199 protein-coding genes, 9 tRNA genes, 4 rRNA genes, 1 other RNA gene, 1 pseudogene, 6 riboswitches and 1 other annotated feature (2 of these 221 only partly in view) are annotated in these 230,686 nt (G+C 35.9%); of the genes and pseudogenes, 187 read left to right on the top strand and 27 right to left on the bottom strand.

What is annotated here, in order from left to right; all coding sequences use genetic code 11:
* The 13 genes from NST49_RS01720 to NST49_RS01660 all read left to right on the top strand — a co-directional run.
* Positions 1-1,013, top strand: the 3' portion of a protein-coding gene (locus tag NST49_RS01720) for an extracellular solute-binding protein (RefSeq protein WP_251166289.1). The gene continues 259 nt to the left of window position 1, outside the view; the window shows 1,013 of its 1,272 coding nt (coding positions 260-1,272); its start codon lies beyond the left edge, outside the window; it ends in the stop codon at positions 1,011-1,013.
* A 90-nt stretch (positions 1,014-1,103) separates the two neighbouring features.
* Complete coding sequence (locus NST49_RS01715; protein WP_432803435.1) at positions 1,104-2,024, top strand: carbohydrate ABC transporter permease; 921 nt, start codon at positions 1,104-1,106, stop codon at positions 2,022-2,024.
* A 14-nt stretch (positions 2,025-2,038) separates the two neighbouring features.
* Complete coding sequence (locus NST49_RS01710; protein WP_251166290.1) at positions 2,039-2,881, top strand: carbohydrate ABC transporter permease; 843 nt, start codon at positions 2,039-2,041, stop codon at positions 2,879-2,881.
* A 15-nt stretch (positions 2,882-2,896) separates the two neighbouring features.
* A complete protein-coding gene (locus tag NST49_RS01705; RefSeq protein WP_251166291.1) occupies positions 2,897-3,301 on the top strand; it encodes a hypothetical protein in 405 nt (134 codons plus the stop codon).
* Positions 3,302-3,357: 56 nt separating this feature from the next.
* Positions 3,358-4,776: a glycoside hydrolase family 43 protein gene (locus NST49_RS01700; protein WP_285836236.1), complete on the top strand. Its 1,419-nt coding sequence runs from the start codon at positions 3,358-3,360 to the stop codon at positions 4,774-4,776.
* Positions 4,777-4,800: 24 nt separating this feature from the next.
* Positions 4,801-5,757: a glycoside hydrolase family 43 protein gene (locus NST49_RS01695; RefSeq protein ID WP_251166292.1), complete on the top strand. Its 957-nt coding sequence runs from the start codon at positions 4,801-4,803 to the stop codon at positions 5,755-5,757.
* A 30-nt stretch (positions 5,758-5,787) separates the two neighbouring features.
* A complete protein-coding gene (locus NST49_RS01690; RefSeq protein WP_251166293.1) occupies positions 5,788-7,236 on the top strand; it encodes an alpha-N-arabinofuranosidase in 1,449 nt (482 codons plus the stop codon).
* 204 nt (positions 7,237-7,440) lie between these two features.
* Positions 7,441-9,048: a xylulokinase gene (locus NST49_RS01685; protein ID WP_251166294.1), complete on the top strand. Its 1,608-nt coding sequence runs from the start codon at positions 7,441-7,443 to the stop codon at positions 9,046-9,048.
* A 14-nt stretch (positions 9,049-9,062) separates the two neighbouring features.
* The gene (locus NST49_RS01680; RefSeq protein WP_251166306.1) at positions 9,063-9,767 is read left to right on the top strand and encodes an L-ribulose-5-phosphate 4-epimerase; all 705 of its coding nucleotides are present in this window, start codon (positions 9,063-9,065) and stop codon (positions 9,765-9,767) included.
* Positions 9,768-9,782: 15 nt separating this feature from the next.
* Complete coding sequence (gene araA / locus NST49_RS01675) at positions 9,783-11,207, top strand: L-arabinose isomerase (protein WP_251166295.1); 1,425 nt, start codon at positions 9,783-9,785, stop codon at positions 11,205-11,207.
* A gap of 175 nt (positions 11,208-11,382) precedes the next feature.
* Positions 11,383-12,483 (top strand): GntR family transcriptional regulator, encoded by a 1,101-nt coding sequence (locus tag NST49_RS01670; protein WP_251166296.1) that lies wholly within the window; start codon positions 11,383-11,385, stop codon positions 12,481-12,483.
* Between the two features lie 80 nt (positions 12,484-12,563).
* Positions 12,564-13,592: an aldose epimerase family protein gene (locus NST49_RS01665; RefSeq protein WP_341046712.1), complete on the top strand. Its 1,029-nt coding sequence runs from the start codon at positions 12,564-12,566 to the stop codon at positions 13,590-13,592.
* A 128-nt stretch (positions 13,593-13,720) separates the two neighbouring features.
* On the top strand, positions 13,721-15,700 hold the full coding sequence (locus NST49_RS01660; RefSeq protein WP_251166298.1) for a glycoside hydrolase family 127 protein: 1,980 nt from the start codon (positions 13,721-13,723) through the stop codon (positions 15,698-15,700).
* A 109-nt stretch (positions 15,701-15,809) separates the two neighbouring features.
* Here the strand turns inward: NST49_RS01660 and yidA are convergent, their stop codons facing one another.
* The 3 genes from yidA to NST49_RS01645 are packed head-to-tail and all read right to left on the bottom strand — an operon-like array spanning position 15,810 to position 18,906.
* Complete coding sequence (gene yidA / locus NST49_RS01655; protein ID WP_251166299.1) at positions 15,810-16,649, bottom strand: sugar-phosphatase; 840 nt, start codon at positions 16,647-16,649, stop codon at positions 15,810-15,812.
* The gene (locus NST49_RS01650; RefSeq protein WP_251166300.1) at positions 16,646-18,040 is read right to left on the bottom strand and encodes an HD domain-containing protein; all 1,395 of its coding nucleotides are present in this window, start codon (positions 18,038-18,040) and stop codon (positions 16,646-16,648) included. The genes yidA and NST49_RS01650 overlap by 4 nt, the downstream gene beginning before the upstream one ends.
* Positions 18,037-18,906, bottom strand: a complete 870-nt coding sequence (locus NST49_RS01645; RefSeq protein ID WP_187949107.1) for a lipoate--protein ligase family protein — start codon at positions 18,904-18,906, stop codon at positions 18,037-18,039. Before NST49_RS01645 ends, NST49_RS01650 begins: the two co-directional genes overlap by 4 nt.
* Before the next feature lie 202 nt (positions 18,907-19,108).
* Between NST49_RS01645 and NST49_RS01640 the strand changes: the two genes are divergently transcribed.
* From NST49_RS01640 to NST49_RS01565, 16 genes are all read left to right on the top strand, one after another.
* Positions 19,109-19,540: a DUF1934 domain-containing protein gene (locus tag NST49_RS01640; protein ID WP_023176741.1), complete on the top strand. Its 432-nt coding sequence runs from the start codon at positions 19,109-19,111 to the stop codon at positions 19,538-19,540.
* Between the two features lie 44 nt (positions 19,541-19,584).
* Positions 19,585-20,199 (top strand): DNA-directed RNA polymerase subunit delta, encoded by a 615-nt coding sequence (rpoE, locus tag NST49_RS01635; protein WP_251166301.1) that lies wholly within the window; start codon positions 19,585-19,587, stop codon positions 20,197-20,199.
* Between the two features lie 255 nt (positions 20,200-20,454).
* The gene (locus NST49_RS01630) at positions 20,455-22,053 is read left to right on the top strand and encodes a CTP synthase (RefSeq protein WP_034538137.1); all 1,599 of its coding nucleotides are present in this window, start codon (positions 20,455-20,457) and stop codon (positions 22,051-22,053) included.
* 133 nt (positions 22,054-22,186) lie between these two features.
* Positions 22,187-23,044 carry a class II fructose-1,6-bisphosphate aldolase gene (gene fba, locus NST49_RS01625; RefSeq protein WP_023176744.1) on the top strand — a complete coding sequence of 286 codons (858 nt, stop codon included), beginning with the start codon at positions 22,187-22,189 and terminating at the stop codon, positions 23,042-23,044.
* 336 nt (positions 23,045-23,380) lie between these two features.
* Positions 23,381-24,649, top strand: coding sequence for a UDP-N-acetylglucosamine 1-carboxyvinyltransferase (locus NST49_RS01620; protein ID WP_341046700.1), 1,269 nt, complete (start codon positions 23,381-23,383; stop codon positions 24,647-24,649).
* 12 nt (positions 24,650-24,661) lie between these two features.
* Positions 24,662-25,957, top strand: a complete 1,296-nt coding sequence (rho, locus tag NST49_RS01615) for a transcription termination factor Rho (protein WP_034538138.1) — start codon at positions 24,662-24,664, stop codon at positions 25,955-25,957.
* A gap of 142 nt (positions 25,958-26,099) precedes the next feature.
* Positions 26,100-26,369, top strand: coding sequence for a type B 50S ribosomal protein L31 (locus NST49_RS01610; RefSeq protein ID WP_023176747.1), 270 nt, complete (start codon positions 26,100-26,102; stop codon positions 26,367-26,369).
* A 378-nt stretch (positions 26,370-26,747) separates the two neighbouring features.
* Positions 26,748-27,515, top strand: a complete 768-nt coding sequence (locus NST49_RS01605; protein ID WP_034538140.1) for a hypothetical protein — start codon at positions 26,748-26,750, stop codon at positions 27,513-27,515.
* A gap of 206 nt (positions 27,516-27,721) precedes the next feature.
* On the top strand, positions 27,722-28,813 hold the full coding sequence (locus tag NST49_RS01600) for a D-alanine--D-alanine ligase (protein WP_023176749.1): 1,092 nt from the start codon (positions 27,722-27,724) through the stop codon (positions 28,811-28,813).
* Positions 28,814-28,921: 108 nt separating this feature from the next.
* Positions 28,922-30,310: a UDP-N-acetylmuramoyl-tripeptide--D-alanyl-D-alanine ligase gene (locus tag NST49_RS01595; RefSeq protein ID WP_023176750.1), complete on the top strand. Its 1,389-nt coding sequence runs from the start codon at positions 28,922-28,924 to the stop codon at positions 30,308-30,310.
* Between the two features lie 87 nt (positions 30,311-30,397).
* Complete coding sequence (locus NST49_RS01590) at positions 30,398-31,108, top strand: Bax inhibitor-1/YccA family protein (protein WP_034538143.1); 711 nt, start codon at positions 30,398-30,400, stop codon at positions 31,106-31,108.
* 470 nt (positions 31,109-31,578) lie between these two features.
* A complete protein-coding gene (locus tag NST49_RS01585; RefSeq protein WP_023176752.1) occupies positions 31,579-33,156 on the top strand; it encodes a DEAD/DEAH box helicase in 1,578 nt (525 codons plus the stop codon).
* Between the two features lie 221 nt (positions 33,157-33,377).
* Entirely contained in the window at positions 33,378-33,728 is a 351-nt protein-coding gene (gene acpS, locus NST49_RS01580; protein ID WP_023176753.1) for a holo-ACP synthase, read from the top strand.
* Between the two features lie 278 nt (positions 33,729-34,006).
* On the top strand, positions 34,007-34,255 hold the full coding sequence (locus NST49_RS01575; protein WP_023176754.1) for a hypothetical protein: 249 nt from the start codon (positions 34,007-34,009) through the stop codon (positions 34,253-34,255).
* A 27-nt stretch (positions 34,256-34,282) separates the two neighbouring features.
* A complete protein-coding gene (locus NST49_RS01570; protein ID WP_023176755.1) occupies positions 34,283-34,633 on the top strand; it encodes a type II toxin-antitoxin system PemK/MazF family toxin in 351 nt (116 codons plus the stop codon).
* A 142-nt stretch (positions 34,634-34,775) separates the two neighbouring features.
* Positions 34,776-34,821, top strand: a riboswitch (PreQ1 riboswitch).
* A 4-nt stretch (positions 34,822-34,825) separates the two neighbouring features.
* Positions 34,826-35,317, top strand: a complete 492-nt coding sequence (locus NST49_RS01565; protein ID WP_251166303.1) for a QueT transporter family protein — start codon at positions 34,826-34,828, stop codon at positions 35,315-35,317.
* A 111-nt stretch (positions 35,318-35,428) separates the two neighbouring features.
* On the opposite strand, the gene cbpA is transcribed toward NST49_RS01565, so the two are convergent.
* Entirely contained in the window at positions 35,429-36,070 is a 642-nt protein-coding gene (gene cbpA / locus NST49_RS01560) for a cyclic di-AMP binding protein CbpA (protein WP_023176757.1), read from the bottom strand.
* Positions 36,071-36,290: 220 nt separating this feature from the next.
* On the opposite strand from cbpA, the gene NST49_RS01555 reads away from it, so the two are divergent.
* The 19 genes from NST49_RS01555 (at position 36,291) to NST49_RS01465 (ending at position 50,740) form a co-directional block, all read left to right on the top strand.
* Positions 36,291-36,998: an O-methyltransferase gene (locus tag NST49_RS01555; protein WP_023176758.1), complete on the top strand. Its 708-nt coding sequence runs from the start codon at positions 36,291-36,293 to the stop codon at positions 36,996-36,998.
* A 461-nt stretch (positions 36,999-37,459) separates the two neighbouring features.
* Positions 37,460-39,021: ribosomal RNA gene (locus NST49_RS01550) — 16S ribosomal RNA — on the top strand.
* Positions 39,022-39,114: 93 nt separating this feature from the next.
* Positions 39,115-39,187: transfer RNA gene (locus NST49_RS01545), tRNA-Ala, on the top strand.
* Positions 39,188-39,346: 159 nt separating this feature from the next.
* A 23S ribosomal RNA gene (locus NST49_RS01540) occupies positions 39,347-42,267 on the top strand.
* 91 nt (positions 42,268-42,358) lie between these two features.
* A 5S ribosomal RNA gene (gene rrf, locus NST49_RS01535) occupies positions 42,359-42,474 on the top strand.
* The 16S, 23S and 5S rRNA genes sit together here with 3 tRNA genes alongside, the layout of an rRNA operon.
* A 16-nt stretch (positions 42,475-42,490) precedes the next feature.
* Positions 42,491-42,564: transfer RNA gene (locus NST49_RS01530), tRNA-Asn, on the top strand.
* A 39-nt stretch (positions 42,565-42,603) separates the two neighbouring features.
* A tRNA-Thr gene (locus NST49_RS01525) sits at positions 42,604-42,676 on the top strand.
* A gap of 139 nt (positions 42,677-42,815) precedes the next feature.
* Entirely contained in the window at positions 42,816-43,814 is a 999-nt protein-coding gene (locus NST49_RS01520; RefSeq protein ID WP_341046686.1) for a zinc-binding dehydrogenase, read from the top strand.
* Between the two features lie 94 nt (positions 43,815-43,908).
* Positions 43,909-44,187, top strand: a complete 279-nt coding sequence (locus NST49_RS01515) for a GNAT family N-acetyltransferase (protein WP_023176760.1) — start codon at positions 43,909-43,911, stop codon at positions 44,185-44,187.
* Between the two features lie 205 nt (positions 44,188-44,392).
* A tRNA-Glu gene (locus tag NST49_RS01510) sits at positions 44,393-44,464 on the top strand.
* Positions 44,465-44,486: 22 nt separating this feature from the next.
* A tRNA-Thr gene (locus NST49_RS01505) sits at positions 44,487-44,559 on the top strand.
* A 42-nt stretch (positions 44,560-44,601) separates the two neighbouring features.
* Positions 44,602-44,685 (top strand) — tRNA-Tyr (locus NST49_RS01500).
* Positions 44,686-44,689: 4 nt separating this feature from the next.
* Positions 44,690-44,761, top strand: a tRNA-Gln gene (locus NST49_RS01495).
* 38 nt (positions 44,762-44,799) lie between these two features.
* A 5S ribosomal RNA gene (gene rrf, locus NST49_RS01490) occupies positions 44,800-44,915 on the top strand.
* Positions 44,916-44,930: 15 nt separating this feature from the next.
* Positions 44,931-45,003, top strand: a tRNA-Lys gene (locus NST49_RS01485).
* Between the two features lie 178 nt (positions 45,004-45,181).
* Positions 45,182-46,021, top strand: coding sequence for a diadenylate cyclase CdaA (gene cdaA / locus NST49_RS01480; protein ID WP_023176761.1), 840 nt, complete (start codon positions 45,182-45,184; stop codon positions 46,019-46,021).
* Positions 46,021-47,181, top strand: coding sequence for a CdaR family protein (locus NST49_RS01475; protein ID WP_341046683.1), 1,161 nt, complete (start codon positions 46,021-46,023; stop codon positions 47,179-47,181). Before cdaA ends, NST49_RS01475 begins: the two co-directional genes overlap by 1 nt.
* Before the next feature lie 54 nt (positions 47,182-47,235).
* Positions 47,236-48,594: a phosphoglucosamine mutase gene (gene glmM, locus NST49_RS01470; protein WP_023176764.1), complete on the top strand. Its 1,359-nt coding sequence runs from the start codon at positions 47,236-47,238 to the stop codon at positions 48,592-48,594.
* Between the two features lie 160 nt (positions 48,595-48,754).
* Positions 48,755-48,934: riboswitch (Lysine riboswitch) on the top strand.
* Positions 48,935-49,036: 102 nt separating this feature from the next.
* The gene (locus tag NST49_RS01465) at positions 49,037-50,740 is read left to right on the top strand and encodes a Na+/H+ antiporter NhaC family protein (RefSeq protein WP_034538148.1); all 1,704 of its coding nucleotides are present in this window, start codon (positions 49,037-49,039) and stop codon (positions 50,738-50,740) included.
* A 54-nt stretch (positions 50,741-50,794) separates the two neighbouring features.
* On the opposite strand, the gene NST49_RS01460 is transcribed toward NST49_RS01465, so the two are convergent.
* Entirely contained in the window at positions 50,795-51,484 is a 690-nt protein-coding gene (locus tag NST49_RS01460) for a zinc metallopeptidase (protein ID WP_034538150.1), read from the bottom strand.
* 273 nt (positions 51,485-51,757) lie between these two features.
* Between NST49_RS01460 and NST49_RS01455 the strand changes: the two genes are divergently transcribed.
* From NST49_RS01455 to NST49_RS01370, 18 genes are all read left to right on the top strand, one after another.
* Entirely contained in the window at positions 51,758-54,430 is a 2,673-nt protein-coding gene (locus NST49_RS01455; RefSeq protein ID WP_341048642.1) for a cation-translocating P-type ATPase, read from the top strand.
* A 195-nt stretch (positions 54,431-54,625) separates the two neighbouring features.
* Positions 54,626-55,990, top strand: a complete 1,365-nt coding sequence (locus tag NST49_RS01450; RefSeq protein ID WP_341046680.1) for a DUF1576 domain-containing protein — start codon at positions 54,626-54,628, stop codon at positions 55,988-55,990.
* Positions 55,991-56,269: 279 nt separating this feature from the next.
* Positions 56,270-57,661: an L-cystine transporter gene (locus NST49_RS01445; protein ID WP_034538153.1), complete on the top strand. Its 1,392-nt coding sequence runs from the start codon at positions 56,270-56,272 to the stop codon at positions 57,659-57,661.
* A gap of 240 nt (positions 57,662-57,901) precedes the next feature.
* Positions 57,902-58,636 (top strand): metallophosphoesterase, encoded by a 735-nt coding sequence (locus NST49_RS01440; protein WP_034538156.1) that lies wholly within the window; start codon positions 57,902-57,904, stop codon positions 58,634-58,636.
* Positions 58,637-58,671: 35 nt separating this feature from the next.
* Complete coding sequence (locus tag NST49_RS01435) at positions 58,672-59,652, top strand: ABC transporter ATP-binding protein (RefSeq protein WP_034538157.1); 981 nt, start codon at positions 58,672-58,674, stop codon at positions 59,650-59,652.
* 1 nt (position 59,653) lies between these two features.
* Positions 59,654-61,171, top strand: a complete 1,518-nt coding sequence (locus NST49_RS01430) for an ABC transporter permease/substrate-binding protein (RefSeq protein WP_023176777.1) — start codon at positions 59,654-59,656, stop codon at positions 61,169-61,171.
* Positions 61,172-61,221: 50 nt separating this feature from the next.
* The gene (locus NST49_RS01425; RefSeq protein ID WP_034538160.1) at positions 61,222-62,049 is read left to right on the top strand and encodes a metallophosphoesterase; all 828 of its coding nucleotides are present in this window, start codon (positions 61,222-61,224) and stop codon (positions 62,047-62,049) included.
* Positions 62,050-62,193: 144 nt separating this feature from the next.
* On the top strand, positions 62,194-64,371 hold the full coding sequence (locus NST49_RS01420; protein ID WP_341046668.1) for a Tex family protein: 2,178 nt from the start codon (positions 62,194-62,196) through the stop codon (positions 64,369-64,371).
* A gap of 165 nt (positions 64,372-64,536) precedes the next feature.
* Positions 64,537-65,016, top strand: coding sequence for a SprT family protein (locus tag NST49_RS01415; protein WP_023176783.1), 480 nt, complete (start codon positions 64,537-64,539; stop codon positions 65,014-65,016).
* 5 nt (positions 65,017-65,021) lie between these two features.
* The gene (locus NST49_RS01410; RefSeq protein ID WP_034538166.1) at positions 65,022-66,440 is read left to right on the top strand and encodes a glycosyl hydrolase family 28-related protein; all 1,419 of its coding nucleotides are present in this window, start codon (positions 65,022-65,024) and stop codon (positions 66,438-66,440) included.
* 87 nt (positions 66,441-66,527) lie between these two features.
* The gene (locus tag NST49_RS01405; protein ID WP_034538167.1) at positions 66,528-67,994 is read left to right on the top strand and encodes a nicotinate phosphoribosyltransferase; all 1,467 of its coding nucleotides are present in this window, start codon (positions 66,528-66,530) and stop codon (positions 67,992-67,994) included.
* Between the two features lie 119 nt (positions 67,995-68,113).
* Positions 68,114-68,941, top strand: coding sequence for an ammonia-dependent NAD(+) synthetase (gene nadE / locus NST49_RS01400; protein WP_035021361.1), 828 nt, complete (start codon positions 68,114-68,116; stop codon positions 68,939-68,941).
* A 127-nt stretch (positions 68,942-69,068) separates the two neighbouring features.
* On the top strand, positions 69,069-70,037 hold the full coding sequence (locus tag NST49_RS01395; RefSeq protein WP_034538795.1) for a glycosyltransferase family 2 protein: 969 nt from the start codon (positions 69,069-69,071) through the stop codon (positions 70,035-70,037).
* Between the two features lie 15 nt (positions 70,038-70,052).
* The gene (locus NST49_RS01390; RefSeq protein WP_341046661.1) at positions 70,053-71,948 is read left to right on the top strand and encodes an LTA synthase family protein; all 1,896 of its coding nucleotides are present in this window, start codon (positions 70,053-70,055) and stop codon (positions 71,946-71,948) included.
* Between the two features lie 72 nt (positions 71,949-72,020).
* On the top strand, positions 72,021-73,151 hold the full coding sequence (gene nagA, locus NST49_RS01385) for an N-acetylglucosamine-6-phosphate deacetylase (RefSeq protein ID WP_023176793.1): 1,131 nt from the start codon (positions 72,021-72,023) through the stop codon (positions 73,149-73,151).
* Positions 73,152-73,183: 32 nt separating this feature from the next.
* Positions 73,184-73,891 carry a glucosamine-6-phosphate deaminase gene (locus NST49_RS01380; RefSeq protein WP_023176795.1) on the top strand — a complete coding sequence of 236 codons (708 nt, stop codon included), beginning with the start codon at positions 73,184-73,186 and terminating at the stop codon, positions 73,889-73,891.
* A 10-nt stretch (positions 73,892-73,901) separates the two neighbouring features.
* A complete protein-coding gene (locus NST49_RS01375) occupies positions 73,902-74,618 on the top strand; it encodes a GntR family transcriptional regulator (protein WP_023176797.1) in 717 nt (238 codons plus the stop codon).
* A 142-nt stretch (positions 74,619-74,760) separates the two neighbouring features.
* Positions 74,761-75,840 (top strand): glycosyltransferase family 4 protein, encoded by a 1,080-nt coding sequence (locus NST49_RS01370; protein ID WP_280512919.1) that lies wholly within the window; start codon positions 74,761-74,763, stop codon positions 75,838-75,840.
* A gap of 171 nt (positions 75,841-76,011) precedes the next feature.
* On the opposite strand, the gene NST49_RS01365 is transcribed toward NST49_RS01370, so the two are convergent.
* Together NST49_RS01365 and NST49_RS01360 are read right to left on the bottom strand one after the other, a co-directional pair.
* Positions 76,012-77,067: an LCP family protein gene (locus NST49_RS01365; RefSeq protein ID WP_341046656.1), complete on the bottom strand. Its 1,056-nt coding sequence runs from the start codon at positions 77,065-77,067 to the stop codon at positions 76,012-76,014.
* A 145-nt stretch (positions 77,068-77,212) separates the two neighbouring features.
* Positions 77,213-77,851 (bottom strand): YigZ family protein, encoded by a 639-nt coding sequence (locus NST49_RS01360; RefSeq protein WP_187948918.1) that lies wholly within the window; start codon positions 77,849-77,851, stop codon positions 77,213-77,215.
* 186 nt (positions 77,852-78,037) lie between these two features.
* On the opposite strand from NST49_RS01360, the gene NST49_RS01355 reads away from it, so the two are divergent.
* The 66 genes from NST49_RS01355 (at position 78,038) to argF (ending at position 153,177) form a co-directional block, all read left to right on the top strand.
* Positions 78,038-78,889 (top strand): DegV family protein, encoded by an 852-nt coding sequence (locus NST49_RS01355; RefSeq protein ID WP_187948917.1) that lies wholly within the window; start codon positions 78,038-78,040, stop codon positions 78,887-78,889.
* Between the two features lie 120 nt (positions 78,890-79,009).
* Positions 79,010-80,359 carry a DEAD/DEAH box helicase gene (locus tag NST49_RS01350; protein ID WP_023176806.1) on the top strand — a complete coding sequence of 450 codons (1,350 nt, stop codon included), beginning with the start codon at positions 79,010-79,012 and terminating at the stop codon, positions 80,357-80,359.
* Positions 80,356-81,042 carry a ComF family protein gene (locus NST49_RS01345; protein ID WP_301426287.1) on the top strand — a complete coding sequence of 229 codons (687 nt, stop codon included), beginning with the start codon at positions 80,356-80,358 and terminating at the stop codon, positions 81,040-81,042. Before NST49_RS01350 ends, NST49_RS01345 begins: the two co-directional genes overlap by 4 nt.
* Before the next feature lie 136 nt (positions 81,043-81,178).
* Positions 81,179-81,721 carry a ribosome hibernation-promoting factor, HPF/YfiA family gene (gene hpf, locus NST49_RS01340; RefSeq protein ID WP_034538174.1) on the top strand — a complete coding sequence of 181 codons (543 nt, stop codon included), beginning with the start codon at positions 81,179-81,181 and terminating at the stop codon, positions 81,719-81,721.
* Positions 81,722-81,991: 270 nt separating this feature from the next.
* Positions 81,992-84,520 carry a preprotein translocase subunit SecA gene (gene secA, locus NST49_RS01335; protein ID WP_251166392.1) on the top strand — a complete coding sequence of 843 codons (2,529 nt, stop codon included), beginning with the start codon at positions 81,992-81,994 and terminating at the stop codon, positions 84,518-84,520.
* A gap of 97 nt (positions 84,521-84,617) precedes the next feature.
* A protein-coding gene (gene prfB / locus NST49_RS01330; RefSeq protein WP_156098866.1) for a peptide chain release factor 2 occupies positions 84,618-85,731 on the top strand; the annotation gives its coding sequence in 2 pieces (ribosomal slippage) (positions 84,618-84,689 and positions 84,691-85,731; 1,113 coding nt in all).
* 369 nt (positions 85,732-86,100) lie between these two features.
* Positions 86,101-86,787 carry a cell division ATP-binding protein FtsE gene (gene ftsE / locus NST49_RS01325; RefSeq protein ID WP_023176813.1) on the top strand — a complete coding sequence of 229 codons (687 nt, stop codon included), beginning with the start codon at positions 86,101-86,103 and terminating at the stop codon, positions 86,785-86,787.
* Positions 86,777-87,664: a permease-like cell division protein FtsX gene (ftsX, locus tag NST49_RS01320; RefSeq protein ID WP_023176814.1), complete on the top strand. Its 888-nt coding sequence runs from the start codon at positions 86,777-86,779 to the stop codon at positions 87,662-87,664. The genes ftsE and ftsX overlap by 11 nt, the downstream gene beginning before the upstream one ends.
* Before the next feature lie 55 nt (positions 87,665-87,719).
* Positions 87,720-88,916 (top strand): C40 family peptidase, encoded by a 1,197-nt coding sequence (locus tag NST49_RS01315; protein ID WP_341046647.1) that lies wholly within the window; start codon positions 87,720-87,722, stop codon positions 88,914-88,916.
* 325 nt (positions 88,917-89,241) lie between these two features.
* Complete coding sequence (locus NST49_RS01310) at positions 89,242-90,420, top strand: PDZ domain-containing protein (RefSeq protein ID WP_023176817.1); 1,179 nt, start codon at positions 89,242-89,244, stop codon at positions 90,418-90,420.
* Positions 90,421-90,475: 55 nt separating this feature from the next.
* Positions 90,476-91,204, top strand: a complete 729-nt coding sequence (locus tag NST49_RS01305; protein WP_023176818.1) for a response regulator transcription factor — start codon at positions 90,476-90,478, stop codon at positions 91,202-91,204.
* Positions 91,201-92,979, top strand: a complete 1,779-nt coding sequence (gene pnpS / locus NST49_RS01300) for a two-component system histidine kinase PnpS (protein ID WP_034538177.1) — start codon at positions 91,201-91,203, stop codon at positions 92,977-92,979. The genes NST49_RS01305 and pnpS overlap by 4 nt, the downstream gene beginning before the upstream one ends.
* A 242-nt stretch (positions 92,980-93,221) precedes the next feature.
* Positions 93,222-94,124, top strand: coding sequence for a substrate-binding domain-containing protein (locus tag NST49_RS01295; protein ID WP_023176822.1), 903 nt, complete (start codon positions 93,222-93,224; stop codon positions 94,122-94,124).
* A 236-nt stretch (positions 94,125-94,360) separates the two neighbouring features.
* Positions 94,361-95,221, top strand: a complete 861-nt coding sequence (gene pstC / locus NST49_RS01290) for a phosphate ABC transporter permease subunit PstC (protein WP_034538180.1) — start codon at positions 94,361-94,363, stop codon at positions 95,219-95,221.
* A gap of 2 nt (positions 95,222-95,223) precedes the next feature.
* Positions 95,224-96,039, top strand: coding sequence for a phosphate ABC transporter permease PstA (gene pstA / locus NST49_RS01285; RefSeq protein ID WP_023176826.1), 816 nt, complete (start codon positions 95,224-95,226; stop codon positions 96,037-96,039).
* On the top strand, positions 96,039-96,791 hold the full coding sequence (gene pstB / locus NST49_RS01280) for a phosphate ABC transporter ATP-binding protein PstB (RefSeq protein WP_034538185.1): 753 nt from the start codon (positions 96,039-96,041) through the stop codon (positions 96,789-96,791). The genes pstA (NST49_RS01285) and pstB (NST49_RS01280) overlap by 1 nt, the downstream gene beginning before the upstream one ends.
* 29 nt (positions 96,792-96,820) lie before the next feature.
* Complete coding sequence (gene phoU / locus NST49_RS01275) at positions 96,821-97,486, top strand: phosphate signaling complex protein PhoU (protein WP_023176830.1); 666 nt, start codon at positions 96,821-96,823, stop codon at positions 97,484-97,486.
* Between the two features lie 319 nt (positions 97,487-97,805).
* The gene (locus NST49_RS01270; RefSeq protein ID WP_034538187.1) at positions 97,806-98,669 is read left to right on the top strand and encodes a phosphate ABC transporter substrate-binding protein PstS family protein; all 864 of its coding nucleotides are present in this window, start codon (positions 97,806-97,808) and stop codon (positions 98,667-98,669) included.
* Between the two features lie 115 nt (positions 98,670-98,784).
* On the top strand, positions 98,785-99,705 hold the full coding sequence (gene pstC, locus NST49_RS01265; RefSeq protein ID WP_023176833.1) for a phosphate ABC transporter permease subunit PstC: 921 nt from the start codon (positions 98,785-98,787) through the stop codon (positions 99,703-99,705).
* Positions 99,705-100,589 carry a phosphate ABC transporter permease PstA gene (gene pstA / locus NST49_RS01260; RefSeq protein WP_034538189.1) on the top strand — a complete coding sequence of 295 codons (885 nt, stop codon included), beginning with the start codon at positions 99,705-99,707 and terminating at the stop codon, positions 100,587-100,589. Before pstC (NST49_RS01265) ends, pstA (NST49_RS01260) begins: the two co-directional genes overlap by 1 nt.
* 49 nt (positions 100,590-100,638) lie before the next feature.
* The gene (pstB, locus tag NST49_RS01255) at positions 100,639-101,445 is read left to right on the top strand and encodes a phosphate ABC transporter ATP-binding protein PstB (protein ID WP_023176837.1); all 807 of its coding nucleotides are present in this window, start codon (positions 100,639-100,641) and stop codon (positions 101,443-101,445) included.
* Positions 101,446-101,456: 11 nt separating this feature from the next.
* Positions 101,457-102,221 (top strand): phosphate ABC transporter ATP-binding protein PstB, encoded by a 765-nt coding sequence (gene pstB / locus NST49_RS01250; protein WP_023176838.1) that lies wholly within the window; start codon positions 101,457-101,459, stop codon positions 102,219-102,221.
* A 41-nt stretch (positions 102,222-102,262) separates the two neighbouring features.
* Positions 102,263-102,943 carry a phosphate signaling complex protein PhoU gene (gene phoU, locus NST49_RS01245; protein WP_251166391.1) on the top strand — a complete coding sequence of 227 codons (681 nt, stop codon included), beginning with the start codon at positions 102,263-102,265 and terminating at the stop codon, positions 102,941-102,943.
* Positions 102,944-103,079: 136 nt separating this feature from the next.
* The gene (locus tag NST49_RS01240; RefSeq protein ID WP_023176841.1) at positions 103,080-103,724 is read left to right on the top strand and encodes an HD domain-containing protein; all 645 of its coding nucleotides are present in this window, start codon (positions 103,080-103,082) and stop codon (positions 103,722-103,724) included.
* A gap of 150 nt (positions 103,725-103,874) precedes the next feature.
* Positions 103,875-106,718 carry an excinuclease ABC subunit UvrA gene (gene uvrA / locus NST49_RS01235; protein WP_023176843.1) on the top strand — a complete coding sequence of 948 codons (2,844 nt, stop codon included), beginning with the start codon at positions 103,875-103,877 and terminating at the stop codon, positions 106,716-106,718.
* Between the two features lie 304 nt (positions 106,719-107,022).
* Entirely contained in the window at positions 107,023-108,615 is a 1,593-nt protein-coding gene (gene liaX / locus NST49_RS01230) for a daptomycin-sensing surface protein LiaX (protein ID WP_341046635.1), read from the top strand.
* 46 nt (positions 108,616-108,661) lie between these two features.
* The gene (locus NST49_RS01225) at positions 108,662-108,967 is read left to right on the top strand and encodes a PspC domain-containing protein (protein WP_034538195.1); all 306 of its coding nucleotides are present in this window, start codon (positions 108,662-108,664) and stop codon (positions 108,965-108,967) included.
* Entirely contained in the window at positions 108,967-109,317 is a 351-nt protein-coding gene (locus tag NST49_RS01220; protein ID WP_034538197.1) for a phage holin family protein, read from the top strand. The genes NST49_RS01225 and NST49_RS01220 overlap by 1 nt, the downstream gene beginning before the upstream one ends.
* A 207-nt stretch (positions 109,318-109,524) precedes the next feature.
* Complete coding sequence (gene hprK / locus NST49_RS01215) at positions 109,525-110,460, top strand: HPr(Ser) kinase/phosphatase (RefSeq protein WP_023176849.1); 936 nt, start codon at positions 109,525-109,527, stop codon at positions 110,458-110,460.
* A 16-nt stretch (positions 110,461-110,476) separates the two neighbouring features.
* On the top strand, positions 110,477-111,334 hold the full coding sequence (gene lgt, locus NST49_RS01210) for a prolipoprotein diacylglyceryl transferase (protein WP_023176850.1): 858 nt from the start codon (positions 110,477-110,479) through the stop codon (positions 111,332-111,334).
* Between the two features lie 24 nt (positions 111,335-111,358).
* Positions 111,359-112,363: an NAD(P)H-dependent glycerol-3-phosphate dehydrogenase gene (locus NST49_RS01205; RefSeq protein WP_023176851.1), complete on the top strand. Its 1,005-nt coding sequence runs from the start codon at positions 111,359-111,361 to the stop codon at positions 112,361-112,363.
* Between the two features lie 46 nt (positions 112,364-112,409).
* Complete coding sequence (gene galU / locus NST49_RS01200) at positions 112,410-113,291, top strand: UTP--glucose-1-phosphate uridylyltransferase GalU (RefSeq protein ID WP_034538200.1); 882 nt, start codon at positions 112,410-112,412, stop codon at positions 113,289-113,291.
* 140 nt (positions 113,292-113,431) lie between these two features.
* Positions 113,432-113,863 (top strand): tetratricopeptide repeat protein, encoded by a 432-nt coding sequence (locus NST49_RS01195; protein ID WP_034538202.1) that lies wholly within the window; start codon positions 113,432-113,434, stop codon positions 113,861-113,863.
* A gap of 105 nt (positions 113,864-113,968) precedes the next feature.
* On the top strand, positions 113,969-114,928 hold the full coding sequence (trxB, locus tag NST49_RS01190; RefSeq protein WP_034538203.1) for a thioredoxin-disulfide reductase: 960 nt from the start codon (positions 113,969-113,971) through the stop codon (positions 114,926-114,928).
* Positions 114,929-115,123: 195 nt separating this feature from the next.
* Positions 115,124-116,851, top strand: a complete 1,728-nt coding sequence (locus NST49_RS01185) for a phospho-sugar mutase (RefSeq protein WP_034538205.1) — start codon at positions 115,124-115,126, stop codon at positions 116,849-116,851.
* A gap of 244 nt (positions 116,852-117,095) precedes the next feature.
* Positions 117,096-117,983, top strand: coding sequence for an RNase adapter RapZ (gene rapZ / locus NST49_RS01180; RefSeq protein WP_023176856.1), 888 nt, complete (start codon positions 117,096-117,098; stop codon positions 117,981-117,983).
* A complete protein-coding gene (locus NST49_RS01175; protein WP_034538207.1) occupies positions 117,980-118,996 on the top strand; it encodes a gluconeogenesis factor YvcK family protein in 1,017 nt (338 codons plus the stop codon). The genes rapZ and NST49_RS01175 overlap by 4 nt, the downstream gene beginning before the upstream one ends.
* Before the next feature lie 32 nt (positions 118,997-119,028).
* Positions 119,029-119,985: a DNA-binding protein WhiA gene (whiA, locus tag NST49_RS01170; RefSeq protein WP_023176858.1), complete on the top strand. Its 957-nt coding sequence runs from the start codon at positions 119,029-119,031 to the stop codon at positions 119,983-119,985.
* A 146-nt stretch (positions 119,986-120,131) separates the two neighbouring features.
* Positions 120,132-120,203: transfer RNA gene (locus tag NST49_RS01165), tRNA-Arg, on the top strand.
* Positions 120,204-120,597: 394 nt separating this feature from the next.
* Positions 120,598-121,578 carry a tRNA dihydrouridine synthase gene (locus NST49_RS01160; RefSeq protein ID WP_034538208.1) on the top strand — a complete coding sequence of 327 codons (981 nt, stop codon included), beginning with the start codon at positions 120,598-120,600 and terminating at the stop codon, positions 121,576-121,578.
* A gap of 549 nt (positions 121,579-122,127) precedes the next feature.
* Positions 122,128-122,721 (top strand): ATP-dependent Clp endopeptidase proteolytic subunit ClpP, encoded by a 594-nt coding sequence (gene clpP, locus NST49_RS01155; protein WP_023176861.1) that lies wholly within the window; start codon positions 122,128-122,130, stop codon positions 122,719-122,721.
* A gap of 225 nt (positions 122,722-122,946) precedes the next feature.
* The gene (locus tag NST49_RS01150) at positions 122,947-123,474 is read left to right on the top strand and encodes a DsbA family protein (RefSeq protein WP_341046626.1); all 528 of its coding nucleotides are present in this window, start codon (positions 122,947-122,949) and stop codon (positions 123,472-123,474) included.
* A gap of 303 nt (positions 123,475-123,777) precedes the next feature.
* Positions 123,778-124,815 carry a sugar-binding transcriptional regulator gene (locus NST49_RS01145; protein ID WP_301426296.1) on the top strand — a complete coding sequence of 346 codons (1,038 nt, stop codon included), beginning with the start codon at positions 123,778-123,780 and terminating at the stop codon, positions 124,813-124,815.
* A gap of 41 nt (positions 124,816-124,856) precedes the next feature.
* Positions 124,857-125,861, top strand: a complete 1,005-nt coding sequence (gap, locus tag NST49_RS01140; RefSeq protein ID WP_341046621.1) for a type I glyceraldehyde-3-phosphate dehydrogenase — start codon at positions 124,857-124,859, stop codon at positions 125,859-125,861.
* Positions 125,862-125,985: 124 nt separating this feature from the next.
* Positions 125,986-127,173 carry a phosphoglycerate kinase gene (locus NST49_RS01135; RefSeq protein WP_341046618.1) on the top strand — a complete coding sequence of 396 codons (1,188 nt, stop codon included), beginning with the start codon at positions 125,986-125,988 and terminating at the stop codon, positions 127,171-127,173.
* 30 nt (positions 127,174-127,203) lie between these two features.
* A complete protein-coding gene (gene tpiA / locus NST49_RS01130) occupies positions 127,204-127,959 on the top strand; it encodes a triose-phosphate isomerase (protein WP_023176866.1) in 756 nt (251 codons plus the stop codon).
* Positions 127,959-129,488 carry a 2,3-bisphosphoglycerate-independent phosphoglycerate mutase gene (gene gpmI, locus NST49_RS01125; RefSeq protein WP_341046614.1) on the top strand — a complete coding sequence of 510 codons (1,530 nt, stop codon included), beginning with the start codon at positions 127,959-127,961 and terminating at the stop codon, positions 129,486-129,488. Before tpiA ends, gpmI begins: the two co-directional genes overlap by 1 nt.
* 211 nt (positions 129,489-129,699) lie before the next feature.
* The gene (eno, locus tag NST49_RS01120; RefSeq protein WP_034538211.1) at positions 129,700-131,001 is read left to right on the top strand and encodes a phosphopyruvate hydratase; all 1,302 of its coding nucleotides are present in this window, start codon (positions 129,700-129,702) and stop codon (positions 130,999-131,001) included.
* A 213-nt stretch (positions 131,002-131,214) separates the two neighbouring features.
* A complete protein-coding gene (locus NST49_RS01115) occupies positions 131,215-134,043 on the top strand; it encodes a sigma 54-interacting transcriptional regulator (RefSeq protein ID WP_034538214.1) in 2,829 nt (942 codons plus the stop codon).
* Between the two features lie 203 nt (positions 134,044-134,246).
* Positions 134,247-134,744 carry a mannose/fructose/sorbose PTS transporter subunit IIB gene (locus NST49_RS01110; protein WP_034538215.1) on the top strand — a complete coding sequence of 166 codons (498 nt, stop codon included), beginning with the start codon at positions 134,247-134,249 and terminating at the stop codon, positions 134,742-134,744.
* Between the two features lie 791 nt (positions 134,745-135,535).
* A complete protein-coding gene (gene serC, locus NST49_RS01105; RefSeq protein ID WP_187948903.1) occupies positions 135,536-136,615 on the top strand; it encodes a 3-phosphoserine/phosphohydroxythreonine transaminase in 1,080 nt (359 codons plus the stop codon).
* A 1-nt stretch (position 136,616) separates the two neighbouring features.
* Positions 136,617-137,798 (top strand): 3-phosphoglycerate dehydrogenase family protein, encoded by a 1,182-nt coding sequence (locus NST49_RS01100; RefSeq protein ID WP_187948902.1) that lies wholly within the window; start codon positions 136,617-136,619, stop codon positions 137,796-137,798.
* Between the two features lie 11 nt (positions 137,799-137,809).
* Complete coding sequence (locus tag NST49_RS01095; RefSeq protein WP_341046602.1) at positions 137,810-139,051, top strand: DUF1015 domain-containing protein; 1,242 nt, start codon at positions 137,810-137,812, stop codon at positions 139,049-139,051.
* Between the two features lie 105 nt (positions 139,052-139,156).
* Positions 139,157-139,393 carry a preprotein translocase subunit SecG gene (gene secG, locus NST49_RS01090; RefSeq protein WP_034538220.1) on the top strand — a complete coding sequence of 79 codons (237 nt, stop codon included), beginning with the start codon at positions 139,157-139,159 and terminating at the stop codon, positions 139,391-139,393.
* A 178-nt stretch (positions 139,394-139,571) separates the two neighbouring features.
* On the top strand, positions 139,572-140,324 hold the full coding sequence (locus NST49_RS01085; protein ID WP_341046600.1) for an alpha/beta hydrolase: 753 nt from the start codon (positions 139,572-139,574) through the stop codon (positions 140,322-140,324).
* A 3-nt stretch (positions 140,325-140,327) separates the two neighbouring features.
* On the top strand, positions 140,328-142,694 hold the full coding sequence (gene rnr / locus NST49_RS01080; protein WP_187948900.1) for a ribonuclease R: 2,367 nt from the start codon (positions 140,328-140,330) through the stop codon (positions 142,692-142,694).
* A 32-nt stretch (positions 142,695-142,726) separates the two neighbouring features.
* The gene (smpB, locus tag NST49_RS01075; RefSeq protein WP_034538225.1) at positions 142,727-143,185 is read left to right on the top strand and encodes an SsrA-binding protein SmpB; all 459 of its coding nucleotides are present in this window, start codon (positions 142,727-142,729) and stop codon (positions 143,183-143,185) included.
* Positions 143,186-143,297: 112 nt separating this feature from the next.
* Entirely contained in the window at positions 143,298-143,771 is a 474-nt protein-coding gene (locus tag NST49_RS01070) for a glutathione peroxidase (RefSeq protein WP_341046592.1), read from the top strand.
* Positions 143,772-143,938: 167 nt separating this feature from the next.
* A complete protein-coding gene (locus NST49_RS01065; RefSeq protein WP_341046590.1) occupies positions 143,939-145,933 on the top strand; it encodes a fructose-1,6-bisphosphatase in 1,995 nt (664 codons plus the stop codon).
* A gap of 129 nt (positions 145,934-146,062) precedes the next feature.
* Positions 146,063-146,743: a histidine phosphatase family protein gene (locus NST49_RS01060; RefSeq protein ID WP_035021463.1), complete on the top strand. Its 681-nt coding sequence runs from the start codon at positions 146,063-146,065 to the stop codon at positions 146,741-146,743.
* Between the two features lie 32 nt (positions 146,744-146,775).
* Entirely contained in the window at positions 146,776-147,558 is a 783-nt protein-coding gene (locus NST49_RS01055; protein WP_187948897.1) for a Cof-type HAD-IIB family hydrolase, read from the top strand.
* Positions 147,559-147,900: 342 nt separating this feature from the next.
* Positions 147,901-148,935 (top strand): N-acetyl-gamma-glutamyl-phosphate reductase, encoded by a 1,035-nt coding sequence (gene argC / locus NST49_RS01050; RefSeq protein ID WP_341046582.1) that lies wholly within the window; start codon positions 147,901-147,903, stop codon positions 148,933-148,935.
* Positions 148,936-148,954: 19 nt separating this feature from the next.
* Positions 148,955-150,190 carry a bifunctional glutamate N-acetyltransferase/amino-acid acetyltransferase ArgJ gene (gene argJ / locus NST49_RS01045; RefSeq protein WP_341046581.1) on the top strand — a complete coding sequence of 412 codons (1,236 nt, stop codon included), beginning with the start codon at positions 148,955-148,957 and terminating at the stop codon, positions 150,188-150,190.
* A 9-nt stretch (positions 150,191-150,199) separates the two neighbouring features.
* On the top strand, positions 150,200-151,003 hold the full coding sequence (gene argB / locus NST49_RS01040) for an acetylglutamate kinase (protein WP_341046579.1): 804 nt from the start codon (positions 150,200-150,202) through the stop codon (positions 151,001-151,003).
* A complete protein-coding gene (locus NST49_RS01035) occupies positions 150,996-152,198 on the top strand; it encodes an acetylornithine transaminase (protein ID WP_341046577.1) in 1,203 nt (400 codons plus the stop codon). Before argB ends, NST49_RS01035 begins: the two co-directional genes overlap by 8 nt.
* Positions 152,199-152,223: 25 nt before the next feature.
* Entirely contained in the window at positions 152,224-153,177 is a 954-nt protein-coding gene (gene argF / locus NST49_RS01030) for an ornithine carbamoyltransferase (RefSeq protein WP_341046576.1), read from the top strand.
* A 192-nt stretch (positions 153,178-153,369) separates the two neighbouring features.
* Here the strand turns inward: argF and NST49_RS01025 are convergent, their stop codons facing one another.
* Positions 153,370-153,963 (bottom strand): hypothetical protein, encoded by a 594-nt coding sequence (locus NST49_RS01025; RefSeq protein ID WP_341046575.1) that lies wholly within the window; start codon positions 153,961-153,963, stop codon positions 153,370-153,372.
* Positions 153,964-154,193: 230 nt separating this feature from the next.
* Here NST49_RS01025 and ssrA point away from each other — a divergent pair.
* Both ssrA and NST49_RS01015 read left to right on the top strand, forming a co-directional pair.
* Positions 154,194-154,560: a transfer-messenger RNA gene (ssrA, locus tag NST49_RS01020) on the top strand.
* Positions 154,561-154,572: 12 nt separating this feature from the next.
* Entirely contained in the window at positions 154,573-155,697 is a 1,125-nt protein-coding gene (locus NST49_RS01015; RefSeq protein ID WP_341046572.1) for a tyrosine-type recombinase/integrase, read from the top strand.
* A gap of 583 nt (positions 155,698-156,280) precedes the next feature.
* On the opposite strand, the gene NST49_RS01010 is transcribed toward NST49_RS01015, so the two are convergent.
* On the bottom strand, positions 156,281-157,018 hold the full coding sequence (locus NST49_RS01010) for an SHOCT domain-containing protein (RefSeq protein WP_341046570.1): 738 nt from the start codon (positions 157,016-157,018) through the stop codon (positions 156,281-156,283).
* A 166-nt stretch (positions 157,019-157,184) separates the two neighbouring features.
* On the opposite strand from NST49_RS01010, the gene NST49_RS01005 reads away from it, so the two are divergent.
* From NST49_RS01005 to NST49_RS00945, 13 genes are all read left to right on the top strand, one after another.
* The gene (locus NST49_RS01005) at positions 157,185-157,475 is read left to right on the top strand and encodes a hypothetical protein (RefSeq protein WP_341046567.1); all 291 of its coding nucleotides are present in this window, start codon (positions 157,185-157,187) and stop codon (positions 157,473-157,475) included.
* Positions 157,476-157,709: 234 nt separating this feature from the next.
* A complete protein-coding gene (locus NST49_RS01000) occupies positions 157,710-157,928 on the top strand; it encodes a hypothetical protein (protein ID WP_341046564.1) in 219 nt (72 codons plus the stop codon).
* 266 nt (positions 157,929-158,194) lie between these two features.
* Positions 158,195-159,361 (top strand): hypothetical protein, encoded by a 1,167-nt coding sequence (locus tag NST49_RS00995; protein WP_341046562.1) that lies wholly within the window; start codon positions 158,195-158,197, stop codon positions 159,359-159,361.
* A gap of 17 nt (positions 159,362-159,378) precedes the next feature.
* Positions 159,379-159,654, top strand: coding sequence for a hypothetical protein (locus tag NST49_RS00990; protein ID WP_341046560.1), 276 nt, complete (start codon positions 159,379-159,381; stop codon positions 159,652-159,654).
* Complete coding sequence (locus tag NST49_RS00985; protein WP_341046558.1) at positions 159,626-159,901, top strand: hypothetical protein; 276 nt, start codon at positions 159,626-159,628, stop codon at positions 159,899-159,901. Before NST49_RS00990 ends, NST49_RS00985 begins: the two co-directional genes overlap by 29 nt.
* A gap of 55 nt (positions 159,902-159,956) precedes the next feature.
* A complete protein-coding gene (locus tag NST49_RS00980) occupies positions 159,957-160,367 on the top strand; it encodes a hypothetical protein (protein ID WP_341046556.1) in 411 nt (136 codons plus the stop codon).
* A 17-nt stretch (positions 160,368-160,384) separates the two neighbouring features.
* Positions 160,385-161,986: a terminase large subunit domain-containing protein gene (locus NST49_RS00975; RefSeq protein WP_341046554.1), complete on the top strand. Its 1,602-nt coding sequence runs from the start codon at positions 160,385-160,387 to the stop codon at positions 161,984-161,986.
* A gap of 24 nt (positions 161,987-162,010) precedes the next feature.
* Positions 162,011-163,333 (top strand): phage portal protein, encoded by a 1,323-nt coding sequence (locus NST49_RS00970; protein WP_341046552.1) that lies wholly within the window; start codon positions 162,011-162,013, stop codon positions 163,331-163,333.
* A gap of 824 nt (positions 163,334-164,157) precedes the next feature.
* Complete coding sequence (locus NST49_RS00965) at positions 164,158-165,018, top strand: hypothetical protein (protein WP_341046550.1); 861 nt, start codon at positions 164,158-164,160, stop codon at positions 165,016-165,018.
* 32 nt (positions 165,019-165,050) lie between these two features.
* A complete protein-coding gene (locus tag NST49_RS00960) occupies positions 165,051-165,797 on the top strand; it encodes a hypothetical protein (RefSeq protein WP_341046548.1) in 747 nt (248 codons plus the stop codon).
* Between the two features lie 296 nt (positions 165,798-166,093).
* Positions 166,094-166,243 (top strand): hypothetical protein, encoded by a 150-nt coding sequence (locus NST49_RS00955; protein ID WP_341046547.1) that lies wholly within the window; start codon positions 166,094-166,096, stop codon positions 166,241-166,243.
* Positions 166,244-166,256: 13 nt separating this feature from the next.
* Entirely contained in the window at positions 166,257-166,736 is a 480-nt protein-coding gene (locus tag NST49_RS00950; protein WP_341046545.1) for a hypothetical protein, read from the top strand.
* A 30-nt stretch (positions 166,737-166,766) separates the two neighbouring features.
* Entirely contained in the window at positions 166,767-167,642 is an 876-nt protein-coding gene (locus tag NST49_RS00945; protein WP_341046543.1) for an SU10 major capsid protein, read from the top strand.
* A gap of 730 nt (positions 167,643-168,372) precedes the next feature.
* On the opposite strand, the gene NST49_RS00940 is transcribed toward NST49_RS00945, so the two are convergent.
* Entirely contained in the window at positions 168,373-170,379 is a 2,007-nt protein-coding gene (locus NST49_RS00940; RefSeq protein ID WP_023176895.1) for a KUP/HAK/KT family potassium transporter, read from the bottom strand.
* A 403-nt stretch (positions 170,380-170,782) separates the two neighbouring features.
* On the opposite strand from NST49_RS00940, the gene NST49_RS00935 reads away from it, so the two are divergent.
* Together NST49_RS00935 and NST49_RS00930 are read left to right on the top strand one after the other, a co-directional pair.
* Positions 170,783-171,310, top strand: a complete 528-nt coding sequence (locus tag NST49_RS00935; protein WP_341046538.1) for a UTRA domain-containing protein — start codon at positions 170,783-170,785, stop codon at positions 171,308-171,310.
* A gap of 56 nt (positions 171,311-171,366) precedes the next feature.
* Positions 171,367-171,660, top strand: coding sequence for a PfkB family carbohydrate kinase (locus tag NST49_RS00930; RefSeq protein ID WP_023176898.1), 294 nt, complete (start codon positions 171,367-171,369; stop codon positions 171,658-171,660).
* Between the two features lie 139 nt (positions 171,661-171,799).
* Here NST49_RS00930 and NST49_RS00925 read toward each other — a convergent pair whose 3' ends face one another.
* Together NST49_RS00925 and NST49_RS00920 are read right to left on the bottom strand one after the other, a co-directional pair.
* The gene (locus NST49_RS00925) at positions 171,800-172,942 is read right to left on the bottom strand and encodes a site-2 protease family protein (RefSeq protein ID WP_341046532.1); all 1,143 of its coding nucleotides are present in this window, start codon (positions 172,940-172,942) and stop codon (positions 171,800-171,802) included.
* A gap of 165 nt (positions 172,943-173,107) precedes the next feature.
* On the bottom strand, positions 173,108-173,476 hold the full coding sequence (locus NST49_RS00920) for a hypothetical protein (RefSeq protein ID WP_034538235.1): 369 nt from the start codon (positions 173,474-173,476) through the stop codon (positions 173,108-173,110).
* 241 nt (positions 173,477-173,717) lie between these two features.
* Here NST49_RS00920 and ald point away from each other — a divergent pair, with 241 nt between their 5' ends.
* From ald to NST49_RS00875, 9 genes are all read left to right on the top strand, one after another.
* The gene (ald, locus tag NST49_RS00915) at positions 173,718-174,836 is read left to right on the top strand and encodes an alanine dehydrogenase (RefSeq protein ID WP_023176903.1); all 1,119 of its coding nucleotides are present in this window, start codon (positions 173,718-173,720) and stop codon (positions 174,834-174,836) included.
* Positions 174,837-174,947: 111 nt separating this feature from the next.
* Entirely contained in the window at positions 174,948-175,178 is a 231-nt protein-coding gene (locus tag NST49_RS00910; protein WP_023176905.1) for a DUF2969 family protein, read from the top strand.
* Between the two features lie 163 nt (positions 175,179-175,341).
* Positions 175,342-176,337 (top strand): YihY/virulence factor BrkB family protein, encoded by a 996-nt coding sequence (locus NST49_RS00905; protein WP_341048637.1) that lies wholly within the window; start codon positions 175,342-175,344, stop codon positions 176,335-176,337.
* A gap of 167 nt (positions 176,338-176,504) precedes the next feature.
* The gene (locus NST49_RS00900) at positions 176,505-177,680 is read left to right on the top strand and encodes an FtsW/RodA/SpoVE family cell cycle protein (RefSeq protein WP_034538238.1); all 1,176 of its coding nucleotides are present in this window, start codon (positions 176,505-176,507) and stop codon (positions 177,678-177,680) included.
* Positions 177,681-177,719: 39 nt separating this feature from the next.
* A complete protein-coding gene (locus NST49_RS00895) occupies positions 177,720-178,088 on the top strand; it encodes an arsenate reductase family protein (protein ID WP_034538240.1) in 369 nt (122 codons plus the stop codon).
* Positions 178,089-178,104: 16 nt separating this feature from the next.
* Positions 178,105-178,455 carry a glycine cleavage system protein H gene (locus tag NST49_RS00890; protein WP_023176910.1) on the top strand — a complete coding sequence of 117 codons (351 nt, stop codon included), beginning with the start codon at positions 178,105-178,107 and terminating at the stop codon, positions 178,453-178,455.
* Between the two features lie 50 nt (positions 178,456-178,505).
* Positions 178,506-178,769, top strand: a binding site (T-box leader).
* 67 nt (positions 178,770-178,836) lie between these two features.
* The gene (locus tag NST49_RS00885; RefSeq protein WP_341046526.1) at positions 178,837-179,877 is read left to right on the top strand and encodes a methionine ABC transporter ATP-binding protein; all 1,041 of its coding nucleotides are present in this window, start codon (positions 178,837-178,839) and stop codon (positions 179,875-179,877) included.
* On the top strand, positions 179,861-180,565 hold the full coding sequence (locus tag NST49_RS00880) for a methionine ABC transporter permease (protein WP_023176912.1): 705 nt from the start codon (positions 179,861-179,863) through the stop codon (positions 180,563-180,565). Before NST49_RS00885 ends, NST49_RS00880 begins: the two co-directional genes overlap by 17 nt.
* A 125-nt stretch (positions 180,566-180,690) precedes the next feature.
* A complete protein-coding gene (locus NST49_RS00875) occupies positions 180,691-181,530 on the top strand; it encodes a MetQ/NlpA family ABC transporter substrate-binding protein (RefSeq protein ID WP_341046523.1) in 840 nt (279 codons plus the stop codon).
* Positions 181,531-181,705: 175 nt separating this feature from the next.
* Here the strand turns inward: NST49_RS00875 and NST49_RS00870 are convergent.
* Positions 181,706-182,368 (bottom strand): annotated as a pseudogene (locus NST49_RS00870) (substrate-binding domain-containing protein); the annotation flags it as partial.
* A gap of 107 nt (positions 182,369-182,475) precedes the next feature.
* Here NST49_RS00870 and NST49_RS00865 point away from each other — a divergent pair.
* The 4 genes from NST49_RS00865 to NST49_RS00850 all read left to right on the top strand — a co-directional run bounded on the left by NST49_RS00865 (position 182,476) and on the right by NST49_RS00850 (position 186,575).
* The gene (locus tag NST49_RS00865) at positions 182,476-183,834 is read left to right on the top strand and encodes an IS91 family transposase (protein ID WP_341046520.1); all 1,359 of its coding nucleotides are present in this window, start codon (positions 182,476-182,478) and stop codon (positions 183,832-183,834) included.
* 282 nt (positions 183,835-184,116) lie between these two features.
* On the top strand, positions 184,117-184,599 hold the full coding sequence (locus NST49_RS00860) for a PH domain-containing protein (protein ID WP_341046518.1): 483 nt from the start codon (positions 184,117-184,119) through the stop codon (positions 184,597-184,599).
* Positions 184,592-186,112, top strand: a complete 1,521-nt coding sequence (locus NST49_RS00855; RefSeq protein WP_341046516.1) for a PH domain-containing protein — start codon at positions 184,592-184,594, stop codon at positions 186,110-186,112. The genes NST49_RS00860 and NST49_RS00855 overlap by 8 nt, the downstream gene beginning before the upstream one ends.
* Complete coding sequence (locus NST49_RS00850) at positions 186,102-186,575, top strand: PH domain-containing protein (RefSeq protein WP_301426236.1); 474 nt, start codon at positions 186,102-186,104, stop codon at positions 186,573-186,575. The genes NST49_RS00855 and NST49_RS00850 overlap by 11 nt, the downstream gene beginning before the upstream one ends.
* A 237-nt stretch (positions 186,576-186,812) precedes the next feature.
* Here NST49_RS00850 and NST49_RS00845 read toward each other — a convergent pair whose 3' ends face one another.
* Complete coding sequence (locus NST49_RS00845; RefSeq protein WP_341046513.1) at positions 186,813-187,541, bottom strand: gamma-glutamyl-gamma-aminobutyrate hydrolase family protein; 729 nt, start codon at positions 187,539-187,541, stop codon at positions 186,813-186,815.
* Between the two features lie 250 nt (positions 187,542-187,791).
* Here NST49_RS00845 and sufC point away from each other — a divergent pair, with 250 nt between their 5' ends.
* From sufC to sufB, 5 genes are read left to right on the top strand one after another with little or no spacing between them, the layout of a single operon-like run.
* Entirely contained in the window at positions 187,792-188,565 is a 774-nt protein-coding gene (sufC, locus tag NST49_RS00840; protein WP_341046511.1) for a Fe-S cluster assembly ATPase SufC, read from the top strand.
* Positions 188,566-188,575: 10 nt separating this feature from the next.
* A complete protein-coding gene (gene sufD, locus NST49_RS00835) occupies positions 188,576-189,862 on the top strand; it encodes a Fe-S cluster assembly protein SufD (protein ID WP_341046509.1) in 1,287 nt (428 codons plus the stop codon).
* Positions 189,859-191,097, top strand: a complete 1,239-nt coding sequence (locus NST49_RS00830; RefSeq protein ID WP_341046508.1) for a cysteine desulfurase — start codon at positions 189,859-189,861, stop codon at positions 191,095-191,097. The genes sufD and NST49_RS00830 overlap by 4 nt, the downstream gene beginning before the upstream one ends.
* Positions 191,084-191,548: a Fe-S cluster assembly sulfur transfer protein SufU gene (gene sufU, locus NST49_RS00825; protein ID WP_301426241.1), complete on the top strand. Its 465-nt coding sequence runs from the start codon at positions 191,084-191,086 to the stop codon at positions 191,546-191,548. Before NST49_RS00830 ends, sufU begins: the two co-directional genes overlap by 14 nt.
* A complete protein-coding gene (sufB, locus tag NST49_RS00820; RefSeq protein ID WP_341046507.1) occupies positions 191,548-192,942 on the top strand; it encodes a Fe-S cluster assembly protein SufB in 1,395 nt (464 codons plus the stop codon). The genes sufU and sufB overlap by 1 nt, the downstream gene beginning before the upstream one ends.
* Positions 192,943-193,217: 275 nt before the next feature.
* Here the strand turns inward: sufB and NST49_RS00815 are convergent, their stop codons facing one another.
* A complete protein-coding gene (locus NST49_RS00815; RefSeq protein WP_023176936.1) occupies positions 193,218-194,489 on the bottom strand; it encodes a DEAD/DEAH box helicase in 1,272 nt (423 codons plus the stop codon).
* 678 nt (positions 194,490-195,167) lie between these two features.
* On the opposite strand from NST49_RS00815, the gene NST49_RS00810 reads away from it, so the two are divergent.
* Genes NST49_RS00810 through NST49_RS00800 form a run of 3 tightly spaced genes read left to right on the top strand, consistent with a single transcriptional unit; the run spans position 195,168 to position 198,061 of the window.
* Positions 195,168-196,208: an ABC transporter substrate-binding protein gene (locus tag NST49_RS00810; RefSeq protein WP_251166315.1), complete on the top strand. Its 1,041-nt coding sequence runs from the start codon at positions 195,168-195,170 to the stop codon at positions 196,206-196,208.
* A gap of 24 nt (positions 196,209-196,232) precedes the next feature.
* Positions 196,233-197,300 (top strand): FecCD family ABC transporter permease, encoded by a 1,068-nt coding sequence (locus NST49_RS00805; protein WP_251166314.1) that lies wholly within the window; start codon positions 196,233-196,235, stop codon positions 197,298-197,300.
* Positions 197,301-197,302: 2 nt separating this feature from the next.
* Positions 197,303-198,061 carry an ABC transporter ATP-binding protein gene (locus NST49_RS00800; RefSeq protein ID WP_251166313.1) on the top strand — a complete coding sequence of 253 codons (759 nt, stop codon included), beginning with the start codon at positions 197,303-197,305 and terminating at the stop codon, positions 198,059-198,061.
* Positions 198,062-198,170: 109 nt separating this feature from the next.
* On the opposite strand, the gene NST49_RS00795 is transcribed toward NST49_RS00800, so the two are convergent.
* Positions 198,171-198,569, bottom strand: a complete 399-nt coding sequence (locus NST49_RS00795) for a VOC family protein (protein ID WP_341046505.1) — start codon at positions 198,567-198,569, stop codon at positions 198,171-198,173.
* A gap of 242 nt (positions 198,570-198,811) precedes the next feature.
* Between NST49_RS00795 and NST49_RS00790 the strand changes: the two genes are divergently transcribed.
* Positions 198,812-199,624: an alpha/beta fold hydrolase gene (locus NST49_RS00790; RefSeq protein ID WP_187948875.1), complete on the top strand. Its 813-nt coding sequence runs from the start codon at positions 198,812-198,814 to the stop codon at positions 199,622-199,624.
* A gap of 76 nt (positions 199,625-199,700) precedes the next feature.
* Here the strand turns inward: NST49_RS00790 and NST49_RS00785 are convergent, their stop codons facing one another.
* Together NST49_RS00785 and NST49_RS00780 are read right to left on the bottom strand one after the other, a co-directional pair.
* A complete protein-coding gene (locus NST49_RS00785) occupies positions 199,701-201,515 on the bottom strand; it encodes an ABC transporter ATP-binding protein (protein ID WP_089977992.1) in 1,815 nt (604 codons plus the stop codon).
* Positions 201,508-203,256: an ABC transporter ATP-binding protein gene (locus tag NST49_RS00780; RefSeq protein ID WP_341046501.1), complete on the bottom strand. Its 1,749-nt coding sequence runs from the start codon at positions 203,254-203,256 to the stop codon at positions 201,508-201,510. Before NST49_RS00780 ends, NST49_RS00785 begins: the two co-directional genes overlap by 8 nt.
* 162 nt (positions 203,257-203,418) lie before the next feature.
* Between NST49_RS00780 and NST49_RS00775 the strand changes: the two genes are divergently transcribed.
* The 7 genes from NST49_RS00775 (at position 203,419) to NST49_RS00745 (ending at position 210,107) form a co-directional block, all read left to right on the top strand.
* The gene (locus NST49_RS00775; protein ID WP_341046499.1) at positions 203,419-204,249 is read left to right on the top strand and encodes a MerR family transcriptional regulator; all 831 of its coding nucleotides are present in this window, start codon (positions 203,419-203,421) and stop codon (positions 204,247-204,249) included.
* Between the two features lie 333 nt (positions 204,250-204,582).
* Positions 204,583-205,038, top strand: a complete 456-nt coding sequence (locus NST49_RS00770) for a hypothetical protein (protein ID WP_341046498.1) — start codon at positions 204,583-204,585, stop codon at positions 205,036-205,038.
* Between the two features lie 126 nt (positions 205,039-205,164).
* Positions 205,165-205,279: riboswitch (FMN riboswitch) on the top strand.
* A 154-nt stretch (positions 205,280-205,433) separates the two neighbouring features.
* Positions 205,434-205,548: riboswitch (FMN riboswitch) on the top strand.
* 153 nt (positions 205,549-205,701) lie between these two features.
* Positions 205,702-205,817: riboswitch (FMN riboswitch) on the top strand.
* 125 nt (positions 205,818-205,942) lie between these two features.
* The gene (ribD, locus tag NST49_RS00765) at positions 205,943-207,031 is read left to right on the top strand and encodes a bifunctional diaminohydroxyphosphoribosylaminopyrimidine deaminase/5-amino-6-(5-phosphoribosylamino)uracil reductase RibD (RefSeq protein ID WP_341046497.1); all 1,089 of its coding nucleotides are present in this window, start codon (positions 205,943-205,945) and stop codon (positions 207,029-207,031) included.
* A 27-nt stretch (positions 207,032-207,058) separates the two neighbouring features.
* Positions 207,059-207,712, top strand: a complete 654-nt coding sequence (locus NST49_RS00760; protein ID WP_341046495.1) for a riboflavin synthase — start codon at positions 207,059-207,061, stop codon at positions 207,710-207,712.
* A gap of 18 nt (positions 207,713-207,730) precedes the next feature.
* The gene (locus NST49_RS00755; protein ID WP_445662717.1) at positions 207,731-208,924 is read left to right on the top strand and encodes a bifunctional 3,4-dihydroxy-2-butanone-4-phosphate synthase/GTP cyclohydrolase II; all 1,194 of its coding nucleotides are present in this window, start codon (positions 207,731-207,733) and stop codon (positions 208,922-208,924) included.
* A 46-nt stretch (positions 208,925-208,970) separates the two neighbouring features.
* Positions 208,971-209,432: a 6,7-dimethyl-8-ribityllumazine synthase gene (ribH, locus tag NST49_RS00750; RefSeq protein ID WP_013710124.1), complete on the top strand. Its 462-nt coding sequence runs from the start codon at positions 208,971-208,973 to the stop codon at positions 209,430-209,432.
* Positions 209,433-209,441: 9 nt separating this feature from the next.
* A complete protein-coding gene (locus NST49_RS00745; RefSeq protein WP_341046486.1) occupies positions 209,442-210,107 on the top strand; it encodes an HAD family hydrolase in 666 nt (221 codons plus the stop codon).
* A 107-nt stretch (positions 210,108-210,214) separates the two neighbouring features.
* On the opposite strand, the gene NST49_RS00740 is transcribed toward NST49_RS00745, so the two are convergent.
* On the bottom strand, positions 210,215-211,657 hold the full coding sequence (locus NST49_RS00740) for a WD40/YVTN/BNR-like repeat-containing protein (protein WP_341046483.1): 1,443 nt from the start codon (positions 211,655-211,657) through the stop codon (positions 210,215-210,217).
* A gap of 128 nt (positions 211,658-211,785) precedes the next feature.
* Positions 211,786-213,411 carry a putative polysaccharide biosynthesis protein gene (locus tag NST49_RS00735; RefSeq protein ID WP_445662716.1) on the bottom strand — a complete coding sequence of 542 codons (1,626 nt, stop codon included), beginning with the start codon at positions 213,409-213,411 and terminating at the stop codon, positions 211,786-211,788.
* Between the two features lie 286 nt (positions 213,412-213,697).
* Between NST49_RS00735 and NST49_RS00730 the strand changes: the two genes are divergently transcribed.
* The 5 genes from NST49_RS00730 to NST49_RS00710 all read left to right on the top strand — a co-directional run bounded on the left by NST49_RS00730 (position 213,698) and on the right by NST49_RS00710 (position 218,348).
* Positions 213,698-214,210 (top strand): MepB family protein, encoded by a 513-nt coding sequence (locus NST49_RS00730; protein WP_341046481.1) that lies wholly within the window; start codon positions 213,698-213,700, stop codon positions 214,208-214,210.
* Between the two features lie 13 nt (positions 214,211-214,223).
* Entirely contained in the window at positions 214,224-214,778 is a 555-nt protein-coding gene (locus NST49_RS00725; RefSeq protein ID WP_341046479.1) for a nucleotidyltransferase family protein, read from the top strand.
* A 139-nt stretch (positions 214,779-214,917) separates the two neighbouring features.
* Entirely contained in the window at positions 214,918-215,454 is a 537-nt protein-coding gene (locus NST49_RS00720) for an adenylyl-sulfate kinase (protein ID WP_301426251.1), read from the top strand.
* 140 nt (positions 215,455-215,594) lie between these two features.
* Positions 215,595-216,302: a DsbA family oxidoreductase gene (locus tag NST49_RS00715; RefSeq protein WP_341046478.1), complete on the top strand. Its 708-nt coding sequence runs from the start codon at positions 215,595-215,597 to the stop codon at positions 216,300-216,302.
* Between the two features lie 267 nt (positions 216,303-216,569).
* Positions 216,570-218,348 (top strand): DUF2207 domain-containing protein, encoded by a 1,779-nt coding sequence (locus tag NST49_RS00710; protein ID WP_341046476.1) that lies wholly within the window; start codon positions 216,570-216,572, stop codon positions 218,346-218,348.
* A gap of 397 nt (positions 218,349-218,745) precedes the next feature.
* Here the strand turns inward: NST49_RS00710 and NST49_RS00705 are convergent, their stop codons facing one another.
* From NST49_RS00705 to NST49_RS00690, 4 genes are all read right to left on the bottom strand, one after another.
* Positions 218,746-219,591, bottom strand: a complete 846-nt coding sequence (locus NST49_RS00705) for a GIY-YIG nuclease family protein (protein WP_341046475.1) — start codon at positions 219,589-219,591, stop codon at positions 218,746-218,748.
* A gap of 83 nt (positions 219,592-219,674) precedes the next feature.
* Positions 219,675-220,562, bottom strand: coding sequence for an LEM-3-like GIY-YIG domain-containing protein (locus tag NST49_RS00700; protein ID WP_341046473.1), 888 nt, complete (start codon positions 220,560-220,562; stop codon positions 219,675-219,677).
* Positions 220,563-220,845: 283 nt separating this feature from the next.
* Positions 220,846-223,461 carry a magnesium-translocating P-type ATPase gene (gene mgtA, locus NST49_RS00695; protein WP_341046472.1) on the bottom strand — a complete coding sequence of 872 codons (2,616 nt, stop codon included), beginning with the start codon at positions 223,459-223,461 and terminating at the stop codon, positions 220,846-220,848.
* Positions 223,462-223,816: 355 nt separating this feature from the next.
* Positions 223,817-223,982, bottom strand: a riboswitch (M-box (ykoK) riboswitch).
* A 194-nt stretch (positions 223,983-224,176) separates the two neighbouring features.
* On the bottom strand, positions 224,177-224,581 hold the full coding sequence (locus NST49_RS00690; RefSeq protein WP_051932760.1) for a hypothetical protein: 405 nt from the start codon (positions 224,579-224,581) through the stop codon (positions 224,177-224,179).
* Positions 224,582-224,876: 295 nt separating this feature from the next.
* Here NST49_RS00690 and NST49_RS00685 point away from each other — a divergent pair, with 295 nt between their 5' ends.
* On the top strand, positions 224,877-226,067 hold the full coding sequence (locus tag NST49_RS00685; RefSeq protein ID WP_341046470.1) for a CapA family protein: 1,191 nt from the start codon (positions 224,877-224,879) through the stop codon (positions 226,065-226,067).
* Positions 226,068-226,281: 214 nt separating this feature from the next.
* Here NST49_RS00685 and NST49_RS00680 read toward each other — a convergent pair whose 3' ends face one another.
* From NST49_RS00680 to NST49_RS00670, 3 genes are read right to left on the bottom strand one after another with little or no spacing between them, the layout of a single operon-like run.
* A complete protein-coding gene (locus NST49_RS00680; protein ID WP_034538300.1) occupies positions 226,282-227,076 on the bottom strand; it encodes a Cof-type HAD-IIB family hydrolase in 795 nt (264 codons plus the stop codon).
* Between the two features lie 16 nt (positions 227,077-227,092).
* Positions 227,093-228,094: an ROK family protein gene (locus tag NST49_RS00675; RefSeq protein ID WP_034538303.1), complete on the bottom strand. Its 1,002-nt coding sequence runs from the start codon at positions 228,092-228,094 to the stop codon at positions 227,093-227,095.
* 23 nt (positions 228,095-228,117) lie between these two features.
* Complete coding sequence (locus NST49_RS00670; protein ID WP_034538305.1) at positions 228,118-228,735, bottom strand: sugar O-acetyltransferase; 618 nt, start codon at positions 228,733-228,735, stop codon at positions 228,118-228,120.
* 477 nt (positions 228,736-229,212) lie between these two features.
* On the opposite strand from NST49_RS00670, the gene NST49_RS00665 reads away from it, so the two are divergent.
* The 3 genes from NST49_RS00665 to NST49_RS00655 form a co-directional block, all read left to right on the top strand.
* Positions 229,213-229,347, top strand: a complete 135-nt coding sequence (locus NST49_RS00665; RefSeq protein WP_301426257.1) for a hypothetical protein — start codon at positions 229,213-229,215, stop codon at positions 229,345-229,347.
* On the top strand, positions 229,347-230,546 hold the full coding sequence (locus NST49_RS00660) for an MFS transporter (protein ID WP_341046469.1): 1,200 nt from the start codon (positions 229,347-229,349) through the stop codon (positions 230,544-230,546). Before NST49_RS00665 ends, NST49_RS00660 begins: the two co-directional genes overlap by 1 nt.
* A gap of 129 nt (positions 230,547-230,675) precedes the next feature.
* Positions 230,676-230,686 carry the 5' end (the start) of an ABC transporter ATP-binding protein gene (locus tag NST49_RS00655; RefSeq protein WP_341046468.1) on the top strand. The gene runs 1,705 nt beyond the window's last position, so only the first 11 of its 1,716 coding nucleotides appear in the window; it begins with the start codon at positions 230,676-230,678; the stop codon falls past the right edge of the window.

The following is a 230,686-nucleotide window of genomic DNA, read 5'->3' as shown; positions in this document are numbered from 1 at the left end:
TACACGCGGATAGAGTACCAGGATTTGTAAAATTGGGAATGTTAGAATCAGTTGAGTCTTTAATGGAAAATAATCCAAATTTAAACGTTGATAATTATTTAGAGCAAGCATGGGCACCAGGCACTGTAGATGATACGCAATATACTATTCCTTTAGATATACACGGTAGTGCAATGTATTATAATGTTGACCTATTAGAAAAATATGGGGTTTCTAATTTCTTAGATGATGATGTTGTTACGTTTGAAGAATTACTTTCATTGGAAGGAAAGTTAGACGAGGGTCAATATGCAATTAACAACGCCTTAATTGAATGGACAACTCTAGCTAATGTGGTAAATCTTGGTGGAGATATTGAGCTAGATGGAAAACCAACGATTGATACTCCAGAAATGAAAGAAGTAGTAGGTCAGTTACATGATTTAGCAGATGCAGGTTTAATTACTCCAAATGGTGAAGACGGTTATGCAATTTTTCAAGGAGGAGATGTTCTATTTTCAACTGATGGAACTTGGACTTCAACAGCGCATGATTCAATTGAAACCTTAAACTGGGGTGTAACAAATACTTATGCATTCGAACCAGAAACATTTAATAATCGTTCATCAGCTCATTTGTTCTCAATGTTAGAGAATGAAGAAAGAACAGATGAAAAAGAACAGGGTATAGCTGACTTTTTAAATTATGTACGCGAAAACTCTATGGAATGGGCCAAAGCAGGGCAAATTGTAGCAAGTAGAGATGTTTTTGAAGATCCAGAATATGAACAATATCCACAATCATTCTTTACATCTTCTGAAGAAGAACAACAATCTCTTCACATTTTTGAATACGAACACTATGGTTATGTAGAACAAGCGTTAGCAACAGTATTAGTTGATATGATTTATGGAAATATTGAAATAGAAGATGGACTAGTTCAAGCACAACGTCAAGTTGAAGATTTAGTAGCTCAAGGCGGAGCAGGAGAAGTAGCAGCAGAAGAGGCAGAGGCAGAAGCAGAAGCAGAATAAACTAGTAATTTATTAATAAGCAGAAATAATTTGCGGTATCGTATTCATGATGCCGCAAAATTATTTCATGAGAAAGGAAGAGATAATAAAATGCAAAGTGAAAATTTATTAGTAGTTGAAACTGTAAAGAAGAAAAAAAGAAAATCGATGAAGCAATTTGCTTTCATTGGCCCTCACCTTGCTCTTTTTCTAATATTTATACTTATACCAACAATATATGGTATATATGCATCTTTCACACAATGGAATCTAATTGGAGATCCGGTGTGGATAGGACTTAGCAACTTTAAAACACTTCTTTTTGATGAAAGTTCAACATTTTATTTTCAACTTAGAAACGGGTTAAAAAACACTTTGCTATTTGTGGGTTTGACGGTACCATTACAAATTTTGATACCATTAATAGTAGCTGTTGCTTTAGAAAATAAAAAAGTGAAATTTAAAAGCCTGTTTCAAGCTATTTTCTATATCCCTGGTCTAATTTCAGTATCAGCAGCAGCGATTATTTGGTTATTGATTTTTAATCCACGGCTAGGACCTGTAAATAACTTGCTGGATTCAGTCACAGTATGGATGGTAAATCAACCTAATGCATGGGCGATTATAGTTTTCATGTCATTATGGGGCGCTATTGGAGGTAACTTAATTATTTATCGGTCAGCTATCAGTGGAGTCTCAGCTGATTTATATGAAGCTGCAGAAATTGACGGAGCTGGCCCTGTACGGAAGTTTTTTAGTATTACTTTACCTTCTATACGTTTTCCTTTGTTTTATACAGTTGTCATGTCTACAGCTGGAGCATTCAATGTATATGCTCAACCATTAATGATAACAAACGGTGGACCTGAACAAAGCACACATGTATTAATGATGTATATACGTCAACTGGCATTTGGTACTGGAGAGTCTGTTGCTGGTATGGCTTCAGCAATGTCTGTCTTGTTAGGTTTAGTAATTGTTTCTATCTCAGTTTTTCAATTTATCGTCATGTATCGTAATTCTAAAGGATAGCAAGGAGAGAGAACATGAAAAAAATTAGTGTAACAAAGTATTTAGCTTACTTTTTTTTGATAACTTCCTGCATAGTATGGGTCTTTCCTGTATTATTTGGTTTTTTTACCTCCTTTAAAGCTCAAGGAGACATCATGACAATAGGATTTAGTATGTTACCTGCAAATTGGGTTATTCAAAACTATATTAGTGTCCTAACCAATACATCAAGTGCGCCAATTGTACAATGGTTCTTAAATTCATTGGTAATCTCTGTTTCACATACTTTTTTAGTAATACTTATTGTTTCACTAGCAGCATATGGATATACTCGTATTGATTTTAAAGGAAAAGAAACATTATTCTTTACAATCCTTGCATTATCTATGTTTCCAGCTGTTGTTAATATTATTCCCTCGTATAAGATTGTTGAATCACTTGGTTGGGTAAATTCACCACTAGCAGTAATTATTCCTGGATTGGGTGGAGTTGGTAATGTTTTTCTTGTACGCCAATTTATGTTAGGAATTCCTAAAGAATTTGATGAATCTGCTAGAATGGATGGAGCTTCAGATTTTACAATTTATTCTAAAATTATTTTACCTTTAGTTAAACCAGTTTTAATTGTAACAGGATTATTTTCTTTTATAGGATCATGGAATGATTTCTTATGGCCTACGATTGTATTAAATGATGTAAATAAGCTGACTATTACAGCAGGGCTACAATTGCTTCAAGATTTATATGGTGGCTATGCAATGACAGGAGAGTTAATGGCTTCTGCTATAATTGCTATGGTACCAACAGTTTTACTATTCCTATTTGCTCAAAAATATTTCATAGAGTCAATGAATTTAAACGCTGGTGTAAAAGGATAATAGAGGTGAAGAGTAATGAAAAGAAATATCGAACGAAAATTATTTTTAGCAGGATCTATATGGAATATAATTAATGCTTTTATAACAGTTTTTGCGTATTCTATGTGGGTTAGATCAGAAGGAATATCTTATTTAAGAACTATTCCTACTAATGTGGTAGAAGTAAATGGAAATTTAGTGGATTCTTTGTTTACTGTTTCTGTAACCTATGGATTACTTCTCTTTGTTATAGGTTTTATAAACTTTTTTATTATTAAGAAAATAGAAGATGGAAAAATACAGAAAAAAATTATACTTTGGACTGGGGCTTTAATATTCCTCTCTTTACTAACTTTAGATATTATTTCGTTACTTTGCTATTTAATTATGTTTGTAGTTTATCAATCTAAAAACAAGGCTATTCGTTTAGCAGAAGCCTAATCTGTTTGATACTGAATAAAATCTAACAAAGTTAACTAAAACCGAAGGAGATTGACATGAAAAGTTTCATCATGTTTCTTTTATTATCAGTTTTATTTTTAGGGGGTTGTTCAGAACCTTTATCTGTGAAAAATAACTTTGAAGAACCAGAGTTTAAAAATGTTACAGTGCATGATCCATCCGTTATTCAAAGTGAAGGTTCTTTTTATATAATTGGTTCACACTTGGGGTTTGCTAAGACCAAAGATTTGATACAGTGGGAGCAACTTTCTACAAGTGTTCCAAATAGCAAACTATTTTCAAATGTCTATGATGAACTAGCCGAATCGTTTGAGTATGCTAAAACAAAGACTCTATGGGCAGGAGATATTATACAATTAGACGATGGGAAATTCTATATGTATTATACTGCGGCAGAAGGATCAACCCCACTTTCTACATTAGGAGTAGCTGTATCTGACCATGTTGAGGGACCATATGAAGATCTTGGAATCATATTGAAGTCGGGATCTATAAAGGAAGACGGACAAATGCATGATGCAACAGTTGAACCTAATGTTATCGATCCGCATGTTTTTTACGATAAAGATAATTATTTATGGATGGTTTATGGTTCTTATTCAGGTGGTATATACATTCTTAAAATGGATGAAGCAACTGGAAAGCCAGAACCGAATCAAGAATATGGAAAAAAATTATTAGGAGCTAATCATAGTAGAATTGAAGCCCCTTACATTTTATATAGCCCAGAAACGAGCTATTATTACTTGTTCCTATCATTCGGAGGATTAGATGCAAATGGTGGATATAATATACGTGTTGCCAGGTCAAAAAATCCAGATGGACCTTATATTGATGCCAAAAATCAAGATATGATTGAAGCAAAAGGTGCAGTTGGAAGTTTCTTTGATGATAAAGCAATCGAACCCTATGGAGCAAAATTAATGGGGAATTTTATTTTAGATTCTAATGAGATTTTTTCTACTGCAGGATATATATCTCCAGGTCATAATTCAGCATTTTATGATCCTAAATTAAACAAGTATTTTCTCTTCTTCCATACACGCTTTCCGAATAGAGGAGAAGAACACGAAGTAAGAGTCCATCAGTTCTTTTTTAATGAAAAAGATTGGCCAGTTATTGCACCATTGAGATACGCTGGAGAAACTATTCAAATGTATACAGAAAACCAAGTTTTTGGTAAATATCAATTCGTTAACCATGGTACTGATATAACTAATGATATCAAAGAAACTCAATCTATTGAATTAAAGAAAAATGGGAAGATTTCTGGTGAATTAACAGGTAGTTGGAAAATAAAGGATGGCGAATCTGCTTCATTAATAATAGATGATATCGAATATAACGGTGTATTTCTTTCTCAATGGAATGATTATGAGAATAAATCAACCATCACATTTACAGGAATGTCATCTTCAGGAGTATCTGTTTTTGGTATAAGAACTATAAACTAATGAAAATAAGGAGTATTTAATAATATGAAAGAAACACTAACGCACTATAAAAATCCAATTGTTACAGAAAGAGCTGATCCTTGGATATACAAACATACGGATGGCTATTATTATTTCACAGGTTCTGTTCCTGGTTACCAGGAAATCGAAGTAAGGAGAGCTAGAAGTTTAAACGAGTTAGAGGATGGAGAAAAAGTTATTGTTTGGTATGCTCATGAAAATGGAGAAATGAGTAAATTAATTTGGGCTCCAGAAATCCATTTTATACGTAACAAATGGTATATCTATTTTGCAGCTGCTAGTGACGATGCTACATCTGAGGGAACATTTCAGCACCGGATGTATGTACTTGAATGTGCTGATGCGAATCCTTTAACAGGCGAATGGATTGAAAAGGGTCAAGTGAAAACAGAAATCGAAAGTTTCAGTTTAGATGCTACTACTTTTGAATATAACGATAAATTGTATTATGTTTGGGCGCAAAAAGATCCAGCTATTCCGGGTAATTCAAATTTATATCTATCAGAAATGGAAAATCCATGGACATTAGTTGGAAACCAAACGCTGTTGAGTATTCCTGAATATGATTGGGAAAAAATCGGATTTTTGGTTAACGAAGGACCGGCAGTTATTATCCGCAACGATAAAATTTTCATTAGCTACTCTTCTAGTGCGACAGATGAAAATTATTGTATGGGATTGTTGTGGGCCAATGTAGACGATGATTTATTAAATAAAAATAGTTGGAACAAACTAGAAACGCCAGTATTTATTTCATCTGAAGAGAACTTATTATTTGGACCAGGACACAATTCATTTACAGTTAGTGAAGATGATAATGAAGATGTATTAATTTATCACGCTCGGCCAAAAAAAGTTACAGAAGTAGAGCCTTTAGATGTCCCGGATAGACATGCAAACGCACAAGTTTTTACTTGGAATGAAGAAGGCATGCCAGTATTTGGAATACCAGGAAAATAAATAAAAAAAACCAACAAAGGAGAATAAAAAATGAATCACATTACTCTAACAACTAAAAGAAAAAAAGCAAAGATCAGCAAATACATCTATGGGCAATTTGCTGAACACCTTGGAAAATGTATTTATGAAGGACTTTGGGTTGGAGAAGAATCAGATATTCCTAATAAGAATGGTATTCGCACGGATGTAGTTGAGGCATTAAAAGAAATTAATGTCCCAGTATTGCGTTGGCCGGGAGGATTATTTGCTGATGAGTATCATTGGAAAGATGGTATAGGACCAAGAGAAGAACGAAAAAAAATAGTTAATTCAAATTGGGGCGGTACTGTAGAAAATAATCATTTTGGTACACATGAATATTTCGAACTCTGCAAGCAACTGGGAACAGAAACTTATATTAATGGAAATGTAGGCAGTGGAACCGTTCAAGAAATGCAAGAATGGATTGACTACATGACTTTTCCTGGAGAATCTCCAATGGCTAATTTACGAAAAGAAAATGGCCAAGAAGAAGGATGGAATGTTGATTTCTTTGGAGTAGGAAATGAAAGTTGGGGCGGCGGTGGGAACATGCGCCCAGAATATTATGCTGACTTATATCGCCAATATCAGACTTTTGTTCGAAATTACACGGATAAAAAAATTTATAAGATCGCTTGTGGCGCAAATATAGACGATTATAATTGGACAGAAGTATTAATGAAGAATGCTGCTCCTTTTATGGATGGTTTAAGTTTACACCACTATGCTTTAGCTTCTGAATGGGAAGATAAAAGGCCAGCAACAGGATTCCCTGATGAGGAATGGTCCTCATTGATTCAAAGCGCTTATAAAATGGATGAATTTATTACAAAACATAGCACGATAATGGATAAATATGATCCTGAAAAACGTATCGGTTTAATCGTTGATGAATGGGGCACGTGGCTAGCAGTGGAAGAAGGAACGAATCCTGGTTTCTTATATCAACAAAATACTATTCGGGATGCTATGATTGCCAGCATTACTCTAAATATTTTTCATAAGCATGCAGATCGCGTTCAGATGGCTAATATTGCTCAGATGGTAAATGTTTTGCAATCGATGATTTTAACGGATGGGGAAAAAATGATAAAAACACCAACGTATCATGTATTTGATATGTATCAAAATCATCAAGATGCATCATTAATTGATGCAGTTGGTGAAACTTCAGATACGATTAGTTATACAGCATCTGTAAAAGAAGAGACATTAACGGTTTCATTGTGTAACTATAGTATTACCAGTAAAGAGGAAATCGTATTGGAATTGAGTAACGAAAATTTTGGGAATATTGAAGCTTGGATATTAGCTGGTAAAACAACGGATGCTCATAATACGTTTGAAACGCCGGATAATGTGCAAAAAGAAGCCTATAATGGTTATTCTATAAGTGATTCTAAATTAACGGTTAAAATACCTCCAATGAGCGTTGTTACTATAGTAGCAAAAAACTAAAGATTTAATAGAATAGCACTATTAGAAAATAAAACTGATTAAGTATACAAACAATTTAATCAGTTTATTTTTTATGTAAATACGTTCGTACATATTTTTTAAATTATATTGACATGTACGTATAACTAATTTATAATTATTTTCATAGAAAGCGATTACATTTCAACTTGATGGTTACTTTTAAGAGATAAAGGAGGAAGAGTATTGGAAGCAAAACAAAAGCTGATAAAAGAAGCGATTGCTAATGGGAAAACATCATTAGGAATAGAATTTGGTTCTACTCGTATTAAAGCAGTATTGATTGATCAGGAATTTACTACTATTGCATCTGGTAGCTATGAATGGGAAAACCGATTAGAAGACGATATCTGGACATATTCACTTTCAGATATTTGGAAGGGGTTACAGGAGAGCTATCGGTTACTGGCTTTAAATGTAAAAGAAGAGTATGGAGAAACATTAACAACGATTGGATCTATCGGATTCAGTGCTATGATGCACGGATATATGGCGTTTAATAAAGAAGATGAGTTGTTGGTTCCTTTCCGTACTTGGCGTAATTCAATGACTGAACAGGCAGAAAAAGAGTTAACAACATTATTTAACTATAACATTCCTCAAAGATGGAGTATCGCTCATTTGCATCAGGCAATCTTAAACCAAGAATCACATGTACAAGATATAACATTCTTCACGACTTTAGCTGGATACATACATTGGAAACTGACAAATAGGAAAGTCTTAGGAGTTGGGGATGCCTCGGGAATGTTTCCGATTGACATGGAAACAAAAAATTATGATTTAAGGATGATTCAGCAATTTAATGAACAAGTTGCTGATAAGAATCATACTTGGAAACTTGAAGAAATCTTACCTCAAATCTTATTAGCTGGAGAAGAAGCAGGGTATCTGACAAAAGAAGGAGCACAACTTCTTGATCCAACTGGAAACCTACAACCTGGTATTCCATTATGTCCACCTGAAGGGGATGCTGGTACAGGGATGGTTGCTACAAATAGTGTTGCTAAACGTACTGGGAACGTATCTGCTGGAACTTCGGTATTTGCTATGATCGTTTTGGAAAAAGAATTACAAAGAGTGTATCCAGAAATTGATTTAGTAACGACACCTGCTGGTGATTTGGTTGGTATGGTCCATGCAAATAATTGTTCTTCTGATATCAACGCTTGGGTCAAGTTGTTTCGTGAATTTTTAGAAACAGCAGGAATAGAGATGGAAACAGATAAGTTGTTTGAACATCTATTTACTAAAGCGCTGGAAGGAGACAAGGATTGTGGTGGATTATTGTCTTATGGCTATTACTCTGGAGAGAATATTACAGGAATAAAAGAGGGGAGACCCTTATTTGTTCGATCACCTGAAAGTCAGTTTAATTTAGCTAACTTTATGCGCGTTCATCTCTATTCTGCATTGGGAGCGTTAAAAATCGGTATGGACATACTTTTAAAAGAGGAAAACGTCCAAATTGATAAAATTTATGGTCATGGTGGCTTGTTCAAAACGAAGAAAGTTGGTCAACAAATTATGGCAGCTGCTATGAATGCTTCTGTTTCAGTAATGGATACAGCCGGAGAAGGCGGAGCTTGGGGAATTGCTCTTTTAGCAAGTTATAGCAAAAGAAAAAATGAAACTGAATCCTTAGGAGAGTTTCTGGAGAGTCAAGTATTTGCAGGTGATATAGGAACGGAAGAATTACCTGAAAAAGAAGATGTTGAAGGTTTTGAAGTCTTTATTAAGCGGTACAAAAGAGGAATTGCTATTGAACAGGCCGCAATTGATCATTTGATCTAAAGGAGGAGACGATGGTGTTAGAACAATTAAAAGAAGAAGTATTTCAAGCAAATTTGGAACTTCCAAAACAAGGATTGATTAAATACACATGGGGCAATGTAAGTGCCGTAGATCGTGAACAGGGATTGTTTGTAATTAAACCAAGCGGTATTAGTTATGAGGAGATGAAAGCCAGCGATATGGTAGTTTGTGATATGGATGGAGAAATTGTTGAAGGAAATTTAAACCCTTCTTCTGATACACTCACCCATGCCGTACTATACAAAGAGTTTCCCGAAATTGGCGGTATTGTTCATACCCATTCAACTTGGGCAACGATCTGGGCTCAAGCCGGGCTAGATGTACCTGCAATGGGAACGACACATGCTGATACTTTCTATGGTTCAATCCCTTGTGCACGTTTTTTGAATCAAAAAGAAATCGACGAAGGTTATGAAGAACAAACCGGGCATGTAATCGTAGAAACTTTTAAAGAACGGAATATTAAACCAATGGAGATTCCAGGAGTGCTATTGCATGGACATGGGCCTTTTACTTGGGGGGAAAGTGCGAAAGATGCAGTGATGAATGCAGTAGTATTAGATGAAGTATGTAAAATGAATCTTTTTTCTAGACAGCTGAACAGCTTTTCTGAAGAGCTTCCACAGAGGATTTTAGATAAACATTACTTACGTAAACATGGTGAAAATGCCTATTATGGACAAAAAAACACACATTAAGGGAGAGAATAAATTATGTTGACTATAGAAAAAAAAGAATTTTGGTTTGTTGTTGGATCACAACACTTGTATGGAGAAGAAACATTATTGGAAGTTAAAAAGCATGCTGAAACTTTAGTTAGTGAACTGAATGAGAGCGGCAAGCTTCCGTATCCAATAGTACTTCAGGAATTAGCAGTTACTGCGGATAAGATTACGAGAATCATGAAAGAAGTTAATTATCGTGATGAAGTAGCAGGAGTTATTACTTGGATGCATACATTTTCGCCAGCAAAAATGTGGATTCGTGGAACGAAATTGCTGCAAAAACCACTGTTACATCTAGCGACTCAATACAATGAAAGTATTCCATGGGAGACCATTGATATGGACTATATGAACTTAAATCAATCTGCTCATGGTGATCGAGAATACGGATTTATCAATGCTCGTTTAAAGAAACAAAATAAAATAGTGGTTGGCTACTGGAAAAACGCTACGGTACAAAAACAAGTTGCGGAGTGGATGGATGTAGCAGTTGCTTATAATGAAAGTTTTAATATTAAGGTAGCTCGATTTGGCGATAATATGCGAAATGTAGCTGTAACTGAAGGAGATAAGGTAGAGGCGCAAATCCAATTCGGATGGACAGTAGATTATTTTGGTATTGGAGATCTTGTTCAATACGTGGATGCAGTAAAAGAAACAGAAATAGAAGACCTTTTTAATGAATATAAAACTCTTTACGATTTTGACTATGGTAGCTATGACCATCAAGAATGGAAAAGTCATGTTAAGGCTCAAGTCAAACAAGAAATTGGCTTACGTCGCTTTTTAGAAGCTGGAAACTATAATGCGTTTACTACAAATTTTGAAGATCTTTATGGAATGCAACAATTACCAGGACTATCAGTTCAACGTTTAATGGCAGATGGATATGGATTTGCTGGAGAAGGCGATTGGAAGACTGCTGCTATTGATCGTCTGATGAAAGTTATGGCACACAATGAAAATACCGGATTCATGGAAGATTACACTTATGAACTAGCAGAAGGAAAAGAATCAATTTTACAATCTCATATGATGGAAGTAGATCCTACCTTAGCAAGTAATAAGCCTAAAGTAGTTGTCTCACCATTATCAATGGGAGATCGTGAAGATCCTGCACGTTTAGTCTTTGACGGTAAAGCTGGAGAAGGTGTAGTGGTGACCATGTCCGATTTTGGCACACATTTCAAACTTCTAATTAATGAAGTCTCTGCATTTGAACCGGAAGAACAGGCTCCACACTTGCCAGTTGCTCGGGTACTATGGAAAGTGAAACCAAACTTTACAGATGGTGTCCAATCATGGATTGAAAATGGCGGCGGTCACCACACTGTAGTTTCATTGAATTTAACCACAGACCAAATTGCTACATGGGCTAAAATGGTTGAATTAGATTATGTAGTCATTAAATAAGAAAAAGAGTGCTTGAAAAAGCACTTTTTTTCTTAGACAAAAAAAGATTATTATCAGCTGTACGTAATAAAAAAGAGACTAATAATCTCTGAGTGAAAGGATTACAGTATATTGCTTTGTTCTATGATATCAGGTAACATTCACGTACGTACAACTTTTTTTGGAAGGTGATTAAATGTCTAATAAACCTAAATATTTAGTAATTAAAAACCAATTAAAAGAACTTATTTTAAGCGGGAAGTATCCTACTGGGAGCAAAATACCATCAGAAGCAAACTTAAGAGAACAATTTGGTGTCAGCAGACACACTATTCGACAATCTATTGCAGAACTTGTTAACGAGGGGTTTTTGAAGAAAGAGCAAGGGTCAGGTACTTATGTAAATGATCAGTATCAACAACGAGTGAAAGATAAAAATATGAAAACTATTGGCGTCATTACAACGTATCTTTCAGATTATATTTTCCCTTCAATTATAAGAGGAATGGAAGAAACATTAAGTGATAATGGATATTCTTTGTTATTGTCTAGTACACAAAATGACGTTCAAAATGAAAAAAGAAGTCTCGAAATGATGTTGGAAAAACAAATAGATGGATTAATCATTGAACCAACAAAGAGTGCCCTTTTGAATCCAAACCTAAATTACTACCTTAAAATTCAAGAAGCAGGTATTCCTTTTGTATCTATTAATGCTTCTTATGAAGAATTAGAAGTTCCAGAAATTCGTATAGATGATACTTTGGCAAATGAAAGGCTAACAAACCATCTATTAGACTTAGGGCATGAGAGAATCAGTATGATTACTAAAACAGATGATATGCAAGGGAAAAGCAGAATGAAAGGTTTTATCCGTGCCTTTTCAAAAAAGAACAAATCTTTTGATAACAAATTGATTGTTACTTTTGATACAGAAACAAAAGGAGAGTTAGCTCGTAGGATAAGGGATCTTCTAAATTTAGAAGAGGGACCCACTGCTTTTGTTTGTTACAATGATCAAATTGCAATGACAGTGATTGAACAAATTAATGCTATTGGAAAAAGGGTTCCAGAGGATTTTTCTATTGTAAGCCATGATAATTCATTTTTAAGCACAGCTTCGGATATCAAGTTAACCTCTATCAATCATCCAAAAGAACAACTTGGTATAGAGGCTGCTAACTGGATCATACAAGCCTTGGAAAAGTCATCTTTTAAAAAAGAATCGATTATTTATCAACCAGAACTAATTATAAGAGAATCGTCAAAAATTTTATCTAACACTAATAAAAAATAAAAGAAGTGTTTTGGCTTTCAGCATCATGTGTAGGAACTATTTTGAAAAATAGTTAGTAAAGAAGAAAGGAAGTGATTAAAGTGGTAATTCATAATACGAGAAAAGGGATTATCGGCGACAAAGAAATTAGAGAGTATACAATTACTAATAAAATGGGACTAAGTGTTTCTTTAATGAATTACGGTGCTACAATTACTTCTCTATATACACCAAATAAAGATGGGGAATTCCATAATATTGTTTTAGGTTTTGATAATCTATTGGACTATCAAGACCATCCTCACCATTTTGGAGGCACAATTGGCAGAGTTGCTGGAAGAATTAATAAAGGGAAATTTTTGTTAGAAGGAAAAGAATATCAATTAGATCAAAATGAAAATTGGAACCATTTACACGGTGGGAAAGATGGTTTTGATACGGTAATATGGGATGCGGAAATAGATGCTGATAATAAAGTTGTTTTTCATTATTTAAGCAAAGAAGGTGAAAATGGATATCCCGGAAATTTAGATGTTTACGTTAGTTATCAACTAACAGACAATAATGATTTGAACATTCAATATGCGGCAAAAACAGACAAAACAACTTTATTCAATCCAACTAATCATGTTTATTTTAACTTAAATGACGAGACAGATAAAGAAGTGAAAAATCATGTGCTGAAAATGAAAAGTTCGGCAATACTTGAAACGACATCTGAACTGATTCCAACGGGAAAATTTTCAAATGTTGAAGGAACGATTTTTGATTTTCAAGAAGGTAAATTTATTTATGAACGCAACATGGATGGTACACCTGAGCAAGCGGGATTTGATCATGCTTTCATTTTAGAAGAAACAACTCAACCCCAACTTTGGTTAATCAGCCCAGAAAGCGGACGAGAGGTAGTCATGTCTTCTGATTTTAATTGTGTGGTCGTTTATACAGGAATAATGTTTAATGATACTTTTAAAGTAGAAGGAATTCCATTAAGGCCTTTTATGGGCGTTACTTTAGAAGCACAGAATTTACCTGATGCGGTTAATCATGAACAGTTTGGAAATGTTATTTTAGAACCAACTAAAGAATACCAGAGAGAAACGAGTTATCACTTTGATGTAAAAAAATAAAACGTCCCGTTACCTGTAACTTTAATAGGTCTATTTTAAATGAAAAAATTGTGAGTAAGGCCGATTTGTCATAAGAAGTTATTAAAAAATACAGAAATTAGCTTAGTTAAAGGGAGTGGGATAAATAAATGAATAATATTTTTAAAAAACCATCTAATGAAATCGCTATCACAGATGCTTTTTGGAATCGATACATTCAATTGATAAGAGAAGAAATGATTCCTTTTCAATGGAATGTACTTAATGACGAGGAAGATATTGTTATTGATAAAGAACGAGACGATGCTTCAATTCCAAATGAAAAAAGCCATGTGCTTGAAAATTTTAAAATTGCTGCGGAAATCAAGGAAGGCCATCATTATGGATGGCTTTTTCAAGATAGTGATCTATATAAGTGGCTAGAAGCAGTAGCCAATTCGTTAAGCATAGAAGCAGATGACAACTTAAAAAAAACAGCTGATGAAGTGATTGATTTATTGGAGAATGCTCAAGATGAAGATGGCTATTTAAGTACGTATTACCAAATTGATGCTCCGAATTTGAAATTTAGACGGCTGTTTGAGAGCCATGAATTATATTGCGCCGGGCACTTAATAGAAGCAGCAATAGCTTATTACCAAGCAACAGGTGAGGATAAATTATTGGGAATTGCTTGCCGTTTTGCTGATTGTATTGATGAGAATTTTGGTCCAGAAGAAGGGAAAATCCATGGGGCAGATGGTCATCAAGAAATTGAATTAGCATTAGTAAAATTGTATGAAACCACTAAAAATAAAAGATATTTAGAATTAAGTGAATACCTACTTTTAATAAGAGGTCAAGATCCAGACTTCTATACTCGACAATTAGAAGAAAATAATGAAAAGAATCTATCATCTGGGCCTATTGGACCTATTAATTTAAAATATCACCAAGCTTATAAACCAGTAATAGAACAAGAAACAGCTGAAGGACATGCTGTACGTTTGGTGTATATGGCTGCAGCGATGGCTGATGTAGCTTATCATACAAATAATGAAAAGATGTTTCAGGCATGTAAAAAGATTTGGAAAAATATTATTGAGAAAAGAATGTTTGTAACAGGTGGGATTGGTTCAACGGTTCATGGAGAAGCGTTTACGTTTGATTATCATTTGCCAAATGACACAATGTATTGTGAGACGTGTGCTTCTATTGGATTAGTATATTTTGCCTATAATATGCTAAAAATTGAAACTGATGCCTCTTACTCTAACATTATGGAACGTTGTCTGTATAATACCGTTATCAGTGGAATGGCTCTTGATGGGAAACATTTCTTTTATGTGAATCCTTTAGAGGTTGATCCTTTAGCTAGCAAATTGGATCCAGGGAAAAGTCACGTTAAACCTACACGCCCATCATGGTTTGGATGCGCCTGTTGTCCACCAAACATTGCTCGTACATTGACTTCAATCGGTAAGTATGTTTATACAGAAAAAAAAGATGCTATTTTATTAAATTTATTTATGAGCAATAAATCAATGTTAGAAATTAATGGACATTCTGTGGTAATTGAGCAAATAGCAGATTACTTGGAAAATGGAGAAGTTAAAATAGCAATTACAAATAAGGATAATCAAGATTTTGAGATTGGTATTCGTATTCCAGATTGGACAAATAAATGGTCTATCAAAGTTTCTGGACAAGCTATTCAACCAATTATTAAGAATAATTATGCATTTATTTCTTGTGCAAATAATTTAGAAGAAATTGATTTACAATTTGATATGCCAATCCTTCAATTGGCAGCTAATCCTTTGGTCAAATCAGATAGAGGGAAAGTAGCTATTCAAAGAGGACCTTTTGTTTATTGTTTAGAAGAAGAAGACAACGGAAAAAATCTTCATTTAATACAAGTGAAAGAAAAAATGTCTGTAAAGATAATGAATGACAGCTATCTTGGGGAAATCCAAGCCATTGAATCAGAAGGACAACAAGTAAGTGTTGAAAGTAAATGGAAAGGCCAACTGTATTTACCTTACGAAAAGGAAAATGTGCAGCCTAAAAAAGTAACTTTTATTCCTTACTATAGTTGGGGAAATCGTTCACTAGGGGAAATGGCAGTTTGGATCGGAAAAAAAGAGTGAGTTATGATTAGATACATTGATAACACATTACTAATTACTTAGGTAATATAAAAAGACTGAAGCAAATGCTTATGCATGTTTGTTTCAGTCCTCTTGTTATTGGATATTTTTATTTAGAGTGGTTTTCCGCTATAGTCTGTTCAAAAGCAATAGCTTCAATTGCTGTAGCGACTCCATCATGTTCATTTGTATCTGTAATATAATTACTTACTTCTTTTACGCTGACAATAGCATTTCCCATGGCTACGCCCATTCCAGCGTATTCAATCATGTCTATATCATTTTCATTGTCTCCAATAGCCATGATATTTTCACGAGGAATAGATAAAATTTGTGCTAGATCTTTTAGTGCTTGACCTTTACTGGCAGATTTGTTTAATACCTCTAGATAAAAAGGCTCACTTTTTAAAATAGTGTAGTCATCATAAAAATCTTTTGGAAACTTAGCGATAGCCGCATCTAGAATGTCAGGTTCATCAATCATCATCATCTTACTGATTTCAATAGTTGGATCCATTTCTTCTACTGAGCGGTAACGAATAGGCATATTGACTAAAAAGGATTCTCTTACACTATAAGGACTAATGTCTTTGTTAGCAGTGTAAATGTATTTTTCATCAATTGTATGACAATGGCTTCCGACTTGGCGACTCATATCTTCAATTTTCAGAAAATCTTCAAAGCTTAATGTGTGGTGGGCAATAGCTTTTCCGTTATGTGATTGCTGGACTAATGCACCATTATAAGTAATAACATAATCGCCTTCCTCTTCTAGATTTAAAGCTTTCAAGATTGAGTTTACTCCGGGCAATGGACGTCCGGTGCAAATGACAATTTTAATTCCTTTCGTTTTAGCAATTTCAATTGTTTCTTTAACTTTAGAACTTATTTTCTTTTCGGGTGTTAATAACGTGCCGTCTAAATCGATAGCGATTAATTCTATAGTCATTTAGGTAAATCCTCCACTAATTTATTTGGGTCAATAATAGCCCCGTTCTTAATATAACGATTAAATTCATAATATAAGTCTTCGAATAACGTGATTTCTTTAGAGGTTTTTAGCTTTAAAAATTCTTTTGGTACATAAAAGCGTTCATCGCCGCGAACTTTTCCGGTAATAGAAGAGACAATTTCACTTACTTTAGAAAGTTCAACAAGTGTACCATCTTGGCGCACCAATTCTATTTGTGTACGGTTGGTATTTTGATTTGGCCGGTAAAAGTCATAAGGCAAGTCATAGCTGTTGTTAATAGCTGTATAGTAATCTGTATCGTATCCTGCTTCACGAATAATAATTTTTAGATCTTCAACCAAGTACATATCCGTGTCGCTGGAAAATTTAACCGATTTGAAAGGATGTCGATCAAGAAAGCGAGTAGCTAAATCGCTTAAAATCGGGTCTTTTTCTTCTTTCCATAAGGTAAAGTAAGTGGCTAAAACGCCATCATCAAGTCTTAAATAGTCTTTAAGTGTAAAATTCTTTCCAAAAAAAGGAGCAAGTAAATTCAGCTGATCATTGAATTGGGTTTCTGAACTAATATACAGTTCTTTAGCACGTTTCAGTAAATGGTCTAAAATAACTTCCATTCCTCTTGAGACGGGATGGAAATAGACCTGCATATACATTTGATAACGGCTAACGATATAATCTTCAACAGCATGCATGCCAGATAATTGGAAATAGATTCCATCATTATAAGGACGCATCACTCTAAGTATGCGAGTTAAATCAAATGTACCATAATTTACACCTGTATGATAAGCATCACGTAATAGATAATCCATCCGATCTGCATCAATTTGACTAGAAATGAGTTGGACTACCTGTGGATTCGGGTACGTTTTTTGAATGACGCTCGCAACTTTTGCTGGAAAATCTTCACTAACCTTGACTAACACATTATAGACTTCCGTTTCTGGAGAGGTAATAATAGCCACAGTAATCTCTTCATGGTTGGTTTTGAAAATATGTTCGAATGTATGAGAATATGGGCCGTGTCCAATGTCATGTAAAAGAGCTGCACATAAGGCCACTAAACGTTCATTATCATCCCAACCACCATCTCCTTGTGTTTGAGTAGCGTAGTTTCGTTGGAATTTATCACAGATGCGACGTGTAATTTCATATACACCTAGTGAATGTGTGAATCTAGTATGCTCAGCTCCGTGAAAAGTCAATGACGAGGTACCCAACTGTTTGATACGGCGCAATCGTTGGAATTCACTAGAATTAATTAAATCTAAAATAATTTGGTGTTGGACATGAATGTAATCATGAACTGGATCACGAAAAACGTGTTCTATAGGCAGTAAAAAATTGGCATCATAATGGCTGCTCATTCGCTTAACTCCTTATCGATAGAATCTCCAAGCATTTGTTGATTGCGACGAATCATTTTTTCAAACCCTTCATTATAGTCACTTAAGATTTCTGAGGAGTATTCACCAGGCACAATCGTGCAATTGTTTTGATTAAGTGTAGATAAAATCAATTCTTTCATTTTGTCTACACTTAAAGAAATACCTAGCAATTCTTCTAGTGTAGACATTGCTTCAGGATTCACAGATGGAAAGTGCCACTTAACGGTTTCTCCTTTTAATCCTGCTTCATAAAAATCACGGATCATTTCAGCGCGTTTAAACTGGTTGCCTGTTACACTAATGTAAATCATAATAGCTACACCATTTTTTAAGCGTCTTTGTGAGATGCCGGCAAATTTTTTCCCGTCAATACTTAAATCAAAATCTCCGGGGCAATAAGAATCTTTGATCTCATAGGCTTTGCTTATCTTTCCGTATTGTTTAATGGAGTCGTTAATCAACTGGAACATATACTCATACCCAGTGTCTATAGACATTTTTTGTTCTAGACTTTCGGGTAATATAAGTGAAAAGTTTAACACTCCTTCATCTCCAACTACAGCTAATCCTCCCGAATTGCGTACAATGTAGGGTTGTCCGTAACTTTTAATGACCTCTAATGCATCTTTAAAATAAGGTAATTTTGTATCCATCATACCTAATATAACCAAATTTGAGGTCGGCCAAAAATGTAAAATATTTTTTTGATATTTTCCAACATATCGCAATAAACTATCTGTTAATGCAAAATGGGAGATGGTTTGGTTAGAAAAAGGCATGGTTGCAGCCTCGTAAAGTTTATAATAATGATTGGTTAAAAAGTCCTTTTTATCAGTAGTCGTCATTAGTTTTACATCCTTTAGTTAATTGTAAATAGCGATTCTTCCTTATTATAGCAAATTTTGGTGTAGGGTTCTCCTTAACTGGTTTAAAAAAGCATAATCTTTCTTTTATTTATGATAAGATAGAGGTGCAGTTTAGTGGAAATGACGAATTAAGGTCATTAAGCTATCGTTAAATTAGGACTAATGAGCAGAGGTGAAATAATTGGATTTATCAAAAGGAAGAACAGCTCAAATACATTTAGAGACGACGATCTCTCAAGGTAACGAAACTGAAAGGCATGTATTTGATGAAGCAGGTAAAGTCGTTCAAATGAATTCATCTTATTATATTCGGTTTCAAGAAACGTATGAATCGGTAGTCGTTCCTGTAACAGTCAAGATTGATCCTTCTGGAGTGGTTACACTTACACGTAAAGGTGATACAACTACGCGGATGAGATTTGATAAAGGGGAAAGGTTTGAAACCATTTATCGAACGCCACAAGGTGCAGTAAGTATTGAAACAATGACAAGTAATATGCAAATCAGTTACACGGATAACCCATTCTCTGGACGCATTGAGATTGATTATAATTTATTTTTAGGAAAAGAAAAATTAGGAGATTACAAATTACAATTGCTTTTTACTGTTTAAATATTGTATGATAAAGAATAGACTGTTGAAAGGACGTGGCTTTCGTGAAATTAACAGAATTTGACGGGCAAAACAAAAATGAATTATCAATGATTGAAGTAGCTCATGCCATCTTAGATCAAAAAGGAGAGATCCTTGATTTCTCAACTTTATTAAAAGAAGTACAAGATTTTCTAAACTTAAACTCAAAAGAACTCACAAATAAAACTTCTCAATTTTATACAGATTTAAATATTGATGGTAGTTTTATTTCCTTAGGAGAAAACCGTTGGGGTCTACGTTCGTGGTATCCAATCGATTTTATTGACGAAGAAGTTACTCAAGGAAATGAAGATGAAGCTCCACGCCGTAAAAAACGCAAAAAAGCGAGTGCTTTTGTCACTGGCGAAGACGACATTGATTACAATGATGACGATCCTGAAGACAATGACGAACCTGAAGACGACGAAGAAGACGATACTACTTACGGTGGACGTGTAGATGTTGACGTGCATGGTGTAATGGTTGACGATGAAGACAAAGAAGACTTAGGTGAATACAAAGCTGATTTGTCTGAATTAGGTACAGATGACGAAGAAGATGAATTGCCTGATGGTGTCGAAGGTGATCTTACAATCATTGAAGATGAGGACGAGGACGATTCTGACGAAGAATATTAATAACATTTATGGTTATAGACTGTTTCTTAGATAATTTTTTGAAAGGAAACACTTGACGCTTCCTGGAGAAATGTGTATTATCTATATTGGGCTCCCTTGAAGTGATTTAAGGGACAGGAACTGAAAGTAATCAATATAAAGCTCCCTATTCTACTAGTGAATAGGGAGCTTTATTTTTTATTTATGCCAAAAAAGAAAAAGCGTTTAGTGTCAACTTTTCTTTTACCCTAATAAGTTTAAAAGGAGTCGGTAAAAATGACAAAATATATTTTTGTAACAGGTGGAGTAGTATCTTCCATTGGTAAAGGGATTGCAGCAGCTTCTTTAGGACGACTGTTGAAGAATAGAGGCTTGAAAGTGACGATTCAAAAATTTGATCCTTACATCAACGTTGATCCAGGAACTATGAGCCCTTACCAACATGGAGAAGTTTTCGTAACAGATGATGGAGCTGAAACCGACTTAGACTTGGGTCACTATGAACGCTTTATTGATATCAATTTAAATCAATTTTCAAATGTAACAACAGGAAAAATTTATTCCGAAGTGATACGTAAAGAACGCAAGGGAGAATATTTGGGAGCAACTGTACAAGTTATTCCGCATATCACCAATGAAATTAAAGAGAAAATTATGCGTGCAGGTCAAACAACGGATTCTGATATCGTTATAACTGAAGTGGGCGGTACAGTTGGAGATATCGAATCGCTTCCCTTTTTAGAAGCCTTGCGTCAAATGAAAAGTGATGTTGGAGCAGATAATGTGATGTATATCCATACAACGTTGATTCCGTATCTTGGTGCGGCTGGAGAAATGAAAACAAAACCTACACAACATAGTGTGAAAGAGTTACGTGGGTTAGGTATTCAGCCGAATTTATTAGTTATTCGTACAGAAAAACCTGTACCACAAAGTTTGAAAGACAAATTAGCGTCATTTTGCGATGTAGAGCCTGAAGCAATTATTGAATCTCGTGATGTGGACACTCTTTACTCTATTCCTTTAAATCTCCAAAAACAAAATATGGATCAAATCGTCTGTGACCATCTTAAAATTGATGCGCCGCCTGCTGATATGTCTGAGTGGATCACATTAGAACAAAAAGTAATGCATTTATCTAAGAAAACAAAAATTGCATTAGTGGGTAAATATGTGGAGTTACCTGACGCCTATTTATCGGTTATTGAATCATTAAATCATGCAGGATATGCTGTTGATTCTGAAATCGAAGTGGACTGGGTGAATGCTGAAGAGGTAACGCCGGAAAACGTTGAAAGCAGATTGAAAGATGCAGATGGAATTTTAGTTCCAGGTGGATTTGGGGATCGTGGCTTAGAGGGTAAAATCCTAGCTATTCAATATGCACGTGAAAACAAAGTTCCATTCTTAGGGATCTGTTTAGGTATGCAATTAGTTTGTGTAGAGTTTGCACGTAATGTTGCAGGTTTAGAAGGGGCTCACTCAGCAGAAACAGACCCTAATACACCGCATAATATTATTGACTTGATGTTGGATCAAAAAGATGTAGTGAACATGGGCGGAACGTTGCGTCTTGGATTATATCCATGTAAATTAAAACCAGGTTCTGTAACAGCTCAAGCATACGATAATGCTGAAGTAGTACAAGAACGTCACCGTCACCGTTATGAATTTAACAACAAATACCGTGATCTATTGGAAGAAAAAGGGTTGGTATTTTCAGGTGTTTCACCAGACAACCGTTTAGTTGAAATCGTTGAATTATCTGATCATCCATTTTATGTTGCTTGCCAATTTCATCCAGAATTCATCTCACGTCCAAATCGTCCACAAAAATTATTTGCAGGTTTTGTTAAAGCAGCATTGGATAATTAATTATGAAAAGGGTATGAAAACTAGATTAGGATTATAATAAATATGGATATTTTAATGTGTTTTTGATATAATAACAACGTTGACTAAGAGTATCTTAGTAAATAAAAAGATTTCCTTAAGGAGGAAAAAATATATGAGTCGTTTAGTTAGTATGACAGATATGTTAAACAAAGCATTAGAAGGTAAATACGCTGTAGGTCAATTCAACATCAACAACCTTGAATGGACACAATCTGTATTAGAAGCTGCTGAAGCAGAAAAATCACCAGTTATTTTAGGTGTTTCTGAAGGAGCAGGAAAATACATGGGTGGCGTTAAAGTTGTATCAGCAATGGTTGAAGCTTTAATGGAAACAATGAACATTACTGTACCAGTTGCATTACACTTAGACCATGGTTCTTCTTTTGAAAGCTGTAAAGCTGCAATTGATGCTGGTTTTTCTTCTGTAATGATCGACAACTCTGCATACGTAATTGATGAAAACATTGAAGCAACTAAAAAAGTTGTTGAATATGCTCATTCAAAAGGCGCATCAGTAGAAGCTGAAGTTGGAACTGTTGGTGGGACTGAAGATGGCGTTACTGGTGGAGTTCAATATGCAGATGCTCAAGAATGTCTACGTATGGTAACTGAAGCTAAAATTGATGCTTTAGCAGCTGCTTTAGGATCAGTACATGGTGATTATGAAGGCGAACCTGTTCTAGGTTTCGACGAAATGAAAATCATCTCTGACTTAACTAAAACTCCTTTAGTATTACATGGTGGATCTGGAATCCCAGAATTCCAAATTAAAAAAGCTATCGAAAATGGACATTCAAAAATCAATGTAAACACTGAATTGCAACAAGTTTGGACAAAAGCTGTACGTGAAAAATTAAACTCTGATGATAAAGTTTATGACCCACGTAAAGTTATTGCACCAGGTAAAGCTGCAATCATTGCTACAGTTACACAAACTATGCAAAGATTTGGATCTTCTAACAAAGCTTAACAATGACAATTAATCGAAAGAGGTTCGGGATAGTATCCCAACCTCTTTTTTTTGCCCTTTTCATCTTATTAGAAGGATAAAGCTAACATTTATGATCCGGTTAAATTAGCTGAAAGATATAGTAATTGTAAGTTGTTTTGAGATGTAGTAAGATTAAAACAGCTTGTTTACATAGGTAAAAAGGCTAAAATCAATACAGTTGTTATCAGAAAAAGTTGTGTTGATTTCATAAAATTAATCAAATAAAAATAACCTGTTTAAGAATATATAAAATTTACCCAGTTTTCTTATTTTTTAGAAGAAACAACCTTTTTAGAAAAAAGATGGAGGTACAACATGAAGAAATTAGTCATTAATGGTGGGAGAAAATTATCTGGCGAAGTAACCATCAATGGAGCAAAAAATAGTACAGTTGCTTTGATTCCGGCAGCAATTTTGGCAGATTCGCCTGTTGTTTTAGAAGGTGTACCAGATATTCAAGATGTCCACTCATTGATTGATATTCTGAATGTCATGAATGTGGATACCACATTTGAGGGAACAACACTTACCATAGATCCAACTCACATAGTCTCAATTCCTATGCCAAATGGAAAAATCAAAAGTTTACGAGCGTCTTATTATTTTATGGGTGCTTTATTAACCAAGTTTGGCAAAGGTGTTGTAGGTTTGCCTGGAGGATGCTTTTTAGGACCTCGACCAATAGATCAACATTTAAAAGGATTCCGTGCTTTAGGAGCAACCGTGGATAGTGAAATGGGAGCTATGTATTTACGAACAGATCAAAATGGATTAGTCGGTACCCGAATGTATCTAGATGTTGTTTCGATCGGAGCTACTATTAATATTATGTTAGCTGCAGTGAAAGCTAAAGGCAAAACGATTATTGAAAATGCTGCTCGTGAACCAGAAATTATTGATGTGGCTACCTTATTAAATAATATGGGTGCAAAAATAAGAGGAGCAGGTACCGATGTGATCCGTATTGATGGTGTTGACGAATTGCATGGTTGCCGCCATACGATCATCCCAGATCGTATTGAAGCTGGGACTTATCTGTCTATGGCAGCAGCTGCCGGATCAGAAGTTTTAGTGAAAAACGTTATTGTCGAACACTTAGAAGGCCTAGTGGCTAAAATGGAAGAAATGGGTGTACCAATGGAAATTGGGGAAGACAGTATCTTGGTTAAAGAAGCTACTCATTTAAAACCGATAAATGTAAAAACACTTCCGTATCCCGGCTTTGCAACGGATTTACAACAACCTTTAACACCTCTTTTACTAAAAGCAACTGGTACCTCTTTAATTACAGATACTATATACCCTAAAAGAGTTAAACACATACCTGAGCTGGTCCGAATGGGAGCGAATGCTCGTGTTGAAAGTGATATGATCCTGCTTGAAGGACCAAGCCAATTGCAAGGTGTAGAAGTAGAAGCTAGCGATTTAAGAGCGGGAGCTTGCCTTGTAACTGCAGGTTTAATGGCAAAGGGAACAACAACGATTACTGGTGTTGAAAATATTTTACGCGGTTACGATCAAATCATAGAGAAATTAACGGCTTTAGGTGCAGATGTTCGTATGATTGAAGATGAAAATAAATAGGAGTTAACGAATATGAGTGAGTTACTAACATTAGCCCAATTAGAATTGAAAACATTAAAAGAGATTTACAACTATGCAAAAGAACTCAAAATACCTTACTATAGCCAGATGAATAAAAAAGAATTAGCATTGGCTGTTATAAGGGCGCAAGAAGAAAAACAAGGATTTTTTATTGTAGAAGGTGTGCTAGATATTATGGCACAACAAGATTTTGGTTTTTTGCGCCCAATCAACTACACACCTAGTAAAGAAGATATTTATATTTCTTCTTCTCAAATCAAACGTTTTGGTTTGAGAAATGGAGATAAAGTGTCGGGTAAAGCTAGACCGCCAAAACCATCTGAACGTTATTATGGTCTAATGCACGTGAACCTTGTGAATGGGAAAGATCCGGAAGATGCAAAAGAACGTCCTCACTTCCCAGCGTTAACACCTCTTTATCCTGAAAAACAAATTACTCTGGAAACAACACAAACTAAGATTTCAAACCGCATGATAGATATTTTAGCTCCCGTAGGTTTTGGTCAAAGGGGTTTGATTGTAGCACCTCCTAAAGCAGGGAAAACTATTTTATTAAAAGAAATCGCAAATGGAATCGCTGAAAATTATCCTGATGCAGAGTTGATTATTTTATTGATTGATGAACGTCCAGAAGAAGTGACGGATATTGAAAGAAGTGTAAAAGGAGAAGTTGTCTCTTCAACTTTTGACCAGCAACCACAAAACCATGTACGTGTAACAGAATTGGTTTTAGAAAGAGCCATGCGATTAGTGGAAGATAAACGAGACGTTATTATTTTAATGGATAGCATCACACGTTTAGCTCGTGCTTACAACTTGGTTCTTCCTCCAAGTGGAAGAACCTTAAGTGGTGGTTTGGATCCGGCAGCATTGTATCGTCCTAAGCGATTTTTTGGAGCTGCGAGAAATATTGAAGAAGGTGGAAGCTTAACGATTCTGGCGACAGCCTTAGTAGACACTGGAAGCCGAATGGACGATATGATCTATGAAGAATTTAAAGGTACAGGGAATTCAGAATTACACTTATCAAGAGAACTTGCTGAACGTCGTATTTTCCCAGCAATCGATATTAAAAAATCAAGTACACGAAAAGAAGAACTTTTATTGGAAAATAGTAGATTAGAAATGATTTGGAAATTGCGGCATGCAATGATCGGAGATGCTTTAGATCTAACAGATCAATTTATAAAAGGGCTGCGTAAATCAGAAAACAATCAAGATTTTTTTGAGCATTTCACGGATAAAACCATTACTCAAACAAGAAATTCAAGAAGTTCTCATCGCTAATGATTTTTGTTTAACAGGTTTAATTTCTAATAAAAAGTGATTGCTTTGTGTAGACAAATATGCTATCATGCTAATGTTGTCTAAAGACAAAATAAGAACTCTGATTCAGCAGATGCATCAGGGCACAAGGAGAGATTCATATATGAAACAAGCAATTCATCCAGATTACAGACAAGTTGTGTTTATGGATACTACAACAGGCTATAAATTCTTATCAGGTTCAACTAAAAATTCAAGTGAAACAGTTGAATGGGAAGACGGTTCTACTTACCCAATGATCCGTGTCGAAATTTCATCTGACTCACACCCATTCTACACAGGACGTCAAAAATTTACACAAGCAGACGGACGTGTGGACCGTTTCAACAAAAAATATGGTATCGCAGACGCAAACAAAAAAGAAGAAGCTTAATAATATCTTGTTTTTTTGGAAAAAGGTTGGACAATTGTCCAACCTTTTTTTGCGTTTTGGTACGATAAAAGAGAAAGATGGGTAAATTCATGAATTGGGTATTCAACTTAAAAGACGAAATAATTTAGTCTCTTATCTGATTGAGAGGGTAGATTCTAAAGTTAGTTAGTAATAGTTTGATTTACAATAGAGAGTAAGTTATTTTTATTTTTTTAATAAATAATTTATTTCATTGTAACGCGCGCAATTGTCATATTAATGACTTAATAAAACGGTTGCAAGGTTTGTTTGTAACCAGAATATCACCTAACTGATACAGATTAGTTGAGATGCAAGTAGTACAATGAAAGGGATAAAAGACAAGGGGAGAAATGTGTCGTGCCTTCAGAAGCTACTTATGTTCATTTAGATACTATTACAAATGCTGTTTTGAGTAAAGGAATCACGATGAACGAATACAAAGATGTTGTCAAAAAACCGCCAAAAAATATTTTATTGCTGACTGCCCCCAAAGGTATTGGTGAGTATGATTCTCACACTGGTTTTCGTATGGTACGAGGATTAGCAAAAGTTCAAGAATACTTTGACCAAAATCAACCTACGAATGGTGTTCCTTCTAATTGGATTGATTTCGAAAGTATCGAATTAATGAGACAACTGACACCAATTGAAATTTCTGAGCTGCTTTATATTGCACACGCCCATACACATCTGCATTCGCCTTTTTATTATAAACTACAAAATAATTTTATCCATTTAACGCTACCCAAAGGGATGACAAAAGTATATTATCGAAAATTAGAACAATTTTATAGTATTTTATCAGTCAATATAACGAATAATGTAGAGAAGAAAATAAATGATAAAAAAAATGTCTTTCTTTTTAAAAAAGCCAAAAAAATTGCACGTATGCCAATTTCGGATGTCAAAGAATTGCTCCCGTTACTTAGAGAAGGAGTGCTTTTCTCATTCGAAAATATGAAGTGTAACCAAGGAATTTATGAAATACCTGTGTATCTAACAGAAGATCGAATGAAATCTCTAAACAAAAATTTCTTAGAAAAAGATCTAATGGGACACATTTGTTTAGATGAAAAGGATCAAAAATGGTTTTTTAAAGAAGAAAGTAGTTTACAGCCAATATAAGATAAAGCTCTAAAAGTGAACGAATTGGTTCAGTCTGGTAAGGGAAAGTTCTGCCAGATTGAATAGATGCGCTGCTTGAAGGGCTTTTTTTAATTGTTGTTTCGAAATATGTACGCTATTTTTATATAAAAAAATATGGTACAATACTTCTTGAATTATAAAGAGTTTGAGGTAAAGATACCTAAGTAAATTCGGAGGATAACTAAATGAAAATCTTTCTAGTATATGGTGGAAAGAGTGCAGAACACGATATTTCAATTCTGACTGCTTTTTCTATTATTAAAGAAGTGTATTATGATTATTATGAAGTAGAGCCTATATATATTACAAAGAGTGGGCAGTGGATAAAAGGTGCTATCATTCAACAAGCTAGCGATGTTGAGAATTCAGAGTCTTTAAAATTAACAGTTTCAGATAAAGCTCATTTTATAACTGGTGTAAATCAATCTTCTGAAGGTATATTGATTCAACCTTCAGATATAAAAGAAGAAAGCGCAGTAGTTTTTCCTGTTTTACATGGACCTAATGGAGAAGATGGAACAGTTCAAGGGCTATTTGAAGTCATTGGAATGCCTTATGTAGGGGCTGGTGTCTTAGCTAGTGCATGTGGCATGGATAAGATCATTAGTAAACAGCTTTTTCAACAAGCTGGTTTACCACAAGTTCCATATGTTCCTGTACGAAAAGTGCAATGGCTGAATGATCAAGAAAGTGTTTTTAAACAATGTGAAGGAACATTATTTTATCCAATGTATATAAAACCGGCTAATCTTGGTTCCAGTGTCGGAATTAGTAAAGCTGAGAATAGAGAAGATCTAATTAGTGCTATCGAATTAGCTTTACGCTATGACCGAAGAATTGTTGTTGAGCAAGGAATCGAGGCTAGAGAAATTGAAGTAGCTGTTCTGGGAAATGATGATATCCACGTTTCAGTTCCAGGTGAATTAGTGAAAACAGTTGATTTCTATGATTATGATTCAAAATACATCAACAATGACGTGGTCATGCAAATACCGGCTTTGGTTTCTGAAGAAGTTAATGTACGGTTACGTGAATATGCAGTGCGAGCTTTTCAAGCCCTTGATGGAAGTGGATTGAGTCGTTGTGATTTCTTTTTAACCAGCAATGAAGAGTTATTCATTAATGAGGTAAATACGATGCCTGGTTTCACCCAATTTAGTATGTATCCTACTCTATGGAAAAATACTGGGTTGAACTACGGCGATTTAGTTGAAGAATTGATTCAACTAGCTTTAAGAAGACATCAAGAGCGTCTGTCTTTTCAAGATAATGACTAACTATGAGTAATGAAAATTAGCGATAGAAACAGAGGCTGGGATGTATGTCCTGGTCTCTGTTTCTTTCAAGAACGGTGTTTTATTTAAGTGGAATTAAGGAGGGCAATTATGATTTCTTTAACAATAAAAGAAATTGCAGTAGCAGTGGGAGCGTTAAATGATACAAGTAAATGGTCAGATGAAAAAATAACATCAGTTGAATTCGATACGCGTAAATTAGTAAAAGGTTCATTATTTGTACCATTATTAGGGAACAACGATGGGCATGAATTTATTTTAAAAGCAATTGAAAATGGAGCTGTAGTTTCTTTGTGGAGTAAATCTTTAGCGAAATTACCTATTGAAGTAGAAGATGTTTTTCCTGTTATCCAAGTAAAAGATACGTTGCAAGCTTTGCAAGATTTAGCTAAATTCTATTTAGCTAAAATTCATCCCAAGGTAGTAGGAATTACCGGAAGCAATGGGAAAACGACTACAAAAGATATGACAGATGCTGTTTTATCTAGTCAATACCGTGTTCATAAGACCCAAGGAAATTTTAATAATCATATCGGTCTTCCAATAACGATTTTAGAAATGCCAGAAGACACTGAGGTTATCATTTTAGAAATGGGTATGAACCATGCTGGAGAAATCAAAGTGCTGTCCGAATTGGCTGAACCGGATGTTGCGGTTATAACAATGATCGGTGAGTCGCACATTGAGTTTTTTGGATCCAGAGCAGGGATTGCTGATGCTAAAATGGAAATTAGTTTAGGTTTAAAAGAAAATGGTGTGCTGATCTACCCAGGGGAAGAAATTTTATTGCAAGAAAGAGTCGGAAATTTAGCAGATAAACAATTGAAAACCTTTGGAACCGCTGAAACAAATGACTTGTATCCATTAAACATAAACGCTCAAATGAATCAAACAAGTTTTGTGACAAATGACGATCCGGATTTAACAATCGTTTTGCCTGTTTTAGGAACGTATAATGTCAACAATGCTTTAGCTGCATTATCGGTAGGGAAGGTTTTGGGTGTACCAGTTGAACAATCGGCGCCTAAACTTGCTCAATTTCAATTGACTAAAAATAGAACGGAATGGTTGGATGGTGTAAATGGTAGCAGTATCTTAAACGATGCTTATAACGCTAACCCTACTGCTATGAAAGCTGTGTTGGATAATTTTAGTACATTTGAAACTAATGGTAAGAGATTAGCTGTTTTAGGCGAAATGTTGGAACTTGGAGAACAGTCTTCAGAGTTACATCTAAGTGTGAAAGATTCTCTTAACCCGAGTCAAATCGATAAAGTTATTCTTTATGGGGACCAAATGAGTGTGTTGTATGAAGCCTTGAAAGAAAAATTTGATAAAGAAAATCTTTTTTATTTTACAGGGGGAAAAGAACCGCTGATTCAATTTGTTAAAGAACAACTTGAGCCGGGAGATTACATTTTATTAAAATCAAGTTTAGGAACAGATTTACTTTCTGTTGTAAGGGCGCTGCAAGCATAGGAATAAATAAATATGTCTAAAGACCGATTAACAAATAAGAAAAATTTGGTATACTGTACTAAAGATTAAATAGGAGGAATGATCCATATGAATACACCAAGAAAAGAAGTTTCCAATCAAGCAGTAAGCACAACAAGTATGTCTAAATTTTTCGCTTCGATTTATAGTTATATGGCATTAGGTTTAACGATAACAGGTATAACAGCTTTTTATGCAGCACAAAGCCCTTTTATTCTAAATTTAGTTTTTGGCACACGCTTCGGAATGATTGCTTTTTTTATAGCTGAAATTGCATTGGTTATGAAATTAGCATCTAATGGAGCTAAATTAAGATCTGCAGGTGCATCAATCATTGGATTTATTGCTTTTGCAATTATCAACGGGATTACGCTCTCTTCTATTTTCTTGTTGTATGATTTAGGAAGTATCGGAGCAGCATTTATTTCCACAGCAGCCTCATTTGCAGGTATGAGTCTAGTGGGATTTACAACTAAAAAGGATCTGACATCTTTAGGAGGACAATTAAGAGGTGCATTGATCGGATTGATTATTGCCATGTTAGTAAACGGGTTCTTCTTACAAAGTGGTCCTGCTGATATGGTTCTATCTTTTATCACAGTTGTAATTTTTATTGGCTTTACAGCTTATGATACTCAAAAATTAAAAGAACTGTATGTTCATTACTCTGGAGAACAAAACTTAGGAGCGTTGGCAATTAGCGGAGCTTTAAGTTTGTACCTAGATTTTATCAATATCTTTATCAGTTTATTACGCATCTTTGGTGGCGGAAGAGACTAATAATCAATCGTTTCAACTAGTTAAAATGAAACTAAAAGAGAGGCGTAAAATCTATCTTTTAGTTTTTTTGTAGAAAATTATGTCAATAAGATGAGCAAAAGATTGTGAAAGCGCAGACTAAAACAGGTGAATTCACAGATTCGAAAGAAAACACTTAAAGGAAACGTGTTCATGAAAACAAAAGGTCAAATCAATTGATAAACTAAAATATAAATGATAGAATAGTTTAGATTGAAGAACAATCTTTAATAAAAATAAAACCATCGAGGGTTTTGTGAAACTAGATAAGCAGATAAACTTGATAATAATTCAAGTTTTTTATATGAAATGAAAAACTTGGTGTACATTCAACCGAACGAACATCAAGTTTTTATATGGAGTTACAGCAACAGGTGCATTGATTAAACTAATGAAGGTGCCTGTATTTCGCAAAAATCTCTCTTTAAGGTTTTAAATTGGGAGGAAATATATTGAAATTTACAGAATTAGGATTAGCACCTGAATTATTGAAATCAGTAGAACGTTTAGGATTTGAGGAAGCAACACCGATCCAATCACAAACGATTCCACTAGCACTTGAAGGAAAAGACGTTATCGGGCAAGCACAAACAGGAACTGGTAAAACAGCTGCATTTGGTTTACCAATGTTACAAAAAATTGATGTAACCAATCGTAATGTACAAGGTTTAGTTATTGCACCTACTCGTGAATTAGCTATCCAAACACAAGAAGAATTATTCCGTTTAAGCCGCGATAAAAAAATCCGTGTTCAAGTTGTTTATGGTGGAGCTGATATCAGTCGCCAAATTCGTGCTTTAAAAGACGCACCGCATATTGTTGTCGGTACACCAGGTCGTTTATTAGACCACATCAAACGTAAAACATTAAAACTAGGACATGTTGAAACATTAGTACTAGATGAAGCAGACGAAATGTTGAATATGGGATTCATCGATGACATTGAAACGATCATTCATGAAGTTCCAGATGTACGTCAAACATTATTATTCTCTGCTACAATGCCGCCTGCTATTAAACGCATAGGTGTTCGCTTTATGAAAGACCCTGAACATGTTCAAATTAAAGCAACTACAATGTCTGATAGTTTAATTGAACAATTTTTTGTACGTTGTAAAGACTTCGAAAAATTTGATATTATGACTCGTTTATTTGATGTTCAAACACCAGAATTGACAATCATTTTTGGCCGTACAAAACGTCGTGTAGACGAATTAGCTCGTGGATTAGAAGCTCGCGGATACCGTGCTGAAGGGATCCATGGCGATCTTTCTCAACAAAAACGTATGAGCGTGTTAAAATCTTTTAAAACAGGTAAATTAGATGTTTTAGTAGCAACTGACGTAGCAGCTCGTGGATTAGATATTTCCGGAGTTACACACGTATATAACTATGATATTCCTCAAGACCCAGAAAGCTATGTTCACCGTATTGGACGTACTGGTCGTGCAGGAAAAGAGGGTGTTTCTGTAACTTTCATTACACCTAATGAAATGGGATATTTGCGTGTTATTGAAGACTTAACGAAAAAAGCAATGACACCATTACGTCCACCAACAAATGCAGAAGCATTTGAAGGTCAAATCAAAGCGTCAATTGACGAAGTAGGTTCTATTATTGACGCTAATGGCTTGAATCGTTACGAAAAAGCTGCTGCACAATTATTAGAAACTTACACAGCTGAAGATCTTGCTGCTGCATTCTTGAAGAGTGTGACAAAAGACGCTGATGAAGTACCAGTTAAAATTACTCCAGAACGTCCATTACCAGGTCGTAAAGGCGGAAGCAGTCATGGCGGCGGAAGCAATCGAGGCGCAAGTAAAGGCGGATACCGTGGCGGAAATAACCGTAGTGGTAAACCTTCTGAACGTCGTGGTGGCGGAAGCTCAAGCGCTAGCGGAAAATGGAATAAAGATTCAAAACGTAGCGGAAGCGACAACCGTCGTAAAGACAGCCGTAGTAAATCTACTACTGATAGCCGTCGTAAAGCTGGCGGAGAACGCAAATTTACTATACGTGATAAAGACTAAACAAGTATATAAAAAGAGGCTTGAGACATTTGTCTCAAGCCTCTTTTTATATAGATAACAATAGAAAATAAAAATATTTTTAGAAACCTTTTAAACACGTCTGTTATTTTTCGTTTACAAGTGACAGGAGATGTATTATTTGATAATATTAGGATAATATTATAAAATTTAAGTTATGTAATAAGAAGAAGTAGGTTAGGTATAAAGAAGGTGGAGAAAGAATGATTATAGGAATCGGGTTAGATATAGCAGAAATTTCTCGCATAAAGGATGCCTATTTAAAAAGAGAGACTTTTTCTGAACGTGTACTTACACCCGCAGAACAAGAAATATTTTCTAGCTTAAAAGGTACTCGAAAGTTGGAATTTTTAGCTGGTAGATATGCAGCAAAAGAAGCTTTTTCAAAAGCCATGGGAACGGGTATTGGGAAGTTAGGTTTTCAGGATATTGAAATCATACCTGATCGTTATGGTAAACCGGTTGTTGAAAATTCCCCTTTCAAAGGACAAGTATTTCTTTCTATTACGCATACAGATTCAATTGTTGCTGCACAAGTAATTTTAGAAAAATAGAATAAGGAGAATAGATACAATAAAACAGATTGAAATTTAGATGTACATACGATGGCAGCGGGGCTTGAATTAATTAGAATTATTCCAATTAATTCAGAGTGAAAAGCTTAATTAATGCGTTAACATACTTAGAGATAAAATCAAATTTGTCTATAAAATGAAACTTAAGCTTTTAAGTTATCTGTAGTTTAAATGCTGTTCGTTTCATGTTACCATGTTCTTGAGGTGGATCCTTTTTTATGGGGTAGAAAAAGGCAATCTTTAGGAGGTATGGGGTAATGGATGAAAATGACAACATAATGAAAGTTAATTTAGCACCAGAGATTTACAAAGAAGTTAAAGAATATTGTGCAATTGCAAATATTGATGAAAATGAATTTGTTAATTCGGTTATGAATTATTTCTTGGAAGAAAATTTAATAATCTATGATACCATGCGCAAAGGATATGCAGAGATGTCTCGTATCAATCTTGATATTTGTGATGAATTTGAAGTTTGTGAAAAAGAGGTCGGTGCCCAATTCTAACCAGGTATTATAAGGAGGAAAATGCCTATGGTAAGACGGGGAGAGATTTATTATGCTGATTTGTCGCCAGTTGTAGGTTCGGAACAAGGTGGAATGCGTCCAGTTTTGATTATTCAAAATAATGTCGGCAACCATTACAGTCCAACCGTTATTATTGCAGCGATAACAGCTAAAATCCAAAAGGCTAAGATGCCTACCCATGTCGAAATATCAGCAGAAGAATATAATCTTGAAAAAAATTCTGTTGTCTTATTAGAACAAATAAGGACGATCGACAAACAACGTTTACGAGAAAAAGTGACTCAATTAGATTTTAAAATGATGAAAAAAATAGACGAAGCACTTGAAATAAGTGTGGGATTGTCTGGACATATATAATACTTCTCAGAACACATAACAAAAGTGATTAAAGCATTCGCAAATTTAGGAGTGCTTTTTGTTTGTCTTTTTATTGAAAGTACATTTAAGTACTGAAACAAAATTGAATAAATAGGGTTTAAATGGTATGCTGTAACAGTTGTAAAACGTGGTTCGTTGACCATCCCACGAAAAAAAACTAGGAGGAACAAAATGAAAATAAGAACTTTGGTAATAAATGCTGTAATTGCATCATTGTATGTAGTGGTTACTTCATTGCTAGCCTTTATGTCATTTGGGGCAATCCAATTTAGAATAGCAGAAATGTTAAACCATTTAGCTGTCTTTAATAAAAAATACATCATCGGAATAGTTGGTGGAGTGCTTATTTCTAATCTTTTTTTCTCAACTATGGTCGTGTATGATCTAGTATTTGGGGTTGCGCATTCGCTTCTTTCTTTGCTTATAATGAGCGGTATAACAAGGAAAATTACAAATGTTTGGATAAAGATGAGTATAAATACACTTTGTTTCACCCTGGGTTCAGTGTTGATTGCTTGGGAATTATACTTAGCATTGCAATTACCATTTTGGTTTAGCTACTTCACAGTAGCAATTGGAGAACTTGTCGTAATGGGCATAGGTATGCCAATTATGATTTATATTGATAAGAAAGTTCACTTCAATAAACAAATAGAAGGATAATAAGCCTAGGAGATGGTAAGTTGAACAATTTGTTATTTCCTCGGTTCAAAACTAAATGAATATAAAAAAGTGGTTGGAACATTGTTCCAACCACTTTTTAATTTAAAAACTTTAAATAGCATTCTTTAAATCTTCCACTTCAACAATGCGGAACCCTTTTTTGCTCAAAGCACTCGATAATTGTTTTACAATATCTTTTGTAACACCAGATTCTAAAGTGATCATAGTGCGACGAACTAAGTCATCTTGCTCAACATCTAAAGTAATGCAACTTGAAATTGAACAAAAACGATTAATGATTTTCGCCATATTTGCTAAATCGCCTTTTTGACCAGTCGAAGCGATCGTTAATACGTAACTTCCAGTGTTGACGTTCCAAGATTGTTGCAGCATATTCAATAAAGAGCTGTGAGTTAAAATTCCATAAAAACGATTGTCTTCATCCAATACTGAAATGTAAGGCAATTCTTTGATGGAGAAGAAAACTTTGAAAAAAGAAGCTTCGATAGAAATGAACTTTGTAGCATTTTTTAATAAATGAGTAACAGGTAAATTCATATCTCCGCCATTAGCTTTATGACGATAAATATGCATTTTGTAAATGTTCCCTCTGAAAATCGTTCCAGTTTCATCTAAGATAGGGACACAACGAAAACCTGAAGTTTCAAGTATATCGATTGCTTCTTGAAGAGTGACCGTTTCACTTACTGTAGTTAATTTTTTCTTTGGTATGCAAAGAGATTTTATAAGCATGACTGTATCCTCCTTTAAGGATTGGTTTGGTTTATTTAAGTTGATGATAACATATAGCCGGTAAGGTAGCCAATGCTTTTGAAAGTCAGGAAAAATTTTCTTCAGTAAGGTAAAGTAGTTAAGGAATAATAATTTTAACTTGTTTGAAAGTACGTAGCATTCTATAATAAAAAAGCAGATAGAAGGAAAAGATAGATACTATTAGAAGAGTGGGGAAAACATGGTAAGAAATGAAATGATGTATCGGCCAGTTGTGGATAAAGAAGTAGTAGAGTTTATGCGTAAAAAGCAAAAACCTCTAGATGGAAAATTAGGAGAAATTGAGCGACAAGCCAATAAAGACGGGGTGCCAATTATTCCTCATGAAACAGTTGTTTTTTTGAACTTGTTATTGGGTCAAATAAAGCCTAAACAAATTTTGGAGATTGGTGCTGCTATTGGTTTTTCTTCAAGTTTAATGTCGCAACACGTAGGTAAGGATGGTCATGTCACGACGATTGATCGTTATGATTTAATGATTCAAAAAGCGAGAAAGAATTATGAAGAACTTGGGTTGACGGATAAAGTTACATTATTAGAAGGCCAAGCTGCGGATATACTTGCAACTCTGGATGGGCCGTATGATTTTATCTTTATGGACAGTGCGAAATCTAAATACTATGATTTCTTTCCAGATTGTATGCGGCTGTTAAAAGTTGGTGGAATGTTGATTGTAGATGATGTTTTACAAGGGGGAACGATCTTATCCCCCAAAGAAGATATTCCTAAAAATAGAAGAACTATTCACCGTAAGTTAAATGCCTTTCTAGAAGTAGTTATGCAACACCCTTCTTTAGAATCAAGTATTGTGCCTTTGGGTGATGGGTTGTTAATGGTTGTAAAAAAAGAGGATACTGATTTTTCTTTTATGGTTGAAGACAAAGAGTAAAGAAAAAGATTGGATTGCATTTTAATAAAAGATAATTATTGTATATTTTTTATTAAAATGCATTTTGAATAATAAAAATTAACTATTTGGTATTGACGAAAAAAGAAATTCTTGTTATAGTAGAACACGTTGTTACAGAAGAAGCAGCAACGTAAAAAAAGATGTGAAAATTAGTGTTGACAGCTAGGATGATACGTGTTACTATATTCTAGTCACCAAAACTAAAGTGAAGCGGTTACTTGGATAATTATACAGATAAAAAAATAATTATTAATAATCGTTGACAGCATAATGTGAAGGTGTTATACTTCAATAGTTGTCAGATGAAGAGATTGACCTTTGAAAACTAAACAAAGTAAGACGAACCAAATGTGAGGGTGACTCAGCATTGCTGAGTCAACAGTAACAAATATAGTGAATAATTATTCGCTAGCAATCAATAATGAGCTTCAAGCATCATTTTATATGAGAGTTTGATCCTGGCTCAGGACGAACGCTGGCGGCATGCCTAATACATGCAAGTCGAACGCTTTTGTTTCACCGGGTGCTTGCACCCACCGAGACAAAAGAGTGGCGGACGGGTGAGTAACACGTGGGTAACCTGCCCATAAGAGGGGGATAACATCCGGAAACGGATGCTAATACCGCATATTTCCAATTGTCTCCTGACAGATGGAAAAAAGGTGGCTTCGGCTACCGCTTATGGATGGACCCGCGGCGTATTAGCTAGTTGGTGAGGTAATGGCTCACCAAGGCGATGATACGTAGCCGACCTGAGAGGGTGATCGGCCACACTGGGACTGAGACACGGCCCAGACTCCTACGGGAGGCAGCAGTAGGGAATCTTCCGCAATGGACGAAAGTCTGACGGAGCAATGCCGCGTGAGTGAAGAAGGTTTTCGGATCGTAAAACTCTGTTGTTAGAGAAGAACAAGGATGAGAGTAACTGCTCATCCCCTGACGGTATCTAACCAGAAAGCCACGGCTAACTACGTGCCAGCAGCCGCGGTAATACGTAGGTGGCAAGCGTTGTCCGGATTTATTGGGCGTAAAGCGAGCGCAGGCGGTTCTTTAAGTCTGATGTGAAAGCCCCCGGCTCAACCGGGGAGGGTCATTGGAAACTGGAGAACTTGAGTGCAGAAGAGGAGAGTGGAATTCCACGTGTAGCGGTGAAATGCGTAGATATGTGGAGGAACACCAGTGGCGAAGGCGACTCTCTGGTCTGTAACTGACGCTGAGGCTCGAAAGCGTGGGGAGCAAACAGGATTAGATACCCTGGTAGTCCACGCCGTAAACGATGAGTGCTAAGTGTTGGAGGGTTTCCGCCCTTCAGTGCTGCAGCTAACGCATTAAGCACTCCGCCTGGGGAGTACGACCGCAAGGTTGAAACTCAAAGGAATTGACGGGGACCCGCACAAGCGGTGGAGCATGTGGTTTAATTCGAAGCAACGCGAAGAACCTTACCAGGTCTTGACATCCTTTGACCACTCTAGAGATAGAGCTTTCCCTTCGGGGACAAAGTGACAGGTGGTGCATGGTTGTCGTCAGCTCGTGTCGTGAGATGTTGGGTTAAGTCCCGCAACGAGCGCAACCCCTATTATTAGTTGCCAGCATTCAGTTGGGCACTCTAGTGAGACTGCCGGTGATAAACCGGAGGAAGGTGGGGATGACGTCAAATCATCATGCCCCTTATGACCTGGGCTACACACGTGCTACAATGGATGGTACAACGAGTCGCAAGGTCGCGAGGCCAAGCTAATCTCTTAAAGCCATTCTCAGTTCGGATTGCAGGCTGCAACTCGCCTGCATGAAGCCGGAATCGCTAGTAATCGCGGATCAGCACGCCGCGGTGAATACGTTCCCGGGTCTTGTACACACCGCCCGTCACACCACGAGAGTTTGTAACACCCGAAGTCGGTGAGGTAACCCTTTTGGGAGCCAGCCGCCTAAGGTGGGACAGATAATTGGGGTGAAGTCGTAACAAGGTAGCCGTATCGGAAGGTGCGGCTGGATCACCTCCTTTCTAAGGAATATAACGGAAACCCACACATTCGTACTTACTTTGTTTAGTTTTGAGAGGTCAAAAATCTTTCATAATTAATTTAAATATGCTCTTGGGGCCTTAGCTCAGCTGGGAGAGCGCCTGCCTTGCACGCAGGAGGTCAGCGGTTCGATCCCGCTAGGCTCCATTGCAACTAATGTTGCAAAAAAAGTTGTTCTTTGAAAACTGGATAAAGTTAAAAATTGTAATTCAAGTAAGAAACCAGAAACACACCGAAAAGTTTTAAAAATGAGTTTTTTAAGGTTCTCATCGTAAGATGAGTATTGAACATTAACGATTAACCATAGGTTAAGTTAATAAGGGCGCACGGTGAATGCCTTGGCACTAGGAGCCGATGAAGGACGGGACTAACGCCGATATGCTTTGGGGAGCTGTAAGTAAGCTTTGATCCAAAGATTTCCGAATGGGGGAACCCAGCATCTTTGATAGGATGTTACTGCTAACTGAATACATAGGTTAGTAGAGGTAGACGCAGAGAACTGAAACATCTAAGTACCTGCAGGAAGAGAAAGAAAAATCGATTCCCTGAGTAGCGGCGAGCGAAACGGGAATAGCCCAAACCAGAAAGCTTGCTTTCTGGGGTTGTAGGACTGAACACATAGAGTCATAAATGGATTTGGTAGGAGAAGCGACCTGGAAAGGTCTGCCGAAGAAGGTAAAAGCCCTGTATCCGAAACCACATCCACTCTGATCAGTATCCTGAGTACGGCGGAACACGAGAAATTCCGTCGGAATCCGGGAGGACCATCTCCCAAGGCTAAATACTCCCTAGTGACCGATAGTGAACCAGTACCGTGAGGGAAAGGTGAAAAGAACCTCGGAAGAGGAGTGAAATAGCCCCTGAAACCGTGTGCCTACAAATAGTTAAAGCCCGTTAATGGGTGATAGCGTGCCTTTTGTAGAATGAACCGGCGAGTTACGATCCCATGCGAGGTTAAGTTGATGAGACGGAGCCGTAGCGAAAGCGAGTCTGAATAGGGCGAATGAGTATGTGGTCGTAGACCCGAAACCAAGTGATCTACCCATGTCCAGGTTGAAGGTGCGGTAATACGCACTGGAGGACCGAACCCACGTATGTTGAAAAATGCGGGGATGAGGTGTGGGTAGCGGAGAAATTCCAATCGAACTTGGAGATAGCTGGTTCTCTCCGAAATAGCTTTAGGGCTAGCCTCGGAATTAGAATCATGGAGGTAGAGCAACTGTTTGGACTAGGGGCCCTTCTCGGGTTACCGAATTCAGATAAACTCCGAATGCCATTGATTTATATCCGGGAGTCAGACTGCGAGTGATAAGATCCGTAGTCGAAAGGGAAACAGCCCAGACCACCAGCTAAGGTCCCAAAGTTTATGTTAAGTGGAAAAGGATGTGGAGTTGCTTAGACAACTAGGATGTTGGCTCAGAAGCAGCCATCATTTAAAGAGTGCGTAATAGCTCACTAGTCGAGTGACCCTGCGCCGAAAATTTACCGGGGCTAAACATAACACCGAAGCTGTGGATAGAACCATTGGTTCTATGGTAGGAGAGCGTTCTAAGGGCGTTGAAGCTAGATCGTGAGGACTAGTGGAGCGCTTAGAAGTGAGAATGCCGGTATGAGTAGCGAAAGACGGGTGAGAATCCCGTCCACCGAATGACTAAGGTTTCCTGGGGAAGGCTCGTCCTCCCAGGGTTAGTCGGGACCTAAGTCGAGGCCGAATGGCGTAGACGATGGACAACAGGTTGAGATTCCTGTACCAGTTTGTTTTGTTTGAACAATGGAGGGACACAGTAGGCTAAGGAATACGCGCTGTTGGATATGCGCGTCCAAGCAACAAGTTTTGAAGTGAGTCAAATGCTTGCTTCTTTAAGAACAAGTTGTGATGGGGAGGGAAATTAAGTACCGAAGTTCCCGATGTCACACTGTCAAGAAAAGCTTCTAGTTAGAAACAAACTGCCCGTACCGCAAACCGACACAGGTAGTCGAGGAGAGAATCCTAAGGTGTGCGAGAGAACTCTCGTTAAGGAACTCGGCAAAATGACCCCGTAACTTCGGGAGAAGGGGTGCTGACCAATTGGTCAGCCGCAGTGAATAGGCCCAGGCGACTGTTTATCAAAAACACAGGTCTCTGCAAAATCGTAAGATGACGTATAGGGGCTGACGCCTGCCCGGTGCTGGAAGGTTAAGAGGATGGGTTAGCTCTCGGGCGAAGCTCAGAATTGAAGCCCCAGTAAACGGCGGCCGTAACTATAACGGTCCTAAGGTAGCGAAATTCCTTGTCGGGTAAGTTCCGACCCGCACGAAAGGCGTAACGATCTGGGCACTGTCTCAACGAGAGACTCGGTGAAATTATAGTACCTGTGAAGATGCAGGTTACCCGCGACAGGACGGAAAGACCCCATGGAGCTTTACTGCAGTTTGATATTGAGTGTTTGTACAGCTTGTACAGGATAGGTAGGAGCCATTGAAGCCAGGACGCCAGTCTTGGTGGAGGCGTTGGTGGGATACTACCCTTGCTGTATGACCACTCTAACCCACAGCCCTTATCGGGCTGGGAGACAGTGTCTGACGGGCAGTTTGACTGGGGCGGTCGCCTCCTAAAGTGTAACGGAGGCGCCCAAAGGTTCCCTCAGAATGGTTGGAAATCATTCGCAGAGTGTAAAGGCATAAGGGAGCTTGACTGCGAGACCTACAAGTCGAGCAGGGACGAAAGTCGGGCTTAGTGATCCGGTGGTTCCGCATGGAAGGGCCATCGCTCAACGGATAAAAGCTACCCTGGGGATAACAGGCTTATCTCCCCCAAGAGTCCACATCGACGGGGAGGTTTGGCACCTCGATGTCGGCTCATCGCATCCTGGGGCTGTAGTCGGTCCCAAGGGTTGGGCTGTTCGCCCATTAAAGCGGTACGCGAGCTGGGTTCAGAACGTCGTGAGACAGTTCGGTCCCTATCCGTCGCGGGCGTAGGAAATTTGAGAGGAGCTGTCCTTAGTACGAGAGGACCGGGATGGACACACCTCTGGTGTACCAGTTGTTCTGCCAAGGGCATTGCTGGGTAGCTATGTGTGGACGGGATAAACGCTGAAAGCATCTAAGCGTGAAGCCCCCCTCAAGATGAGATTTCCCATCACGTAAGTGAGTAAGACCCCTGAGAGATGATCAGGTTGATAGGTTGGAAGTGGAAGTCTAGCGATAGATGGAGCGGACCAATACTAATCGGTCGAGGACTTAACCAAAGAATAAACGGTGTACGACGGTTTCTAAACGAAGAACAAACTTTTAACTTATCCAGTTTTGAGAGAACAACGTTCTCTAGATTGAAATTTGTGTGGTGGCGATGGCAAGAAGGTCACACCTGTTCCCATGCCGAACACAGCAGTTAAGCTTCTTAGCGCCGATGGTAGTGAAGGGTTTCCCTTTGTGAGAGTAGGACGCTGCCACGCAGATTCAATTAATTATTCCGCAATAGCTCAGTTGGTAGTAGCGCATGACTGTTAATCATGATGTCGTAGGTTCGAGTCCTACTTGCGGAGTTCTTTTTTTTTGCAAATAAATAGTATTGATTTAGTAGTGCCGCTTTAGCTCAGTCGGTAGAGCGCTTCCATGGTAAGGAAGAGGTCGCCGGTTCGAATCCGGCAAGTGGCTTACGAATAATACGATAGAAGAGACCTTGATCTTAGGGGTCTCTTTTTCGTTTGAATAAATTTTATTAGAGCTCTCTCTTTGTGTCTGACTTGAAGTACTGATATACTTAAAGGTAGAAAAGTAAGACGAAGAGAGGAAGATGAATTTGAAAGCTTTAGTACATGAAAAGATTGAAGGAATACAAGGACTTAGCCTTAAAGATATTAAAACTAACAATTTGGGCAAGAATGATGTACGTATTAAAATTAAAACTATAGGTTTAAATCACCGAGATTTAGCAACCATTGAAAGCCACAAAAATATAAGCGAGCCTTTAATAACTGGATCGGATGGAGCAGGAATTATCAGTGAAATAGGCTCAGAGGTATCTTTATTTAAAGTAGGAGATGAAGTAATAATAAATCCTAGTATTGGGTGGACAACTAAAAGTGAAGCCCCTCCAGAAAAATTTCAAATATTAGGAAATCCATTACAAGGTACATTCTCAGAAGAATTTGTTAGTAATGAACAATTTATAGCCTTAAAACCAAAATATTTAACGTGGGAGGAAGCTGGAGTTCTTTCTTTGAGTGCATTGACTGCGTACAGAGCCCTTTTTACAAAAGGAGAAGTCTCCAGTCTGCAAACTATTCTTATCCCAGGAATTGGTGGCGGCGTGGCTACTTATATGCTTCAATTTGCTAAGGCAGTTGGTGCGAAAGTTTATGTGACCTCGCGTTCAAAAGAAAAATTAGAAGAAGCTCTAAATTTAGGAGCAGATAAAATTATAGACAGTCATAAGGATTGGGAAACAGAATTAGATGGAGAAAAAGTAGATATTGTAATAGAGTCAGTAGGAGCCGCAACTTTTAATCAATCATTAAAACAATTAAAAAAAGGAGGAATAATGGTTTTATTTGGGTCTTCCACAGGTGATAAAGTTGAATTTAATCTAAGAGAATTCTTTTATGGACAATATACATTAAAAGGAACAACTATGGGAAGTAAAGATGAGTATGAGGAAATGCTGCGTTTTATCGAAACTCATTCCATAAAACCTATTATTGATAGTGTGTATGATATTGAAAATTATGAAATGGCGTTTAATCGATTAAATAATGCTGAACAAATGGGGAAAATTGTGCTTCGCTTTAAGTAAGTAATAATGTACTATGGTTTTTGTAAGGCTTTTCTTGGTATCTAATTCAAGAAGTGTTAAACTTAAAGAAGTAAATTAAAAAGGAAGTGTTAACATGGAATTTGAAAAAAATGGAAATAGTTTCTTTAAAAATGATGAATCAGGAAAGTTAATTGCAGAAGTAACTTATGTCCCTTCTGGTGAAGATAAGGTGATTTTAGATCACACATTTGTAGATCCTTCATTAAGAGGTCAAGGAATTGCAGCACAACTTGTTGATAAAGTAGTAGAAGAAATGGAAAAAGAAGGTAAGAAAATTGTTCCTCTTTGTCCATATGCAAAAGCTTTATTTGATCGGAAACCGGAAAAGTATAAAAGTATAGAAGCTGAATAGTGAACAGGTATTGAATTAACTGATTTTTTTTGGTAAGGTGGCTATGGATTAGTAATTGTTCATAGTCCCTTTTTTATTTCACATCTAAATAATAGTTTTAAGATTATAAAATGATTAAAAATACAAAAAAATGAAAGAATAGTCTTTACATTTACGTGAATTATTTATATAATATATCTTGTGCTTGAATAGTTCTAGCAATTTTGGCCCGTTGGTCAAGCGGTTAAGACACCGCCCTTTCACGGCGGTATCACGGGTTCGATTCCCGTACGGGTCATATTCTTTATTATTAAATATTTGCCGGCTTAGCTCAGTTGGTAGAGCATCTGAATCGTAATCAGAGGGTCGAGGGTTCAACTCCTTTAGCCGGCATACGTTTAGTTGGTCATTTGATATTAAAGATAATTTAATTATGGAGGGGTAGCGAAGTGGCTAAACGCGGCGGACTGTAAATCCGCTCCTTCGGGTTCGGCAGTTCGAATCTGCCCCCCTCCACCATTTATGGGCTATAGCCAAGCGGTAAGGCAAGGGACTTTGACTCCCTCACGCGTTGGTTCGAATCCAGCTAGCCCAGTTGCATTAATATGCAAGAAAGATACAAAATGAAAATTGTGTGGTGATGATGGCAAGAAGGTCACACCTGTTCCCATGCCGAACACAGTAGTTAAGCTTCTAAGCGCCGATGGTAGTGAAGGGTTTCCCTTTGTGAGAGTAGGACGTTGCCATGCAAATTCATTTTAAATGAGTCATTAGCTCAGTTGGTAGAGCATCTGACTTTTAATCAGAGGGTCGCAGGTTCGAATCCTGCATGACTCATAACAGCAGCTTGTAACGGATAAACGTTACAAGCTTTTTTTGTATTTAAAAATAATAATTCGATTAATTTTTAGAATAATTAACGGGTATTAAATAGATAGATTAGTGTTATTCGTAAGAAATAATATGGTATAATACACAATGGGTGACAATCAGAAACATTATCGGAGGTGCGCATATGTCTATAGATTGGTCACAAGTAGTAACGTGGCGCAATTTTCTAAATGTAGTAGATATATTAGTGGTGACATTTTTTATCTATCAACTTATTAAAATTTTGCGTGGTACAAGAGCTGTACAATTATTAAAAGGAATTGCCGTTATCATAATCATAAAGATAGTTAGTTTCTTCTTGGAATTGCAGACAGTTGATTGGATCGTAGATTTAGTTATTCAATGGAGTGTCTTAGCAATGATTATTATTTTCCAACCTGAAATGCGGAGAGGACTAGAACATCTTGGACGCGGATCATTTTTTAATCGAACAAAAAGAAAAGTTAATCCTGGAGAAAACTTAGTTCAGCATTTGGTAAAGGCTGTTCAATATATGGCAAAAAGAAGAATTGGTGCTTTGATTTCTATCCAAATGGATACAGAACTAGATGAGTTTATTGGAACGGGTATCCCATTAGATGCAGATATCTCTAGTGAGTTATTGATTAATATTTTTATACCCAATACACCATTACATGATGGAGCAGTTATTATTAGAGATTATAAAATTGCGTCTGCGGCTAGTTATTTGCCACTGTCAGAAAGTACGCTTATCTCTAAAGAACTTGGGACAAGGCATCGTGCTGCAATTGGTTTAAGTGAAGTAACGGATGCTATAACGATTATTGTTTCTGAAGAAACTGGTGGAGTAAGTGTTTCGTATAAAGGTGAATTGTTAAGAGAATTATCTAAAGAAGATTTTGAAAAATTCTTAAGTAAAAACTTGATTATTGTTGAAGAAGAAGAAAAGAAAAATTCTTTTCAAGAAATGGTGGATAGTTTTAAAAAGGGGGCTTCTAAATAATGGAGAAAATTTACAATAATCCATGGTTTATGAAGATCATTGCACTCGCATTTGCTATTCTTCTTTTTACGTATGTAAACAGCAGTAATAATAGGGTACAGACTAGCGGAATCGATGGATTGAGTGCTTCTACAACCGACACGATATTTGAAGTGCCAATAGTTGTTGAAATTGACCAAGGTAATTACTATGTAACAGGTTTTCCAGAAACTGTTTCAGTAGAAATATCGGGGCCTTCAAGTATTGTATTAAATACGAAAACAACTAAAAATTTTGATGTTGTAGCAGCTGATTTAGATAATTTAGGTGTAGGGACTCATACTATTGAATTAGTTGCGGAAGGACTGTCACCTCAATTAGACTACAAGATTATGCCAGAAGAAGTAACGATAACAATCGAAGAAAAAAAAGTTGAAACGTTTAGTGTGGATGTTGAATTTGATAACTCACTCATAAATGAAAAATTTAAAGCAGGTTCGCCTTCTTTAAATTACGAAACTGTTGAATTAACAGGGACTGCTTCTACTATTGACCAGGTTGATATAGTTAAGGTTGTGGTCAACAAAGAAGAAGATATTACAGAGGATATCGTTCAAACTTTGCCGATTGTAGTTATGGATGCTGAGGGAAATAAATTAGATGTTGAGCTTAACCCTAAGGAAGTAACGGTAACCATACCAGTTACACCAGTACTTAAAGAAGTACCTATTGTATTGAATCAAGCGGGTACTGGCGATGAGAATTTGAATTATGAATTAGGCATCAGCAATCAATCCGCTACGACAGTTGCTATACAAGCTGAAGCTGGTCTATTAGATAGCTTAAGCAGTTATCCAGTTGATATCGATGTAACGGATATCACTAAAACAACTAAACAAACAATTGAATTACCTGTACTTGAAGGTGTAACAGCTATAGAACCAGAAAAAATTGAGGTTACGGTGACAGTTACTGAAAAAAAGTCACAAGAGAATAATCAAAACACAACAGAATCGAATCAGAGTAGTTCAAGTTCTAGTTCAAATTCAAGCGAGTCTAATTCATCTAATGGATCAACACAAGAAGAAATCGAAGACTCAGTAAGTGAATCTTCCTCAACATCATCGAGTGAAGGCTCTGTTGACTCATCTAGTGAATCCAATGAAGAAGAAAATGAATAAGAAAAAGTAAACCTAGATAGATAAGGTTTAAACTTTGAAAAGGGGAATATTAGAATGGGAAAATATTTTGGAACAGATGGAGTAAGAGGAGTTGCTAACTCTGAGTTAACTCCAGAATTAGCTTTTAAATTGGGACGATATGGCGGGTATGTTTTAACACAACACGCTGAAGGAGAAGAACATCCACGTGTTTTAGTTGGAAGAGATACACGTATCTCTGGTGAAATGTTAGAATCAGCTTTGATTGCTGGTCTTTTATCAGTTGGAATTGAAGTAATGAAATTAGGTGTTATTTCAACTCCGGGAGTAGCTTACTTAACACGTATTCAAGGGGCTGCAGCTGGTGTCATGATTTCAGCTTCACACAACCCAGCGCCGGATAATGGGATTAAATTCTTTGGATCAGATGGGTTTAAATTATTTGACGATACTGAATTAGAAATTGAAGCGTTATTAGATGAAGATCAAGATAACTTACCTCGCCCGAGTGCAAATGGATTAGGTACGGTAGATGAATACCCTGAAGGAGCATTAAAATACACTCAATTTTTACAACAAACCATTCCAAATGATTTAGATGGAATACAAGTGTGTTTAGATGGCGCCAATGGAGCAACAAGTCCGCTTCTTAATCGGTTATTCGCAGATCTAGAAACAGAATTTGATGTTATGGCTTCTGCGCCTAATGGCTTAAATATCAACGATGGTGTTGGTTCAACACATCCTGAAAAATTAGCTGAATTTGTAATTGAAAAAGGAGCAGATGTCGGTTTAGCATTTGATGGAGATGGAGATAGAGTTATCGCTGTTGATGAGTTAGGAAATATCATTGATGGAGATAAAATTATGTTTATTTGTGGGAAATACTTGCAAGAAAAAGGCCGTTTGAAAAAAGATACGATTGTTTCTACGGTTATGAGTAATCTAGGTTTCCATAAAGCAATTGAAGCAAATAATATGATCGCTCTTCAAACTCAAGTTGGAGACCGTTATGTTGTAGAAGAAATGCGTAAAAATGGCTATAATTTTGGTGGAGAACAGTCAGGACATATGGTGTTTTTAGATTACAATACAACTGGTGATGGAATGTTATCAGGAATCCAATTGCTGAATGTAATGAAAGAAACAGGTAAAAAACTTTCAGAACTAGCTGCTGAAGTTCAAACTTATCCGCAAAAACTAGTTAATATTCGTGTTAGCGATAAAAATGGAGCAATGAATGTTCCAGCTATTAAATCGATAATCGATGAAGTTGAAAGTGAAATGAATGGAGATGGACGTATCTTAGTTCGTCCAAGCGGAACAGAACCATTGTTGCGTGTCATGGCAGAAGCTCCAACACAAGAAAAAGTAAATCTATATGTTGATCGTATTGCTTCTGTAGTGAAAGAAGAAATCGGATTAGCTGAATAAATTAAAGAAACTCTACACCCTATTTTCAGATAGGAGGTAGAGCTTTTTTTATGCTGTTTGTCCAGATGAAATGATAGTTTTGGTGGTTTAGAGGTGAATGGGAAATTATTTTTTGTTGCATAATCAATATCAGTATAGTATATTTAAACACGTAATTTAATAGAAAGATAGAGGTGCAGTTTTTAAGAGTACAGTTGTTATGAAGGCACAAGCTGATAACTGGAAAGGAAAAATTGCCGAAGTGTAAAGTATTGCCAAGTACTTTATGCTGGGGTTAAGTAAAATATGCTTAACACTGTCGTAAATTTCATTTTGAAATTTTCGGAGGGCTATCAACAAAAGGGTTAAAGGGACATTACTGTATATGTAACTAAGCTAACACCTTGAGTTGTATAGAACTCAAGGTGTTTTTTTGTGCGCTCAAATAGAAAGGGAGTTTAGAATGAAGAAGAAAGTGATTATTGGTTTATTTATTATTGCGTTTATTTTATTTTCAATTAATGGAGAGTTCAGGGATGCTGCTGGATCTACCGTAAACTTCGGCTGGTTTTCTTTAGTACCACCGGTTGTATCTATTATTTTAGCGTTTATTTCAAAAGACGTTATTATTTCATTGTTCTTTGGTATTTTTGCAGGAGGTTTTGTCTTACATTTAGCGGAGGGCTCCATTTTTTATGCATTTATTCAATCATTTTTGAGTATAGTTGATTACACGTTAAACTCATTAGCTGATCCATGGAATGCAGGAATTATTTTACAAGTTCTAACGATTGGCGGCTTGATTGCATTAATGACAAAAATGGGAGGAGCAAAAGCTGTCGCAAATGCATTATCTAAAAAAGCAAAAGGTCCTATTAGTGCTCAAGTCATTACGTGGATTTTAGGTGTACTGCTTTTCTTTGATGATTATGCAAACTCATTAATAGTTGGTCCAGTTATGCGACCAGTAACAGATGAAAAGAAAGTTTCGCGTGAGAAGCTGTCCTTTATCGTAGATGCTACAGCTGCTCCAATTGCTGGGATTGCGTTGATCTCTACTTGGGTCGGTTACGAAGTAGGATTAATCAAAGATGGATACGAAGCGATTGGACAAGAGGTTAATGCTTATAGTATTTTTGTTGAAACCATCCCTTACCGATTCTATAATATTTTAATGTTGTTATTTGTATTATGTACAGCCGTATTTTTAAGAGAATTTGGTCCTATGTTAAAAGCAGAAAGAAGAGCGAGAAAATACGATCAAGCAAATGTAGAAGATATCAATCCTAGCGCTTCAAATGAAATTGATGAAATGGAGCCTGCAGAAGGGGTCCATTTAAGTATTTGGAATGCCATTATTCCGATTGGCACCTTAATCATTGTTGCTGTTGTCGGTTTTTATACTAATGGATATAATGCCATTTTAGATGGAGAGAATACTACATTAATCAACTTGTTAAAAGAAAGTCCTTATTCATTTACTGCAATTCAAGAAGCTTTTGGAGCATCTGATGCGAGTATTGTATTGTTCCAAGCGGCATTGTTAGCAAGTCTTGTTGCTATGGCTATGGGAGTGTCGCAAAAGACTTTCACATGGGGCCAAGCAGTTGAAACTTGGATAAACGGGATGAAATCACTTATTATCACTGGAGCTATTTTATTATTAGCATGGTCATTAAGTGAAGTTATAACTGATTTAGGAACAGCTCAATTTTTGGTTTCGTTATTGTCCGATTCAATGCCGGCATTCTTATTGCCTTCTGTTATTTTTATTTTAGGCTCTATCATTTCTTTTGCCACTGGAACTTCTTATGGAACAATGGGGATTTTAATGCCATTATCTATACCGCTAGCAGCAGCATTGTCGCCAGATCCAGAATTTATTATTATGTCTGCAGGTGCTGTCTTAACAGGGGCAATTTTTGGAGATCATTGTTCACCAATTTCAGATACGACTATTCTATCTTCCATGGGTGCTGGTGTGAATCATATGGAGCATGTTAAAACACAAATGCCTTATGCCATTGTAGTAGGAATCATTACTGTTCTATTTGGATTCCTTCCTGTTGGTTTAGGAATGCCGATATGGATTGTTCTACCCGCTGCAATGATCATTATCGTTTTAGTAACGTATTTCTTTGGTAAACCTGTTGAAGAGAAAGCTTAAGAAGTTAAACAAAAAAAGAGAATCCATTTGGGTTCTCTTTTTTTGAATGTTTATTTAATTGTTTCTTCTGCCGCCAAATAGTAAAACCAATCTTAAAACTTGCAAAAACGAAGCAATTGCTGCAGCAACATACGTAAGAGCTGCTGCATTTAAGACTTTTCTAGCTTGTGGGACTTCAGTAGAAGTTAAGATATGTTGATCTCTTAAAATCGCAATCGCTCGATTGGAAGCATTAAATTCAACAGGCAAAGTAACTAATTGGAAAAGTAAGGCTACTGAAAAGAAAATAATTCCTAAATTGATCAAGGTTTGGTTGTAACCGAAAATAACACCTAATAAAATCATAGGAAAAGAAATTTTTTGCCCGAAATTGGTTGCTGGAACTAAAGCACTTCTTAATTTTAATGGAATATACTGTTTTTGATCTTGAATAGCATGTCCTACTTCATGAGCAGCAACTCCAATAGCGGCTACAGATCTCGAGTTACGTGTTGCGTCTGAAAGACGCAGAATGTCTGTACTTGAATCGTAATGATCGGTTAGATCTCCTCTAACAGCCTCGATCTTAACATGTTGCAGCCCCGCACTGTCTAGGATAAGACGTGAAACTTCAGTAGCCGTGTAGCCATTTGAATTAGGTACATTACTGTATTTTTGATAGGTACTTTTAACGAATGAACTAGCAATCCCGGAAAGTATAACACCAATAATGATTAAAAAGTATGTTTGATCAAAGAAAAACATATGGGTTTCCACCTTTCTACTTCCTTTTGATAAGTATAACATAAGCGACTAATGGCATATATGAAGATTATCATAATTTTATTAAGAAAATATTTACTAAAGGAAAAATACTCAAAGGCACCATATATTTTGCTTTAAGAATCACCTAAAGATATAATCAAATTAAGAAATGAGAATAGGATTAAAGCGTTTTATTTTTTTTAAAGAACAGGTACTAAAAGAAATGGTTTTCATACTTAATAGTTGAAACAAGTTAGAGAGGGTGGATGAATGATGGAGAGAAAGCAGCAACTGAAAGAAGCTTTTTTTGCTCAAGATGAAGAAACGGTTTTAAAAAAGATGGAAGCCAATAAAAAAGGACTGACATCGAGTGAAGCAGAAAAACGAATCGCGGAATTTGGACCAAATGAACTAGATCAAGGAAAATCCAAAAGTATATTTGTTAAATTTTTAGAACAATTTAAAGATTTTATGATTTTAGTCTTATTGGCAGCTGCTCTTATTTCAGCTATTTTCGGAGATGTTACAGATGCTATTATTATTTTAGTCGTGGTGGTTTTAAATGCTATATTGGGAGTTTACCAAGAAGCCAAAGCAGAAGAAGCAATTGATGCTTTGAAAAAAATGTCTTCTCCGGAAGCCAGAGTTAAACGCGATGGAAATGTTGTTTCTTTAAAAAGTGATCAGTTAGTTCCAGGAGACGTTCTGCTATTAGAAGCTGGAGATGTGGTAGCTGCAGATTTGCGCTTGTTTGAAGTGGCTTCTCTTAAAATAGAAGAATCGGCTTTAACGGGAGAGTCTGAAGCCGTATCAAAAGACATTACAATGATCGAAGATGAAAAAGTAGGGATTGGCGATCGGCTCAATATGGCTTTTATGAACAGCAATGTTACTTATGGACGTGGAGAAGGAATTGTTGTTGGAACGGGTATGAATACAGAAGTAGGTAAAATTGCAGATATGTTAGCTACTTCTGAAGAAACAATGACGCCTTTACAAGAAAACTTAAATCGTTTAGGAAAGTATTTAACGATTGCGATTTTGATCGTCGCTGTCGTGATGTTTGGCGTAGGGATGTTCAATGGTCGTGAATGGTTAGACATGCTGTTGACGTCAATTTCTTTAGCAGTTGCGGCTATACCTGAAGGACTGCCTGCGATCGTAACGATTATTTTAGCGTTAGGTACACAAAAGATGGCAAAACGAAAAGCATTGATCCGAAATTTGCCAGCTGTTGAAACGTTGGGTAGTACTGATATCATTTGTTCTGATAAAACAGGAACATTGACGATGAATAAAATGACGATTGAAAAGGTCTATCTAAATGGAGCAATACAAAGTAATGAAGACGATATTGATTTGCAGGCTCCCGTTGTTCGAGTAATGACCTATAGTAATGATACTCAAATTGCAAATGATGGAACACTGATCGGCGATCCAACAGAAACAGCAATGGTAAAATTTGCTTTAGATAAAGGAATGAATGTGAAAGAAGAATTAGCCAAAGAGCCGCGTGTTGCGGAAGTACCTTTTGAGTCGGATCGTAAATTGATGTCTACGATTCATCAGCTGCCGGATGGGAAATTTTTCGTTGGGACAAAAGGAGCACCAGATGAGCTGTTAAAAAGATGTACACAAATAGATAACAAAGGCGAGATTCAACCTTTAGATGAAAAAATGAAAGAAACCATTTTAGATATGAACCATGATTTGGCAACACAAGCTTTAAGAGTATTAGCAATGGCTTATAAAATCGTTGATCAACTGCCAACCGATGTAACCACGGAAGGTGTTGAACAAGACCTGGTTTTTGCAGGTCTAACTGGAATGATCGATCCAGAACGTGAAGAGGCGAAAGATGCTGTTAGAGTGGCAAGAGAAGCTGGTATTCGTCCTGTAATGATCACAGGAGACCATCGAGACACAGCGGAAGCTATTGCACGACGTTTAGGTATTTTAGAAGAAAAACAACAAGGTGGAGTTTTAACAGGGGCAAAATTAGATAAAATCAGTGATCATGATTTTGCAACTAAAGTGAAAGATTATTCTGTATATGCTAGGGTATCTCCTGAACATAAAGTTCGAATTGTTAAAGCTTGGCAAAAGGCTGGGAAAATCGTAGCTATGACGGGTGATGGAGTCAACGATGCACCAGCGCTTAAAACAGCTGATATCGGAATTGGAATGGGAATTACAGGTACAGAAGTTTCCAAAGGTGCCAGTGATATGGTTTTAGCAGATGACAACTTTTCAACGATCGTCGTTTCAGTCGAAGAAGGACGGAAAGTTTTTTCAAATATTCAAAAAGCTATTCAATTTCTATTATCAGCTAACCTAGGTGAAGTGCTTACCTTATTTATTGCTACTTTACTAGGGTGGAATATTTTAGCACCGGTCCATATTTTATGGATCAATCTTGTGACCGATACCTTCCCAGCAATTGCTTTAGGATTGGAACCAGCTGAAGCGGACGCAATGAAAAAGCCACCAAGAGGAAGAAAAGCGACCTTCTTTTCAAATGGCGTTCTTCCCAGTTTGATCTATCAAGGGATTTTTGAAGGAGGAATTACATTATTTGTGTATTGGTGGGCAACTCACTATCCAGCACATCCAAATGATTTACATCTAGTTCATGAAGATGCCTTAACAATGGCGTTTGCTACACTAGGTTTACTACAATTATTCCATGCATTTAATGTCAAATCGATTAAAAAATCGCTATTTACTGTCGGTTTTTTCAAAAATAAAACCTTCAACTTAGCTATTTTACTATCGGCAGCATTATTAAGTGCCGTTATATTAATACCTGGTTTAAACGATGCGTTTAGTGTGTCATCATTAAATATTAATCAATGGCTGTTAGTATTAGGAGCTTCCATTTCTATTGTTCCTTTAGTAGAAATAGTGAAATTCTTTATGCGAAGGTTCTCTAAGAATAAAAATTGATGAAAGAGAATAAACTAAATAGAAAAAAGCATTCCTGATTTTAGGGATGCTTTTTTTAGAAAGATGACATACTATTTAAAAAATAAATTGTGCTTGCAAAAAATGCGTGTTATTATTTTTGAATAGCAAGTACTCGCTTTTTTTAAATGAATTTTAAGATCTAATCGGATTATTAAAGAAAAGAGGTTGATGCTTATGGAAAAACTATGGTTTCCACCTTTACAGGAAGAAGATCCATTGATAACAGAAAAAATAAAATATAGTATTGCTTTTCTATTCTCTCTTATGCTAGTTGGACTAGCTCTTCACTTCAATACACTTGAAGAAATTTGGCAGGGAAGTCTTAAAATTCTTATTTCTCCGGCTAATCTAGTAACGGATTATTTCAAACTAGCAAATGTTGGCGCGGCATTTATTAATGCGGCTTTGATGATCATAAAAAGTCTGTTCATTATCCGGTCAACGAAAGTATCGTTATCGGGTCCCTTGTTTGCTGCTATCTTCACGATAGCAGGATTCTCTTTATTTGGTAAAAATTTGTTTAATTCTATTCCAATTATTGTTGGAGTATTATTGTATGCTAAATTGACTCGTACACCATTTAAAAATTATTTATTATCTGCTTTATACGGTACTGCTTTAGGGCCATTAGTGAGTGAAGTAGCATTCAATAGTGGATTTTCGTTTTTCACAGGGATTTTTTTAGGATGTACAGCAGGCGTTATTGTGGGACTGATTTTGCCACCATTATCACGTCATTTTGCTAGTTTTCATAAAGGGTTTAGTCTTTATAATATTGGATTTACTGCTGGAATTATTGGTATGGCTTTTATTGCATTTTTTAGAGCCTATGGTATAGAAGTAGATACGGTTTATTTAGTATCACATGGTTATAATCAACCTTTATCCATTTATCTTTATAGTTTGTTTATTTTATTATTTAGTGGCGGAATTTATCTTAATGGCGGTTCGTTTTCGGGGTACTCTAATTTTTTGAATGAAGATGGAAGAGGCGGACCTGATTTTATGGAACGCCATGGATTAGGACTAACCTTGTTAAATATGGCTTTGTTAGGTGTGCTAACCACTACCTTTGTGTTAATAGTAAGAGGAGAATTAAATGGACCAGTTATTGGAGGAATATTTACAGTAGTTGGTTTTGGAGCTTTTGGAAAACACGTGAAAAACGTTTTTCCTATTCTTTTAGGAGTATTGCTTGTAGGCTGGTTAACATCCACTGAATTATCGAGTACTAGTTTTTTACTTACTGCATTATTTGGAACAACTTTAGCCCCTATTAGCGGACATTATGGAGTGATTGCTGGAATTTTAGCAGGCAGTTTGCATATGGTTATCGTAACGAATATAAGTTATTTGCATGCAGGTATGAATCTTTATAACAATGGTTTTTCAGGAGGGTTTACAGCAGCTATAATCGTTCCTTTATTAGAAGTCGTTTTCTTCCATAAAAATAACCGGAAAAATAAAGAACTGATAAAGCCTATAATCAATACTGAACCTGTTGAAGACCTGGAAAAGACAAAAAATAGTCCGGAATAGTACAATGAAAATAATAATTTTTTGTTTATCATTTTTCAAGATAAGGCATTATATCAAAAGGTTTTTCCTATATGAAGAGGTAAGTTTTCAATGTAATTGGCTGGATGTTATTTTTTCGCTTGATTTCCTTACAAAAGTAAAGTAATATTTATTAGTCACTAAAAATCTGAGGAAAATCCTCAATTTTAGGGTAGTCACTTTGGAATGGGCTACTTGAGACCTTTAATCTTATGATGGATCTGCTTTCTTATTAAGAGAGCAAAAAAAGGGAGGATTATTATGACAAATCTTTATATTGGTATTGTATTAGTATTATTCGTTGCAATACTAGTGGGATTCTGGCAATTACAAAAGAGACACATGAAATTTTCAACACGTGTTTTTATTGCTTTAGGATCAGGTGTTTTATTCGGAGCTGTTTTACAATTGATATTCGGTTCAAGCAGTGAAGTAACAACAAAATCTATTGAGTGGATCAGTATAGTCGGTACAGGCTATGTTAAATTTTTACAAATGCTGATCATGCCGTTGATTTTTGTATCCATTGTAGGAGCTTTTACAAAAATTGAAGGGTCTAAAGACCTTGGTAAAATTAGTTTTAACGTACTAGCAACCTTGCTTGCTACCACAGCGATAGCTGCCTTAATAGGGATAGCTAGTGTGATGGTGTTTAACCTAGACGGAGCAGAATTTAGTCAAGGTGCTGTTGAAACTGCACGTATTGCAGAATTAAGTGAAAGAGAAGCACAAGTAGCGGATCTAAGTATCCCAGAACAAATTTTAGAATTTATTCCAGTTAATTTCTTTGCTGATTTATCGAATGCTCGTTCTACAAGTACAATTGCTGTGGTTATTTTCTCTGCTTTTGTGGGAGTAGCTTATTTAGGAGTTCATCGTAAAGATAAAGAAGCCGGCGAATTTTTTGCTAAGATCATTCATAGTTTATATGCTATTGTGATGCGTATTGTTACGTTGGTATTGCGTTTAACACCTTATGGGATCTTCGCATTAATGACTAAAGCATTAGCAACAAGTGATTTTAATGCATTAGTTAATCTAGGTGTTTTTGTCATTGCTTCATACGCAGCAATTATTGTGATGTTTTTAATTCATATGCTCATTTTACTTGGGTTAAAAGTTAGCCCAATCCAATATTTGAAAAAATCTTTTACAGTATTGAGTTTTGCATTTACTGCACGTTCTAGTGCGGGTGCATTACCATTGAATATCGAAACACAAACAAAAGCTTTAGGTGTAGATGAAGCTTCTGCAAACTTCTCTGGAACATTTGGTTTATCTATCGGACAAAACGGATGTGCTGGAATTTATCCAGCAATGTTGGCTGCTATCGTAGCTCCAGCTGCAGGAATAGATATTTTTAGCCCAGCTTATATTCTTACAATCATGGCTGTTGTTACGATCAGTTCATTTGGTGTTGCAGGTGTAGGTGGCGGAGCAACATTTGCTGCTTTAATTGTCTTAGGATCATTAAACTTACCTGTAGCAATTGTTGGATTAGTTATTTCTGTTGAACCAATTATTGATATGGCTCGTACATTGTTGAATGTAAATGACAGTATGATTGCTGGTATCGTATCATCTAAACGATTAAAAACATTCAATGAAGAAATTTTCAATGATGACTCTGCAGTTGTAAAGTCTGATATCTAAACTAAAAAATGAAGTAAAAAAAGACTGAGACAGCAGTTTCAGCAATTCAAAAAAACGTTCATTGCATTTTTTGCAGTGAACGTTTTTTTGTTTATTTAAAGGTATAAAGCTGATTTTCTGGACTAAACATCCTTGATAAAAAGAAGAATGCGAATTAACTTCAAGGTTAAAAAACAATATTTTATCTAATTTGTCGACCAACTGGTATACTAATGAAAAGACCCAAAGAGGTGTTTGAAGATGAAAAAGGAATTATTTGCATTAGGAGATGTACATGGGCAAATTTCTTTATTTAAAAAGATGCTGACCAATTGGAATGAAGATACACAACAGCTGCTTTTAATTGGAGATCTAGGAGATCGTGGCGAAAATCCAAAAGAATGTCTGCTGTTGGCGAAAATATTGGTAGAAGAAAAGGGAGCCATTTATTTAAAAGGCAATCATGAAGAGATGTTGCTTAATTTTATGAATGACCCTGAAAGAAATTATGAACTTTACTGTTTAAATGGCGGGATGAAGACACTTGAAACTTTTTTGCATCCAGGTTTAGATGCTGAATATTCTCCGACAGAGATCGGAATGTTTCTGGCTAGTCGCTACCCCGCATTAAAACCATTTCTTGAAACACTGCCCCTTTATTATGAATGGGGAGATTTTTTGTTTGTGCATGCTGGCGTCGATTTGTCTAAGCGTGACTGGCGTCAAACATCTGATGAGGATTATGTCTGGATTCGAGACTCTTTTCATAAAGAGAAAAATAATACTGGGAAGATAATTGTATTTGGACACACGATCACGCCAGCTTTATACGGTGATAATCATACAACTGATCTGTGGATAAAAGATAATAAAATCGGCATAGATGGAGGAGCTGTATATGGAGGCGCGCTTCATGGAGTTTTATTCAATGAGACAAATTTAGTGAAAGATATTAAAATAGATAATATTGGATATGTTTGGGATGGAAGAGTATAAGTCAAAAATAATCAGTTAATCAAAGGAGAGATAAAATGATTCTGTTTGAAAATGTTTCTAAAGAATATGAAAAAGGAAAAGCGGTTGTTTCAGAACTGGATTTGGAAATAAAGGATGGCGAGTTTTTTGTGCTGATTGGACCAAGCGGCAGCGGAAAGACAACCACACTAAAAATGATCAATCGATTGATTCCATTGACTGAAGGGTTTATTCGAATAAACGACAAACCAATTAGCGATTACAATTTGCAAGAGTTACGATGGAATATTGGGTATGTGCTCCAACAAATTGCTTTATTTCCTAATATGACAGTTGAAGAAAATATTACGGTCGTACCGGAAATGAAGAAGTGGTCTAAAGCTGAAATGCAACAAAGAGTCACAGAGTTGCTTGCCAGTGTCGGTTTAGATCCAGATACTTATCGCAACCGTAAAACAGCTGAATTATCAGGTGGAGAGCAACAAAGAGTCGGAGTAGTACGGGCGTTAGCAGCCAACCCTGACATTATTTTAATGGATGAGCCTTTTAGTGCGTTGGATCCGATCAGTAAAAGTAATTTACAGCGAGATGTGGCCAAATTACAAAAAAAATTAAATAAGACGATTGTTTTTGTCACACATGATATGCAAGAAGCTTTAGCTTTGGGAGACCGTATCTGCTTGATGAACAAAGGGAAAATCGAACAAATAGGAACTCCGGATGAAATCCGAAGCCATCCTAAAAATGATTTTGTTCGCAACTTTTTACAAACAGGTACGATCGCTCTTAAAGAAGACCAAACAATCCAACAGGTGATAGCAGCTGGACTATTCGAACCGCTTGAAGTAACTGATGAAATTGGATTTTACTTAGTTCCTGAAGATACTATTGATGCCTTGATCGTTGCTTTAGCTGAAAAAGAATTTGTCATCATCAAAGGAAATGAAGAAAATGTGATCGGTAGAATTACGAAGCAACAGTTACTGACCTATTTGGCTCAAGAAATTTCTGTCGAACAAGAAAGTGTGGTGAAATAGAATGAGTGCATTTATTGCCACTTTACAAGAACGTAAAGGTGAATTATTAACGGCCTTGATCGAACACATGCAATTATCGTTTATTTCATTGTTTATAGCGGTTATTATAGCGATTCCATTAGCAATTTACTTAACCAGACATAAAAAACTGGCAGCCGTCATGATCCAAATCACCTCAATATTTCAAACTATCCCATCTCTTGCTCTTTTAGGATTGATGATTCCATTAGTAGGAATAGGTTCTGTGCCGGCCGTTATAGCATTAGTGATTTATGCCTTACTGCCTATTCTAAGAAATGCCTACACAGGATTAAATGAAATTGACCCTTCACTAAACGAAGCGGCGGATGCAATGGGGATGAGTCGTTGGAGGAAACTAATCAAAGTTCAGATTCCAATCGCTATGCCAATCATTATGGCTGGGATTCGCAATGCCATGGTGTTGATCATTGGAACCGGAACGATTGCGGCTCTAATTGGTGCGGGTGGTTTAGGAAGTCTTATTTTATTAGGGATCGATCGTGGAAACAATCATTTGATTTTATTAGGTGCTATTCCAGCGGCCTTATTAGCTATTTTATTTGATTATCTTCTAAGCTTATTTGAAAAAATCTCGTTTAAGAAAACGGTTATCACATTAGGGATTCTTAGTGTACTTATTTTAGGTTTGTTGATTGCTCCATTATTGACAAAAGACAAAGAAGAACTGATTATAGCTGGTAAATTAGGCGCAGAACCTGAAATTATTATGAATATGTACAAATATTTGATTGAAGACCAAACGGATGTAGAGGTTACTCTAGAACCTAATATGGGGAAAACAACATTTGTATTTAACGCATTAGAATCAGGCGATATCGATGTTTATACAGAGTATACCGGAACGATCTTAGCTACTTTTTTAAATGAAGAAATTACATCTTCAGATGAACAAGAAGTTTTCCAACAAGCAAAAGAAGGGTTAGCTGAACAATATGATATGTCTTTATTAGAACCTATGGCATTCAATAATACGTATACGCTTGCGGTCACGAAAGAACTAGCAGAAGAGTATCAACTTGAAACCATATCTGATTTAATTCCTATTGCGGATGAGATCAAAGCTGGTTTTACATTAGAATTTTCTGATCGTCAAGATGGTTACTTAGGGATTCAAGATTTATACGGCCTAACTTTTGGGGAAGTCCAAACAATGGAACCTAAACTCCGTTATACAGCGATTGAAACAGGAGACATCAATTTAGTAGATGCGTATTCAACCGATAGTGAACTTGCTCAGTATGACTTGGTTGTTTTGGAAGACGATCGCGGTTTGTTTCCACCTTACCAAGGAGCTCCATTGATGTTGAACGAGACAATAGAGGATTTTCCAGAAGTTGAAAACAGTTTAAATCAGCTATCTGGTAAAATTACAGATGCTGAAATGCGAGAAATGAATTTTGCAGTTAATGTGACGGGGAAAAGTGCAAGTGAAGTGGCACAGCAATTCTTAACTGAAAATGGTTTGCTAGCCGAATAAAAATAGGAGTGAACGAATCATTTAAACAAGATGCAATAAAGGAGAATAGTATGAAAATTGGGGTGCTATCAGATTTACACATTGATACCAATAGAAAGAAACTAAAAGAAAATGAAACCTATGCAGAAATACTCATAAAGCAGATCAAGCATCAAAAAATTGACGTGTTATTGCTAGCCGGGGATATCAGTAGTGATTACTTAGAATCGCAAAAGTTCTTAGATGAGGTAACGCAAAAAAGCGGTATTCCTATTCTATTTGTTCCAGGCAATCATGATTTCTGGTCAATAAAAAATGGTGAGACTGACACTAAAAAAATCTATCAATTCTTTAAAAATCAGCCAAACAATTTAGTGGATCAACCCTATATTCTAAATGATGACTGGGCCATTGTAGGAAATCCCGGATGGTATGATTATGGGTATGGAGACCAAAGCAAATATACTGAAGAAGAGTTTAATGAAATGAAATTAAGATTTGGCATGTGGCAAGATAAGCGCTATGTTCATTGGGGAAAAGAAAATAAACAGGTGGCTCAGTGGATGCTGGGTCAGTTAGAGTCAGACCTTCAGTCCGTTGGAGAGAGAAAAATTATCTTGATGACGCATGTGGTCACCCATCCTAGATTTGTGGTTCCGTTGCCGCATAAAATTTATGATTATTTTAATGCTTTTCTAGGAAGCTCTTCTTATGAAAAGCTCTACCAAAAATACCCGATAGCTTACAGCGTTATGGGACATGTTCATTTCAGAAAAACGTTAGTCGATAACCAAATCAATTACATTTGTGCTTGCTTAGGAGGATCAAAACATTGGTTGACCAAAGATCCAGAAGCAGAAATCGTAAATGCACTTCTTACGTTTCATTTGCCAGAATAAAAAAGATAGGCGAAAAGGATAAAAACCTTTTGCCTATCTTTTTTTATTGTACATGCTCTTACCTATATTTAAGAGTGAGTTGGTTAGCCTCTTATGTTTATGGTAAAATAACTAAGTAAAGTGGAACGAGAGAGGAAGAAATAAATGACTGAAACAAATGAAACGATTGTCTTAGACTTATTAAAAAACGAATTGAAAAGTTACTCTAAAAAGCAATTAACAACTGTGTTAGATTTATTAGCTGAAGGGAATACAGTCCCTTTTATAGCTCGTTACCGAAAAGAAATGACGGGGACGTTGGATGAAGTTCAAATACGCGAAATAGAAGAGCGTCATAGTTATTTGACTAATCTAGAAAAACGTAAAAATGACGTGTTAAGAAGCATTGAAGACCAAGGGAAGTTAACACCTGAACTTGAAGGGAAAATCAAAAAAGCAGCAAAAATGCAATTAGTGGAAGATCTGTATCGTCCATTTAAACAAAAACGTCGTACAAAAGCAACGATAGCAAAAGAAAGCGGCTTGGAACCCTTAGCGCAATGGTTGCTGACTTTTCCAACAGAAGACATACTTGCTGAAGCAGAGAAGTATGTGAGTGACGAAAATCAAGTTGCAACAAGTGCAGATGCATTAGCTGGAGCTCATGAAATTCTTGCTGAACTTATCGGAGACGAACCAAAATACCGTACGTGGATCCGCGACTACAGTTCTAAAAACGGAGCGATTACAGCTAAAGTCAAAAATGCTGATAAAGATGAAAAAGGGACTTTTGAGATGTATTACGACTATAGTGAACCCTTGTCAAAAGTTGCCTCACACCGTATTTTGGCTATGAATCGCGGCGAAAAAGAAGATATTTTGAAAGTTTCTTTTGATCTGGATGAAAGAAGGATCCATGATTATTTAGAAAAGCAATTGATTGAACAACCGCAATCAACAGCAGCTCCTTTTATAACAGCAGCATATGAAGACAGCTACAAACGGTTTATCGGACCATCGATCGAACGTGAGATCCGTGCCGAATTAACGGAAACAGCTGGAGAACAAGCCATTCATATTTTTGGTGAAAATTTACGTAATTTATTATTGCAAGCTCCTTTAAAAGGTAAAATTGTTTTAGGCCTAGATCCAGCTTATCGTACAGGTTGTAAGTTAGCGGTCATTGACCCTACAGGGAAAGTATTAGCTATTGATGTGATCTATCCGCATAAACCAGCAGGTGCAGCTGCACGTGCTGAAGCAGCTGATAAATTCAAACAGTTGGTTGAGTCTTATGAAGTTGAAATGATCGCGATAGGAAATGGAACAGCTAGTCGTGAATCTGAAACATTCGTTGCTGAAAACTTAAAAGAACTAGATCGACAAGTCTTTTATGTCATTGTCAATGAAGCAGGGGCATCCGTTTATTCAGCAAGTAAAACGGCTAGAGAAGAATTTCCGGATTTACAGGTTGAACAAAGAAGTGCTGTTAGTATCGCTCGACGTTTGCAAGATCCATTAGCCGAACTTGTAAAAATCGATCCTAAATCAGTTGGTGTAGGTCAATATCAACACGATGTCTCTCAAAAACGCTTAGAAGAACGCCTTGATTTTGTAGTAGAAACGGCGGTTAACCAAGTGGGTGTCAATGTGAACACTGCAAGTGCACCTTTATTGCAACATGTTGCCGGTCTAAATAAAACAACAGCAACGAATGTCGTAGCTTACCGTGAAGAAAATGGCCGATTTGCAAGTCGTGCTCAATTGAAAAAAGTTTCTCGTTTAGGCCCTAAAGCGTATGAACAAGCGGTTGGATTCTTACGGATCATCGATGGGAAAAATGTATTGGACAATACAGGTATTCATCCTGAAACGTATAAAGAAGCTAAAGAAATTCTTGAATTAGCTGAACTTTCATTGGCGAAAGTTGGCAGTATGGAAGCCAAGAAGGCGTTAGAAAAATTAGATTTAGCGCTGCTGGCAGAACAAGTTGGCTTAGGAAAAGAAACCGTAAAAGATATGGTGCAAGCTTTATCACAACCTGGTCGCGATTTGCGAGATGAATTGTCTGCTCCATTGTTACGCACAGATGTCTTAAGTATGGAAGACTTAGTGCCAGGTATGGAATTAGAAGGAACCGTTAGAAACGTAGTCGATTTTGGTGCATTTGTGGATATAGGGGTCAAACAAGATGGAATGGTCCATATCTCTAAATTAAGCAAAGGTTATATCCAACATCCGACAAATGTCGTTTCAGTTGGAGATGTCGTGACCGTTTGGGTCGATGATGTAGATTTGAAAAAAGGGCGCATTGCGTTAACGATGTTAAAACCAAAAGAATAAAAAAATACGAAAAAAGTGAAGAATTCGGGACATTTTCCCAAACTCTTCGCTTTTTGTTTAATGTCTTTTAGTTGTCGAATAGTTTGTAAACTTGTAAAATAAGCTATAAGTTAATCTAAGGAAAAGTAAAAAGGAAACGGACTTACTAAAAAAGGAAGAACAAAAATGAATCAAGCAGAATTACAGCAATTGGTGCAAGAAACGTCATTAGCGTATTTTGGATTACCCTTCAAACACCAAGCCGTATTTAATCGTCGTTTGCGGACTACTGGAGGGCGTTATCATTTAACGTCCCATAATTTAGATTTTAATCCACTCATTCTAGAGACTTTTGGATCAGAAGAATTTTTAGGCGTTATCAAACATGAGCTTTGTCACTATCATTTGCATTTAACGAACCAAGGGTTTCAGCACAAAGATAAGGAATTTAAACAATTATTAAAAGAAGTTGGCGGATCAAGATTTGTAAAGTCGTTAAGTAAATCTAAACCAGCTAAGAGCTTAGTGCTTTACCAATGCCAAGGATGTTCTCAGTTGATTTATCGGCAGCGCAGAGTCAATACCGAAAAGTATGTGTGTGGTCAGTGTAAAGGAAAGTTGATGTACATTGGGATAAGGAACGAAACAGTGAACCTTAAGGGGTGAAAATAATGAATCAAGAACAAATGATCCGGCAAAAAATAGCATTTATCTTTCCATCTTATGCTAGTCCAATAAAAAAACAAAATGCTATTGATGAAACAGAAAAAATATTTCGAACGTTAGCTGGCAAATTAGCCGAACAAAAAAAAGGCTGGTTGACAGTAAATGGATTTAGCAATAGGAAAACCGATTTTACAACGGAACCGCCTGTTTTAGTCAGTAAAGAAGGGGAAATTTTTCCACTTTGGAAAATGGTATTGGACGTTGAAATGGATTGGCTGAAAAAGAACATAAAAACGGTATCTGTGCTTGATTATGGTGCACTGGGAGATGGAAGAACAGATTGCACCTTAGCATTTAAAAAAGCTGTTTCTTCAGGTTACAGACGTGTGATTGTGCCCCCAGGTAACTATGTGGTAAAAGGAATCAGACTCCCTTCTCATACCGAACTGATCGGCAGCGGGCCGAATCAAACCGTTCTGACCTTGCATAAAAAAGCGCCTAAAAAAACACGATTGATCACCAACCAACACCATGTAAAAGGTAACCACCATATTCGAATTGAAGGAATGACTCTGGACTGGAATAGTGCTAGGCTGACCAGCACAGAAAAAACAGCGAGCGGCGGAACTTATTCCAGCGGCATTACTTTAGCCCAAGTTAAATATGGCATAGTTCGAAACGTGAACGTCATTGATCCTGGATTGCACGGAATCGATGTCACATCTCCTATGTACAATTATTTTGGCGATGGTCTTAGAGCAAAAGGCGGCAGTCAATTTGTCTGGCTAGATGGCATTGAGACGAGCGGATTTGGCGACGATGGCATAACGACGCATCACAGCGATCATATCTTTATCTCTAATTCTTATGCGCATCATCCCAGCGGCCGTGCTCACAAAAAAGGTTATTCAAATTCTAATGGCATCGAAATAGATGATGGTTCACAACATGTTACTCTGGCAAATAACTTCACTGCTTTTTGCTTTGGCGGAATAGAAATAAAAGCGCATCAAACCAGTTCGGCAGCATCAGACGTACAAATCATTGGTCATTATTCCAGACAAGATAATCGTTCCTATAACTTTAGGCACATTGGTCATCATCAAGGAGAAGATGAGTATTCTGTTTCGGCATTTGGCATCCGAGCAACATTTCTTGCAGCAGACTGCCCTCAAAAAACGGATCTCTATGCAGCTTCAACGCCAAGAGCACTCGTTGTATCTGCTTATCAAAAAGTAGCCATCAATCATTTTTTTGCTTTAACAAAGATAGATGAATCTTCAGATAAAATTGCATTATCTATTCAATACCGAGCGGGGGAAGTAGCTGTAAGACATATTGAACTGAAAAATTATGAGCGTTCAATCAAGCCGATTCGCATAGGAAAAGAAACTGGACGAGTCCAAATAGATCAATTGGAATAATCGGCTAAGCACACCGATGAAACTACCCTATTTTTCATGGTTTTATGTTATGATTAACGGGAATAAATAAGAGATAGGGGAAGAGTAATGAATACTATTTATCCAGATGACAGTTGGGCATTACACACTGATCTATACCAAATCAATATGATGAAAACGTATTGGGAGTTAGGAAAAGCAGACACTCATGCGGTTTTTGAATCGTATTACAGAAGTAATCCCTTTGACAGCGGCTATGCTATTTTCGCTGGTTTAGAGCGTGTTGTGCACTACATTCAAAGTTTGAAGTTTACAAAAAGCGATATCGATTATTTGAGAAGTTTAGATACTTACCCGGAGGCATTTTTAGAATATCTGAAGAATTTTAAATTTAGAGGAACGATTCGTTCGATGGTAGAAGGGGAAGTGGTATTTGCTGGAGAACCCTTACTACAAGTTGAAGGGCCTTTAGCCGATTGTCAATTAGTTGAGACAGCAATCTTGAACATACTTAATTACCAAACGCTTATCGCTACTAAGGCATCTGCAATCAAGGCAATCGTAAAAGATGAACCTGTCTTAGAGTTTGGAACAAGGAGAGCTCAAGAGATGGATGCAGCTATTTGGGGAACAAGAGCAGCTTATATTGGCGGATGTGATGCAACCAGTAATACGCGTGCGGGCAAAATCTTTGGCATTCCGGTCAGCGGAACACATGCTCATTCATTAGTCCAAGTCTACCGAAATGATTACGATGCTTTCATGGCTTATGGAACAACGCATAAAGACTGTGTCTTTTTAGTAGATACTTATGACACATTAAAATCTGGTGTGCCTAATGCTATTCGAGTAGCAAAAGAACTTGGCAATAAGATTAACTTCCAAGGCGTTCGTATCGACAGCGGCGATATGGCTTACATTTCAAAACGTGTACGTCAACAGCTTGATGATGCAGGTTTCACTGAAGCCAAAATATATGCATCTAATGATTTAGATGATAAAACGATTTTAAACTTGAAAATGCAAGGTGCTAGAATCGATGTATGGGGCGTGGGAACAAAATTAATCACAGCTTACGACCAACCGGCTCTTGGAGCAGTGTATAAATTAGTTTCCATTGAAGATGAACAAGGAAACATGGTAGACACATTGAAGCTTTCCAGCAATGCTGAAAAAGTTTCAACACCAGGTAAAAAACAAGTTTGGCGCATCACCAAAAATGATGATGGGAAATCTGAAGGAGATTACATTACGCTCTGGGAAGAAAGACCCGATCAAAAAGAAGAATTGTTTATGTTTCATCCTGTGCACACGTATATCAATAAAACGGTCAAGAATTTTAGTGCTAGACCGCTCTTAAAAGAAATTTTTGTTGACGGTACTTTGGTTTATGATTTGCCAAAATTACCAGAGATCAAAGCTTATGCAGAAATCAGTTTAGGTATGCTTTGGGAAGAATATAAGCGCAGTTTAAATCCTGAGGCTTATCCCGTCGATTTATCGCAAGCGGCTTATGACCATAAGATCAAATCGATTGAAAAAGTACGCGATGAAGTAAATAGTTTGGCTAAATAAGTAATCAAAAAAAGAATCGAAGTTGGATTCTTTTTTTTGAAAACAGAATTATTAGAGCCCTAAAAAAAACTATGCTATACTACATTTAACCACTAAATGAAGAAAAGAGGATAAGAAATATGACTGAATTAAGAAACCAAATCATAAAAGCAATGCAAGTCAAACCATCTATTGATCCAAAAGAAGAAATACGTAAAAGTGTCGATTTTTTAAAAGCGTATTTAAAAAAACATTCCTTTTTAAAAACGCTGGTATTAGGGATCAGTGGAGGCCAAGATTCTACCTTAGTCGGTAAATTAGGCCAAATAGCTGTGAATGAATTGCGTGAAGAAACAGGAGATATTTCTTATCAGTTTATTGCAATACGTCTTCCTTATGGAGAACAAGCAGATGAAAAAGATGCTATGGATGCCATTGAGTTTATTGGTGCAGACAAGGTAGTGAAAGTAAATGTAAAACCTGGAGTGGATGCAACAGTACAAACACTGGAAGAATCAGGTACTCCAATCAAAGATTTTGTTAAAGGAAATATTAAAGCTCGTCAACGCATGATCATCCAATATGCAATAGCTGGAAGCAACAATGGAGCAGTATTAGGAACCGATCATTCTGCAGAATCAATTACTGGATTTTACACAAAATTCGGAGACGGCGGAACGGATATCAATCCTATATTTAGATTAAACAAACGTCAAGGAAAAGCCTTATTAAAAGAATTAGGAGCTCCTAAACATTTGTATGAAAAAGTTCCAACGGCTGATCTAGAAGAAGACAAACCTTCTTTACCAGATGAAATGGCGTTAGGTGTAACGTATGATCAAATTGATGATTACCTAGAAGGAAAAGAAATTGCTGAAGCAGCAGCTCAAACTATTGAGAGTTGGTATGTGAAAACAGAACATAAACGCCATTTGCCGATTACGATTTTTGATGATTTTTGGAAATAACAGTACTTGTAATAAAAGGAAATAAAACACTAAAAGGCTGGAAAATTTATTCCAGCTTTTTTCTGTTACTAGGTAGCATTAGATTTAAGTGATTGTACATTTAGAATGAGAGGTGAAAACAGTGGAAATGGAAAAATTGTCACTTGTCATTCCTTGTTATAACGAGGAACAGACGATTCCCCTTTTTTTTGATGCAGTTGAAAAGATACAGTCACTATTAGAGAATACAACTATTGAATATATCTTTGTCAATGATGGTTCAAAGGATCATACGTTGACTATTTTACGCGAAATGGTTCAACAACATCCAACGACCATTAGATATCTGTCTTTTTCGCGAAACTTTGGCAAAGAAGCTGCTTTATATGCTGGCTTAGAACATGCTACAGGAGATTATGTAGCAGTGATGGATGTTGACTTACAAGATCCACCTGAATTGCTGCCTCAAATGCTTCGTCTGATACGTGAAGAAGCATACGATTGTGTAGGGACAAGGAGAGTGAGCCGAAAAGGCGAACCGCCGCTCCGTTCTTTTTTAGCAAAAGAGTTTTATCGAATCATGAATCGCATTTCTGCAGTTGAATTTGTAGACGGTGCGCGAGATTATCGGTTAATGACTCGTCAAATGGTTGAGGCTATTCTTTCTATGACTGAGGTAAATCGTTTTTCGAAAGGGATTTTTAGTTGGGTAGGCTTTGACACCAAATATTTAGAGTTTGAAAATAAAGAACGATCCGCAGGTAAATCTACGTGGTCTATTTGGACATTATTTAAATATTCATTAGATGCCATTGTGGATTTTTCAGATATTCCGTTGGCAATAGCTTCTTTTGTAGGACTTTTTTCGTTTGTTGCAGCTGTTTTCTTTATGATCGTGATTGTTATCCGAACGGTTTTATTTGATGATCCTACAGCAGGTTGGCCATCATTAGTAACCATAATATTAGCTATTGGAGGGTTGCAGCTATTTTGTTTAGGGATCGTTGGGAAATATTTAGGAAAAACATATTTAGAAACGAAGAAAAGACCTATTTATATTTTAAAAGAAACAGATAACAATCAAAAAAACGAAAAGAAACAAAAGAAAGTTCTTTAATAAAGGTGAATGAAAATGAGAAAAATAAAGAAGAAAAAAAAATGGGCATTTTCATATAAGGCTCAAACGATTTTAACAGGTTGCTTGAAAACGATTCTGGTTGGGCTGATAATGTCAATCGCAGGGAATTTTTTACTGCAATTTTTTCAAAACCAATACAGCTTTTCCTTAGCAATGAATTTTGCTTTCAATTGGCATACAGAATTATTTTTATTCGGAGCGTTTTTACTATTTGTTTTGTACATATGGATGACGTCTCTTTTCGGATCTCGCTGGTTGAGTGCTCTTATCTTGCTTTTAGGTGTACTAGTGATTGGCGTTACAACACAACAGAAAATGGCGTTACGTGGAGAACCATTGTACCCTTCTGATTTTTCGATGATTCGAGAATTGCCTTTTTTGATTCGTATGATTGATAGCAAACTTATTTTAGCAATGGGTATTTTTTTACTTTGTGTAGTAAGTATAGCTGTCTTTATTTTAGTTAGAAAAAAAAGAAAGTACCAATGGGAAAGACCAGTACAAACTAAAGCAAGTTGGCTAATAAGAGGAAGTACATTTCTAGTAGCTAGTTTCATTCTTTTTTACAGTTCTTGTTTTAATCAAACAGGGAATGTATTTAAGGCTGCTTATGATCGGTATGCTTACTGGATTCCTTATAGTCAGCAAATGAATTATTACAACAATGGATTTATCGGAGGGTTTCTATACAATCTTGGTATAAACGCTATGACAAAACCAATAAATTATTCAAAACAACAAGTGGCGGATATTGTTCACAAATATGAAGAAAAAGCTGCAGAGATAAATGAAAGTAGGAAGGCTGCATTAAATGATGTAAATATTATTTATGTGATGAATGAAAGTTTTTCAGATCCTTTAGATCTTGAAGGAATAACCCTCTCAAAAGACCCTATTCCCAAGATCCGCGAGTTAGAAAAAACAACTTTAAGCGGAAAAATTCTATCACAAGGGTATGGAGGCGGAACAGCCAATATTGAATTTGAAGCATTAACTGGATTATCAATGGAACCAATGGCAGCTAGTTTAACAACACCTTATACACAATTGGTTTCTAGAATGAGTAAATTGCCTTCTATTGTGTCTTATTTGAACCAACAAAATTATGCTACGACTGCTATCCATCCGTACAATACAACCATGTACAAACGCAATGAAGTGTATCAAAAGCTTGGATTTAAAACATTTCTAAATGAAACAAATATGGAGTTTGTCGAAAAAAATGATCGAAATCCGTATATTTCAGACCAGTCTGCCTATCATGAAGTTTTAAAACAAATGAAACACACAAAAGAATCTGATTTTATCCACTTGGTAAGTATGCAAAATCATATGAGTTATAGTGGTAAATACCCAAATACAGATTTTTCAGCGCAAGGAACAGGGAACGCTAAAGAAGCTGCTAATTATCTACAAGACTTAGAATATAGTGATGATGCATTAGATGATTTTTTAACAACTATCGAACAATTACCGGAAAAAACGATCGTGGTTTTTTGGGGAGATCATTTGCCTAGTTTTTACAGTGAGAGCATTGTAGAAACCAATGGAAGTTTAAAGATGCATCAGACTCCGCTGATTATCTATTCTAATTTTTCGGTAAACGATGATACATTAGGAACAATCAGTCCTATTTATTTCATGAATCATATTTTAACTATTGCAAATGCACAGGTTACTCCTTTTTACGCATTTTTAATGGAATTAGAAGAAGGGTTACCGGCTTTTGAAAAAGGACTATATCTTGAAAATAATACAGAAACAATCATTACTGAACGGAAAGATCTTTCAAAAGAAACTCAAGATTTACTAAATGTATACGATATGATTCAATACGATGTAACAGCAGGAGAAAATTATAGCCAAGTACTTAATTTTTTTGAAAATTGAGTGCTTGTTTTTTACTTGCATTTTTGGTCTATACCATTTATAATGGAATAAAAGAGCAAAGGAGACAAAAAAATGGCTAATGTACTAACAAATGTGACGGTTTATACTGGAGAAGAAAAAATAGAAGAAGCATTTATTCGCTTTTCTGAAGAAGTTCTTGCTGTAGGCAAAATGAGTGACTATAAAAAAGAAACATCTGATCAAGAACAAGACGCTTCTGGGAAAATTGTTTTACCTGGGTTTATTGATGTTCACAGTCATGGTGGATACAGCTATGATAATATGGATGCTAATTCAGAAGAAATCAATCAAATGATCCAAAAAATGCATAAAGAAGGAATCACTTCTTACTTTGCTACAACGATGACGCAATCTTACGATGCTATTGATAAAGCTCTTATTGCTATAAACGAAGCTGCAATGAAAAATCCAGTGATTCAAGGTATTCATTTAGAAGGACCTTTTGTATCTGTGGATTTTAAAGGAGCACAACCTGAGGAGTATATCCGTGTACCAGACGCAAAACAAATGGAGAAATGGAACAAGTTAAGTGGAAACCGTATTCGCTTAGTAACATATGCTTCAGAAACAAGTGATGCTTCAGAATTTGAAGAGTATTGTGTAAATCATAATATTGTACTTTCGATCGGTCATAGTAATGCTACTAGAGCACAGTTGATGGATTCTAAAGCATCACATATTACACATTTGTATAATGCACAACGAGGCTTACACCATCGTGAGCCAGGAGTAACTGGACATGCCTTTTTAGAAGATTCTATTTACACAGAAATGATTGTGGACGGCTATCACATCCATCCTGACATGGTCAACCTTGCATATAAAGTAAAAGGACCCGACAGAATTGAAGTTATTACTGATTCAATGCGTGCAAAAGGACTTCCTGATGGAGAAAGCGAGTTAGGCGGACAAAAAGTACTTGTAAAAAATAATCAAGCAAGATTAGTAGATGGTACTTTAGCAGGTAGTGTGTTGACGTTTAATGATGCATTTAAAAATATTATGGCCTTTACAGGATGCAGTGTTGAAGATGCAGTTAAAATGACTTCTGTTAACCAAGCAAGAGAATTTAGTTTGGTTAAAAAAGGAAGTCTTACAGCTGGTAAAGATGCTGATATAGTAGTAATGAACGCTGATTTTGATGTAGAACATACATTTAGTTATGGAAAAATGGTTTATTAATAAGAACTTGAAAAGGAAAAGGGGAAATTAAAATGGAAATTATTGTTGTAAAAGATAACGTTGAAGGTGGAAAAAAAGCATTTGAACTAATTAAAGAGGGTATGGACCAAGGAGCTAAAGTCTTAGGTTTAGCTACAGGAAGTACACCCATTTCTTTGTATCATGAAATGATTAAAAGCGACATAGATTTTTCGGACATGACAGCTATTAATTTAGATGAATACGTTGGGTTGGCTCCTACAGATTCTCAAAGTTACCATTATTTTATGGATCAAGAACTTTTTTCTAAAAAGCCATTCAAAGAAACGTTTGTTCCAAATGGTCTAGCAGAAGATGCAGAACAAGAGGGCAAACGCTATGATCAAATTATTGAAAATCACCCAATTGATATTCAAGTTTTAGGAATTGGAAGCAATGGACACATTGGATTTAATGAACCTGGTACTCCTTTTGATTTAACAACACATAAAGTAGAGTTGCTTCCTTCTACAATTGAAGCCAATAAACGCTTTTTTGACAATGTTGAAGATGTTCCACGCTTAGCTTACTCAATGGGAATCAAATCAATCATGAAGTCTAAAAAAATTATTTTGATGGCGTATGGTGAAACAAAAGCAGAAGCGATAAAAAATTCAATTGAAGGCCCTGTAACAGAAGAAGTTCCTGGAAGTATCTTGCAAAATCATGACAATGTCATTATGATTGTAGATGAGGAAGCAGCGAAATTAATCCAACGATAGGAGCGAAATCATGGCTAAGGCGACACCAGTTTACATTCAAATTCATAATCAAATAAGAAAAATGATAGAAAAAGAAGTTTGGAAAATAGGAGAGCGGATTCCTTCTGAAAGAGATTTAGCTATCCAATTTAATGTCAGCCGAATGACCTTGAGACAAGCCGTACAAACTCTTGTAGATGAAGGAATCTTAGAGAGAAAAGTAGGCTCTGGCACCTATGTATCCAATAAAAAAGTCCAAGAAAAAATGGCGGGTATTCAAAGTTTTACGGATATTATGGTTTCGCAAGGTCGAAAGCCAACAAGCAAAACGATTTCGTATCATGTTAAACCTGCTAGTGTAAGCGAAGCAGAAAATTTAAAATTGGAACCTGAAGAAATGGTTTTAAGAATGGAACGAATACGTTATGCTGACGATATTCCCATTTGTTTTGAAGTAGCAACGATTCCATACTCTCTAGTAGAATCATTAGGGAAACAAGAAATTACTAAATCACTTTATAAAGCACTAGAATCTGAGCAAGGCATTACTGTTCAACGAGCTGAACAAACCGTTTCTGCTATGCGTGCTTCTGAAAAAATTGCTGAATATTTGTCGATTAAACGTGGAGAATCTATTCTTCAATTAAAACAAATTAGTTATTCAAAAGATGATTTGCCTTTTGAATATGTTCGTACTCAATATGTAGGGGAACGATTTGAGTTTTACTTGGAAAAAGACTTACGCTAAAGTTATTTTAGCGCAAGTCTTTTTTTTGATGATGACCATAACCAAAGGATTTGAAATGAAATTGCAATTGTCTTTTAGTCATGAAGTTTGTATAATGAGAGAAAGAGTGGCACTGAAAGTAGGTTTATTTTTTATGTATGATATGTTTCAAGTGTTGGTTTTCTGTATTTTTACAGTTGTTATCAGCTTTATATTGACACCATTAGTAAAAAAATTAGCACTAAAAGTAAATGCTATAGACAAACCTGGTGAAAGACGAGTGAATGTAAAAGCTATGCCAACACTAGGAGGATTAGCAATCTATTTATCTTTTTATATTTCTTTGTTTTTTTTACAACCGATACCGATTAAGCAAATTTTTCCTTTATTTATAGCTTCGACCATTATTATTATTACTGGGGTAATCGATGATTTGATTGAAATCTCTCCAAGATTAAAAATGTTAGGGATTGTTATTGGTGCCTTGATTATCTATTATGCAGCCGATATTCGAATGGATCTCGTGACATTTCCTTTAATTGGAGAAGTGCATTTAGGGATTTTTAGTTTACCTATAACGTTAATATGGATTTTGGCGATTACGAATGCTGTTAATTTAATTGACGGCTTAGATGGATTAGCAACCGGAGTTTCAATTATTGCTTTAACAACTATGGGAATTATTGGATTTTTCTTTTTAACCATATCTGATGTTGCAGTACCTATAATGATTTTTACACTTGTGGCTGCAGCTATTGGTTTTTTACCTTATAATTTTTTTCCAGCTCGTATTTTTCTAGGAGACACAGGTGCTTTATTCCTTGGCTTCATGATATCTATCATGTCATTGCAAGGATTAAAAAACGCAACTTTGATTACATTAATTATACCAGTTGTTATACTAGGCATACCGATCACTGACACGATTGCTGCTATTTTGAGAAGACGATTAAATCAAAGGCCAATTTCTAGTGCAGACAAAATGCATTTGCACCATCGCTTGATGACATTGGGATTGACCCATAGACAGACAGTACTGGCTATTTATTGTATTGCTGCCATGTTTTCGTTGATTGCGTTAATGTATCCAATATCTACATTTATTGGGTCCATAATGTTGACTATCGGCCTGCTATTGGGACTAGAGTTATTTATTGAATTAATTGGATTAGTTAGTGAAGAAAGAAGACCTTTACTGACAAGGCTAAAACGATTTGCAAAAAAAGTAAATCGAAAGAGATAATAAAATGGGGCTGGAATAAAATGCCTCTAATAAAAATACACTTCCAAAACTAATGGATTGTTTACTCATTAGTTTTGGAAGTGTATTTTTATATTTAACTATAAAGCTGTGGGACGCTTTTTGAAAAAAAGCATCCTTTTGACACAACCTATTTTCTGGTTATTGCATTTGTTAATAAGCGTAATTTGTTATACCGTTGGTTTCAAATTCGTATCCTTCAGCATCTCGTTCATCGATAGAATCTAAGCCTAAAGCTACTCTTAAACGATGACTGACAAAATCAACACTGTCAGGATAAAGTTCAACCATACTTGCACCATTCAACATAAAATCTGTCCATTCAAATGTATAAGAGTTAAATGCATATGAGCCTTCTAAACCTGTTTGAGCTATTCCAAGCATTTCATTAAAAGTTAAGTCAGTACGCATGTTTGATCCGACAGCTTCAATAACATCTGTATACTTTGTAATTGACCCAACGCTAAGTGCTTTTTTCACAATAGCTTCTATCAGCAATTGTTGTCTCTCTCCACGTTTAACGTCATTATCAATTTTTCTTGTACGAGCCAATGCTAAAGCTTCTTCACCATTTAATGTTTGATAACCTTCTTCTAACGTAATTTGATTCATCTCGCCATCAGAATTTTGCTCTGAGAAAGTTATTGGAACATCCATTTCTATTCCGCCTAAAGCATCTATGATTTTCAAAAAGGCATCAAAATTAAAGGTTACATAATAATGGACTGGGACATCTAATAATTCTTCAACAGTTTCAATCGTTGCTTGTTCTTCACCTTTGCTGTAGGCTGCATTAATTTTATCCTCATTATAATATTGTCCTTGATACATGATTGGAGTATAAGTATCTCTAGGAATACTAACCATATTGACTTCATGGTTGTTAGGGTCTATCGTCAAGTAAATGAGTGAATCGGTTCTTGAACTGCCAAGATTTCTGTCTTCGGTGTCATCGATTCCCATAATTAAAATAGAGGTCGTTTCTTTTATCGGGTCTACTTCTACCTCTTTGGTACGATCTAGTTCATGATAAGAGTCATCAATCGTTTTTTGAGCAGTTGCATACAACTTAGCCGCGTATACCGCTATACCTAAAATAATAATCATAATAGGAATCATTATACTTAAGATAATCGTGTTTCTTCTTTTTTTTCTTTTATTAGTGTATGATGCGCTTCGACTAGTATTAGAATGTTTCTTCACACTCATTCTCCTTCAGAAAATCATTTTGTTGTTAGGGATTCAATCAGGTGCTAGTTAAAAAACATAAACAGCCTAAAATATCCTGTTTATTCTATCACGAATAAAAACAAGTAGAAAGTTTATTTAATAAAAAGTAATGTATTCTTAATATTTAAAGTGAGATTTTTTTGTCACAATAAACTTGCGGTCCCTTTTCAAAGGTGACTTGTCCATTGAGCCATTCAATGACTTTAGCTTGAAAAAAAGTTAGTTGCTCTTGATCAATTAAACAAGAGAACGAAACAATATCTGAATAAAAGATATCTTTTATTCTATAGTTTGCTTCACGAAGTAAGTTTTCTAATTTTCCAGAGGCTGGATAAGAGACATGAATTGTCATTTGAGTGTGTAATTTTCTTTCGACCACTCCAATTTCGTTCAGTCCTTGACTGACGGCCTTTCCATAAGCACGTATTAATCCACCTGCTCCCAGTTTTGTGCCGCCAAAATAACGTGTAACAACTGCCACAACGTTTTTTAATTGTCTTTTTTTTAGAACTTCCAGCATTGGAACACCAGCTGTACCAGAAGGTTCTCCATCATCATAAGCACGCTGTATCTCATCGTGTTCACCAATCAAATAAGCCACGCAATTATGATTAGCTTTTCCGTGTTCTTTTTTGATCGATTGAATGAAATCTTGAGCTTCAATCTCATTTTTAACCTGTTTTAAATGGCAAATAAAGCGAGATTTTTTTATTTCTAATTCAAAGTTGCCATCTTTCTCAATAGTATAATAATGATTTAGCATAATGAGTCCTTTCATAAATTTAATGCTGACTTTATTTCAATAGTGTACCGTTAGTCTCAGTATTGAACAAGACTAATCTAGAAAATATAAGAAGTGAGAGGGAGGTTGAACCTAAAAAAAAGTATGCTATAATTTCATTTTGAGCACTAAATTGTAGAAACAAAAACATAATAGTGAGGTGATAATGTGAGAATCGCAGTGGTAACAGACAGTACTGCTTACTTAACAGACGAACAATGCGAGAAGTATTCAATTTATAGGCTGCCTTTATCCATTGCAATGGGAAACGAAACGATAGAGGAAACTAAAATGGATAGTACTAGCTTTTTTGAAAAAGTCAAAACAATGGATGGTTTGCCAACTAGTTCTCAACCAGCGATAGGACAAGCATCGTTGTTATTTAGTGAGCTTTCAAAAAAGTACGATGCAGTTATTAGTATCCATTTATCAAGTGAACTTAGTGGGACATTTAATACGATTGCAAGTTTAAGTAAGATTTATGAAGGACTAGCCATTTATCCTTATGATTCTGGAATAAGCTGTTCAGCACAAGGCTATTTTGTCCTAGAGGCAGCCAGAATGGCGAGAGAAGATGCTTCTGTAGAAGAGATCTTCCAAAAATTTGAAAAAATGCAACAAACATTGCGTGCATATTTTGTTGTAGATGACTTAAATCATTTGGTTCGTGGAGGGCGACTTTCAAATGGATCAGCAATCATTGGTTCTTTATTAAAAATAAAACCAATTCTGCACTTTGAAGATAAAAAAATCACCGTATTTGAAAAAATAAGAACAAAGAAAAAAGCATTAAAACGAATCGAGCAATTATTAAGTGAAGACGTTGAAAAAGGGTATCCGATTGTAGCTACCATTATCCATGCAAATGTTGAACAAGAAGCTATTGAATGGATGAAAACACTAAAGAAACATCATCCAGCTATTCGTTATGAACTGAGCTATTTTGGTCCTGTTATTGGCACTCACTTAGGTGAGGGTGCTCTTGGACTAACTTGGATGGAAGATCAAACTAAAATTTAAGGCCATTATATTAAAGTTATTATAAAATACATCAATATCTAAAATAATCTATTAAAAAAGGTTTGGGAAAATAGCCCAAATCTTTTTTTGCGTACACTAATGTTAAAGAGGTGAGCGAGAATGGACACGAATATGATGGGAAGAGAGTTGTTAATTCAAGAATTAGACGAAGAATTACCTAGAAATTGGAATGGCATTATTTCAAATGGCTTTGCTGTGATAGAAAAACAGATGACTTGCAAGCGTTGCGGGTCCAATCAATTTCAAGATAGACAATTTGCTCCTTGTAATTGTGGTGAAAATTGTTTTTACTGTATTCGATGCCTTCAAATGGGGAAAATCAAAAAATGCAGTCTTCTTTACCATTTACCAGAAGAAAATCAGTTTAGTCCTATACCAGAGCCTATATTAACTTGGCAAGGCCAATTATCAAAACAACAAATGCAGGCTTCTGATGAGATCGTTCAAGCTATAAAATTAAAACAAACAAGATTAATTTGGGCTGTAGCGGGTGCAGGAAAAACGGAAATGTTGTTTAAGGGAATCGAGCTGGCGCTAAGGGAAGGCAAAAGGATTTGTATTGCTTCCCCTCGGACAGATGTGTGTTTAGAATTAGCACCTCGTCTTAAAAGTGCTTTTCAACCTGTTGAACAACTGACCCTTTACGGAGATATGGAAGAATCTTATCGCTATACGCAACTCCTTATTGCCACTACCCATCAACTCTTACGTTTTAAAGAGGCTTTTGATGTATTGATCATTGATGAAATTGATGCTTTCCCATTTAATAAAGATACAACATTGCAATTTGCAGCCCAAAAAGCAAAAAAGAATAGCGGAACGATTATTTACTTATCCGCTACTCCAGATAAACAAATGAGAAGAGACATCACACAAAAAAAATTAGCAGCTTCTATCTTACCAGCACGCTACCATGGATTTCCCTTACCTGAGCCAAAAGCAATATGGGCAGGAGATTGGCGCACAGCAATTAGTAAACGGCAGAAAAAAGCAGTTGTCATCAAAGAAATCAAACGTTTACTGGATGCAAAACGTCGCTTTCTTTTGTTTGTGCCCAACATTGAGTTGATGCTTGAATTTTCAAACTATCTTGAGGAAGTTTTTCCTGAAAGTCTGTTTACGAGCGTGTCTTCTGAAGATGAAAACCGTAAAGAGAAAGTTCAAAATATGCGGAAGGAATGTTACCAATTTATGTTGACCACCACTATCTTAGAGCGTGGAGTTACATTTCGAGATATCGATGTACTTGTTTTAGGTGCTGAAGATCGGACATTTACAGAAGCGGCATTGATTCAAATCGCCGGTCGAGTAGGCAGACACCGTGATTTTCCAACGGGGAAAGTCATCTTTCTCCACTATGGTCAAACTAAAGCTTTAAAAAGTGCTATTACTCAGATAAAAAAGATGAACCGTTTAGCACGTGAAAGGGGATTGTTGATCCAGTCATGATTTGTTTATGGTGTGGGAAAGCACAAAAAGAAGTGATTCAATTAGCAGAGTTGTTGTCTTTTACTAAAATTAATCCGTCTATTAAATGTGACTCTTGTTCGAATAAACTTGTTTCTTTATGTAATGGCCCTACTTGCAAAGGGTGTAGTCGCTACTGGTCAGAAAAAGGTCTCTGTCCAGATTGTCAGAAATGGAAAATAGAGTACCCGGACTATCCTTTCAAGCACACAGCTCTTTATCAATACAATGAGTTTATAAAAGAATGGATAGAAGCATACAAATACACTGGCGATTATCGACTGGGTGAACTATTTACAAAGGAGATACACTACTTTTTTTATAAGCAAAAGAAGGTTGTAATTCCCATACCAATAAGTGATAAAAGCAAGCAATTAAGAGGTTTCAATCAAGTAGAAGGAATGTTAACGTTTTCTGGAGTGAAGTATATACCAGTTTTAACTCATTGTGGAACAGGTGAAAAACAGTCAAGTAAGAACCGGAAAATGAGGATGCTTTCTCCGCAGCCTTTTCGAATCGATAAAGGTTGTGAAGCAAAAATAAAAGAAAAGGAGATTATTCTAGTGGATGATATTTATACCACGGGACGAACATTTTTTCATGCAGCTGAGTGTTTACTTGAAAACGGAGCAAAAACAGTCGAGACGTTTTCGATTTCCCGTTAAAGTTCCCCAATTGTAATCGATTTTATTTGCATTCCTTGGGTGATAATATATAATTAGTTTAAGCATATCATCACTTGAGTGGTCCATTTGATGATGCTGATTCTGAGATACAATCAGATGAAAGGGGAGAGTGTTTATGTTTAAATATAATGTCCGTGGCGAAAATATTGAGGTAACTGCAGCTATTCGTAGTTATGTTGAGAAAAAAGTGGGGAAAGTTGAGAAATACTTTAATGATGTACCTGAAGCAACAGCCCACGTTAATTTGAAAACGTATTCCGATAAAACTGCTAAAGTTGAGGTAACCATTCCTTTGCCTTACTTGGTTTTACGTGCGGAAGAAACCTCGCCTGATTTATATGGAAGCATTGATCTGGTAACAGATAAACTTGAAAGACAAATGCGCAAGTATAAAACTAAAATCAACCGCAGAACTCGCGGTTCTAATGTTGTTGTCCCACCTGTTATGCCGGGAGAAGATCAAGATCTAATGGAAGATGAAGTGAATATTGTCCGTACAAAACGACTATCATTGAAACCAATGGACAGTGAAGAAGCTGTTTTACAAATGGATATGTTGGGACATAATTTCTTTATCTTTGAAGATGCTGATACTAATGGCACAAGCATCGTTTATCGTCGTAAAGATGGAAAATATGGGTTGATTGAAACAGAATAAACAAATGTACTGAAAAATTGAAAAACTTCAAGGCAAGTAAATACTCTTGCCTTGAAGTTTTTTCGTTTTTTGACTAAAGTGCATCGCAATAGGTGTGTTTAATGTCGATAAAAAGGTTTCAATTGTGAATCAGTAATGATAGAATTAATAAGAATATAGACTATTGCTATAAAAACAAAAGTGAAAATGTCGAGATAAAGTCTAACTGCCTAAATAAATGAAAATTTACTAAATAGAAAATAGAGATAAAGACATAGAGGAGAAAGATGAATGGCTAATTTTTTACGCAACTTAATTGAAAACGATAAAAAAGAATTGAAAAGCTTAAGTAAAGTCGCCCAGCAAGTTGAAGAATTTGCTGAAGCAATGGCTAACATGTCTGATGACGAATTAAAAGCAAAAACTCCTGAGTTTAAGAAACGGTATCAAGATGGCGCAACATTAGACGATTTGCTACCTGAAGCTTTTGCTGTTGTACGAGAAGCTGCTAAACGAGTTTTGGGATTGTATCCATATCATGTCCAACTAATGGGTGGGGTCACATTACATCGCGGGAATATCCCTGAAATGAAAACAGGTGAAGGGAAAACGCTGACTGCTACAATGCCGGTTTATCTAAATGCATTGACAGGAGAAGGTGTACACGTTGTAACCGTAAATGAATATTTATCTAGCCGTGACGCTACTGAAATGGGAGAGTTGTATGAATGGTTAGGCTTAACAGTAGGCTTAAACCTAAATTCAAAATCTTCTGAAGAAAAACGTGAAGCTTATTTGGCGGATGTTATGTACAGTACAAACAATGAATTAGGATTCGATTACCTTAGAGATAACATGGTAGTTTATAAAGAACAAATGGTACAAAGACCATTGAATTATGCGATTGTAGATGAAGTCGATTCTATTTTGATTGATGAAGCTAGAACACCATTAATTATTTCTGGTCAAGCAGCAAAATCTACAGCTTTGTATAGTCGCACGGACTTCTTTGTTAAAGGATTGAAAGAAGAGGAAGATTACACAATCGATATTCCTTCTAAAACGATTGCTTTGACGGAACCAGGGATTGAAAAAGCTGAAAAAACATTCAGAATAGACAATTTATATGATGTAGAAAACCAAGCGTTAACGCACCATATTGATCAAGCTTTAAGAGCTAATTACATTATGCATCATGATGTAGATTATGTGATCCAAGAGGGCAAAGTAATGATCGTTGATCAATTTACTGGTCGTATCATGGAAGGTCGTCGTTATTCAGATGGCTTGCATCAAGCTATTGAAGCAAAAGAAAACGTAGAAATCCAAAATGAATCAAAAACAATGGCGAATATCACTTTCCAAAACTATTTCCGTATGTATAAAAAGCTAGCAGGTATGACAGGTACAGCGAAAACAGAAGAAGAAGAATTCCGTGAGATCTACAACATTCATGTTGTATCCATACCAACGAATAAACCACTTATTCGTGATGACAGACCTGATTTGCTCTATCCAACATTGGACAGCAAATATCGTGCTGTTGTTGAAGAAATCGAAGAAAGACATGCGAATGGTCAACCAGTATTGGTCGGTACAGTAGCTGTTGAAACATCAGAGTTAATATCCGGTCTATTAAGAAAAAGTAAAATACCTCATCAAGTATTAAATGCAAAAAATCATTTTAAAGAGGCTGAAATTATTACAAGTGCGGGTCAAAAAGGTGCAGTAACAATTGCAACCAATATGGCTGGTCGTGGAACAGATATCAAATTAGGTGCAGGAGTTCGTGAAGTAGGCGGACTATGTGTTATTGGTACAGAACGACACGAATCACGTCGTATCGATAATCAATTACGTGGACGTTCTGGTCGTCAAGGCGATCCAGGTGTGACACAGTTTTATCTTTCTTTAGAAGATGATTTAATGAAGAGATTTGGTTCAGAACGTATCCAAGCTGTTTTAGAACGCCTAAAAGTCAGCGAAGAAGACGCAGTTATTCAAAGTAAAATGATTTCGCGTCAAGTTGAATCAGCTCAAAAACGTGTTGAAGGGAACAACTATGATACACGTAAAAATGTCTTACAGTATGATGATGTTATGCGTGAACAACGCGAGATCATGTATAAACAAAGATTAGAAGTTATTATGGCTGAAGACTCATTAAAAAATGTGACTGTTCCAATGATCGAGCGGACGATCTCACGTATTGTTCAAATTAATACTCAAGGAACAAAAGAAGAATGGAAACTGCAAACCATACTTGACTTTGCACAAGCTTCATTAGTTCATCCTGATGATATTGCAATGAGTGATTTAGAAGGCAAAACGATTGAAGAAATTGAAACAGTGCTTTTAGACGCTGCGAAATCCATTTATGAAGAAAAAGAAAAACAATTAAATGGTAAAGAACAAGTATTGGAATTTGAAAAAGTGGTCATCTTACGTGTTGTAGACAGTAAGTGGACAGAACACATCGATACAATGGAGCAGTTGCGTCAAGGAATTGGCCTTCGTGCATATGGACAAAGTAACCCATTAGTAGAATATCAAGCAGAAGGATTTAAATTATTCGAAGAAATGATTGCCTCTATGGATTATGAAGTTACACGTTTATTGATGAAATCACAAATTCGTCAAAACTTGAAAAGAGAACAAGTTGCAAAAGGAACAACTGCGCGTTCAACTGGTGATGGACAAGTGGTTAAAGAAGCAAGAAAAAAACCAATCAAAATAGATAGCTCAAAAATAGGCCGTAATGATCCTTGTCCATGTGGAAGTGGAAAGAAATATAAAAACTGCCATGGAAAATTAGATTAAGATACACTTCTTCCAGAAGTGTGATAAATAAAATAATTATAAGAAAGAACACGATTGGTTAATGAGTCGTGTTCTTTCTGAATTGGAGTGAAGAATAATGGAATTAAGCGATATTAGAAATTATCTAGAAACGGCAAGTAAAAAAATAAACGGTTTTGGGAGGTCTCTTTGACTTAGAGACTTTGGAAAGAGACATCGCTGAATACAATGATAGAATGACAGAACCAACTTTTTGGGAGGATGCCCAAAAGGCTCAAACAGTTATTAATGAAGCAAATGAGTTGAAAGAAAAATACAATCAATACAACGGCCTTGTAACTGAAAAAGAGGATTTAGATCTATTACTTGAAATGGTCAAAGAAGAAAGTGATGAAGAATTAGCAAAAGAGTTGAATAGCAAAATTATTCCTTTCTTGGATAAGTTAGATCAGTATGAACTAGATCTATTGTTGAGTGACCCGTATGATAAAAATAATGCCATTATTGAGCTTCATCCTGGAGCAGGCGGAACCGAATCGCAAGATTGGGGAAGCATGTTGCTTCGAATGTACACTCGATGGGCTGAAAAAAGAGGATTTAAAATTGAAACGTTAAATTATCAAGCTGGAGATGAAGCTGGAATCAAAAGTGTGACTTTGCTTATTAAAGGTTTGAATGTATACGGCTATTTAAAAGCTGAAAAAGGGGTTCATCGCTTAGTGCGGATCTCGCCTTTTGATTCTGCTGGAAGAAGACACACGTCGTTTGTTTCTATCGATGTGGTTCCAGAACTAGACGACAGTGTAGACATTAAAATTAATTCAGATGATTTAAAAGTAGATACCTATCGAGCAACTGGAGCAGGCGGACAACACATCAACACAACAGATTCTGCTGTTCGAATCACACACATCCCGACCGGTGTGGTTGTTGCAAGTCAAGCCCAAAGATCACAATTAAAAAATAGAGAACAAGCTATGAGTATGCTGAAAGCAAAACTTTACCAGCTTGAAGTCGAAGAACAAGAAAAAGAAATGGCTGCTATAAGAGGCGAACAATTAGAAATCGGTTGGGGTTCTCAAATCAGATCTTATGTGTTCCATCCTTACTCAATGGTAAAAGATCATCGAACAAATTATGAAACTGGAAATGTCAACCAAGTAATGGATGGCGGATTAGATCCATTTATACAGGCATATTTAAGAAGCAAAATTTCTACAATTGAAGAATAAAATAGCAAAAAGTCAAACTTCCGACAAATTTAGAACCATTTATGGAAGTTTGACTTTTTATATTTGTAACAAAAGAAATCTAGTCAAACCCAAAAAAACATTGAATTTAATCTTTTAGTGGGGAATGACATGCGTTCTCAATCTTTTTTTGATGTTTTAAGTAGGTGAAACTAGTAAAATGATTAAAAATGTAAAAATAAAACAATCACGTTACAGGAATGATACAAAATGAAATGAATTTGTAAAGAAAATACAACTGACATAATTTTTTATAATGCTATAATGATTAAGCGTTGAGGAAAAATGCCTCAAAGGTATAAGAAACACCTGGATTAAGTTCTAGAAACTATAAAAGTTAGGTGATAAAAAATGATTGAAATGCTAAATGTCTATAAGAAATATCCTAACGGCATTACAGCAATTAATGGTTTATCTGTTCGTATTGAACCAGGTGAATTTGTATATGTTGTCGGACCTAGTGGTGCTGGTAAATCAACTTTTATTAAGATGATCTATCGTGAAGAAAAAGCTACTAAAGGAACGATCAAAGTAGGCGATTTTGATTTAATGACAATCAAAGAAAAAAATATTCCCTATTTAAGACGTTACGTAGGAGTCGTTTTCCAAGACTTCAAATTGCTTCCTAAATTGACTGTTTATGAAAACATTGCTTATGCAATGGAAGTTGTTGAAAAAAATCCTAAAGCTATTCAAAAAAGAGTATTAGAAGTTCTTGAATTAGTAGGATTAAAACACAAAGTTCGTATGTTTCCTAATGAATTATCAGGTGGAGAGCAGCAACGTATTGCAATAGCCAGAGCCATTGCAAACACTCCACATATTCTAATAGCAGATGAGCCAACTGGTAACCTTGACCCAGATACTTCATGGGAAATCATGAATATATTGGAAGAAATCAGTAATCAAGGAACTACGGTTATTATGGCCACTCACAATAGCCAAATCGTTAATGTCGTTAAACACCGTGTTCTTGCGGTTGAGAATGGACGCATCGTCCGAGATCAATTGGAAGGAGATTACGGGTATGAAGCTTAGAACAGCAAAAAGACACGTTATAGATAGTTTTAAAAGTTTGAAAAGAAATGGTTGGATGTCTATTGCTGCTGTAAGTGCTGTAACAGTAACGCTACTATTAGTAGGGTCATTTATTGCCATGTTAATGAATGTTAATAAACTGGCTACAGATATTGAAAATGATGTAAGTGTCAGAGTTTACATTGATTTAGCTGCAAATGAAGAACAACAAAAACAACTCCAATCGGAATTAGAATCATTTGAACATGTTGATTCAGTTGAATTTTCAAGTCGTGAAAATGAATTGGAGCAAGTAGTTGGTAGTTATGGTGATGAGTTTAATTTGTTTGATGGAGACGACAATCCTTTATATGATGTCTTCATTGTAAATACAGATATTCCAGAAAACACAGCGCCCGTAGCAAAAGAAATTGAAGCATTAGAATATGTCACTCAAGTAAACTATGGTGGAGCTACGGCAGATAACTTATTTAGAACAGTAAATACTGTTCGTAATGTCGGTGCTGTTGTCATCATTGCGTTGATTTTAACAGCGGTATTCTTAATTTCAAATACGATTCGAATCACTATTTTCTCACGACGTACTGAAATTGAAATCATGAAATTAGTAGGTGCAACAAACTGGTACATTAGATGGCCATTCTTAATTGAAGGAGCATTAATCGGACTTATTGGTGCGATTATACCTGTTGCTATTCTAAGTTTTGTTTATGTAGCTGCATTTAATGTAGGAACAGATTTCTTAGATGGAACCTATTTTGCATTGTTAACACCAAATCCATTTTTATTCCAAGTTGGAGGATTAATGTTGGCAATCGGTATTGTTATTGGTGCAATCGGATCATTCATGTCCATTAGAAAATTCTTAAAAGTATAATAAATGTAATGAAAGATAAAAATTAAATCATTGGGGAAAACGGGGGAAAACAACATTGAATAAGAAATTTATTAATTTAGCTTTAGTAGCAGCATTAGGGTTCTCAACTTACATTGCTCCTATTACAGCATTTGCAAGTACAGACGAGGACATTAAAGCATCTACAGAAAAATTGGTGGATCTAGAAAATAAAGAAGCAACAGCAGAATCTCAATTATCAACTATCACTGCAACTATTGCAGACAATGAAAAGAAAGCTGAATCATTGGTAGCAGATATGCAAGAAACACAAACGAGTATGAAAGTTCTAGAAGAACAAATTACTAACTTGAAATCAGCGATTGAAAAACGCGAAGCTAAGTTGGAAGAACAAGCACGTTCTGTACAAGTAGACGGGGATAGCCGCAACTTTGTTGATTTTCTTTTAAACGCTGAATCTATTTCTGACGTTCTTGGACGTGTGGGTGTTGTTTCTCAAATCGTATCTGCAAATCAAAGTTTAGTTGAAGCACAAGCAGCTGATCAAGATGCTGTAGTTGCAAAACAAAATGAAACTGAAGAAAAAGTAGAAGAACAAACACTATTAGCTGCAAAATTAGAAGCATCTAAAACAGATTTAGAACAACAAAAATTAGAAAAAGAAGCAGTTGTTGCATCAATTGCAGCTGAAAAATCTGTAGTAGAAAATGAAAAAGAAAAATTCTTGGCTGTTAAAGCAGCAGCTGAAAAAGGAGCAGAAGAGTTAGCACTTATAAAAACAACTGCAACTAGTAACTCTTCAGCATCAGTTGAAACAGTTTCTACAAAAACAACAGTTGCTTCAGAAGTAACGGCTAAACCAGCAGCAACTGAAAAAGCTGTTGAAACAAAAAAAGCAACAACTTCAAATGGTTCATGGACAACAATTAAAAATGCTGCTTATGGAGTTATAGGAACACCTTATTTATACGGCGGAACAAGTACTAGTGGTTTTGACTGTTCTGGTTTTACTATGTATGCATTTTCTGCTGCTGGAATCAATCTTCCACGTACAGCTGGTGCTCAGTATGCGGCTTCAACTAAGGTTTCACAATCTGAAGCGCAACCTGGCGATTTAGTATTCTTCAATCAAACAGGAAGTATTGACCATGTTGGTATCTATCTTGGAAACAATCAGTTTATCGGTTCTCAATCTTCATCAGGTGTAGCTGTTACAACAATCAGCCAAGCTTACTGGGCTCAATACTTAGTTGGATTTGGACGTATCAACTAAATTAGTCATTAAACTAAATTAATGTAAATATATTCTACCGTTTCCCCAAAACGATTTTAAACCAATCGCTAACTTCCTGTTAGTGATTGGTTTTTTTTAGTTACATAGTAATTATAGTGCTGATAGGATAAGAATTGCATGTAGTTTAAAGTTTTAAAACTACTTATTATACTGCTCTTTTTTTTTGGAGTAAAAATAAAAAATCAATATAAACTGCTATTCAATGTAAAAATCATGTAAACTATATTTAGAAACGGATAAATTCGTGATTATGTTGAAGTAGTTTGATAAAATAGAAAAAGAAGTAGAAAAGGGGTAGAGACAAATGGTGGCAAATTTTTTTATTATGCTAGCGCTATTTTTTATTCAACCTACGTTTATCGTTGGATTGGTAGTTGCAATTTGGACAAGTTATCGTAGGATCAATCATGAAAGAAGCAATCATCGCGTAGCAATCTATAATACATTATACGAGATCAAAAACTATTTATTAGTTGGACTTCTTTTTGGAGTGATTGGATCGGTTCTTTTAACGCTTATTGGAGTTCCAGTTACGATGGACTGGATTATTTTGTATCAAATCGTAACAATTATAAGTTTGTTTTTTGGCTATCGTTTTGTTCATCCTTTATTTACGTTTTCAATTAGTTCGTTACTTCTTATAGGATTACCATTTTTTTTAGAGAGTAGTGATTTCTCTTTTTTACCAACAAATTGGTACCATCCGTTAAGTCAAATCGAATTCAGTGGAACACAATTATTTACTAACTTGTTTATTATCCTCTTGTTTTTATTAGCGACATCTATTTTTACGATCAAGAGAAAATCTGGAAATCATTTATCAGCACGTTTTTTGAATACGAAGCGAGGTAAGCGAATTGCGAAATACCCTATAAAACCTTTTTGGGTCTTGCCACTGTTATTGGTCGTTCCAGGAAATGGATTTCAAGCATTTTTTAGTTGGTGGCCAGTCTTTTCAATTGGAAATGAAAACTACTCTTTCTTTTGGCTGCCCGTTTTGATAGGTTTTCAATTTACGGTGCAGTCACAAATACCCAAAGTTGCTATTTCAAAATTGGTCAAGGATTTAATGTTATTGACCGGAGTGGCTTTAATTATTGCTATTAGTTCCATTTGGATTCCTTATGCTTCCATTGCTGGATTTATCTTTTTAATTATTGGAGGACTAAGCGTGTTATATCGGCACCGTATACGTGAAAAACATTGGAGTTTTCTTTATGGTCCCGCTGATAAAGGAATAAAGGTCATTGGGATTCGTCCAAGTACACCAGCAGAAAAAATGAATTTAGTTGTTGGAGATACCATTATTGAGTGCAATAATGATCCTATCGAAAATGAGAATGATTTTTATCAAGCTTTATCAAAAAATAGTGTTTATTGCCATTTAAAAGTTAAAGGTGTAGATGGCGAACTTCGTTTAACTGAAACGGCTATTTATGCAGATTCTCCACATGAGATTGGAGTAGTTATTTTAGGGAAGTAGCTCAATATGAAAGAAGTAGACTTAAACTAAAAATTCTGTATAGGCGGGATAAAAAATGAAAAAAGTGTTAATTGTCGATGATGAACAATCTATTTTGACGCTGCTAGCTTTTAATTTAGAAAAAGAGGGTTACCAAGTAGATACAGCTTTAGATGGATTGGAAGGGTATGAGATGGCTATAGCCCATCCATATGATTTTATTATTTTAGATTTAATGCTTCCGTCAATGGGAGGCATGGATATTTGTAAAAAACTTAGGCAAGAAAAAGTTGAAGCTCCAATCATGATGTTGACAGCTAAAGATGATGAATTAGAAAAAATTATCGGTCTTGAATTAGGCGCTGATGATTATATGACAAAGCCTTTTAGCCCTCGTGAAGTACTTGCGAGAATGAAAGCTATTATGAGACGTATGACCAGTAAAAGTAAAGCAGAAGAAGCTTTAAGCAATGTTGAAGATAGAGATAAGCAAGATGAATTGATCAATGTAGGCGATATCCAAATAGATCCTAGCCAATATGAAGTAGTGGTCAGGGGAGAAAAAATCGATGTTACTCCAAAAGAATTTGAATTATTGATTTATATGATCAAGCGAATCAATCGTATTTTAAGCCGTGAACAATTGTTGGATGCTATTTGGAATTTTGATTATGCTGGAGAAACACGGATTGTGGATGTGCATATCAGTCACTTAAGAGAGAAAATAGAAGTAGACACAAAAAATCCTAGTTATATCCGAACAGTTAGAGGTTTCGGTTATAAATTTGAGGCTCCAAAAAAATGAAGAAACTTCAGTTTCGAATATTAACTGTTTTTATTGTCTTATTCACTTTATTTAGTATTTCTATTGGTGTTTTCTCAACTAATTTATTACAGGATTATGCTCAAAAAAGTCAAGAAGAAGCCTTGATCAAACAAACCAAAACAATAGCTGATCTGCTCTATGTAAATGGAGAAAATTCAATAGATCTTGAATCTGCTATAAGTCAGTTAACAAAACTTGAAATACTAGATGAAGAAAGATTAACTGTTATCGATTTGTCAGGTGTTGTGGTTTATGATTCAGCTGCTAATAAAGCAGCATTGGAAAATCATAGTGATCGTGAAGAATTTCAAGCGGTATTAAATGGAGAAAAAACTGGGATATCTATTCGCGAAAGTGAAAGTACGAACGAAAATTTGTATTATGTGGCTGTCCCATTGATGGGGTCTCAAGATGAGTTGATAGGTGTGCTGCGCTTATCTAGACCAGTTGCGGACATTAACCAAATCAATGAACAGATAAAACAGTCTCTTTTGATCTTTAGTTTACTTGCCTTTATTTTGACTACACTGGTTACTTTTATTATTACTAAACGCATAGCTAAACCGATCAATGATATTATGGATGTAGCTAAAAATCTTTCGGATAAACGATATGATGTTCGCTATACCGGAACGGCTTATGGAGAAGTTGCAGATTTAGGAGATACGGTCAATGAATTAGCTACAAATTTAGAAGAACAAACGCAAGAAATTGTTCAAAATGACAAACGTCTATATGAATTAGTTAATCATCTGGTTATTGGTGTGATGTTGATCGATGATCATCGAACGATAAAAATGGTAAATCCGGCTATGAGTACTATTTTAGGCGAAGACATTACCCATCTTATTGGAAATTCTTATGTAGAAGCAACAAAAAGTTATGGATTAAGCCATATGATTGAAATGGCTTATCAAAAAAATGAAAAACAAAATGATGAGATTTATTTTTATTACCCGCAAGATAAAATTGTAGACGCGAATATTGTTCCGATAGACGGTAAAGAACCAGGAGAACAAAATTTGATTGTACTATTGTATGACATTACTGAAATTAGGAGGCTTGAAAAAGTCCGTACTGATTTTGTAACGAATGCTTCACACGAATTAAAGACTCCAATTACTGCGCTTAAAGGTTTTTCCGAAACGTTATTAGATGGAGCGATGGAGGATAAGGAAGTATTGAAACAATTTTTGGAAATTATGTTAGCTGAAAGCAGTCGATTAGACTTTTTAGTGAATGATATCCTTGAATTGTCAAAATTGGAACAAAAACAAGTTCCAATGAATATACAAGAGATCAATCTTACAGAAACAGTCCTATCAACTATTCAACTGGTTAAACAAACAGCCGATAATAAACAAATGAAACTTAATGTCATTGAAGAAGATAACTTGCTTATTACTGGTGACAGCAGTCGTTTGAAACAAATACTCGCTAATCTAATCAACAATGCAGTAGTCTATACACAAGAAAAAGGGAAAGTAACGGTTACAATAAAAAAAGAAAATGATTATGCAGTTATTAGGGTATCAGATAATGGAATAGGAATACCTGAAGATGAGCAAGATCGAATTTTTGAACGTTTTTATAGAGTAGATAAAGCTCGCAGCCGGAATTCCGGTGGAACAGGTTTAGGTTTATCCATTGTTAAATACCTAATTGAAAACTTAAATGGATCTATATCTGTTGAAAGCAAACTTGGTTTAGGAACGACATTTATCGTCAAACTACCGATTCATCCCAATGAGTAGAGTTCGTTAATGCATAGATGAAGTAAATAATCTGATTTTTAAAGAGTCTTGAGATTTTCTCAAGGCTCTTTTTTTAGTGTGCATAAACAGATAAACAACCTTTACAAAATCTTTATATTCTTTACAAATATCAACAGAAACATTACATAAAGGGGAGAGTAAAATTAATATTCATTCGTTAAGATAACTTATGTGGACGAGGATGGAAATGTCCAACACTATTATTATAAAGGATGGGAAAAATGACAATTACAAAACTATCAAAATTAACTTTAACATTAGGAGCAGGTTTAGCATTAGCAGCATGCGGAGCAGATTCTAGTTCATCAGGCTCTTCAGAAAATGCAGAAGGGTTTGATACTTCACAAACGATTAATGTAATTTCAAGAGAAGATGGGTCTGGTACTCGTGGAGCTTTCACAGAAATTACAGGAGTACTTGTTTCTGAAGGAGATACTGAAACAGACAACACTTATTCTGGAGCAACCATTCAAAATAGTACAAGCGGCGTTATGACAACAGTTGCTGGAGATCCTGCATCCATTGGGTACATCTCATTAGGGTCATTAGATGACAGCATTAAAGCTGTTACCATTGAAGGAGTAGAAGCAACTGCCGAGACAGTACAAGATAGTTCATATGCAATCGCTCGACCATTCAATATTGCTCATAATGGTGAATTAAGCGAAGTAGCAGAAGATTTCTGGAGTTATATCATGAGTGCTGAAGGACAAGAAATCGTTGTAGGCGAAGGTTATGTAGAAGCAGTAACAGATGCACCTGCATATGAAGCAACAGAAGGGATGTCAGGCAATATCAGTGTTGTGGGATCAACCTCTGTGACACCGGTAATGGAAGTTTTAGTTGAAGAATATACAGCTCTTAATCCAGAAGTGACGATCGATATCACATCAAACGGTTCTTCTGCTGGTATGACTGCTGCAATGGACGGCTCAGCTGATATCGGGATGGCTTCTCGTGAACTTAAAGATGAAGAATTAGACGTATTGACTGCTGAACCACTAGCAATTGACGGTATTGCTGTAGTTGTAAATCCTGAAAATACAATCGAAGATTTGACAATGGAACAAGTTAAACAAATCTTTACAGGTGAAGTGACAACTTGGGATGAAGTTTCTAAATAATCATTAGGTAAAATAAAAAGAACCAGAACTCTTCTGGTTTTTTTATGAAAATGAGTTTCAGTCAATTGGGAAATTGACAAATGAATCCAACCTATCAACTGATATAAATCAAGATAGGTTGGTTTTTCATGTATGGGGATAAAAGTAGGTAAAAAATTTACAATTATCCATAAATACAATTGAAAAGGACTGTATTTATGAATGATTTATTCTGTTTTATGTTAAAGGAGAACAATATGAAGACGAAAAAATTAGATGGGTTTATGAAAGGTGTTTTTTTTGTATCTGCATTGACATCAGTCTTAGCTATCGTTTTAATCTGCATCTTTATTTTTGCAGGCGGCGTTCCTTTTATGGTGGAATATGGAGTGCTAGACTTTTTATTTGGTCAAAAATGGGCACCTTCTAATACACCTGCATCGTTTGGCATCTTACCAATGATCATGGGATCCTTAGCAGTGACTTTAGGTGCAATTATTGTTGGTGTGCCTATCGGTATCTTGACATCTATTTTTATGGCAGAGTTTTGTCCAGTGTGGCTGCATAAAATTTTGAAACCGGCTGTTAACTTGATGGCTGCTATTCCATCTATTGTCTATGGATTCTTTGCTTTACAAGCAATCGTTCCTATCATGCGTCATTTAGTTGGCGGAACAGGTATGAACATGCTGACGGCTATCCTGTTATTAGGAATCATGATTCTTCCTACGATAATTGGATTATCCGAATCTTCTATTCGAGCAGTTCCCAGAAGTTACTATACTGGGAGTATGGCATTAGGTGCTACCCATGAACGGTCTGTCATGAAAGTAGTCGTTCCAGCTGCTAAATCAGGTATCATTTCGTCTGTTATTCTAGGAATTGGGCGTGCTATTGGCGAAACAATGGCTGTCGTGTTAATTGCTGGAAATCAGCCTATCATGCCGGAGAGTTTAACGTTAGGTGTGAGAACTTTAACAACAAATATCGTATTAGAAATGGCTTATGCAAGTGGTTCACATAGAGAAGCCCTTATTGCAACTGCAGTTGTACTGTTTGTATTCATCTTGATTATTAATGGTACTTTCTTGATTATTAAGAAAAAGGGGGCTAGATAATCATGGCTAGTAAATTAATGAGAGGTCTAATTTATACAGCAGCAGCCTTAACTTTTGGATCTTTATTTTACATTGTATTATTTATCTTAATTAAAGGGATTCCATTTCTTACTCCTGAAATGTTTGCATGGAAGTACACAACTGACAATGTATCATTAATGCCATCATTGATTACAACACTTATTGTAGTAGGTATGACATTACTGATAGCAACTCCTATTGGTGTATTTACAGGGTTCTATCTAGTTGAATACGCTAAAAAAGGAAACAAAGCTGTTGGTCTGATCCGTATTGCGACAGATACTTTAGCGGCTGTACCTTCGATCGTCTACGGGTTGTTTGGGATGTTGTTTTTCGTTACTTTCCTAAACTTTCAGTATTCTGTTTTAGCTGGAGTATTAACGTCAACCATTATGGTTTTACCGTTGATCATTCGTTCAACGGAAGAGGCATTATTATCAGTAAATGATTCATTGAGGGAAGCAAGTTTTGCTCTAGGAGCAGGGAAATTGAGAACGATTTTCAAAGTTATTCTGCCAGTTGCTATGCCAGGTATCTTATCTGGAGTTATTCTAGCAAGTGGAAGAGTAGTTGGAGAAACCGCGGCGCTATTGTATACATTAGGAAGTTCAACAAATTTGCCAAGCGGTCTATTCTCTTCAGGAAGAACTTTGGCTCTGCACATGTATGTTCTATCCAGTGAAGGCATGCATGTAAACGAATCATACGCGACTGGGGTCGTTCTGATTTTATTTGTTTTAATCATTAATGGGTTGTCAACATTCTTGAGCAATAGACTGACAAAGGGGACAAAATAATGAGTAAACTAAGTATAAAAAATATGAATCTATTTTATGATGATTTTCAAGCGTTGCACAATGTGAATTTAGAAATCCCTAAAAATCAAATTACAGCCTTTATTGGACCATCTGGTTGTGGAAAATCAACGCTGATCAAAAGTTTGAATCGAATGAATGATTTAATTGAAGGATGTAAGATTAAAGGAGATATCCTTTTAGATGAAGAAGATATCTACAAGAAAGACTTTGATGTTAATGTATTGCGAAAAAAAGTTGGTATGGTTTTTCAACAACCTAATCCATTTCCAATGAGCATCTATGATAATATTGCTTATGGACCGAGAACACATGGCATCAAAGATAAAAAGACGCTAGATGCGTTAGTTGAAAAAAGCCTCAGAGGAGCTGCCATTTGGGAAGAAGTAAAAAATGATTTGAAAAAAAATGCGTTGTCTTTATCCGGTGGCCAACAACAACGGATCTGCATCGCACGTGCACTAGCGGTTGAACCTGAAATCTTATTGATGGATGAACCCACAAGTGCATTAGATCCGATTTCGACTGCTAAAATTGAAGAACTAGTGACAGTTTTAAAAGAAAATTATACAATCGTAATGGTGACGCATAACATGCAGCAAGCTTCTCGTGTTTCAGATAAAACAGCCTTTTTCTTAAATGGGAAAATCGTCGAGACCGGAGAAACGAGAAAGATTTTCACAAATCCGCAACAAAAAGAAACAGAAGATTATATTTCTGGTCGTTTTGGATAATCATTAAACTAGAAAATGGAGGAAATAAATTGAGGAAAATATATGAAGAAGAACTTGCCAATTTACATGTTCATTTTTCAGAAATGGGTATGATGGTGAATGAAGCCATCTATAAATCAGTTAAAGCATTTACTAACCACGATAAAGAATTAGCCCAACAAGTTATCGAAAACGATGTAGTGATCAATGCACGAGAAACTGAGTTAGAGAAAAAATGCTTTGAACTGATTGCATTGCAACAACCTGTTACAAGTGATTTAAGAAAAATAGTGACAGTAATGAAAGCAAGTGCTGATTTAGAAAGAATGGGAGATCATGCAGTAAGTGTGGCAAAATCTACTATTCGAGTTAAAGGGACAAAACGAGTACCACAAGTCGAAGCGGATATCGCTCAACTCTCAGAAAAAGTAAAAGTAATGGTTGAAGGTGTGTTAGAAGCCTATATTAAAGAAGATGCCAATAAGGCTAAAGAGTTAGCAACGGCTATTAACGATATAGACAATGAATTTTATGCGATTTACCAACAATGCATTGATGAAATGAAAGTAGATTCTGAATTAGTTTTAGGTGCTACAGATTATATGTTAGTAGCAAGGTATTTAAAACGTATCGGTGATTACGTGACTAATATTTGCGAATGGATCGTCTATTTAAAAACAGGTAAAGTAGTTGAATTGAATACAAGTAAAAAGTGAGTTTTAGATAAAAGCTTTTGTTGAAAAATCAATGAGGAGTTTAATAAAAATTAAGTGCAAATAAAATTGGGAGAAAGTAAAAAAATTCTCATTTTAGCTTTTTAATGATTGGGTAAGCAGAGAAGATGTAAAGCGTCAGAATACAGAGAAAACTCTGTTTTGGCGCTTTTTTCTTTGCTCTTTTATTTTAAAAAAGTTAGAATAATAATAAGGTGTAATATGCCTTTACACAAACTTTACAATTACCCTATTTAACTTTTTTGAGATTACGTTATTATTAAGAAGTATGTAATTTAGGTAAATGCCTAGGAGGTATAAAATGAAACTAAAAAATAGTCGGCTTATGTTAACCCTTGCGTTTGGATTTATTCTAACGGCATGTGGACCTGTAGTAGAAGAAGAATCCATTACTGCAGTCGGATCCTCTGCTTTGCAACCACTTGTGGAAGCTGCCGGTGAACAATACAGTTCTGAAAATATTGGGAAGTTTATTAATGTACAAGGCGGAGGTAGTGGAACAGGTCTGAGCCAAATCGCTGCAGATGCTGTAGAAATAGGAAATTCAGATATTTTTGCTGAAGAAAAAGACGGCATAGATGCTTCTAAATTAGTGGATCATCGTGTAGCTGTTGTAGGAATCACACCGATCGTTACACCCGGCACTGGAGTTACAGATATCAGTATAGAAGAGTTAAATAAAATATTTACAGGGAAAATAACGAATTGGTCAGAACTAGGCGGAAATGATCTGCCGATAACGGTATTAAATCGTGCATCTGGTAGTGGAACACGTGCAACATTTGAACAATGGGTTTTAGAAGAAGGTCAAAATAGTATTATTACACAAGAACAAGAATCTAGTGGGACAGTGCGCCAAATTGTTGCCAATACTCCTGGTACAATCAGTTACGTTGCTTTCTCATATGTAAATGATGATGTTGTTGCTTTATCGATAGATGGAGTAGAACCAAAAGATGAAAATGTAAAAACAAATGATTGGCCAATTTGGTCTTATGAACATATGTATACGAATGGGGAACCAACTGGTTTAACAAAGGATTTTCTTGACTATATTTTATCTGAAGAGATCCAATCAACACTGATTGAAGCATTAGGATACATTCCGACTAGCCAAATGGAAATTCAACGAGATGTTGAGGGAAATACAATCCCCGTAGAGTAAACGAATGAATAATGGCCATCAACAACAGAAGTGATGCCATACCAGTAAAGACGACTGTTCGATATGAAAAGCCGTCTTTCAATTTGTTAGATTTGAAAAAAGAGGAGGGTTTCTTTTGGAAGAGATTCAAGAAAGATTACTTGGAAACTCAAAAAAAGGCAGACTGGAAAAAATAGGAAAAAGTATTAGTTTTATTTGTATCGCTATCATAGTATGTGTAGTCGCATCCATTTTATATTTTGTTACAAGTAAAGGCCTCTCTACGTTTTTTGTAGATGATGTTTCTTTTTGGAACTTTTTAACAAGTTCAGTATGGAGTCCAGGTAATGTAGGGGAAGACGGTCAACCGCTTGTAGGAGCACTTCCAATGATTACCGGATCATTTTTAGTAACATTGTTATCAGCTGTATTAGCAACACCTTTTGCAATTGGAGCTGCTATTTTTATGACAGAAATTTCGCCTTCAACAGGTAAAAGAGTCTTACAACCAGTAGTTGAATTATTGGTGGGAATCCCATCAGTTGTTTATGGATTTATTGGATTAACGGTTATTGTTCCGTTTGTACGTTCTATTTTTGGAGGTACTGGATTTGGTATTTTATCTTCTACTTTTGTATTATTTGTTATGATTTTGCCAACTGTAACAAGTATGGCAGTCGATGCATTGAACTCCGTACCCAGACATTATCGTGAAGCCTCATTAGCTATGGGTGCAACCAGATGGCAAACAATCTATAAAGTTGTATTAAGAAGTGCAATGCCTGGCTTACTAACAGCAGTTGTTTTTGGGATGGCTCGTGCGTTTGGAGAAGCTTTAGCTGTTCAAATGGTTATTGGTAATGCAGCTTTAATGCCAGGAAGCTTAGTTACACCAGCTTCAACGTTAACAAGTATTTTAACCATGAGTATGGGAAATACAGTTATGGGCACATTAGAAAATAATGTTCTTTGGTCTTTAGCTCTTATTCTAATGGTCATGGCGCTATTCTTTAATATCTTAACGCGTTGGATCGGTAAGAAAGGGGCTATGAAATAATGAATGCAAAAAAATGGGATAAATTCGCAGTCGGCGTATTATATGCATTGTCTATTATGATTGTTCTTATTTTGTTCAGTTTACTAGCCTTTATATTATGGCGTGGAGTACCACAGATTTCTTGGGAATTTTTAACCCAACCAGCAAAATCTTTTCAAGTTGGCGGTGGGATCGGAATTCAATTGTTCAATTCATTTTATTTATTGTTTTTAACAATGCTTATTAGTACACCATTAGCTTTGGGAGCGGCTATTTATTTATCAGAGTACGCAAAACAAAATTGGCTAACAGATATTATTAGAACAGCAATAGAAGTGTTGAGTTCTTTACCGTCTGTAGTTGTGGGACTATTTGGATTCTTGATTTTTGTTATCCAATTTGATTTTGGCTTTTCAATCCTTTCTGGAGCTTTGGCGTTAACAATCTTCAACTTACCTTTGTTAACAAGAACGATAGAAGATTCCTTACAGGCTATACCAGGCGTGCAAAGAGAAGCTGGATTAGCGTTAGGATTATCTCGTTGGGAAACCGTTACTCGCATCATTCTGCCTGCAGCATTACCTGGTATTTTAACTGGTATGATTTTAGCAGCAGGGCGTATTTTTGGTGAAGCAGCTGCTTTGATCTACACTGCTGGACAAAGTGCACCTGCATTAGATTTTACAAACTGGAATCCTCAATCAATCACTAGTCCATTAAATATCATGAGACCAGCTGAGACTTTAGCTGTTCATATCTGGAAAATCAATAGTGAAGGTGTTATGCCGGATGGAGAACAAGTTTCAGCAGGAGCTTCTGCGGTTCTAATTATTGCAGTATTGTTATTTAATTTAGTGGCTCGTTATTTAGGAAGAAAACTACAAAAGAAAGCTACTTCTGCTTAATAAACACAGTGTTTAATAAGGATTCAGTTAGACAAGGAGGATTTAAGGAATGCCCAATCAAGCTAACTTAGAGACAAATATTATAAAAATGAACGACAATAAAAGTGTTGATTTATCCACTGAAGATCTACATGTATGGTATGGAGAAAATGAAGCCATTAAAGGTGTTTCGCTGGAATTTGAAGAAAATAAGATTACCTCTCTCATTGGACCAAGCGGATGTGGGAAATCTACTTACTTGCGTTCTTTAAATCGTATGAATGATGAAATTGAGTCTGCAAAAGTAACCGGAAAAATTATGTATAAAGGCATTGATGTGAATGCTTCAAATGTCGATGTTTATGAAATGCGTAAAAATATTGGAATGGTATTTCAACGTCCCAATCCTTTTAGTAAATCAATTTATGACAATATTACTTTTGCTTTAAAAAGACACGGAATCAAAGATAAAAATACTTTAGATGAAGCAGTAGAAACAAGTTTAAAACAAGCAGCTTTATGGGATCAAGTAAAAGATCAATTAAATAAGAGTGCTTTAGCCTTATCTGGTGGACAACAACAACGTCTTTGTATTGCAAGAGCGATTGCTCTTAAACCAGATATTTTGTTGTTAGATGAACCAGCTAGTGCACTAGATCCAATTTCTACTAGTCAAGTAGAAGAAACATTGTTGCAATTAAAAGAAGAGTATTCAATCATTATTGTTACTCACAACATGCAACAAGCTTCAAGAATCAGTGACTATACAGCTTTCTTTTATGTTGGAAATGTTATTGAGTATGATGAAACGAGAAAAGTATTTACTCGTCCAAAAATTCAAGCAACAGAAGATTATGTATCCGGTCATTTTGGTTAGGAGGAAAAACCGTGAGCAGTGAAAAATTTATTATTGAATCTAAAGATGTTCATTTATATTATGGGAAAAATGAAGCATTAAAAGGCGTTTCGTTAGATTTTAAAGAAAAAGAGATAACAGCATTAATTGGACCTAGTGGTTGTGGGAAATCAACATTTTTAAGAACCATAAATCGTATGAATGATTTAATTCCAAATGTAACAATTACAGGAAATGTAAAGTTTGAAAATAAAGAAATCTACAGTCCTAAAATGGATACTGTTGAGTTAAGGAAAAAAGTTGGTATGGTATTTCAACAACCTAATCCATTTCCTTTTTCTGTATACGAAAATGTTGCTTATGGTTTGAAAATTGCAGGTATGAAAGACAAAGCAAAAATGGATGCAATTGTTGAAGATAGTCTGAAAAAAGCAGCTGTATGGGAAGATGTTAAAGATAAATTGCATAAAAGTGCACTCTCACTTTCAGGTGGACAACAACAACGGGTATGTATTGCACGAGTATTAGCAATTGAACCATCTGTTATTCTGCTTGATGAGCCTACAAGCGCACTAGACCCCATCTCAAGCGCTAAGATTGAAAATATGCTATTAGAACTAAAAAATGAGTACACAATGATTATTGTTACTCATAATATGCAACAAGCTTCAAGGATATCAGATAATACAGCCTTTTTCTTGAATGGTCATTTAATTGAGCATGGGGAGACAAGACAAATTTTCACCAGCCCTAGAGAAAAGGAAACAGAAGATTATATTTCTGGACGTTTTGGATAATTCGTTGCATAATTAAGAAAATGGTATAGGAGTGATGAAAAGTGAGACGCGTATTTGAAGAGGAACTAAATGATTTGCACGTTCATTTTTTCGAAATGGGTAAAATGGTTAATGAAGCTATTTATAAATCTGTAAAAGCTTTTGTAAATCATGATAAAGAACTTGCTCAAGAAGTAATCAATCAAGACGTGGAAATTAACAAACATGAAGTTGATTTAGAAAAACAATGTTTCGAGATGATTGCATTGCAACAACCTGTCACAACTGATTTAAGAAAAATCGTAACTGTGATGAAAGCTTGTGCGGATCTTGAACGAATGGGAGATCATGCCGTTAGTATCGCAAAGTCAACTATTCGAGTAAAAGGAAACAAACGGATTTATGAAGTAGAAGCAGAAATTGCTGAAATGTCTGAAAAAGTTAAGGTAATGGTTCAAGAGGTTTTAGATGCGTATGTAAACTTTGATGCTGAAAAAGCTAAAAAAGTAGCTTTAAGTGACCGAGCAGTAGATAAAGATGCGAAAAAAATCCATCATGACTGTATTGAACACATGAAAGTTGATTCAGAAATTGTACTAGGTGGTTCAGATTACATGCTTGTAGCTGGATACTTAGAGAGAATCGGCGACTATGTGACGAATATCTCTGAATGGATCGTTTATTTAAATTCTGGTAAAGTCGTTGAACTAAATACTCATAATAAAAATATTCCCTTAATATAAAACAGAAAAAGACTGGAGTCTATTCCAGTCTTTTTCTGTTTTATTGGATAGGACTTTAGAACTCAAGCTTCTTTTGCTTTCTTTTGTGTTCTGTGTTAGGATAATGAAAATTTACCATGTGGAAGGATGAAGTGAAATGGGAATGCATCAATACATTAAAAGTTTAAGTGATTTAGAAAATATCTTTCGCTGTCCTGGAAAGTTTAAATATGAGGATCATTCTGTGGCAGCACATTCTTTTAAAGTGACACAAATTGCTCAGTTCTTAGGAACCGTAGAGGAACAAGCAGGAAATGATGTGAATTGGCGCGCACTTTATGAAAAAGCACTCAATCATGACTACACAGAACTGTTTATAGGGGATATAAAAACGCCAGTTAAATATGCAACACCTGAATTAAGAGAAATGTTGGCAGATGTAGAAGATTCGATGACCGAAAATTTTATCAAAAAAGAAATTCCAGCAGAATTTCAAGCAGCTTATTTTGAACGTCTAAAAGAAGGGAAAGATGATACATTAGAAGGCCAAATTTTATCGGTCTCAGACAAGGTAGATTTACTTTATGAATCATTTGGTGAAATCCAAAAAGGAAATCCGGAACGTGTCTTTACTGAGATATATGAAGAGTCTTTAAAAACGATTTTAGAATTTAAACATCTAGCTAGTGCACATTATTTCTTAACAGAAGTATTGCCTGATCTATTAAGTGGAAACTTTACAAATCAAGATCAATTACAAAAAATAACACAAAGAATCGTTTCAGATGCTATAAATGATTAAATATGAACAAACGTTCGCTAAAAATAATGAATTATGATAAACTAATAGGATAATAATAGGGTGCATGTTGCTATCCTATTTTTTGTGTTTTCGTTAAACTAAACATATAGATAGATAAACGTTAAAAATAACTAAAAAGGAAGTAAGCAAATGGCGCATGATAAAATTACTGTTAAAGGTGCACGGTCACATAATCTGAAAAATATTGATGTTACAATACCCAGAGATAAGTTAGTTGTTGTGACAGGATTATCGGGATCAGGTAAAAGTTCCCTAGCTTTTGATACTTTGTATGCTGAAGGACAACGACGTTACGTCGAAAGCCTTTCAGCTTATGCTCGCCAGTTTCTGGGCCAAATGGATAAGCCAGATGTAGACAGCATAGACGGTTTAAGCCCAGCAATTTCAATTGACCAAAAAACAACTAGTAAGAATCCACGTTCTACTGTCGGTACAGTGACAGAGATCAATGATTACTTGAGACTGTTGTATGCTCGTATTGGCCATCCTATTTGTCCAAATGATGGAACTGAAATTTCTAGCCAATCTGTTGAACAAATGGTTGATCGAATATTAGAATACCCTGAAGGTACGAGAATTCAACTCTTAGCTCCAGTTATTGTTGGAAAAAGAGGGCAGCATAAAAAAGTCTTTGAAAAAATTAAATCAGAAGGCTATGTGCGTGTCCGTGTAGATAAAGAAATGTATGATGTTTCTGATGAAATCGAATTAGAAAAAAATAAAAAGCATGATATTGAAATCGTCATTGACCGGATCGTCATAAAAGAAGGGATCCGTTCGCGTTTATTTGATTCATTTGAGGCTGCTTTGCGTTTAGCAGATGGATACGCTATTGCAGATATCATGGGTCTAGAGGAAGTTCTTTTTAGTGAGCATTATGCTTGTCCGTATTGTGGATTTACCGTTGGAGAATTAGAACCTCGTTTATTTTCTTTTAACGCACCGTTTGGCTCATGTCCGGATTGTGATGGATTAGGTGTAAAATTAGAAGTGGATATTGATTTGGTTGTTCCAGATCGAAGCCTGTCATTAAAGGATGGTGCTATCTTACCTTGGAATCCTATCAGTTCGAATTATTACCCTCAAATGTTAGCACAAGCATGTAAACATTTTAAAATTGATCAAACGATTCCGTTTGAAGAATTATCGTTGGAAGATCAAGAAGTGATTTTAAATGGATCTAAAGGAGAATTGTTCCATTTTCATTATAAAAATGATTTTGGCGGTGTGCGTGATGTTGATATACCTTTTGAAGGTATTTTAACTAATATTGAAAGACGATACCGTGAAACAAGCAGTGATTTTACAAGAGATCAAATGCGGTTGTACATGACTGAACTGCCGTGTCAAACGTGTAAAGGGAAACGATTAAATCCAGAAGCTTTGTCTGTAAAAGTAGCTGGTAAAGATATTGGTGAAGTGTGTGACTATCCAATTGAAGAATCAATTAATTTTTTCACTGACTTATCTCTGACTGAGCAAGAAACGATGATTGCTAAGCCTATCTTGAAAGAAGTAAACGACCGCTTGAGTTTCTTGCGCAATGTTGGATTGAATTATTTAACATTAAGTCGAACGGCTGGAACGTTATCTGGTGGAGAAGCTCAGCGCATACGTTTAGCGACTCAGATTGGGTCTAATTTGTCAGGTGTTTTATATATATTAGATGAACCTTCAATCGGATTGCACCAACGAGACAATAATCGTTTGATTGAATCCTTGCAAAAGATGCGTGATTTAGGCAATACATTGATAGTTGTGGAACATGATGAAGATACTATGAGAGCGGCCGATTATTTGATTGATATAGGACCTGGAGCTGGTGAAAAAGGCGGAGAAATCATGGCCATAGGAACACCAGATGAAGTAGCAAATAATGAGAAATCATTAACTGGAGCCTATTTGTCCGGTAAACGATTCATACCTGTTCCTAAAGAACGTCGGACAGAAGATAAAGGTTCTATTCGCATTAAAGGTGCTGCTGAGAATAACTTGAAAAATGTTGACGTTGATATTCCTCTAGGACGTTTTGTAGCAGTTACAGGTGTTTCAGGATCGGGGAAAAGTTCTTTAATAAACTCTGTTTTGAAAAAAACATTGTCTCGTGACTTGAATCGGTCAAAACAAAAACCAGGGAAATATAAATCAATGGTAGGGCATGAAGGGTTGGAAAAAGTAGTAGATATTGACCAAAGCCCAATAGGACGTACTCCAAGAAGTAATCCAGCCACATATACGAGTGTATTTGATGATATCCGTGATTTGTTTGCTCAAACAAATGAAGCAAAAATAAGAGGATATAAAAAAGGCCGATTTAGTTTTAATGTAAAAGGTGGACGTTGTGAAGCATGTAGAGGAGATGGTATTTTAAAAATAGAAATGCATTTTCTTCCTGATGTCTATGTTCCTTGTGAAGTGTGTCATGGGACTCGCTACAACTCTGAAACCTTAGAAGTTAAGTATAAAGGTAAAAACATTTCTGATATTTTGAATATGACTGTTGAAGAAGCAGTTGTATTTTTCGAGAATGTGCCAAAAATCCGTAAAAAAATCCAAACGATTATTGATGTCGGTTTAGGTTATGTAACTCTTGGACAACCTGCTACGACACTATCTGGTGGGGAAGCTCAGCGGATGAAACTAGCAAGTGAATTACGAAAAAGTTCTAATGGAAGCAATTTTTATATCCTAGATGAACCGACAACAGGATTGCATACAGATGATATTGCCCGTTTATTAGTAGTATTGAATCGATTAGTAGAGGCTGGAAATACTGTATTAGTTATCGAACATAATCTTGATGTTATTAAAACAGCCGATTATATTATTGACCTGGGTCCAGAAGGCGGAGCTGGCGGCGGTACTATTATCGCTACGGGTACACCAGAAGAAGTTGCAAAAGTTAAGAAAAGTTTTACTGGTCAGTACCTGAATGACATTCTAAAAAGAGATAAAAAACGTGAAAAAATGTAACGGGATAGACTAACACCAAAAAAAGATACATCCGACTAGGTTATAATTGGATGTATCTTTTTTAGTTGTTTCTTTTTATAAAAAAATACTTTCATGTTAAACTGAATATGAAAGTATTGACCTCCCGCTTAGTGTTCAGACTATGTAACGACAGTAAAATCGTACTTAAGTCCTATGACAAATTTACTTGGATGACGCATAATAATAATATAAACAAGGCATAGTATAAAAAAAGCATGCAACCATTACTATTATAAGTCAATTACTATTAGATAAACTGGAAAATATTAAGGAGGAAATGAACATGAAACAAAGAGAAAGAATACTCGAATTAGTTAAACAAGGAATTATCTCTACTGAAGAAGCTTTAGTTCTGCTGGAAAATGCAGCAAAAAAAGAAGGCAAAGAAGCTATTAAAAAAGAACAAACACATGCTCAGAATGAAGAACACAAACCGACACCACCGATTCCACCTAAAAAACCTGAAGAAGCTCATCATGAAGAACCGTCACATGATCCAGAATTTCCAAACCCTGAAGAAGAGGATCAAGATGAAGTGCTCTCTAAGGAAGAACAAAAAGATCGTGAACAGCTTGAAAAAATTCTAGAGAGCTTATCAAATGAAGCCTCAACTTATTCCGTTAAAATAGATGAAAAAAATCTGGAAATTGCGACAATCAAAAGCAAACTTAGATTAGTACAAGAAAAACTGATGGTACTTGAAACGAAGGAAGATTTAGATGAGTTAGATTCTGAAAAAATGCCTGAAATGAATCGAATGAAAAATGAAATTGACGAATTAAAGGCTCAACTCGAAGATTTAGAAGAAGACAAAACTGAATTAGAGGACCATTTAAAAACGATAAAAAGAAAACAATGGGGAACTCAAAAGAAACAAATTTCAGAAAAATTCGAGATACCAGAAGACTGGAAAGAAACAGCAAATGAAACGTTGAATCAAGTTACTGGTAAAGTAGTCGATACAGGTAACCAATTCGGTAAATTTATGAAAGAAACTTTCTCTACAGTAATGGAAAACATGGATTGGAAAGATGTAAATGTTCGTGTTCCTGGTTTAGCTTCAACTAAATTTACCCATGAATTTCATTATCCTGAAAGTTCTGCATCCATTATTGATGTAAAAGTTGCAAACGGGAACGTATTATTTAAAAATTGGGATAGCCAAGATATCAAAATTGAAGCAGATATTAAGATTTATGGTAAATTAGATACAGTTACTCCTCTAGAAGCTTTCCAAAAACGGAGTACTGTTGAAGTAACAGATGAAAAAATGTTATTCCACGTACCAAATAAACGTATACGTTGTGATTTAGTTTTTTATCTTCCTGAAAGAATGTATGATTATACAGCTATCAATCTTTTAAATGGAAATGTGAAATTTGAAGAATTTGAAGGGAAAGATTTCTATGTTAAATGTACAAACGGAAATGTTTTCTTCCAAGATCTGACTGCTACCATGCTAGAAACTGATGGAGTCAATGGGACAGTCACTGTGTTAGATAGTACTGTGAGAGATTTAATGGTAAAAAGTGTAAATGGCGGAATTGTTACACGTGGAAATATTAAGAGCGGAAATCTTTCAACCGTTAATGGAACAGTAAAAGTGTCTTTAGAAGGTGACGATTTAACTCGTATGGACGCTTCTTCTGTAAATGGCAGTGTGAAAGTATCCTTCCCTAAAAACTACAGTGTAGAAGGCGAAGCGAAAAGTAATTTAGGAACGATTCAACACCGTATCGATCACCTTGAAACACTTAAAGAAAGAAAAGACCGTACAAGTCAATTGTTAGAATTTAGAAGAGTAGCAGATACGCAACTATTGGTATTAAAATTAGAAACAACAACTGGAAATATTTTATTAAAAGAAGCAGAATAATGTATAAAAAAGAAAGTTTACAACTAACCAAGAGAGGTGAATAGAGATGAAAAAATTAACAAAATCAAGAGACAATAAAATGGTGAGTGGTGTATTAGCTGGGGTTGCAGAATATTTTGGCTTTGATCCAACATTATTACGTATTATTTATGGAGCTGCTACATTGATCGGTGTTGGTTCACCGTTTTTCCTATACATTGTATTAGCGATTGTAATTCCTGAAGCACCTAGATCGAATCAACCAAAAAATCCAACTTCTTATGGATTTAACTCAGGAAAAAAACGGCCAGAACAACCAGCTGCTCGTAAAGAAGCTGAAAAAGTTAAAGAGGAAGACTGGAGTGACTTTTAGTGAGATTTTGGCAAAAAATTATCGTTAATGCATTGGTCTTTTTAGCCTTAGCAGGTTTTTTGCAAAATATGTTTTATGTGGAAAGTATATGGGTTGCTTTAGGAGCCAGTTTGGTTTTGTCAGTATTGAATTTAGCTGTTAAACCTATCTTGTTTATCTTATCGTTTCCTATTACTCTCCTAACAATGGGACTATTCACTATAGTAATTAACGCAAGTATGTTGAGCCTCACTTCTGCTATCATAGGGAGTGGATTTGAATTTTCATCGTTTGGAGCCGCTATGCTCATTGCTATGTTAATATCACTAGTTAATCTATTATTGAATACTCAAATAATAAAAGCAAAATAGCACATTTAAAGATTGAGACGATTGTCTCAATCTTTTTTTGCTTAAAATAGGCAATGCTAGAATAACAAAGATAGTTAGCTTTTTACTTTTTGAATAGGTTTTCTTTGGATTTCCTTTAAACACATAGATTAAAATGGTAAAATGAATGATGTAGACTATACTTTTTTAACTAATAAAAATTGATCTTAAGACAGAGGAGAATAAATTATGGGCAAAAGTGTAACTGTAAAACAATTAGTAGACTCTCTGGATTTAGAGGTACATAACGGAGAAGAATTTCTTGATCGTAAAATTTTAACAGATGATATTTCACGACCAGGGTTAGAACTTACTGGTTACTTTAATTATTATCCTCAAGAACGCATCCAGTTATTTGGAAGAACGGAAATTTCATTTTCTGAAAAAATGACTAGCGATGAAAGGTTAATTGTTATGCGTAGGATGTGTCAGTCAGATACGCCGGCTTTTCTCGTATCAAGAGGGCTATTACCACCAAAAGAATTGATACAAGCAACAACCGAAAAAGGCATTCCATTACTTTCTTCTCCACAATCGACAACCCGTTTATCTAGCAATGTAACAAACTTCCTAGAAGCGGAATTAGCAGAACGAATTTCAATGCATGGAGTGTTGGTAGATATTTATGGAATGGGTGTTATGATCACTGGAGATAGTGGTGTAGGGAAAAGTGAAACAGCACTAGAATTGATCAAAAGAGGACATAGACTTGTAGCTGATGATCGCATTGAATTGTATGTGATCGATGATAAAAAAGTTGTAGGGGAACCACCTGAGATTTTGAGTCATTTAATGGAGATTCGCGGAATCGGTATTATAGATGTAGTGAATCTGTTTGGTGTTGGATCGATTCGTTTAAGCAAAGTGGTTAATTTAGTCGTTAACTTAGAGCTATGGGATAAAGAAAAAACGTATGACCGACTTGGAAGCGGCGAGGAAAAACAACGTATTTTAGAAGTTGATGTTCCAAAAATCTCTATTCCTGTTAGGACAGGGCGGAATTTAGCCATCATTATTGAGAGTGCAGCAATGAATACCAGAGCGAAAATTATGGGATATAATGCTACTGAAACATTTGAGCGTAATTTAGAAAAACTGATCAAAAAAAATTCAACTGAACAGTAAGATTGGAGATTAATAAATGAATAATATTTTAGGGGCGATTGATCCAATTGCCTTTTCATTTGGATCGCTTGATGTATATTGGTACGGAATTATTATAGCTACAGGTATATTTGCAGCTATTTTTCTGAGTACACGTGAAGCTGAAAAAAGAGGTATAGAAGGAGACCATATTGTAGACATGGCTCTTTGGGCAATTCCTTTAGCTTTTATTGGAGCACGATTGTATTATGTATTGTTTGAATTAGGTTATTATCTGGAACATCCAAGTCAGATTATTGCCATTTGGAATGGCGGTATAGCTATTTATGGTGGACTGATCGCGGGTGGACTAACTGTCTACTGGTATACAAAAAAGAAAGGCATTCCCATTTGGTTAATGTTGGATATTTTAGCACCTAATGTATTGCTGGCTCAAGCTATGGGCCGTTGGGGAAACTTTATGAACCAAGAAGCACATGGTGGTGAAGTGACGCGAACATTTTTAGAAAACTTATTTTTGCCTGATTTTATTATCAATCAAATGGAAATCAATGGGGTCTATTACCATCCGACCTTTCTTTATGAATCTTTATGGAGTTTGCTAGGTTTTATTTTAATCGTTGTGTTACGGAATAAAAAACATTTATTGCGACAAGGCGAGGTTGCACTAAGTTATGTACTTTGGTACTCATTTGGACGTTTCTTCATTGAAGGTTTGAGGACAGATAGTTTATGGCTTTTTGATTTCATACGTATATCACAAGCTCTATCATTACTATTGTTTGTTGCTGCGCTTAGTGTATGGATTTATAGAAGAAGAGACTATCCGCCTGTTCCTTATTATTTAGATGGAATGAATCAACAAAAAAAGAATGTAAAAACAAAAAAGAAATGAACAAGCTGAAGGAGCATGAATAAGATGTCAAAGAAAGTAGCAGTTTTAGGAGCTGGTTCTTGGGGAACAGCTTTAGCAATGGTATTAGAAGAAAACGGCAACGATGTTTGCTTATGGAGCCATAAAGCAACACAAGCTGAAGAAATTAATCTTAAACATACCAATAAACTCTATTTACCCTCTGTTGTTTTAGCTGAGAAAATTAGAGCAACAAATGATATCAGAGAAGCAATAAAAGAAGCAGATGCGATTGTATTTGTGATTCCAACAAAAGCTATTAGAGAAGTAGCTAAACAAATTGCTCCTCTTCTAACAAAACCAACTATCATTGTTCATGCAAGTAAAGGTTTAGAGCAAATTAGTCACAAACGGATCTCTGAAATTTTAGAAGAAGAAATTCCTGGAAATAAAAGAGAAGCAGTAGTTGCTTTATCTGGTCCAAGCCATGCGGAAGAAGTAGCAGTTAAAGATTTAACAACGATCACTGCAGCTTCAACAAATGAAGAGGCCTCTAAACTGGTGCAAGACTTATTTATGAATGACTATTTTAGAGTGTACACAAATGAAGATATCATTGGTGTTGAATTAGGTGCAGCTTTAAAAAATATCATTGCAGTAGGGGCTGGAGCACTTCAAGGATTAGGTTATGGAGATAACGCAAAGGCGGCTTTAATGACTAGAGGATTAGCTGAGATAAGCCGCTTAGGTGTAGCTTTTGGAGCTGATCCCATTACGTTTCTTGGATTGAGTGGAGTCGGAGATTTAATTGTTACATGTACTAGTGTCCACTCTAGAAACTGGAGAGCCGGACATATGCTGGGTAAAGGCAATAGCTTGAAAGAAGTTCTTGAAAGCATGGGAATGGTTGTAGAAGGCATTGCAACAACTAAAGCAGCTTATGAATTAGCCAAACAAAAAGAAATTGAAATGCCAATCACTGCAGCAATCTACGAAGTGTTGTATAATGGAGCTAAAGTGGAAGATACAATTGCTTCTTTAATGCAACGAGACGGCAAAGCAGAAGCCTAATTCAAGAGAGGCGCACTATTATAATCATATTGGAGGAATTAAAACTATGCAAAAAGTACGTAAAGCAATTATCCCGGCAGCAGGTTTAGGAACACGATTTTTACCTGCAACAAAAGCAATGGCTAAAGAAATGCTGCCGATTGTAGATAAACCAACGATTCAATTCATCGTGGAAGAAGCCATCAATTCAGGAATTGAAGATATTTTGATTGTTACTGGGAAAAGCAAACGTCCGATCGAGGATCACTTTGACTCTAATCCAGAATTAGAAGCAAATCTAAAAGCTAAAGGTAAAATGGAATTATTAGAACTAGTTGAAGAAACAACTGGATTAAATCTATTCTTTGTTCGTCAATCTTATCCAAAAGGTTTAGGCGATGCGGTATTACAAGCTAAAGCATTTGTTGGAAATGAACCTTTTGTGGTCATGCTTGGAGATGACTTGATGGAAGATGAAGTTCCGTTAACTAAACAATTGATCAATGGATACGATAAAACACATGCATCTAACATCGCAGTTATGAAGGTACCGCATGAAGAAACTTCTAAATATGGAATTATCGACATCGAAGGACAAGTTGATGAGTCTACGTATAACGTTCGTCGCTTTGTTGAAAAGCCAAATCCAGAAGATGCACCAAGTGATTTAGCAATCATTGGTCGTTACTTATTAACTCCTGAGATTTTCGATATTTTAGAAACTCAAGAACCAGGGGCTGGAAATGAAATCCAATTGACAGATGCAATTGATACTTTGAACAAAACACAACGCGTGTTTGCTCACGAGTTTAAAGGTACTCGTTACGATGTCGGAGACAAATTCGGTTTCTTAAAAACAAGTATCCAATATGGATTAAAACATCCAGAAATCAAAGATTCATTAAATGAATACATTATTGAATTGGGCAAGAAATTAGAAAACGAATAAAATTAGATAGTCTAACAAAAAAAGATGAACGCATAGCGGTTCATCTTTTTTTTGCATTTACCCTAACGGACAAGACCTATTAAAAAAGCTCTCTATATGATATACTGATAAGCAAATGTTCACCAAGAGGAGGATTGCACATGTCTGAAATAGAAAATCAACAAGCAAGGATCATAGAAGTTATTCCAACAAGCGAGTTTTATTTTAAACGCGGAATAGCAGCATTTCAAAAGAATGAAATGGACCGTGCAAAAAAATACTTCTCGCGAGCAGTCACCTTGTCTAAGAATGAAGAAGAGACTATTTTTGCCTCTTGTCAGTTAGCTATTTGCTATCAACATACCGGTAATTACGATGAATCTATTGAAATCTTAGATGATTTGATTGAAAATAGCGGCGATATTTTTGCAGAGTCTTATTATTTTCAAGCAAACAACTATGCTTTTATAGAAGATTTAGAACAGTCATTGGTATTAGTAGAACAATACCTTGCACTTGACCCGGACGGTGATTTTTTTGAAGAAGCAACTGAACTGCAAGAGACACTAAAAATGGAATTAAATGAATTCTAATTGAATGATTAAATTACTTCTAATTTGTAAGCAAATGTGTAGTAATTTTAGTTAGAAAGATGTAAAGTAAGATGAAATGATTAAGGGAAATGAGGGGTTAATAAAATGGAAACAGAAGAAAAAATTTATGATGTTGTCGTTATTGGAAGCGGCCCAGCAGGCATGACAGCTGCTTTATACGCTTCAAGATCTAACTTGTCTACGCTTATGTTAGAACGTGGAGTACCCGGCGGACAAATGATCAATACTGCAGAAATCGAAAATTATCCTGGATTCAATAGTATCTTAGGACCAGAATTATCTGAAAAAATGTTTGAAGGTTCTAAACAATTTGGTGCTGAATATGCTTATGCTGATGTACAAGAAATTCAACAAGGGGTAGAATACAAAACTATTATTGCAGGAAAAAAAGTCTTTAAGACACGTTCGATCATTATTGCAACAGGTGCAGAACACCGTAAGTTAGATGTCAGCGGTGAAAATGAATACAACGGTCGTGGAGTATCTTACTGTGCTGTTTGTGATGGCGCATTTTTCCGTAATAAAGAGTTGGTTGTTGTTGGCGGAGGAGATTCTGCTGTTGAAGAAGGAACGTATTTAACTCAATTTGCCAAAAAAGTAACGATTATTCACCGTCGTGATGAATTAAGAGCCCAAAAAATTCTTCAAGAACGTGCTTTTAAAAATGAAAAAGTTGACTTTATTTGGGATTCTACAGTAGAAAACATTTACGGAGATAACAACAAAGTGCAAGGTGTTAAAATCAGAAATGTTCATACAAATGAAGTGAAAGAATTTGCAGCAGATGGTGCATTTATTTATGTAGGAATTTTACCAAATACAGACAAATTCAGAGATTTAGGTATCACAGATGAAGAAGGATGGATTTCAACAAATGAAACTATGGAAACTTCACAACCTGGGATCTTTGCAATAGGAGATGTTCGTTTAACGCCATTGCGTCAAGTAGCAACTGCTGTAGGAGATGGTAGTTTAGCAGGTAATGCCGTTTTCCATTATGTTGAAAAATTAAAAGAAAATTTAGCAACAAAAGTAGTGAACTAAAAGGAATCATCCAGTCCTGTAAGAATAGAAATAAATAGTCTCATTAAAAAAACGAGAGAAATCTCGTTTTTTTTTATGAACATAGAAGCAAATAGCTTAAGGGGAAATGTGTGTAAGGGACAGCAAGAAGTGGTATACTTAAAAGGGAAGCGTTAACTAACGACAAAAAAATACTTAAGTAAAGGGTGAATTAAAATGAGCTGGAGAGATACTTATCAACTTTGGGAAAATTTTAATGGTTTAGAAACTGAATTAAAAGAAGAATTAATATCTTTAAAAGAAAATCCAGATATGTTAGAAGATGCATTTTATGCACCTCTAGAATTTGGAACAGCCGGTATGCGGGGTATTATCGGTGCTGGTGTTAATCGGATGAATGCTTATACAGTTAGACAAGCTACAGAAGGATTAGCTCGTTTTATGGATAGCCGTGGAGATGAAACCAAAAAACGCGGAGTTGCTATTGCGTATGACTCAAGACACAAGTCGCCAGAATTTGCTATGGAAGCTGCAAGAACACTTGGAGCACATGGAATTCCTGCTTTTGTTTTTGAAAGTCTTCGTCCAACACCGGAGTTATCTTTTGCTGTTCGTCATTTAAATGCTTTTGCTGGCATTATGATTACGGCGAGCCATAACCCATCAGAATATAATGGGTACAAAGTATATGGTGAAGATGGTGGGCAAATGCCTCCTAAAGAAGCAGATGCGTTAACAGAATATGTACGCAGCGTAGAAAATATGCTTGAAATTGAAGTTTTAGCTCAAGAAGAGCTGGAATCTCAAGGTCTTCTTAAAATGATTGGAGAAGATGTAGATAGCGAGTACTTAAAAAATGTACAAAGCGTTACAGTTAACCCAGAGTTAGTTAAAGAAATGAGTAAAGAAATGAAATTAGTCTTTACCCCACTTCATGGAACTGGAAAAATGTTAGGCGAACGTGCATTGAAAAATGCTGGCTTTGAGTCGATTTATCTTGTTCCAGAACAAGCGGAAGCAGATCCTAATTTTTCTACTGTTGAATCTCCTAATCCAGAAGAACCAGGTGCATTTGAATATGCAATTAAATTGGGCAAAGAAATTGATGCGGATGTCTTAGTAGCAACAGATCCAGATGCTGACCGTTTGGGGATAGCTGTTAAGACTGCGGAAGGGCATTACGAAGTCTTAACTGGAAACCAAATTGCTAGTTTGATGCTTCATTATTTGTTGACTGCCCAAAAAAAAGCTGGGGCATTGCCGGCTAATGGAGCAGTACTCAAATCGATTGTTTCAAGTGAGTTGCCTACAAAAATTGCTGAAAGTTTTAATATCCAAATGGTAGACGTATTAACAGGATTCAAATTTATTGCTGAAAAAATCAAACAATATGAAACAGATGGCAGCCATACATTCTTATTCGGTTTTGAAGAAAGTTACGGTTATCTTGTTTCACCATTTGTCCGTGATAAAGATGCCATTCAAGCTTTGGTTCTAATTGCTGAAGTAGCTGCTTATTATAAACAAAAAGGTGACACGTTATATGATGGATTGAAACAAATTTTCCATAACTATGGCCACTTTAAAGAAAAAACAATTTCAATCAGTATGCAAGGAATTACAGGAGCTGAAAAAATTAAAGCTTTAATGGTAAAATTCCGCGAAGAAGCTCCTGAAGAATTTGCTGGTATTGCAGTACAGTATGTAGAAGACTTCTCATCCAGCAAGCGTACGTTACAAGATGGTACGGTAGAAACTATTGATATGCCAGCTGCAGACGTATTGAAATATAAGTTAGTGGATGAAAGTTGGATCGCTATTCGTCCTTCTGGAACGGAGCCGAAAATCAAATTTTATATTGGCGCCTGTGATGACTCAGGGGTTGAAATTGAAAATAAAGTAATTCTACTTGAAGAAAGTATTCGTTCAATCGTAAACGAATAGAAAAGGTTAATAAAAAAAGGTTGGGACAACAGTTCCCAACCTCTTTTTATATTCTGGGCCTTTTCTAACTACGCAATCAATGTGAAAAGAGCTTTTCATCAGGTTTATTGATCTAAGCGAGTGCAAAAGGCGTAAAGATTAATTAAGCTTTAACGAAAAGGCATAGATAACTATACACGACACACCCGGCATGCTATAATAGAATAGATGGAAATGAAAGAACCAAAAGAAAGAGGCGAATAAGATGGTCGATAGTCTACAATTAGTCATTCTTACTGGAATGAGTGGAGCAGGTAAAACTGTAGCAATGCAAAGTTTTGAAGATATGGGTTATTTTTGTGTGGACAATATGCCGCCAAGCTTATTGCCTAAATTTTGGGAATTAGTTAAAGAGTCTGGAAAATTAACAAAAATTGCTTTAGTAATCGATTTGCGTTCAAGAGCTTTTTTTGAAGAGATTGTTACAGCTTTAGAATCAATGGATAATACCTCATTTGTTACAACAAAAATAGTGTTTTTAGATGCAAGCGATGAAGAACTAGTTTCACGATACAAAGAAACACGCCGGACACATCCATTAGCAATGAATGGACGTCTTATAGTAGGGATAAAGAAAGAAAGAGAATTACTTGAAGACATAAAAGGTCGAGCACAAATCGTTATCGATACAACGAAGCTGACACCGCGACAATTAAGAGAAAAAATCAATAGTAATTTTAAAACGGTGGATACAGAATTGTTTAGAATTGAAATGGTATCATTCGGATTCAAATACGGTTTGCCAATTGATGCAGATGTCGTGATGGATGTTCGTTTTTTACCTAATCCTCATTACATTGATACTTTAAGACCGTTAACAGGACAGGATAAACCAGTTTATGATTATGTAATGAAACAACCAGAAACAGAAATATTTTATCGCAAATTTACAGATTTATTGGAATATATTTTACCAGGATATAAAAAAGAAGGTAAAAACAATGTGACTATCGCTATTGGTTGTACCGGCGGAAAGCATCGATCCGTAGCTTTAGTAGAACGTATTGCACAAAAAATCGAAATAGATGGGTATCCTGTCCACATTACGCATCGTGATAAAGGGAAGGTTAAAGAATCGGTGAATCGTTCATGATACAAGAAAGAAAAAAGAATAACCCTAAAATAGTGGTTATTGGTGGAGGTACGGGATTACCAGTAATTCTAAATGGACTAAAATCAAAAAATGCCGACGTAACAGCTATCGTAACTGTTGCTGATGATGGAGGAAGCAGTGGAACGTTAAGAAATTATGCTAACATTGTTCCTCCTGGAGATATTCGTAACGTATTAGTATCACTTTCGAATATTCCCTCTGCCCAAAAAGATATTTTTCAATATCGATTTGATACAAATGACCACTTTTTAGCTGGTCATTCAATAGGAAACCTGATCATTGCGGCCATGTCTGAAATGAGAAGCAGTATATTTGAAGCGATTCAATTGTTATCTAAAATGATGATGGTAGATGGACACGTATACCCAGCAGCAGAAGAGGCATTGATTTTGCATGCTATCTTTGAGGATGGTACTAAGATTTCTGGAGAATCAAAAATTGCTAAAGAAAGAAAAAAAATAGAGCGAGTCTATGTAACACCCACAGAAGATGATCATAAAGCTAAAGCTTCTAGAAAAGTATTGGCTGCTATTCATGATGCTGATATGGTCGTGTTGGGACCTGGAAGTTTATTTACTAGTATCTTGCCTAATTTGATGATCGATGATTTAGGACAAGCCGTTAAGGAAACAGAAGCAAAAGTAGTCTATATTTGTAATATTATGACTCAACTTGGCGAAACAGAGAACTTTACGGATGCAGATCATGTATGTGTATTGCATCAACATTTAGACAAAAAATTCATTGATACTGTACTGGTCAATATTGGGGAAGTTCCAGAAAATTACATGGATACAGAACGGTACAATGAATACTTAGTGCAAGTAGCGCATGACTTCAAAGGATTGGCTCAAGAAGTGCCCTCTGTTATCTCAGATGATTTTCTTGAATTAAGAGATCAAGGAGTTTTTCATAATGGAACAAAAGTGGTAGATGAACTGTTTAAGCTGGCTTTTGATAATAGACGCGTGGAAAAACGAAACAGTTTTTAATTATTAAGATAAAAAGAAAGGAGGACTCCTATATGTCTTATGCTTCGGAAGTGAAAAAAGAATTAACTCAATTAGAAGTGCATAGAGAACATGCTAAAGCTGAACTGGCTGCTTTGATTCGGATGAATGGAACAGTTAGTTTGGTCGAAAAAAAGTTTATTTTAAATGTACAAACTGAAAATGCAGCTATTGCACGTAGAATTTATGTGTTATTAAAAGATCATTTTGATGTTGAAAGTGAATTGCTTGTTCGTCGAAAAATGAAATTAAAGAAAAATAATGTTTATATTGTACGATTAAAGCATGGTACTAAAGAAGTGCTGTCAGATTTGTCTATTATGGACGGGATGTCATTGCATAGTCATGTTTCAAATGAAATAATGGAAAATACGCAAAAAGTTAAATCTTATTTGCGTGGAGCTTTTTTAGCAGGAGGTTCAGTTAATAACCCAGAAACGAGTCGTTACCACCTTGAGATTCATTCAAGTTATGAGGAACATAATGATGATATTTGTCAAATGATGAATCAATTCGATATGAATGCTCGTACGTTGGAAAGACGAAATGGGTATATCACTTATTTGAAAGAAGCAGAAAAAATTGCAGACTTTTTGGCTTTGATTGGAGCAACGAGTGGGATGCTCAAGTTTGAAGATGTTCGAATCATCAGAGATATGAGGAATTCAGTTAATCGTTTAGTCAACTGTGAGAATGCTAATTTAAATAAAACGATTGATGCTGCCAGTAAGCAAATTGAAAGTATCAAGTATATCGACGAAATGATTGGATTGGATAAAATCCCTACGAAACTAAGAGAAATTGCTCTTGTTCGTTTAGAATATCCAGAAGTAACATTAAAAGAATTAGGTGAAATGATTCCTAGTGGGACAATCAGCAAATCAGGAATCAATCATCGTTTACGTAAGTTAAATGAGATGGCAGATAAACTAAGAAGTACAGAAATAACAAGAGCAACAGTAATCACTTAAATATAAACTTATTAAATTGTAGGAATAAGTTTTTCAGTCTAGAACTTATTCTTGTTTTTTCATTATAACTGGGCTACACTGTAATAGTTGATGTTTTTGACTTTAGCAAGTATAAAGCTGAACGATTAACAAGTTATTAGTGTAGAGTCCCCTTAGTGTAATGGATATCACGTAAGATTCCGATTCTTAAAATGGGGGTTCGATTCCCTCAGGGGGCATGTAAGGATGCCAAGTAAAGTTATTACCTCACCCGTTTAATAGGAGAGTTGCATAATAACGAATAGAATAAGACAGCACTAGCTAGATCAAAAACTTTATTAGATCTGTGTTGTAATGCTGGAATGAAGAGCATAGACCCGATTTTCGTAAAAATGCTTACGACTTTCGGATCTTTTTTTATGTTGGTTCGTTCTACTGCCTGTTATTTCGAAAGATAAGATATGACAATAAAAGGTATAGTAACAAGATGATCTGAATTGGACTTATCCTACAAATGAATGTATAATTCCAAATGTTGAAAAATCGTTATTGAAATGTTAGATAGTTTGTGTATTTTACTTTGGGATGAAAGCATGATTTAATATCCCGTTATGGAAGGATCGATTATTAAAAATGAAAGAAAATTTTTGGCAAGATTTACCGCGTCCGTTTTTTATATTGGCACCAATGGAAGATGTGACGGATGTTGTTTTTCGTCATGTAGTGAGTGAAGCAGGCAAGCCGGATGTGTTTTTTACAGAATTTACGAATACCGTAAGTTACTGTCATCCAGAAGGACGGGATAGCGTACGGGGGCGTTTGACGTTTACAGAAGATGAACAACCAATGGTCGCTCATATATGGGGAGACGAGCCAGAGTACTTCCGTCAAATGAGTATTGGTATGGCAGAAGAAGGCTTTAAGGGTATTGATATCAATATGGGATGCCCAGTACCGAATGTAGCAGGAAAAGGAAAAGGCAGTGGACTAATCCGCCGTTTTCAAGTTGCTGCAGATTTAATTCAAGCAGCAAAAGCTGGAGGGTTACCAGTAAGTGTCAAGACCCGTCTTGGATATGCAAATATCGATGAATGGCGTGATTGGTTGACACATGTTTTTGAACAAGATATTGCCAATCTTTCTATCCATTTGCGCACAAGAAAAGAAATGAGTAAAGGCAATGCTCACTGGGAAATGATTTCAGAAGTCAAAAAATTGCGTGATGAGATTGCTCCACAAACACTTTTAACCATTAATGGAGACATTCCGGACCGTGAAACAGGGTTGAAACTTGTTGAGGAATACGGTGTAGATGGCATTATGATTGGGCGAGGTGTATTTCATAACCCTTATGCCTTTGAAAAAGAGCCGAAAGAACATAGCAGCAAAGAATTATTGGAGCTTTTCAGATTGCATTTAGATCTTTTTGATCAGTATACTGTTGATGAACCACGTTCATTTAAACCTCTTCGTCGCTTTTTCAAAATATATGTTCGCGGCATTCGCGGAGCGAGTGATTTAAGAGTACAGTTAATGGAAACCGAAACAACAAATGGAGCACGGGCATTACTAGATGAATTTGAAGAAAAGAATCGAGATATTTTAGGAGAATAGAAGAGAGACAGCCTTTGTTTAAAGATGAAAGATTGAGCAGTTGAAGAATAGAGAGAGAATTCCTACGCATTTGATTTAGAAGTTCTTTTTAAATCTACTCTGTTTTGTTTTTCTCTTATCATCAGACCAATCATACTATGGATAAAGGTTTGTACTTTTCATTTAAAAGCTTTAAAATTTTCGAATTATTTTTTTATGTTATAATTATTTTGTTGACCTATTAGTCAAATTCTATAATAAATAAACCGTTAAAAACAAATTGATTATCGCATAAAGGTAGCATAATTGATTTGTTTTTTAATCGTATGAAACCTATTTTAGTAGAATAAATGCAAGCGTAAGAATTTAATTGAGAGTCATCTAATTGTGTCAGTGTCTTCAAGGATAACTTTTGTGTTAAGAGTAGTAATTTAATTATTTTTCCAAAAAAATAACAAGCAAAAAAAATTGACCTTTATTGACCAAAAGAGTAAAATACAATTAGTAACTTGTTGAGTAAGTCTTTTAGTTACACAATAAAGGAATGTACATTTAAGGAGGAAGCAAATTATGAACTTAGTCCCTACAGTAATCGAGCAGTCATCCAGAGGTGAACGTGCTTATGATATTTATTCTCGTCTTTTAAAAGACCGCATTATTATGTTAAGTGGTCCAGTTGACGATGATCTTGCAAATGCTGTAATCGCTCAACTGCTATTTTTAGATGCACAAGATTCTGAAAAAGATATTTATATTTACATCAATTCTCCAGGTGGAAGCGTAACTGCCGGATTAGCAATTTTTGATACAATGAACTTTATTAAAGCTGATGTACAAACGATTGCAATGGGAATGGCTGCATCAATGGGAAGTTTCTTATTAACAGCCGGTACAAAAGGAAAACGTTACGCATTACCAAATGCTGAAATCATGATTCACCAACCATCAGGCGGATCACAAGGACAAGCTACAGAAATCGAAATTGCTGCTCGTCACATTTTAAAAACGCGTGAACGTTTAAACAAAATTTTATCTGAACGTACTGGTCAACCTATTGAAGTTATTCAACGTGATACAGACCGTGACAACTATATGTCTGCAGAAGATGCAAAAGCATATGGTTTGATTGATGAAATTATGGAAAACAGTTCATCATTAAGTTAAATAAAATAAACAATTCATGTATTTAAAACAAAGAGGTTGGGGCAAAAGTCCTAACCTCTTTGTTGTTTTCAAATGATTGTTCTAAAACGTGTAAAAAAAGACCCGGCCTTAAACGATTGTGGTTCCATTCCCATTTCCGATGTAACGAAAATAAGACAAATCCATTTAATTGATTGTTGCTTATCTGTATAATGAAGTTAATAAGCAATCGAAGGAGGATGTTTTGTGGATATTAGTACTATTAAAGCAGACAAAGTAAATACAACAGATGGAATAAAAATTGGAAATGAAGATGCACCTATTAAAATTATTGAATTTATTAACTTAAAATGCCCTTATTGTAAAATGTGGTATGAAGATTCAAAAGACCTACTAACAGAATACGTAGAAGGTGGAAAAGTCCAACGCATCATTAAACATTTTGATAAAGAGAAACCAAGTTTAAAAAAAGGTAATATTGTTCATCAGTATTTAGATTATTCAAATCCAACAAAAGCTCTTGAAGAAATAGATTATTTTTTTGCACATCAAGACGAGTGGGGCAGCTTAGAAGAGTTGTCTGAGATTGAAACTTATGTTGAAGAGAAAAGGCAATTGGAGAAACAAACAAATGAGTTAGAGGCTCAAGAAATTATCAAAGAAGCTAATAATGCAAATGTTGTGTTTGTTCCTACGGTTTTTATTGAAGAACAAATTTTTGATGAACATATTACACAACACGAACTAAAAGAAATGATTGATTCACGTCTTTAGGAATCTGAGTGAAAAGCATAAAATTAACTATGAAAAAGACTTATCTTATTCACAATTAGTTATGAAGAATTTAATGAAAAACTTAGAAACTTAATAGTTGAAAGATAGTAGGATTACTGTTACAATTACTGGTGTGAGAGATGGTAATAGTGTCCTTTTGGATGCTATTGAGAATGATGAAAAAACAGAAACAGGAAACTGATAGTTTGATTTTCATTTTTGATTCTCTTGTTTTTTTAAGTAACAAGGGTCGCCGAACGACTAACGCGGTCACAAAGCGACCAACGTAGAAAGAGGTCGCTCATGCAAAATGTATTATCCGTTATCGAAGAAGTTATTCCAGATATCATGTATACACTTCAGAATCGTTACCACATTTTGCGCAATGTTTTTTTATTGGGTCCAGTGGGCAGAAGAGTCTTAGCTGATCGTATGGGAATCACTGAACGTGTTTTACGTACAGAGTCAGAAGGATTAAAGAAGCAAGGGCTTATAAAAACTTCAAAAATGGGAATGGAATTAACTGAAAAGGGTGAAACCATTTACCACCAATTAGACCAGTTAATGGGTCAGTTATTGGGAATGAAAGAGAAAGAAAAACAACTTGCCTCTTATTTGGAGATCGAACACTGTGTAATCATTTCAGGTGACGTAGATGATCAACTGAAGTTACGTGAGGAAATAGGCCATGCTACATTGGAAGCTCTAGATTTTTTATTGCCGGAAGGCAATAATATTATTGCAGTAATGGGCGGTACGACTATGGCTGAAGTAGCAAGTCAAATGAATGAAACTCTTTCAAGAAAAAGAGAGTTGATTTTTGTCCCGGCTAGAGGTGGACTAGGAGAATCGGTTGATATTCAAGCGAATTCTATTAGTGCTTTAATGGCCCAAAAAACTGGCGGTGAAAACCGTGTTCTTTATGTACCAGAACAAGTAAGCGAAGAAACATACAAACCACTCTTACAAGAACCTGGGATAAAAAGGACTCTTAAGATGGTTGATGATGCTAATTGTGTTTTATATGGCATCGGAGACGCCATGCATATGGCTGAACGCAGAGGAATGAACGAAGAAGTTCTAGCTCTGATTAAAAAGAAAGCTGCAGTTGGAGAAGCTTTTGGAGAATTTTATAATCAGTCTGGTGAAGTGGTTTATAAAATACCACGCATTGGGATGCAATCGAAAAACTTAGCAAATATTGCTAATGTGATTGCAGTAGCTGGCGGTAAATCCAAAGCTAAAGCAATTGAAGCCCACATGAAAAAAGCACCTCGCCATACTTGGCTCATCACAGATGAGGGTGCTGCTAATGAGATTTTAACAGGGATAACCCTTTAAAATAAATATATTGTACGATTCCTAAAGGAGGAAATCTATTTATGACAGTTAAAGTAGGTATTAACGGTTTTGGACGTATTGGTCGTCTTGTATTCCGTCGTATTCAAGAATTAGAAGGTATTGAAGTGGTAGCAGTTAACGATTTAACAGATCCAAAAATGCTAGCTCACTTATTAAAATATGATACAACACAAGGACGTTTCAACGGTGACGTTGAAGTTAAAGATGGCGCATTTACTGTTAATGGTAAAGACATCAAAGTTTTAAGCAACCGTAACCCAGAAGAACTTCCATGGGGAGAACTTGGAGTTGAAATCGTATTAGAATGTACTGGTTTCTTCACTACTCAAGAAGCTGCTGAATTACACATCAAAGCAGGAGCTAAAAAAGTTGTTATTTCTGCACCAGCTACTGGTAACATGAAAACAATCGTTTACAATGTAAACCACGAAACTCTTGACGGTTCTGAAACAGTTATCTCTGGTGCTTCTTGTACTACTAACTGTTTAGCTCCTATGGCTCAAGTACTAAATGACAAATTTGGTATTGAATTAGGATTAATGACTACTATCCACGCTTACACAGGTGACCAAAACACATTAGATGCTCCACATCCAAAAGGCGACTTCCGTCGTGCTCGTGCTGCAGCAGCTAACATCATTCCTAATACAACTGGTGCTGCTAAAGCAATCGGTGAAGTATTACCAGAATTAAAAGGTAAATTAGATGGAGCTGCACAACGTGTTCCAGTTGCAGCAGGTTCATTAACTGAATTACAAACTGTATTAAAAACTAAAGTAACTGCTGAAGAAGTAGATGCAGCAATGAAAGCAGCAGCTAACGAATCTTACGGATATACTGAAGACGCAATCGTTTCTTCTGATATCTTAGGAATGTCATTCGGTTCATTATACGATGCAACTCAAACTAAAGTTATCACTGTTGGTGACAAACAAATCGTTAAAACTGTTGCTTGGTATGATAACGAAATGTCATACACTTCACAATTAATTCGTACTTTAGAATACTTTGCTAAATTAGGTTAATCTTTAAAAGAGACTTAAATTAGGATAGAAAATAATAAAAGCGGGGAGGCAGCGCGCTTCCTCGCTTTTCTTTTTTCAAAGATTAGTATTTACACATAATTGCTCGATACAGGAGGAATCTTTAATGGTGAAAAAAGTTGTAACTGATTTAGATTTAAAAGGTAAAAAAGTTTTAGTGCGTGCAGACTTTAATGTTCCAATGAAAGACGGCGTTATTACTAATGACAACCGTATTCAAGCAGCCTTACCAACTATTCAATATGTTATTGAACAAGGTGGGAAAGTTATTTTATTCTCTCACTTAGGTAAAGTGAAAACTGAAGAAGATAAAGAAGGTAAAAGTTTACGCCCAGTCGCTGAACGCTTAAGCGAATTGTTAGAAAAAGACGTTACATTTGTACCTGAAACACGTGGAGAAAAATTAGAAAGTGCTATCGACGGCTTAAACGCTGGTGATGTATTAGTATTTGAAAACACACGTTTTGAAGATATTGATGGTAAAAAAGAAAGCAAAAATGATCCTGAACTTGGCAAATACTGGGCAAGCTTAGGCGACGTTTTCGTTAATGATGCATTTGGTACAGCTCACCGTGCACATGCTTCTAACGTAGGAGTTGCTTCAAACCTTGAATCAGCTGCTGGTTTCTTAATGGATAAAGAAATCAAATTTATCGGTGGCGCTGTTGATGAACCTAAACGTCCGTTTGTGGCTATTTTAGGTGGAGCAAAAGTTAGTGATAAAATTGGTGTTATCGAAAACTTATTAAGCAAAGCTGATAAAGTTCTTATCGGTGGCGGAATGACTTACACTTTCTATGCTGCTAAAGGCATCGAAATCGGTAAATCATTAGTTGAAGAAGATAAAATCGAATTAGCTAGAACATTGATCGAAAAAGGTGGAGACAAATTAGTCTTGCCAATCGATTCTGTTACTTCTCCAGAATTCAGCAATGACACACCAACTGAAGTTCATGATGGTGCTGTACCAGCTGATCAAATGGGTCTTGATATTGGACCAAAAACAATTGAATTATTCACTAAAGAATTACAAGGTGCTAAAACAGTTGTTTGGAACGGACCAATGGGTGTATTTGAAATGTCTAACTTTGCTCAAGGAACAGTTGGTGTTTGTGAAGCAATCGCTAATTTAACTGAAGCAACAACAATTATTGGTGGAGGAGACTCTGCAGCTGCAGCAATGCAATTAGGTTTTGCAGATCAATTCACTCACATCTCTACAGGTGGCGGAGCTTCATTAGAATACCTTGAAGGTAAAGAACTTCCAGGTGTAGCATCTATTTCAGACAAATAAAATAGTTCAATTAGAGAAAGGAAGTTAGTTATGCGTAAACCAATTATTGCCGGTAACTGGAAAATGAATAAAACAGCTGCTGAAGCTGCTGAATTTGTAGAAGCAGTTAAAACAAAAATCCCTTCTTCTGAACAAGTAGATTCAGTTGTGGGAGCTCCTGCTTTATTTTTACAATCTTTAGTTAAAGCATCAGAAGGAACAGAATTAAAAATCGCTGCTCAAAACAGCTACTTTGAAGAAGCTGGAGCATTTACAGGAGAAATTAGTCCTGCTGCTTTAGGAGACTTAGGAGTAAATTACGTTATCATTGGTCACTCTGAACGTCGTGAGTTTTTCCACGAAACAGACGAAGAGATCAATAAAAAAGCACATGCTATTTTCAAAAATGGTATGGTTCCAATCATTTGCTGTGGTGAAACGTTAGAACAACGTGAAGCTGGAGAAACAAATGAATGGGTAAGCGGACAAGTTAAAGCGGCAATTGCTGGATTAACTGAAGGTCAAGTAGCTGAATCAATCATTGCTTACGAACCTATCTGGGCAATCGGAACTGGTAAATCTTCTACTTCTAAAGATGCAAATGATACTTGTGCAGTTATTCGTCAAGCAATCGCAAAAGAAGTTTCTCAAGATGCTGCTGATGCAGTACGTATTCAATACGGTGGTAGTGTAAAACCTGAAAATATTGCTGAATACATGGCTGAATCAGATATTGATGGAGCTTTAGTAGGAGGAGCAAGCTTAGAAGCAGAATCGTTCTTAGCGTTATTGGAGGCTGTTAAATAATGACAAAAGCACCAGTAGCCATCATTATTCTTGATGGATTAGGATGGCGTCATGAAGTTATGGGAAATGCCGTAGCTCAAGCTAAAAAACCATATTTTGATCATCTATTAGAAAAATACCCTCATAGCACATTAAAAGCTTCTGGATTAGATGTAGGTCTTCCAGAAGGTCAAATGGGGAATTCTGAAGTAGGGCATACAAATATTGGAGCAGGACGTATTGTGTATCAAAGCTTAACTCGTATTGACAAAGCAATTCAAGACGGTGAGTTCCAAACAAATCCTGTTTTGAGTGATGCAATGGACAGTACAATTAAACAACAATCTAATTTACATTTGTTTGGATTATTATCAGATGGTGGAGTGCACAGTCACATCAATCATTTGATTTCATTAATCAAAACAGCTAAAGAAAAAGGCGTGCCGAACATTTATGTTCATGCTTTCCTTGATGGACGTGATGTATCTCCTAATTCTGGTATTAACTATGTTAAACAATTAGAAGAAGCAATCAAAGAAATTGGAGCAGGTGAAATTGCTACTGTTTCTGGTCGTTTCTATGCTATGGACCGCGATAAACGTTGGGAACGTGTAGAAAAAGCGTATAATGCTATTGCTCATGGAGAAGGCGAAAAGGCTACTAGTGCACTAGAAGCCGTTCAAACAAGCTATGATAATGAAAAATTTGATGAGTTTGTATTGCCGACAGTTATTGAAAAAGACGGAAAACCTGTAGCAACGCTACAAGACAATGATTCTATCATTTTCTTCAACTTCCGTCCTGACCGTGCAATCCAATTATCAAATGCCATTACCGATGACGAATGGGAATTCTTTGATCGTGGACAAAGAGCTAAAAATCTTAAACTTGTTACGATGACAATGTATAATCCAAGCATTAAAGCTGAAATAGCTTTTCCTCCAGTTGCATTGAAAAATGTTATTGGTGAAGTTCTTTCAGATAAAGGCCTTTCACAATTGCGTATTGCGGAAACTGAAAAGTATCCACATGTTACCTTCTTTATGAATGGTGGACGTAATGAAGAATTTCCAGGCGAAAATCGTATCTTGATTCCATCTCCAAAAGTGGAAACATATGATTTGAAACCTGAAATGAGTGCTTATGAAGTAACGGATGCTTTAGTGGCAGATATCGAAGCGGATAAACACGATGCGATTATCTTAAACTTTGCTAACCCGGATATGGTTGGACACTCAGGTATGCTTGAACCAACAATCAGAGCTATTGAAGCTGTTGATGAAAACTTAGGTCGTGTGATTGATGCGATTACTGCTAAAGGCGGATATGCTATTATCTTTGCCGATCACGGTAACGCAGATACAATGACTACACCTGAGGGTAAACCGCATACTGCTCATACAACTGTTCCTGTTCCTGTAATCGTAACTAAAGAAGGCGTTACATTACGTGAAGATGGACGTTTAGCTGATATTGCACCAACAATGCTAGACTTGTTAAACATTGAAAAACCAGTTGAAATGACTGGAGAATCTTTGATTCAAAAATAAAATTTGTACCGTATCAAACTAAACTTTTTGAAAAAAGTGACTATAAGAAAGCTGCAGACTTCCCATATTCATTCAAGTAAATAAGTTTAGAAAAATAAACCGGCAAGATAAAACTTAAAGTGTTTGCAATTGACGGTCAAACTCACTAAAATGTAGCTATGGGCAAAGCCCTGGCACTAAAAATTTTGTATACTCAAAGGAGAGAAATTAAATGCCATTTATTACAGATATTTTAGCTCGTGAAGTATTAGACTCACGCGGTAACCCAACAATCGAAGTAGAAGTTTACACAGAAAGCGGAGCATTTGGCCGTGGAATGGTACCATCTGGTGCATCAACTGGAGAACATGAAGCACATGAATTACGTGACGAAGACAAATCTCGTTACCTGGGAAAAGGTGTTTTGAAAGCAGTAGAAAACGTGAATAACGTTATTGCTGAAGCTCTTATTGGATTTGACGTTCGCGATCAAATGGCAATTGACAAAACAATGATCGAATTAGACGGAACTCCAAACAAAGCTAAATTAGGCGCTAACGCTATCTTAGGTGTTTCTATCGCTGTAGCACGTGCTGCTGCTGATTACCTAGATGTTCCTTTATACCAATACCTAGGAGGCTTCAATACTAAAGTATTGCCAACTCCTATGATGAACATCATCAATGGTGGATCTCACTCAGATGCTCCAATCGCATTCCAAGAGTTCATGATCTTACCAGTTGGAGCTCCAACATTTAAAGAAGCATTACGTTGGGGAGCTGAAATTTTCCACGCATTGAAATCAATCTTAAAAGCTCGCGGATTAGAAACATCTGTTGGGGATGAAGGTGGATTTGCACCTCGTTTTGACGGAACTGAAGATGGAGTAGAAACTATTCTTGAAGCAATCAAAAAAGTTGGTCTTGAACCAGGTAAAGATGTTTATCTAGGTTTTGACTGTGCTTCTTCAGAATTCTACGAAGACGGTATCTACAACTACGCTAAATTCGAAGGTGAAAATGGTGCTAAACGTACTGCTGCTGAACAAGTAGACTACTTGGAAGAATTAGTAAGCAAATACCCAATCCTTTCTATCGAAGATGGTATGGATGAAAATGACTGGGATGGTTGGAAACTATTGACTGAACGCTTAGGCGATAAAGTTCAATTAGTTGGTGACGATTTATTCGTTACAAACACTGAAATCTTGTCTAAAGGTATTTCAGAAAATATTGGTAACTCAATCTTAATCAAAGTTAACCAAATCGGTTCATTAACAGAAACATTTGATGCAATTGAAATGGCTAAAAAAGCTGGTTACACTGCTGTAATCTCTCACCGTTCTGGTGAAACTGAAGATTCAACTATTGCTGATATCTCAGTAGCTACAAATGCTGGTCAAATCAAAACTGGTTCATTAAGCCGTACTGACCGTATTGCTAAATACAACCAATTGTTACGTATCGAAGATCAATTAGGCGACTTAGCTGTATACGAAGGCTTACAAGCTTTCTACAACCTAAAAAATAAATAAGAATGTAGTTTTGTAAATTCTTAAAAAAGTAAAACCGTTTATCCGTTGAGGCAACGCAACTGATAAACGGTTTTTTTTATGAAAAGTGAACAAAAAATGAACAATAATCTTAATTTTGATACACAATTTTTACTGTATCAAAATTTGTGATACAAATTGGTCTATTTATGATAAAATGTAAGCGATTGACACTATAAGAAAGCAGGTAACTAAATGAAAAGAAAAGATTTAGTTTATCAGTTTGTTAAACAGCACACGGAAAACCTTACGAGTGATGAGATTGAGTTTGGTTCAGGAATTACGACAATTGAAATTTCTGAAGCATTGAATATTATTCGCAACAACGTAAGTAAGGAACTCAACCTTTTAGTTCGCGAAGGTAAAATAACAAAACTTGAAGGCAGACCTGTGCGATATGTTGACAGCAGTTGCTTAAAATGGAAACCACTAACTACGATCGTAAAGTCCTATAAAGATGAAACATTGATCAAAAAAGATCCTTTATTAGAACAAAAAGAGGATGCTAGAAAAAATGATCATAATTTATTTGAATACATGATTGGTTCAAATGGAAGCTTAAAAAATCAAATGGAACAAGCAAAAGCTGCAATATTTTATCCGCCAAAAGGATTAAACAGTTTGATTATTGGGCCGACTGGTTCAGGAAAAACTTTCTTTGCTAATGCGATGTATCAATATTCGCAAGATAAAGGAATTATCGAACCAAATCAATCCTTGATTATTTTTAACTGTGCAGACTATTCGCAAAATCCGCAGTTATTGATGTCCCATTTATTTGGGCATGCTAAAGGGGCCTATACAGGAGCTACAGAAGCAAAAGATGGTTTGCTGTTGAAAGCAGATAACAATATGTTGTTTCTAGATGAAATCCATCGGTTACCTCCTGAAGGTCAAGAAATGCTGTTTTATTTTATGGATACAGGAACTTTTCAGCCTATGGGAGAAACAGAAAAAAGGGTATCCGCTAAAGTCAGAATTATTTGTGCAACAACAGAAGACCCGAATTCAGCGTTACTAAAGACCTTTGTAAGACGTATTCCTGTTACAATTCAGTTGCCAGCTTTCAATGATCGTCCAGCAAATGAGCGAGTCAAATTGCTTAAATTACTGTTGTCGATTGAAGCAAAACGCATTGACAAAAGAATCGTAGTCGATGAAAATGTTGTCAAAGCTTTGCTGGGAAGTGTAACTTATGGAAACATTGGTCAGCTGAAATCCAGTATTCAATTAGCTTGTGCCAAAGCATTTTTAAATAGTATGGACAATACTGAAGAAATGCTGATCAACATAGAAGGATTAACAGGAGAACTGCAAGAAGGGCTGATCAATATTGCCCGGAACCGTGAGGAATTGAATGAGATTTCTAATTATCTCGAACCGCTGATGGTCATTCATCCTAAAGATTCCGTATATATTTTGGATCAAGATTCTTACGAACTGCCTTTTAATTTATATGAGATTATTGGCGATAAAGCTGTGATGCTTAAAGATGAAGGGTTAAATCAAGATGACATTGAGAACTTTATTACGACTGATATCAATCTTCATTTAAAATCTTTTTATAAAACGAATCAATTGTCTCCCAATAACGAGCAGAACTTAAAAGATATTGTGGAACAAGAAGTTATTACATTGACTAAAGAAGTTTGGAAAATGGCCGAAGAACATTTAGGATACCATTTCAAACAAAACTTTTTATATGCTATGAGTTTACATCTAAGTTCATTTATCAAGCGATCTAAAGAAGGCTTTGTTCAAATAAAACAAAATAGTGAATTAGATAAGTTGATTTTAAGTTATCAAAAAGAATACGAAGTAGCTATTATGATCAAGAATCATATGAAAGAAAACTATCAAATCATTGTTCCAGAGGTGGAATGTTGGTACCTAACGATGTTGCTAGTGTCTTTAAAAGAGCCAAACAACTTAGGCGATGTAGGTATTGTTGTTGCGGCACACGGACGTTCAACAGCTACAAGTATGGTTCAAGTTGTCGCTAAATTATTAGATGTAAAAAATATCGCTGCTGTAGATATGCCTTTAGATATGAGTCCGCAACAAGCCTATATATTAGTGTTAGAAGCAATTCAAAATGTTGATGCAGGCAAAGGTGTATTATTATTAGTAGATATGGGTTCCTTGACGACTTTTGGCGTGAAAGCTATGAGAGACACAGATATAGCGGTGCAAACGTTAGATATGGTGACAACTCCTCTTGTACTAGAAGCTGCACGTAAAACCTCATTAATGGATAACCAGCTAGATGAAATTTATTGGTCTTTAAAAAACTTTAGAGGATACAGCAATCTTCCTGAAGATAAACTAGTTGTTTTATCGCCAACTAGACAAGAAGAAATCAATAAACCAAAAGCAATTATTACGATTTGTTCTACAGGTGAAGGAACAGCTGTCAGAATAAAAGAACGTATGGAAAGTCTGCTGGAAGATTTTATTGATGAAACAATTGAGATTTTTACGATTTCTTTAATTGGTATGGATGAAGAGGTGCAAAAAATTGCTCAAGAGTATCAAATATTAGCTACCGCTGGAGTGGCTAAACCAACGTTGGATGCTCCGCATCTAACATTAGAAGAATTGTTCCAGTCTTCAGGGGACAAAAGAGTTAGACAAGTGATCTTAGACTATCAATACGCTGAAGGAAATTATGCTGAATCAATGGATACAAAACAACTTTGTGAGGAGTATTTAGCTACTTACTTTACCTTCCTTAATCCGCGTAAGTTTATTGATATTCTTTGGAATTACACTGAAGTTATTGAAGAGAAATTAGATAAAACACTTAGCAACAGTGTCCAAATAGGTCTTTTAATGCATGTAGCTGGTGTTATTGAACGAGTATTGTTTAGAGACCCTCTTAGCAAATCAAGCGAAACGATCGATGAAAGTTCGATTTATTACCAAGCGGTTAATGAAGCTAACTCATTACTAGAAAACCAATTGAATATAACTATTCCTGACTCTGAAATAGTTTATATTGTAAAAATAGTCGATGAACAGTAAGACGGATTAAACACAGAATAAAGAGAGTATCGATACACAAAAAACAGTGTGTCAATGCTCTTTTTATACTTGTTGTTCCCTTAATGCTGAAAAAAGATACAGTGAAATGGGCATGAAATTTTCATATAAAAACAGTATAGAGACCAGAAAGAATGGTATAAGCTGTTTATAATTTTAACCTATGATAAGGAGAATGATTTACCATGACAATGGAAATTCGATTGGCTCGTATTGATGATCGATTGATTCACGGTCAAGTTGCAACCGTATGGGCAAAAGAAACAAAAGTAAACCGAATTTTGGTAGTAAGTGATGAAGTCGCAAAAGATATGTTAAGAAAAACATTATTAAAACAAGCTGCTCCTCCAGGTGTTCATACAAACGTTATTACGATTGATAAAATGATTGCCATTTTTAATGACCCTAAATTTGATAGTTTCAAAACAATGTTATTGTTTACTAATCCTTATGATGCTAGAAGAGTAGTTGAAGGTGGAGTAGTCTTAAAATCCATCAATATTGGTGGGATGAGTTTTTCAGAGGGGAAAAAGATGATCACAAATGCCGTTGCAGTGAATAACCAAGATATAAAAGACTTGAAGTATTTAAGCAATCAAGGAATCGAGTTAGAGATACGTAAAGTAGCAGCGGACAGTAAAGTTTATATGATGGATTTATTGAAAAAAGAAAAAATGATATAACCTCTAGTCAAATAGGTTTGTTTATTCTAATTGCAGTCATTTTGGATAAATGGATCTATGACTTTTAGTGTGGATAGATTAGAGTATGTTTTAATACTAGTTTGACGAAAGGAAAATAGCCACTAAACAGACAAAGGCACGATAAACTATTGCGAGTTTATCATACCGTCTTGTTGCAAGAGGCCCAACTGTTTCGAAAATGGACTGATTTGACAATGAGATGGGAAACTATTGTCGCTTTCAACGCAGAATCTCATTTAAATTGGGGTATTGAACCTTGATTGGACTAACTCAGAACCGTTTACTATTTGAGTAGACGCAATAAGCTTTAATTCGATTAACTCAGAATCGTTTTTCATTTTAGTAGACGCAATAAGCCATAATTCGATTAACTCAGAACCACTTTTCGTTTGAGTAGGCATAATAAGCCATAATTCGATTAACTCAGAACCGTTTACCGTTTGAATAGACGCAATAAGCTATAATTCGGTTAACTCAGAACCGTTTTCCATTTGAGTAGACGCAATACGATTTAGTTCGACCAATTTAGAATAGGATACGAATTGAATGGATCAAATCTGAGAGATAATACCATTCTTTCCATTAACATTCATCTTAGAGAATTTGTCAAATAATTAAATAAAAGAACGGTATAGGGGTAAAGTTGTCCCTATACCGTTCTTTTTTTTGCTCAGTTATAAAAAAATCAAATTTGTCTTTTTAAATAACAAAATACTGGTATAATTAAAATTGGATTAACTTTTACAATATATTATTAGGAGCGGATTAAAATGGAACGAGTTTTCAATTTTTCAGCAGGACCAGCTATCATGCCGGTGCCTGTATTAAAAATCATTCAAAAAGATTTATTATCTTATCAAGGTAGTGGTATGTCGGTAATGGAATTGAGTCACCGCTCCTCTTTATTTCAATCCATTATAAATGATGCAGAATCACTTTTACGTGAATTAATGGAAATTCCTTCAAATTATAAAGTATTATTTCTTCAAGGTGGAGCGAGTTTGCAATTTACGATGGTACCATTAAATTTAGGGAAAACTAAAGTAGCCTATGTGGATACTGGAAGCTGGTCTAAAAAAGCCATAGAAGAAGCTCAAAAAGTGGAAGGCTTAACGGTAGACGTTATTGCTAGTTCTAAAGAAAATCATTATACTAAAAATCCTATTATTCCTTTAGTTGATAAAGAATATGACTATTTACACATAACAACGAATAATACTATTGAAGGAACGGTTTTTTTGAACATTCCAACTAATATAAATGTTCCTGTAGTTGCGGATATGTCTTCTAATATTTTATCGAGCAGTTACAATGTCTCTGATTTTGGATTAATTTATGCTGGTGCTCAAAAAAATATTGGCCCTTCTGGTTTGACGGTCGTTATTATTCGTGAGGATTTAATGGGGCAAAAGAATCAGTTACCTGCAATGTTGGATTATAAAGTTCAAGCAGATAATGGTTCTATGTACAATACGCCGCCGACTTTTGCGATTTATGCTGCAAAATTGATGTTTGAGTGGGTAAAAGAATTAGGCGGTGTTGCAGAGATAGAAAAAATTAATCGAACAAAAGCTGAATTGCTTTATGAAGCTATTGAAAACTCAGCATTGTATCGTTCTCCGGTGGCTGCAGAGTCACGTTCCTTGACCAATATTCCATTTATGACTGGAAAAGAAGAGTTGGACAAATTATTTATCATACAAGCTGAAAGCAAAGGATTTATGAATTTAAAAGGTCATCGCTCAGTAGGTGGAATGAGAGCTAGTTTATATAATGCTTTTCCATTAGAAGGTGTAAAAGCGCTAGTTGCTTTTATGAAAGAATTTGAAGCAAACGTAGGAGGAGTATAAGATGTACACTATTAAAACGTATAATGCAATAGCAGAAGAAGGTCTAAAAAAATTTGATGTAGAAAATTATCAATTAAATCAAACGGATGATCCGGATGGGATAGTGCTAAGAAGTCAAAATCTTCATGATATGAAGTTTTCAAGTCAGTTAAAGGCCATTGCACGTGCGGGTGCCGGTACGAATAATATCCCTATACAAGAGTGCACTGAAAAAGGCATCGTTGTTTTTAATACACCAGGAGCTAATGCAAATGCGGTAAAAGAATTGGTATTAGCTAGCCTGTTATTAGCGGTTCGTCCAATAATTGAAGGTGTAGAGTGGGTAAAAACACTTGAAGGACCAGATATAGATAAAAAAGTAGAGGCAGAAAAAAAACGCTTTGTAGGAAGTGAACTAGCAGGCAAGCAATTAGGGGTTATCGGTTTAGGATCAATTGGTGCAATGGTAGCAAACGATGCTTATCGTTTAGGGATGGACGTGGTTGGCTATGATCCTTATGTTTCGGTTGATACGGCTTGGAGTATCTCTAGTAGGGTAAAGCGGGTACTGTCTATTGAAGAAGTGCTGACAACTTCAGACTATATAACTGTCCATGTTCCTCTGTTAGATTCAACCCGAGCAATGATTAGTGCTGAGAAGCTGGCTTTAATAAAAAAGGATGCCGTTTTATTGAATTTTGCTCGCGGCGAATTAGTAGATCTGGATGCAGTTATTTCTGCTCTTAAAAAGGGACAACTAAAAAGCTATTTGACCGATTTTGCTGATGAGCGTTTGATTGAGATGGATAATGTGGTCGTGTTGCCTCATTTAGGCGCTTCAACCGAAGAAGCGGAAATCAATTGTGCCAAAATGGCTTCAAAGACATTAAAGTATTTCTTAGAAACTGGAAACATCGTTCATTCTGTCAATTTTCCGACAGTAGAGATGGTTCTTAATTTTCCACTTCGTTTAGCAATTATTAATCGAAATATCACCAATATGGTAGCGCAGATGTCTATTGGGTTAGCTGAATATGGTGTAAATATCGTGAATATTATGAATAAAAGCCGCGGAGATTATGCCTATACATTAATTGACATCGAATCTATTCCAGAAGAGAAATTAATGGATATCGTGAATAGAATAAAAAGTGTCGCAGGTATTTTAAGCGTTCGAGTAATAAAAAATGAGAGTATAAAATAGGAGGAGAAATCATGGTAAAAATCAAACCTTTTAAAGCTATCCGTCCAGAACCAACGCATGCCGGAGACATAGCCTCTCTTCCTTATGATGTACTGAGCACACAAGAAGCACGAATACTAGGGGATCAGAATGAAAAATCTTTTTTACACATTGATAAAGCAGAAATAGATTTAGCTGAAGAAAGCTCTCCATATGCAGAAGAAGTGTATCTAAGAGCGGTAAGCAATTTAAAAGAGTTCTTAAAAAAAGAGTGGCTGGTACAGGATCAGCAGGAACAATTCTATCTGTATCAATTGACCATGAATGGACGTTCACAGATGGGACTAGTAGTCTGTGCATCGATTGAAGATTATCTAGAAAACAATATCAAAAAGCATGAATTTACACGTGAAGAAAAAGAATTGGACCGCATTCGGCACGTCGATGCAACAGATGCGAATACAAGTCCAATATTTTTAACTTACCGGGATGAAGAAGCCGTCAATACACTGATTGAACAATGGGCAGCAGACCATGCGCCTGTTTATCATTTTTCTAGTTTCCATTCTGTTGAACATAAAGTATGGGTAATTGATCAATCAATTATTATTGATCAGTTAAGACAACTATTTGAACAAAATGTAACAGAATTGTACATTGCTGATGGGCATCATCGAACAGAATCAGCTGTTAAAGTAGCTTTAAAAAGAAAAGAAGCTTCTCCTAATACATCAATTGAAGAAGAATTTAATTACTTTTTAGCTGTCCTTTTTCCAAAATCGCAATTGGCTATTTTAGATTATAATCGAGTAGTAAATGAAGTGATTCCAGAAGATTTTTTAGAAAAGTTAGCGAATAAATTTGATGTTGAAAAAGTATCTTCTAGTTATAAACCGGTACAGCCAAAAACAATGGGAATGTACTTAAAAAAGGAATGGTACAAATTAACGATAAAACCAGATTTTATGTCAGATGACCCAGTAAAAGGGCTGGACGTTTCGCTTTTACAAGAATATGTCTTGACGCCATTATTCGATATCAAAGATATTCGAACAGATAAACGAATCGATTTTATTGGTGGAATCAGAGGAATGGAAGCATTAAGTGAGGCTGTTGATAATGGACAGTTTACAGTAGCTTTTTCAATGTATCCGACAAAAATCGACGAATTGATACGAGTTGCGGATAGTGGAAAAGTATTGCCTCCAAAATCAACTTGGTTTGAACCGAAATTGTTAAGTGGTTTATTTATCCATGATCTTGAAAGTAACTAAATAGTAGCAAATCATTAGGGAAGAACTTCTTTATTTTCTAGTAATTTACTATTTTTTATGTTAGAGTTAGGGGTAGAAGAAACGGTAGACAGGAGGGCAATGAAATTGTACGATACACTTTTAATTGCTGAACTAATTATTTCAGTTTTACTTATTATTGTAGTCGCTATGCAACCTACAAAAACAAACAATGCTGCTAGTGCATTTACTGGCGGGGCTGAACAGTTATTTGGGAAACAAAAAGCACGTGGATTTGAAGCTGTATTGCAACGTGCTACAGTAGTACTCGGAATATTATTCTTTGCGTTGGCACTTGCTCTTGCTTATATAGCAATTCATTAATGAACTTAGTGAAGCTACCTGAAAACTTCAGGTAGCTTTTTTTTCTAAAAAAAATATTTTTATCCAGACTAAATAGGGTAATTTTTTTAAAAAAGTCGTTTATAGTGTTTGAGTATGAAAAAATGAAGATTTACAGTAAAATAGTAGAATAAAGACTTACAAGAAACGAGGAGTAGAAATGGCAATACACTCATTTTTTTTTGAAAAGGGTCCTCAAGCAGTAATCTTGATGCATGCGTATTCCAGCACACCCAATGATGTACGAATGTTGGCAAGAGCCTTAGAGAAGGAAAATTATACGGTCTATGCGCCTTTATTTAAAGGGCACGGAACAGAAGATCCCGAAGATATTTTAGCAGCATCTCCAAAAGATTGGGTAAGAGATGCAAAAGAAGCTATCCACTTCCTAAAAGAAAAAGGGTATCAAGAAATAGCCGTTTTTGGGTTATCTTTAGGCGGCATAATCGCAACAAAAATGCTGGTTGATAGTGAACCGATAGTGGCAGGTGGAACATTTTGTTCACCAGTTGTAAACTTTCACAGTGAAAATAATGTTAAAGAAGCATTTTTAACATTAGTACGAATAATGAAAAAGAAAGCAGGTTATTCGGAACTAGAGATAAATGACCGAATGCCAGAAGTAGAACGTAAATTAACAAATCAATTAACTGAATTAAACGAATTAACCAAATCAATGGGAAATCAGTACAGTGAGATAAAGAAACCAGTTTTTATCGCGCAAGCTGGTCAAGACGAAATGATCAACCCGGAGCTTTCTATAGCTTTTAAAGAGTCATTGAAACAAGCTCCTGTGGTAGATTTTCATTGGTATGAAGACAGTAAACATGCTGTAACCGTGGGTGTAGATCGTAAAGCGTTGCAAACAGATGTCAGCAGCTTTTTAAAACAGTTAGATTGGAATGGAGGATAAAAAATGAATGACAAAAAAACACTAAAAGAAGCTATTTTAGTTTTTATGAACGAACAAAAGAAAGTTTCATTTCAAGTCAGCGATATTAGTGAAGGAATGGGTATGACTAGTGCCGCAGATTTTAAAATTCTTGTCAGTTCATTAGCTGAAATGGAACGAGAGGGCAAACTATTTTTAAATAAAAAAGGTCATTTTAAACTACCAAGCAATGATCCTGTCTTAACAGGTATTTTCAGAGCTAGTGATCGAGGATTTGGATTTGTAGCAATTGAGGATGAAGACAAAGATATCTATATTCCGCCTAATATGACCAACTATGCATTAGATGGAGATAAAGTTACAGTCGATATTATTAAACCTGCGGAACCGTGGTCAGATAAAGGTGCAGAAGGAAAAATAAAAGCGATTGTGGAACGCAATTTTACTCAATTAGTGGGTGAATTTTATGCTTACAGTGAAGAAGGAATCGAAGAAACAGGTTTGTATGGATACATTGACCCTCAAGATAAAAAAATAACGGATTTTAGAGTCTTCATTGAAGCAGAGGGCATCAAACCAGTTGACGGATCCATTGTTGTTGTTGAGATTACTTTGTATCCAGATGACGAATTTCCTAGAAGTATGCAAGGGTTAGTTAAAAAAGTCGTAGGACATATAAATGATCCAGGAATCGATATTTTAACGATTGTATACAAACATGGTATTCCAACTGAATTTTCAAAAGAAGCATTACAACAAGCGGATGAAGTTCCGGAGAAAATTAGTGAAGCGGATTTTTCGGGACGCCGTGATTTAAGAAATGAAGTTTTGGTAACGATAGATGGAGAAGATGCAAAAGACTTAGATGATGCAGTTGGATTGAAACGATTAGATAATGGAAATTACCATCTTGGTGTTCATATTGCAGATGTTTCCTACTATGTAACCGAAAATAGTCCTTTAGATGCTGAAGCATTTGAAAGAGGAACGAGTGTGTATCTGACAGATCGAGTGATACCAATGATTCCGCAACGTTTGTCTAACGGGATTTGTTCTTTAAATCCTAATGTAGACCGTCTAGCTATGAGTTGTGAAATGGAAATTACACCTGAAGGAGAAATCGTGGGACATGAAATCTTCCAAAGTGTGATCAAAACAACGAAACGAATGACTTATACAGAAGTCAATCAAATAGTGACAGATAAAAATCCAGTAACACGTGAAGAATACAGTGATTTAGTAGACATGTTTGAATTAATGGAAACATTGCATCATACACTTGAGAAAAAACGCAAGTCTCGTGGTGCTATTGATTTTGATACAAAAGAAGCAAAAATTATCGTTGATCCTGAAGGCAAACCATTAGATATCGTATTAAGAGAACGCGGCGTAGGGGAACGATTGATTGAGTCTTTTATGTTGGCTGCTAATGAAACAGTATCTGAACATTTTACTAGAATGGAAGTTCCTTTAATTTATCGTGTCCATGAACAACCTGATAGTGACCGCATGCAAAAATTCATGGAGTTTGTTACAGCATTTGGAATCACGATAAAGGGTACCAGTCAGGATGTTTCACCTAAGACTTTGCAAAAAGTAGTGAACAGCGTAAAAGGAAAACCCGAAGAACAAGTTGTTTCGACAATGATGTTAAGAAGTATGAAGCAAGCCAAATATGATGTAGAGCCATTAGGTCATTTTGGGTTAGGTGCAGAATTTTATTCTCACTTCACTTCTCCGATTCGCCGTTATCCAGATTTGATTTTACATCGTTTGATCCGTTCTTATGGAGAAAACGGAACGGGTTCTGCTCAAAAAGAAAAATGGGCAAATCGTTTACCGGATATTGCAGTCGAAACGTCAAAAGCAGAACGTCGTGCTGTTGATGCTGAGAGAGAAACAGATGCATTGAAGAAAACAGAGTATATGGCTGATAAAGTTGGCGAAATCTATGAAGGAATCATTGGTTCAGTCTTGAAATTTGGTATATTCGTTGAATTGCCGAATACGGTTGAAGGTCTGGTTCATATTTCAAATATGAAAGACGATTATTTCAACTACATCGAAGAACAAATGATGCTTGTAGGAGAACGAACTGGTGTGGTTTATCGCATCGGTCAAAAAGTTAAAGTGAAAATAACAAAAGCAGATCCTGAAACACGTGAGATCGACTTTGAATTAGTCCCAGATCCAGATGCGCCTAAATATGATGGACCAAAACGTTCAACACAAGGCAGAGGTCGTGGAAATAGTCAAAGACGCGGGAAAGAAAACGGGTCAAGAGATAGTTTTTCTGCTTACAAACCGAAATCAAAAGAAAAAGATAAAAAGAAAAGCAAACCTTTTTACAAAGATGTAGCGAAAAAGAAGAAACCTAAAAAGAAAAAATAACGAAGTTTGAATGCGTTAGGAGGCTATTATAAATGCCAAAAGGTTCAGGTAAAGTACTTGCACAAAATAGAAAAGCAAGCTATGATTTTTCAATATTAGATACAGTAGAAGCTGGGGTAGTATTGCAAGGAACAGAGATCAAGTCTATTAGAGCAGGTCGAATCAACTTAAAAGACGGCTATGCTAAGATTCAGAATGGTGAGATTTATTTACACAATGTTCATATCAGTCCTTATGAACAAGGAAATCAGTTTAATCATGATCCATTAAGAACGAGAAAATTATTGATGCATAAAAAACAAATCATGCGTTTGCTAGGAGAAACAAAATCTAGCGGAAACACATTGATTCCATTAAAAGTTTATTTAAAAGATGGTTATGCAAAAGTATTGATTGGGTTAGCTAAAGGGAAGAAAAAATACGATAAGCGTGAAGATTTGAAACGAAAAGATCAAAAACGCGAGTTAGATCGTGCCTTAAGATCAAGATAATAAATGCTGCTTTATCAAAGTCTTTACTGTTGACTTTGATAAAGTAAGTAATATAAAGTGAGTCTAAGAAATGAATGGCTTTTAAAAATTAGAAGTGAAAGAAGGACTACTCATGTCTGTTTATGATTATACGGTGAATGAAATTGGTGGGGAAGAAGTTTCACTATCAAAATACAAAGGAAAAGTTTTAGTAATTGTGAATACAGCAACGGAATGTGGGCTGGCTCCTCAATTAGAAAGTTTGGAAAAATTGTATCAAACGTATAAAGATCAAGGACTAGTTGTATTGGGTTTTCCTTCAAACCAGTTCATGAATCAAGAGCCTCGTGAAGGAGAGGAAATTGCTAGCTTTTGTCAGAAAAATTTTGGCGTGTCCTTTCAACTACACGAAAAAATATTATTAAATGGAAAAAAGGCAGCTCCTCTTTATCAATACTTGACTTCAGAAACGGGTAATAAAAAAATCAAATGGAATTTCACAAAATTCTTGATTGGTCGAGACGGAGAAATCATCAAACGATTTGGTTCAACAACTCAACCTGAAAAAATGGAAACAGATATAGCCGATGCAGTAGCAAATGGCTAACCAAATACTAAATGGGTCTTAGACAAACTGTCTTAGGCCCTTTTATTACTTTATAGCTCTATTAAAAAATGTGATAACTCTAAAGGAAAGGCCTTAGAACTAAAAAGAATGCACAAAGCAAAAAAATGATATAATGATTTGGTACACATTATAAAGGGGTGAGAGTCATGGACTTAACTAAAAAGTACTTAAATTTATTAGCTAAAGAATATCCTACTATTGGAGACACAACTACTGAAATTATTAACTTAGAAGCGATTATGAATTTGCCTAAAGGTACAGAGCATTTTGTTAGCGATGTTCATGGAGAATATGAAGCTTTTCAACATGTGCTAAGAAATGGATCAGGCAATATAAAAGAGAAAATCAAAGAAATTTTTCATAATCGTTTAAGTCAAAAAGAAATGAACAGCTTAGCAACATTAATCTATTATCCAGAAAATAAAATTCGTTTAGTCTGTAGTGAATTCGAAGATCAAGAAGAAGTAGATGAATGGTATAGGTTGACGTTGTCACGTTTGATTGAATTATGTGTATTCGTAGCTTCCAAGTACACGCGATCAAAAGTCCGTAAGGCTTTGCCCAATGAATTTGCTTATATCATTGAAGAATTGTTATCCAAAGACGGAAATGGCTATACTAACAAAGAAGATTATTATAGTGAAATTATTGGCAGTATTATTTTATTAGATAGAGGGTCTGAGTTTATTACAGCTATTTCTTATCTTATTCAACGTCTTGTAGTAGATCAGCTCCATGTAGTCGGTGATATTTATGATAGAGGCCCTTACCCAGATAAAATCATTGATACCTTGATAGAACACCATTCGGTTGATGTTCAATGGGGCAATCACGATATTTTGTGGATGGGAGCGGCAAGTGGATCAGCGGTTTGTATTGCAAATGTTCTACGGATCAGTGCTCGCTATGATAATTTAGAAATTATTGAAGATGCTTATGGCATTTCATTACGCCAATTGCTTACATTTGCCGAAATGACTTATCCAGAAGACTTGAACAGTTGTTTTTATCCTAAAATAGACCCCAATAAAGAAGATTATTTTGAAGATGAAATCCGCCAAATCACAAAAATGCATCAAGCAATCTCAGTGATTCAATTTAAACTTGAAGGAGAAATTATCAAGCGTCACTCTGAGTTCCAATTAGATCACCGCTTGTTGTTAAGCGATATCGATTACGAAAAAGGAACTATTACAATCAAAGGTACAGAGTATCCTTTATTAAATACAAATTTTCCAACGATTGATCCAGCTGACCCTTATACCTTAACACCAGAAGAAGAACTAGTAGTTGAAAAACTGGTTACAGCTTTTAAAAACTGCGAGCGGCTTCAAAAACATATTGCTTACTTATATAGCAAAGGCAGTATGTATCTGACCTATAATGATAATTTATTGTTCCATGGCTGTATGCCATTGACTGAAGATGGAGAATTTATGGGTATGGAGATTCAAGGAGAACAGTATGCCGGCAGAAAGTTGTTGGATAAATTTGAAGAAGTTTTGCGAAAAGGGTATTTAAATAAAGAACATAAAGATAATGAAAAGTATTTAGATTATGTTTGGTATCTATGGACGGGACCAGTCTCTTCTCTTTTTGGAAAAGACCAGATGACGACCTTCGAACGGTATTATGTTGCCGATAAAGCTACACATGAAGAAAAGAAAAATGCGTATTACAAGATGCGAAATGATGAAAAAACATGTGAAAAAATTCTGAACGAATTTGGATTAGATCCTCTTAAAGGTCACATCATCAATGGGCATACACCAGTGAAAGAAAAGCGTGGAGAAGATCCAATTAAAGCAAATGGACGTATCATTGTAATCGACGGTGGATTCTCAAAAGCTTACCAAGGTACCACTGGTTTAGCAGGGTATACACTTTTATACAATTCGTATGGAATGGTTTTAGTGTCACACCAACCGTTTACTTCTGTCAGTGAGGCAATTGAAAACGAAATAGATATCATGTCTACAAGAAGAGTTATCGACCGAGAACTAGATCGGAAAAAAGTAAGAGAAACCGATGTCGGCAAAGAATTGACTAAGCAAGTAAGCGATTTGAATGCACTATTGGCTGCTTACCGTAATGGGGACATTATTGAAAAAACTAGACAAAATTATACTGTTCTTAAGTAATGACCAATGGGTTAACAGAATGTTTACGTAAAACTAAACGGATAGTTACAATATCCCTCGGCTTTTTTGGTACAATTAAGAAGGATAAGAAAAGAATAGTTACCAATAGTGTACTGGAGGAGATTTTTTATGGAAGAAGGATGCACTTTTTATTTTGTCCGTCATGGGCAAACATATTTTAATCATTATAGAAGAATGCAAGGGTGGTCTAACACACCTTTAACACCTGAAGGACGAGAAGATGTCCGCAGCAGTGGAAGAGGATTAGCAGATGTAGCATTCGATGCTGCTTATACAACTGACTTGAGTCGTACGATTGAAACGGCAACCATTATTTTGGAAGAAAATAAAAAAGGAAAAGAAATGACGCTGCATCCTATGCCGGAGTTTCGAGAAGTTTTCTTTGGTTCTTTTGAAGGAAATGATGTAGATGAAACATGGGGAAAAGTGAATGAGTTAATGGGTTACTCAAGTGTAGCTGAGATGTGGGCTGAAACGTCTATCCCTGAGCAGATGAATGCTTTTAAAGAAGCAGATCCATATCATGACGCTGAAGACTTTTTAACATTTTGGTTAAGGGTCGAACAAGGATTGCTTAAGTTAATCGATAAACACCGTGATACAGGTGATAAAGTTATGATCGTAGCGCATGGAAATACAATTCGTTACTTACTGAATAACTTGGTTCCAGAACTTGAAAACCCACAACCTTTATTAAATGCAAGTGTTTCAGTGGTTAAATACTACAACGGAAGATACCATTTAGAAGCCTATAACGAAGTGGGACACTTTAAAAATTTAGAAAACTAAATAAATATTAGATTTACAAAAAGGAGATCAATATGGTACTGCCAAAAACGTTAGTTTTTTTCGATTTAGACGGAACATTGTTAAACAATAAATCTGAAGTAGATCAAGAAGTAACTGTTGCTTTAGAAAAGTTGAAAGAAAACGGTGGAGTTCCATTTATTGCAACAGGAAGAAGTCCACTTGAAATTCAACATGTACTCGATACAACACCCATTGAGTCTTTTATCACGTTGAATGGTCAATACATTATGTATGAAGGCAAGGAAATCTACCGCAGTCAAATGCCGCAAGAGTTGTTGATTCGCTTGAAACAGGCAGCTGATGAGCGTGGTCTAGCTGTTGCTTTTTATACAAGTGATAAAATTCGAGTGACACATACTTCAGAAGAAGTTGAGAGTGCGTATAATTTTATTCATTCTAAAAGACCACCTGTTGATGCAGAAATTCATTTAAATGAAGAAGTGCTGATGGCATTGATTCTAACAATGGATACGGCTATTGATGATCAACTTAGAGAGCTGTTTCCTGAATTGTCATTTTACAGAAATACACCTTACAGTATAGATGTTATTACGAAAGGCAATTCAAAAGCTACAGGTATACAAGAATTGGTTAAATTGATGAATTTTGATACCGTTCCTACGTATGCATTCGGAGATGGTCCGAATGATTTAGAAATGTTGACTCATGCTGATTACAGTGTAGCAATGGCAAATGGAATAGATCTTGTAAAAAATACAGCAGATTACATTACTTCTAGCCATATTGAAGGCGGAATTGTTGAAGGATTAGAATTTTACGATTTAATTAAATAAGTTTATTCAAAAAGGAGAGTGAGACAAAAAGCGTTTAGACCCGAATCACTGGAACGAATAAGCGCAGTATGGTCATCGACCATCGAGCATTGTTCGCGAAGTGGACGTCGGGTTTGCTTTTTGGAGCACGTTTTAGAATGAATATTCGTATAAAAAAAGGAGGCTAGGACTTTTGTCCTGGCCTCCTTTTTTTCGAAATTTTATACATTAATTATACAATTTATATACACAAAACAATTAATAAATGCATAAAATAAATATTTTATTCTTTTTTGTTGCATAAAAATTTCTGTTTGTTATAATGGGAATAATTAAAATTACGTGAAAGAAGGTTAATAATTGATGAAAGTCGGAATTGTTGGCGCAACAGGCTATGGTGCGTTAGAACTTATTCGCTTGTTGAAAAATCACCCAAGAGTCGAAGTTACTGAAATTGTTTCCCATTCTCATCATGGAGGACGGTTAAGCGATATTTATCCCCATTTAACTAAAGTTATAGAGAGACCGTTAACGGAATACGACCTTTCATACCTTGAAAAATCAGTAGACATCTTGTTTTTCGCTACACCGGCAGGAATCAGCAAATCACTGGTTCCAGAGGTTCTAGAAACATCCCTGCAGTGTATTGATCTAAGCGGAGATTTCAGGTTATTAAAAAAAGACTATGAAGAATGGTATGGAAAAGAAGCTGTTGCAAGTGACATACAAGAAAAAGCTGTTTTTGGCTTAGCAGAAATTTACAAAGATGAAATTAGACAGGCAACTTTTATTTCTAATCCCGGTTGTTACTCCACTGCTGCTTTGATGGGGTTGATCCCAATCATCAAAACAGGATTAAGATCAAAAAAAGGAATCATTATTGATGCAAAAAGTGGGACATCAGGGGCAGGCCGGACGCTTTCACGAATGACTCATTTTTCTGAAATGAATGATTCACTTGTCCCCTATAAATTTGGCAAGCATCAACATACACCTGAAATCGAGTACTACCTGTCAAAAGAGGCGAGCAAAGAGGTAACGGTAACGTTAGCAACTCACTTAGTACCAATGACTAGAGGATTGATATGCACCATGTATGTTCCTATAACACAACCAACGACTACCAAAGACATTTGGCAACTCTACAAAGATTTTTATACCAATGATCCTTTTGTCCGTCTACATCCTATTGGATCAATGCCACAAACAAAACAAGTTATCGGAAGCAATTATGTCGATATAGGTATTCATGTAGATGAACGTTCTGATCAAGTCATTATCGTTACAGCCATAGACAACTTGATCAAAGGAGCAGCAGGACAAGCCATTCAAAATATGAATTTAATGAATGACTGGCCCATTCAAGAAGGATTAGAATTCAGTCCAATATACCCTTAAAAAAGTGAGGAGATAAACTATGTTAACCGATATCAAACAATCCATACAATCATTTCAACTATTAGAGGATGGTCATGTAACCTCTCCAAAAGGATTTACCGCTGGAGGTGTACATACAGGTCTGCGAAAAGCTGCTCTTGATTTTGGCTGGATCCATTCAATTGTTCCTGCAGCAGCTGCTGGTGTTTATACCTTGAATAGTTTTCAGGCTGCGCCACTTAAATTGACAAAGAAGCATGTAGATACAGCGCAAAAAATTCAAACAATAGTCGTGAATTCTGGCAATGCTAATTCGTGCACAGGTGAAGACGGGATAAAAAAAGCTCAAGCAACAGCTGAACTCGTAGCTAAAGAAAAAGGAATTGAAGCCCATCTGGTAGCGATTGCGTCTACAGGAATCATAGGTGTTCCATTACCTTTTGCTCCTATCGAGAAAGGAATCCAATATTTGAACGATCCACTTTGCCAAAAAGCAGAGAACTTCGAACGAGCTATCTTAACGACAGACATTGAGACAAAACACTTAGCCATTGAAATGGAAATTGATGGAAAGAAAATCACGATCGGTGGAGCTGCAAAAGGCTCCGGTATGATTCATCCCAACATGGCCACGATGCTTAGTTTTATCACAACTGATGCTGTTGTTGACAGTAAAAGTTTGGAACAAGCATTAAAATCAACTACAGACCAAACGTTTAATATGATTACTGTTGATGGAGATTCGAGTACAAATGATATGGTCCTTGCTTTAGCAAATGGAACCCAAAATAATCAAATCTTAACGCAAGAGCACCCACAATGGACTAAATTCTTACAAGGTTTTCACTACGTGTGTAAAACGCTGGCTAAATCGATCGCTCGTGACGGAGAAGGTGCTACTAAATTAATCGAAGTGGAAGTTGTAGGAGCGACAACGATTGAGGCTGCTCGAGCAGTTGCTAAAACGGTTATTTCTTCAAACTTAGTAAAAACCGCTATGTATGGATCGGATGCCAATTGGGGCAGAATCATCTCAGCGATAGGATACAGCAAGCAAAAAATAGAGCCAGAACGAATAAAAGTGGCATTTGGTCATATACCGGTTGTTGCAAATGGAATGGGCGTTCCATTTGATGAAGAAGCCGTTATGCTTATATTGGTAAAGGATGAATTAAAGCTGACGATCGATTTGCAGCAAGGCAACTGCTCAGCGACAGCATGGGGATGCGATTTAACTTATGATTACATTCGGATCAATTCATCTTATCGGACGTGAGGTGAAAACATGGATATCTTGATCATGAAAATTGGCGGAAGTATACAAGATCAATTACCAGCGTCTTTTTATCAAATAATAGCCCAGTTGCAACAAACAAAAAAATGCTATCCGATAATTGTCCATGGTGGAGGTCCAATGATCAATCAATTATTAGAAAAACTAGCTATTCCGACTAGATTTGTCAATGGATTACGTGTGACCACACAAGAAGTATTAGCCGTAGTAGAAATGGTATTAAGCGGATCAATCAATAACGAAATCGTTACTCAATGTCAGATCCAACACTTGCAAGCTATTGGTATAAGCGGCATTGACCATGGATTATTAAAGGTAAGACCTATCCAGGCAACCGAAGATATTGGATTTGTGGGGGAAGTTACTGAAGTAAACACCGCTTTTTTAATGAATTTACTCGAAAACAATATCATCCCCGTTATTTCACCTATCGGAATGGATGAAAAAGGACAACACTACAACATTAATGGAGATATGGCAGCTTCTGCAATAGCAAAAGCCTTAGGTGGAAAACTTGCTTTTATTAGTGATGTTCCAGGAGTCATGGAGCGAGAACAAGGAATTTTAAAAGTGCATCCTTCCTTAACAAAACAAGAAGCCGAAAAGCTGATCGAAGAGGCAGTCATCACTGATGGGATGATTCCAAAGGTTCGTTCAGCACTTGGAAGTCTATCTAATCAGATGAATCAAGCTGTTATTTTGAATGGTTTGAAACCCGAAGACATCGCAAGCTATTTAAAAGGAAATGAAGTAGGAACAAAATTTGTCTATAAGGAGGAAGTGATGTATGGCTAAAGAAGAGAAACAACCAGCATTGATGGCTACCTATGCACGTTTTCCAATTACAATTGTTAAAGGAAAAGGGAGCTATGTATGGAATGATAAAAATGAAGCTTATTTAGATTTTACCTCGGGTATTGCTACTTGTAGTCTTGGGCATGTACCTGAACAAGTTAGTCAAAAAGTCCATCAACAACTAGAACTTCTCTGGCATTGTTCCAATTTATATGAGATTCCTGCTCAGACAAAGCTGGCTGAAGCACTTATCCAGCAGTCACTATTTGATCAAGTCTTTTTTTGTAATAGTGGAGCAGAAGCAAATGAAGCTGCTTTAAAAATCGCTCGTAAGTATGCAAAAGACCAAGGACACCCAGAACGAACAGCTGTAGTCTCATTCAAACAGTCCTTCCACGGAAGAACCTACGCCACGATGTCTGTGACGGGACAAGAAAAAATTCAGGTTGGATATGATCCTTTAATGTCTGATGTAAGATTTTTGGCATTTAATAAAGACTCTGATTTAGAAAAGATCCATGACGGTAAAACGGCAGCAGTACTATTGGAGCTGGTACAAGGCGAAGGAGGAGTCAACCCTGCACAAAAAGACTGGCTGCATTCATTACAAGCTATCTGTAAAGCTAACGATATTCTTTTGATAGTTGACGAAGTACAAACAGGTATGGGAAGAACTGGGGAATTATTTGCTTATGAACACTATGAGATCGAACCTGATGTGATGACACTTGCAAAAGGATTAGGCTCTGGCTTTCCAATTGGTGCAATGCTGGCAAAAGGTACTGTTGCAGCATCATTTACTCCAGGAACACATGGCACAACATTCGGCGGAAATCCATTAGTTGCTACAGCCGGCTTAGCCACATTAACTGAAATGACTATGCCAAGTTTTATGGAAGAAGTGAAACAAAAGGCAGCTGATTTCAAAGAACAATTAAATCAATTAGCTGATCAGTACAGTGTCATTACTAAAGTAAAAGGTATTGGTTTTCTGATTGGGATAGAAGTAAGTGTGGAAGCAAGAAAACTAGTGACGATGTTACAACAGCATAACGTTTTGACCTTGACAGCTGGGGACTCTGTTTTGCGTATTTTGCCACCGTTAACGGTTACGTCTAGAGAAATCGAATATTTTATTCAAAAATTAGAACTGGTCTTAATAGAAATTCAAAGAGAAAATAAACCAATAAATTGAATAGAAAGTGAGGAGTGAATTTATTTTGATAGAAAACAAGAGGAAATCAAACACAAAAAATATTTTACAAGTAGCAGACTTAACAGAACAAGAAATTCTATCACTGATCGAAGAAGCAATCGTTATGAAAGAACAAACCAAGGCTGGGATTCCACATCCTTATTTACATGGGAAAACGTTAGGGATGATTTTTGAAAAATCTTCTACACGAACGCGTGTATCATTTGAAGTAGGAATGACTCAACTAGGCGGGCATGCGTTATTTTTAAGTTCTAAAGATATCCAGTTAGGAAGAGGCGAAAGTATTGCGGACACATCTAAAGTTCTTTCACGTTATGTAGATGGATTGATGATTCGTACTTTTGGACATGAAATTATTGAAGAATTTGCTGAACATGCATCTGTGCCAATCATAAATGGGTTAACGAATGAACATCACCCGATGCAAGTTCTTGCGGATCTGATGACGATTTATGAGAAAAAAGGAAAGTTGAAAGGGCTGAAATTAGCTTATATTGGAGATGGAAACAACAACATGACTCACTCCTTGATGGAAGGGTCTGCAATTATGGGTATGAATATGCATATCGCAAGCCCAATAGGATACGAACCCTTAGAGGAAATTTTTCAAAAGGCTAAAAAGAAGGGTGAGCATACCGGAGCGAATATTCAGTTTACTAATGATCCGATTGAAGCAATCAAAGAAGCTGATATCGTGGTCACTGATGTATGGACAAGTATGGGAATGGAGGAAGAGGCAAATAAACGCTTATCCATTTTTCAGGATTACCAAGTAAATGTAGACCTTATCCAATATGCAAAAGGAGATTTCATTTTCTTGCATTGTCTGCCAGCACATCGTGGGGAGGAAGTAACGACAGAAGTGATTGATGGAAGCCATTCAGTTGTCTTTGATGAAGCAGAAAATCGATTGCATGCCCAAAAAGCAGTATTGAAAAGATTAATGGCAGATACATAAATTTTAAAAAGCTGACAGGAAACAAACTTCCTGTCAGCTTTACTGTATATAAGAATAGATTGATTAATTAGATACTTAATTGGCTAAAAGCAGCTCCAATAGCCTCTTGAATAAATAAAGCGGTTATTCATTCATTTGGCATTTTACTTTAGGCAAGCACATTAAAAGGGTATTGCAAAACGGTATAGAAACTTATTCGTTAGTAAGTGTTTTAACAGTATCCATAAATTTTTCTTGGCTTTGATTAAATTTATTGATTCCTTTTTGCATATTTTCTGTTGTAATTTCATAGTTTGAGGTATTCTCGGTTTGTATGATCGTTTCTAAGCCTTCTAAAGCTGAAATCGTGTCAGATGCACTAGATACAGCAAGTTCTTTACTTTCACTAAATTGTTCAGCAGTCGTTTCAGAAGTGGTAGTCAAGAATTGATTCAGAATTTGTTTGAACTCTGTGCTAGTTGTTGCCAATTCTTCTTTTGTCGTTTCTCCACTTTCGTAATTACTTAATTGAGTACCAAACATATTGATGTAATAGACATAAGATTTTTCATAGTCGTTAAAGGCTTCTTGGTAAGTGGTGTCTCCTTCAGATAATCCTGCTACAGTTTCACTAGATTGTGAAGTTGCTGAGGATTCTGAAGTAGCCGGTTCAGAATCGGTTTCATCCTCAGAATCTGTAACTGTAAAATAGATGGCAAGACAGATGAAAAATAAAAAGGTGAGACCTGCTGTTATCAAGAAAATCTTAAGTAATTTTTTGAAATCAAGATGATTATTGTTAGTCATAATACTCCTCCAAATAGGTTAATAGCTAAAAATATGTAAGCCAACCAACGTTCATTTAGCCTCTTAACACTAAAGTATGAAGAATAGTTTGTCAAAGATAAGCCCTATGACAGCACACAAAGCGAACGTATTTTCTTTTTTGTTAAATTGTGTTATACTACTCTTAGAGAGTTAACTAAGATGATTAATGAACTAAAAACGATCATCCTTCTGTAGACACATCCCACTTAGGGAGCGTTACGGAATCGACAGGTATAGGTCGAGCTTGGATCGCGTTTCGTAGGTTACGGCTACGCTAAAACGTTACAGTTAAATATAACTGCTAAAAACAATAATAACTCTTACGCTTTAGCTGCGTAATAACAGCTTAGTGTAGATCCTCTCGGCATCGCCCATGTGCTCGAGCAAGGGTCCTATAATCAGTGGGATACGCTAAACCTTTCCGTCTGTAAGTTTTAGAAGAGATCATCAGACTAGCAACGTATGATGCCTGTTGTGTGGCTAGTACTGCGCGAAACCTTAATTGCACAACTATGAACGTAGACGTCTAGGTGCCGATATATTTGGACAGGGGTTCGACTCCCCTCGCTTCCATAAAATGAAAGAGTAATGAATGCTGTTAAGTCAGTGTTTGTTGCTCTTTTTTTGTTGTTTAAAATAAGAAAACAACCTCGAACTACCTCGAACCTTTTTAATCAATTTCTAATAATTGATACCTCGAAAAGTGTAAAGGAGGAGTTAAATATCACAAATATATATAAAAATGATTCACTCCCAGATAACATACAACTCTTAAAAACTAACAATCACAATTCAAAATACGAGAGGAAAATACCGCCAGAAACAAATTGTCACATTTCTGTCACAAAAGCAAGAAGCCTAATTATAAGACAGCTTGAAATTGAAAATAAGCGAGAAAGAACAATCATAGACTATTTAAGATGGTTTGATTCATTCTTTGACTTTGCAGATGTTGAGACGATAGACCAAATTACAGCAAGTGATATATACGATTGGCTGGCACTAATGCAGGTAGCTGAAACTACTAAGAACATTCGATTAAAGGCTTTAAAAGCTGTTTTATCGAGGTTCTATGACAGAGGATACATGCCCGTTAAGTTTTGGGGAACTATTCGAATAAAAATAGATGAACCAACAAAGAAGGCGTCAAAAGATGATGACATTCAAGTTTTGCTTGATTCATTAGATTTAACAAGCTTTTTTGACTTAAGAGACGCAGTTGCAGTGATGTTGATTTATAAAACGGGTATTCGTAATTCGACCATGGCACAACTAAGGGAAGAACACATTGACTTTAATCGCTTAGTTTTAAACTTGCCAGCGGAAATTATGAAGAACAGAAGAAAACTAACACTACCAATTGATAGGCAGACTTCACAATTAATTCAGTCTTTGATAAAAACTAGTAATCAAATAAGAAAGAACTACAAAAAAGTAAATGACTTTATTTTTATCAATCGACTAGGTGACACAATTAACCAAAAAAGTAACTCAAATGTGATTCAAAAAAGACTTCACACAATAAGCAATGAATTAGGTATCAAGAACATTAACCCGCATTCATTGAGACGAGCATACGCTACCAATCTACTAAATAAAGATGTGAGTGTAGCAACGATAAGCAGGGCTTTAGGACATTCAAGTTTGAGTGTCACACATAAATACTTAGATATTGAAGAAAATGCGTTGGTAGAGGAATTAAGAGACTTATAAATGATTCGATCCGCAACAACTACAAAACTAAATACGCAAACAAAAAAACCTATTGAATAGCTGGAAACTATCCAATAGGCACATGCAACAGTATGCGACAACATACTAATGCTTTCCTTATTATTATATGTTAAAAGGGATGTACTTTCAACCATTGGAAGCTACAGGCACTAGTTAAGTTTAAACTACTAGTTGTTTGTAGCTTTTTTGTTTCAAAACTGTTTTAGGCATTTAATACTAGGCTACCTAAAGCAGTATAAACGGGGTACTTAACTCCCTAATGCTAGTTTTGTATAGTTGAGCGGTTAGTTATGCCGATAGTAACAGGTGATAGCGACCTTTAACGGCTAGGGTGGCATTCTGATTAGGTGCTACTTTCCTTCTTTTTCTACAAGCCTGCTTTAAACAAGTAGGAGGTGTGTTTTTAAAGCTTTGACACCACAGACAACCTCAAAGTGAATAAAAAGGTTGCACGGGCAGAATGGTGCGTAATTAGTGGTTTGGGCTATACTATATTTTAGCTTTTAACTCTTCATTAGGGTTAGACTACCTATTTTTAGTAATAGCCCTAGCAAATTAAAAGTTACTTAGACAATATTTTTTCTTTTTGTAGAGCAAACTCTTCATTAGTAAGGATGCCATCTTCAACTAGAGTATGTAGTTTTTTAATTTCGTCGGCAATATTTGAATTAATTTTATTATTATTATTAGAAACTACATTCTCATCTTTAGATTTTTTGCCTTCATGTAAAATGACTTTTAGTTGTCCTTCCCACTCGTTAGCTTTATCAAAAGCGTTTTTAAAAATACTTGAATTTTTTAAAATAGGTTTTTTAACATCTAGAAAAGTTATTGTTTTAATAGTCTTTTCGTTATTGCTCATTAATATTTTTAAACTTATTTTAGAAATAGATTCTTTAGATGTGGTTTTTCCAGAAAGCCCTCCAATTACAGCCCCTGCACCACCTGCTAAAACACCTCCAACTAATGCACCACCAATTTGGCTACCGCGAGAGGTATTAGTGATTGTTTCACCATCGACAATCAACGAAACTTCTATGATATCTTCAAATAAGTATGATGTAGGTGAATATGTATTAATTAAATTATTATAAACCAAGTATGTTATTTCTTCATTTTCTTTGTCTAAAACATACACATTTTTATCAGGTTGAGTATGACTTAAAGTTTTTTCGATATCGTACTCATATACAGCTTTTTCTAATGATTCTGCTAACTTATTATCTTCTGCGGTTTGGATAGCTGCTAGAATAAAAAGAATAAATAATGAACCTAACATTATTAAAACAAGATATATCATTGTTAAAACCTCCAATAGTAATTTTTTTAACTAATGTTATTATACACTATTAATTATTTAGAGGTGTTGTTAAAATTTCAAAAATTTTATAAACAATAAAGCGTTATCATAAAACAACTGTTATAATCTAGGAGTAATTAAAATAATATATAGGAGGATAAACTTAATGAGTTTACACGAGGACGAAGGGAACATAGGAAGATATATAGAAGAAGTAAAAAGAAATAAAAAACCAGAACAAGATGTTTTCTTTAATTTTATTGAAGAAGAAGATGAACAAAATGGACGGTATATTTTATATATACAACCTTTAAGAGAAAAAAATGGAAAAAGAGAAGCATTAAAAAGACCAGAACTAATATCAGTATTTTCAAATGAACAAGCGAGATTAGATTCAAAGAATGCCATTACTAAAAAGTATCTAGAAAATTTTACAAAACCAGAAAAACCATTGTAACCACCTTACAAACCTTGATATATAGACCGTGTGAGAGAACTTGAGAAAAGGCTTACATTATGTTATAATATGTATAAGTTAAGTAGCAGTTAGTATATAACTTTCATCCAACTTAAAATGAGTTGAAGCCGTCCAAGTAGGACAACAGGGCTTTAGCTTATTTTAGTTTGGATAAAAATGAAAACATTTATGAAAACAAGTAACAGCAACAACAAGAGAAAAGGGGAAATAAATATGAATAATGAAGGTTATTATTTTAGTTACAGCTTTAATCAATTCAAACACTTAGAACGGGCTGGAATAAAATATATTGCTACAGGTTTTGCTATTTCAAACGGAAACCACCAATTTTGGATGTATAAGCGTAACGATCAGTTGGATAAAGTTTTGAAAGAGTACAAACAAAACCCTTCTTTTACACCAACCTATCAAAAATCGCTACACGATATTTGATAGGTTGCGCCAAAAGAAGCAAAGGCGCATTGAACTAGTTAAAAGATTCAACAAAGCTATCGCACGTTTTGTTACTTTTGCGTGCAGGTGGTTGGCTTTGCTTTAGCAATGCCTACCAGTTGGTGTCAAAAGTAAGGTCTTTAAATAAGAGTGAAATTTCTAAGGTAAACCAATTCACTCTTAATATATTTAGGGGTTTATTACGAGTGATTTGGTTTACCTTAGAAAATACCGTATACATACGGAAAAAGAGGAGAAATTTAAAAATGACAGAGAAGATTTTTACAAAAGCAGAAGCAGTAGAATTGTATGGGACAGAAGAACAAAAGGGACATTTTAAAAAATATAAAAAGTTTACAAACAAGAAAATTGAAGATGCATTAATCAAGACACTAGAACAACATTATTCGGTTGTTGAGAAGGTTAAGGTTGGGCGTTCAATCGCTTATAAAGTCAGTGGGAAATTAGAAGAAGCAAAAGAACGCAAAGACAGTAGAGTTTCCAATGGTGATTGGAGCAAGGCATACACTAAAAATATGGATATTGTAGTTGTTTCAATTTTGGAACAAGAAAAAGAAAGTAAAGCAGACCAAACTTTAAACGATTGGTTGCTTGATTTTAACTTAATCACACCACAAGCACATGACTTACTAAAGTCACGATTTAATGAAGAAATAAAAGAGCGTCACTTGCTGGAATTAAAGGAAAACAAAATTATTAAAACAGGTGAAGAGCGAGTTCTAATTGACTACGTAGAAATGGTTTTGAAGCTTCAAGGAGAACTTGCAAGTACACTAAACCGCATGAGTAAAGCTAAAATCATTGAATTTTATCCAGTATTTTGGGGCTATAACGGTGAAAAAATACAGCTTACACCCGAAACGCACAAAAGAGTTTTGAAGTTACGTAAAAAATTAATGGAACAATATGGCATTACAAACGAATGGCATATAGCTAACCATAAAAAAACTGAAAAAGTTAAATTGTTTTTAGAAAATTACAGCATACAACTAGAAAAAGTTACAGATGATAAAGGTAATGTTTTAGGCTTGAAGAATGTTTATAAAACGTACGCTGTAATTTTAAAAGCTACCAAAAAAGCTACAATTAAATACTTAGAAAAGTATGCAAAAGAAGCAATAGAGCAGTACAAAGAAGATTCTTTAAATTATATTAAAGAAAATAAAAATAGTTTTGCTAAACATAGATTTGAACATACAACAAAAGAAGCAAAAAATAAAGAATCAAAGTTTTTTAAACCAAAAACAAATATTGAAGCTATAGAAAAGTTTGGCGCAGGCGCTTTTAAACCAAAATTAGAAAACTTTAGCGATAGTCAGCGTGATTACTATGCCTTATACTTCAATCATTTATATGTAAAGAGAATTCAAGAACTGGAAAAACATTACGGACACAAATTTTTAGAAGCCTAGAAAGGGGTTTATTTAGCATGCACAAAAATGAAAATATGAGCGAAGAAGTTTTCAATAATTTGACCAAAGTTGGTTTTGGTTATCCATTCAAGTGGAATGAATATTATATATATAGAACTACTAAAGATAAAAACTTGAAAGATTTAATTGATTACAAATTAAGTTATATCATCACAAAAGATAAAAGCGGAAACTTTAACGCTATGATTGAAGAGTTTAGACAGCGTTTTGACGGTTACGACCTTCCTACAAGGGGGTTAGATGATGAAATTTGTAGAGGTGCAGGACAGTAGGGTAAAAAATTCTATTAGTCTATTCGAGTTTATAACAAAAGTTCATCCTTTTGCTTACTTTACAAGGCAAGCAATAAAGATAGGGCTAACAACTAAAGATGAAATGTTGAAAGAAGCTTTTGAGTTGAAGCTTGAAAGTTGTTTAAAGGACAATCCTAGAGTAAAAGACCAAGTAAGAGACGTACAAATACAAATAAGAGTTGAACAGGCAGAACAAGAAGAACTTTGGTTCTGGTTAAACAGATAAACGATTCGATCCCGACAATAAAAAAATAAAACAATTAGAAAAGGAAGTTATAAAAATGACAGATAAACTAAATAAAGCTATTAAGGATTTACCCCCATTCAAAAGAGAGTTCGTATTTTTCAAATACCCCCATTTAAGATTTTTTGGGTCAAAAGTAGAAACAGAGGCGCAACTAATGAAAGCTACAGGAAGAACAACTATGGGAACATTCAATAAATTTGAACGTTCAGCAGAGTTCCAGCGCATTGAAGCTTTAATTTTACAGCAACAAGTAGGCAAAGACATTATGGAAATTTACGGCAAGGTAAAAGAAAAGGCACTTTCCGGAGACCGTTTGGCAGTAGCTGACTTGTTGAAGTTGAGTAAAGCTATCGATCAGATTGTGATAAAAACAGATGAAGCACCAGCACCAGTAGAAGTTATTAAAGTAGAAGTTGAAGAAGATTTTGAAGATGACTTAATTTAAGAAGGAGGTTGCTTTGATTGGCGACTAGCAAGGTAAAAACAAAAGTAAGCAGTAAGACAGCTAAGAAGTTGGAAGCTATCAATGCCGACCCAGAGAGATGGCTTCTTAATTTTGTAAAGATTACGGACAACTTGAATAATTATATACCGTTTAAAATTAACGAACAGCAAAAATATTTTTTAGATAATATGGACAAATTCAATATTATTTTGAAAAGTAGACAGTTGGGTTTCACTACTTTTAGTTTGGCTTATTGTCTTTGGTCAGCATTGAATAAGCCACGTACAAACTACTTAATTGTTAGTTATAAGCAGGATAGTGCTACTAGTTTATTTGATAAATTAAAGGATATGTATGCAGGGTTACCACATGACAAATACAAATTTTCTAAAGATATTCAGAACAACCGCGGACAATTACGTTTTGAAAACGGGTCAACTTTAACTTTGGCCGTGGCCGGAAACAAAGATTTAGGACGAGGACTTAATCTTGAATATGTATTGCTGTCAGAGTTTGCGTTTTATTCGAATCAAGAAAAACTTTTACTTAGTATTGAACAGGCGCTTGCAAAGAATGATACTTCAAAGCTAGTAATTGAAACGACAGCAAACGGCTTTAATTATATGCAAACGTTATATAGTAACGCTTCTAAAGGAAAAAGTAGATACAAAACTTTCTTTTTTCCGTGGTTTGCAAGCGCATACAAAAAGCAGTTTAAGAGTGATTATGATGAAGCTGAACGCTGGTTTAAAGCAACGTACCATAGGCGTTTGAGTGGTGACTGGCTAGATAATGACGAACAAATTTTACTTGAAATGGGTGCAAATTTACGTCAATTACAATGGCGTCAATGGAAGCTTTCTGGAGGTACTAGCGAGAACAGTTTTAAGCAAGAATATCCTAGCAATGCGCTAGAAGCCTTTATATCGACCGGTCAAAGCGTGTTTGACACAAGTAAGATTGTAAGCCGTTTGCCTTATGTAATGCCTCCTATGACAGTACAGGAGATAGGTGCGAGCTTACCAGTTAGTTTGAAACCTTATGTAAGTAGAAAGGCTTTGAATGTGTTTGAGTTACCACAAGCAGGAATGAGGTATTATGCGGGTTGCGATGTTAGTTCGGGAAGCTCAAAAGACTATAGCACTATCAGTATATTAGATGAAACAGGCAAGCAAGTTCTTTCATTTTACGATAATAAGGTAAGTGTTCATAAGTTTGCAAGTGTGATTAATGATATTGGACGTTGGTACAATAATTCATTTACGACCGTGGAAAGAAATGGATACGGAATTCCTATTTTAGAAAGATTGAGAAACGAATATCAATATATGAATCTATTCAAGATGAAAATCTTTGACCAAAATAGCGGACGTACTCGTAAACGTCTAGGTTGGGATACAACGAATAAAAGTAAAAGTATCATGATTAGTGATTTGAAGGAACAATTCGAGGAGAGCATTATACTAGTAAATTGTGTAGAGACACTAGAACAAATGCAGATATTCATAGAAGACAACGGGAAGACAGGGAACAAAAGGGGCGACCAAAACCATGATGATAGTGTTATTGCGTTGGGCTTGGCGATACAAGGAATCAAGAATAATAAATGGTATGTGTAGTAATAAGAAGGGAAGTAAAAAGAAATGGATTTAAACGAGTATATCAAGATCAATCACAATGACAATCCTTTGTGGTTTACGGAAGAGGTAAAACAGTTCCACCACCAAAAGCGTGTGCTTGAGGTTATTAAAACTAAGAAGTATTTAAATGGTAAGCACGCCATCATGGATAGGGTAGTAGAGCAGTATAATGGTCAACCGTACCAGCCTAAAAAAATACTTTTACAGTATGGTTCCTTAATTTTAAATTTAAGCCAGACATATCTTTTAGGTAACAGATTGACCATAACAGGTTCGGAAGATGTAGCTAAAGAAATGAAGCGTGTCTACAAAAAAGGACAGTATGATGATGTTGATTTTAGGTTGTTAGGTAACATGATTAAGTTCGGTGACGCGTACGAGATTTTGTTTGTGGATTCAAAAAGCAAAGCAATTAAAAGTAAGGTAATTGAAAATGAGAATGCCTATCCAGTTTACGACGACGAAGGAGAACTTGTAAGTTTTATTGAACACTACGTTGCAGGTGAAGAGGCAAACGAGTATTTCATTTTGTTTTCGGAAACAGAAGTCCAAAAGTATTCTACGATTGGAACTGGAAAACTACACTTGATTAGTAAAAGCAAAAACGCAGGTGGGTTGCCTATCCACTATCACAATGTAAATGAAATCAATCCTTTGTTTGGGAAAAGTGATCTCGACGACTTTGCAGGAATCATTGACCAAATGGAAGATATTCTTAGTAAGTTTAGTGACTCCTTCTATAAGCACCATAATGCCATCCCAGTTATAACAGGTCAGCAGTTAACAGGTGGCGGAATTAATCCGCATATAGTAGGTGGTGGCTTACAGTTAGACGATGACGCAGACTTCAAGCTTGTTAGTGTGAACTTGAACGAGAAGGCTTTTGAGACGATTTATAATACTTTGAAACAAGAATTATTGAACATTTCAAGCACTCCAGCGGTAAGTTTGAACAATTCGGACGTAAGTAACCTTTCTGAAACGTCAATGAAAATCCTTTTTACTTTGGCAGACATGAAAGGAAAAATGAACGAAAAGTATTTGAGAAATGGACTTGAAAGTAGATTTGAAAAGGTGTTTGAGTTGCTAAACCGTAAAGGAATTGAGTTTACAGAAGATGATAGAGACAGCCTTGACGTTGTGTTTAATTACAGTAAACCGCAAAATGAAACGGAAATTATAGACAACCTTGTTAGTCTTAAGGGTATTGGTGCGATTAGTAATGAAACTGCTATAGAAATCAATCCTTATATTTCTAATACGGCACAAGAATTGGAACGGTTGAATGTATCTAAAGTAGTAGAGGATAAGACAGTAGAAGAGTAGAAGGCTGGTTGCATAGTGGTGTTAAGTGGCTGGTGTTTTGGGGGTAGTTTGGATTGATATTTATTGGTTGGAGTTAAAGCATTTAGTTTAATTTATTTTTAAATAGTGGGCGGAAACGTTGAGGTTGTAGGGTTTTTGTATACTATTAATAAAAACACTATACAGATAAAGTAATCGGTCTATACCAATAGACCAAACAAAGAAACGAGCCTCCCAGCAAGACCCAGCCCGACCAATCAACCAGCCCAACTAACAGCACCAGCAAGCAATCTTATCTAGTCTTTCAACTCCTTTAGTTTTCTCTTAACTATACATTTATTTAAAGCTATTATAGCAACATTCACGATACACGATTATGAGATAAAATAAACGTAATCATGTATTTGGAGTGTTTCTAAAATGACAACCTTGCTGTTAAAGGATTCTCGATACATGATTTTACGTAATTTCATGTATCAGCAAGTGTTTTAGAAGTTTTGGTTTTAACTTGTATTGTATAAAAGAAACGTTTTATGCAAGGTTTTCAAGCCTATTTCAATCATAAAACCATCATACATTTAACGTGATTTAATACGACGTTTTAGGGCGTTTAAGGTTGAATGTGTAAGTAGGCGTAAACGGCTGTAAACCTTCTAAAATGACGTGTAAAACAGCCTTAAAATGCAAGTTGGGTTGTGTTTTTGTGTTGGGTTGTTGGGAAGCGAGCGGTTGCGATACCCTAACTTGCTTTGGAGGGGCTAGAGCATACCCAAAAACACTCACTCGAAAAAATTTAGCTTTTCCAGCTCCAACAACCAATAACAAAAAGAAAGAAGGCTCCAACTATGTTACTTTTACCACTCCTACCACTTCAAAAACTATTCAAACGTGTTCTAAACTTCCTTTACAGACGAGAGCTAACAAACAAAGTCGAAACGTCCTTAGAATCCATCTTAGAAGCACCAACAAACAAAATCGATCCTGAGAAACTAGAGAAACTTGTTTATAGTAGGTTTCCTAGCTTGATACCGATTAAATGCCAGCGTGCTTTAATATCTACCGACCAGTACAATTTTTTGTTTCCGATTGTTGCAGAAAGTCTTTTAAACGATATGGATATTTTACCAGTTGAATGGACGGTAAGCCAGTACAGAACAACGGACAGCAAACACAACAAGTTGAAAGGCGTAACAGTCAGCAACAAGCAAACGTTGCAAGCTTTTAACTTTGTTTTTACTTATGGTTGCGTGTGGCTTTGTGACAACCAACAAATAAACCTACCAGAACAACAACAAACAATAAATAAGCTTGTAATGGCTTCATACGAGCAACTAGCACGAAAAAATAAACTAGAAAGAAGTGAATTACTTATGACAAACTTAGAAAGATTAAATTTAGAGGTTGAAGGCATTGATTTTCCATATGAAAAAATTTCTGTTTACCTTCAAGAAAACGGCTTGCAACCAGAAGAAGAGTACAACCCAGCAAGTAACAGCGCTAAAAGAAAAATTTATGAGACGGCTTTATCCAGCTTAAATGCTTTAGCGAACAATCCAACGTTGTTAAAAGATTATAAACAAGACGATATTTCTATTTCTTCATTTTCAAAAAACTTACAAAATCGTATCGAGCAGTTACAGAATCAAATTCGTACAATGCCGACAGATGACAGCGAGCCGAGTAACTTTTTCAATTTGTTTATGTAACAAGATAATCTATAAAGGAAAGGAGATAAAAAATGTTTAATATATTTGAAAATAACACAAAAGATTTTGAGTTTATGCTTCAATCCGCAGGGCAACAAATATTTGTAAATGGTTTGCCCTATCAAGCTATCATAAGCCAACAAAAAAGTATTAAAACTAAGAATGATATTTTTATAAGCACAAAAGAACCTTTTGAACGTGGCGCAACGGTCTACTATAAAAACCTTCATTGGTTATTGCAAAGTCCCATGGTTGTGCCACGAGTGAACAGTCACAAAGGCTTGATAACACTCGCAGAACATGAGGTTACTTTCAACTTGAAGGACTTAGAAGACAAAGACGGCCTTAGACCCGTAAAATATTTGTTGAAGGTTCCAGCCGTAGTAAGTTTGACGGGTGATTTTGTAGGGAACTATAATAAAATTTTAGGTGGCGACACTTTAGCAAGCGAGATACATGTATTCGTGACAGACAACCAAAAAACAAGACGCATTCAAGCGCTACTACAACAAGGTAGCGAGGTTCAAATAGTTTTTGGTGGTTTCCTTTATGAAGCTTTAGGCGTTTCAACGGTCAGCAAAGGAGTGCTTGAATTAACGTTCAAGCAAACTCTTTTAAATGACTATGTTGACGTGGAAAACGGCATTGCATGGCAAGACTATCCACCAGATGATTGGCAGGATCGAATTGACGATACAATGCTCAAAGTGTTCCCAGACGGTGTTGTACCAGTTGAAGAGCTAGAAGTCCCAGAATATGATGGCGGTTCGTGGGGTTAAAATGACCTTGAAACAGCTTATAAACGCTAGTACGTAGGCGTGTTAGAGAACTTGAGAAAGCGCTTACTTTATGGTATAATAGGTGTAAGTTAAGTAATAGATATGCCATCTTGAAACTAACTTATAGCTATGGTTTTTCTTCCAAGTTGGACCATAACGTTTTTATTAAAAGCATTTACAAGTCGTTTTTTACTCTCCCGTTATTTCGACTTGTAAAGAGCTTTTTTATTTTGTCTTAAAATTTAGAACAATTTTGAATAAATAATTTTAAATAATTTTGAAAAGGAAGATGAAAAATGAATAAAGAAATACCAGAATTTAATTTAGAAGAGGTTTTAAGTCTTCTAACCAGCATAAATGATAAAGCCAAAAACATAACATTAAACATACTAGAAATACAAACACAAAATCAGCAAGTAATTATTGAAAGCTTGAAACAGCAATAAGGAGGATAAGAAATTGAATGAAGAAGAAAAAGAATTGACACTTGAAGAGTTACAAGAACAACTTGAAGCGTTAAAAGCAGAAAATGCAGAATTAAAAGAGCAACTCGAAGCACCAGCAGAAGAAGTTGAAGAAGAACAACCAGAAGCAGTAGAACAACCAGAACAACCAGAGGACTTAGAAGAGGAAACACCAGAGCAACCAGACGACAAAGAAACAGCGTTACAAACACGCTTAGAAGCTTTATGGCAACGTGAGGTAAAAGCAGAGTTGAAAGAAGCAGGACTTGAGAAGTTTGCTAGTTTTATTAGTGTTGAAGTTGACGATAACGACAGCTTACAAGCTAAAGTTAAAGAGTTAAAAGCTTTGTTGGAAGATTACGAGGTTGAAAAAACGTATCAACCAACCAACCACACGAATACAGACGCTTATGCTTATGCACTTGCTAAAAAAAATAGAAATCCTCGAGAAATGTTAAAAGCCCGTTTGGGGTAAAAATAAAAATAGAAATGGAATGGTTATTAAATGTTAGATACAACAAAATTAACTACACAAGAAAATATTAATTTATCAGATACGATTGGTTTGGTTTCTCCTAAGGCTACACCGCTGTTTTCGCTTTTGTTACAAGGTGGGCGCAAAATTACAGCAGGTGCTAAATATCATGTATGGAGAGAAAAAACTCTAGATAACTCAAACGCAACAGCACTCGAAGGTGCAATTCCTTCATTCGTGAATAGCGGTAGAAAAGAGTTAAACAACGTTACACAAATCTTCTTAAAAGGTACAGAAGTTAGTGGAACTGCACAAGCTACAACTGAAACAGGCGTTACAGACTTATTACTTTCAGAAATCAACGACCGACAAGTTGAGATTGCTATCGCGATTGAAAAAGCTTTGTTAAGCGGTTCTAAGAATGACGGTTCAAACGGAGAAGCACGTACGATGGATGGTTTAATCAATTGGGTAGGTAACACTATTGAAGCTGATAGCGTAATTACTGAGAAAGATATTCGATCTTTAGCTAAAGCTTTGTTTGAAGCAGGTAACGAAGAAGGCGAATTTTACGCATTCGTAAATGCTGATATGAAAGAAGCCATTGACGAAATCTTTGCCGATAAGTATTCATACGTACACAAAACTAATGAGTTTGGTATTGTAGTAGATGAAATTCAAACTTCTTTTGGAACTATCAACGTAGTTTTAGATAGATTTGTTCCGAAAAATCAAGTAATCGCAGTCAATATTGACGCTTTAAAACTTGCTATGTTGCGTGAGCCTCATTATGAAGAGTTAGCAAAACTCGGAGATAAAATCTCTGGTCAAATTATTGGAGAATTGACACTTGAGTGTGCAAGTAAAAAAGCAGTTGCAGTCTTAAACTTTACTCCAGCAGTATAATTAAAGGTTTTTTAAGCTTAAAAAGCACAAACACAAAAACATAAAAACATAATTAATAAATAAGTTTTGTTTATGCGTTCACATCATCATGACTTCTTTTTTAATAAAAACAAAGTAGGAAGCTGGTTCCTTCCTACTAGCGGTTGCTAGTCCGCTTCAAAAAAACTAGTAACATATTAAAAAGCGAGCATATTTAATTATATGTTCGCTTTTTTTGTTTTACATAAATTTATTGCAATAAAAGAATAAAAATGGTAAGTTTTAAGTGAGGTTCGATGTAGTTCGTATATTCATTACTCAATTTATTGTTGGTGCTTAGGCTTTAGACGTCTAGGTGCCGATATATTTGGACAGGGGTTCGACTCCCCTCGCTTCCATAAAATGTTTTAATTTAAAAAACGTGCAAACATTGTTAAATCAATGTTTGCACGTTTTTTTTGATTGAATTGCTTGGAATAGCTTTATTTTTTTAATTAGGTGCTAAAAAATGGTGATCTAACAACACTATTGATGTTTTTTTATTTTGGCCAATAATATTAAATTATATTGCAAATTCATACCTTTGCTCACATTCTGCTCACCTTTTTCAAAGGTCAGACATTTATTTTTTACATGCAACGACTTGAGTTTAGATCGATTAAATCGTTTGTCTCAAGTCGAGAAATAGTTATTGTAGAAAAGCCAGATACAATGAACGAGTCAATAAACAACCTTCTATATGTGTTATTTTCTATGAGTAAACTCTTTTTAAACGAGTTTTTTTTCGTTTGCCTAGTAACAAGGGGACATGTTCAATTTTTACATCGGTGTACTCCAGACCAAACCATTTAACCGGTGAGACAGCTAATTTTTTTATAGATAATTTAGTTTGCATAATAAAACGATTTAAAGCCGAAAGTTCAGTATCTGTGGATAACTCTTCTCGAACAATCACAAAACAAAAGTCTCCTACATTACGATTGAATTCATTGATTGACCATTTTTGTGGTTGTTTATTTATATCGCCCGATTTCATTAAATCAATAACAACTTGTCGCATATACGTGCTGATTTTTTGTTCCATCCTGAAACCTAGACGTAACTTAACTTTTATCACGGAGTCTGTTCCAAAATTCTCAACCACATATTCCATAGTCCTTGGTTCATCAGTAACTTCAACATTAATAAACCAGTAAACTTCTGCTCGCTTTGGTTGTTTATCAAAAATGGAATACATCACTTCACTATCGACTTTCCCAGGTCTAGATTTGCTGGTCAGATAAACAAGGTTAGTAGCATATAATGGAATGCTGTAATCTGCTTTTACGGCCTCTAGTCGACTGACATGATCAACAAGAGATACCTCTTTTGCGACGTTATGTTCAATAACATAAGCTTTGTGCCAGATTACCATAATACTTAAGATAATAAGGGCAATAAGAACTGTTACAAATCCTCCATGAAATAGTTTGGTTGCACTGGATAAAAAGAACATTGTTTCCAATCCGCCAAAGAAGAATAAGACAATAAGCGAGATGAAATGAGATACGTTTCGATAAATCAAATAATTGTACAGTAAAATTGTCGTCATCAACATAGTGATTGTGATGGCTAATCCATAAGCTGCTTCCATATGTTCAGAGGTTCTAAAGTAGAGGACTACACCAATACAAGCAGCCCATAAAATAGAATTAATGACAGGAATATAAAGCTGGCCTTTCGTATTTGTTGGATAAATAATCTGTAAACGCGGCCATAGATTTAATTTAATGGCTTCAGAAACAAGCGTATATGATCCGGAAATTAACGCTTGTGAAGCGATAATGGCTGCCAATGTTGCAAAAACTACGCCAATAATCCGGAAACTTGCTGGCATCATTTCAAAGAAAGGATTTATTTCTTCAATATGTTGGAAAGACGGTTTATCTTTTACAGACAACAACCAGGCACCTTGACCAAAATAATTCAGTAGTAAGCTTAATTTTACAAATGGCCATGAAGCATAAATGTTTTTTCGTCCTACGTGACCTAAATCAGAATAAAGAGCTTCTGCTCCGGTGGTTGCTAAAAATATACTACCAAGAATTAAAAAGCCTGATTTGTTTTCCTCACTTAATAAGAGCTTTATCCCATAATAAGGCGATAAGGATCTTAAAATATCCCAGTTTCCTAATGTATTGAGTACACCTAGAACAGCTAACATTAAAAACCAAAGAAACATAATTGGACCAAAAAGACGTCCAATCACTTCTGTACCAAATCGTTGGATCATAAATAAAAAACTAATAATGATAATTGTAATCAACAAAACTGTATTTTGACTAGAGCCAAAATGCTCTATGTAAGAGGGAATTCCTCTTAACCCTTCAACAGCAGTTGTAACTGTGACAGCTGGTGTTAAAATCCCATCTGCCAAAAGCGTAGCTCCACCAATCATCGCAGGGACAATCAACCACTTAGCTTTTTTTCTAATGAGTGTATACAGAGAAAAGATACCGCCTTCTCCATGATTGTCCGCTCTTAAAGCTATACTGACGTATTTGATCGTTGTTAATAAGGTCAGCGTCCAAAATACGAGAGATAAAGATCCATAAATAAACTCATCTGATATATTTGCTAACCCGTCATTACCATGAATGAGTGCTTTCATTACATATAGTGGAGAGGTGCCAATATCTCCATAGACAACGCCAAGCGTAATAAATAACCCGCCAATCGTCAGTTTTTTTTTCTGTGTTGAATCAACTTTAGATTCCATTTAATCTATTCCTCCAATTGTTCGTCGAAAAAAAACAAGACCCATGTATAAATTTATAACAAAATTTATACATAGGTCTTGCAATTTGTTGTTAAACCAGCGTTTTAGTAACGCATATTAGTTGATTTAACCACACAATAAATTGTGCTTGCTACTCCCCTATGAGCAGTTTTTTATTCGATTTAATATGACTACTTTATTATATGAATTTCTAACACTAAGTCAATACACATCTGATTTTTTTTGGGGGGTCAAAATTTATTACGGTATTGTCTAATTTTTTATTCCCTATATTAAAAACTAGACAATAAGTAGTAAAGAGTTTTTTTTGAATAAACCGCTTAATATTGGTATATTTATGGAAACATTATAATGTTTTTAATGAATTAGGAATGAAATGGAAATGAGGAAAGGTACGACAGTCATAAGCGATCGCTTATTTAACAAACTTCCTAAAGCAGCTTCTTTTTCGAGTATTATTGAACTAAGCGGCAACACGTTGAAAAAAGAAATACTATCTATTGAAGAAGTACAAACTATAAATGAAGATGATCTTATACGTAAAACATTTAAGGAAAAGTCATATAAATTAACCAGAATTTATTATTTGAATGGGGAACCTTATATTTATTTTGAACATTTCCTTCCTGTTTTAGGGAGTATTGAGGCCTTGGAGCAAACAGAAAGTGTTTCATTATATAAATGGTTAGCAGAATTTGATAAAAACGTTAGTCGTTTTCAAGATAGTTTTGAAGTCGTAAAAATTGAAGAACCTATAAAAGAAAAATTAAAGATAGACCATACACACTTATTAAAAAGGGTCAGAAAAACAATTAGTACGTTTAATGAAGTGATTGAAGTCTCGTATGCCATATATGATACAAATAAGTATCCATATAAGTATCCATATATTATTGACTACGAAGTTTAAATAGTGTCAGTGAAACTTTTGTAAAGAAATTTGGTATCAAACTATTTACCGGAACATTGCGTGAAAATAAAGGTGAAGAACAGTTATTAAAAGGATTTATTAGAAGCGATAAGGGCTTTTCAGTTAGTACTGAATATAAATTGGAAATCCTAGACAGAATAGGAACAGGAGATGCTTTTGCTTCTGGTATCATAACAGGTTTCATCGAAAATTGGTCCGATGAACGTTCTGTGGACTTTGTTATTTCGAATGCAGTACTTGCACATACGACTTTTGGAGATACTCCAATGGTAAGCAAAAAAATAGTTGAAGAGTACATGAATGGAAATCGAAACAACCTTTTGAGGTGATACTGTTAGAATTTAGGAGCTTTTTCTCGTTTGGGAATCTCCAAACACAATGTATCTCAGCCAAAAAAAGAGTGGAATAGCTAAAAAAACTAATCATAGACATGTGATTAGTTTTTTTAGCTATTCCGCTTTTAACTATTTATACCAATTTTGATTTAATCCATTCGCCTAACATTAATTCCATTTCAGCTTCTCCCCTTACAGGATACATGGAGGCAGTTGTTTTCAGTTCTTCGTAGTAGTCTATAGCTTTTTGATAGTTCTTACAATAGAACCCTTCGTATGCCATCATGAGGCGTTTTTTACTTGGCAAGTAAGGAGTCTTTTTAATGAACTGCTGTAAATCTTCATCATATATTTCTTGTATTAGATTTGGATTCTGTGGTTGTTCACTTAATACTAAAAATAAACGCTCGCAATTTAACTCATGTCTATAAAATAATGGCAAGTTTTCTAAGTGAGGGAGAAAAGCATCTAATTTTTGTTTTGCAATACCTAATTTTAAATTGTCTAAATACCAATTGTATTCCAACAGGTAAACAGAAATGGCTAATAAATTAGAGAATTGAGGATTTCCTTTTAATTGAATGTTTTCTAAAGGAATATCTTTTAAGCGTGAGCCTTCTGTCATTAGTGCATTTACTTTTAATTGAATAAAGAAAGCTTTTTTATTTTCTTCCTCTTTTAGGATGGAAAGAAGATTGTATCCGTCATTTGGCATTCCGCCTATTTTCATAGGAATACCATTTGTTAAAGCTGTGAGTAAGGCTGAACCAGCGAATAACAGGCATAAAGATAAGACTGGTAGAGAAAGACCTTCAATAGTTAAAGTAAGGATCAAGGGAATAACTGAAAAGAGTAGATTGATGAAAACTCCACCCAAATTATACAAGACAAATGGAAAGTGGTCGGTAGAATAGTCTGGCGGAGACATCAAACATTGTCCACCGGTCCCTGGTAAATGGAATCGTTTGCGTTTTAATTTGCCTTTTTCTTTTATGATCGTTAACGTACCGATTCGAAATGAGACGAAGGTATATCCTGTTAATAATCCAAAGATAAGGTGACCAGTTTCATGAAGTAAAATATGTATGAAAAAACTAATAAAGAAGAATAGTACACCACCAATCAAGACAAATAGGTTGATCTCAAAGTTGAGGAATGGAAAGAATACGGCAGCAAAAATGCCAATCGCTATCCCGGTAAAAATAGATCCTCCTGCTAAAAGCATATTGTTATAGAACTTACTTTTTTTCTTTTTAGATAGATTGTTTAGCGCCATTAATTTCCTCCTAGGGTATGTTTTTTTACTTCGGTTAATAACAATATTGAACGGATGGAACAAAAAGCTGATAAATTGTTTAGAAAAAACGATGACTGTAAAAAAATACAATCATCGTTATTAGGTTAAAAGGATTTGTAGATCTTTTTAACATTCAATTATAAATTAGTCTGCCGTAGAAAAATCCAAAGCTGTTTGAGACTGTTCAAGATAAGTATCATATAGTTTAGTTAATACACTAATATCCCCATTAGCTATTTTTAAAAGTTGAATAAATACAGGTTTCATAATTTCAGGATTACTGTTTTCATTTAAAATGGCTAAAGCTTCTGGATTAAGCATAACTAAATCATCTAAAATAACATGGTATTCCTTTAAGAATTTTTCGAAGCCTTCTTTATCTTCTAATAAAATCATTTTCAGTTTTTGGTTTTTTTCATGAAGATTTTCTAAGTATTCTCCAATAGTTATATTTAGCGAATCTGAAACTTCTTGTAACTCATTGAAAAAATTATCGTTAATATCAATTAACACAAGTTCCACCTCCACAATCACGATAATTGATTATATAATATTCCTTAAGAAATGAAAATATTTTTTCAATGACAACTATAAATAAATGGGTAATGTGGACAAAATATGTCTAATATCATGTAGACAGTTAAATTAATAAAAAGAAAAAAACAAAAGTGTCAAAATTTGGGTTCTGTCTGATTCAGCGTTACAATAGTAATAGAGAAGTAGAACAGGTAGTAAAAATTAGGAGGAAATCACTATGAAGATCGGTATACCAAAAGAAATTAAAAATAATGAAAGTCGGGTGGCCATTTCTCCAGCCGGTGTAAAAAGTCTTGTAGAAAATGGGCACGAAGTTGTGATCGAAGAAAATGCAGGAGAGACAGCTGGTTTTCTTGATAAAGAATACCGATTAGCAGGTGCCGTTATATTGGAAGAAGCTGAGCAAATTTGGGGTAATGCTGAAATGATCATTAAAGTAAAAGAACCTATCCCAAGTGAGTATCAGTATTTTAAAGAAGGCATGATACTTTTCACTTATTTGCACTTAGCTCCATCTCTAGAGTTAACAAAAGAATTGATGAAAGCTGGAGTGACAGCTATCGGCTATGAAACGATGGCTGGAAAAGATGGCACATTGCCACTTTTAACCCCTATGAGTCAAATTGCCGGAAGAATGGCTGCACAGGTTGGGGCAGAGTTTCTTGAAAGCGTCAATCAAGGAAAAGGAATACTGTTGAGTGGTGTACCTGGAGTTCAAAAAGGGAAAGTAACGATTATTGGTGGTGGAGTTTCAGGAACGAATGCTGCTAAAATCGCTATCGGATTAGGAGCAGAAGTGACTATTTTAGATGTGAATCCGAAACGTCTGGAAGAATTAGATGATTTATTTGAAAACAGGATCAACACATTAATGTCAAATGAATACAATATTGCTAAAGCTGTTAAAGAAGCTGACTTGGCAATTGGAGCAGTATTGATTCCTGGTTCAAAAGCCCCAACATTAGTTACAGAAGAAATGGTTAAATCAATGGAAAATGGATCGGTTATTGTAGATATTGCAGTAGACCAAGGTGGGATTTTTGAAACGGCTTCAGAAGTTACGACACATGATGACCCGGTCTATGTCAAACACGGTATCGTCCATTATGCTGTTGCAAATATGCCAGGCGCTGTGCCTAAAACATCTACATTAGCCTTAACGAATGTAACCATTCCTTATGCCGTTGAGATTGCGAATAAAGGAGTAGTCAAAGCAGCTAAAGAAAATTCAACGATTTATACAGGTATTAATGTGATGGATGGAAAGGTAACTCAAAAAGAAGTCGCAGAATCACTAAACCTTCCTTATCAAGAAGCTTTGACATCATTTATTTAAGTATTCGCTAATTTTTATGAAACTGAAAGCAGCTTAGATGAATAAATCAATGAATTTTTTTCAAAAATGCAGTATACTAAATGAGAAACTAACTGCAAAAGGAGCATTCGCATGGCAAAAGGAAATAAAAAAATTCAAGTAGAAGTAAAAGAAACCCCAAATAATAAAGAAGGTTTCACTGAGTTAGAGCTTTATGTGAATGATGAAAAAATTGGCAAATTGCAACAAGTTGAAGGTCAATCGGTTATCGTAACGACAAATTCAGGAACAGAATCTAAAGTTAAAACTGTTGATGAAGGCATAAATAAATTAGTTATGGAATACAACTTACACCAAATCTAACTAAGTCTATTTATTTAGTATCCTGTAAGGTAATTCAAAAGGCCAATTCTATTTTTTAGGATTGACCTTTTTTTATTTATATTCTTGTGAAAGAGCGTCCTAAATGCTTTTTAAATCTATCTGTGCTATGCTTTTTCTATACATAACACATAATATAAAGGATGTGATCGTTTTGACAACGAATGCAAAACAAGTTTCTTTCAAAGATAAACTCAAAACTTTCGTAGAAGTCGCAAAACCCAATTGGGCGCGAGCAGAAGTTTCTTCAAATGCAGCAGAACTTGCTTATTTTACTTTATTATCGTTATTTCCTATTCTATTGGTTGTAGCAAATATTATCCCGCTTTTTCCTATAAGTGCTGGAGATATTCTTCCTATGTTAGAGACGGCTGTGCCACCAGATATTTACAATGTTTTAGCTCCAGTTTTAGAAAGCTATTTGAGCAGTTCAAGTGGAGGAGCAATTTCTATTGGGCTGATCACGTCGTTATGGTCAGCAAGTAAAGCTTTTAATGCCTTGCAAAATGTTCTTAATGACGTTTATGGAGTCGAAAAAAGAAATAACTTTATTATTGTTCGTTTGGTCTCTTTCCTAGTTCAATTAGCTATAGTAGCTATTGTAGGGGCACTGATTTTCATCTTTGTTTTTGGTGAACAGATCTTATTGTTTGTTCAAGACTTTGTTGGAATCGATTTAGGCTTTGTTCTGCAAGTATTTGGTTATAAATGGTTGGTTTTATTAGTTGTCTTGATTCTTGTTCTTACAATGGTTTACTTTTTAGTACCGAATCATCGGTTGCATATTAAATATGCTCTTCCAGGAGCGATATTTGCAACTGTAGGCTGGTTGATATTATCCCAAGCCTTTACGCTTTATGTTAAATATGCTGGAGGAGAAGCAGCTGCTAGTGCAACATTTGGAGTATTCATTGTGTTAATGCTCTGGCTGTATCTATCCGCTATAATCTTATTACTTGGTGGATTGATCAATACGATTTATTTCGAATACAAAACCGGGGAATCTGTCAATGAAGCGAAACTTGAAAAGGATGAAGCTGAAAAAGAGGATAAAGAAAAAGAGTATCCAGACAGTTCAGATTCGATTCAACACAAAAAATTAGTTAAAGTAAAAACAGTAGAAAAACAAAAAGAAGACTGAGTCTAAACTCAGTTTTCTTTTTTCTACATACAGGTTTAATAGAGTAGCACTGTAAGTTTTTTCTAAGAAAGACGAGAAGCCTTTTTTTTAGGGAGGATTTCTTATATAATGGATTGAGTTTGATAAAGAAATTTTTGATAGATAGGATACAAGGAGAATTTTAAAAAATGACAGAAAATAAAGAAACAAAAATAGATTACGGAATTATTTTATCCGTCATGTTGCTTGCAATCATTAGTATTGCGACTATCTTTTCAACCACTTATTTAACTGGGAACTCTGGGATCAGTGCTACATTGATGCAAATCATCTGGTACGTAGTGGGTACAGTTGCGATTATCGTGATTATGCAGTTTGATTCGGAGCAGTTGTGGAAACTTGCTCCAATAGCGTATGGTGTAGGGCTCTTTCTGTTAGTGCTGGTATTATTCTTTTATGATCGGTCTCTTGAGTTAAGTACCGGAGCAAAAAGCTGGTTTAAGCTAGGTCGACTAACCTTCCAGCCTTCGGAAATCATGAAAGTTGCCTTTATTCTTATGCTGGCTCGTGTTGTAACAAAACACAACGGCGATTACTCAACTCATTACCCTAAAGCTGACTTCTTATTACTAGGAAAAATAATTTTAACATCTGTTCCTCCCTTGGTACTTGTAATGATGCAAAATGACTTAGGTTCAACATTGGTGTTTATTGCAATCATTATTGGTTTAATATTGATTTCCGGAATTACATGGAAAATTATTCTTCCTATATTTTCAGGTGTTGCCGCACTTGGTACATCATTGCTCGTTCTTGTAGTGTACAATCGCGATTTTTTATTGCGTTTAGGTTTTAAACCTTATCAATTTTCTCGAATAGATTCTTGGCTGAACCCTTATGGAGATTCGGGAGGTGCATCCTACCAACTGATTCAAAGTATTAAAGCGATTGGTTCAGGAAAAATGTTTGGTAAAGGTTTTGGAACTTCAGAAGTTTATGTACCCGTTCGCGAATCAGATATGATTTTTTCTACGATTGGAGAGAATTTTGGTTTTCTCGGCAGTTGTATTTTGATTTTTATTTACTTTTTATTGATTTATCAAATGATTCGCATTTGTTTTGATACGAAAAATGAATTTTATGCGTATATCGCAACGGGCGTTATCATGATGATCTTATTCCATGTTTTCGAAAACGTCGGTATGAGTATTGGATTACTTCCTTTAACAGGGATTCCATTGCCGTTTATCTCTCAAGGTGGAACAGCATTGCTTGGGAATATGATGGGTGTTGGGCTGATCATGTCCATGAGGTACCATTACCGTAGTTACATGTTCTCAGAAGAAGATGAAGACTTTAAATAAAAGCTAGTATAACGAACTAGAACTACTGGAGTGAACGTAATGCTTGAACTTTATCAACACCCGACGTGTTCAACTTGTAAAGCAGCAAGAAAGTGGCTGGATGAACATGCGGTAGAGTATCATGCAATCAACATGATCGATGCTCCACCAACAAAAGAAACCTTGATCCATTTAATTGAGCAGTCTAAGTTGCCTGTCATCCGTTTTTTTAATACAAGCGGAAACAGATATCGTGAATTAGGCTTAAAAACGGTCGTTCCAAATTTGGATATAGAAGAGGCTGCTGCTCTATTGGCTACAGATGGTATGTTGATTAAGAGGCCTCTTTTAACAGATGGAAAAAGAACCACTCTTGGATTTAAAGAGCCGGATTATGAAGCAGCTTGGGGAAAAGAAACTAAAAACTAGAATGGGAGCGACTAAAATGGAAAAAGAAATGAGATACAGCGAAAACGGCCTTTGGATTTTAAAAGAAGGCGACAACTACCGTATGGGATTGTCAGAGAAAGGACAAGACGATCTAGGTGAAGTCATGTTTGTAGAACTTCCTAACACACTAGCTGAAGTCAAAGAAAATGATGTATTGCTAGGTGTAGAAGGAGCAAAAGCTGTTACAGAATTGTTGTCTCCTTTAACTGGAATCGTTGTTCAATTCCATACAGAATTGACGGATAATCCTGAAAAGTTAAATAGTACAGATAAAAAAGATAACTGGATTCTTGAAGTGAAAGATGTAGAACCAGGTGCTTTTGAAAAATTGTCAGCAGAAGTTTAAGAATTAAAGTTGACAGAAAAAAAATGCTCTGTTAAAATGTGTTCAATATCAATAACGCGATGATAAGAAGAGTACGTTCGTAATAACCGTTTATAGAGAGCCTTGTTTGCTGAAAATAGGTAATGGATATTGAACCGAAGATGGTCTTTGAGCAGAATAAGTGAATGCTTTGCATAAGCCTATTCCGGGTGCACCCGATAACGTGCCACAGTATAAAAAAGTTGAAAAAGATTTAAGTACTGAATGAGGTTGATTTAGTGATGAATTGACAAATTAAGGTGGTAACACGAAAATGCAAAACTTTCGTCCTTATAGTAAGCAATAGGCTTAGTATAAGGACGAAAGTTTTTTTGTTTAAATGAAACAGGAGGTATAACTGAAATGATTGAATTAAAGGGTATTAAAAAAGTATTTCAAACAAAACAAGGGAGTTTAACAGCTGTAAAAGATATCAATGTCTCAATCAAGAATGGTGAGATTTATGGAATCGTGGGGTATTCTGGAGCTGGGAAAAGTACATTAGTACGCATGTTTAACGGCTTAGAAACACCAACCGAAGGGACTGTTGCTGTTGAAGGAAATGTTATTTCTCAACTAAAAGGAAAATCACTTAGAAAGGAACGTCAAAAAATTGGGATGATTTTTCAACATTTCAATTTATTATGGTCCAGAACAGTTGAAGAAAATATTCTTTTCCCGCTCGAAATTGCCAATGTACCAAAAAGTAAGCGAGAAGCTAAAGCAAAAGAGTTGATTCGCTTAGTTGGGTTAGAAGGAAGAGAGAAAGCTTATCCTTCTCAACTATCAGGTGGTCAAAAGCAACGTGTCGGAATCGCTAGAGCCTTAGCCAATGATCCAACATTACTGCTTTGTGATGAAGCGACTAGCGCGCTTGATCCACAAACAACGGATGAAGTTTTGGATCTATTATTGGATATTAATAAACGCCTGAATCTAACCATTGTATTGATTACGCATGAAATGCATGTGATCCGTAAAATTTGTGACAAAGTAGCGGTTATGGATAATGGGAGAATCGTTGAAGAAGGTTCAGTGATTGACGTGTTCAAGAAACCCCAACAAGAGATAACTAAACGCTTTATCCGCCAAGATGCAAATCCAGATAGTGAAGATACTGATATGATTTTTGAAGAATTATTGGCTGAATACCCAGAAGGAAAAATTGTTCATTTAACCTTCCATGGCCAACAAGCCAAGATGCCAATTATGTCAAAAATCGTTCGAGAAGATGGCGTCGATTTAAGCATCATTCAAGGGAACATTCAACAAACACAAGATGGCGCAATTGGTTCGCTTTATGTCCAACTAACGGGTGAAAGCCAAAAAATTGAAGTGGCTATTGAAGAATTAAGAAAACTCCAAGTAGAAGTAGAGGTGGTAGAACATGTTGTCGAAGCTTAATCTAGGGTCCAGTGTTTTATCACAATACCTCGATTTTTCAGAAGTTAAATGGGAAAAAATGCAAGAGGCAACGATTGAAACGATTGGAATGACGATCGGCTCAGTTGTCATCATCTTTTTCGCAGGCTTATTACTTGGATTATTGTTATATGAAACAAATGGAAAAAATACTGTGGCTGCTAAAGTACTTTATCGATTAGTGGCAATTTTAGTCAATGTTTTTCGTTCCATTCCATTTATCATTTTGATCGTCTTGTTGCTTCCAGTAACCAAAACACTCGTAGGGTCGATTACTGGACCGACTGCCGCTTTACCAGCATTGATTATTGCTTCAGCACCTTTCTTTGCACGGTTAGTTGAAATTGGTTTTCGTGAGATCGATAAAGGCGTAATTGAAGCAGCTGAAGCAATGGGGGCCAGCAAATGGCAAATTATTTATAAAGTATTGATTCCAGAAAGTCTGCCAGCTATTGTGTCTGGCATTACGGTTACAACTATTTCTTTAGTCGGATATACAGCGATGGCTGGTGTTATCGGTGCTGGTGGATTAGGAAACTTAGCCTATCTTGATGGGTTCCAACGAAACCAAAGTACCGTAGTGTTAGTCGCAACATTGATTATCTTAGTGATCGTTTTTATCATCCAAGCCATTGGCGATGTGATCGTTAAAAAAGTGGATAAACGCTAAAACAAGTTAGACAGCTCTATGAAGAAGGAATCATACTCATGAGTTGATAGAAAAGCACGACCGCAGTATAAATAGGGGATTTAAAAGCACTAAAAAATAGAAAGATAAAACAGGGGGATTTAGAGATGAAAAAGAAGACAATTTTATCAGCATTAGCAACAGCAGGAGTAATTGTGACATTAGCGGCTTGTGGAAATGGAAATGAAGAAAGCAATGGATCAAATGCAGAAGATACAACGATAAAAATTGGGGCAAGCAACGTTCCACATGCTGAAATCCTTGAATTTGTTCAACCTATTCTTGAAGAAGAAGGAATCACATTGGATATTACTACTTATAATGACTATGTGATACCAAATGTAGCATTGGATGAAGGCGAGATTGATGCCAACTATTTCCAACATATTCCATTTTTTGATGCAGCTGTAGAAGAAAACGGTTATGATTTTGTGAATGCAGGAAGTATTCATATCGAACCTTTAGCTATCTTTTCTCAACGTTATGAAAGTTTAGACGATGTAGAAGACGGTGCAACTGTTTTAGTCAGCAATAACCAAGCTGACTGGGGACGAGTAATCGGTATTTTCCAAGAAGCCGGTCTAGTAACAGTGAAAGATGGCGTAGATCTGACAACAGCAACATTTGAGGATATTGACGAAAATCCTAAAAATTTAGTTTTTGAATACGAAAATGACCCAGCATTGATGACGACTTTATACCAACAAGACGAAGCTGAATTGATCGCTATCAACTCTAACTTTGCAGTAGACCAAGACATCAGCCCAATTGATGATTCTGTTGCTATTGAAAGCACATCTTCTCCATATGCAAACATTATTGCCGTTCGTTCAGAAGATTCAGAAGACCCAGCAATTTTGAAATTAGTAGAAACATTGAAATCTAAAGAAGTACAAGATTTCATCTTAGAAGAATGGGATGGAGCAGTTGTTCCTGTAACAGAATAACGTAAATAAAAAGTAAGAAGCAGATAAAATGGCTTCTTACTTTTTTTGTTGGTAGCTAAGTTAAATCGATTGGATTAAATTTATTCCGAAATAGACGGGAATACTTGTAGAAAGTCAGAGGACCGTTCAAAGACTGTAGACTTCGTGGCTTTCAAGCTTCAAACAAAGTGCTGCTTTATTTTGTTGTTTTACGCACGATCAAAGTAAAAGCCAATTCTTCGGGTGTTAACTTTTGTAAAGTTAAATCGTTATTGATCATTTTAAATGCGTTTTCAGCTTGCTTATGTATGGAATAATCAATGGTAGTGATATCTAATAAATGAGAAATTTCAATATTGTCAAAACCAATCACTGAAAAATCCTCAGGCACTGAGAACCCTAAACGTTTTGCTTGCGAAACTAAACCAGCTGCAACAGCATCAGAGCTTGTCATGAAGGCATCAGGCTTGATCTCTTGTTTGGCTAACCATTGCGCAATACGTTCACCATCTTGGATACTGTTGATATCATTGAACTGTTCGGGTGAATGAGGGGTCAAAACGTATTTTTCACAAAAATATTCATACGCTTTGATTCGGCTTTTAGTATTCAAGCGACGAATATCGCTGTATAAATTAATAATGTTGCGGCACCCTTTAGCATAAAGGTATTCAAGGCCTAAAAGATAGCCATCATACTGATCAATAAAGACAGATAGAATACAAGAGGATTTAACTCTTTGCCAGGTAACGATAGGACCATATTTTGTGTACGATTCAATGGTTGCCCAATCGTTCGAACGAATGATCAGAAAAATACCGTCTAATTGCTTGCTGCGCATCAACTCTAAAGCATTTAATTCTTTTTTATAGTATAGGGTTTTATAAAATTATTCTTGAAAAGAAGCTTATCCGGATGCATGTTCCACAAATTTGCTTTTTGTTCCACGGAGGGTAAAATAAAGGTATGAATAAGAATATTCTTCACGCCATCTTCTTTGATAAAGAACACCATTGGGACTCGCTTGTGAGAATACACAAGAAAAGAATTCGCTCTGTGGTGTTGTCGGAAGTAGATAAGTTCCACTATTGCGGCGATGTGAGGAAAGGATTTCGATTGTTCGTTTGCGAAGGCTGTCATGATGTCAAGCATGTTCCGATTCGCTGCAAGGGAAAGTTTTGCCCGACCTGTGCGGTTGGGGAGAGTCAGCGCTGGAGCGACATGATTGCGGATGACATGTACCACACCATTCACCGGCATATCGTGTTCACGATTGATGAAGGATTGCGGGATTTGTTTCTCCTTCACCGGGAGGAACTGTTGAAGGGATTAATGGATGAGGCAGCAAACGTGGTGAAGGCGTATTTCCGCAAGAAACGCATCACCCCGGGCATCATCGCAGGCCTACATACCTTCGGCTCCCAGTTGGAGTTCAATTCCCATGTGCACATGATTGTGACCATGGGCGGGTTGACAGACGGCGGGAAATGGGTGGATTACGACTACATTCCCTATAAACTCTTGCGAATACATTGGCAGAACGCGGTTCTTAAGCTCCTGCGGCGTACCCTTACTCCGAAGGAGAAGAAGAAAGCCCAGCCCCTGCTGCAAAACGCGTATTCGAAGAATGCGGAAGGCTTTTACGTGAACGCCCCGAAACGGAGCAGGACCAATGTGAAGGCACTGCTGCAATATATCAGCCGATACATGAAACGAGGACCCATCGCGCTCGAACGGATCATCTATTACGATGGTGACACGGTCCTCTTCCGGTATCATGACAAACGCACAAACAAAGAAGCAATCAAGATAATGGGGGCCAAAGAGTTTATCCTTTCGCTGATCCGGCACATCCCGGACAAAGGCTTCAAAACAATCCGCCATTACGGGTTGTACAGCAGACGTATCAAGAAGACCGTCCAAAAGGTGGTCCGTCATCTACAGGAGAAGATGACGAAGTTGCTCATCCGTGCGCGAAAGATGGCCCAACCGAAAAAATGGCGCGAAAGGATAACCGAAACATTCGGAATCGATCCACTCAAATGTTCGAAATGCGGCAACTACTACGAGTTCAAGGGGATTGTTGTGTCCAAAAAAGGACAGCTTACCATCCAATATGCGAACGATTGGGATGCGAGAAGGTATTTACGGGAGGAGATTGAACGGATTGAGTCAGAAAAAGAAAAACACCAGCAGAGAAAAGCAGAAGCGCAAGCTCTTGAAAACCTTCGGTTCGACTGGGAAGGATTACGACAGAGAGCCCAAGGACAAGAGCGTGAGCTATATCTGTCGTCAATGCAGGGCAGTGGAAGAGATTCCACTTGAGGTCGTGGAGCAATTCGATTGGCTGGATGGGGGAGATCCTCATGACCCACCGCGGTTCAGCTGCCAAGTCTGCCAGGGAGAAATGATTCCAGAATATTTCCGAGGTGCCACCGGCGTCCTCTACGACAATCGATATCTCCGAGTTGAAAGTCTCCACTAAAATAAAAAGGCCTCGAGCGTTAGCTCGAGGTTTTCTTATGTCTTTAAAACAACGTTTAAGATAGTACTCTTTTCAAGATAATGATACACTCAAAGAAAGGATAATGGTTGGGAGTGATTAGTGTGTATAAAGAAATACCAGCGAAAAAATTAGATAAACGTGTCATTCGCTATGAACGAACAAAAGATATTATTGAAAGTTTTTTTACCTTAGCTGTTTTTGTCCTTTTAATGTTTTTGACTATCCGATTTAATTGGCCAATCTGGTTGATGGCCATCTGGATTGTTTTGCCGATCATTGATTTTTTATTAAGTCTATTCGTATTGCCTTATTTAAAGTTAAAGGCTATACGCTATGAAATGCATGCGCTTCATCTTGAAATTATGAATGGTCTCTTTTTTAGAAAGAGAACGTTGATTCCAATTGAGCGGATCCAACACGTGGTCGTCAAAGAAGGTCCATTGACTAGGAGATATGGGATCCAAATAATCGAAGTCTTTACTGCAGGAACAGGGCATGAGATTCCACTGTTGTTGAAAAAAGAGGCAGAAGAGTTAAGAATTCAATTGCTAGACCAGATAAAGGCGGTGAAATCAGATGTATAATGAAAAAAAATTGCATCCATTGACCCTTATTACTGAGGCCTATAAACGGTTGATTTCTTTTATCTTGCCTATTCTGTTCTTTGCTTTTACCGGCCCAGATATGGAAGGCTTTGGCTTGATTTTGCCACTGCTTTTCTTTACGATTTTTGGCTTGTCATACCTAATGGACGTTTTAAGATACATACGAACATCTTTTTGGATTGCAGGAAATCGATTTGTGGTAAAAAGCGGGTTATTTATTCAAAAAGAAAAAGATGTTCAAATTAGTCGGATTCAAAGCATTGATTACAGTGAAAACTTGATTCACCGTATTTTTAATGTCACAAAGTTGGAGATCAAGACTCCTGGAAAAGGGATAACGTTAGATGCGTTGTCTAAAGAAGATGCATTAAAGCTGGCGAACCAACTGCATTACCTTAAAGAAACATCATTTGAAATTGACAGTGATATCAACGATGAGCGTGAAGAGAAGCAGATCGACCGACACAGTGGATTCTCCTTGCAAGAAGCAGGGGTCACAAAAAAATTGTATTCTATGAGTTTAGTAGATATCCTTAAGATGAATTTTATGGGAGGAACTGTTTTTAAAGGCCTGATCATAATTGTGGGAGCAGTAAATATTTTTGGAGAGTTTATTCCTGATTCAATTTTTAATCAAGCGGGGACAATCTTCAGTCAAACAGCAATTGCCTCTTTTATTTTTATCGGTATCCTGCTGTTTATTCTATTGTATGTGCTAGCTACAGTGCTTTCGACTATTAAGAATTTTGAATACAAAGTCGAATTAACCAAAAATCACGTGACCATTGAAAAAGGATTGCTTGAAGTTAAGAGCCAAACGATTGCTTTAGCCAATATTCAAAGCGTATGGGAAAAACAGAACTGGCTGCAAAAACTAACGGGCTATACAACCTTTTGGGTAGGCATCACTAGTGATGATGAAGTGGATAAGAAAGATTCTGTGAGTGAAATGACTGAAGAAGGAAAAATTCTGTTGCTGCCGTTGGTAAAAAAGGATCAGCTTGCAGCGTTAAGAGCGGAGATCATTCCGCAGTTCAATTTTCAGCCTGCTCAAACGATCATTCCGATTCGATCTTTTAGACGGTTTGTACAATTTCCATTGCTATTCTGGATCATTGCAGCAGCTTTAGTTTCTTACTTTTTATGGCCTTATGCATGGACGATCGGTTTAGTGGGTAGCTTGCTGTCACTTTTGTATGGTTACCGCAGCTACAAAAAAACGGGTTATGCTTTATCCACAGAAGAAGTAACCTTTCAGTTGATAACCTTCCTAGGTACCGAGATCATGTACTTACGTAAAGACCGTATTTTAAATTTAACAGTCAAGCAAAATCCTTTTTTAAGAAGAAGTCGATTGGGGAAAGTAGAAGTCTTTAGTGCCTTAGGAGATACATCCCAAAGCAAAGAACTGTCTTTTATTGAAGAAGCCGACTGTGAGCGGTTATTTGATTGGTTCTTGACAAAAGAGAGGAGTGAAAAGCATGGAGCCTGAAAAAGAGCTGGACCCTCTAGTTTTAAAACTATGGCGGATACGTGGATTTATGAACAGCATTCCTATGGTCGTTATTGCACTGGTGTATAACTTTTTTTTCCAAATCATGCCCCATACACCATTGCCGGAAGAAGGTATCTATATTACCATTGCTTTGGCTCTGTTTGGAGGATTTATCTCTATTTATGCACTGCCAACATGGCATTATCGGTCTTGGAGAGTAAATTATCGAATGGATGAGATTGATTTCATCTCAGGTATTTTTATTAAAAAACGAATCACAATTCCCATCATTCGCATCCAAAATATCGAATCAAATGTTGGACCGTTAGCAAAAAAAATAGGCGTCATGTCTTTGACCATCTCAACAGCTGCTACAAGTCATAAGTTGCCGGAGATGCCCGAAGAAGAGGCTTTGGAATTAAAAAAAAGGATTCAACGATTGATTCGCAACAGTTTATAATACAAAAAGAAACTCGTTCATAATCTGACCCACAAGAGTAGAAGGACTACTGCTGTGAAGGAAAGAAACTGAACGAGCTTTTTTGGCTCTCTGTCAATGAATGTGTTTGTTAAAAAAATTCTTCTGGAATGAACTGTTTTGCTTGTACTAGCTATGGCGTCGCCAGAAGATTATAGTCTTCTGGCTTTCAAGCCTTAAAAGGAACGTAATCGCTATTACTAAAATAGAAACCAATTCTTAATTCATTTTTTTAATGGTGCGTTTGACAAAGTCTGTAAATAAACGCTGCATCATTAAATCGTACGGAATCATTAATTCGGGATGCCATTGCACGGCTACGATACTTTGATTGGGGGATTTTGCTTCGAAGGCTTCAATCAAGCCGTCTTTGCTCCAAGCCACAGCTTTAAAAGGATCAGCTAATTCTTTGATGGCTTGGTGGTGATACGTATTGACTACATATTGGTCGCCAAAAATCTTTCCAATCTTACTTTCAGGATCAATATTGATCGTATGAGCACCGGTTTCAAAGTGTGTCAATTGAATGTGTTGAACGGTCAAGTCAGGATAATCCGATACATCCTGATACAGTGTTCCGCCATAAGCAACATTCACGAGTTGAAGGCCGCGGCAAACAGCAAAAATCGGTTTTTCTTGATGAATCGCTTCTTTTACAAGTGCAATCTCAAATGCATCACGTGCTGGATTGGTCGCGCCTAACTTTAAACTGGGTTCTTCGCCAAATAATAACGGCGACACATCTTGTCCACCAGCTAATAGTAGTCCATCTACTTTCGATAAATAGTCTTTAGCTTCAGCCGGATCGCTGATGGGGAAAACAACCGGGATAGCATCAGCTTGGCGAATGCCATTAACAAATCCTTGTGGTGTGTAAGTGATCGGTAAGCCGTTCAGGTCAGCATTGTTCAATAAAATATTTCCGGCTATTCCAATTAATGGTTTCATAAATGATCCGTCCTTTCATTAATAAAAGCAGTACAACTAAAACACAGCACATTAAAGGAATATGCTTGGTTCTGCCAGCTTCATTTTTTTCTTAGTTTACATGATTATAGCAGAAAAGTAACTTCAGAGCATTTGTTAATAAGATTGCGAAAGCAAGAGGGTTAGTCTAAAATATAAAGTAAGAAAGACAGTAACTCCAAAGAAGTATCATTTGTGAAAAAATTCTAAAGCATAGGAGCGAATCGAAGCTATGTCCGTATTAGAAGTGAAAAACCTACATGTATCGATTGAAGACAAAGAAATTTTAAAAGGTGTCAACTTAACAATGAAAACAGGCGAAATCCACGCCATCATGGGACCAAATGGAACAGGAAAATCAACTTTATCCGCCGCTATCATGGGTCATCCGAGCTATACCGTTACAGAAGGTGAGATTTTATTGGATGGTCAAGATGTTTTAGAAATGGCCGTTGATGAACGTGCTCGAGCAGGGTTATTTTTAGCCGTGCAATACCCGAGTGAAATTGCAGGAATCACGAACGCAGAATTTATGCGTGCAGCAATCAATGCTAGAAAACCAGAAGACGATAAAATATCCGTTATGAATTTTATCAAAAAGTTAGATGACAAAATGGCAGTATTGGATATGCCAGAAGAAATGGCGGAGCGTTATTTAAATGAAGGCTTTTCTGGTGGAGAAAAGAAACGCAATGAGATTTTACAATTGATGATGATCGAGCCAACATTTGCTATTCTGGATGAAATTGATTCTGGTCTAGACATCGATGCCTTGAAAGTCGTATCAAAAGGAGTCAATGCGATGCGCGGCGAAAATTTTGGGGCATTGATCATTACCCATTACCAACGGCTATTGAATTATGTCACACCAGATGTGGTACATGTGATGATGAACGGCATTGTTGTTAAAACAGGCGAAGCCGAACTAGCTAAACGTCTGGAAGCGGAAGGCTATAAAGGCATTCGTGATGAACTTGGTTTAGACATTGTGCTAGAAGACGATTAGGAGGATCAAGATGAAAGAGACCAATTATATAGATTATCTTGACTCTGTTCAGCAATTTTCATTAATGCATGAAGAACCGTTGTGGATGATGGAATTTAGAAAATCAGCGTTGACTAAAATCAACTCTTTAGAACTGCCCTCATTTGAAAGAGTTAAGTACCAACGGTGGCCATTGCTGCAAATCCCGGATCTATTCAGCTATGAAGAAGGGATCATGCTGGCAGAGGATTTTTTAACCGGCGATAGCGATGCACCGAGAGTGATTCAAGTCGGCAACCAAACCGTTATGGAACAATTGCCAATGGAGTACATTGAACAAGGTGTAATCTTTACCGATATTTTTACGGCTTTGCAAGAGCATTCGGAGTTAATGGAAAAGGTCTACATGAAGCTAGCTGTTGAACACGATGAAGACAAACTGACCGCTTTTCATGCGGCCTTTATGACCAGCGGCTTGTTTTTATATGTTCCTAAAAATGTTGTGATCGATGAACCGCTTGAAGCGTTATTTGTCCAAAACAGTCAAGTCCAAAACAGCTGGATTAAGCACGTCTTGATTTTTGCGGATACCAATAGCGAATTTACGTATGTCGAAAAATACGAAACCATTGGCACCGAAAAAAATGCAGCCAATATTATTGTGGAAGTGATTGCCAACCCTGGAGCGAAAGTGAAATTCTCAGCAGTTGATCAAATAGGAGAAACAACTACTACCTATATCAATCGCCGTGGACATGCACTCAAAGATGCCACGATTGAGTGGGCGATTGGCGTTATGAACGCTGGGAATGTGATTGCCGACTTTGATACCGATCTGATTGGTGAAGGCGCACACAGTGAAGTCAAAGTTGTGGCCATCAGTATGGGCAAACAGATTCAAGGCATCGATACCCGTGTCACCAATTATGGACGCAATACGATTGGGCATATTCTGCAACACGGTGTGATTTTAGAGAAATCAACCTTAACCTTTAACGGTATTGGGCACATCATCAATGGGGCTAAAGGGGCAGATGCTCAGCAAGAAAGCCGCATCTTGATGTTGTCTGAACACGCTAGAGGAGACGCAAACCCAATTCTGTTAATCGAGGAAAATGATGTGACGGCCGGGCACGCAGCTAGTGTAGGCAGAGTAGACCCAGAAAATCTGTATTACTTAATGAGTCGAGGCATTCCTAAACAAGAAGCCGAACGCTTAGTCATTCGAGGATTCTTAGGTTCCGTTATCGCAGCGATACCGTTAAAAGTTATGCGTGACGGGTTAGTGGATACGATCGAAAGGAAGTTAAGCAAATGAGTTTTTCAGCCGAACAATTGAAAAACGATTTTCCGATTCTCACTCAAATTGTGAACGATGAACCGTTAGTGTATTTAGATAATGCTGCAACCACTCAAAAACCAACAGCCGTATTGGCTGCTCTTGAAACGTATTACCGTGAAGCCAATGCCAACGTCCATCGTGGCGTGCATACTTTGGCTGAACGAGCAACAACGCAATACGAAGCAGCGCGTGAAAAAGTACAACACTTTATCCACGCCAATGAATCAGCTGAAGTCTTGTTTACCCGCGGCACCACGACCAGTTTGAACTGGGTAGCTAAAAGCTATGGTGAGGCGAACGTGAAGTCAGGAGATGAAATCCTAGTTTCAGTGATGGAACATCATTCCAACTTGATTCCGTGGCAACAGTTAGCTAAGAAAACCGGAGCTGCATTAAAATATATCGAATTAACAGAAGAAGGCTTATTGGACATGGAGAGTTTGCACGCTCATTTAAGCGAGAAGACTAAAATCGTAGCGTTGACACATATCTCCAATGTACTTGGTGTCGTTAACCCAATTCAAGAGATTGCGCGACTGGCCCATGCAAGAGGAGCCGTATTAGTGGTCGATGGAGCACAAGCTGTTCCGCATATGCCAGTGGATGTCCAAGAGTTGGATGCTGATTTTTATGCCTTTAGTGGACATAAAATGGTCGGACCGACGGGTATTGGTGTGTTGTACGGGAAACGCTCCTTATTGGAACAAATGGAACCCGTTGAATTTGGCGGGGAAATGATCGCTATGGTGGATGAACAAGACAGTACGTGGAAGGAATTGCCTTGGAAATTTGAAGCAGGAACCCCTAATATTGCAGGAGCCATTGGATTAGGCGCAGCCATCGATTATTTATCAACCGTTGGACTGACGTCAATTCATGAACACGAAAAAGATTTGATGGCTTATTTATGGCCGAAACTAACGTCAATCCCAGGATTAACGATATATGGACCAAAAGATACAGCCAAACGAACCGGTATCGTGACATTCAACTTGGATGGACTTCACCCACATGACGTGGCAACGGCCATGGATATGGAAGGGGTAGCGATTCGAGCCGGCCATCATTGTGCTCAACCATTGATGCGCAGATTATCAGCCGATTCAACGGCTCGAGCGAGTTTTTATCTGTACAATACGACAGCAGATGTGGATAAATTTATCGAAGCATTGCTGGCAACAAAGGAGTTTTTTGCTCATGGCCTTAACTAAATTGAATCAATTGTACCGTCAAGTTATTTTGGATCACTCTAGCCATCCGCATCATCATGGAAAATTGGAGCAGTCAACGACTCAAATCGAGTTGCTTAACCCGACTTGCGGGGACGTGCTACAACTGCAATTGGTCGTTGAAGACCAATTGATCAAAGACATTCGTTTTGATGGAAGCGGTTGTACCATCAGCCAAGCCAGTGCCAGTATGATGACCGATGCCGTCATGGGAAAAACTGTTTCTGAAGCGCTAGCCTTAGCAGATCAATTTTCCCTGCTTGTACAAGGCAAAGAGGTTCCGGAACTAGAAGAGTTGGGAGATGCCGCTTTATTGAATGGTGTCGCAAAATTTCCTGCCCGCATCAAATGTGCGACGTTATCGTGGAAAGCACTCGAAAAAGCATTGAGTGAAAAAAAGCCTGATGAAGGAAAAGCAAGGAGTGAAGCATAATGGGAGAAGTACCAGAACGCGAGAATTACCAATTCGGTTTTCATGATGATGTGGAATCCGTCTATACAACGGGAAAAGGACTAACTGAGGCAACCGTTCGAGAAATTTCAAAACGCAAACAAGAGACAGCCTGGATGTTGGATTACCGTTTGAGAGCCTATGATCACTTTATCAAACGATCAATGCCTAAATGGGGAGCGGATCTATCAGAAATCGACTTTGATAACATCACTTACTACAAGACCGTCAGCAATCAACCCGAACGCGACTGGGAAGATGTACCGGATAAAGTCAAAGAAACTTTTGAACGCATCGGGATTCCAGAAGCAGAACGCAAATATTTAGCTGGAGCTGGAGCACAATACGAATCTGAAGTGGTTTACCACAATATGAAAGAAGAATTTGAAAAAATGGGGATCGTCTTTACCGATACCGACTCAGCGCTAAAAGAATACCCAGAAATCTTTAAAGAACACTTTGGAACAGTCGTGCCCGCAACAGACAACAAACTAGCAGCACTCAATTCTGCTGTCTGGTCTGGTGGAACGTTTATTTATGTTCCCAAAGGCGTACGCTGTGACGTGCCACTACAAATGTACTTTCGCATCAACGATGAAGCAATGGGCCAATTCGAACGCACGTTGATTGTGGTGGATGAAGGTGCAAGTGTCCATTATGTAGAAGGCTGTACCGCGCCAACTTTTTCATCCAGCAGTCTGCACGCCGCAATCGTTGAAATCATTGTAAAAAAAGATGCTTACTGCCGCTATACAACGATCCAAAATTGGTCGAACAATGTCTACAACTTAGTGACCAAACGCGCTGTAGCCGAAGAAGGAGCCACTATGGAGTGGATCGATGGCAACCTTGGAGCGAAAACAACAATGAAGTACCCAAGCATCCTGTTAAATGGCCGCGGAGCCAGAGGAACGATGCTGTCGATTGCGATGGCAGGAGCTGGACAAAACCAAGATACTGGGGCTAAGATGATTCATAATGCACCCAACACTTCCAGTTCGATTGTCTCAAAATCGATCGCTAAAGGTGGTGGAGAAGTCAATTACCGTGGACAAGTCACGTTTGGTAAAAACTCAGGCGGATCGATCTCACATATCGAATGTGACACGATCATTATGGATGACTTATCCAAGTCAGATACCATTCCATTCAATGAGATCCATAATGGGAATGTCTCACTAGAACATGAAGCCAAAGTCTCTAAAATCTCAGAAGAACAGCTTTATTACCTTATGAGTCGCGGCTTGACCGAACAACAAGCCACCGAAATGATTGTCATGGGCTTCGTTGAACCTTTCTCCAAAGAATTGCCTATGGAATACGCAGTGGAGTTGAACCGATTGATTGCATATGAGATGGAAGGGTCAGTTGGTTAGTATAATGACAGCTTTTAAAATTTTGAATGTATTAATGGAACAAAATTATTCCGAATTCAGTTGGTTCTCTAATAGGTCATTAGCTTAAGGGATTTAACAATGATAAAGATCGAGGGTTCATGCAATGAATGCATGAACCCTCGATCTTTTATGATGGAAGAAGGTTTCTTTCCTTCTCTTTTTATTTCATCATCTTGACCAGTGAAGTAATAGTTTAGATGCAAGTGCAAGTCCACATAAGAGGTGGCAAAAAACGCCTTTGTCAATCGGTTACTTTACGTGTTTTTCGTCTGTACACGAGGTCTTTGTGCGGATTTTTGACCGCCTCTTCGAACTTGTTTACTTTTAGCGCGTGTTCCATTATTGCGCGTGGCAACAGCTTTTCTCGCCTGCTGTGTTGGAGATTGAGTGTCTTCTTTCAACAGATAAGGATGGTCTTTTATGACTGGAACTTTCCTCTTACTAAGTTTTTCAATGTCGCGCAACAAGTCTGATTCTGTTTCATCACAGAAAGAGATAGCTTTTCCACCTAGCCCTGCGCGTCCTGTACGGCCGATACGGTGAATGTAGGTTTCTGGAACTTCAGGCAAGTCAAATTGGATAACTTGCGAAAGCTCAGGCACATCGATACCACGGGCTGCAATGTCTGTCGCTACGAGAACGCTAGTTTTCATGGTCTTGAAGTTTTCTAAAGCTTGTTGACGCGCATTCTGAGACTTGTTGCCGTGAATCGCTTCGGCGGAGAAACCCGCTTGCAGAAGTTTTTTGACGATTTTATTGGCACCATGCTTGGTTCTGGAGAAGACTAGGGAGCGCTCAACCTGCTTATTCTTCAAGAGATAGATAAGTAGGTTAGTTTTTTCGGTCTTGGCTACGCGATAAACGCTCTGTTGTATGACTTCAACAGTTGATGAAACCGGATTGACCACCACTTTTACCGGGTTTGATAAAATAGTTCCCGCAAGTTTTTCGATTTCATTCGGCATCGTTGCTGAAAAGAACATGCTTTGACGTTTCTTAGGCAATTCGCGGATAATATGGCGTACATCACGTAGCATTCCCATGTCCAACATCATATCGGCTTCGTCTAAGACGAAGAAATCAACCTGATTCAGTTTGACAAATCCTTGTTTGATAAGATCCAAAAGTCTGCCTGGCGTCGCGATTAGGATATCCGTTCCACGTTTCAGCACGGCTGTCTGAGGATTCTGGGAAACGCCACCAAAAATTACTTGGATATTCAATGGAAGGTATTTAGCGTATGTTTGGAAACTATCACCGATTTGTATGGCAAGTTCACGTGTAGGAGCAAGGATTAAGGCTTTGATGGCACCTTTTCCAATTGTTTTTTCTTCCATAATATTTTGAAGGATGGGTAAGGCAAAGGCAGCTGTCTTACCAGTACCAGTCTGGGCACAGCCCAACAAGTCCTTGTTGTTCATTAAATGCGGAATGGCTTCTTCTTGGATAGGCGTTGCTTTCGTATAGCCTGCTTCTTTCAGTGCGTGCAATAGGTGTTGGTTCAATTCTAATTCATTAAATAACAAATGGTTCTCCCTCGGCATGTTATACATGCATTTAATTTTTGTGAATGTGTTCCGGATTAGGTTGGTTTAGCATACGAGAGTCTGACTATCTTTCAAAAATCGACCTAATCCGAACAGGTATATAATTTCTCTGAGAAATAGCGTGACTGGGCTATTGTATCAGAAATGGAAGTGAGAGTCACACTATTCCTTTTTTTGGATTTTAGAGTTTTTATTTTTACATAAAGATGATTTTCAAAAACACTTATTTTTGGAAAAGTAACTAGTTATCTTATGATAATTTTTACTTTATTGAATGAAAATTTAAAATTCCTTTTATCCCACAGCAATTGTCCAATAAAATGAGACAATAGTGTCCGCAAGTGAAAATAATAATAAGTTAACCAAGTTAGAATGTGATTTAGAATTTTAATGAATTTAGTTTGTCTACATGGCTTTTTTTGAATTAACCAATAGAAAAATATCGGAATAGTAAATCTTACTATAAATATTTGTGAATAATTGAACATTTCTATTTACTTTAATAAAATTCAATCATATAATTAGAATCGAAGATACTTATCAATTTAAAAAGTTTGATTTGTCTTATATAGTTATCTGGTTTTAGACAATATATAAAAGTATGAAAGTGCAGAACTGAACGAATAGAAAAAATATAAAATAATTGGAGATGAAAAAATGACTATACTAAAAACAATGAAATACTTAGGTCTTATTACAGCTTCAACCTTGTTGCTAGGGGCGTGTGGAGAAAAAAATGCTGCTGAAGAACAGACAGCTGCGAATGAACAGTCAATGGAACAGACAGAAAAAACAACTTTTCCATTAACGTTGGATAATTACACTGCATCGTCAGAAGGCGCGGTATTTTCAGAAAAAGAAATCACGTACGAATTTAGTCCAAAATCGATTGTGGCCAATAATCAGGGAACAGCGGAGTTGCTGATCCAACTTGGATTAGCTGAAGACATTGTAGGCGTAGCTGCCTTATACGGTGAAGGGGATGAAGCGGTGACTGAAGATTTCTCTAGCATTCCTGTTTTGTCAGAAGGATACGTAGGAAAAGAATTAGTTGTAGGTACTGATCCGGATATCGTTGTGGGGCGTGGGCAACTGTTTGCCAATGCCGAATGGGGAACAGGAACAGTTGAAGAATTAAATGACGTGGGTATTCAGACGTATATTCAAGCGACATCAACGACTGGCGCAACTTTTGAGGATATCTATACAGACATTGATCAGTTAGGAAAATTATTTACGGTTGAAGAGAAGGCACAACAATTTTCAACGGATGTGCAAACGCGGATGGACGCGATCGTCGCAGCCATTCCTACTAAACAAGAAACACTTGATTATGCGTATATTTTTGGGGCAGAAGGTACGAATGTGGATATTTACAGTGGAGCAGCAGACACTTACTTAAACGATGCATTAAGCTATATGAGTTTAGAAAATACATTTTCAGATGCAACGGGAGAAATAAGTGTGGAAGCTTTATTGGAAGCTGATCCAGATGTATTATTATTGGTTAACTATACTGGTGGACGCGATCCCAAAGAAAGCTTAGCTGATTTGAAAGCAAATGACGCACTTTCAAGTCTGACAGCAATCAAAGAAGACCGTATCTATACGATCGATTACAATCAGTTCTGGAGTTATGGGTACCAAATTTTAACCGGTATGGAACAACTCAGCGCTGAAATGCAGTCAAAAAATTAATTTATAGTAGGAGGGAGTAAGCTGATGAACCACATCGATAAACAACGAAAGTTATTTTATATGTGTTTACTCCTTCTTATTGTATTGATTATTTTTTCGGTTGGAATCGGTGTCGCGATCGGACAAGTTGCAGTGCCTTTAAAAGAATCTTTTCAGATACTGCTTAAAAATTTGTCAGGTGGAAGGATTGATAACTTACCGGGAGGTTCTTCTGATTCTTTCGAAAATATCATCTGGCAGATTCGTTTTCCGAGAGTACTATTAGCGATGCTCACAGGTATGGGCTTATCCTTAGCTGGTGCGGTCATGCAGACAACGGTCCAGAATCCACTCGCAGACCCTTATATTTTGGGTATTTCTTCTGGAGCCTCTCTGGGGGCAACATTTGCTATCATGATCGGCTTTGGTGGAACCAGTATATTGGCTCAATTTGGTTTGTCTTTTTGGGCATTTTTAGGTGCTGTGATAGCTGCTCTGCTAGTCTTACTGCTGTCGAACGCTACTGGACAAATGAATTCAATCAAATTGATTTTATCCGGGATGGTATTAAATGCTCTTTTTACAGCCTTTTCCAATTTTATTATTTATATTGCTAACGATGCGGAAGGGATTCGTTCCGTCACTTTTTGGATGATGGGAAGTTTAGTAGGAGCCAGTTGGTCCAAGCTTCTTTTGATAGCCACCGTTGTTCTGGTTTGTTTGCTCTTTTTCTTAACCCAAATACGGACGTTGAATCTTATGTTATTAGGCGATGAATCAGCCATTACGCTTGGAGTAAATTTGAAATTTTACCGCAAATTGTATCTCGTTATTACGTCGGTTTTAACGGGAGTCATTGTGGCAAATACTGGAATGATTGGATTTGTAGGGTTGATTATCCCACATATTGTCCGTGGGATAGTCGGGTCAAATCATCGGTATTTTTTACCATTATCAGTTTTTTCAGGATCCTTATTCATGGTATGGTGCGATATCTTGTCTCGCATTATCCTGCCAACGGTTGAATTGCCTATTGGTATTTTAACCTCTTTAATTGGTGCACCACTGTTCATTTATATTTTTGTGAAAAAAGGCTACGAGTTTGGAGGGTAAGTATGAATTTAACGATTGATAACGTATCGGTATCTATTGCCTCTCAGAAGATTATAGAAGGTATTTCTTTGCATGTTAGTCAAAATCAGTTTGTAGGTGTAATCGGACCGAATGGCTGTGGGAAATCGACTTTATTGAAAAGTGTTTCTAAACTACTTGAACCCAGTAAGGGAGTCATTACTCTGGGTGATGAAAATGTTCAAGATCTTTCAAATAAACAGCTCGCACAAAAATTAGGTGTTGTGGGGCAGTTTCACGAAATCAATTTTGATTTTTCCATCCGTGACATGTTATTACTCGGACGCTCACCATATAAAGGTTTGATGGAGAGAGACAATGCTTTAGATTATAAAATTGTTAATCAGGTTCTTCTTCAACTGGACTTGGAAAAAATCGCGGATAGGAGTTTCTTATCCCTGTCCGGTGGAGAAAAGCAAAGGGTCATATTAGGTAGAACCTTGGTCCAACAACCTAAATTTTTAGTTTTAGATGAGCCCACCAATCATTTGGATATCAAACATCAATTGAGTATTTTAAGAACAGTCGGTTCTTTGCCTATTGGTGTATTAGCAGCTTTACATGATTTGAATCTAGCTGCACGCTTTACGGATTATTTGTATGCGATGAAAGATGGACGGATCATTAAAGAGGGAATACCTGAAGAAGTGTTAACAGAAGCGGTCATTAAAGAATTGTATGAAGTGGATTGTCACACCTATGTTAACCCTATTTCAGGTAAACAAACCATTGAATTTCTATGAAAATAAGAAAACGTCTTTATAAAAACACCTCTGTCGCATTCATATACATTGAATGCGACAGAGGTGTTTTGCGTCAATTTAGTAATTTAAGTGTTTTGAACAAACCTATTTACATTTCCATCCAACTGGGCTCCAAGGTATTTCCGTCTGGATCTTGTACTTCAAGTCCAAACATTTGATTTTCAGACATCCCCATGTCTACTTTGTAGAAATCACCGCCATTGGCTTTGGCTGTTTCAGCAAATTTTTTAACTGCATCAGCACTTTCCAGACTGAATGCAATTAGAGAGCTGCTAGTGGTTTGAGTGTTTGCAATTGTTTTATCTTTAATGAAACGGCTATAAAATTCGTGATTCAGCAGCATAATCCAAAAGTGATCATCCCAAACCATTGCCACAGCTTCATCGTTTGAGAATTCGTTATTTTTAGCAAAACCTAATTTTTCATAAAATGCAGCAGAGCGGTTGACATCAGATACAGGGAAATTTACAAAAACCATTGTTGACATAAAGATCCTCCATTCTCTTCATAGACTGATTTTATTACAAGTAAAGCATCTCACGAGGGAACTTTTTTGTCAAAAATAGTAGATTAAATTGCGCTAGTCATTATAAGGTTTATGCCAAGTCTACGCGAGTAAAAAATGAGGGCTAAAACCGACAAAATGTTGAGAGACTCTGAGCTTTATCCCGTTAAAAAAGTAGCACTTCTATTATACTTAAGTAGAGAAGGTAATAGGAGGCAACTAAGATGAAAAAAATGATTATGGGAACGAATCATGCGTCTATTGCAGTGGAAGATGTTGGAGATGGTCAGCCAATTGTTTTCTTACATGGGTGGCCGTTTGATCATCAGATGTTTGAATACCAGTACAATTATTTTTTGCCTAGAGGGTATCGAATGATTGGAATCGACTTTCGTGGGTTTGGTGAATCAGATTTAGTAATTGAAAATTACGGCTACGACACATTTGCGGACGATGTTAAGAGAGTTTTAGAAGAACTGCACATTGAAGAGGCTATTTTGGTCGGATTTTCGATGGGTGGAGCGGTAGCCACGCGTTACATGGCTCGTCATAAGGGATTTGGAATTAAAAAGCTGATCTTAATCAGTGCAGCAGTTCCGCAATTTGCTAAGAAACCTGCTTACTCCATCGGGATTAAAAAGTCAGAAATCACAGCCATGATTGAACAAATTCAAGTTGATCGTCCTAAACTGATCCAAGACTTTATTAAAAAGTTGTTTCATGAGAAAACCTTAGTCTCCTATAAAGGTTGGCTGACAAATTTGGCAGTAGGGTCTTCTTCTTATGGGGTGATTCTTTCAGCTCTGGCTATGCGAGATGAGAATGTACGAGAAGACCTTGAAAAAATTACGGTATCGACCTTGATTTGTCATGGTAAAAAAGACACTGTTTGTTCGTATGAAGTGGTGGAAGAAATGACTCAATTGATTTCTAAAACTATTGTCGTGCCCTTTAGAAAGAGCGGACACGCGATTTTCCACGATGAAACAGAGAAATTGAATCGGACGATGTTGATGTTTATTCAAAATAAGAACTAACGAAAAAAGCTAGAAACAGAACCTGTTTCTAGCTTTTTTGTCTACTATATTTATTTTGCACATAATTCTAGTAGACTTATGCTGATTGGAATTGACTTTGATAAAGATCAGCATAGAAACCGTCTTTTTCCAATAACTCATGGTGGCTTCCAGTTTCAATAATATTCCCTTTGTCCATAACTAAAATGAGGTCTGCATTTTTAATTGTCGACAATCGATGGGCAATCACAAAGCTGGTTCTGTCCAACATGAGATGATCAATTGCTTGTTGGATTTTAATTTCCGTTTTAGTATCGATACTTGAAGTGGCCTCATCTAAGATCATGACTTTCGGATCGGATAAAATGGTCCGAGCAATGGTTAACAACTGTTGTTGTCCTTGAGAGATCATATTATTTTCACTCGAAATAATCGTATCATAACCTTCTGGTAACGTTTGGATAAAAGAGTCACACTGAGCTTTTTTAGCTGCGGCAATAACTTCTTCTCTAGTAGCGTCTTTCTTTCCGTAGCTAATATTTTCAGCAATGGTTCCTTCAAATAACCATGTATCTTGTAAGACCATACCAAACTGTTTTCTTAGATCATGTCTGGTGAGGGTGTTCGTGTCGATCCCATCAAATAAAATAGAACCACTATTAATTTCGTAGAAACGCATCAATAAGTTTACAAGTGTTGTTTTCCCAGCACCCGTAGGACCTACGATGGCAATCGTCTTTTTAGGTTCTGCAATAAAATTAACATCTTTCATGATCAATTGGTTTTTGTTGTAGCCAAAGCTGACATGCGAAAATTCGATTTGGCCAAGAGGATTATCGATTACATTAGCCTTTTTGATATCAGGAACTTCATTTTCTGCATCTAAAACTTCATAAATCCGTTCAATGGCTGCTAAACAACCTTGAAGCATGTTCACGACGTAAGAGGCTTCTGTAATGGGATCTGAAATTTGATTGACATATTGTAGAAAAGCTTGAAGCAATCCGATTGTTATCGTTCCTTGGATGGCTAAAGTAGCGCCCATTAAGGCACTGCTGATATACGCCAATTGAGTAATGCTTCTCATGATAGGGTAGATTGCAAAGTTAACAAATTGGGCCTTTTTATGTGCTTTATATTGTTCGTCGATTAATTGATCGGCTTTTTGAATGACTTCTTCTTGTTTATTAAAAGCTTTAATAATCGTGTTTCCGGAATAATATTCCTCCGTAGCGCCACTTAATTTTCCTAAGGTATACATATTGTCGCCAAATAACGTTTGATTCTTTTTAGAAATGACTTTCGTGACGATAATATTGACCAGGATCATACAAATAATAATCAAGGATAAGCGGCCGCTAACATAAATCATTAGACTCAACCCAACAATGACAATGATGATTGAACTAATAAACTGATTAAAACTCATGATAATAAAGTTCGCTACTTTATCTGCATCGGCTGTCGTTCGACTTAATAGATCGCCTACTTGTGTTTGATCGTAAAAATTTAAAGGCAATTTATTTAGTTTAGCTGTTATTTTCTTTCGTAAGGTTAGACTGGCCTCTTCGCTGACAGAGGCGATTAAATATTCCTGGAAGTAATTACAAATAAATATGATTCCAGCAATGATTAATAAGATTAAAAGTGGTCCCGTGATTGCAGCTCGAATACTTTCCATCATTGAAGTACCCGGTAATTTTACAGCTTCAATTAGTCCATCAATAGCTTGAGCTGTAACTAAAGGAATCGAAACATAGGCTAATGTGCCAATGATGTTTGAAAGAATAGCTGGAATGGTTTTCTTTTTTTGAAGCATTAGCAGTTCGAAAAAATAATGAACGGCTTTTTTTAGATTTTTTGGTTTTTCTGAGTCTAGTTCTTCTAAAAGCACTTGTTCTTTTTTAGACATTTTCTTTCACCTCGCTTTTAGACAGCATATTTTGAGATTTAGCTAATTCTTGATAAACAGGATTTTTTTCAATTAATTCTGAATGGGTTCCTTTACCCACAATTTTCCCTTCGTTTAAGACGATGATTTGATCAGCATCAATGATCGTGCTGATTCTTTGGGCAATGATTAACGTTACCGCGTCTTTCAATTCTGGTTTTAAAGCGGCTCTTAGTTTCGCATCTGTTTTATAATCCAGTGCTGAAAAACTATCGTCAAATACATAAATCTGAGATTTCTTTATCAGTGCACGTGCGATTGCCAAACGTTGTTTTTGTCCTCCAGAAAAATTGGTTCCTCCTTGAGCTACCAAGGCATTAAATTGCTGATCCTGTTCTTCTATAAACGGTAAGGCCTGAGCAACCTGAGCTGCATGTCTCAATTCATTAACCGTAGCTTCTTTATTCCCATCTAAAATATTATCCTGGATGGTTCCACTAAATAAAAATGCTCTTTGTGGGACATAGCTGATCAATGAACGAAGGTCCTTTTGAGAAAGTTTGCTGATATCTGTACCGTGTATCAAAATGCGACCCTTTTGAATGTCATTGAACCGTAAAAGGATTTTAGCAATCGTACTTTTACCGGATCCCGTTCCACCAACGATAGCCAATACTTCACCTGTGTTGATTGAAAAATCCATGTCTTCTAGGACTGATTTGTCAGCACCTTGGTACTGAAACGTTACATTTTCAAATGACAAAGCAGGCTGCACAGTAACATCTACTTTTTCGTTTAACTGACTATCATCTTCCACTTCTGGCTGAAGTGTCAGTACTTCTTGAATTCTATTTAATGATGCGATTGCTCTAGGTATGTTAAACATAATCAAAGCGGTCATGATAAATGAAGACATTGTGATGACTGAGTACCCGATAACGGCAGTAATGGAACCTACTTGAATGGTGTTGTCTGCAACTAAGGAACTCCCCACCCAAATAATAGGGATCATCGTAAGGGCGTTCAGGCTAAAAGCAACAGGTGTTAGAAAGGCAAAGTACTTATTGATCCGAATCATGTTAGCAGCAAAATCATTAAAACTACCATCAACTTTATTTTTTTCATATTCAGCGTTATCAAATGCACGAATAATTTTTACGCCTTTAAAAAATTGTCTAACAAGCATTGTCATTTTATCCATCTTTTTCTGAATGTTATTGATCAAGCGAGTGGATTTAAACATTACGGCAGTAATCACACCGATAAAAATAAGGATGGATATAAGTGGAATGACCGTCATCATAGGGGAAATCCGATAAGCCAATACAATAGAAATGACTGCCATAAATGGACTCGGTAAAACCATTTGAAAGAGAGATAACGTCACCTCTTGAATATTGACAACATCACTAGACGTTCTTGTGACTAAAGAGGCCACACCTATTTTATTAGTGTCATTTAGTGACAAATCTTGTATTTTTCTAAATAACTTTTTACGGGTTTCTTTTCCAAAACGTGAAGCAATTTCAGAAGTGTAGTAACTTCCAAGCACCCCAACAACAGCTCCTACAAGAATAGTAAGCAACATCTGGATTCCAATAGAAGAAACGACGTGGGTATTTTTTTCTAAAATGCCTTTATCAATGAGTTGAGCAATTAAATAAGGAATGAATAGAGTTGCTACGGATTGAAGTAAAATTAAGCTGCTTGTAACGAGAACAAGCAGTTTGTTTTTCTTTAAAAATGTAAAAAATAAATGCATATTGTTCATGTCTCCTTTTAGTTATTCGTATAAACTTACTTCAAATTGCATAGGAGCAAGAACTATGCTTTGAAATGATCGAATAATAGCAGTATAATCTGTATAGCTACTATACAGTCAAGTTTTATTTTCAAAAACTGTGGACACAAAGAGAGGAATCACATGGAAAAGGAATATTTAACCATCAGTCAGTTTTCTACTTTATCTGGAATCAGTCGCAAAACCCTTATTTATTATGACAAAATCGATTTGTTTTCACCAAAAATGCTTACAGATAAAGGGTATCGAATGTATGAGGAAAAACAATTAGATACCATTAGTGTGATTTACATTTTAAGAGAATTAGGGAAATCAATTAAGGAAATAAAAATCTATTTACAAGAACGAACTCCAGAAAAAATGCTGTCGTTGTTCCTAGAAGAACAAAAACAGATTGATAAAAAAATTAGTACGTTACAGCAATACAAAGATATGTTGGAAAAAAGAATAGAGTTAACAAAGTTGGCAGACGTAGTAACTGTTGGAAAACTTACTTTTATCCAGCAAGAAAAGAAACCGATACTAATCGGTAAAAAAATAAATCAACAAAACAATGAAGCCCTCATTGATTTCTATTCACTTATTGACCAACAACAAATTGTCCAAGGTTTTCCAATAGGAGCGATTATTGGAAAAAATGAATTGGCCAATGGTGAATTTTCAAATTTTAGTTATTTTTATATCAATAAATCGACTGAAGATAAAAATCAGTTAAGTATAAAGCCTGAAGGATGTTACGCAGTCATGTATGATTATTGTGATTACAATAAAACCGAAAAACTGTATCAGAAAATGTTGGATGGTTTAGTAGAAAATGGTTATGAGATTGATGGGGATGCCTATGAAGAATACATCATTGATGAAGTTGCAGAAAAAAATCCAGAAAAGTATTTGGTTAAGGTCATGATTAAAGTGAAAAATAAAAATGAGAATAATTCTGAAATGGTAGATTAGTAACCGTTCACTGATCTAATATCTATCAAAAGATAGAACCTGTTTTGAACCGAATTTGGTTAAGAGGTTTGTACATATACACCATAAGTTTCTTTTTATTCAACTTATAAGGTACTCATTATTTGTTTACCTACTGGAAGTTCCTTGCTAAGTAATCTGTATGGTACTCAATTGATAGTTGTGTACACAATCTATTCAACGATAACTTCCTATTTCTGCTGTATTGAAAACTAAAGTGTTATTCTTAGGGAAATCAATGTTATTGATGTTAATAACATTATTAAAAAAGATAAAATAATTTCTACTTATTACTTTCAGAAAGGATTTAAACGCATGACAGAATATCTATACATTGCAGCAGATGCTCCTTTAAGATCTGGTTTGATAGATGGCAGAAGAGGAGATCAACAACCAAATGAGTTTCAAATGGAAACCAAAGAATATTTTTATTTTGAAAACAACATTAGCGAAGATACTGACGATTATTTTAATTTTAGTTCCCATTTTCTTTTTAAAAAGACCAAATATCAAGTAGCATCGATAGATTCAAACCTTCCTTCGTTTAAGAAACGTGACAGCCTATCTCCAAAATTCAAAAACACATTAAAAGCATTGGAAGGTTATATTCTTGAACAATTTGAAAATGGATGTAACCAGTTAATAATTTTGTATAGTTTAAATAGTTATGAAAATGAGCCTTTAAAGGAAATCGAAGAAATCTACTTAGTTGATTTAAATTATCAAGATTTGTATTATCGTGAAGGTAGATTATTAAAAATTAAAAAGTAAGTAAGAATGATTTTTATCCTTTGAAAAGTACTTTTAGTACTCTTAGTAGTAAGAGTAATCGGACAATTAATATAAAAAATATTGACATCTCTTGTATTTCAATATATTCTTACATTACAAAAGTAAATTAGTCTTCAGGGCAGGGTGCAAGTCCCTACCGGTGGTAAAGCCCACGAGCCGCAAGGCAGATTCGGTTAGATTCCGAAGCCGACAGTATAGTCTGGATAAAGCGAAGACAAAGTAATTGCAGAGAAATTAAGATAGCTATAGTCTTTTTTTGGATAGATAGCAGTCATGAATTTGTGAAGCAACTATTAACTAGTCTTATTTAGCTATAAGTCGAAGCCCTGGATATAAAAATCTGAGGGCTTTTTTGTGTAGAAAAGTAAAAATTAAATAGTCTTCAGGGCAGGGTGCAAGTCCCTACCGGTGGTAAAGCCCACGAGCCGTAAGGCAGATTCGGTTAGATTCCGAAGCCGACAGTATAGTCTGGATAAAGCGAAGACAAAGTAATTGCAGAGAAGTTAAGGTAGCTATAGTCTTTTTTTGGATAGATAGCAGTCTTGAATTTGTGAAGCAATTATAAGAAAGTCTTATTTAACTATAAGTCGAAGCCCTGGATATAAAAGTCTGGGGCTTTTTTGTGTAGAAAAGTAAAAATTGAATAGTCTCCAGGGCAGGGTGCAAGTCCCTACCGGTGGTAAAGCCCACGAGCCGTAAGGCAGATTCGGTTAGATTCCGAAGCCGACAGTGATAGTCTGGATAAAGCGAAGACAAAGTTTACAAAAATCAACAGTAACCGAGTAAAGAGTATTCGGAGTTATTTGTTGAGCCTTGTAAAAAAATGACGAAAGCCCTGAGAGTAGATTCTTAGGGCTTTTTTAATTTGAATGGAGTGAGAGAATTGGATGAAGTATACATGAGGATGGCACTGGAATTGGCAAGAAAGGGTAAAGGGTGGACAACTCCTAATCCTTTAGTTGGAGCGGTCATTGTAAAAGGTGGAAGAATTATTGGGCAAGGCTATCATCAAAAATATGGACAGCCCCATGCGGAAGTAAATGCTATTGCATCAGCCAAAGAAGATGTGACTGGGGCAACATTATATGTCACGTTAGAACCTTGTTCTCATTTTGGAAAAACACCTCCTTGTTCAGACTTACTGATAGACAAGAACATTAAACGAGTAGTCGTGGGAACACTCGATCCAAACCCACTAGTTGCTGGAAAAGGAATCGAAAGGCTTCGTAACAATGGAATTGAAGTAGTGACTGGTGTACTAGAAGAAGAGAGTCAAAAATTGAATGAGATCTTTATAAAATACATTGTCACGAAAGAGCCATTTGTGGTTATGAAAAATGCGATGTCTCTAGATGGAAAAATCGCTACAGTGACAGGCGAATCTCAATGGATTTCTGGTGAGTCATCTAGAAAACAAGTCCATTCTCTGCGCCATGAATTAGCTGGAATTATGGTCGGTATAGAAACGATTATCAAGGATGACCCACAACTAACTTCTAGAACACTAAACAGCCGTAATCCTATTAGAATTGTTGTCGATAGTCAGCTAAGAATCCCAATCGCCTCAAAGGTATTAACCCAACAAGATAAAGCGAAGACAATTGTGGCTACCACGAAAAGAGCCAATAATGAAAAATTAGATACGTTAAAGCAGATGGGTATTGAAGTGATTGTGATTAAAGTAAAATGTGAAAGAGTTGATTTACGAGAATTAATGAAGGTAATAGGAGCTAAAGGAATCGATAGTATCTTACTGGAAGGCGGTGCAAATTTGAATTTCTCGGCTTTAGAAGAAGGGATCGTGGACAAAATACAGTCCTATATTGCGCCAAAAATAATTGGAGGAAAAGAGGCTAAAACCGCTGTAGAAGGGGCAGGTATCCAATTATTAAAAAATGCGTTTAAAATTGATCGAATGACGCCTGTGATGGTTGGAGAAGATCTGTTTGTGGAAAGCTATATTGTTAAATAAAGAGAAACAATCGATTGGAGGAAAAGCATGTTTACAGGAATTATTGAGGAAATGGGAACGATTCAATCCATCAAACGAGGTGAAAAATCTTCAATATTGAAGATAAAGGGAAAAAAAGTATTGCAAGGGACTCGTATCGGGGATAGCATCTCGACAAATGGCATCTGTTTGACAGTAACAAAAATAGAAAATGATTCTTTTGAAGCGGACGTCATGTCTGAATCTTTGATAAGAACGAACATAGGAGAATTGACGCCTGGAAGTTATGTCAATATGGAACGAGCACTAAGTTTGGAAACACGTCTTGGTGGCCATATGGTTAGTGGCCATATCGATGGAACGGGAAAGATAAGAGAAATGAAGCGTGAGGATAATGCCGTTTGGATCACGGTTGAAACAAGTCCTAAATTATTGCGTTACATTATTGAGAAAGGTTCTATAGCGATTGATGGCGTTAGTTTGACAGTTGTGACGGTTGATAATCAATCGTTCAAGGTTTCTGTCATTCCTCATACCGGTGAAGAGACCGTTCTATTGCATAAGCAACCAGGAGATGCTGTAAATCTTGAATGCGATATGATCGGAAAATATGTTGAAAAATTATTAGGTTTGGATTCGAAATTGCCAGTTCAAGAGAGTCAAGTAACGACAGAATTTTTGAAAGATAACGGGTTCTTTTAGAACAGAATGGAGAGACATATGTTTAATACAATTGAAGAGTTACTTGCTGATTTAAGAGCTGGGAAAAACATTTTATTGGTAGATGATGAAGACAGAGAAAATGAAGGAGACATTATTTGTGCGGCTGAATTTGCTACTACAGAAAATGTGAACTTTATGGCTAGTTATGCCAAAGGTCTAATTTGTATGCCTATGCCTAAAAGCTATACAAAGAAGTTCGCATTGCCACAAATGAGTCTAAACAGTACAGATAATCATGGGACAGCTTTTACCATTTCAGTGGATCATGTGGAAACGACAACGGGTATTTCAGCTGGGGAACGGTCATTGACCGCTATGAAATTGGTGAGCGATGATGCAAAAGCGGAAGACTTTAGAAGACCAGGGCATATGTTCCCGTTAGAAGCTGTTGACGGGGGTGTATTGGTTCGAAATGGACATACAGAAGCAACGGTTGACTTGATGGGTTTAGCAGGTTTGCAACCAGTGGGTCTGTGTTGTGAAATCATGAATGAAGATGGATCGATGGCAAGAAGAGACGATTTATTGGCTTTAGCTGATGATTATGATTTGAAAATCGGTACAATTGCCGATTTAATTGAGTATCGAAAAACCCAAGAACAAGTTATTTTCCGCGAATCTAAAGCACTGTTACCTACCAAATATGGAGATTTTGACATCTATGCCTATGAACATACGGTAACTGGTGAACACCATGTCGCCTTGGTTATGGGTGAAGTCAGTGATGGAGAGCCGGTACTTTGTCGTATCCATTCGGAATGTTTGACAGGTGATGTATTTGGTTCTAAAAAATGTGATTGTGGTCAACAATTGGATGCAGCAATGAAACGAATTGCAGATGAAGGACGTGGGATTTTAGTTTACATGCGTCAAGAGGGGCGTGGAATTGGCTTAGTCAATAAAATAAGAGCTTATGCGTTGCAAGATCAAGGACACGATACCATTGAAGCTAACTTATTGCTTGGTTTTCCAGTTGATCTACGAGAGTACTATGAATGCAAACAAATTTTTGATGACTTGGGTGTTTCTCATCTACGCCTGATGACTAATAATCCACTGAAAGTAGAGAGTATGGATAAATACGGTTTGGATATTGTAGAAAGAATTTCACTTCAAATGGAAGCTTTTGCGGAAGATAAAGACTATTTAAAGATCAAGCAAGAAAAAATGCATCATCATTTGAACTACTAAAAATGGACAGCGTACTACAAAAAATATCATACATGGAGGAATTAAAATGAACGTATTCGAAGGACAATTAATTGCAAAAGACTTAAAAGTGGGTATCGTGATTGCACGGTTTAATGAATTTATAGGATCAAAATTATTAAGTGGAGCTGTTGACGGTTTAAGAAGACATGGCATGCTAGAGGAAGAAATCACAGTTGCGTGGGTTCCAGGAGCTTATGAAATTCCATTAGTTGCACAAAAAATGGCAGCTTCAGGAAAGTATGATGCTATTATTACTTTAGGGGCAGTCATTAAAGGGTCTACCTCGCACTACGATTATGTCTGTTCTGAAGTTTCAAAAGGAGTAGCTGCAGCTGCAATGAATACAGGTGTACCCGTAATGTTTGGGGTCTTAACGACAGATAACATTGAACAAGCCATTGAACGTGCCGGTACGAAAGCTGGAAACAAAGGTTATGAATCTGCAGTTTCAGCGATTGAAATGGCCAATCTATTGAAAGGCATGTAAGGTCGGATCATGGATAAAACAAGACTAAAGAACATTCAAACCAATATTTTTGATTACGATGGGACACTGCATGACAGTACGGCAAACTATATTGCTGCTTTCAAAATGGCTTATAACTATTTGATCGAGAATAAAAAAGCTGACCCAAGAGAGTGGAAAGATAAAGAAATCACTAAATGGTTAGGGTATAGCAGTAAAGACATGTGGGAAAATTTCATGCCTAATTTAGATGCTGAACACCAAGCTACTGCTTCAAAAATCATAGGAGAAACGTTGCTGAAAAAAGTTCTCGCAAAAGAAGCAACTCTTTATACTGGAGCTTTGGAAACATTAGGTTACTTAAGACATAAAGGATACCAACTTATCTTTTTAAGTAATTGTAGTGAAAAATATATGAATGCACATCGGCAAGCTTTTCAGTTAAATCAGTATTTTGAAGAGATGTATTGCACAGAAACATTTGAGTATAGTGCCAAATACAAGATTTTTGAATTAATTGAAAAACAGTATAAAGAAAATTTTCTTATTGTCGGAGATCGCATACAGGATTTTGAAATTGGTCACTACCACAATCTAGTTAACATAGGATGTAATTATGGATTTGGGTCAGAAGAAGAATTGCAACAATCAGATATAAGGATAAATGCTATCCAAGAATTGCAAGACATTCTTTAGATAACAGATTTTAAATAAGATAGTTTTTTTACTTATGTGAGAAAAAGATAGCCTTCAGTTTGTTTAGAACAAACTGAAGGCTATCTTTTTTAATAAGGTGAGCTTTACTAAACTTCTCCAACAAACGCCCAAGTCTTTCCGTTGTCTTTGGATTGATACAAGGCTTTAGAGCCGCCGTTATAATCGCCATCTTGACCTTGATTCACCTGAATAAACAGACTGTCGCTTTCTTTATAAGGCATTTCTGGAAAATCGAAAGGAGCGTACTTCTCAGAATCGGTTAAAGGGACTTCGATTATGGGCAATTCTACTGGTTCAAAAGTGACACCGCCATCGGTCGTCAAATAAAGATCCGCATAACTGCCACCACTGCGAGACAATCCAATAAAGCCAAGGTTTTCATCCATAAACGTTATCCCAGATGAAACGCCTAGTTGTCCTACAAATGGATCAGAGTTAACAACGTCCCAAGTATTTCCACCATCTGTGGTTTTGTTCAAGGTATAGAAACGTGAGCCTAACGCAGCATCTACTACGAATAATTGATAACCAGTTTTTTCAGTCAAAAAGTACGTTTCATTGTCATTCATGTTTTGATCGGTTGGAACATCTCCAATTTGTGCAGGAGATACTGTTGGTGAATAGTCAACAAAACGTACCGGTGTGATCGTGTTGTTATTTGGGGTATAAACAGAAATCGTATAGCCAATAATTTCATTGAAGGCTGTTTCGATTGGAAAGGTATCTCCCTTTTCATCAAAATAAAGAATCCCTTCAGTATTGTATCCCCAACTGCGGGAACCAGCATAATAGATGCCAAGGGTTTCTTCATCCCAATCTTTGACCGTTTCTTTTATTGGAAGATTTTCCATTGCATCTAACAGTGGTTGAAGTCTCATCGTTTTCTCAAAGGTTGGATTGACGTTTCCGTTCAAAGTCACACTGAGTTCATCACTTTTTGAACTATCATAATCGATCAAAAAACTTTCCGTCTCACCATCTTCGTTTAAACCGTACAAAAAGCTGTATAAAGTAGTAATGTCACCCTTTTTATTAAAGGTCAATTCAACTTGATTACTGACATACAATTCTTCTGGCAAATCATATTTCGTTTCAAGGTCTTCAAGTAATCCATTTAAGCCATCTTCATAGACATTATTATGAACAAATTGAACATCGCTAGATTGCAAGTAGTCTTGAATCACAAAAGCTAATCTTCCTTGGGAATTTGTGCCACTTTGATAAAGACTTATACCAGATGCAAGTGTGATCAAAAGGAATGAATTCACACTGAACAGAAAGAGGAATTTGCTACGTCTTATAGAACGGGGAGAAGTGGATTGATTTTTATTGGTTTTCCATATGTACCAATAAAAACCCCAGCCAACCCAAACAAACAGACTAAGAAAAATGATTAGGATAATGGGAGCTTTCTGAGCAATCCCGCCGTCTTGAGCAAGTGAACATAAGTAATAACACCCTATAGCGTAGATAGCTACGGTAATCGGATTAAAAATAAAAGCTCTCAATTTATAATTTTTGTTCTTCAAGTAAATCTCATCCTCATTAGTATAAAATTTTCGGAAAGTTATAGGCATAGTTTAGCACTTTTTCAGTGTCTTATTCAATGAAGAAATGACTATAACTTTGGTATTATCAGCAACATTAATTTTCAATATTATTTTGAAAATAGTTTTAACTTATTTTTTAATTTTTTTGCATTGAAGCCAAGAAGTGCATCAGACAACCCAGTATTAAAGGATAAAAATAGGTAAGTCATTATTCCGATAACGGCAGCAAAGATGACGATAAGAAAACTATGCATTTTACGTTCAGGATCTAAAAATAGATAAAGAAAGTTTCTTACCAGCAATACAACAAGAAGCATTAGAATACATGAAAAAGAAATTAAAACAGTTCTTTTGAGCAGCAGCTTAATATCTGGATGAGTAATGTTGATTATTTTTTTTAGATTTAAGATGCAAATTATTCCAAATGAAATAGCAGTAGCTAGTAATGGACCATAAACTTCAAAAATTGAAATTAATGGGTATTGTAAAATCAGTTTTACTATAGCTCCTATAAGTAAGGTAAAGATGGCATATCTATTTTGATTAATACTTTGGAGAATACTTGAACTTAGCATATAAAAACCGAGGATAAAACCAGTTAAACAAGCTTGTATAAGAACTTTTGTCCCTAAGTTGCTTGGTTCATAAAATAGCGTGTAAAGAGGTTTTGCTAATAAAATCATTCCTAATATAGATGGAAGGGTGATAAAAAGGAAAAGTTGAATATTGTTTGTCACCATCTTTGATAATGAAAGTTTGTCTTTTTTTGTAAAAAATTCTGTTAATAGAGGAAGACCAGCACTTGATAGAGATGTAGCTAAGGCAATTACAATCATCGTTAATTTATCAGGATTTGTGCTGAAAATCGCAAATAATTCAGTTAAGCGCATATCAGAATAAGTAGAAATTTGACTCATGATTCTAGAAAATGTAAATTGATCAATTAATTTAAAAAGCGAAATACCTGAGGCCACAATGATAAAAGGTATCGATACTTGTAGCAGTTCTTTCAATAAACCTTTAGAGTTAATTTCCGACTTTTTATTTTGCAGAAATATGCTATTAAGTGGTGCCTCTTTATGTAGTTTAAACAATAAATAGACGTAACTTACTATTAGACCAATAAAAGCTGCAAACGTTGAATGAACCACTGCTGTAACATAATTTCCGTTTAATACCTTCATAATAATAAAAGTTGAAAGCAGCATATAAATGACTCTTCCTATTTGTTCCAAAATTTGCGAAACAGCGTAAGGTTTCATTTGTTGGTTTCCTTGAAAATAACCTCTTATAACACTCATACTAGGGAAAAAAATAACAATAATACTTAAGGATCTGATGACTGCTGTCAAATCTTGATCATCACCAGAACTTTTTGCAATTATCGGCGAAAAAAGATACATACCAAAACTAGCTATGACTCCAATAAAGGTGGCTATTTTAAGAGAGCTATAAAAGAACTGATTGCTCATTTCGGGATCATTCAATGAATTGTAATAAGCGATTTGCTTTGTTACAGCAGAAGGAATTCCAGCCGTGGAGATTAATAAAAATATAGCATATATATTATAACCCATTCCATAAAGTCCATTAGCTACTTTTGCATGTTCCCCCATCCAAGAATACCAAGGAATAATATAAATTAATCCAAGAAATCTAGAAAGAAAATTTCCGACAGTTAACCAAAAAGTCCCTTCAATCATCTTATTTGTTTTAGAACTTGTAGTTTCCATATTTAATTCATTAGATTCATCCATAGTATCCTCCAACTTTTATTAGACCAAAACTAGCTGTTAATTATTCAATTCAATCTATTACTAAACATTCAGAAGTAAGGTAAATGAACATACCAATTTATTGTCCTTCTATAAATAGTATACAATAAAAGAAAATAGAACTACGGCCAGTTGCTAAACGTAAGAAAAACTTTAAACACTATCTAAATTAGGTATACTTTAAGTACTTTTCTGAAAAAAATTTAAAATAGTCTATACTAACAGATAAAGAGGAGGGAAAGTGTTGAGTTTTAAGTCGATAAATTTAATAAACAATATGCTTACTGGTCTAGGAAAACCTAATATTACAGCTCTATCTGAGGAGAATCATAACTATGAATATGAGGGAACGAGCTTTAGTATTGCAGACAATACCTATCGGAGTCGCTTAGCTAAATTGACCCCAAGTAAAAAAGGGTATTTTGTAGTTTTCTGGAAGAAAAATGATACTAATAAAAATCAAGCCTATTCTTACGATGAAAGCCCAGAAAAGATAATAATTTCGGTTATAGATAATGAATTACAAGGACAATTTATTTTCCCAAAATCTATATTACTTAAACAAGGAGTTTTGAGAACAGGAAATTCTAAAGGGAAAATGGCAATACGGGTTTACCCTTCTTGGGAGAATGAGCTAAACCAATCTGCAATAAAGACTCAAGAGTGGCAAAGAGAGTACTTTATTGATTTATCAAACGAAGTAGATAACAATAGGCTAACAAAACTATATTTTTCTAAATTAATTAACTTAAAGTGAAGGGGTGTTCAACGTGACTAATTACGAAAAACAATTGATAGAAATGATTGAACAGGACACTTACATAGTATCGATTCTAGAAACAGTTGAGAAATTAAAGGTAAATGATGCCTGGGTATGTGCGGGGCTTATTCGAAATAAAGTATGGGATAGTTTGTATAATACAATAACGTCTATAAATGATATTGATGTTATTTATTTTGATACTGCAGATATTTCCTGGGAAATGGAAAAGCAGTTGGAAGCAGAGTTAAAAGCTTTGTTTCCAAATCAACCTTGGTCAGTAAAAAATCAAGCCCGTATGCATTTGAAAAGCGGCTTTGATCCTTTTACTTCAACGTATGCTGGTGTTGCCCATTTTCCAGAAACACCAACTGCAATAGCTGTGAGGCTTTGCAATAATGATATTGAAATTATGGCTCCCTATGGAATAGAGGATTTATTTGAAATGAAGGTGAAGCCTACACCCTTTTATCAAAAGAATAGCGAATTTCATTCAATATATGTTGAACGCATTAAAGACAAAGAATGGGATAAAATATGGCGAAATTTATCTATAGAATTTTAAAAATAAACTAATAGTTTCTGATTAGGATGATATACATAAAGAAAAGAGTTCACAAAACAAAAATAGCAATTAGTTTAAGTAGTAAATAATTGTGTAATCGTATGGGGAATTTATTACTTCAAAAGAAAGTAGGATTTTTATGGATAAAAGCCAAGTTATAATCATAAGCGGGGTAACAGCAAGCGGAAAAACTACGTTAATAAATGAATTACATAAAGAAATTCCATCAAGCACTATTATTTCATTTGATGATTATAGTATAGATAAGCTAGATACGGCACCTCAACTAGGTGATATTTTAGATAATCCTGAATTGTATGTAAATCAATATGACATTAGCCTACTGATGGCTGATTTTTTTGCTTCTTATAATAAAGTTCCAGTAATACTCATTGACTTTCCTTTTGGCTATCAACATGACATGCTTAGACCTTACATCAATAAAGTAGTCTATATTAAAACGCCTTTAGATATCACGTTTGCTAGACAGCTAGTAAGAGACTATCAAAAGAGAACATCTGAAGAAATTATCCAATGGTCTAAGGACTATTTAAACTTTGCCAGACCTATTTTTAAGGCTCATGAGCGATCTATTTCTTCAACTGCAGATTTATTGCTTGATGGAGAACTGCCGCTAGACCAACAAATTTTTAAAGTAAAGCAACTAATTTATTAGCTAATAAGCCTATCTGTTTGATGATGAAATAGGAAGTTGATAATGCAATTTATTTAAGTTACAATTAGTAAGTAAATGAGGATTACTTAATAAGTCAAATTACTTTAAACCAATAAAAAATAACTACTAGGAGTGTTGACATGCAAGTAGAATTTTTCCATGATGTGATTTGCAGTTTTTGTTTTCCAATGTCTTATCGCATGAGGAAAGTGGCTGAAAAATATCCAAAACTAGAAATCATCCATCGTTCATTTGCTTTAGGCTGGGAGAAAGAACAGTTTATTCAGCAATTTGGTTCGCATGAAGCAGTAAAACCTGAAGTAATTCATCATTGGGAAAATGCCAACCAAAATGATGACGAACACCGTTTTAATATAGAAGGAATGAAAGAGCAGGATTTCTTATTTCCAACATCTAAAAATGGATTAAAAGCTGCAAAAGCTGCTGGAATGATTGCGGATCAAGACACGTATTGGGCTGTATTTGATGGCCTGCAACAGGCTTTGTTTGTAGAAAATAGAGATATCTCAGATTTGACAGTGATTGAAGAGGTAGTAAAGAAAACTTCAGTTGATTTTGATGATTGGAAAGTGCAATTCGAGAATCCAGAAACGGAACAAGCAGTTATGGAAGATTTACAAAGAGTAGAAGCTTATGGCATTCAAGGAGCACCTGCTATAGTGGTGAATCAAAAATATTTAATCAGCGGAGCACAACCGCAAGAAGTGATTGAACAAACGATTGAACAAATTGCTGAAGAAGAAGGTTTCCAATTAAAAGGATTAACCATAATGGGAACAGATGCTGCTGCGTGTAATATGATTGATGGCAAATGGGTTTGTGACTAAAGGTTAATGAAGATAGGTAAATAGTGAATATATGAAAGCTTAAGTTTTGTTCCATAGCTATTCGGACTATACGAATGATTATGGAACTGACTAGAAGCTTTCTTTTTTTTTTGAAAGAAATACCTATTTGACAAACAAACTAGTTTTTACGAGTAACTTATTTAAAGGAGTTAAGGAAATCGTTTCCTAGAATGGAACGGTATTGGTATACTAAAATCAGATAATCAATAGTGAATGCATGAGGGTTCAACATTAGGGGGTATGGGGATGAATAAAAGAATGAAAAAGGGATTAGGTATTGGAGGAGCTTTTTTAGGATGCTTCGCTTTTAGTGAAACAGTTTTTGCTGAAAATGAATTATCAGATATGAAGATTGAAATTGAACTGCAAGAAGACGGATCTGGAATCGTCACAGAGCATAGAGCGATGAATATGGATGATGGTACTGAGTTATATATCGTGTTGGATGATCTGCAAGATTCTCAATTACTTGATTTTTCAGTAGCTGGTTATCAAGTGATGGAACCATGGAATCTAGATGCTTCATTGGAAGAAAAAGCTGGCCAATACGGTACTGTAGTGACAGATGATGGATTAGAACTCATATGGGGTATTGGCGAATATGGAGAAAACAATTATGAAGTAACGTATACTTTATCAAATTTAGTTCGTGAATTGGAAGATGGACAAGGTTTGCTATGGAATTTTGATACGTTTTCTGACATACCAGCAGAAAATTTGACGGTTGAAATTACTGGATTTGAACCCTTTACCGAAGAAAATGTCCGTTTCTGGGGATTTGGTTTTGAAGGGGATATACAATTAGAAGGAAACATGATTGTGTGGGAAGCAGAGGAAGAAGTTGACGATAGTAAAGATGTAACGGCTTTGCTACAATTCCCGCAAGGTATGTTTACTACACAAGCCAGTGTAGGGATGACATCCGAAGAGCAACGTGAAATGGCTATGAATGGTTCAGCGTATAACGATGAAGCTACTTCTGCTACAGTTCCAATCATTATTGGTTCTCTAATAGCGATTGCTGGTGGAGGGATCACAGCTTTTATTATCAAATATTCTAAAAAATTAAAAAAAGCGAGAGAAGAAGCGGGACAAATGCGTACTGGAAAAGAAAGAATCAAAGAAAATAGTGAGACTGTATTAGAAGAGATTCCTTACCATGGAGATGATTTTGCAGGTATCGCTTATTTATTGCAAGACATCGATAAAGGCTATTTTGAAGATTACTTCTCAGCCTATTTACTGAAATGGTCTTCAGAAGAACGGATCCTAATTCATACAGCTGAAGATAAGTCGTTGTTTGGTGATGATTACGATACAGAAATAGAAATCATTCATTTTGAAGAAGAGCGTGTACGTTATCCACAATCATTCAAAGAATTTGTGGATAACATTGAAACAAATCCTGAAGCGAAGTATGAGACGGGATTATGGATCATGTTATTAGATGCTTCAAATAGCAGTGGATTCATTGAAGATAATGACATGAAGAAATGGGCTAAAAAACATGCCAAAGAAGTCGGAACTTATGCCGATTATCTGATTGATTACTCAAAAGAGTATCTAGAAAAAGAAGGCCTGATTTCATTTGGAAAAGTTGACGTTTGGGGTGCCAAACATGAGGTAGCTGTTGCCAGTCCTGAAGGCGATGAATTATTTGACCGTCTAGTTCAGTTTGATAATTATTTAGAAGAAATCGATTTAGAAGGTTTTGCGGATAACACTAACCCATTCTCTTTTGAAGAATTTTTGTTCTGGAATACGTTGTACTATAGAAGCGAAGAAATAACAGAAGAGTTTAAGGAAATGATTCCGAATCCAGATAATATTTCTGGCGAAAATCAATTCATTTATCATTACTGGTATTGGAATGGTGTAACAGGGTTTAGAAACAACTGGTCCAGTGGATTAGAGAGTGGCGGATTCCACTCAAGTTCTTCATCATCAGTATCAGGTACTGGTGGCTCAACTTCCTTTGGCGGTGGTGGAGGTGCCGGTGGTGGAGGCGGCGGAGGGGCTCGATAGGAGAGTCTTTAGTCACAAACGGTTTTGGGAATGAGGAAGTGCCATATAAAGGATGGAATGACCGTCATATAGTATATAAACTCAGGTTGTAGGTCACAGCCGTGTGACAAAACTAACTATATGGTACGTAAGAACAGTTTGTGGTCCCTATGTATATGATGAGACTAATCATACGGTCCGCAAACTCTTTTTGATAGCGATAAGAATTAAAAAACTCTATTCATATAGTAGATAAGAATGTAGTATTTATTATGCGGATAAAATTACTTTCACTTCATAGATGAAAATAATTAAGTTTGCTTGGGAATTTTGATTGAACTAATTTAATGCAATTCTAGTGATTTTAACTAAACAGAAAAGACAAAATATCTTTTATATGATATTTTGTCTTTTCTGTTTAGTTTAACGACTGCAATTCTTTTAAGCCTTCAAAAAATGTCCAGCCATTAGTTGAACGACCTGAAACTAACTCAGCAGCACGAGAAGGACTATTAAAAGAGATATTAATTGCTGCTTTTAAAACTCCATTTTCTTCTACTACTTTTCCATCCTCAATATAGCTATCCATCACATCGTTGTAACGAGTAAAAAAGTTGCCAGTTTTCCAAAATTCGCTTGATTTAACAGGCCTACGTAATTCGCTGTCTTTAGTTATAATAAATTGACCATCTTTTACAAAAATACGTGATTTATAATCTCTATTTTTGGGATAGTAAAATTTTTCATCATTTAAATTAGTTTGAATGGGATCAATTGAAACTCCTTCTGCACTTAAGAGAAACTCAATTTGTTTAATATAGGATAGGATATTTGGTTTGTCATACATACTGACATTTGGTTCATTTGTGCGTGGATCTTTATTCATTAGTATATAACTGCTTTTTTTAAATCTTTTAATAAATTCATATTCCATATAATCTATAGTTAATTTATCAAAACTGTTATTATCAGTTACAAACAAAATGCAGTACGACCAAAAATTTTTTTTATTAATATGGTCAAAAATTCGTTTTACACCATTTATAGATTGGCCTATATACGTTTTCTTATTATCAGTATCACTGTTATCAAATAAAAAATAAATTGCATAGTTAGTTGAAGAATCTAGTCTTTCGATTTCTTTTATGTGTTCTTTTGTAAAATAAAAAGCTTTAATTTGATTTGTTCGATCTTGGAAAACTTTCAAATGTGCTGCTTTATTTTCATTTGGATAGAAATAAGTGATTGTCTTTTCTATGATCATTCTCCTCTTTTCTGAGTGTTATCTATCTTTAGTATAGCTTATATTAGAAAAGGCACAAATAAATGAATAAAAAATGTTTGTTTTTAATCAAATCCTATATATGATTTTTCACCTTGGATATTGCGAGGAGTTCCTTGACTATCAACATAATTATAGCCAATCAGTTTAATGTGATCTGGGAAAAGGTGAACTCCATTTATCTCTGTCACTGATTCAGCATACTTATAGAAATCATATCTATTTTGCTTTCTTCCAGATTTAGTTTCTCTTGCCTTTACTTCATATCTCGGACTAGCCTTAATGATTTTAAAAGCACTAACGATCATGCCACTTCCCGGATAGACACCTAAAATGTATTCTATATCATTTGCCTTTTCCAAACTCATCGCCCATTTACCTAGAGTTCTCATTTTTAAAGCTTCGGATTCAGGGTTATACATTTCTTCAGCTTTTAAATCTCTTTTTGGATTTGATATATCTGTGGTGGGTTTAATTTTTACAAACATGATTTTATGAGGACTAAGAACTTTAACATCAACCGGTTTGGGACTAAGAGCATCTTGTAATACTTCAACTCTCCCAAAGGTTTGTAAAGCTGACTTTTGTTCATCAGAACGATGACCGCTCATAATATTAGTCAACTGTTTTATGTTAAGCTGTTGACTGTCTATTAACTTACAGAAATTAATCACTGCATTCTCTACATGAAAAGCCTCATTTTCACTTAAACCAAACGTTAATATGTATTTTTCAACTTCAAAACCTTGTGAATGAATTTGGCTTATTACATTTAATTTTTCTTTCTCAATAAAATCATTGTTATTGTCATATTTTAAATACTCATGTTCATGAGCAAACACTCTATTTTTTGTTCCTTTGCCAATATAAAAAACAGTATGACTGATTGGATTAACTAGTACATAGACATAGTAACGTAATTGAGTCATTACTTCTTCTGTAAACCGGTTCATAAACAAATCTCCTTTAGAAAATTTTACTCTGGCTTTTTTTAAGACATTATAATTATTTGAAATATTACAAGAATTTTGTATACAAATTTAAAAATGAATGAAAAAATTACTTCTTATTAATTATAAGGTATATTGAACAATAAAAATATGAAATCAATTAAATAGGTATTAAATTCCAATTTAGATGAATTATCTTGGGTAGTAAAAATAGTGAAAGAGAAATGTAAGGCAAAAATACTCGTTAACCTTTATATGAATAAGGTTAACGAGTATTTTTGTATTCTTACAGCCATTCTTTATTGAACTTAATATAAATCATTTTGACTACTTGAGTCGTCAAAATATAAGCTGAGACAATTAGTATCATCCATTTCCAATAAGTTGCTGGCAGTGCTACAAAGTCAAAAAATGTTCCGAATGTGCTGCCTGGAATCAATACAGCAGCAACTATCACACCAAGTGTGGATAACATTACGCTTAAACTGGCTCTACTTTGGATAAATGGAATTTTTTTCGTTCTGATAACATGTACGACAACAGTTTGAGTGATCAAGCCAATCACAAACCAACCAGTATGGAATAGTGCAGCATCTTGGACGGTATTGGCTTGGAAAACAAACCACATTAAAATAAAGGTTAGAATATCAAAAATAGAACTAATGGGACCAATACTAAACGTAAATTTCAAAAAATCTGACGTTCCCCATTTAGCAGGTTTCATTAAGTCTTCAGGATCCATTTTATCCCAAGGAATTGTTAATTGCGCAACATCATAAATAAGATTTTGTACTAAGAGTTGAATCGAAAGCATGGGTAAGAATGGTAGAAAGGCACTAGCTACTAAGACACTAAACACATTTCCAAAGTTTGAACTAATCGTCATCTTGATGTATTTCATCATATTTCCAAAAACAGTCCGACCTTCTAAAACGCCATCTTCTAAAACCGTCAAACTTTTTTCCAGCAGAATAATTGAACTGGCTTCTTTAGTAATATCGGCTGCAGTATCAACAGAAATACCTACATCAGCGGTTCTCAATGCTGGTGCATCATTGATCCCATCACCCATAAATCCAACAGTGTGTCCTTTTTGTTGTAACAATCCAATGATTCTGGATTTTTGAGTTGGGTTTAATTTAGCAAAAAGATTCACTTTTTCTGTAGCGTCCATCAATTCAGTATCTGTCATGGATTCAAGTTCCGTTCCAAGGATTGCTCGATCGACTTGGATTCCGACATCTTTGCAGATTTTTTGAGCAACGATCTCATTATCGCCAGTCAATACTTTTACATTCACACCATGTTTATGAAGTGATTTAATAGCTGTGATAGAAGATTGTTTTGGCGGATCTAAGAATCCCATAAAACCAACAAGGATCATATCAGACTCGTCTTTAATGGAATAGACAGCTGAATCATAAACGTTTTGTTTATACGCAACACCAAGGGCACGCATGCCTTCTTTATTCATCTTGATGCTGACTTCTTCCATCGTTTTTTGTAGTTCAGGTGTTAATGGAATAATTTCGTTATTTAATTCTACATACTGACAAACTTTCAGCATTTCTTCTACGGCGCCTTTCGTGATCATCAATTGCTGATCGCCTGCTTTAACAGCGACTGTTAGGCGTCGTCTTGAAAAATCAAAAGGGATTTCATCGATTTTTTCGGTTTTTTCTAATTCATTTTCTTCACGATTCTCATTGAAGTACTCAATCACAGCATGATCCATCACGTTTTTCCAACCGGTTTGGTAATTGGAATTCATATACGCTAATTCTAAAACGCGCTCACTTTCTTCTCCGACTGGGTTAACATGTTGCACTAAAATAACTTTATCTTCCGTTATGGTGCCTGTTTTATCGGTGCATAAAACATCCATAGCACCTAAGTTTTGAATGGCATTTAATTCTTTAACAATTACTTTTTTCTTAGACATCGTAATCGCGCCTTTAGCGAGGTTACTGGTGATAATCATTGGCAACATTTCTGGTGTCAGACCAACGGCTACGGCTATTGAGAAGAAGAAAGCTTCGCTCCAATCGCCTTTTGAGATTCCATTGATCAAAAAGACAATAGGAACCATAACCAACATAAATCTGATCAATAGTTTACTCACATTTTTTACTCCACGGTCAAAACTCGTTTCGCCTCTAGACTTAGAAGATTGAGTAGCAATATCGCCAAAGAGAGTATCTTCGCCAGTTTTTACAACAACAACTTTACCTTGGCCACTTAAAACATCGGTACCCATAAACAATAAATTAGGAAGATCTAAAGCGGTCAACTGTGAATCTTCTTTTTCTTTTTTTAGAGAAGTAAGTTTCTCAATGGGCATGGATTCACCAGTCATTGAAGATTGATTAACAAATAAATCCTTTGCCCAGATCAAACGAGAGTCTGCTGGAATCAAATCTCCAGTTGAAAGAGTGACAATATCACCAGGAACCACTTCATCGATTGGAATTTCTTTTGTTACGCCATCTCTAGTCACCGCGCAAGTCGTTTCAATCAGTTCTTTCAAAGCTAAACTAGCTTTTTGAGAACGGTATTCTTGAATGAAATGAAGGCCAGCACTGAATAAAATCATCATAGCCATCACAATACTGGCTTCAAAATCTTTAGTGGCAGCTGAAACGACTAATAAAAGAGTCAAAACATAAATAAAAGGATCTTTGAAGGCTTGAAGCAACAATAAATACCAAGGCGTTGGTTTTTGAACAGCTACTTCATTTAGCCCAAATTCTTCTAAACGTTTTTCCGCTTCCTGATTGCTTAATCCTAATGCATTTGATTTCAGTTGTTTTAAAACACCTTCTTCTTTGAGGTAACCTAATTCCTTCAATTGGTTGTTTTTAGATTTTTTTTCTGTATAAATAGACTTCTTTTTGTTTGTCATTATTATTTCCTCCTTTGTCTTACCAGAAGAAATAAGGCTTACTGCATGAGTTTCCTAACCAAGAAGAGGCTCATGGCAGGTTTGCTTATTCCTTTTTTTATTCTCCAAAAATCATCATCTGGACTATCATTACTGGAACTTTTTTCCATACCACTCACCTCACTTTTTTTGTTCAAACCATACACTATATGATATGATAAGCCCAAGCTTCAAAATCAGGATAAAAACCTTTTTTTGTAAACAAAACAACAAAAAAAGCATACACTCTATTCAACGATAGAGTATATGCTTGAAAGTCCATTCCAAATAAACGATTCCATATTTAGCTAAAGTTTTTTACACATCAAAAAAACTTTAGTCTTTCTCCATCGTTGAGTTTTAGCACTATATGGCGTAGATTATTCATCAGCTACGTTAAAAATGACCTTAATTCGATCATTCCTGTTGACCCATTGGTGTCTCTCGACGTTTTTGGGCAGCAGCGTGTTTCCATATAGGAGCCTCACCTAACAGAAGTCTTATTCATTTCAATTACTATGCTAGCTCAAAGATTTTTAGAAGTCAAGCTGTTCGACTAGCAGAGAACGCTATTATGGGTATAAATAGTTTTAATAGCAAAAGAAACAGAACTCCATTATGCAGTTGTTGGAAAAGCCCAATCAACTGTGAAATGGGGGTTCTGTTTCTAAAGTATTGTTTTTTTAAAATTGCTCAGTTAAGTTTTCTTGATGAAACGCTCGTGACAGTGTGGACAGGTGATATTAATTTTTCCTTTATTACGTGGAACACGTAATTCTTTTTTACAGTTAGGACAAGAGTAGTACTTGTAAACTTTTCGTTGGTAAAATTTATTTCGTGTGTTGTTCCATTTTCTGACAAGTTGGCGAGTAAAGGTTAGAAATTTTTGATTCTCTTGATACCGCTTTGTCCGATTGCGTGAAAATGTTCGATAATAGCCAAGGATGATTGCTGCCCATCCGAGTAAACCAACAATTTCCCAATTTAGTAAATTAAATAAGACAACGACAGCCAAACCTCCGTAAAGCAAATAAGTTGAAAGTTTATCTATACCATATCTGCCAATCATGAATTTCTGAATACGAGTTCTCATTTTGTTCATTTGATTTTTCGCCTCTTTCTATGTCTTCCATAAGGATAGCACTAAATAGTGTACCATTTTGGAATAAGTTCAGCGACAGACTTTAGCCTGATTTTAATGATAAAATTTTTTTGAACTGCCGCATAGAATCTTCATACAGTAATTCATTAGAAAGAAGATTCATCAAACTTTACATTAAGGTGTAAAACGCTTACGATTATTTTATATAGAAAAAAACATTTTGCCATTTACTTTGCCATTTACATAGAATACAAAGAAAAGGTTTGAAATATGACACATAAATTGGAGGAAGAAAATGAAAAAAATAGGGTTTTTGTTAGCAGCGTTGTTACTAAGCGGTTGTGGAAATGAAAAGGTTGAAGAACCGATGGAAACTTCATCAGAAATTATTTCAACAAGTGAATCATCTGGTAATCTTGAAGAACAGAGAAATGAAGAAAAGAGAGTGTCTTTTCTAGGGGTGGGAGACAATCTGATTCATAATGTAATTTTTGAAGAAGCGCAATTAGAAGACGGATCTTTTGATTTTAAACCCATGTTTGAGAACGTGTCAGATGATATTGAAAAGGTCGACTTGGCTTTTATTAATCAAGAAACATTGATTGGCGGAGATGAGTTCGGATTTTCTGGTTACCCAACGTTTAATACACCTAGTAACATGGCAGGTAATCTAAATGAGTTAGGTTTTGATTTAGTCAATGGAGCATCTAATCATTCATTGGATAAAGGCAAACAAGGTATCATAAATACCTTGGAAATCTGGGACAAACAAGAAGATATGGTCTTTACAGGAGTATTTGATTCTCAAAAAGAGCGTGATACGATACCCGTCATTGAGCGGGATGGAGTAACATTTTCTTTTCTAGCCTATACATACGGGACCAATGGAATTGAACCGGATGTGTCTTACCGTTTGAATTATTTTGACGAAGATTTGATCACTCAAGATATCGAACGGGCAAAGGAAGTCAGTGATTTCGTTATCGTGTCTGCTCATTGGGGCGATGAACATATGCTTGAACCGAATGATTTTCAAAAAGACTATGCACAATTATTCGCGGACTTAGAAGTAGATGCTGTGATTGGAACCCACCCTCACGTGATTCAACCTGTTGAGTGGGTAGAAGGAAAAAATGGCAATCAAACATTGGTCGTGTACTCACTAGGCAACTTTCTGTCTGCGATGTCGACTGGAACAGAAAATAATATGTTAGGTGGAATGATTTCATTTGATTTTGTAATGACAGAAGAAGAGAAAGCTATTGAAAATGTTAAATGGGATGCTACAGTCATGCAGTATACAGGTATTAAAAATGAAAATACTGATTCAAGAAACCACTTTAGGATTTATCAGCTGGATGAGTATACAGAAGAACTTGCGAGTCAGCATGCTCTTAACAGCTCTCAAGGAAATCAACTTTCAAAAGAATCTTTACAGCAGACTACTGAAAATGTCATTGATGCTGAATTTCTGAGACAAGAATAGCAACAAACTGACACAATCATTAAAGCCATTCAAAATGAGGAGCGAAATAAACCTAGTAGAAGTAAAAGGATTAACTAAACGATTAGGGAAATTTACTGCTTTAAAAATGCAGCGACTATGAATGGGCTAACCTTTTATCGTCGCTGTTGTACACGTACCTAAGAATAAGAAAAACTCTCTAGTTCTTTTATAAATAAAAGATTAGAGAGTTTCTTTATAAATATTTTTCAATGACTTGCAGTACACCAGATTCGTCATTGCTAGGCGCTAAATTTTTTGAGGCCTCTTTTACTAATGAGGAGCCATTTTCCATAGCATAGCTATGTCCAACGTATTGAAGCATTTCTACATCATTATTTCCGTCTCCAAAAGCTACGATGTCTTCTGGAGAAATACCCCATTTAGTTGCTAAAAAGCTTAGTCCATCTGCCTTGTGTTTTCCAGGAATGATAATGTCTACACTCCCATGACCACTAGATACAGCAACGATTTGATGACCAAAATAAGTTTGTAAAGAGTCTTGAATTTGTTCTGTTTGGCTAACGGGTACGCTGAGAGCAAACTTCACATACTTATCTTCGCAAAAATTTTGTAAATGATCTACTTCTTGTAATTTATGGTAATAGGTTTGGGCGATTGATTTAAAGCATTTTGATGTGTTTTTTTCAATATAACTACTAGCAATACCGCAAAGAATCATGTCTACATCTGGATGTGTACTTTTTAAATAAGTGATGATCTGACCAACAAGATCGATTTCGAAATGATGTTCTCTTATTAAAGTGTTTTGTTCAAAGATCAAGGCACCATTTTCTGCAATAAACGAAATGTTTTCATGTGACTCTGGGAAAAATGATTTTAATTGAGCGTATTGATTGCCGCTAGCTACTACAAAACGAATATTCTGCTTTGAAAGTTTTTGATAGATCTCTTTAAACCATTCCCGGTTGTAATCGTGCTTAGAATTCAAAAAAGTTCCATCCATATCGACAACGACTGCTTTGATCATAGTGAGTTCCTCTTTTCTATTCCATATAATGAATGAGATTTTCAAGTCCTAAATGAATCAATCCGCGTAAATAGTCCTCTTGAAAGCTTTCAGCCAATCTTAAATCAGAAAGTTCAAAGTAAGGAAAGACTTGAGTAAGTTCAATTCTGATATTTTCCAAATCATCCTTTGAAAAATCTAAGTGGTTGGTATAAATGACTATTCTAGTAGGATCGTACATACTAATAACCACTTGAAGTGCTTCATAGATATTTTTCACTAAAACTTCCTTTGGCTTTGGAAAAATGTCTTTATTACTAGTTAAAGGCAGGTGTTTGATTTCTCCACTTAAGCCATGTTTGCCGCGAAATAATTTTCCGTCATAAACTATGCCAGCACCTGGAGGATAATTTTCTGGATAATAAAGTGAAACATAAATTTCATCTGATGTATTTAATTCAACAGCGTAACCTAATGTGGCAGCATTGATATCATTTTCTATTATAACCTGAATACCAAACTTTTCTTGCACAAGCTGGCGCAGATTAAGATGAGATAGAGGTTCAAAATCCATTATTTTGAGTTTATCTTCAATTTCTACACCAGGTATGCCAAAGATAATGCTGCTAATAGAAGGATCTTTCTCAATAAAGACAGAAATATTTTGCTTAAGCAAATCCCAAATCAATTCATCTTTTGTAAATTCCTTCTCTTCAATCACCTCACCAAATAAGTTGCATACATGAAATAATGCAATGATGTCTTGATTTTTTTCCGTAAACTGAATAACTAAAAAATGAGTGAAATGTTGATTGAACTGATAAATTGAAGCACGTCTTCCACCGGTAATTGCTGGATTTTCTTGTATGGTTACCTCACCAGTTTCCACCAACTCGGATAATAGCTTATTGATACTAACCACACTTAGTCCAGAAATCGCTGAAAGATCCTTGGTAGATAAAGAACGATTTTCTCTTAACACGCTACGAAGGACATTTAGATTATGGTTTTTTATATTTCTAGGTTTGTGGGATTTCAATTTTTCACCTTCTTTTTTGCTGGTTAATCTTTCATTTCTTCACTGTAAGCTTCTTTTAAATCTGTCCAATACTTTTTATCTTCTTCGGTTATCGTTCGCAATATTCGACAAGGATTTCCGACAGCAACCACGTTATCTGGAATATTTCTAGTGACAACAGATCCTGAACCAATGACAACATTATTTCCAATATTTACACCAGGATTGATAACGGTACTTGCACCGACCCAAACGTTATCTCCGATTGTTATAGGTGTACCAAATTCTAACCCAGAAATACGGACTTCATGATCAATTGGGTGACCAGCTGTATAGACGCCGACTCTTGGCCCAAACATAACGTTGTCCCCAATGGTGATAGATGCGATATCCAGCATGATACACTCAAAATTAGCGTAGAAATTTTTTCCAACTGTAATATGACTCCCGTAATCACAGCGGAACGGACGCTCGATGTAAACATTTTCTCCAGTTTGCCCAAATAATTCATTGATAATTTCTACGCGTTTAGATCTTTCATCAAATGTTGAATGATTAAATTCGTCTATTAAACGTCTGCTTCTATTAATCATTGTACGTAATTCAGGACCGCCAGCCATGTATAAATCTCCCGCTAACATTCTTTCTCTTTGTGTTCTCACTTATTTCCATCCTTTCAAACTACCTTTATTAAGTTTATTAATTATGTTTATTAGGATAACATAATTTATTTTTTATCACAAATTACCATATGATATAAGCTGTTTATTTTACTTGAGGAACAAAAAAGAACGAAACTTGACTAGTTGAAAAAATTCCTTTAAGCTTTATGAGACATTGGTAGAAAGATATGGATTTATTCGATTGATATCTAGTATACGAATAGGAATGTACAAAGGAGGATTTGGAAAATGACAGCATCTATGAGATTGCGTTTTAACCTTTTGAAGTAATAATTAAATACTATTATTCAAAAGGTCCTGTTATGTTAGCAGAAACAGGGGAGCAGTCTGTCCATTTTTCAAATTCTATTTATCTAAAAAGATAGATATGAAAATTGTCAAAAGAGATAGAAATCTATCTCTTTTTTGCGTACCCAAAAATCTGTTAAGTGCACGGCCTAATTTAAGGAGTGCAAAATGATGAAAAATCTATCTATAAGATTAAAAGATATAAAAGTAATATTTGGCAATAAAAAACGAGTGGCTGCTGATTATGTTTTAGGTAAAATAGTAGTTCAAGCATTCTCTTTGGTGAAGGGAGTTTCGCTTTAATGGAAAATCAAACAAAAAATTGGCGAAAACAATTTGTCCCATTAATTTTAGGCCAATCCATTAGCTTGATTGGCAGTTCAGCTGTTCAATTTGCCTTGATGTGGTGGCTGGCAAGTCAAACAAATTCAGGTACAGTATTATCAATAGCAGGGCTTTTTGCTTTTTTACCTCAACTGATCATAGGTCCTTTTGCTGGAGTCTGGGTCGATAGAATGGATAAAAAGAAAGTCGTTATTATTGCTGACCTGTTTACTGGTCTGGTTGCTCTTTTTCTTTCCCTTTCGATTGTGATAGCTGAGGCACAAATAACACTGATCTTAGTTTCTTTGTTCTTAAGAGCAGTGGCAAGTGTATTTCATACACCTGCCATTCAAGCAATTGTTCCAACATTAGTTCCGGCAGATGAATTAGTAGAAGCTAATAGTTGGAATCAATTTTTACAATCAGGTGCCTATATGTTAGGGCCGGTAATTGGGGCTGTTCTTTATTCTATAGCGCCGCTGTGGGTCATTTTATTGACCGATACTTTAGGAGCAATAATCGCTTGCGGTATTATCGGAAGAATAAAAATTAAAAAAATTACGGCCTCTGGAGAAACTTCATCTTATTTCGAAGAGTTAAGGCTAGGGTTTAGAGAATTTGTTCAAAACAAGAATATCTTAAAAGTCACTATTATTGGCGTTTTTGTCATGTTCTTTTACTTGCCGCTTTCTTCTCTGTTTCCTTTAATGACAACGAACCACTTTCAATTATCCGCTCTTTTCGGGGGGATCATCGAAGTTGTTTATGCGTTTGGCATGCTTTTAGGAGCTGTAGTTATTGGAAAGCTCAATAAAAAACAGAATAAACTCAAGCAGAGTATTTATGGACTGATAGGCATTAGCGTAGTGACAGTACTATCAGGCGCTACATCAGGTAGCCTGATTGGATTTTGGTTGTTTGCCTTATTCTCATTTTTAATGGGTGGGTTTGGAAATCAATTCTCAATTCCTTTTACTGCTTATGTCCAAGAAGAGATTGCTGCAGAAAAATTGGGGCGTTTTTTCAGTTTTTATGGAAGTATTATGAGTATCGCAATGCCAGTTGGATTGCTTTTAGCTGGACCTATGACTGATTTACTAGGAATAAATAGTTGGTTTTTAATTGCAGGAATTTGCAGCTTAGTTATTAGTATTTTCGGCTATTTTAGTATTGAATAAACCAAAACCAAAGTACTAGGAAAATTTGAAGAACTAAAGAAAAAACTTATGAAAAGAGCGACTGCCTTTTTTCATAAGTTTTTTTGGGCTATAATAATACACATTAGTAGAAATAAAGGATGTGATTGTTTGGTACGCTT

The organism is Carnobacterium sp. FSL W8-0810, from assembly GCF_038007125.1.
Classification (GTDB): Bacteria; Bacillota; Bacilli; order Lactobacillales; family Carnobacteriaceae; genus Carnobacterium_B; species Carnobacterium_B inhibens.
This window is presented reverse-complemented; position numbering and strand designations above follow the sequence as displayed.

What these genes read in the sequence shown, in the direction of transcription:
- NST49_RS01715 (WP_432803435.1), top strand. Translation starts at nt 1,104, where the DNA reads ATGCAAAGTGAAAATTTATTAGTAGTTGAAACTGTAAAGAAGAAAAAA.
- NST49_RS01710 (WP_251166290.1), top strand. Translation starts at nt 2,039, where the DNA reads ATGAAAAAAATTAGTGTAACAAAGTATTTAGCTTACTTTTTTTTGATA.
- NST49_RS01705 (WP_251166291.1), top strand. Translation starts at nt 2,897, where the DNA reads ATGAAAAGAAATATCGAACGAAAATTATTTTTAGCAGGATCTATATGG.
- NST49_RS01700 (WP_285836236.1), top strand. Translation starts at nt 3,358, where the DNA reads ATGAAAAGTTTCATCATGTTTCTTTTATTATCAGTTTTATTTTTAGGG.
- NST49_RS01695 (WP_251166292.1), top strand. Translation starts at nt 4,801, where the DNA reads ATGAAAGAAACACTAACGCACTATAAAAATCCAATTGTTACAGAAAGA.
- NST49_RS01690 (WP_251166293.1), top strand. Translation starts at nt 5,788, where the DNA reads ATGAATCACATTACTCTAACAACTAAAAGAAAAAAAGCAAAGATCAGC.
- araA (WP_251166295.1), top strand. Translation starts at nt 9,783, where the DNA reads ATGTTGACTATAGAAAAAAAAGAATTTTGGTTTGTTGTTGGATCACAA.
- NST49_RS01670 (WP_251166296.1), top strand. Translation starts at nt 11,383, where the DNA reads ATGTCTAATAAACCTAAATATTTAGTAATTAAAAACCAATTAAAAGAA.
- NST49_RS01660 (WP_251166298.1), top strand. Translation starts at nt 13,721, where the DNA reads ATGAATAATATTTTTAAAAAACCATCTAATGAAATCGCTATCACAGAT.
- yidA (WP_251166299.1), bottom strand. Translation starts at nt 16,649, where the DNA reads ATGACTATAGAATTAATCGCTATCGATTTAGACGGCACGTTATTAACA.
- NST49_RS01650 (WP_251166300.1), bottom strand. Translation starts at nt 18,040, where the DNA reads ATGAGCAGCCATTATGATGCCAATTTTTTACTGCCTATAGAACACGTT.
- NST49_RS01645 (WP_187949107.1), bottom strand. Translation starts at nt 18,906, where the DNA reads ATGACGACTACTGATAAAAAGGACTTTTTAACCAATCATTATTATAAA.
- NST49_RS01630 (WP_034538137.1), top strand. Translation starts at nt 20,455, where the DNA reads ATGACAAAATATATTTTTGTAACAGGTGGAGTAGTATCTTCCATTGGT.
- fba (WP_023176744.1), top strand. Translation starts at nt 22,187, where the DNA reads ATGAGTCGTTTAGTTAGTATGACAGATATGTTAAACAAAGCATTAGAA.
- NST49_RS01620 (WP_341046700.1), top strand. Translation starts at nt 23,381, where the DNA reads ATGAAGAAATTAGTCATTAATGGTGGGAGAAAATTATCTGGCGAAGTA.
- rho (WP_034538138.1), top strand. Translation starts at nt 24,662, where the DNA reads ATGAGTGAGTTACTAACATTAGCCCAATTAGAATTGAAAACATTAAAA.
- NST49_RS01610 (WP_023176747.1), top strand. Translation starts at nt 26,100, where the DNA reads ATGAAACAAGCAATTCATCCAGATTACAGACAAGTTGTGTTTATGGAT.
- NST49_RS01600 (WP_023176749.1), top strand. Translation starts at nt 27,722, where the DNA reads ATGAAAATCTTTCTAGTATATGGTGGAAAGAGTGCAGAACACGATATT.
- NST49_RS01595 (WP_023176750.1), top strand. Translation starts at nt 28,922, where the DNA reads ATGATTTCTTTAACAATAAAAGAAATTGCAGTAGCAGTGGGAGCGTTA.
- NST49_RS01590 (WP_034538143.1), top strand. Translation starts at nt 30,398, where the DNA reads ATGAATACACCAAGAAAAGAAGTTTCCAATCAAGCAGTAAGCACAACA.
- acpS (WP_023176753.1), top strand. Translation starts at nt 33,378, where the DNA reads ATGATTATAGGAATCGGGTTAGATATAGCAGAAATTTCTCGCATAAAG.
- NST49_RS01575 (WP_023176754.1), top strand. Translation starts at nt 34,007, where the DNA reads ATGGATGAAAATGACAACATAATGAAAGTTAATTTAGCACCAGAGATT.
- NST49_RS01570 (WP_023176755.1), top strand. Translation starts at nt 34,283, where the DNA reads ATGGTAAGACGGGGAGAGATTTATTATGCTGATTTGTCGCCAGTTGTA.
- NST49_RS01565 (WP_251166303.1), top strand. Translation starts at nt 34,826, where the DNA reads ATGAAAATAAGAACTTTGGTAATAAATGCTGTAATTGCATCATTGTAT.
- cbpA (WP_023176757.1), bottom strand. Translation starts at nt 36,070, where the DNA reads ATGCTTATAAAATCTCTTTGCATACCAAAGAAAAAATTAACTACAGTA.
- NST49_RS01555 (WP_023176758.1), top strand. Translation starts at nt 36,291, where the DNA reads ATGGTAAGAAATGAAATGATGTATCGGCCAGTTGTGGATAAAGAAGTA.
- NST49_RS01520 (WP_341046686.1), top strand. Translation starts at nt 42,816, where the DNA reads ATGAATTTGAAAGCTTTAGTACATGAAAAGATTGAAGGAATACAAGGA.
- NST49_RS01515 (WP_023176760.1), top strand. Translation starts at nt 43,909, where the DNA reads ATGGAATTTGAAAAAAATGGAAATAGTTTCTTTAAAAATGATGAATCA.
- cdaA (WP_023176761.1), top strand. Translation starts at nt 45,182, where the DNA reads ATGTCTATAGATTGGTCACAAGTAGTAACGTGGCGCAATTTTCTAAAT.
- NST49_RS01475 (WP_341046683.1), top strand. Translation starts at nt 46,021, where the DNA reads ATGGAGAAAATTTACAATAATCCATGGTTTATGAAGATCATTGCACTC.
- glmM (WP_023176764.1), top strand. Translation starts at nt 47,236, where the DNA reads ATGGGAAAATATTTTGGAACAGATGGAGTAAGAGGAGTTGCTAACTCT.
- NST49_RS01465 (WP_034538148.1), top strand. Translation starts at nt 49,037, where the DNA reads ATGAAGAAGAAAGTGATTATTGGTTTATTTATTATTGCGTTTATTTTA.
- NST49_RS01460 (WP_034538150.1), bottom strand. Translation starts at nt 51,484, where the DNA reads ATGTTTTTCTTTGATCAAACATACTTTTTAATCATTATTGGTGTTATA.
- NST49_RS01455 (WP_341048642.1), top strand. Translation starts at nt 51,758, where the DNA reads ATGGAGAGAAAGCAGCAACTGAAAGAAGCTTTTTTTGCTCAAGATGAA.
- NST49_RS01450 (WP_341046680.1), top strand. Translation starts at nt 54,626, where the DNA reads ATGGAAAAACTATGGTTTCCACCTTTACAGGAAGAAGATCCATTGATA.
- NST49_RS01445 (WP_034538153.1), top strand. Translation starts at nt 56,270, where the DNA reads ATGACAAATCTTTATATTGGTATTGTATTAGTATTATTCGTTGCAATA.
- NST49_RS01440 (WP_034538156.1), top strand. Translation starts at nt 57,902, where the DNA reads ATGAAAAAGGAATTATTTGCATTAGGAGATGTACATGGGCAAATTTCT.
- NST49_RS01435 (WP_034538157.1), top strand. Translation starts at nt 58,672, where the DNA reads ATGATTCTGTTTGAAAATGTTTCTAAAGAATATGAAAAAGGAAAAGCG.
- NST49_RS01430 (WP_023176777.1), top strand. Translation starts at nt 59,654, where the DNA reads ATGAGTGCATTTATTGCCACTTTACAAGAACGTAAAGGTGAATTATTA.
- NST49_RS01425 (WP_034538160.1), top strand. Translation starts at nt 61,222, where the DNA reads ATGAAAATTGGGGTGCTATCAGATTTACACATTGATACCAATAGAAAG.
- NST49_RS01420 (WP_341046668.1), top strand. Translation starts at nt 62,194, where the DNA reads ATGACTGAAACAAATGAAACGATTGTCTTAGACTTATTAAAAAACGAA.
- NST49_RS01415 (WP_023176783.1), top strand. Translation starts at nt 64,537, where the DNA reads ATGAATCAAGCAGAATTACAGCAATTGGTGCAAGAAACGTCATTAGCG.
- NST49_RS01410 (WP_034538166.1), top strand. Translation starts at nt 65,022, where the DNA reads ATGAATCAAGAACAAATGATCCGGCAAAAAATAGCATTTATCTTTCCA.
- NST49_RS01405 (WP_034538167.1), top strand. Translation starts at nt 66,528, where the DNA reads ATGAATACTATTTATCCAGATGACAGTTGGGCATTACACACTGATCTA.
- nadE (WP_035021361.1), top strand. Translation starts at nt 68,114, where the DNA reads ATGACTGAATTAAGAAACCAAATCATAAAAGCAATGCAAGTCAAACCA.
- NST49_RS01395 (WP_034538795.1), top strand. Translation starts at nt 69,069, where the DNA reads ATGGAAAAATTGTCACTTGTCATTCCTTGTTATAACGAGGAACAGACG.
- NST49_RS01390 (WP_341046661.1), top strand. Translation starts at nt 70,053, where the DNA reads ATGAGAAAAATAAAGAAGAAAAAAAAATGGGCATTTTCATATAAGGCT.
- nagA (WP_023176793.1), top strand. Translation starts at nt 72,021, where the DNA reads ATGGCTAATGTACTAACAAATGTGACGGTTTATACTGGAGAAGAAAAA.
- NST49_RS01380 (WP_023176795.1), top strand. Translation starts at nt 73,184, where the DNA reads ATGGAAATTATTGTTGTAAAAGATAACGTTGAAGGTGGAAAAAAAGCA.
- NST49_RS01375 (WP_023176797.1), top strand. Translation starts at nt 73,902, where the DNA reads ATGGCTAAGGCGACACCAGTTTACATTCAAATTCATAATCAAATAAGA.
- NST49_RS01370 (WP_280512919.1), top strand. Translation starts at nt 74,761, where the DNA reads ATGTTTCAAGTGTTGGTTTTCTGTATTTTTACAGTTGTTATCAGCTTT.
- NST49_RS01365 (WP_341046656.1), bottom strand. Translation starts at nt 77,067, where the DNA reads ATGAGTGTGAAGAAACATTCTAATACTAGTCGAAGCGCATCATACACT.
- NST49_RS01360 (WP_187948918.1), bottom strand. Translation starts at nt 77,851, where the DNA reads ATGCTAAATCATTATTATACTATTGAGAAAGATGGCAACTTTGAATTA.
- NST49_RS01350 (WP_023176806.1), top strand. Translation starts at nt 79,010, where the DNA reads ATGGACACGAATATGATGGGAAGAGAGTTGTTAATTCAAGAATTAGAC.
- NST49_RS01345 (WP_301426287.1), top strand. Translation starts at nt 80,356, where the DNA reads ATGATTTGTTTATGGTGTGGGAAAGCACAAAAAGAAGTGATTCAATTA.
- hpf (WP_034538174.1), top strand. Translation starts at nt 81,179, where the DNA reads ATGTTTAAATATAATGTCCGTGGCGAAAATATTGAGGTAACTGCAGCT.
- secA (WP_251166392.1), top strand. Translation starts at nt 81,992, where the DNA reads ATGGCTAATTTTTTACGCAACTTAATTGAAAACGATAAAAAAGAATTG.
- ftsE (WP_023176813.1), top strand. Translation starts at nt 86,101, where the DNA reads ATGATTGAAATGCTAAATGTCTATAAGAAATATCCTAACGGCATTACA.
- ftsX (WP_023176814.1), top strand. Translation starts at nt 86,777, where the DNA reads ATGAAGCTTAGAACAGCAAAAAGACACGTTATAGATAGTTTTAAAAGT.
- NST49_RS01310 (WP_023176817.1), top strand. Translation starts at nt 89,242, where the DNA reads ATGGTGGCAAATTTTTTTATTATGCTAGCGCTATTTTTTATTCAACCT.
- NST49_RS01305 (WP_023176818.1), top strand. Translation starts at nt 90,476, where the DNA reads ATGAAAAAAGTGTTAATTGTCGATGATGAACAATCTATTTTGACGCTG.
- pnpS (WP_034538177.1), top strand. Translation starts at nt 91,201, where the DNA reads ATGAAGAAACTTCAGTTTCGAATATTAACTGTTTTTATTGTCTTATTC.
- NST49_RS01295 (WP_023176822.1), top strand. Translation starts at nt 93,222, where the DNA reads ATGACAATTACAAAACTATCAAAATTAACTTTAACATTAGGAGCAGGT.
- pstC (WP_034538180.1), top strand. Translation starts at nt 94,361, where the DNA reads ATGAAGACGAAAAAATTAGATGGGTTTATGAAAGGTGTTTTTTTTGTA.
- pstA (WP_023176826.1), top strand. Translation starts at nt 95,224, where the DNA reads ATGGCTAGTAAATTAATGAGAGGTCTAATTTATACAGCAGCAGCCTTA.
- pstB (WP_034538185.1), top strand. Translation starts at nt 96,039, where the DNA reads ATGAGTAAACTAAGTATAAAAAATATGAATCTATTTTATGATGATTTT.
- NST49_RS01270 (WP_034538187.1), top strand. Translation starts at nt 97,806, where the DNA reads ATGAAACTAAAAAATAGTCGGCTTATGTTAACCCTTGCGTTTGGATTT.
- pstA (WP_034538189.1), top strand. Translation starts at nt 99,705, where the DNA reads ATGAATGCAAAAAAATGGGATAAATTCGCAGTCGGCGTATTATATGCA.
- pstB (WP_023176837.1), top strand. Translation starts at nt 100,639, where the DNA reads ATGCCCAATCAAGCTAACTTAGAGACAAATATTATAAAAATGAACGAC.
- NST49_RS01240 (WP_023176841.1), top strand. Translation starts at nt 103,080, where the DNA reads ATGGGAATGCATCAATACATTAAAAGTTTAAGTGATTTAGAAAATATC.
- uvrA (WP_023176843.1), top strand. Translation starts at nt 103,875, where the DNA reads ATGGCGCATGATAAAATTACTGTTAAAGGTGCACGGTCACATAATCTG.
- liaX (WP_341046635.1), top strand. Translation starts at nt 107,023, where the DNA reads ATGAAACAAAGAGAAAGAATACTCGAATTAGTTAAACAAGGAATTATC.
- NST49_RS01225 (WP_034538195.1), top strand. Translation starts at nt 108,662, where the DNA reads ATGAAAAAATTAACAAAATCAAGAGACAATAAAATGGTGAGTGGTGTA.
- hprK (WP_023176849.1), top strand. Translation starts at nt 109,525, where the DNA reads ATGGGCAAAAGTGTAACTGTAAAACAATTAGTAGACTCTCTGGATTTA.
- lgt (WP_023176850.1), top strand. Translation starts at nt 110,477, where the DNA reads ATGAATAATATTTTAGGGGCGATTGATCCAATTGCCTTTTCATTTGGA.
- NST49_RS01205 (WP_023176851.1), top strand. Translation starts at nt 111,359, where the DNA reads ATGTCAAAGAAAGTAGCAGTTTTAGGAGCTGGTTCTTGGGGAACAGCT.
- galU (WP_034538200.1), top strand. Translation starts at nt 112,410, where the DNA reads ATGCAAAAAGTACGTAAAGCAATTATCCCGGCAGCAGGTTTAGGAACA.
- NST49_RS01195 (WP_034538202.1), top strand. Translation starts at nt 113,432, where the DNA reads ATGTCTGAAATAGAAAATCAACAAGCAAGGATCATAGAAGTTATTCCA.
- trxB (WP_034538203.1), top strand. Translation starts at nt 113,969, where the DNA reads ATGGAAACAGAAGAAAAAATTTATGATGTTGTCGTTATTGGAAGCGGC.
- NST49_RS01185 (WP_034538205.1), top strand. Translation starts at nt 115,124, where the DNA reads ATGAGCTGGAGAGATACTTATCAACTTTGGGAAAATTTTAATGGTTTA.
- rapZ (WP_023176856.1), top strand. Translation starts at nt 117,096, where the DNA reads ATGGTCGATAGTCTACAATTAGTCATTCTTACTGGAATGAGTGGAGCA.
- NST49_RS01175 (WP_034538207.1), top strand. Translation starts at nt 117,980, where the DNA reads ATGATACAAGAAAGAAAAAAGAATAACCCTAAAATAGTGGTTATTGGT.
- whiA (WP_023176858.1), top strand. Translation starts at nt 119,029, where the DNA reads ATGTCTTATGCTTCGGAAGTGAAAAAAGAATTAACTCAATTAGAAGTG.
- NST49_RS01160 (WP_034538208.1), top strand. Translation starts at nt 120,598, where the DNA reads ATGAAAGAAAATTTTTGGCAAGATTTACCGCGTCCGTTTTTTATATTG.
- clpP (WP_023176861.1), top strand. Translation starts at nt 122,128, where the DNA reads ATGAACTTAGTCCCTACAGTAATCGAGCAGTCATCCAGAGGTGAACGT.
- NST49_RS01145 (WP_301426296.1), top strand. Translation starts at nt 123,778, where the DNA reads ATGCAAAATGTATTATCCGTTATCGAAGAAGTTATTCCAGATATCATG.
- gap (WP_341046621.1), top strand. Translation starts at nt 124,857, where the DNA reads ATGACAGTTAAAGTAGGTATTAACGGTTTTGGACGTATTGGTCGTCTT.
- NST49_RS01135 (WP_341046618.1), top strand. Translation starts at nt 125,986, where the DNA reads ATGGTGAAAAAAGTTGTAACTGATTTAGATTTAAAAGGTAAAAAAGTT.
- tpiA (WP_023176866.1), top strand. Translation starts at nt 127,204, where the DNA reads ATGCGTAAACCAATTATTGCCGGTAACTGGAAAATGAATAAAACAGCT.
- gpmI (WP_341046614.1), top strand. Translation starts at nt 127,959, where the DNA reads ATGACAAAAGCACCAGTAGCCATCATTATTCTTGATGGATTAGGATGG.
- eno (WP_034538211.1), top strand. Translation starts at nt 129,700, where the DNA reads ATGCCATTTATTACAGATATTTTAGCTCGTGAAGTATTAGACTCACGC.
- NST49_RS01115 (WP_034538214.1), top strand. Translation starts at nt 131,215, where the DNA reads ATGAAAAGAAAAGATTTAGTTTATCAGTTTGTTAAACAGCACACGGAA.
- NST49_RS01110 (WP_034538215.1), top strand. Translation starts at nt 134,247, where the DNA reads ATGACAATGGAAATTCGATTGGCTCGTATTGATGATCGATTGATTCAC.
- serC (WP_187948903.1), top strand. Translation starts at nt 135,536, where the DNA reads ATGGAACGAGTTTTCAATTTTTCAGCAGGACCAGCTATCATGCCGGTG.
- NST49_RS01100 (WP_187948902.1), top strand. Translation starts at nt 136,617, where the DNA reads ATGTACACTATTAAAACGTATAATGCAATAGCAGAAGAAGGTCTAAAA.
- NST49_RS01095 (WP_341046602.1), top strand. Translation starts at nt 137,810, where the DNA reads ATGGTAAAAATCAAACCTTTTAAAGCTATCCGTCCAGAACCAACGCAT.
- NST49_RS01085 (WP_341046600.1), top strand. Translation starts at nt 139,572, where the DNA reads ATGGCAATACACTCATTTTTTTTTGAAAAGGGTCCTCAAGCAGTAATC.
- rnr (WP_187948900.1), top strand. Translation starts at nt 140,328, where the DNA reads ATGAATGACAAAAAAACACTAAAAGAAGCTATTTTAGTTTTTATGAAC.
- smpB (WP_034538225.1), top strand. Translation starts at nt 142,727, where the DNA reads ATGCCAAAAGGTTCAGGTAAAGTACTTGCACAAAATAGAAAAGCAAGC.
- NST49_RS01070 (WP_341046592.1), top strand. Translation starts at nt 143,298, where the DNA reads ATGTCTGTTTATGATTATACGGTGAATGAAATTGGTGGGGAAGAAGTT.
- NST49_RS01065 (WP_341046590.1), top strand. Translation starts at nt 143,939, where the DNA reads ATGGACTTAACTAAAAAGTACTTAAATTTATTAGCTAAAGAATATCCT.
- NST49_RS01060 (WP_035021463.1), top strand. Translation starts at nt 146,063, where the DNA reads ATGGAAGAAGGATGCACTTTTTATTTTGTCCGTCATGGGCAAACATAT.
- NST49_RS01055 (WP_187948897.1), top strand. Translation starts at nt 146,776, where the DNA reads ATGGTACTGCCAAAAACGTTAGTTTTTTTCGATTTAGACGGAACATTG.
- argC (WP_341046582.1), top strand. Translation starts at nt 147,901, where the DNA reads ATGAAAGTCGGAATTGTTGGCGCAACAGGCTATGGTGCGTTAGAACTT.
- argJ (WP_341046581.1), top strand. Translation starts at nt 148,955, where the DNA reads ATGTTAACCGATATCAAACAATCCATACAATCATTTCAACTATTAGAG.
- argB (WP_341046579.1), top strand. Translation starts at nt 150,200, where the DNA reads ATGGATATCTTGATCATGAAAATTGGCGGAAGTATACAAGATCAATTA.
- NST49_RS01035 (WP_341046577.1), top strand. Translation starts at nt 150,996, where the DNA reads ATGGCTAAAGAAGAGAAACAACCAGCATTGATGGCTACCTATGCACGT.
- NST49_RS01025 (WP_341046575.1), bottom strand. Translation starts at nt 153,963, where the DNA reads ATGACTAACAATAATCATCTTGATTTCAAAAAATTACTTAAGATTTTC.
- NST49_RS01015 (WP_341046572.1), top strand. Translation starts at nt 154,573, where the DNA reads ATGAATGCTGTTAAGTCAGTGTTTGTTGCTCTTTTTTTGTTGTTTAAA.
- NST49_RS01010 (WP_341046570.1), bottom strand. Translation starts at nt 157,018, where the DNA reads ATGATATATCTTGTTTTAATAATGTTAGGTTCATTATTTATTCTTTTT.
- NST49_RS01005 (WP_341046567.1), top strand. Translation starts at nt 157,185, where the DNA reads ATGAGTTTACACGAGGACGAAGGGAACATAGGAAGATATATAGAAGAA.
- NST49_RS01000 (WP_341046564.1), top strand. Translation starts at nt 157,710, where the DNA reads ATGAATAATGAAGGTTATTATTTTAGTTACAGCTTTAATCAATTCAAA.
- NST49_RS00995 (WP_341046562.1), top strand. Translation starts at nt 158,195, where the DNA reads ATGACAGAGAAGATTTTTACAAAAGCAGAAGCAGTAGAATTGTATGGG.
- NST49_RS00990 (WP_341046560.1), top strand. Translation starts at nt 159,379, where the DNA reads ATGCACAAAAATGAAAATATGAGCGAAGAAGTTTTCAATAATTTGACC.
- NST49_RS00985 (WP_341046558.1), top strand. Translation starts at nt 159,626, where the DNA reads ATGAAATTTGTAGAGGTGCAGGACAGTAGGGTAAAAAATTCTATTAGT.
- NST49_RS00980 (WP_341046556.1), top strand. Translation starts at nt 159,957, where the DNA reads ATGACAGATAAACTAAATAAAGCTATTAAGGATTTACCCCCATTCAAA.
- NST49_RS00970 (WP_341046552.1), top strand. Translation starts at nt 162,011, where the DNA reads ATGGATTTAAACGAGTATATCAAGATCAATCACAATGACAATCCTTTG.
- NST49_RS00965 (WP_341046550.1), top strand. Translation starts at nt 164,158, where the DNA reads ATGTTACTTTTACCACTCCTACCACTTCAAAAACTATTCAAACGTGTT.
- NST49_RS00960 (WP_341046548.1), top strand. Translation starts at nt 165,051, where the DNA reads ATGTTTAATATATTTGAAAATAACACAAAAGATTTTGAGTTTATGCTT.
- NST49_RS00955 (WP_341046547.1), top strand. Translation starts at nt 166,094, where the DNA reads ATGAATAAAGAAATACCAGAATTTAATTTAGAAGAGGTTTTAAGTCTT.
- NST49_RS00945 (WP_341046543.1), top strand. Translation starts at nt 166,767, where the DNA reads ATGTTAGATACAACAAAATTAACTACACAAGAAAATATTAATTTATCA.
- NST49_RS00940 (WP_023176895.1), bottom strand. Translation starts at nt 170,379, where the DNA reads ATGGAATCTAAAGTTGATTCAACACAGAAAAAAAAACTGACGATTGGC.
- NST49_RS00935 (WP_341046538.1), top strand. Translation starts at nt 170,783, where the DNA reads ATGAGGAAAGGTACGACAGTCATAAGCGATCGCTTATTTAACAAACTT.
- NST49_RS00925 (WP_341046532.1), bottom strand. Translation starts at nt 172,942, where the DNA reads ATGGCGCTAAACAATCTATCTAAAAAGAAAAAAAGTAAGTTCTATAAC.
- ald (WP_023176903.1), top strand. Translation starts at nt 173,718, where the DNA reads ATGAAGATCGGTATACCAAAAGAAATTAAAAATAATGAAAGTCGGGTG.
- NST49_RS00910 (WP_023176905.1), top strand. Translation starts at nt 174,948, where the DNA reads ATGGCAAAAGGAAATAAAAAAATTCAAGTAGAAGTAAAAGAAACCCCA.
- NST49_RS00900 (WP_034538238.1), top strand. Translation starts at nt 176,505, where the DNA reads ATGACAGAAAATAAAGAAACAAAAATAGATTACGGAATTATTTTATCC.
- NST49_RS00895 (WP_034538240.1), top strand. Translation starts at nt 177,720, where the DNA reads ATGCTTGAACTTTATCAACACCCGACGTGTTCAACTTGTAAAGCAGCA.
- NST49_RS00890 (WP_023176910.1), top strand. Translation starts at nt 178,105, where the DNA reads ATGGAAAAAGAAATGAGATACAGCGAAAACGGCCTTTGGATTTTAAAA.
- NST49_RS00885 (WP_341046526.1), top strand. Translation starts at nt 178,837, where the DNA reads ATGATTGAATTAAAGGGTATTAAAAAAGTATTTCAAACAAAACAAGGG.
- NST49_RS00880 (WP_023176912.1), top strand. Translation starts at nt 179,861, where the DNA reads ATGTTGTCGAAGCTTAATCTAGGGTCCAGTGTTTTATCACAATACCTC.
- NST49_RS00875 (WP_341046523.1), top strand. Translation starts at nt 180,691, where the DNA reads ATGAAAAAGAAGACAATTTTATCAGCATTAGCAACAGCAGGAGTAATT.
- NST49_RS00865 (WP_341046520.1), top strand. Translation starts at nt 182,476, where the DNA reads ATGAATAAGAATATTCTTCACGCCATCTTCTTTGATAAAGAACACCAT.
- NST49_RS00855 (WP_341046516.1), top strand. Translation starts at nt 184,592, where the DNA reads ATGTATAATGAAAAAAAATTGCATCCATTGACCCTTATTACTGAGGCC.
- NST49_RS00850 (WP_301426236.1), top strand. Translation starts at nt 186,102, where the DNA reads ATGGAGCCTGAAAAAGAGCTGGACCCTCTAGTTTTAAAACTATGGCGG.
- NST49_RS00845 (WP_341046513.1), bottom strand. Translation starts at nt 187,541, where the DNA reads ATGAAACCATTAATTGGAATAGCCGGAAATATTTTATTGAACAATGCT.
- sufC (WP_341046511.1), top strand. Translation starts at nt 187,792, where the DNA reads ATGTCCGTATTAGAAGTGAAAAACCTACATGTATCGATTGAAGACAAA.
- sufD (WP_341046509.1), top strand. Translation starts at nt 188,576, where the DNA reads ATGAAAGAGACCAATTATATAGATTATCTTGACTCTGTTCAGCAATTT.
- NST49_RS00830 (WP_341046508.1), top strand. Translation starts at nt 189,859, where the DNA reads ATGAGTTTTTCAGCCGAACAATTGAAAAACGATTTTCCGATTCTCACT.
- sufU (WP_301426241.1), top strand. Translation starts at nt 191,084, where the DNA reads ATGGCCTTAACTAAATTGAATCAATTGTACCGTCAAGTTATTTTGGAT.
- sufB (WP_341046507.1), top strand. Translation starts at nt 191,548, where the DNA reads ATGGGAGAAGTACCAGAACGCGAGAATTACCAATTCGGTTTTCATGAT.
- NST49_RS00810 (WP_251166315.1), top strand. Translation starts at nt 195,168, where the DNA reads ATGACTATACTAAAAACAATGAAATACTTAGGTCTTATTACAGCTTCA.
- NST49_RS00805 (WP_251166314.1), top strand. Translation starts at nt 196,233, where the DNA reads ATGAACCACATCGATAAACAACGAAAGTTATTTTATATGTGTTTACTC.
- NST49_RS00800 (WP_251166313.1), top strand. Translation starts at nt 197,303, where the DNA reads ATGAATTTAACGATTGATAACGTATCGGTATCTATTGCCTCTCAGAAG.
- NST49_RS00795 (WP_341046505.1), bottom strand. Translation starts at nt 198,569, where the DNA reads ATGTCAACAATGGTTTTTGTAAATTTCCCTGTATCTGATGTCAACCGC.
- NST49_RS00790 (WP_187948875.1), top strand. Translation starts at nt 198,812, where the DNA reads ATGAAAAAAATGATTATGGGAACGAATCATGCGTCTATTGCAGTGGAA.
- NST49_RS00785 (WP_089977992.1), bottom strand. Translation starts at nt 201,515, where the DNA reads ATGTCTAAAAAAGAACAAGTGCTTTTAGAAGAACTAGACTCAGAAAAA.
- NST49_RS00780 (WP_341046501.1), bottom strand. Translation starts at nt 203,256, where the DNA reads ATGCATTTATTTTTTACATTTTTAAAGAAAAACAAACTGCTTGTTCTC.
- NST49_RS00775 (WP_341046499.1), top strand. Translation starts at nt 203,419, where the DNA reads ATGGAAAAGGAATATTTAACCATCAGTCAGTTTTCTACTTTATCTGGA.
- NST49_RS00770 (WP_341046498.1), top strand. Translation starts at nt 204,583, where the DNA reads ATGACAGAATATCTATACATTGCAGCAGATGCTCCTTTAAGATCTGGT.
- NST49_RS00760 (WP_341046495.1), top strand. Translation starts at nt 207,059, where the DNA reads ATGTTTACAGGAATTATTGAGGAAATGGGAACGATTCAATCCATCAAA.
- NST49_RS00755 (WP_445662717.1), top strand. Translation starts at nt 207,731, where the DNA reads ATGTTTAATACAATTGAAGAGTTACTTGCTGATTTAAGAGCTGGGAAA.
- ribH (WP_013710124.1), top strand. Translation starts at nt 208,971, where the DNA reads ATGAACGTATTCGAAGGACAATTAATTGCAAAAGACTTAAAAGTGGGT.
- NST49_RS00745 (WP_341046486.1), top strand. Translation starts at nt 209,442, where the DNA reads ATGGATAAAACAAGACTAAAGAACATTCAAACCAATATTTTTGATTAC.
- NST49_RS00735 (WP_445662716.1), bottom strand. Translation starts at nt 213,411, where the DNA reads ATGGAAACTACAAGTTCTAAAACAAATAAGATGATTGAAGGGACTTTT.
- NST49_RS00720 (WP_301426251.1), top strand. Translation starts at nt 214,918, where the DNA reads ATGGATAAAAGCCAAGTTATAATCATAAGCGGGGTAACAGCAAGCGGA.
- NST49_RS00715 (WP_341046478.1), top strand. Translation starts at nt 215,595, where the DNA reads ATGCAAGTAGAATTTTTCCATGATGTGATTTGCAGTTTTTGTTTTCCA.
- NST49_RS00710 (WP_341046476.1), top strand. Translation starts at nt 216,570, where the DNA reads ATGAATAAAAGAATGAAAAAGGGATTAGGTATTGGAGGAGCTTTTTTA.
- NST49_RS00705 (WP_341046475.1), bottom strand. Translation starts at nt 219,591, where the DNA reads ATGATCATAGAAAAGACAATCACTTATTTCTATCCAAATGAAAATAAA.
- NST49_RS00700 (WP_341046473.1), bottom strand. Translation starts at nt 220,562, where the DNA reads ATGAACCGGTTTACAGAAGAAGTAATGACTCAATTACGTTACTATGTC.
- mgtA (WP_341046472.1), bottom strand. Translation starts at nt 223,461, where the DNA reads ATGACAAACAAAAAGAAGTCTATTTATACAGAAAAAAAATCTAAAAAC.
- NST49_RS00690 (WP_051932760.1), bottom strand. Translation starts at nt 224,581, where the DNA reads ATGAACAAAATGAGAACTCGTATTCAGAAATTCATGATTGGCAGATAT.
- NST49_RS00685 (WP_341046470.1), top strand. Translation starts at nt 224,877, where the DNA reads ATGAAAAAAATAGGGTTTTTGTTAGCAGCGTTGTTACTAAGCGGTTGT.
- NST49_RS00680 (WP_034538300.1), bottom strand. Translation starts at nt 227,076, where the DNA reads ATGATCAAAGCAGTCGTTGTCGATATGGATGGAACTTTTTTGAATTCT.
- NST49_RS00665 (WP_301426257.1), top strand. Translation starts at nt 229,213, where the DNA reads ATGATGAAAAATCTATCTATAAGATTAAAAGATATAAAAGTAATATTT.
- NST49_RS00660 (WP_341046469.1), top strand. Translation starts at nt 229,347, where the DNA reads ATGGAAAATCAAACAAAAAATTGGCGAAAACAATTTGTCCCATTAATT.